Consider the following 230,686-nt stretch of genomic DNA (forward strand, 5'->3'; position numbering starts at 1 on the left):
GAAGGTTGGGTAACACTAACTGGAGGACCGAACCGACTACCGTTGAAAAGTTAGCGGATGACCTGTGGATCGGAGTGAAAGGCTAATCAAGCTCGGAGATAGCTGGTTCTCCTCGAAAGCTATTTAGGTAGCGCCTCATGTATCACTGTAGGGGGTAGAGCACTGTTTCGGCTAGGGGGTCATCCCGACTTACCAAACCGATGCAAACTCCGAATACCTACAAGTGCCGAGCATGGGAGACACACGGCGGGTGCTAACGTCCGTCGTGAAAAGGGAAACAACCCAGACCGTCAGCTAAGGTCCCAAAGTTATGGTTAAGTGGGAAACGATGTGGGAAGGCTTAGACAGCTAGGAGGTTGGCTTAGAAGCAGCCACCCTTTAAAGAAAGCGTAATAGCTCACTAGTCGAGTCGGCCTGCGCGGAAGATGTAACGGGGCTCAAACCATACACCGAAGCTACGGGTATCATCTTAGGATGATGCGGTAGAGGAGCGTTCTGTAAGCCTGTGAAGGTGAGTTGAGAAGCTTGCTGGAGGTATCAGAAGTGCGAATGCTGACATGAGTAACGACAATGGGTGTGAAAAACACCCACGCCGAAAGACCAAGGTTTCCTGCGCAACGTTAATCGACGCAGGGTTAGTCGGTCCCTAAGGCGAGGCTGAAAAGCGTAGTCGATGGAAAACAGGTTAATATTCCTGTACTTCTGGTTATTGCGATGGAGGGACGGAGAAGGCTAGGCCAGCTTGGCGTTGGTTGTCCAAGTTTAAGGTGGTAGGCTGGAATCTTAGGTAAATCCGGGATTCTAAGGCCGAGAGCTGATGACGAGTCATCTTTTAGATGACGAAGTGGTTGATGCCATGCTTCCAAGAAAAGCTTCTAAGCTTCAGGTAACCAGGAACCGTACCCCAAACCGACACAGGTGGTTGGGTAGAGAATACCAAGGCGCTTGAGAGAACTCGGGTGAAGGAACTAGGCAAAATGGCACCGTAACTTCGGGAGAAGGTGCGCCGGTGAGGGTGAAGGACTTGCTCCGTAAGCTCATGCCGGTCGAAGATACCAGGCCGCTGCGACTGTTTATTAAAAACACAGCACTCTGCAAACACGAAAGTGGACGTATAGGGTGTGACGCCTGCCCGGTGCCGGAAGGTTAATTGATGGGGTTAGCTAACGCGAAGCTCTTGATCGAAGCCCCGGTAAACGGCGGCCGTAACTATAACGGTCCTAAGGTAGCGAAATTCCTTGTCGGGTAAGTTCCGACCTGCACGAATGGCGTAACGATGGCGGCGCTGTCTCCACCCGAGACTCAGTGAAATTGAAATCGCTGTGAAGATGCAGTGTATCCGCGGCTAGACGGAAAGACCCCGTGAACCTTTACTATAGCTTTGCACTGGACTTTGAATTTGCTTGTGTAGGATAGGTGGGAGGCTTTGAAGCGTGGACGCCAGTTCGCGTGGAGCCAACCTTGAAATACCACCCTGGCAACTTTGAGGTTCTAACTCAGGTCCGTTATCCGGATCGAGGACAGTGTATGGTGGGTAGTTTGACTGGGGCGGTCTCCTCCTAAAGAGTAACGGAGGAGTACGAAGGTGCGCTCAGACCGGTCGGAAATCGGTCGTAGAGTATAAAGGCAAAAGCGCGCTTGACTGCGAGACAGACACGTCGAGCAGGTACGAAAGTAGGTCTTAGTGATCCGGTGGTTCTGTATGGAAGGGCCATCGCTCAACGGATAAAAGGTACTCCGGGGATAACAGGCTGATACCGCCCAAGAGTTCATATCGACGGCGGTGTTTGGCACCTCGATGTCGGCTCATCACATCCTGGGGCTGAAGCCGGTCCCAAGGGTATGGCTGTTCGCCATTTAAAGTGGTACGCGAGCTGGGTTTAGAACGTCGTGAGACAGTTCGGTCCCTATCTGCCGTGGACGTTTGAGATTTGAGAGGGGCTGCTCCTAGTACGAGAGGACCGGAGTGGACGAACCTCTGGTGTTCCGGTTGTCACGCCAGTGGCATTGCCGGGTAGCTATGTTCGGGAAAGATAACCGCTGAAAGCATCTAAGCGGGAAACTTGCCTCAAGATGAGATCTCACTGGAACCTTGAGTTCCCTGAAGGGCCGTCGAAGACTACGACGTTGATAGGTTGGGTGTGTAAGCGCTGTGAGGCGTTGAGCTAACCAATACTAATTGCCCGTGAGGCTTGACCATATAACACCCAAGCAATTTGACTACTCGAAAGAGCATCAGATTGCGGTGTGTGAAGACGAAACGAACCGAAAGTTCGATGTTCACAAAACACCGAAAGCTATCACATACCCAATTTGCTGAAGCGAGGCCAACTGGTCACGACTCAGTACCCGAATTTCTTGACGACCATAGAGCGTTGGAACCACCTGATCCCATCCCGAACTCAGCAGTGAAACGATGCATCGCCGATGGTAGTGTGGGGTTTCCCCATGTGAGAGTAGGTCATCGTCAAGATTAAATTCCGAAACCCCAATTGCGAAAGCAGTTGGGGTTTTGTTTTGCCCGCAGGAAAGTTCTTACAGCATTTGTGGATATAGTCCGGTAGTCACCAAGAATCAATTCACACAGTCAATAATGACAGGCAGGGGGAAACCATCTTGCAGCTTTTCATTACGTGCCGCTCCGTCTCTGTTCAATCCCTGCCAGACATGTCCCACGTCATCAATACCTGAGTGATCGCCGCATCAATCACTTCAATCGAGGTGTCATCCCGAGCGAGGATGGAAATCCCCTGCAGGAAACTGTCAAAAACCGTCGCTAGGGCGGCTGCGACAGTACTGGCCGGTAACTCACCAGCACTCATTCCTCGGTTGACGCACGCCAGGATCCCCGCACGAGTCCTTGCACGTGACTGGGTGAGGGCTTCGACCACTCGGGCGTTTTCGGGGCTGGGTGCGCTCATTACGCCAAGGGTAACCATGCAACCCTTGGGGTGGCCATCCTCGCACTGCATGCGTGCCGACTGGCGCAGCGCGGTTTCGATGGCTTGGCGTGGTGGCAGTGTTTCGTCCCACAGGCATTGGGTAACTTGAGCGAAGGTCACCAGGTAACGCTGCACGCATTCATCAAACAGGGCTTCCTTTGAGCCGAACGCCGCGTAAAAGCTCGGCGCGGAAATTCCGCCGCCCAATTGTGCTTTCAGCAGGGCGAGGGAGGTGGAGTCATAGCCGTGTTGCCAGAACAATTGCATGGCTTGCTCGACGGCGTCGTCGCGGTCGAAATTGCGGGGGCGGCCCGTTCTTGCCATTTCAGAATTCCTCGGTGAGATGATTTAAATACTAGACGATACATAAATCGTTGACAACGAGTGGTCGCTGCCATCAGTATTTTATATCGATCGGTATTTATATCTGTAACCACCACTCAAGGAATTTCCCGTGACCCCCTCAATCACCTTATCGGCGACGCCGAAGAGCCTGCCAATTGGGGCGTTGCTGGCGTTGGCCATGACTGGCTTTATCTGCATCGTCACCGAAACCCTACCTGCCGGTTTGCTGCCGTTGATCAGCGAAGGCCTGGCGATCTCTCCGTCGATGGCCGGCCAGATGGTCACGGCCTATGCGTTGGGCTCGGTGCTGGCGGTCATCCCGATGACCATCGCGACCCGTGGCTGGCGCCGGCGTAACGTGCTGTTGCTGACTATCGTCGGTTTCTTGCTGTTCAATACCATTACGGCGCTGTCCTCTCACTACGGCGTGACGCTGGTGGCGCGCTTCTTCGCTGGCGTATCAGCCGGGTTGACGTGGAGCTTGTTGGCCGGTTACGCGCGCCGAATGGTCGAGCCCGATCAGCAGGGCAAGGCGTTGGCGCTGGCCATGGTCGGCACACCAATTGCGCTGTCGCTGGGTGTGCCACTCGGTACATGGCTGGGTGGTCTGGTGGGTTGGCGCACCGCGTTTGGCATCATGTCGGGCCTGACGGTGATTCTGATCGTTTGGGTATTGGTGAAAGTACCTGACTACCCACCACAGCCCGCGCACCAACGCATGTCGCTGCGCAGTGTGCTGACCACGCCGGGTGTGCGGCCGGTGCTGGCGGTGGTGATCAGCTGGATGCTCGCGCACAACATCCTCTACACCTACATCGCACCGTTCGTGGCGTCGGCGGGGTTGGAAAGTCGGGTGGATCTGGTGTTGCTGGTCTTCGGGATCGCTGCGCTGGTGGGGATCTGGTTGACGGCGAAATTGGTTGAGCCGCTGTTGCGAAAAACTACACTCGTCAGCCTCGCGGCATTTGCGGCGGTTTGCGTGGTGCTGGGTTTTTCAGGGCGTGTGCCGGAAGTAATCTATATCGCAGTAGCGGTGTGGGGATTGAGCTTTGGCGGCGCCGCGACGTTGCTGCAAACCGCGCTGGCTGATGCTGCCGGCGATGGCGCAGACGTGGCGTTGTCACTGAATGTGGTGGCATGGAATAGCGCAATTGCCGGCAGCGGCGTTGTCGGTGGGGTACTGCTGGATACATGGGGCGTTGCGTCTTTTCCGTGGGCGATGACGCTGCTGGTGGCTGTCGGGTTTGCCATTGTCTGGCGGGCGCGAGGGCATGGCTTCAAGTCGGGGCCGCGTGGACATGGACGGCCGGTGGTTGCCGGGCACTGAGCCCCGAAGCGCTACCTTTCGAACGTCCCTTGCGCCCGGCGAAGAGGGACGTCGTCAATGGCAAAGCTTTCTATTCTCAGTCTGAAATGGCTGATCGTTGGCCCGCAGAGATTGGCGGCGTATTTACCTAGCTCGTCGTGGCCTCAGAGCAAACTCCACGAAACCCCGACATAAACTCCCATCCCTTCACCCGGCGTCGACCGCGCCGCATCCAGCCCCTTGTCGTCATACCCCGGCGTGACCGTCGCCGCATAGTGTTTGTTGGTCAAATTGCGCATGTCCACCCAGGTCTGCCAGTCACCCTTCGGCGCGTTGTACCCCAGCGTCGCGCCGAACAGCGCGTACGGATCGGCGTAGTAACTATTGGCGTAATCCACTGCAACTTTCGACACCAGTTGGGTGTTCAAAGCGGCGAAGAAACCCTGCGGCCAGTCGTAGCGCAATTCACCCTGGTAATAATGCATCGGCAACCCCGGCAGGCGGTTATCACCGAAGCGATCATCATCACGGTAGTGGAAATCGCTGAAGGTGTATGCCTGACGCAAACTTAACTGCTGCCCGTCGGCGGAAGACCAGAGTTTGCTGTTCAGGCTGGCTTCGACACCCTGGTGCACGGTGGGGCTGGCGTTGAGCTCATACGGCGTGACCGCGGTGGCATCTGGCAGCACCGAAAGCAACTCGTGGCGCACTTGCGCGTAGTACCAGGCCAGGCTCCATTCGCCCACGGCGCTGTCGCCACGACCGCCGAGTTCGAGGGTGGTCGCGGTCTGGTTTTGTAGTTCGATCGGGTCTTTTTGCGTACCAGTCGCCGCGCCACTGTTGGCAGGGAAGCGCACGTTGGAGCTGTAGATCAGCGACCACGGGTGCGGCGCTTCGACCGAGCGGCTGAGGTTGCCGAACACTTGCAGAACCGGGGTCACCTGGTAGCGCAGACCGAGACGGGGCGCGTAGTCCCAGTCGTTCATGCTGGTTTTGCCTCCGCTCTGCGGATAGGTGACGGCACTTTCGCGGCGGGTGTAGATGGCGGCGAGGCCGGTTGTCAGCCACAGGTCATCGGCGATTTCCAAGTCGTTACCGAAATGCAAAACGGTGTCAGAGCCCTGATAGGTGAAGTTGCGCATGCGCGTGCCCGGTGCGTAGGCGGCGGTGTTGCCGGTGGGGATGCGCACAAACTCACTGGCGCCATCGTTGGGCAGATGTTTGGTCACACGCAGGCCCACATTGCTGCGGCTTTCCATGCCCCACAAAGTGTCGCGGCGCTTGTAGTCGAAGGTGCCGCTGACGTCCGTGTAGGCAACCTTCAGACGATTCGGACCTTCGCGCAGATCCATCGGGTAGTCGTGGTAAACAAGGCCGGTCTGGATGCTGGAATCGTCGTCGATATAGAAGGTGGTCTTGTTGCCGATGAAGGTGCTGCCCGGCTGCTTGCGGCTGTCATCGCGCGACACGTACGCCGGGTTGGCTGCCCGTGGGTCGTGTTCGATGGAGTGCTTGGTCACGCGTCCGGCGAGGTCGTTGTCAGTTTCGCGGTAGCGGATATAGAAGCGGGTTTCCAGGTTCGGGTTGAAGCGATAACCGAAGTTGGCAATCAGGCCTTTGCTTTCGCTGGCGGTGTGATCCTGATAGCCGTCGGCGTTCGCATCGGTCAACGACACGTAGTAATCGAAGTCGCCGAGTACTTGCCCGGAACTGACCTGACGCTGCTGATAACCGTGGCTGCCGGCGGCATAGCGGACTTGCAGTTTCGGCGCGTCGTAGCCGGTATGGCTGACGTAATCGATGGCGCCACCGAGGGCCAGCGAGCCGCGATCGAAGCCGTTGGCGCCGCGCAGCACTTCAACATGGTCGACCCACAATGGTTCGAGCAATTCGTAAGGCGTGCCGCCGGGGCCGGTCAGCGGCAAGCCGTCGAGCATTGTGTAAAGCCCAGAAGCATGAGCGCCTGGCGCACGATTGATGCCCGAGCCGCGAATCGAAATCTTCACACCTTCGTTACCCGCCGACTGCGCATAAACCCCCGGCTGATAGGCCAGCACATCCTGATTGCTCGCCACACGGCCCTGCAGCGGCTGGCGCATGTCGACCACGTTGGTGGCGCCGGGCACTTCGGCCAGGCGCACCTTGGCGTCGTCGACAGCCGCGTCGGTGCCGCTGCGATCCTCGGCGGAAATCAGCACCTGCCCCAACTCCATACCTTGAGCCTGGGCCATGGTCGGGCAAGCGAGGGCCAGCCCCAACAGCGCGGTGGGCAGGGAATTGGGCGAAGGCATCGAGAAAACTCCAGACAAGACAGGCACGGGCAATGAACAGTGCGACGTTAGAAAGAACGAAGGAAACACATCGCGATTTTGCTTATTGTCCGGGAATGGAAAACAACGCGCCATAAACTAATCTCACGAGTCTGGTTCACAGCAAATTCCCAATCAGTGAGGGCTCGACCATGGCAAAGGACAAGAAGAAAGCCGCAAAGACGCCTGAAACCCCCAGGTTGAAAAACAAGGATTACCTGGAGCAGTTACGCACGCTGCACGTCGAGCTGGTCAAATTGCAGGAGTGGGTTATCGCCAAGGGCGTGAAGGTTTGTATCGTCTTCGAGGGCCGCGATGGTGCGGGGAAGGGCGGGACAATCAAGGCGATCACCGAACGGGTCAGCCCACGGATCTTTCGCGTCGTGGCGCTGCCGGCGCCAACAGAACGCGAGAAAAGTCAGATGTACGTCCAGCGCTACCTGCCACATTTGCCAGCTGCGGGCGAAGTGGTGATCTTCGATCGCAGTTGGTACAACCGCGCGGGCGTCGAACGGGTGATGGGTTTCTGCACCGAAGAGCAAGCCAACAAGTTCCTCAGATCAACGCCGCTGGTCGAGCGCGCAATCGTCGAGTCTGGGGTGATCCTGATCAAATACTGGCTGGAGGTCAGCCCGCAGGAGCAGACACGTCGGCTGGAAGCGCGAATCAACGATGGCCGCAAAACCTGGAAGCTGACGGGGATGGATCTTAAGTCCTACAGCCGTTGGTATGACTACTCACGCGCGCGTGACGAGATGTTCAAGCATACCGACACCAACCACGCCCCTTGGCTGGTGGCCGATTCCAACGACAAACGCCGGGCGCGACTGAACATCATCACTGATCTGTTGAGCCGCATTCCCTATGAGGACGTCGCACACGAGCCGGTCACGCTGCCCAAGCGGCAGAAACCGGGCAAGTACCGTGAACCGGATTATCAGTACAGACGTGTTGCAGACAAGTTCTGACGGCTCGCTCTCGGCCCAAAACCTGTCACCGATTTGTGCCGGTATCGGAAGGCTCATGGGTCAGCCTTCCGCCCGTCGACTGCGCTGAACCACCGCGCCACCGCTTCTTTCTATTAGGGAAGTCCCCCATGAGTTAAACCCTATGTTCGATCAGCGCAAGAAAGAATTACTGGCGGCATGGCGCAAACTGGCGACCCAGTCGCAATCGCAGATGGATCCGGAGCAGCAGTACGACGAACTGCTCAAGGCGGCGGATGAAATGGAGGAGGCGGGGCTGATTACCAGCGCCGAATGGCGGCAGTTGGTTCGGGATGCGGGCAGTGTGTTCACCAGCGACACGAGTCACACGCGTAGCTGATCGCGCTCAAACGGTTGACCCGCCTTACAAACCTTCAAGATTCAGGCCGCTCCTGACGCGGCCTTTTTTCGCCTTCGGTTGCTCTGCCTGGCCACTTCTCGACGTTTGCAGCAGACGCATAAACTCGGTTTTGTCGATCGGACGACTCATGAAGTAACCCTGTACTTCATTGCATTGATCAGCCCCCAGAATGTCCAGTTGCTCCGCGGTTTCGACGCCTTCAGCAGTGACGGTCAGGCCCATGGCCTTGCCTAGGCCGATGATCGCCTGCACCACCGCCCGATCATTGGCACCACTGCTGATCGAGGCGATGAAGCGCTTGTCGATCTTGATGCCATCGAACGGATACGCGCGCAGGTAACCGAGCGATGAGTATCCGGTGCCGAAGTCGTCCATGTTCAGGCGCACGCCCAGCTCTTTAAGAGCGTTCATGGTGGTCAGCGCGCCGTCGGTATCGTTGAGCATGACGTTTTCGGTGATCTCAAGCTCCAGTCGACTGGCCGGGAAGCGAGTGTCGACAAGCACTTCGCGGACATCCTCGACCACGTCGGTCATGGCGAATTGCGCAGGCGACAGATTGACCGATAGCAAGATGTCTTCCGGCCACGTCAGCGCCGTTTCGCAAGCCTCACGCAACACCCAGCGCCCGAGCGGGACGATGAGGTCTGTCTGCTCCGCTAACGAAATAAACAGGTCGGGCCCAAGCAAACCCTTGGTCGGATGCTGCCAGCGCACCAGTGCTTCGACTGAAACGATCTGCTTTCCATCAACTTTGTAACGCGGCTGGTAGTGCAGGATAAACTCGTTGTGCTTGAGCGCATGGCGCAGGTCGTCTTCCATTTGCCGGCGTGTCTGGATCTGGTCGCTCATGTGCGCTTCGAAATAACACCAGGTGTTCTTGCCCTCGGATTTGGCCTGGTACAGCGCAATGTCGGCGTAGCGGATCAGCTCGCTGGGGATGTAGCCGTGGCGTCGGCTAAGGGCGATGCCGATGCTGGCGCCGATGTGCAGCGGGTGATGTTCGAAGATCACCGGTTGATGCAGGTTGCCGATCAGGCGGGTGCAGAACTTGTCGATTTCGTTAGGCGTGTCCATGCCATTGAGCACCACGACAAATTCGTCGCCGCCAAGCCTGGCGACGATGTCATCGTCGCGGGTGCATTCACGCAAACGGGCTGCGACTTCTTGCAGCACCGCATCGCCGGCAGGATGGCCGAGCGAATCATTGATCGGTTTGAAGTTGTCCAGATCGATCATCAGCAGCGACAGCGCCGGCGCGTGCTCCCTGAGCATCAGCGCTTCATCCAGATAGCGCGCGAGTTTGTTGCGATTGGGCAGCCCGGTTAGGGCATCGTGCATGGACAAGTGCTGGATTTGCGCATGGGCGGCGACCTCGTCGGTGATATCGCTGGCAGTGCCGCGATAACCGATGACGACATGTTTGTCGAAGATAGGGCGAGCCGAAAGACGGCAATGACGTTGCTGGCCGCAATGGTCACGGTAGGTGCAACGCAGGTCGCTGGCGTGACCTTCCTCGTTGAGTTTCTTCAGCCACAGTTCCAGCGGCGTGGTGTCGCAAAACAGCAGTTGACCGATGTCCTTGCCCTGCCAAAGGGTTTGCGGGTAACCGGTCACTTCGCTGAATCGCGCCGACAGATAGGTCAGCGACAGATGTCGGTCGACCTCCCAGATCCAGTCTGAAGCGGCTTCCGCCACCGCACGAAAACGTTCCTCACTGGCTTCCAGGCCAAGGTTGGCGGCTTCCAGTGCAAGGTTGGAGGACTGCATCACCGCAAAACTTTCGTCGACATACCGCGACGAACGCAAAGCGTGGCGGAAGAAGTAGGCAGTCAGTAGCATCAATACCACCATCGTCGCACCGAGGGTGGGCAGCAGTGACCACAATAACTGCTGACCCGGCCGCTCCAGATCGGCTACCAGGCTATAACCGGTGCTGTCCAGCGGCACTCGCGGGCGCGCCGGGTCAAGGGCTTCATCCAGGGCAAGGGTCAGGTTTTTCAAGCCGTAACCGCTGCCGATCTTGCGCAGTTTGGTCGGGGTGAGTTTGTCGACGAATACCAGCACAGAGGTTTCCTGCGCAGTCTTCTGCGGCCGCTCATCGTTAGGCAAAATAACCGCTGCCGACACCAGCGCCGGCCAGCCTTCGAACAGTGAGTAGCGGCTGACGGGTTGGGTCAAGTCGCTTTGGCCTTGCACCTGATCCAGCAGTGAAGTCACGCTGACCTCCACGAACGCCGCGATATCTGTATCGAGCATTTGTCCGCGAACCACGGCGTATTTGGTGCGCTCGCGATCCAGCACGAACACGCCGTCATAGCCGTCAGCGGTGAACAGCGTTTTACCCACGTTTTGCTCGGTATAGGCCCATTGGGTGTCGACCTGATCGCTCAGACGCTCATAGGCCGTGGTCCAGTAGGCGTAACTGGTGATGTAGTTTTTCGAGGCAGTGATCCGATTTTCGAGGGCGCGAACCGAGTAGAACTCGGTTTTGCGGACTTCTTCCTTATCCAGTCTGTTGGCGATGCCAAGCAACGCAACGGCAGCAGCAATCACTCCAGTGACAAATAGTGCACCCACGGCAACCGCCAGACGCCGGGTGACGATGCTCTGGCGGGGGGGAAGCGGCGCTGCGTAAGTGGAAATGTCCAATCGCTCGTCCTTGATCCGCTGTCTTCTGAATCTAGAACAGTGTCGCGGGTGCAATGTTCAGATTCTTCTTCAGGATCATGCTGATCGGAATCTGTAGAAGCGTAGTGAACACCGGGAGACTTTGCTTTTGCCAGTTTGCAACAAGTGACGACTGACCCGCCCAAGCCGCGCCGCAGAAGGCTTTGCGCGCCGAAGACGGCGTCGCCCCGGTCAGCGGCGAATCCCGAAAGCACAAGACTTCCCGCTCAAAAACCGGATAATGGCCGCCATTCGTTTAGCCGTATTCTGGTAATCCCGCATGGAAATCAAGGTCAACTTTCTCGACAACCTTCGACTTGAAGCCAAGTTCGACGACTTCACGGTGATCGCCGATCAGCCCATCCGCTACAAGGGCGATGGCTCGGCACCGGGGCCGTTCGACTACTTCCTGGCGTCGTCGGCCTTGTGTGCGGCTTACTTTGTGAAGTTGTACTGCGACACGCGCAATATCCCTACGGAAAACATTCGCCTGTCGCAAAACAACATTGTCGACCCGGAAAACCGCTACAACCAGATCTTCAAGATCCAGGTCGAATTGCCGGCCGACATATCTGAAAAGGATCGCTTGGGCATCCTGCGCTCGATCGACCGCTGCACGGTGAAGAAGGTCGTGCAGACCGGCCCGGAATTCATCATCGAAGAAGTCGAAAACCTCGACGCCGATGCCCAGGCCTTGCTGATGCCGCACTCGGGTTCGGAGGCGGGCACCTACATTGCCGGCAAGGACCTGCCGCTGGAGCAGACCATCGCCAACATGTCGGCAATCCTTGCCGACCTGGGCATGAAAATCGAAATCGCTTCGTGGCGCAATATCGTGCCCAATGTGTGGTCGTTGCATATCCGTGACGCGCACTCGCCGATGTGCTTCACCAACGGCAAGGGCGCGACCAAGGAGGGTGCACTGGCGTCTGCGCTGGGTGAATTCATCGAGCGGCTGAATTGCAACTTCTTCTACAACGATCAGTTCTGGGGCGAAGACATCGCCAGTGCAGAGTTTGTGCACTACCCGGACGAGCGCTGGTTCCAGCCTGGCCCAAAAGACGAATTGCCGAGCGAGATCCTCGACGAATACTGTCTTGAGATTTACAACCGCGATGGCGAGTTGCGTGGCTCGAACCTCTATGACACCAACTCCGGCAACACTCAGCGTGGCATCTGCTCGCTGCCGTTTGTGCGCCAGTCCGATAATGAAGCGGTGTACTTCCCGTCCAACCTGATCGAAAACCTGTTCCTCAGCAACGGCATGAGCGCCGGCAACACGTTGGCCGAAGCGCAGGTGCAGTGTCTGTCGGAAATCTTCGAGCGCGCGGTCAAACGCGAAATCCTCGAAGGTGAAATGGCGCTGCCGGATGTTCCGCAGGAAGTGCTGGAGAAATACCCGAGTATTCTCGCCGGCATCAAGGGCCTCGAAGAGCAAGGCTTCCCGGTGTTGGTCAAGGATGCGTCGCTGGGCGGTGAATTCCCGGTGATGTGCGTGACCCTGATGAACCCGCGCACGGGCGGCGTGTTTGCCTCATTTGGCGCGCACCCAAGCCTGGAAGTCGCGCTGGAGCGCAGCCTGACCGAGCTGTTGCAGGGCCGCAGCTTTGAAGGCCTGAACGATCTGCCGCAGCCGACCTTTTCGGGGCAGGCAGTGACCGAGCCGAACAACTTTGTCGAGCACTTCATCGACTCCAGCGGTGTGGTGTCGTGGCGCTTCTTCAGTGCCAAGGCTGATTTCGAGTTTGTCGAGTGGGACTTCTCCGGTCACGGCGAAAACTCCAATGCCGAAGAAGCCGCAACGTTGTTCGGCATCCTCGAAGACATGGGCAAAGAAGTCTACATGGCGGTCTACGAGCACATCGGCGCCAAGGCCTGCCGGATTCTGGTGCCGGGCTACTCGGAAATCTATCCGGTCGAAGACCTGATCTGGGACAACACCAACAAGGCCCTGCAATTTCGCGCCGACATCCTCAACCTGCACAGCCTGAGCAAAGTCGGCCTGCGTAACCTCGCGCAGGGTCTGGAAAAAAGCGAGCTGGACGATTACACCGACATCACCACCCTGATCGGCATCGAGTTCGACGACAACACGCCGTGGGGCAAGCTGACCATCCTTGAGCTGCGCCTGCTGATTTACCTCGCGCTGCAAAAGTTTGATCAGGCGAAAGACCTCGTCGAAGCCTTCCTGCAATACAACGACAACACCGTCGAACGCGGCTTGTTCTACCAAGCGGTGAACGTGGTACTGGAAATGGAGCTGGACGAAGATCTGGAACTGGCCGACTACGAAGCCAACTTCCGCCGCATGTTTGGCAACGAGCGCATGGACGCGGCCATTGGTTCGGTGAGCGGCAGCGTGCGTTTCTATGGTTTGACGCCGACGAGCATGAAGCTGGAAGGCCTTGATCGGCATTTGCGCTTGATCGAGAGCTATAAGAAGCTGCATTCGGCGCGGGCGAATGTGAAGGGTTGATCTTGAAATGCGCACCTGTGGCGAGTGAGTAAGCTTCCTTGCCACAGGTTTGCATGTCCTACACTTGGCTCAGCCATTTCTCCATGATGACCGTGCGCTCGGCGCCGTGAAACTCATCGCGGATTTTCTCGAAGCCCAGCGAGGCATAAAAACCTTCGGCGGTAATAGAGGAGGGCACGCGCAGGCGCTGTAAACCTTCGTTGATGGCCATTGACTCAAGCGTCTCCATCAGTTTTTTGCCGATTCCGGCGCCTTGATGGGGTGGATCAACGAATACGCTTCGAACCACATCCCGATCAAGACTGGCCGTTGCAACGATGTGCCGTTCAATGGTCGCTACGTACACCCGACGCTGAGTCAGCAAGTGCAGGATGGCTGCAGGGGAGAAGCCTTGCTCAACCAGGTCGATGATCTCTTGGGAGTAGTCCTGAGCATTGGATTCGCGCAGGGCCGCGATAATCACTCGGCTGATGGCAGGCGCATCATCGCGGGTTGCGGTTCGAATCAGTAGATCCATTGAGGCTGTCCTTAGCGCTTATGCGCAACATCCGCCAACTGCCCGGTATCGACTCGCACAAATACCGAATCACCCACCGCTGTCAGCACGTCGCCCGCAAACACCTCGCAAATCACCCGGGTTTTACGCCCGACCTCACCCTCGACTTTCGCCCGCAAGGTCAGCGCTACGCCCATCGGTGTCGGTTTGATGAACTTGATGCCGAGGTTGCCAGTGACGCAATCGATGCGGGGCAGGGTGCCGGCTTCGCGGTTTTCTGCGCGGTAGTGACAGGCCATCGCCGTCCAGTTGGAATGGCAGTCGACGAGCATCGCGATCAGTCCGCCGTAGACCAGATCCGGCCAGCCGCAGTATTTGGCATCCGGCAGATGCTCGGCGATGACGTGCACTCCGTCTTCATGCCAATGGCTCTTGATGTGCAGGCCGTGGGGGTTGCTGCCGCCGCAGCCGTAGCAAACGCCTTCGGGCGCGGCGCTGTCTTGCAGTGAGGTATCGAGGCTGGACATGGGTGTGGTCATTCTGAAGTAGTGAGCCCGGTCAGGCGAATGCGTCTGAATTCTCGGTCATTCTTCAGGCGTGATCCATGTGTCGACCACCCGTCGATCCAGCTCTTCCCAATACGCCATACCCAAAACCCGCGTGGTGTTCAGCCCGCGCAAATAGCCGCGCAACTGATTGGCGGTGTCCCGAATCAGCTGCCGGTCAGCGTCATCCTTGTTCAGCAGGACACTTTCGTACTGGACCAGGTATTCAGCCACGCGATCGCGATATTCGGACAGAACGGCGTCGCGGATCAGGTCAAATGTTCTCAAGGAGGATTCCTCATTCATCTTGTTCTAGTTGTGATCGAGTGTGTAATCAGTCTGCACATTGCGCAACTATCGGTAGAAGTAATAGTGACCATCAATAAACGCAAGTTCTGCTTTGCCGGCGATGGGCGGAAAATCGCCCCATCGAACACGCAGCTCAAGGAATTTGCGCGATGAACATTCTGACTCGACTGGCTCTGGCGGCCCTGCTGATGGGGGCTGTCGCTACACCGACATACGCCGACAATGCCCGGTCGTGTCATTTACAAACCATCACCGGCAGCAGCGCCACGTTGCAGCATTCGCAGACTGTTGGCGTGCTGTACAGCGAAAACACCCTGGACAACCTGCAATACCTTGAGCGTTATCACGACATGGCCATCAACGGCGCGAAAGATGCGCTCGACTCGCGGATTCGCGACGCTTTCGTCGCCAGTTCCGATCCGGAGCTGGCCATCGACTGGTTGATGAGTTCGTTACAACAGCAGTTCTTGTCCGTGACCGTCTACGACAGCCTCGACGCGTTGGTGCAGGCCCATCCCGATGTGGTGGTGAAACTCGACACGTTCAATCGTCTGCTGACCCAACGCAACGATCTGGTCGAAGCGCGTTTTACCGCGCGGTTCTACGACGCCGACCTGCAATACATCGGCAAGGCTGAAGGCGCTGTAGAAAAGCAGATGCCGTCGGTCTGGGTACATAACCTGGCGGCACCGCAAATCGCCGCGCAGATCGACAAGCAACGTGACTTGCAACTCAACGCATTGAAGCAGTTCGACAGCTCGCTAAAGGCGTTGGTCTCGGCAAGCTGAACATCGCAACCCCAATGGCAACGCCGTGAAGCTGAACCGTTGCCGGTTGAACCGAAACTTTATTTTCAGGATTACACCGATGCGTCCTCTATCTGTTTCTGCCATGGCTGTCGCTTCCGTGCTGCTGGCCGGCTGCGCCTCTGCACCGAACGACCCGACCCTGACTTTGCAGACCCGCAAGACGCCTGCGCAATACGCCGATTGCGTCGTGCCCAAGTTGCAGGGCATTGCGCTGAACCCGACCGTCTCGCAGACCCAGCGCAGTTACCGGATCGTGGTGCCGAGCAAGGTTTCGGCGGACAACGTGCTGGAAGCCTACAAGGCCGGCAGCGGCGGCAAGGTGTTCCTTTACGAGCGCCACCTGCTGGCCTCGAACTTCCTGCCATCAAGTTTTGAACGGGCAGCCCAGGACTGCATCTGACTGCGCCCGTTAACCGTATCTGACAGAGCTCCTTTGGTTGGCCGCAACCAACCAATTTTTTGCCCCGCCCCTTGATTGGGTTGCGGGGTTTTTTTGCTTGGATTTTGAGGGGGCGAGTCGCGTCGATTTTTTCCGGCATGTTCGGGGGCCACGGGCTCAAACCCATTTGAATTGCGCCGGGAACCTCGCGACAAAACAGGTTCCCGATTCGCGGTCTGAGGTGACGCTCAAGCTGCCGTTATGTGCCGTCGCAATCTGCGAAGCGATGTAAAGGCCCAGGCCCAGTCCTTCGCAGCGCTGCCCGGCTTCGGAGCGGGAGAAGGGCTCGAACAGCAGCGGCATCAACTGCGGCGCAATCGGTGTGCCCTGGTTGGTCAGCGAGATCACAATCTCGTCGTTTTCGGCCCAGGCGTTGAGGATGATCGGTTCACTGGTTGAACCATGGGTGACCGCATTGCCCAGCAGATTGGAGAGCATCTGGCTGATGCGCAACGCATCGCAATAAACACCTGTCGGCACATCCAGCGTATGAATGAACGTTGCCTGCGGATGGGACACCTGAATCTCTTCAAGCGTCATCCGCAGCGTGCGCTGCAAGTCGTCTACCAGTTTTCGCTGCACTGGAATGCCGCCGCCGAGGCGTCCGCGGGCAAAGTCGAGGATGTTTTCTATCAGCACACCCATGCGTACAGAACTGGTGCGGATCGCCGCGATGAAATTGAGCGAACGCTTGTCCTGGGTTTTGGTTTCGAGCAAATCGGCACTCATGCGAATGGCGCTCAGCGGTGTGCGCAGATCATGCCCCAGGACCGCGATGAACTGCTCGCGCAGCCGGCCCATCTCATTGGCACTGTCCAGTTCGGCTTTGGCGGCGTGCAGACGCGTTTGCGTGTCGAGGCTCATGGCGATCAGTTGCGCGAACAGCGTCAGCGTCTTGGCGATGGCCGGTTCGTCGAGATTGGCCGGGACGGAGTCGATCGCACACAGCGTGCCAAAAAAGTCTCCATTGGCTTTGACGATAGGAATGGAGATGTAGCTCTCCAGCCCATAGGTTCTCGGCGTGTGATGCACTGAAAAGAGCGGATGCAGGCTGGCATGGCCGAAGATGACAGGCTGTTTATGCTGGCGGATCTCGTGGCAAATGGTCGATTCGAGGACCAGTTCACCGCCGGGTTTGAGGCCGAAATCGATCGAGTCGTCGACCGCGCACGCCACCCAGTTTTTTTCGGTAACCCGGGCCACCGCCGCGAAACGCATGCCGGTGATGTGCTTGACCATGCTCAGGATGACAGGCACCGCATCAATGCTGCGGATGGCTTCAATGTCTGATGTGAACTCAGGGTTAGTCATGGCGGCGCTTCGAAATAATGTCGTCGAAAGACTATCTCTTATTGCCAGTCATGGCTAATTGGCCCGTCCGAAAAAAGGGCGCCATGGCTTGTCCAGGCGCCCTTGCGTGTGCCGAGGTGAGGGTTACACGACTCAGAACTTGTATTTGGCCGTCAGCATGTAGCTGCGCGGAGTGCCGTAGTTGTCGTTGGAACCCCAGGTGACGTTACTGCCGATGGCGGAGTAGTAAACGCGGTCGAAGATGTTGTTCGCGTTGACCTGCAGGTCGAGGTGTTTGCTGACTTCGTAACCGGCCATCAGGTCGGCGGTCGCGTAGCTGCCCTGTTCGAGACGATAGCTGCTGCCATTGGCGAGTGCGATGTCGTTATACATACGGCTCTGCCAGTAAACGCTGCCACCGACGCGGAGTTTTTCCAGTGGGCCTTGCAGGCGATACATCGTCGAGACCTTGAACAAGTGCTCAGGCGTGTCGCTGTCGAATTTCTGATTGTTGTTGGCCGGGTTTTCGTCCTTGATGTAATGCGCGCGGGTGTAAGTGTAGCCAGCGCCGAGCTGCCAGTTTTCGGTCAGCGCGCCTTGCAGCTCCATGTCGATGCCTTGGCTGCGCACTTTGCCGGACGCGTTGTAGCAGGTCATCACCGGGCAACCCAACTGGTTGTCCGCTGTGGTCGAGCGGCCGGTCTGGTCCATCTGAAACACGGCCAGGCTGGCGTTGAGTGCACCGTTGAAATATTCACCCTTGATGCCGACCTCGTAGTTCTCGCCGACGATGGGCTCCAGCACTTTGCCGGAGAGGTCTTTGCTGGTTTGTGGGGTGAAGATGTCGGTGTAGCTGGCATAAACGGAATGGTGGTCATCAAGCTTGTAGATCAGACCGGCATAACGCGTCAGGTTGCGGGTGATTTTATAGTCGCCGTCGGTGGTGCGGTCATCGTAGTCATACCAGTCCAGACGGCTGCCGAGGATCAGCGTCAGCGGATCAGCGAGGCTCAAACGGGTGGTCAGGTAAACCGCATCCTGAGTGGTGACGCTGCGCGTCTTGCCATCACGCACGAAGTTGGGCTTGGGTGCACCGATCGGCCAGGCCGTGGTGTAGGGATCATATTCCTTGGTAGTCGCATCGTAGACGCGATTGCTGGCGCCGACGACCAGCTCGTGGGTGCGGCCGAAGGCCTCGAACGGGCCGCTGGCAAAGCCGTCGAAAGCGTGCTGCTTGTCGGTATGGTGCGATTGATAGGCCGTGGTTTCCAGCGGGCCGGCGTAACGCGACAGGTACGAACCAGAGAATTCGCCGTTCAGCGTTGAGGAGGAGCCGGCTACATGCAGTTTCCAGTCGTTGTCGAAGCGATGCTCGATGTCACCGAAAACGGTGTCGATCTGCAGTTTCTTGTTTTCCCAATCCGTGCCCGGGTAGGTGGAGCGGGGCAGGTCGAGGTGGTGGCCGTTGGTGCCGATCGGCAAGCCGCCCCAGAAATAGTTGGTCTGCTCATTTTGCCGAGAGAAGCCCAGCGTCGCCGTCGTGGCGTCGCTGAGGTCGGCTTCACCGATGGCGTAGAACAGACCGTGATCATTTTGCTCTTTGTCGCGGAAACTGTCGGCGCCCTGATAGGAACCCACTACGCGGCCACGCAATGTGCCGCTTTCGTTGAGCGCGCCGGAGGCGTCGATCTCGCCGCGGTAATCATCCCAACTGCCGGCTGCACCGGTGAGCGTCACTTGCGGGGTTGCCGTCGGGCGTTTGCGCACCATGTTGATCGCTGCCGAAGGGTTGCCGGCACCGGTCACCAGGCCGGTCGCACCACGCACGATTTCAACCCGGTCGAACATCGCCAGGTTCGGCTGCACTGCCATCGTGTACGGCTGGTAAGAGCTGGGCAGGCCGTCGTACATGATGTTGTCGATGTCGAAACCGCGGGCGCTGTAATTTTGCCGACCCGGGCCGCTGGATTGATTGAGGAACAACCCCGGCGTGCCCCGCACCACATCGTTGATGCTGGTCATGCCCTGATCATCCATGCGCTGGCGGGTGATGACGGTCACCGCCTGCGGCGTTTCGCGCATGGTCAGCGACAGTTTGGTCGCGGTCTGCATCGGGCCTGTGGTGTAGGACTCTGAACCTTCCGTTGTGCTGCTCATCTGCGTGGCGCCGATTTCGGTCGCACCCAGCTCCAGTGTGGCGGGCGCCGCGGTGTTTTCTGGCGTAGAAGGTGTCGCTTCAGCGGCCAGCGCTGGCGCGACGCCGGCCATGCAAATGGCCATTGCCAACAAGTTAGGCGAAAGGTTCGAACGGCGATAACGGGTATGAAACGACATCAATCTGCTTCCCCAAGGATACTAAAACGAATCTGATGCATATGCGTGTAGGAATTATTCGCATTAGTCTGTCAGATTGATCCCCTCGGAGAAAGCCGTACGAGTCAGTTAGTTAACAAATTTTTCACATCTGGCTTATGACTAAACAGTCACCGCCGGGGAGTGGATGAAGGTTGGGATTGAAAAAAACGGCCGATCAATTTGATTTGATCGGCCGTTTTTAAACCAGAGGAGGGCGTTGCGCGAGTATCAGCTCAAATCTGTGGCCTGATGCCGCTCGGGTACCTGGCTCGCCTCATCACCCCAAGTGCGGTTGACGCGCTGTCCACGGATGACGGCTGGTCGCTTGGCTATGTCTTCCGCCCAGCGCTGCACGTGGGTGTATTCATGGGCCGCGAGAAACTCCGCCGCCGAATAGACATTGTTGCGCACCAGTTGGCCGTACCACGGCCAGACTGCGATGTCGGCGATGGTGTAGCTGTCGCCAGCCAGGTACGGGCTTTCGGCCAGGCGCCGATCAAGCACATCCAGTTGCCGCTTGGCTTCCATAGTGAAGCGATTGATCGGGTACTCCAGTTTCTCCGGCGCATAGGCATAGAAATGTCCGAACCCGCCGCCCAAGTAAGGCGCCGAGCCCATCTGCCAGAACAGCCAGTTCAGGGTTTCGGTGCGTCCAGCCGGGTCTTCAGGCAGGAAGGCGCCGAACTTTTCCGCCAGATACAGCAGGATCGAGCCCGACTCGAACACGCGAATCGGTGGCTCGACACTGCGGTCGAGCAGCGCAGGAATTTTCGAGTTGGGATTGATCTCGACAAATCCGCTGGAGAACTGATCGCCCTCGCCAATGCGGATCAGCCACGCATCGTACTCGGCGGCGCTGTGGCCCAGCGCCAGCAACTCCTCGAGCAGGATGGTCACCTTGACTCCATTGGGCGTGGCCAGCGAGTAGAGCTGCAGCGGATGCGTGCCAACCGGCAGCGTTTTCTCGTGCGTCGGCCCGGCAATCGGACGATTGATGCTGGCAAACTGGCCGCCGGACGCTGCTTCGTTTTTCCAGACTTTGGGCGGAACGTAGACTGTGTTGCTCATGAAACAGACCTCATCGTGGCTGGCTGAGAATAGAGGGACACCGTAGAGAAAGATGCTGTTTCATTCAATGCTTGAGGATTGGCGCTGTGGCCAGTGATCCTGAATGTCATACCAGGATGCTTTGGACAATACCTCGACATGCTTCTGTTTATCACTGGTGAAAGGCGTATCCAGCGTCCCCAGCGCTATCGAAATCCAGTCGGCGAATTCGCCCTGGCGGCGTGACCAGAACAACGAAGAGCCGCAGTGAAAGCAGAATTGGCGCAGTACTGATTCCGAAGAACGGTAGGCCTTGATGTCGTCGGCGCCTTGCAGCAATTGCAGATCCGCACTCGGCACGCTGCCAGGTCTTTCGTCTTGGGGCCAGCTAGTGGCTTTTACTTTCAGGGGATAGAATCCCGGCCTTTCACCCACATGGATGCTGGCGTTGTCGACTGACACTGCCAGGCGATTGGATTTTAAGGATAAAGCCTGCAATGCGACGTCAGTTCCACCTCAAAAAAATTTCATTTGTCGCCGTTATCGCACTGACGCTCTCTGGCTGTGTCGGGGTTTCCGTTTCAACGCGTAAACCGGGATATCAATACGAACAAGCCGACAGTGGCGAGACCCACCGAGAATGGTGTGGTGTCACGCTTTGGGCAGTTATTGTGCCTATCCCCTTGAAGTTGCCCGTCTGCAAGATGCGTAGTGGAGAGACCTTCGTAACGCCCATGTACGCCTGCGGGCCCCTGATGATCTTGGGACCTATCGTCCATGGTTATCAGGGAAATGCCCTATGTGGTGTGTTTCCGAATTGATGATGAATGTTTGCTCGATCAATTAGGTGTTTCTTGACTCACCTGCAGAAACTCGCTGATCAGCGTAATAACCTGCTGTTGGATCACCTCACGCGTACGTCCACCCTCGCCATCGGTGCAGATGATGCCATCACCGGGCACGTCCTCTTCGAGCATGGCCATCGCCCCCGGTTTGCACAGCGACAGAAAGCTGAAATGACTGGCATCGCCAATTTCAACGTACTGGCTCGACGTTTTCGGCAGACGCTTGGCCAGGTCGGCGGACTCCAACTCAGCCGGCAGATCTTCAGACGGCACGCCTGCTGCGATCACCAAGACCGGTACTGGCAGCGCTGCGAGGCTGGCATCCGTGAAGCCGCGTGACAAGCCCAGGTCCAATGCCACCACGGCAGTGACGCGCTTGTCGCGTAAATCGGCGGCAAGTCGGGCTTTTGATGCCGGGTTGCTTGCGGGATTCATTGTTTGGTAAACGCCGCAACTGGCTAACTTCTGATGAGCGCTGCACTCGCGGGCAAATCGGTCCGGGTCGAAACGCGCGCCGGCGATTTCCATTGCTGTCCAGCCGCCAAGTGAATGACCGACAACGGCAATACGCCGCGTCGCGACAGCGCCAGATTTTCCCGGCTGAGCCGTCACCGCATCGATGGCCCGGCCAATGTCCGCCGGACGCTGCCATAACTGCGCCGCCGCTTGCGGGCTACGGTCATGGGTGGTGCTGCCGGGATGATTGACCGCCGCGACGATGTAACCCTGATGCGCCAGCGCGCTGGCCAGCCATGCCTGGTTAGTCCAATTGCCGCGATACCCGTGGGAAAGCACCACCAATGGGTGTTCGCCTTCAGCCGGTGGTGCGTTTTCGACAGACATAACACCGACAAAAGCCGGATTGTCGGCGATCAACTTGGGGGCAGTGGTGGTTGCACGGGCGGGGTACCAAACGACCATCTCCAGCGGACGCTCATTGTTCGCGTCCGGCAGTGTAGAGCGCTGGAAACCGATAGGTGTGTCATCAGCGAATGCTTGGGTGGTGAGGCAGAGCAGGAGCAGGGCGCAGAAAGCATTTTTCATTGTTTTTATCTTCCATGATGAGCCTCGACTGGCGATGTGGACTTTGCCTGAGTCCGCATGTTTCAGCGAGTATCTTTTAGCGCCCCGATGACACCTGTTCCATCGGCCAGCGCAGCTTCAAATGTTCGATTAAATAGTCCATGAAGGCTTTGACCTTCGGCGTCATCGCCGCGCGTTCCTGCACGCAGGCGTAAATCTCCATGGGTTCGACAACGGCATGTTCTGCGCCGTGACGGGTTTCGAACAGCGGCAGCAGTTGACCGCTGGCGATGTAAGGCGCCGCCACGAACTCCGCCAGACGCGTAATGCCGGCGCCGCTGATTGCCATCTGCGCCAGTGCGTCGATGTCGTCGCTGATTGCTGTGGCATTGATGTTTGCCTCGTAACGCTGGCCGTCGCGTAGAAAACTCCAGCGCAGAAATCGCCCATCAAGAGGATAACGAAACGCCAGACATGCATGGTTTTGCAGGTCGTGGGGGGATTGCGGCTCGCCTGCGCGTTCGAGATAGGCGGGAGCGGCGCACAGGATGAAGGGCAGCGAAACGATCTTGCGCGCGACAATGCTTTCTTCCAGTTGCGGCTTGATCCGCAGGCTCAGATCGATGCCGTCCTGGATATGGTTGATCTTGCCGTCGGTGGTCGACAGCTCAAGCAGCAGGCGCGGATGTTGTGCGGCGAAACCGGCGATCAGTGGTGCGAGCACATGCCGGCCGAATGCACAGGTAGAAGCGATGCTCAGTCGCCCCTGCAATTGGGTTTCTTCATTACTGATTGAGCTTTGCGCCGACTCCAGATCCGCCGCGATGCGTTTGACCTTTTCGTAGTACACCGCGCCGTTTTCAGTCAGCGCCATGCTCCGCGTCGTGCGTTGCAGCAAGCGCACGCCGAGATGCGCCTCCAGGCGATTGATCGTCTGGCTCACCGCCGCTGCACTGACGCCCAGGATTTTGGCAGCACCGACAATGGAGCCCGATTCGACCACTTTGATAAAACTGGCAATCGCCGCTAACAGATTCATCCATGGCCTGCCGGGAGAGGATTCGTAAGTAATGCTTTATAAAGTACCTGTGGTTGGCCGTCTAGTTGAGGGCAAAGGGCTTTGCTAAGGTGCCCGCTCCCTGTCAATGGATGCAAAAGCCATATGAATCAAAGAACAAGCTCCGACGCCCTGTATGTCAGCCGCCGCAAGCTGTCAGCACGTGCCACGCCCTACGTGTTTGCGTTGTACATGGCGACGATCATGGCGTTTCTGATGTCGCTGGTAATCACCGCCGCCAATTCCGGAATTGATAACGACTACCTGAGTAATGCGCTGCACGCATACAAACTGGCGATGCCGGTGGCATTCCTGTGCATCCTCTTCGTTCGGCCCATCGTGATCAAACTGGTGGCGATGACGGTGCATCCGCATCGTTGAAGTCTCGTTTTTCCTAAACCCACTCAGGGGGTTAGGGCCGCTTCGCGACCTAGCTGGAGCGAGCTCCCTCGCCACAGGGTGGGTGGCGCTGTCGTTCAGCTTCATGGGAAAAACAATCGAAACTTCGCCATCCACCCGACTGTCCAGACCCTTACAACTTCCGGCGGATGCGCTGCCGGAAAGCTTCATGCACCGGTGAAAGGCGAGGCACACGATGACGATGACAGTAGGAGATTTTCTGGTTGAGCGGCTCAGCCAATGGGGCGTCACGCGGATTTTTGGTTATCCGGGCGACGGCATCAATGGCGTGTTTGGCGCGCTCGATCGAGCCAAGGGAAAGATCGAATTCATACAGGCGCGCCACGAAGAAATGGCCGCTTTCATGGCCTCGGCGCATGCCAAATTCACCGGTGAGCTGGGAGTGTGCATCGCCACTTCAGGCCCCGGCGCGTCACACCTGATCACCGGCCTCTACGATGCTCGGATGGACCACATGCCAGTGCTGGCGATTGTTGGTCAGCAGGCGCGCACCGCGCTGGGCAGTCACTACCAGCAGGAACTGGATCTGGTGTCGATGTTCAAGGACGTCGCTGGCGCTTTTGTGCAGCAGGCATCGGCGCCATCGCAGGTCCGCCATTTGCTTGATCGCGCGGTGCGCACGGCGATTGGCGAGCGCCGCGTCACTGCGATCATCCTGCCCAATGACTTGCAGGATCTTGCCTACGAGGCACCGGCCCGTGCGCATGGCACGGCGCATTCCGGTGTCGGCTACAGCAAGCCGAAAATCATGCCTTACGAGGCAGACTTGCAGCGTGCGGCGGACGTGCTGAATGCCGGGGAAAAGGTCGCGATTCTGGTAGGCGCTGGTGCGCTGGAAGCGACTGACGAAGTTATCGCCGTGGCTGAAAAACTCGGCGCCGGTGTCGCCAAAGCACTGCTCGGCAAGGCCGTGCTGCCCGACGATTTGCCGTGGGTCACTGGCAGCATCGGCCTGCTCGGCACCGAGCCCAGCTACAAGTTGATGACCGAGTGCGACACCTTGCTGATGATCGGCTCGGGGTTCCCGTATTCAGAATTTCTGCCCAAGGAAGGCCAGGCGCGCGGCGTGCAGATCGATTTGCAGCCCGACATGCTCAGCCTGCGGTATCCGATGGAAGTCAATCTGCAGGGCGACGCGGCAGAAACACTGGCCGCGTTGCTGCCACTGCTCGAACAGAAAGCCTCAGGCAAATGGCGCAAGAAAGTCGAAGGGTGGCGCGGCACTTGGGAGAAAACCCTGGAAAAGCGCGCCATGGTCAAAGCCAAACCGATTAATCCGCAACGGGTGGTGTACGAGTTGTCGCCGCGCCTGCCAGATCAGGCGATCGTCACCAGCGACTCCGGTTCGTGCGCCAACTGGTTTGCTCGCGACTTGAAAATCCGCCGCGGCATGAAATGCTCGCTATCCGGCGGACTGGCTTCGATGGGCGCCGCGGTGCCCTATGCGATTGCCGCAAAATTCGCCTTTCCCGAACGCTCGGTGATCGCACTGGTAGGCGACGGCGCAATGCAGATGAACAACATGGCCGAACTGATCACCGTCGCCAAATACTGGCGGCAATGGGCGAGCCCGAAATGGATCTGCGCGGTGTTCAATAACGAGGACCTCAATCAGGTCACGTGGGAGCAGCGGGTGATGGAGGGTGATCCGAAGTTCGAAGCGTCGCAGAGTATCCCCGACGTGCCATACCACTTGTTCGCCATTTCCATCGGGCTGAAAGGCATTTTCGTCGACCGCGAAGAAGACGTGGCGGGCGCCTGGGAGCAGGCACTGGCCTCGGACGTGCCGGTGCTGATCGAGTTCAAGACTGACCCGAACGTGCCGCCATTGCCGCCGCACATCAAGCTTGAACAGGCGAAGAAATTTGCCACGACGTTGCTCAAGGGCGACCCGGATGAGGCGGGCATTATCGTGCAAACCGCCAAACAGGTATTGAGTTCAGTGCTTCCCGGCAAAAAGTAACCTGAAGGCCAGCCAGGCCCCTGTAGGAGCTGCCGCAGGCTGCGATCTTTTGATTTTGTTTTTTCAAGATCAACAGATCGCAGCCTGCGGCAGCTCCTACACGGGGCGACGCAATATCTGGAGAGGATCGATTTGATTTACATCGGCTGCGCAGGCTGGAGTCTGGGGCGCGAGCATTGGCCGGCGTTCCCGGTTGAAGGTACGCACCTGCAGCGCTATGCCGCGCAATTCAACAGCGTGGAAATCAACAGTTCGTTCTACCGTCCCCATCGCCGCCAGACCTACGAGCGCTGGGCCGATTCGGTGGCGGACGGCTTTCGCTTTTCAGTGAAGATCCCCAAACACATCACTCATGAACTGCGCCTGGCCGGCAGTGAAACGGCGCTCGATGCGTTTCTCGAACAATGCAGCGGCTTAGGCGATCGCTTCGGGTGTTTGCTGGTGCAGTTGCCACCGTCACTGGCTTTTGATGAAACCATTGCCGAAGCGTTTTTCAGTGCATTGCGCCAGCGCTTTGCCGGGGCGGTGGTGCTTGAACCGCGTCACGCATCATGGGTTGCTGCCGAACCGTTGTTGATCGCTCATCAGATTGCGCAAGCGGCGGTCGATCCCTCACGCATCCGCAGTGACTCGTCTCCGGGTGGCTGGACCGGCATTCAGTATTGGCGATTGCACGGTTCGCCGCGCATTTACCACAGCGCCTACGATTTGCCGTATCTGCAAAGACTTGCGCAGACGTTGCAGATCGCAAGTGCCGAAGGTGCCGCGGTCTGGTGCATCTTCGACAACACCGCCAGTGGCGCCGCCATCGGCAATGCGTTGACTTTGGCGAAGGAGCTTAACCAGTACGCGGCCCTGACGCCGTCGAAGCCCTCACCCTAACCCTCTCCCAGAGGGAGAGGGGACTGATTGAGTTGATATCGAGAGTTTCACCGACCTGAACGATCGCGTTGATTTCAAGACCTCAAGCCATGAGAGCTGAGTGGAGCCGAAGTTTTGAACGGCATGAAGATCGGCTCCCTTTCCCCCCTCTCCCTGAGGGAGAGGGTTGGGGTGAGGGGGAAAGTCCAACTGACACCGCAAAAATCTCAGTTCCCGTCCGCGACCTTGCGCTCAATCTCATCGACTTTGCGCTGCAGCTCTTCAGCATCCTGCTCTTTAACCCGAGTGGAGGAAGGCGTGATGACCTCGTCCACAGCCTTGGTGTCATCGTCCCTGTCCGCCAGATCTCGCTCGACCACATTTACCGGCTTTCCGGACGTATCAGTAGGCGGGGCGTTCGGGTTTTTGCTGTCGTTGCTGTTCATATCGCTGACCTCCATTGGTGTAAACATTGGAGGGTGTCGCAAAGCAGAGCGTTCGATATTTCTGCAAAATGATGAATCAAAGGTGCAGGAATGTTGCGACGTGGCCATGGCCGTGCTCGATTTGTCTGCCAAGATCGACAGCCACAACATGGAGCTTGCCTTGGGGACCCGGTGCTGACTGTTCCTTACATCCCCCAAATGAAATCTCTATTCCTGCTTGGTCCGTTTACTGTTTGTGAGAGTTCGTTAAATCACAAATGTAAAATGATCGAGTAAATAGGCGTCATTCCCGCCGCGAATTTCTATTGCTGTTATCCCGGTATAGGAACCCTCCATCCTTACCAACGTAGATGGAGTTTCTGATTGAGTGAATGGCTTAGACCCGAGGACAGTCCCACCGCTATAAAAATAAACAGAAGTGGTACTTTTTGTTTGGTTGTACCAAAAGCTCACTTTGGAAAACGATGTTTTGAAGTCGAGACGGATAGTTGTCTGTACTCCCGAAATCGTGTCCAGAAAAAGCACATTGTTTTCCATTTTTCCCGGTTGAGGTAAGGGTTTTGGGTAAGGAATGACTGCTCTGCTGAGTGCGATAATTCTTAAAGTGGATTGTTGAGTCATCACTCGCATAGTCATGAGAGGCGTTTCAATACGCCCCCCAATTCCAATGGACTGCTCAGGAAGCTTATCGAAGTTCTCCTCTAAAGCCGCAACCTCGAACGTTCGCGGCGTGGACGCCGGGCCATCGCCATACAAGGCAAGCGCGGTGAGGTTGTAGGCTTTCACGCTTAATGAACTGACGATCTGGCTCCAGTCGCCGCTGCCATTCGAGGACGGTTCATGCAGTGTGCTGTTGCCATCGCGCAAGCGGATTTTCTGGCTTGGACTGGCCTTGCCGCTAACGGTGACGGTACGGTCAAAAGTAGTGCCTCCGTTCGCGACTGTGCCTTTGGTGTCGGTGACATTGGCGATGGTGGGCGTGACAGTTTGGGCAACGGTAAGCGTGCGTAACGGCGACGCCGGGCCATCGCCATACAAGGCAAGCGCGGTGAGGTTGTAGGCTTTCACGCTTAATGAGCTGACGACCTGGCTCCAGTCGCCGCTGCCATTCGAGGACGGTTCATGCAGTGTGCTGTTGCCATCGCGCAAGCGGATTTTCTGGCTTGGACTGGCCTTGCCGCTAACGGTGACGGTACGGTCAAAAGTAGTGCCACCGTTCGCGACTGTGCCTTTGGTGTCGGTGACATTGGCGATGGTGGGCGTGACAGTTTGGGCAACGGTAAACGTGCGTAACGGCGACGCCGGGCCATCGCCATACAAGGCAAGCGCGGTGAGGTTGTAGGCTTTCACGCTCAATGAACTGACGACCTGGCTCCAGTCGCCGCTGCCATTCGATGACGGTTCATGCAGTGTGCTGGTGCCATCGCGCAAGCGGATTTTCTGGCTTGGACTGGCCTTGCCGCTAACCTTGACGCTTTTGTCGAATGTGACGCCGTTGTCGGGGATTTCGACTCCTTTGGCATCGACCACCGAATCGATCGTCGGCGAAACCCGGCCAGCTATCAGCAGATCGAGCGTTTCCGAATACTCATACCGACCAGTGGAGGCTCGCCGCAACACATAACTCACCTTCACTGTTGTTCCGATGTTGGAAGCCACGAACTGTTTATCCAACCTGAATCGCAAAGGCTGGCCTTCGATCACTGTCGTAATAGTCACCCTGTCACTGGTACTGCCTTGGGGATTATCCGCGCGCCAGTAGTAAGTGAGGATGTCATCCTTGGCGGTCTGCGCCTCGATCAATAAGTGAACCGGGTCTTTGGACGGATCCAGCATATCCGGCGGATCGGCCTCCTCGACCACTGGCACTGGCAGCGTGGCACGGATTTTCTCGACCTTGGCCAGCAATGGTTCGGACTCACTGACGCCGTAGAGCGCCACTTGGTCGTTGGACACCCGGTATGAGACATCGAGGGTGCCATTGTTGAGCACGCTGATGTGCTCATTGTCGACATGCAAGGTGACGATCCCTGCCTTGGCGTCGTTGTCGCTGACGATATGCTCAACTGGGTGCGCATACGGGGTACCGTTGGATCGCGTGCCTGTCCACCTCAGGTTGATGACGTCGCCGCTGCGTATGCCAAGGTAACTGATGCCCACGGTGGCGCGAGCTTCGTCTGGCGCCAGAATGTTGCCCGACAGCTCACGAATGGTCGGCTCTGGCAGCATCAAAACGTCACCCACTACCTGGGCGAAGGTGCGCTTGGATGAAAGCAGTGGCTCGCCATTCTGTCTCTTCAACACATATGAAGCATCCGCCCGACCCATGGCGATGGCTCTTATATGTGCATAGGGCACTTTCAATTCCAGAATGCTTGGAATACTGACAACAATTTTCGACGTTGAATGTATCAATGGCTTACCGGCCGCGGGCGTGCCGATGAAGGACAAGGTCACGGTGTCGCCTAGAGTGAAATCCTCGGGCTGCACATGGACCTGAACCGTGACATCCTCTTTCTTCAGATTCTTGATGGTAATGATGCCGTTGATCGATTCTTTGATCACGGGCGCCTCCAGGCGCCAGCCACCGGCATCAACGCGCACGCGGTTGGATTGCGAATGCCGGACCGCCCAGTTCCAGACCACATCGTGAATGTTATAGCGCACTACCAGCGCGTCACTGTCTCCCCCGGCCAGGATGGCTGCCTGGTCGGCGATGATCACGATGGGGTTTTTCCCATCGACCTCATCCTGCGTAACGGTATGGGGTGCAAGAATGTTATTGGCGCTCCCCCAATGCACCAGAATCGTGTCACCTAATGCCATTTCCGGGTAGAACGGTATGGTTACAGGTACACCTTTCTTCGCCCACTCGGCATCAATACCTTGCTGCACGACGTCTTTGGGCAACTGCGCCGGATGCAGTTCGGAATGGCCGTCCGGCAGATGCGGCGCCTTATCCCGCCCTCCGGGACGCGTGAGTTTGACCAATAATCGCAACGCCACAGAAGGGTCGTCCGGGGTGCTTTCGCCGAATCGGGTCAGCTGGTAATAGCACTCTTCAACCCAGCCCGGTTGGGCGATTGTCTTGGGTAGATAAAACAGCAGTTGTTTATTGACTTCGTCCGGTTGCACCTTCCCGGAGTACACGATTTGCGCGCCCCAGTGAACGTCATACTGATCGCCCAACTGCATCCCGATATACGGATTGATTGCACACAAAATGCCGGCGTCGTTGTCCTCGACTACATCGAGATTGATGCCGCCATCACCGTCCGCCAAGGGGCGCACCATGCCGGCTATCAGCAGGGGGCGCATTGCCAGCGATGAGTTGTCGTCGTCAAAACGCGGGAACAGAGAGGTATTGCTGGAGGGGATGCCGGAGTTACGGGCCTGTAGTGCGCGAACACCTTCAGCGTTCGAAGCTGTGTTTGTGTGACCGCCGGCAGGCTGAGGGTGGCTGCTGTTTTCGAGAAACTCATTGGCGGACATGATCAGGAACTCCGTTCAGAAAGGTGACGGAGTGATTGAACGTTGTATGGGAAAAATGCGCACCTGTCAGATCTGACAGGTGCGCAAGGTTTTTCGACGAACGGTAGGAGGCGAGAATCTGCGTCGGCTCCCGTGGGGGCAGAATCAGTCCTTGAGAATGTCGCGATCCTTGGTTTCCGGCAGGAAGAACGTACCGAGTATCGCCGTCATCACTGCAATCACGATCGGATACCACAGCCCGTAGTAGATATCACCGGTGGCCGCGACCATCGCGAAAGCCACGGTCGGCAGGAAGCCGCCGAACCAGCCATTGCCGATGTGATAGGGCAGCGACATCGAGGTGTAGCGGATGCGGGTCGGGAACAGCTCGACCAGCCACGCCGCAATCGGGCCGTACACCATGGTCACGTAGATCACCAGAATGGTCAGCAGCAGCAACACCATCGGGTAATTGGTTTTCGCCGGATCGGCTTTCTCCGGGTAGCCCGCTTCCTTCAGTGCGCCACTCAGGTTGGCGGTAAACGCATCGTTACGCGCCTTGAAGTCAGCGGCGGGCAGGGTGCTGCCCTCGAAACTCTCGATGACTTTGTCGCCGATGCGCACCTGCGCCACGGTGCCGGGCTCGGCCTCGACGTTCTCGTAAGGGATCGCCCGTTTCGCCAGCAGGGTCTTGGCCAGGTCGCAGGAACTGGTGAATTTGGCCTTGCCCACCGGGTCGAACTGGAACGAGCACTGATCGGAATTGGCGATCACCTTGACCGGGTTTTTCTCCTGGGCGATGAACACGTCGGGGTTACCGTACTGGGTCAACGCATGGAAGATTGGAAAGTAGGTCAGCGCCGCCAGAATGCAGCCGACCATGATGATCGGCTTGCGGCCGATACGGTCGGACAGGCTGCCGAAGATCACGAAGAACGGCGTGCCGATCAACAGTGATCCGGCGATCAACAGGTTGGCGGTTTGCGGGTCGATCTTCAGCGTCTGCAACAGGAAAAACAGCGCATAGAACTGTCCGGTGTACCAGACCACCGCCTGGCCGGCCGTACCGCCGAGCAGCGACATGATCACCACTTTGAGGTTGTCCCAGCGCGCGAAGGATTCGGTCAGCGGCGCCTTGGAGGCCTTGCCTTCAGCCTTCATCTTCTGGAACACCGGCGACTCGCTCAGTTGCAGGCGGATGTACACCGAAACGATCAGCAGCAGGATCGACAGCAGGAACGGAATCCTCCAGCCCCAGGCTTCGAACGCTTCGGTGCCCAGCGCGGTGCGGCAGGCGAGGATCACCAGCAGCGACATGAACAGGCCTAGGGTCGCGGTGGTTTGAATCCATGACGTGAAGAAACCGCGTCTGCCCGGTGGCGCGTGCTCGGCCACGTAAGTCGCCGCGCCGCCGTACTCACCGCCCAGCGCCAGGCCTTGCAGTAGCCGCAGAGTGATCAGAATCACAGGCGCGGCGACACCGATAGTCGCGTAGCCGGGCAGCAAACCGACGATGGCCGTGGACACACCCATGATCACAATGGTGATCAGGAAGGTGTGTTTGCGCCCGATCATGTCGCCGAGCCGGCCAAACACGATGGCGCCGAACGGCCGTACCGCGAACCCGGCGGCGAAGGCGAGCAGGGCAAAGATGAACGCAGTGGTCTCGTTGACGCCGGCAAAAAAGTGCTTGGCGATGATCGCGGCCAGTGAGCCGTAGAGGTAAAAGTCGTACCACTCGAACACCGTGCCCAGGGACGAAGCGAAGATGACCTTGCGCTCCTCCTTGGTGATGCCGCCGCTACGGGGTGGACTGCCTGAGGATGTCGTGTCGATTGTGGCCATGGGTGTACTCCGTCGTGCTTGTTTTTTTGTAGGCCGGAGTCCCCCAATACCGCTTTATTGCACCCTGGCCTTGTGGCGTATGCCGCAATTGCTGTCGCGTGAAACCTGCACAGTCTGACCGCCTCGCCGGTGTGCGAGGTTTCCTGAAGCATAATCAGCTTCTGGCAGATATCCACTCGCCAGCATTGGCACCTACGCCTTGACCCAGCGCTGGCGGCTCCATGCACTCAGCCAGTCCACCGCAAACACCAGCACCAGCATCGCCAGAATCACCGTACTCGCCTGCGCTTCCTGAAACAGGCTGAGGCTTACATACAACATCTGTCCCAAGCCGCCCGCGCCGACGAAACCCAGCACGCTGGCCATGCGAATGTTGTTTTCCCAGCGGTACAGGACGTAGGCGAGCAGTTGTGGGGCGAGGTTGGGCAGGGTGCCGTAGCAGAAGGCGAGGACAGGGTTGCCGCCCTGCAAGCGGATCGCTTCGGCCGGTTGCGGCGGGGTGTTTTCCAGTGCTTCGGCGAACAAGCGGCCAAGCACGCCGGTGGTGTGCAGGGCGAGGGCCAGCGTCCCGGCGTTCGGGCCCAGCCCGGCGGCGAGCACCATCAACGCGGCCCAGACCAGTTCCGGAATCGCCCGCAGACCGTTGAGCAGCAGGCGCGAAGCACTGCGCAGCGGCCAACCGAAACGCCCGGCAGCGGGCAGGGCGAGGACGATGCCCAGCAGCGCGGCGAGCAGGGTGCCGAGCGCCGACATGGCCAGGGTTTCCAGCGAGCCATGGAGGATCGCTTTCAAGTAATCGGCGCTCAGATCCGGGCTGAGAAAGCGCTGCACGTACGCGCCCATCTGTTTCAGGCTGGTGGCAGTGCCCAGTTCGCCGAGGTCGAGCCCCAAGTAAATGAACGAGGCGATGACGGCCGCGCCGATGCCGGCGATCAGCAACAGATTGATCAGACGGTTCATGTCAGCCTCCAGCGCAGCAAGCGGCTGAGTTGATCGGCCACCAGCACCAGCAGCAGAAAGGTCAGCAGAATGCTCGCCACTTCACCGCCGGCAAACATACGGATCGACAGGTCGATTTGCTGGCCCAGGCCACCGGCGCCGACAAAGCCCATCACCACCGAAGCGCGGATCGCACATTCCCATCGATACACCGTGTACGAGAGCAATTCCCCGGCGACATTCGGCAGGATTCCATAAGCAAAACTCGCCAGTCGACCGCTGCCCGACTGCAACAGCGCGTGCGCCGGACGCTGGTCGGTGGATTCGAAAATCTCTGCGTAGACCTTGCCGAGCATGCCGCTGTAAGTGATCGCAATCGCCAGCACGCCTGCCGCCGGGCCGAGGCCCACGGCGCGCACGAACAACAGCGCCCAGACGATTTCCGGCACGCTGCGCAGGAAGATCAACAAGCCGCGAATCGGCCAGCGCAGCAAGCGGCCAAAACGACTGGGCACGCCACCCCCTGAAGCGGCAGAAAGCGATAAAGCGCGGCTGGCGAGCAAACCAGCGGGCACCGCCAGCAACAACGCCAACGCCATGCCCGCCGTGGCGATCGCCAGGGTTTGCAACGTGGCTTTGAACAACAACTGCAAAAAGGCTTCATCGTGAGCGGGCGGCCAGAACTGTGCGACAAACCGGCCCATTTCATTCTGGCTATCGGGCAACAGCACGCTCAAATTCAACTCGCTGAGTTGTATTCCCGGCCACAGCACCGCAATCGCCAAGACCGTCAGCAGCAGACGCGGCCACGCCGCAGGATCGCGTGAATCGGCTTTCAGCATCGCGGAATCTGCACAGGCAAAGGCGCAACTGCCGAGGGCGGCGATTGCAGATGTTCATTGGCGTACAGCGCGTCGAGCATGTCGTGGCTGACTTGATCGGCAGGGCTGTCGAACAGAATCTGCCCGTCACGCAAGCCGATGATGCGCGGGAAGTGCGACAGCGCGAGGTCCACCGCATGCAGGCTCGCCACCAGCGTGACGTTATGTTCGCGGGCATGGCGCGACAGGACCGTCAGCGTGTGCCCGGCCATGACCGGATCCATCGCCGAAACCGGTTCATCGGCCAACAGAATCTCCGGCGCCTGATACAAAACCCGGGCGATGCCGACACGCTGCAGCTGGCCACCGGATAATTGCTGGCAATGAGCGAACAGCTTGTCGCCCAGGTCCAGTCGTGCCAACGCCGCGCGAGCACCGGGCACGTCGAGTGGATGCAGCAGGTTCAGCAAACTTTTGCCCAAACTCCATTGCCCGAGTTTGCCGGCCAGCACCGCCGTGACCACGCGCTGGCGCAGCGGCAGGGGCGGCGCCTGATGCACCAGGCCAATACGCGCGCGCAGGCGTTGTCGCTGGCGGGCAGACAAGTGCCAGGCGCGTTCGCCGAGCACTTCGACCTCGCCGCTGCTGGGCCGCAGTGCGGTGGCCAGCAGGTTGAGCAAACTCGATTTACCGGCCCCGGACGGGCCGATGATCGCGACTTGTTCGCCGACGCCAATCTGCAAGTCGACGCCGCGCAGGGCATCGACTCCATTGGCGTGGCGCAAGCTGACGTGGGTGAGGCGTAGCGTCATTTCAGCAGATCGGCAGCGCGGGCGGCTTCCTCGATGCCCTTGTAGTTCTCAGGCTTGGTGTCGATGAATTTGCTGGCGGCCTGCAGATCAAGGATCTTCTTCTGTTCCGGGTTGGCCGGGTCCAGATCAAGGAAAGCTTTTTTGATCTTCGCTGCCAGCGCCGGGTCGAGAGTGCCGCGCACGGTCCAGTTGTAATCGAAGTAGGGTGGGGTGGTGGCGAAGACTTTGACCTTGTTGGTGTCGACCTTGCCGGCGTCCACCAGTTTCTGCCAGACGCTGGCGTTCAACACACCGGCGTCGACCTTGCCGGCCTGCACCCAGGCAACGGTGGCGTCGTGGGCGCCGGAGTAGGCGACGCGGCTGAAATACGCCTCGGGCTTGATACCGTCATTTTTCAGCATGAAATAACGCGGCATCAGGCTGCCGGAAGTCGACGACACGGAACCGAAAGCGAAGGTCTTGCCCTTCAGATCGGCCAGGCTTTTGACGTTCGGGTCGGCGGTGATGAATTTGCTGGTGAACTGCGCATCCTGCTCGCGCTGCACCAGCGGAATCACCGGGGTGGTAGCGTCGGTCTTCAGGCGTGCCTGCACAAACGTGAACCCACCCAGCCAGGCCATGTCGAGACGGTCGGTGGCCAGTGCTTCAACCACTGCCGGGTAATCGGCTACCGGAACGAACTGCACCTTCATGCCCAGTTGCTGTTCCAGATACGCACCCAGCGGCTCGAACTTGCGCAGCAGTTCGGTCGGGGCTTCATCGGGAATGGCGCTGACCCGCAACACATCAGCGGCTTGCGCTGCCAGCGCGGAAAGGGACAGGGCCAGGCCGGCCGTCAGTGCCAGGGTTCGTTTGAGCATGGAATTCTCCGTTTCGTGAGCGTCAAAGTCGAAGCGCCGCCGTTGTGCAGTCGAGGCTGGGCGCAAAGTCAGGTTAGACGAAACGGCGAGGTTATACGCATTTGAGGGTTTAAAGGCCAGCACACGATATTTGCGTTAGGTTTCACCTGTAGGAGCTGCCGCAGGCTGCGATCTTTTGATCTTGTTTTTAAAAGTCAAAAGATCGCAGCCTTCGGCAGCTCCTACTCGGGTGATCACTGGGTGTCGGGGAGTTTGGCGATCACCTTGATCTCGAAGTCGAAACCATACAGCCAGGTCACGCCGACGGCGGTAACGGTCGGATGCGGCGCATCGCCCCAGAACTCCGTCAAAACGACATTCCAGATCGTCTCGAACTTCGATTGCGGATCAACCATGAAAAGGGTGACGTCGACCACATCCTCGAACGTGCAACCGGCCTCGTCGAGAATCGTATTCAGGTTAGTGAAAGCCTGACGCACCTGGTTCTGCAGATCCGGCTCCGGCGTACCGTCCTCAGTACTGCCGACCTGGCCCGAGACAAACAGAAAACCGTTGGAGCGGATCGCCGGCGAGTAGCGATGGCGCTCGTACAGGGTTCGGCGTGCAGGTGGGAAAACAACATCGCGCTGCGTCATGGGGTGTCTCCATCAGTGAGGTGATGGCCCGACTTTAGGGATTTGCAGGCGCGCGATAAACGCGCAAGCTTGGCGTTAACTGTTTGCAAATTCCAAACAATCGGAAGCCGGGTAATGGACCGTTTTGATGCAATGCAGGCATTTGCGCGGGTGGTCGAGGCGGGGAGCTTCACCAAAGCCGCTGAAACCCTGCACATGAGCAAGACCACCGTGACACAACTGGTCCAGCAGTTGGAGGCACGATTGCGCGTGAAACTGCTCAACCGCACCACGCGCAAGGTCAATGTCACGGCTGACGGTGCGGCGTATTACCAGCGCGTGATCAAGTTGCTGGCCGACATGGAGGATGCCGAAACCAGCCTGCCCGGTGCCTCGGTGTCGCCCAGTGGCCGCTTGCGCGTGGACGTGCCGAGCCCGTTCGCTCGCTTGATTCTGATCCCGGCATTGCCTGAGTTTCACGCGCGGTATCCGGATATCCAGATCGACATGGGCGTCAGCGATCGCATCGTCGACATCATCGATGAGAACGTCGACTGCGTGGTGCGCGGCGGCGAGTTGCTGGATCAGTCACTGATGGCGCGCAAGGTTGCAGACCTGCAACTGGGCGTGTTTGCCGCGCCCGGCTACCTCGCTCGCGCCGGCACGCCGATGCATCCGCAGGAACTGGAAGACTCCCATCATCGCGTGGTTGCGTTCCTCTGGGCGCGTACCGGCAAGCCGATGCCGTATGCACTGCATAACGATAAGCAAAGCCTGCATGTCAAAGGTCGCCATGTGTTGGCGGTCGACGACGGCAATGCTTACCTTGCGGCGGGTCTGGCTGGCATGGGCGTGCTGTGGCTGCCGAGGTACATGTCCGACGTCCCGGTGGCACGCGGTGAGCTAGTGCCGCTGTTCGAGGGCTGGCAACTTGAATCGATGCCTCTCTACATAGCGTATCCGCCGAACCGCCATATCAGCTTGAAGTTGCGAGTATTTATCGATTGGGTTGTGAAGTTAATGGCTTAGCAGGCGTGTGGTGCGCTTTTTGCTTGGAGGTGCGCTATGTCGTCAAATAACTAACACATCCGGCAACCCGAAAGCCTGCGGCGTTGACCAGAGTAGCGTTGAGCTCAAGGAGCTTTACTCATCATGAACATGTACATCGATATCGTCGGCGCCTGCAACCTGAGCTGTCCTTCTTGCCCGATGGGCAACTCGGAAAACCTCAACTTCAAAAAAGCCATGCAACTCGACATGTTTCGGCAGATCGTCGAGAAAGCCAAACGCGAAGGCGTTCGGGCGATTTTTCTCTACAACTGGACTGAGCCTTTGGTGCATCCGAAGATCGGCGAGTTCATCGAGATCATCAATGCCGCCGGCATGAACAGTGGCGTCAGCACTAACCTGAATCTGGCCAAAAACATGGAAAAAGCCTTGTTGGCCGAGCCAGGTTTCTTCCGTATTTCGCTGTCAGGTTTTTACCAGGAGACCTACGCGAAGGGGCATGTAGGCGGGGATATCGAAGTTGTAAAACAGAACATGATCACCCTGAGTGAGCTTGTACAGCGCCATGGTCTGAACACCCATGTCGAGGTTTATTACCATCGCTATCTGGACAACCTGGCAGAAGAAGCACTGATGCGCGAGTTCAGTGAGCGTCTGGGCTTCACCTTCAGCACGGGTTATTCCGTGATGATGCCGCTGGAGAAGGCGCTGGCCATTGTCGAACGCGATCCTTCCGTGACCGACACTGACCACGAGACCCTGAAAAGGCTGGCATTGCCGCCTTACGATGATCTGGTCAATGTCGTACAACACTTCCACAAGCAAGCGTGCACACTCAAAGATAACTGGCTGGTGATCGACTGCAACGGCAATACAGTGCTTTGCTGCACCATCTTCAATCAAAGTGAATATCAGGTCGGAAAGTATCTGGACATCAATGTCGACGAATTGATGAAGCGTAAAAACACGCAGAAAAACTGTGTCGACATGTGCAATCGGTGCGTGAAGAAGGGCATGCACATCTACGCGATGTACCCAGGGCAGGGCGCGCTTGAAAGTCATGCAATCAATCGCATGATCGATTTCCAGCAGCGCACGATTGCGGGTTTGCCGATTGATAGTGAGCAACTCGGTCGGGCCGGTGAAGTCAGTGCGCAAAACTTCGATGAAGCCCAATACCTTCAACTGAACGACGACGTCCGGCAGGCGGTTCGCACCGGCGCTTTCACCAGCGGCTATCAACACTACGTGCTCTTCGGTCGCCTGGAAGGGCGAGTGGGCGCCGGTCTTTTTTCTGCGGTGTAAACGCCGTCAGGATGCCCCCGCCAGCCGCAGGCGTGATTGACTCCGGCGCGGTTCAGGCCAACTATCGGCGCATAACAACATGACCGATGGACCAGACCTTGATCGAACGACGGCAATTCAGCGGGGGCATGAAGGGCAAAAACCTCCGCTATCTGAATGAGCAATCCGCTGACCAGACCCGCGTGACGCGCGCGGGTTTTCTACTGCTTGAACACTTTTCGCTACCGGCCTTCACCCAGGCGCTGGACACGATCATCACCAGCAATCTGTTGCGCGCAGAGCTGTTTTCTACGCGCACCTTTGGCTTGAGTGAAGCTGAGGTCGTCAGCGATCTGGGATTGGTAATTCGGCCAGATGCGCGGATTGATCTGGCGGCACTTCAGGACCTGGACTTGCTGGTGGTGTGCGGCGGCTATCGAACCGAACTGCGCGCCAGTGACGAGTTCATCAGCCTGTTGAAAGCGGCAGCAGAGCGCGGTGTCAGCCTCGCCGGTTTGTGGAATGGCGCGTGGTTTCTCGGCCGCGCCGGACTGCTCGATGGCTATCGTTGCGCGATCCACCCGGAACATCGCCCGGCGCTGACCGAAATCGCCAAGTCCACCCACGTCAGCAGCGAACCCTACGTCATCGACCGCGACCGACTCACGGCATCGAGCCCGTCCGGAGCGTTTCACATGGCCCTGGACTGGATCAAGTGCCTGCATGGCAAGGCCTTGGTCGAGGGCGTCGAGGACATCCTCGCGTTCGAGGAATCGCGCTATCGACGGATCAAACCGGATGAAAACATCTGCGTCAGCGCACCGCTGCGTGAAGTGGTAAAGCTGATGGATGCCAACCTCGAAGAACCGTTGGAACTGGAGCAACTTGCAGTCTATGCCGGCCGCTCCCGGCGCCAGTTGGAGCGCTTGTTCAAGGAACAGCTGGGCACCACTCCACAGCGCTATTACTTGGAACTGCGCATTACTGAAGCGCGGCGTTTGCTGCAACACACTGAGTTGTCGCAGGTGGAAGTGCTGGTGGCGTGTGGGTTTGTTTCGCCGAGTCATTTCAGCAAGTGCTATAGCTCATACTTCGGCTATCGCCCGTCAAAAGAAAAACGCCTCGTCAAATAACCCAAGCCGTTACCAGCCCGAGTTCACTTCGGTATTTCCAGGCCGATGTTGTTTACGGTGACTGAGCTGATGCGGCGCGGGTGGCTTGCCTGACATCCGGTAAGGAAATAGACCAAACTTGATGCCGCCCAAGGCAAGATAATCCCGGGCCCAGATCCCTCCCCATAATGGTTGGAAGAATTCATGCTGACCGCTTTTTTGCAGTACCCGGTTTCATTTGGCGACCCAGCAGCAAACTTCAATAAAATTCGCGATGCTGTTGACTCGGAACAATTTGATCTCTTGGTAATGCCCGAGCTTTGCACCATTGGTTATTTTCACGAGTCGCGTGAGGCATTGTTTCTTCATGCTGAATCGGCACTCGATGGGCCAACGGCGCAGTTTTTACTGCAGCTGTCCGCAGACAAGAATGCAACGCTGATTGCGGGCATCGCCGAGCGTGACGGCGATCAAATCTACAATACGGCGATTGTCGTATCGCGCGGGCGCTGGCTGGGAAAACAGCGCAAGTGCCACCTGTCTCGTATAGAAAAGCTGATCTTCACCCCAGGCGATTCATTAGCGTGTTTCGATGACGGAATCTGCCGTTTCGGCGTTCTTACCTGTTTCGACCTTTGGATGCCAGAGGCCGTTCGCCTGTTGGTGCGCCAAGGTGCGCAGTTACTGTGTTGTCCAGCCAATTATGGTGGGCCTTGGACAACCCAGCTTGCGCGCATTCGCGCAATGGAAAACGCCACTCCGCTGATCTGTGCCAATCGTACGGGTGTGGAAATGTATGCGGGCGCAGAGGCGACATTCCGAGGTGAAAGCCAAATTGTCGGGCCTATGGGAGAAGTCTGGACTTGCGCCACAGAAGAGACGTCGCTGGGTTTGTCGATAATCGACCCGGCTGCACACGTTCTCAAGGCGAATCCTATGTGCGATGACTTGATGGTAGAGGCAAGCCGCTATGCTTTATCAGGCCCACACTTAAAATGAACCGACGCAAGTAACGCTATTTGGCCCAACTCTTTGCCAAGGCACCTCAGGACCAGGACCAGGGCATGCAGGCTGTTTAAACACTATTTCGCGCACACGTTTAACTTACACGCACTGTTACGCCATAACGGCTACAACACCTTGCGCCGTTGCCTACGCGTACGCCAGAATCCGCCGGCTTACGCGCCTTGAGGCGGGCTGTATCGTTTCCCTGTCACTGCAAAACAGTGATCGGGTTTGGTAGCCCGCTTCATTTACAGTTATTGCGTCGCCATGCGCAGCCTCGTTTTTTAAGGCTGAGATTATATGGTGGCCATGCGTGGGGCTCCCTCGGGAGCGCCGGGTTTACTGTTTTGACCGGTCTACCAACCCACAAATGGCCGCCACCCTGCGTTTGGTAGCGAGAGTGATGGCTCCTTTTATCTTTTAAAACAGGTGTCATCTATGTTCAAAATTACGCCAAACCCACCAGAAACCGATCCAATCCCCTACGACGCCGCCCTCGAACCTCAAAACATCAAAGAGGCAACAGAACGCGCGATCAACTTCTACCTCAACCCCTCGGCATTGAAGACTTCAATCCCCACACGCAAGACCGGCCGAATCTATCTCATCGACCCCACCGTGGATGACGAAACGCTGCTGGTCGAGGCGACTGAAACCTTGTCTTCCGCCAGTGACATGGCGCGTGAGTTCGCCGAATTGATGGAGGGGCCACACCGCAAAAAGATGCTGGTGCTGCAGCAAGTGATCATGCTCAGCGAATTGGTGGTCGGTCGAGTCCTGGATAACCAGCGCTTGCCGCACTAGTTGTGATGCAGATGAGTGAGGGGGCTTGCTCCCTCATTGCAGACAAGCGTCTACGGTCGCGATCGTGACGCTTCTGGCTTTCTGGCTCTTATGGAGTTTCAGCTGATGTCCAAGACACCCGAACCACCCGTCACAGATCCGGCGTCGCCGTACGCATCACCCAACTCAAGAAAACTCCACGAAGCGGCAGAGCGTGCGCTTGACCATTACCTGCTGCCAGCAGCCGGGATCATGGCAACACCCTATACGCCCAGCACTATGTTCATGGTCAACCCGCAGTCCGACGCCGAGTCTTTGCTGACCAATGCCAGCGGCTCTTTAGCGTCTGCCACGGTCATGCTCGGTAATTTTGCTGGGCTGCTGGAAGGGTCGAACCGCCATACCTTGTTGGGTATCGCCCAAGTGGTCATGTTGGGAGAGTTGGCGGTCAACAAGGCGTTGGATATCGTTGTGCCAACGGAGTAATCACGCACGTTAGCCATTAAGCAGTCAGCCTTTGCGGCTGACTGCTTTTTTGCTGGGGCAGGGTGACGCTTTACAAGTGATCCGCATCAATCACAGCCTTGGCAAACGCCTGCGGATCTTCCTGCGGCAAGTTGTGGCCAATCCCGCCGTTGATCAAGCGGAACTCGTACTTGCCGGTAAAGCGCTTGGCGTAGTCCTCCGGCGCCGGGTGCGGTGCGCCGTTGGCGTCGCCTTCCAGGGTGATGGTCGGCACGCTGATTGATGGGGCGGTGGCCAGTTTCTGCTCCAATGCCGCGTATTTCGCCTCGCCCTGCACCAGGCCCAGACGCCAGCGGTAATTGAACACGGTGATGTCGACGTGATCGGGGTTCTCCAGCGCTTTGGCGGAGCGATCAAACGTAGCGTCATCGAATTTCCACTGCGGCGACGCGGTTTGCCAGATCAGCTTGGCGAAGTCGTGGGTGTTTTTCGCATAGCCGGCGCGGCCGCGGTCGGTGGCGAAGTAGAACTGATACCACCACTGCAATTCAGCCTTGGGCGGCAGCGGGTTCTGCCCGGCAGCCTGATTGCCGATCAGGTAGCCGCTGACCGCCACCAGCGCTTTCACGCGCTCCGGCCACAGCGCCGAGACGATGCCCGCCGAGCGTGCGCCCCAGTCATAACCGCCGAGCACCGCTTGCTTGATCTTCAGTGCATCCATGAAGTCGATGACGTCACTGGCCAGCGCCGCCGGTTGGCCGTTGCGCAGGGTGTCTTTGGAGAGGAATTGCGTATCGCCATAACCCCGCGCATACGGCATCAACACGCGATAACCCTTGGCCGCGAGCAACGGCGCGACTTCATCGTAACTGTGAATGTCGTAGGGCCAGCCGTGCAACAGAATCACCACCGGGCCGTTGGCCGGACCGGTTTCGGCGTAAGCAACGTCCAGCACACCCGCCTTCACATGTTTCAGCGGACCGAACGGCGAGGGCGAGGAGTAACTCGCCGCCGCAGGTTCTGCGGTTTGGGCTTGAGCCGTGCCGAAAGCGCCGAACAACGACAGCGCCAGAATCGAAAGTCCGAATGCGGTTTTGCGGGTGTGCAGTGCCATTTTCATGGTGACGTCTCCTGTGCGAACTGTTGGTTGACGATTGTGAGTGAATCCTTCAAACCGTGAGTGCATTTGAGCGCCGAGACGTATCTGGCCTGTGTCGAAGAGGGGCGAAGTTGAAATCCGCTGTATCGCGGCGGGGGTCGTACACAGTGTGATACACGCCGCCAAACGGGCCGATCATTGGGCGCAATCCAGCCAAAAAAATAAGTCGCTGTTTTAAAACAAAAAATATTTCATTTCGGGCTTCCCAAACGTAACGAATGTTGATAAATTGCGCCCCGTTCTTGCAGTGATCCTCACGGAGCCGCTGACAAGTGCTGTAGGGGCGTCGCCAAGCGGTAAGGCAGCAGGTTTTGATCCTGCCATGCGTTGGTTCAAATCCAGCCGCCCCTGCCATATATCAAAAAACGCCAACTTCGAAAGAAGTTGGCGTTTTTTTATGCCTGCGATTTGACCTCGATGGAGCGGGGCAGGCGTGCGCGGCGCCTAAGCACCGCGCACGCCGACCACTCAGTGCGGTGCGCGCGGGATGGTTTTCATCAGGTCTTCGGGGCTGATGTGGCCAACCACGCTGCCCAGTTGCGGCAGGTTGAGGATGTGACCTTTCATCTTGCCGATGATGTGCATCTCGCACGGCTTGCAATCGAACTTCAGCGTCAGCACTTCATCGCCGTGGATCAACTGCATCGGCGCAACCTTGGTGCGCACGCCGGTCACGCCTTTGGCCTGTTTCGGGCACAGGTTGAAGGAGAAACGCAGACAGTGCTTGGTGATCATCACCGGCACTTCGCCTGCTTCTTCGTGCGCTTCGTACGCGGCGTCGATCAGCTTCACGCCGTGACGATGGTAGAAGTCGCGCGCCTTCTGGTTGTAGACGTTGGCGAGGAACGTCAGGTGCGAATCCGGGTACACCGGTGGTGGCGTGGTTTCGGCTTTGCGGCCGCCGCGCGGGTGAGCGGCAACACGGGCGGCGGTCAGCGCTTCGATCACTTCACGGCGCAGGGTTTTGAGCTGCGAGTTAGGGATGAAGAATGCCTGTGGCGCATCGAGTTTGATGTCGGTGGCGTGGTACTGCGTGGTGCCGAGTTGGCCAAGCAAATCGCGCAACTGCTCCAGTGCCTGCTCCGGTTTGTTGGCAACGCCAAACGGACCGTTCAGGGTGACGCTGGCGCTGATGCCTTCTTCACTGGTGGCGGTGACTTCCAGCTGCTCTTCACGCAGACGGGCAACCCAGCTCAGGGCCACGCGACGCTCGGAAGAGGTTTTTTGCAGCGCCTGCTGCCAGTTGTGATCGAGGTTGCGATTCAGCGGGTGGTTCGGGCGCAGTTTGTACAGGCCTTCGGGCATTTCGTTCGGCTCGACGCGGTAGCGGTAACGCTTCTCGCCGTCTTCTTCGAACTCGCCTTTTGGTTCGGCGATGTTGGCGCGGAAACCGACCACTTCACGCTTGACCAGTACGTTCAAACCGTCACCGTTGGACAGCGGTTCGTGGGTCACGACCTGCATGTCACGCTTGCCGACTTTCTCGACCGTGCCCACCGGCAAACCGGTGAAGGTCGGCGAATCGAAGGCGCCGATGTCGATCTTGCGATCAGTCACGAAGTAATCGGTGCTGCCGCGGTGGAAGGTTTTTTCCGGGTCTGGCAGGAAGAAATGCGCGGTGCGGCCGCTGGAAGCGCGGGCCAGGTCCGGGCGATATTCGAGCACGTCGTCGAGGCGCTGACGGTAATAGGCGGTGATGTTCTTCACGTAGCCCATGTCTTTGTAGCGACCTTCGATCTTGAACGAGCGCACACCGGCTTCGACCAGGGCTCGGATGTTGGCGCTCTGGTTGTTGTCCTTCATCGACAGCAGGTGTTTTTCGTAGGCGATCACGCCACCCTTTTCGTCTTTGAGGGTGTACGGCAAGCGACAGGCCTGGGAGCAATCGCCACGGTTGGCGCTGCGCCCGGTCTGCGCGTGGGAAATGTTGCACTGGCCGGAGAACGCCACGCACAACGCGCCATGAATGAAGAACTCGACGGCGGCGTCGGTCTCATCGGCGATCGCGCGGATTTCCTGCAGATTGAGTTCGCGGGCCAGCACCAATTGCGAGAAGCCGGCCTGATCGAGGAACTTCGCCCGTTCCAGCGTACGAATGTCGGTCTGGGTCGAGGCGTGCAGCTCGATCGGCGGTATGTCCAGCTCCATCACGCCCAGATCCTGGACGATCAATGCATCGACACCGGCGTCGTACAACTGATGGATCAGCTTGCGCGCCGGCTCCAGTTCGTTGTCGTGCAGGATCGTGTTGATGGTGGTGAAAATTCGCGCGTGATATTTACGGGCAAATTCCACCAGCCCGGCGATCTCGCTTACTTCGTTGCAAGCGTTGTGGCGGGCGCCGAAGCTTGGGCCACCAATGTACACGGCGTCGGCGCCGTGCAGGATCGCCTCGCGGGCAATGGCCACGTCGCGGGCAGGGCTGAGCAATTCCAGATGATGCTTGGGCAAGGACATAGTTTTTTTTAGTCAGGCTGTCACGGTTGAGGCGCGCATTGTAGCCCCGAAACGCGCGCCGGGCACGCCCGTGCTGCCCGATGGCAAACGCCACGTGCCAAACCCTGTGGGAGGCAGCCAGCCTACCTGCTGGCGATAGCGGTAGATCAGCCTACAAAGATGTCGATTGTCAGTACGCCATCGCGGGCAAGCCCGCTCCCACAGGGTTTTGTGCCGGGCACATACCTCACGAACACCACCAAACCCTGTAGGAGCCAGCCTGCTGGCGATAGCGGTAGATCAGCCAACAGAGATGTCGACTATCATTACGCCATCGCGGGCAAGCCTGCTCCCACAGTGATTTATGCCAGACACAAACCTTGCGACCACCGACAAACCCTGTGGGAGCGGGCTTGCCCGCGATAGCGGTAAATCAGCCAACAAAGATGTCGACTGTCAGTACGCCATCGCGGGCAAGCCTGCTCCCACAATGATTTATGCCAGACACAAACCTTGCGACCACCGACAAACCCTGTGGGAGCGGGCTTGCCCGCGATAGCGGTAGATCAGCCAACAAAGATGTCGAATGTCAGTACGCCATCGCAGGCAAGCCTGCTCCCACAGTGATTTATGCCAGACACAAACCTTGCGACCACCGACAAACCCTGTGGGAGCGGGCTTGCCCGCGATAGCGGTAGATCAGCCAACAAAGATGTCGACGATCAGTACGCCATCGCCAGCAGGCTGGCTCCCACAGGTTTTTGTGTTTACTTCAGATCGGGGCTCAGGCCTTGGCAGCCATCGCGGTGACTTCCACGCGCATGCCTTCGACGGCCAGCGAGGCAACGCCAACCGCCGCGCGCACCGGCCACGGTTTGGCGAAGAAGCGCTGGTAAACCTCGTTGAACGCGGCACGATCAGCCATGTCGGTGAGGTAGATGGTCAGATGCATGACCCGGTCCATCGAACTGCCCGCACGTTCCAGTGCAACTTTCAGCGCTTGCAGCGTGCATTCGCTTTGCTCGGTGATGCCGCCCAGTTCGAGGCTGCCATCGGCGCGGGTCGGAATCTGCGTGGAAACCATGATCCCGCCGAAGGTCGCGACGTCGGAGGAAATGGAGTCGGCGTCCGGATCGGGCGTGAAGGTGATGTCTTGGTTGGCCATGTGGATCCCTTGTCTGAGCGAGTAAAGATCGCGGCAGTTTACAGATTCGTTGGCCAATCGGCACAGGTCAAACCGGCTGAGTTGCCTCTTCTGCCGCAATCGCCGACTGCACGCTAGGACGCTCGGCGATGCGCCTCAAATACCCGGCCAGCGGCGGCCAATCCTCGATATCAATGTTGAACACCGGCAGCCATTTCAGCACGCTGAAAAGGTAAGCATCTGCCACCCCAAATGTGCCCATCAGATAATCCTGCTCAACCAGTGTCTGGCTCATAAAATCCAGACGCGTGAACAGTTTGTCTTTGAAAATCGCCTAGGTCGATGGCGCAATCTCTCTGTTGAATAGCGGTGCGCTACCACCATGAATTTCAGTGCTGATGAAATTCAGGTGCTCCTGCAACCGCGCTCGCTCCCAACTGCCGGGTGGCGGTGCCAGTGCATTGCCGGGTACTTGGTCGACAAGAAACTGCACAATCGCCGGGCCCTCCGTCAGCACTTCACCATTATCCAGCTCCAGCGCGGCGACGTAACCTTTCGGATTGATCTCGCGAAAGTCGCGCCCGTCGGCCGTACGTTTGGTTTGATTATTCACACGAATCAGTTCGAACGGCAGGCCCAGTTCGCGCAGCACGATGTGCGGCGACAGCGAACAGGTCATCGGTGCGAAATACAGTTTCATGGCACTTCCTTGCTGAATGAAGGCCGCCAGAATCCACCTTGGCGGAAGCTTTCGCAAAGGTCATTTGAAATGCTAGCGTATGACAAAATCTCATGAGCACCGAATGTCATATGCCCGTCAGACTTCCATCTCTCAATGGCTTGCGAGCCTTCGAATCAGCCGCCCGGCACATGAGTTTTACCCAGGCTGCCGAAGAGTTGAACGTCACCCAAACCGCCATCAGCCATCAAATTCGCCGCCTCGAAGCAGAGCTTGGTGTGCCACTCTTCCTTCGGCTCAAGGATGGCTTGGCGCTAACCGAAGACGGGCAGGCGTACTTGCCCGGAATCCGTTCGGCCTTCCATGAGTTGCGCTATTCGACCGAGCAGTTACTCGCATCGCGTAATACCAGCGTGCTGACCATCAGCACCTTGGTGTCGGTAGCGTCCAAGTGGTTGCTGCCGCGTCTGCCGGCGTTTCAGCAGGCCTTTCCCGATATCGATGTGAGGGTCAGCGCCTCCACCGATCTGGTGGACTTTCGCAAGGGTGGCATTGATGCGGCGATTCGTTATGGCCGGGGTGACTGGAAGGGCTTGCGCGCGGATTGGCTAATGTCTGATGAGGTTTTCCCAGTGTGCAGCCCGGCATTGCTTGCCGGCGCGCAAGCCTTGAAAACACCGGCAGATCTGCTCAACCACACGATGCTGCAAGTCAGTGGCATGACCTCCGGCGACTGGAACACCTGGCTCAGCGCGGCGGGGCATCCGCCGCAACTGGCCAAGGCTCCGCGGTTGACTTTCGATCTGGCGATGATGGCGGTGCAGGCTGCGGTGGATGGGCAGGGTGTGTGCATCGGCCGTTCGACCTATGTCGAGGATGATTTGCGCGCGGGGCGACTGGTGGCGCCGTTTGATCTGCGCTTGCAGGATGATCTGGGTTTCTATCTGGTGACGCCTGTTGAAACAGCTGATTCGAAGAAGATCGTCGCTTTGCGAACATGGCTGCTGGCGCTACGGCAGAACACCCAAGCGTTTGTATAACCGTGTATCAATCCCGGCCCGGTACACACGCCAATAACAAACCAAGGATTCACGACACATCAGCGCTACAAGCCCTGTTCAAAGTGGCGTCACCACACACCACTGAGTTCGAGAGGGCAACATCATGCGCCGTCCATTGTTCCTGACTACTGCCGCCATACTTGCTTCGATGATTGGCATCGCACACGCCGCCGAGACGCAGCCCAAGAGCTGGCAGCAAGGCCTGAGCCGTACCGATCTGGTACGCCAGGACCTCGGCGCTGCCGACCGCGAAGTCATTCAGGCACGAGTCGATTTTGAACCCGGTGTGACCTCGCCACGCCATGCGCATCCGGGCGTGGAAGTCGCGTACGTGATCAGCGGCACGTTTGAATATCAACTTGAGGGCAGGGCGCCAGTGACGCTGAAGGCGGGTGATTCGCTGTTCATTCCGGAAGGTGTGGCGCATATCGCCAAGAACATCGGTACTGACAAGGGCTCGGAGTTGGCGACTTATATTGTGAAGAAGGGTGACCCGCTGTTGATTCTCAAGCCGTAGGGTTTAGTGCAGTGTCACAACCCGTCGACTCTCGCCAATCCGGATCCGGTCGAGCGCGCGGTTCAACGCATCAAGTGCGTCGAGAAGTGCTTTGGCTTCCGCTTCTCGACCATCACCCCACAAACGTTCGGCCATTTTGTTCAACGCCTGAATCGATCGCTCGATTTCCGCGGCGGTGGCGGCCTCTTTGCTGACCGGTTGTTTCTTGGGCATTCGGTGGTTTTCCTGCAAAACGGGTGGCTGCCGTTTTAGCACGATGCCCGCGTGCCGTGAAGTTCAAAGGCACATTGGCCAATGTGCTCTTAACTTTTTCCACCATGCTTTTAACAAAGGTTTACACCAGCTTTTTAATGCGATCGATATAGTTTGGCGTAACTAACGTAATGCAGAGAAAGTGGTAATGCAGTCGAGCAACAATCTAATAAACCCTGAGCTGATAAAGATTCGACGGCTGTTCGCCACGCCTCTGGCAAGTATCCAGTACCCCGACGCCGACAGGCTCAACACAGAGCTGAAAACCCTGATCACCCGACGCATGGCCGAAGATCGCAGCGGTGCAAAGCGTAGCAATGACGGCGGCTGGCAGTCTTCGAATGACTTTCCTGCGTGGGGAGGCGAGGCCTGCGACGCACTGGTCAAGTTCGCCACGGAGTTTGCCGTTCAACTTACGGCTGTTCACAGCGATCAATACGGCCTGACCGAGCCCGCATTCGAATGGAAACTTAATGCTTGGGCAAACGTGAACGAGGCTGGCCACAGTAATGCGCTGCATGGCCATCCGGGTGCGTTCTGGTCTGGGGTTTATTGGGTCGACGCCGGCGGCCGGGAAGGCGATCCAGCAGTGGGCGGTGATCTGGAATTCATCGACCCACGCGGGATGGTCGCATCGACCTACAATCCTGCTCTGCGCATGAGAGTTGAAGATTGCATCAGTGCGGGTTTTAGCACTACGTGTGTTGCCCAAAGTGGCACTTTCCTCATGTTCCCGTCGTGGTTGATGCACTCGGTGAAACGTTATGAAGGAACGAGGCCGCGGATTTCTATCGCATTCAACTTCGGTGCGTGAAGAAACTTCATTCTGCTTTCATCGGCGAACACATCGCGTCCGCTTTGATCATTGTTTTTCTAATGTTGGTTATCAAGCCATGCAAATCATGGACACGTGTTCACGCTCGCGACAACATCCAGTTCGTCGCCTAACCTGTTACAGCAAGTTCGCATCTGACAGGGAGGCCAAGACATGCCAATGGACTTTAGAAGTGATCTCGTCGCAGCAATTCTTTTGATCGTTCCATTGTTCCTTTTCGCAAGTATGGGGACCGACCCGCTTTATTCGGGCACCTGGTATCTCAGCGGCGTGCCTTTGGTCGCGCTGATTCCGGGACTGATTGCGCGCGCGCCAGCGTTGTTTTTGACGGGAACAACAGCCGCAGCAATCACGACTCTTTTGATCTACATCTCACTCATGTCCAGCATGGGTAGAGAGGCGGGTCTTGTCGGACTTGGGCACCTGTTTTCCGTCCTTGGCATGCTGGTAGGCACATGCCTGTCGATTTGGTTCTTGAAGTACCGCGTCAAAGCAACGTTGCCGTGGATTGTTGCGAGTGTTGCGTTTCTGGGAGCTGGCCTTGGTTTTTTATTAGCGCAGATGATCGTTTGCAATACGCTCATTTATTGCGGCGCACTTTCGTTTGGCATTTGGAGTTGACGTAAGGACGCGTCCGCTTCTAGCGCAGCTCGTTTTTACACACTCAGGGTCAGAAACGGACTTTCGACGGATGAGTGCCTGGAAGTGAGCGAAACCAAGAAACATATTGTTTCAATTCTTTGAATCTCCTACGTACTGGGGCTCTCCGGGCAACTGCGCAACTTCTTGCGCAGTTCAAGCACGTTATGATTGCGCGCCTCACAGAGCTGCTCGCCCAGAGCCCCCATGTCTCACAGACGAGCTTGGGTTTTAAGGAAGATCTACAGCACGTCAAGGAGCAACAAAAGATGTTCAGTCCTGCCAACCAAGCTCATTTCAGCCTGACCATCGATAATCTTGAGCACGATCTTCAGGTGCTTTCGTTTACCGGCACCGAAGGTATTAGCCAACCCTACGCATTCGATGTGGAACTGGTCAGCGAAAACCCCGACCTGGACTTGGAAACCCTGCTCCACAAACAGGCGTTCCTGGCGTTGGACATTAACGGCAGTGGCATCCACGGCCAGATCTACCGTGTCGCCCAAGGCGATGCCGGTAAGCGCCTGACCCGCTACAAAGTGTCGATGGTGCCGCAACTGCAATACCTGCATCACCGCACCAACCAGCGCATCTACCAGCAGATGTCAGCGCCGAAAATCATCGCGCTGATCCTCGAAGAACACGGCATCAAGGGTAACGCCTACAGCTTCCAGCTGAGCCAGCCGTGCCCGGATCGCGACTACTGCGTGCAGTACGACGAAACCGATCTGCACTTCGTCCAGCGCTTGTGCGAAGAGGAAGGCATTCACTACCACTTCCAGCACAGCGACAAAGGTCACCTGCTGGTGTTCGGCGACGACCAGACCGTGTTCCAGAAACTCGGCCAGCCCACTGCGTACTTACAAGGCAGCGGGATGGTCGCCGACGAACCGGTGATCAAAGGCTTCAAGCTGCGCCTGGAAACCCGCACCAGCCGCGTCACCCGACGCGACTACGATTTCGAAAAACCGCGCCTGCAAATGGAGGCCGCGTACAAACCTGACGGCGAGAGCACTGAACCGGACCTCGAAGACTACGACTACCCCGGCCGCTTCATCGAGCGTGCGCGCGGCAAGTTCCTCAGCCAGCGCGCCCTCGAACGCCACCGCGCCGACTACCGTCAGGCCGAAGGTCGCGGCGACCAGACCAAACTGGTCAGCGGCCACTTCATGGAAATGTCCGACCACCCGCGCAGCGAGTGGAACGACCTGTGGCTGCTCACCGAAATCGTCCACGAAGGCAAACAGCCGCAAGTCCTCGAAGAAGGCGTGACCAGCGACACCACCGACAACAAGGACGACTTTCACCAGGGCTACCGCAACACCTTCCTCGCCACCCCGTGGGACGTGTTCTACCGCCCGGCGCTCGAACACCCGAAACCCCGCGTCCTCGGCAGCCAGACCGCCCACGTCACCGGCCCCAAAGGCGAAGAAATCCACTGCGACCAATACGGCCGCATCAAAGTGCAATTCCACTGGGACCGCGAAGGCCAGGCCGACGACAAAACCAGCTGCTGGATGCGCGTCTCCAGCTCCTGGGCCGGTGACCGCTACGGCGCGATCAGCATCCCGCGCATCGGCATGGAAGTCCTCGTAACCTTCCTCGAAGGCGACCCCGACCAACCCCTCGTCACCGGCTGCCTGTACCACAAGGAAAACCCGGTGCCGTATGCACTGCCGGCGAACAAGACTCGCAGTGTGTTCAAAACGCTTAGCTCCCCAGGTGGCGGTGGGTATAACGAACTGCGCATTGAAGACAAGAAAGGTGCGGAGCAGATCTACATCCACGCCCAGCGCGATTGGGATGAAAACGTTGAGCACGACCAGAAGATTCGGGTCGGCAATGAACGCCACGACACGGTGGAGAAGAACAGCTACACCGAACTCAAGGCTGAAGAGCATCGCACCACCATCAGCGACCGCAAGGTTGAGATCAAAGCCAATGACCATTTGGTGATAGGCCAAAACCAGCACATCAAACTGGGCACCGCGCAGTTGATGACGGCAGGCAAAGAAATTCATCTCAAGGCCGGGCAGAAAATGGTTATCGAAGCAGGCACGGAGCTCACCGTGAAGGCCGGCGGTAGCTTCATCAAGCTGGATGCCGGTGGCATTACCGTAGTGGGTCCGGTCATCAAGCTGAACGCAGGAGGAGCGGCGGGTGTCGGGACCGGAAATGCCGCGCTCCTGCCGCTAGTGCCACTGCCAGCGGCCTCTGACAAGGCCGGCGAAGTCCCCGAGCGGGGCGAGTCGCAACCGGCGCCGGACGTCATTCACAAACTCAGCGCAACCATCAGTGCAGTGCCCGGTCATCCCGGTTACGAAGATGAGCCCTATACGCTATTCGCCGATGGCGCCGTGATTCAGGAAGGCCTTACGGGCGAAGACGGTAAGATCAAGTTCGATCACGTTCCGGGCACTCAGGCTTACGCGGTGGAGTTGGTTAATGGCCATCGTTTCGAGATTGAACCCAAAGAAGAAAGCAGCCAATCCGCTTCACAGAACCAACAACTGGCACGTCAAGGCTATCGCGACTATCACGCTCAGGCCGATCAGCTCGAACCGATGGGCTCGACGGATGACTACCGCGCCGTTACGTTGAACCCGGCCAGCAAGCCGAAGAGCCATTGAATGCAGGAAGCAATCGAATGACGACTGATTACAGCAAAGAAGTTATCCAACTGACGCCTACAGAACACAAGTCCACTTCCCTGACCATGGACTGGTTTGCGAGGAAAGCGCTCTACCCACCACGTGCCGGCATTAAGGTCACCCCATTGATCAATGGTGATAAGGCATTCGGCGCTGTATACGATGCCATTGAGGCCGCGACGAAGAGTGTCGAAATCATCAGTTGGGGGTTCGACCCGGCGATGCGTTTCAAGCCGGGCAGCGATCGCATCGGCGAGCTGCTGGATGTTCGAGGTCGCCACGGGGTCAAGACGCGTGTGCTGATCTGGAAAAACCCAGTGGCCAATTTTGTTGAAAACACCATCATTGGCGATGGCCTGACTGGCTCAGGCGGGACGGCCATGGGCTCTGGCATCACCAAGGGCAGTGCCGGTTCCAGCCGCACGCTCGAAGATCGCCAGAAACTGGAATATCGCCGCACGATTCATCAACATGAACTGACCAAACTTCGTGCCGGTGAAATCCCCGCCTATGGGACCAGTGGTTTTCGCTACGACCAACGCGAAACGGAGCTGCTGGCCATTCTGCTCGACATTGAAACCGAACTGAGCGGACAAGGTGGCTACAACAAACTAAAAGGATCCGGTGCGCCCAAATATTCCCCGCAGGATCAGGAATACACCCGGGAATGGTTCAGCCGCGTCCACGACGGCCGGATGCAGAACGTCGAGTTTCGCACCCGTGACTTTTCTACAGAGATTCCCCTTAATGCCGCCATACGCGGACCGCAGATGAGCGATGAAAAAGGACGTGTTGCGACCCTTTTTCGATTGATGAAAGGGGAAGCCCCCGATACCAATTTTGCGCATATGTTGCTGTTAACTCTGTTTGGCAGCCACCACCAGAAAATGGTGTTAGTGGACTACGAAGACACTGCGAATGCGGTTGGCTTCGTCATGGGGCACAACATGCATCGCAATTATTGGGATACCAGCGCGCACCTGTATGACGACAAAGCCGCGCGGCGTAGCCCAGGCTTCGGTCCCTGGCAGGACTTGTCGATGAAAGTGCAAGGTCCTGCTTTGCACGACCTGAACCACAACTTCAGCACTGCCTGGGATCGGGAAACCTTCTGGGTCAAAAAATGGTTTGCCGATGGCCTGCGCGATCAACGCCAAGCCATCAAGCCGGACAACTTCAAAGCCGCCGGTTCGACGATGGCGCAGATTTGCCGCACACAACCACAGGAAGGGGCCGAGACCTCGATTCTGGAGCTGTACCACAAGGCTCTGGGCAACGTGCGCAACTACGCCTATTTTGAAAACCAGTATTTCCGCTACCCGCCGTTTGCCAAACAGTTGCGTGAACTGGCGGCGGCTTATATCGCAAAGGGAAAAGACAAGGATCTGTACTTGTTCGTGGTCACCAACAACCCCAACGACAAGGGTTTTTCCAGCACCACTTATGCCACCTTGCAGGAACTGGGGCAGGAGCAGCTGATGCCCCAGGCTCAGCGCACTCTGGTGGAGGAAATGTTGCAAAAACGCAGCCGCCTAGCTTATCTGAACGAAAATCTGAGTCGCAATCCCGGCGTGCAGAGGAATCAGCTAAAAAAAATAGGGTGGCTGAAAAACGATATTACCGACCTGGAAAAAAAAGGGGTTACCCCTGAGTTAGAGCAGCGCCTGGGTGGTCTCAAACCAACAGATATTCCTGAACTCGGCAAACCGAAGAACGGAGAGGAAGAAGATCAAAAGCCCTACGCCCTGAAAGACATACCAGGCCTCAAGATCGCCATCGCGACACTGAGTGCTTGCACCCCAGAGCCCGGAAGCACGCTAGCCGAGGGCGAGCAGGCGTATTTCAGGGACATCTACGTGCACTCAAAATTGCTGGTGGTGGACGATGTCTTCAGTCTGCTCAGTTCTGCAAATATCAACACTCGTAGCCTGCATACCGATTCGGAGTTAGGTCTGGCTGCACCGGATGCTGAGTTGGCCAAGCGTTGGCGGGAGGAGTTGTGGAATTTGCATGTTGGTAAGTCATTTGACGACGACAAGGGGCGTTGTGATGCAACTAAAAATTTCATTAAGTGGAATAAAGTGATGGATACAAATTGGGAAAACAAAGGCAGGAATAAGCCATTAATTGCCCATCTAACGCGTTTTTGGGATGTGGAGACGCCTTATGCCAAAGCCATTGACTAAAGCCATTTCTTTTTGTGCCCTCATCCTTTCATTTTTGCTGAGCGGAGCTCCGGCCATGGCCTATCCAACGTTTACCTGTACCTACGAAAAAGACCACAACCCGCCGCTGGATGCGGAAGCCGAGCGCTGGTTTCAACAGGCCCGCGCGTTGGAGAAGGTACGAGGCGTCAAAGACTGGGTAACCATCGTCGGGCTCTACGAAAAAGCGATCGCCAAAGATCATTGGAAGGCGATGCATAACCTGGCGGGACTTTACCGCACGGGTTGGCCAGGGCAACCGGGTGTTGAACAAGATACCAGCAAGATGCTCGACCTCTATGAGCGCATGGTGAAGCTCAAAGTCCCGCTGGGTTATTACAACTGGGCCGTGGTTGCCGAAAATGGACGAGGAGTTTTGAAGTCCGACCGGATGGCCAGTTCTTATATGTTCCAGGCTGCGCAGTTAGGCAGTCCATTAGCTCAGGTTCAAATCGGCCAATACTTCGCTTTTTCTCTCCCTAGGGATAAGCAAGACGATGACATGGCTGAGCGTTATTACCGATGTGCCGGCGCTCAGGACAATCCCGACGCAATGGAGAAAACTGCAAGTTTTTATAATACTGCTAAAGAAAACAAACCTAGGTCTTTATTCTATTATCAGCGCGCCGCGTCGCTGGGTAATGTATCAGGACTAATGTCTCTCATTGGGGCATTTTCGGCTCAACCTGAACCTATAGATAATTTTGGATATCTGCCAGATGAAAAGCTCCATGAATTTTATTCAGGTCTATTGAAACAACTAGATGCTAACCCTGAATTGCGCTTCCCTAATCTGATGAAAGACCACCCGCTTCCAGCCCACCCCAAGCAGGGCTTTGACGCAGAACATCCGGATCGCCGGCCGGAAATATGAGTGATCTCCTTCAACAAGAAATGCATCGGCGCATACCGGGGCGAATGATTAAAGCAATGGCTTTTTGTGCTGTCTGCATGTGCGGCGTATTCAATGGCACTCCAGCCATGGCCTACCCAACCTTTACCTGCGCCTACGAAAAAGACCACAACCCACAACTGGATGCGGAAGCCGAACGCTGCTTTCAACAGGCTCGCGCTTTGGAGAAGGTAAGAGGCGTCAAAGACTGGGTAACCATCGTCGGGCTCTACGAAAAAGCCATCGCCAAAGATCATTGGAAAGCGATGCATAACCTGGCGGGGCTCTACCGCACGGGCTGGCCGGGACAACCTGGTGTTGAACAAGACACCAGCAAGATGCTCGACCTCTACGAGCGCATGGTGAAACTCAAAGTCCCGCTGGGTTATTACAACTGGGCCGTGGTTGCCGAAAATGGACGAGGAGTTTTGAAGTCCGAGCGGATGGCCAGTTCCTATATGTTCCAGGCGGCGCAGCTAGGCAGTCCTTTAGCACAAGTTCGAATCGGGAATTACCTTTCATTCGAATTGCCTCGAGACAAGCAGGATGACCGAATGGCTGAGCCATACTTTCGATGTGCTGGCGCTCAAGACTCGCCGGAAGCAATCATAGAAGCAGCCGCATTCTATAAAATCTCTAAAAAAAATAAACCTCTCGCACTGTTCTATTATCAACGTGCAGCATCACTGGGTAGTTCTACAGGGTTAAATAATCTAAAAGGAGCGTTTGAACCTGAACCTGAACCTATATATAACTTTGGATATCAGCCAGATCCTAAGCTTTTTGACCTATATGCCGACCTATGGAAACAGCTCCGGGCCGACCCTAATCTGCGCTTCCCTAATCTGATGAAAGACCACCCGCTTCCAGCCCACCCCAAGCAGGGCTTTGACGCAGAACATCCGGACCGTCGACCTGAAATATGAGTCATCTCCTTCAACAAGAAATGCGTGGGCGCATGCCTGTGCGAATGATTAAAGCAATGGCTTTTTGTGCTGTCTGCATGTGCGGCGTATTCAATGTCACTCCAGCTATGGCCTATCCAACGTTTACCTGTGCCTACGAAAAAGACCACAACCCGCCGCTGGATGGGGAAGCGGAGCGCTGGTTTCAAGAGGCCCGCGCGTTGGAGAAGGTACGAGGCGTCAAAGACTGGATAACCATCGTCGGGCTCTACGAAAAAGCGATCGCCAAAGATCATTGGAAGGCGATGCATAACCTGGCGGGACTTTACCGCACGGGTTGGCCAGGGCAACCGGGTGTTGAACAAGATACCAGCAAGATGCTCGACCTCTACGAGCGCATGGTGAAGCTCAAAGTCCCGCTGGGTTATTACAACTGGGCGGTGGTTGCCGAAAATGGACGAGGAGTGTTGAAGTCAGATCGCATGGCGAGTTCCTATATGTTCCAGGCGGCGCAGTTAGGCAGTCCTTTAGCACAAGTTCGAATCGGGAATTACTTTTCATTCGAATTGCCTCGGGACAAGCAGGATGACCGAATGGCAGAGCCATACTTTCGATGTGCTGGCGCTCAAGACTCGCCGGAAGCAATCATAGAAACAGCCGCATTCTATAAAATCTCTAAAAAAAATAAGCCTCTCGCATTATTCTATTATCAGCGTGCTGCATCGCTGGGCAGTTTGTCAGGGTTAATGACTCTCATCGGGGCATTTTCGGCTCAACCTGAACCTATAGATAATTTTGGATATCTGCCAGATGAAAAGCTCCATGAATTTTATTCAGGTCTATTGAAACAACTAGATGCTAACCCTGAATTGCGCTTCCCTAATCTGATGAAAGACCATCCGCTTCCAGCCCACCCCAAGCAGGGCTTTGACGCAGAGCATCCGGATCGCCGACCCGAAATATGAGTGATCTCCGTCAACAAAAAATGCGTGGGCGCATACCTGGGCGAATGATTAAAGCAATGGCTTTTTGTGCTGTCTGCATGTGCGGCGTATTCAATGGCACTCCAGCCATGGCCTATCCAACGTTTACCTGTGCCTACGAAAAAGACCACAACCCGCCGCTGGATGGCGAAGCGGAGCGCTGGTTTCAATTGGAGCAGGTGAGAGCTACGAAATCACGTTCGTACAGAAACTCGAAAACCCAGGTATTTACCTCATACACTTTCTCGCCCTTAACGGTATAGATCCGTCTGCGGAAGAATATTCAGTTACAGGTGGTTTGCCATACAAGTATTCCGTTGGCGTGGACCAATACGTGGTTGTTGAATAGACCGATGAGCTCCTTGGCGCGCGTCTGTTATGGCCGAAACCAGTTAGCCAGCTAACTACTTCAGCCCCTGTAACGCATCAACCACCACTCCAAACGCCGAAGAATGCTCACGTCGATGCCGCTAATAAGGGTAATACCCCGGAAACGGCTGACCCTGTTTTCAAGCCAGGATCAAGAGATCGCAGCCCTCGGCAGCTCCTGCAGTTGCCGTAATTTGAGGTGATGTTTGCTCGTTCATCAAATCCTTTGAACGATCCCGAGAACTGATCCGTCCTTAACTTTAAGGGGCTCAGGGCAATGGTGCTGCGAAGTCCCGTACGACGTTTTCAGCAGAAGGCGAGGGACGACATGAATACTTCAGACAGCAGGGCCGGCACCCAGTCCGGTGCGCCAGATGATGGCAAGCCGCAGGACTTTCAACATTTAAAGGACGATGTCACCGACGCAATCGGCGGCGCTAGGCAACAGGCTGACGCACAATTCGGCCAGTATCGCGACACCGCCGCTGACCAGATCGAGGCCTTGGCGCAGGGGGCGAAAAGCTTCGTCTCGGAGCTGGAAGACAAGGACACGCTGGGCATGTCCGATTACCTGACCGACATGGCCGAGTCCATGACCGGGCTGGCAGGTAACCTTCGCGGCAAAAGTGCCGAACAGTTGTTGCATGACGCTGCTGACCTGGCTCGCAGCAACCCCGGTTTGTTCATTGCCGGCAGTATCGCGCTGGGTTTTGGCCTGTCGCGGTTCCTCAAGGCGGGCAGTTCCGCCGCTGTCACGGTCAGTGCGAATCACGATCCGGCGGCGGGCACCTCGACACCGCCCGCCGCGGGCTATGGCGCGCACCGACCTTACGAATCCTCCCCGCCACCGACCACCAATTCCAACCCTGGATTGGCCACTGGCATCACCCCGACGTCGCCGAACGAGTACGACCATCCCACTGATTTTGCCGGGTCATCTACGCCTGTTTCGCCAAGCACGAAAGGAGAGTTGTGATGAACAGAGACGATTCCGAACTGCCGGGTGCAAGACCTGTCACCCAAGCTGATGACGCTTCGATGGTTGGCCTGCTGCGGCAATTGTCCCGCGAAGTGCCCGCGTTGTTCACCAAGGAACTGGCGCTGGCCAAGGCCGAGTTGCAAGCCAGTCTGACCACGCTGAAGGCCGGCATTGCCGGGGTGGCGGGCGGGGCGATCGTGCTACTGGCGGGCTTGATCATTCTGTTGATGTCCGCGGTCTACGCCCTCAGCACGATGATGGCGCCGTGGCTGGCGGCACTGATTGTCGGCGTCGTGGTGATGGTTATCGGCTTCATCATGCTGCAATCGGGCAAAAAACAATTCGAGCCGTCCCACTTCAAGCCTGACCGGACGCTGGACGCTTTGAATAAAGATCAGGAAGCGCTGCGGAGGAAAGTCTCATGAAAAGTGAACTGGACATCGAATCGGAAAAAAGCCCTGAGCAGATCGAGCGGGAAATCGACGCGCAGCGCGCCAGCATCGGCAACATCGTCGACAAGCTGGAAAGCAAATTCACGCCCGGCCAGATGTTCGATCAGGCGTGGAGCATGATGCAGAACAATGGCTCGACGTTTGTCAGCAATCTAGGCACCAGCGTGCGCAACAACCCCGTGCCCGCCGTGCTGACATCAGTCGGTTTACTGTGGCTGATGATGAGTCAGAACCGCCCGCCAGTGCCGCAACCGGTGTATCGCAGCGGTCCGGATCAGGACCGGGCGGGGGAATGGGCGGATGGCCTGGCTGACGGCATCGACAGCGCTCGAGATAGTCTGCATCACACTGCCGACTCGCTGAAGGACGGTTACCAGTCGCTGAAAAACAAGGCCAGCCACTTGGGCGATAACGTTGGCGCTGCTGGCGAGAACCTGAGTCATGCGATGCACGATGCCGGCGACCGCCTCAATCGCAGCACCCAGGTGTTGGGCCAGCAGTTCAATCAAATGCTCAGGGAACAGCCATTGGTCGTCGCGGCGGCGGGCATTGCATTGGGCGCATTGATTGGTGCGGCATTGCCGAGTACTTCGACCGAGCAGCGTTACATGGGACGAACCAGCGCGGGCCTGGTCGACAAAGTGAAGAAACAAGCTCAGGAGGGTTACGAGGCTGTGCGTGACACAGTGACCAAAACCACTGAGCAAGCGGATGTGGATGCGACATCCAACGCATCGCAAAAAACCGCATCCAGCACATCGGCGGATCTTTCTCAGGGGTTAGGCACTTCCTGAGGTCCATGAAAACGGGAGGCCTGCAACAGGCCTCCCGTTATTGGCCGTCACGGTTTACTCGCGTGCCCGTCGTCCATAGGCGGGACATCCATTGGTTTCACCTCGGGAACACTGAAACTGACGGTCGTACGGGTGAGAACGGTGTGGTTCGGGTCGGCGATTTCCAGAAGTACCTTGTGCGGACCAGGCGTCAGTCCCACGAGAATGATCGGGTCTTCACTGGTGTGCGCCCACGTGCCTTTCCAGTCATCTACCGTCACGTGAAGGTGGCCGAGACGGGGTGATACGTCACCCGCGACTTTGCCAAACACCGGCATGATCCTGGCGTGCTCTGTTCGATACTGGATGATTACCACGCCGCGCGCGAGCGGCCCGGCCAGCGGCGGATAGGCGATGATTTTTGCCTGCGATTCGGATTCCAGGGGGAGTATTGCCGGCGGTTGATCGACGCTGGCGGGTTCCTGAGCAATTGCCGCGATGCAATAAATGCCTGCCAAGGACAGCACAAACAGATTTCTGAGAGCGAGAAACATGGCGTTTTCTCCCGAGTGGTTTTGTACAAGGCTAGACCAGCGGATGCAGGCATTAAACTCGCGCCATGTACCAATCATCAGAAGACCGAAATGTGCTCGGAAACAGTTCTACCGATCAGTCTGGCTCTACGGACGTTGCGTCCAGACCTTCACATAGTCGACACGAAACGTGGAGGGCAGGTCGGCGTCATCGACCACGCCGAACCAGTCCCACATCGCCTCGCTGTCGAACACGATCTGCATCGGGAAGAACCAGTGGGTGTTCTTTGCCTCGCGCACCAGCACCCCGTCGACGTACCAGCGCAGGGTGTCCGCCCGCCAATCGAAACCATAGACATGAAAGGTGTTCGCCAATCGCCATGGCGCAATCCAGGTGCTGCCGTCGCTCAGGTGTTCATCGCTTTGGGGTGTGGCCCAGACGTGCGCGTTCATGTTGTACATGACATCGAATTTGCCATTGAGGGTCTTGCCGCCGATTTCGAAGATATCGATTTCGGTGGCGTTGTCCGGCAGCCCGGTCCAGGCCAGCCAGAACGCACTGGAGCCCGCCGAGTTCATCGGTTTGGCGCGGGTTTCGTAATAGCCGTAGAGCCCGCGTTCAATGGTGCGCACCATCGCCGAGCTGTAGTCCTTGTAGCCCAGGCGCATGTATTTTTCGGGCAGCGTCTGCTTGCGAAACGAGATGTTCAGATTGCCGTTGGCGACCTTGGCATTCTCGGGCAGAAACAACGCCGGTTTGCGTCCGAGCGAGTCGGTGCCGGTGGCGTTGTTGACGTGCCAACGCGTCGCGTCGATGGCGTTGCCGTTGAACTCGTCGGACAGCCGCGTATCCAGCACCCACTTTCCGGCATTCGCCTGATCGGATAACGGCAGGTTGGCGTTGGTGCGCGCTGGCGTTGGGCCGAGCGGGCCGGTGCGGGTCCAGGCGGTTGACGGTTGCGGCAGTGTCACCGCCCATTTTTGGTGGAGGTAATCCGACACCTGCTGACGTTCTGCCTGAGAGGCCAGCAGCCGATCGTAGACCAGCACTTCGGCAATGTCGCCGCGCAGAATTTCCGAAGTGCCGACCACGTTGCGCGCCACGGCGAACGGGCCGATGGGCACGTTGGTGGTCTCCAGAAACGCCACTGTCGGCGCATAGGCCCCGGTCTGCTGCACGCTGAGACCGAAGTTGGGCGCCACGTTGTCGTTGTCGGCCAGTTGCGGGCGCGAGCTGAACAAGCGCTGCCAGGCTTTGCCCCCGGCCTGATCCGGCAAGCGGCGCGAGACCACGAACACCGTTACCGAACCCTTCGCGGTGCGGATTGCCTGACCGGTGAAGGCCGAGGCACCGTTGAAACGCAGCACCGAGCGACCATTCAGGGCGTTCTCCACGCGCAAGGGCAGTGAGGCGGCGGCCGGGTCATCAAGGCTGACATCATTGGATTGCCCGGATTTGTCATGCCAACGCGAGACCCGATTTTGCGCATCCAGAGTCATATGCACCGCATCGGCGCCATCGAGCCACAGCACCAGCCCATCGGTGACGGGCAGCTCGGCGGACGCCTGCGCACTGGCGCTCAACATCAGCCAAAGCATTGCCCGTAAGGTTTGCCTGAACATGGCTAAGTCCTTCCCTGAATCAGACAACCGTTATTTGCCGGCGAATGCCAACATCGGTGCAGGTTGCGGGTGGTAGCCGTCCGGGTTGTTCGACTGCCAGCGCCAACTGTCCGTGAGCATTTGCCCCAGGCTGCGTTGTGCGCTCCAGCCCAACTCGCGGCTGGCCTTGCTCGCATCGGCCCAATACTGCGCGACATCGCCGGCGCGCCGGGGTGCAAAGCGGTAGGGAATGCTGACCCCGGTGGCATCCTCGAAACCGCGGATCAGTTGCAGCACGCTGTAACCGATGCCGGTGCCGAGGTTCCAGATGTGAATGCCATGGTCGCCATGAAGTCGTTCGAGGGCCTTGAGGTGACCTTCGGCCAGGTCGACCACGTGAATGTAGTCGCGCACACAAGTGCCGTCGACGGTCGGGTAATCGTTGCCATACACCATCAATTCACTCATGCGGCCGGTCGCGACCATCGTCAGGCACGGCAGCAGGTTATTCGGTATGCCGTTGGGCGCCTCGCCGATCATTCCGCTTTCGTGGGCACCGATGGGATTGAAGTAGCGCAGCACGGCGATGTTCCAGCGTGAATCGGAACACGTCAGGTCGGTCAGCAACTCTTCGGCCATCAACTTCGAGCGGCCGTAGGGGTTGGACGGTTTGCCGGTACCCAGGTCTTCGCCGATGGGCGTGCACGCCGGTTCGCCATAGACCGTCGCCGAGGAACTGAACACCAGATTGAACACGTGCGCACGTGCCATTGCCTGGCACAGCGTGAGCGTGCCGGTGACGTTGTTGGCGTAATAATCCATGGGCTTGCGCACGCTTTGCGCCACGGCTTTGAGCCCGGCGAAATGCATCACGGCGTCGATGGCGTAGTCACTGAAAATCTCGTCGAGCAGGCGTGAATCGAGGATGTCGCCTTCGATGAATTCGATCCGTGTGCCGCTCAGTGACTCCAGCCGACGGATCGATTCGACACTGCTGTTGCTCAGGTTATCCAGCACCAGCACGCGGTGGCCGGCCTCCACCAGTCTCAACGCAGTATGGGAACCGATGTAGCCGGCGCCCCCGGTGATCAGGGTAGTTTTGCGCATGACGATGTGCTCCAGAGAGGCAACGGTGCTCACCGGGTGGTGAACACCAACTTGAATTCATGCGGCCAGCGCGGGTGCAACACGCTGTAGGCCAAGGCGTAGGTCAGCCCGCCGGCGGCGATATTGGCGATCAGGTGCAGATAGCCCACCAGCCCCGAATGGTTTGATACCCACGACACGACAGCAGCCATCACCAGCGTGGCGATCACGCTGCGGTAGGCGGATTCGAAGAAGGTGCGCCAGCCATAACCGATCGCGGTGTTCAGGCCGATGACCTGCAACGGCGTGATCGCGACCATGCGGATCAACAGCGCAATCGCCGCCGCCATGCCGCCATACACAGGCCCGAGGACGTACACCAACGCCAGCGCGAGCAGGGTGGTGAGCACTTCAGCCTTGAGGGTCAGGTAGGTGCGATTGACGGCGACCAGCGCCGTCGTTGCATAGAGGGCCAGATTGCCCAGCGCGGCGGTGCAGGCCAGCACTTGCAGGAGCCCGACGGCGTCGGCCCATTTGGCGCCGAAGATCAGCAGGATGATGTCTTCGGCAGTCAGCGCGATACCGACAAACAACGGCGTCAGCAAAAAGCCGCTGATGGCCGTGGTGTCGCCGATCAGCCCGACCAGCCGTGACGGTTCGCCGCTGCGCCTGGCGAAGGCTGGCAGTGCATAGCTCATCAGGCCGTTGTAGATGGCGGATCGCGGCAGGTCGATGATGCGCATCGCCAGGTTGAACATGCCGACCGCGTGCGCGCCGGCGGTGATGCCCAGCACCACGTTGACCCCGCGTTGCAGGGTTTGCGAACTCATGACGTTGATCGCCACCGGCGTGCCCGTGCGCAGCAGATCAAGCAACAATGGCCCGTCGATGGCGAAGGGGATGCGCCGCCGATCGCCGCGCATCAACACCGCCATCGACACCAGATCCATGATCAGCGCCTGGGCAATCACCGCCCAAGGGCCGAAGCCCAGCAGCGCCACGACAATCCCGGTGCCGCCGCCGACGACTTTACCCAGCAGCGTGCGCGAGGCCAGCAATTTGAAATTGCCGCTGCGGCGCATCTGCGCGACGTAGACCCGCGCCATCATGGTGAACAGAATCTTCACCGAGGCGATGGCCGTCATCCATTGCAGGGCGGGCGATGGGGTGTACAGCATCACGCCCAGCGAGATGATCAGGATAGACGCCAGGCTGATCAATACGGAGAACCAGAACGCGGTGCTGATGTGCTTGTCTTCCAGGCGTTCGAGCCTGACCAGCGGGTCTTCAAGCACCGAGGAGTAGAGAATGCCGACCACCTCGACGATGGCGATGATGATCGTGCCGATGCCCAATTCGGTCGGCGTGAGCAAATGCGCATATACGACAAAGGTGATCATCGACAGGAAAATCAGGCCGAATTTCTCGGTAAAGATCCAGATCAAGGTAGTCAGGCGCTGGTTGGCCATGGCGGGGCCCCGGACTCAAGCCGTCCTGCGCAGCGTCTTCGCCAAGGCGTAGACGTAGCGCAGGGTCGGTTTGCCGCGGGAGAAAAACAGCGTCTGCCAAGAATGATCGAGCATGTTGCGGAACACATTGATCACATGTGCGTGGTCGCCGCGCCGGGACGAGGCGCAGAGAAAATCGGCGTGGTTGGCCAGGACGAAATCAATGCGCTGCTGCTTGCTCATGTGCGCGCCGTAGCGGGCGAGGTAGAGCTCGATAAATTGCACTTTGTACGGGTAATACTTGCGCGGCTGCGCGGTGATGTTGCCGTTGTTGACGCTGCGCCGCAGCAACACCTCGGGCACGGTGTGGATCTCCCACTGCTCGGCGATCCGCGTCCACAGCAAACGGTCTTCGGCATAGCGCAGCGTCTGATCGAAGCCTTCCAGCGCGATGATTGCGTCACGCAACACCAGCACGCCGGAGGTGCCGTTGATCACGTTCTCGCGCATGAAATCGGCAAAATGATTGCCGCCCTTGCGCCGGTCCTCCAACTGTTGCGTGCCGTCGCTGAATTCGCTCATCTGGTAGCAGTCGATCAGCCCGACCTGACGCCCTTCACGCGTGAGTTGCTCATACAACGCCAGTTGCTTGTGCAGTTTTTCCGGGTGCCATTGATCATCGGCATCAAGGAAAGCGATAAAGCGCTCGGTGGCGCTGAATACGCCGCGATTGCGCGCGGCTGCCGGGCCCTGATTAGTCTGTTGCAGCAGGATCAATTCAAACGGTGCGACGTAATCCGTGACGATTTGCGGGCCCTCGTCGCTTGAGCCGTCGTCGATGACTATTACCTTGTCCGGACGGCGGGTTTGCAGGCTAAGGGAGTCGAGCGCCGGACCGATGCTGGCGGCAGCGTTGTACATCGGGATGATCACGCACACCGATCCTGACGTGGGCACAGAGCTGTTCAACATGATGAGAACTCCTTGGCCCGCGCACGGGAGCGCGGGGCGGCGTAGGCATTGGCGCGCGGCAGTGGCGCAGGGCGTTTGACGTGGTGATGGCGGAACGACAGGGCGAGGGCGCAGAACACCAGAAACTCGGCCGAGCGATAGTTGGGGATCACGTAGGCGACGTAGTTGGTGACCGCGAACAGGCCAATGATCACCAGGGCGCAGGCGTGATAGCGCGCCGAATGCTCGGCCGTGATCGCCCGGTAATGCTTGGTCAACGTCTGCGCGAACAGCAGGATCAGCGCGATCAACTGAATCAGGCCGCCATTGAGCAAAGTCTCGACATAGCCGCTGTGGGCGTTGCCGATGTAGCCCCAACGTTTGATGAATCCGCTCGCGTCGGCACTGCTCCAGAACGCGCCGAAGCCGTAGCCCTTGAGGAAGCGATCATCGATCAGCGGCCCCAGCAGCTCCCAGATAAGGGTGCGGTCGGTGAGTGACGGATCACGGCCGACCAGTTCCAGCAGCAGCGTGTAATTGCCGTACAGAAACACGCAGATCAGCCCGTACACCACGGTCGCGACGAAAAATGCCGTCAGCGAACGGTTGATGCGCAAGCGGATCAAGGTGAGGAAATACCAATAACTCGCGGTGCCGGCGACGATCAGCGCGATGCCGGTGGCAGACTGCGCCAGACAAATGGCGATCAAACAGAACGCGGCGTAGACGATGGCCAGTGGATTGCGCTGACGGATCATCGGCAGCAGTAAAAGAATGGCGATGGCGTTGATCCGCGCGCCGGCATTCTTCTCGGAAAAAATACCCTTGAACGCACCGTCGCGTATGCCGCCGCTGATGAAGGCGATGTCGGGGCGGATCACCGCGAAAATCAGACCCATCAGTGCCGCCGCACCAATCACGCAGCCGAGCATGAAGGCGATTCTTTCAAGGCTGTAGTGCCAGGCGATGAAGCCTGCGAAAAACACCACGCTGATCATCGCGATGAAGCGCTTCAGGCTCAGGGTCGGGTCGTCGGACCAACCGATTGACGCTGCCACGCAAACCAGAAACGCCAGCAGAAAAGCGTTTTGCCGGTAGAAGCTTTTGCTCAGGAACACCTTGTTGCGGATAAAGAAGAACAGCGGCACCAACAGCGTGATCAAGCCGCAGACCTGGTTGGCGACGTTACCTTCCAGATCTTTCTGCGCGTCATCCAGACTCGCGGCGCTGCCCATGCCGAGGAAGAACGTGAGGATCTGCACGTAGAACATCACGCCAAACAGGATGAAGCCGTCACGCAGCGTCGAATAGCGGACTTGAAGTCTGTTCATGGCGCTGGACTCCCGAGCAACGCCGTCAGGTAGGTTTTCACCGCGCGACCACTGACGAAACGTGCGGCGGCATCGATGCGCCGTTGTCGGTTGAGGTCGCGGGGCAGGGCCAGCTCCAGGCTGATGGCCTGCGCCAGCGCCGCCGGATCATCGACATTGACCAGTGGTGCGACGCTGCCTTCGGCGAGAATCTCTTGTGGCCCATAAGGGCAGCGCGTCGACACCACCGGTGTACCCGTCGAGAGCGCTTCGACCAGCGCATTCGGACTGCCCTCGAAGCGTGACGACAGGACGAAACAATCCGCCGCGCCAATCTGCGCCAGCGCATCGCTGGCATAACCCGGCAGGTCAAAACGCTCGGCGACCCCCAGGGCATTGGCTTGCGCCAGCAGTTCGGCGCGCAGCGAGCCTTCGCCAAAAATGATCAGCCGGGTATTGCGATCGGGCAGTCGGGCGAAGGCATCGAGCAACGTATCGAAACCTTTTTGCCGGGCCAGGCGTCCCACCGCGACGATCACTTGCAAGGTGTTGTCCAGCAGCCAGGGATGGCTGGCGGGCGCCAATGGCCGCTCGCGAAAGTCGTTGTCGAGCACCGGGTTGTCAGCAGTGGTCACATCCCGCATGCGGGCCAGCGTGGTGTCGACCAGATCCTGAGCGACACCGCGCGAGACGCAGATCACCGGGTTGGGAATCAAGCGGTACAACAGTGGAGCCAACAGGTAAGCGAAGCGCACGTGCAGCGCCGGATTAACGTGTTTGTCGCGGGAGAAGGCGTTGCGCTCGCTGACATGCAACCGCGCCAACGTGCCCGACAGCGTGGCGGCGGCGATGGCTATCACGTTGACGTGGGTGAGGGCGGCCAGTTGCGCATCGAAGCGATTGCGCCGCAGGAATCGCGTCAGCGCCGGGACGGCGGCAACGCTGCGAGGGCTGTGCAGCGAGACTTGTTTGACCCGCGAATCGAGCCCCGCCAGATTCACGCCGCCGCCAGTGAGCATCAGCAGTGTCACGTCGTTGCCGGCCTCGACCAGCGCACCGGCCAGACGCGCCATCATTTTCTCGGCGCCGCCCGCACTGAGATCCTGAAGAATGATCAACAGTTTTTTCATTGATTCCACACCTGATAGTAAGCCTGCGCCGCGTGCTGGCTGGTGTAGGGAAGCACCGCGTCCGCGACCGCTTTGCCGAGGGCGGACTTGTCGCTGTTGAGGTTTTGCAGCATGGCCTGCGCCAGCGCCGGCACATCGTTGACCCGCACCAGTTGGCCGACGCGACCGTCGTCGAGCAACTCACGGGGGCCGGTGGGGCAATCGGTGGCCAGCACTGGCGTGCCGAGGGCAAGGGCTTCGACCAGCACGGTCGGCATGCCTTCATGCAACGAGCTGAGGATCAGCAGGCGTGCCTGGCGGATCAGCGGGTATGGATTGGCGAGGTGGCCGGTGAAATGGACCTGGCGCGCGATGCCCAGGCGTCGCGCCTGTTCTTCGAGTTCGCCGCGCAGCGGGCCGTCCCCGGCAATCACCAGATAAGGCACCGTGGCCTGACGCGCTGCCAGCGCATAAGCTTCCAGCATTATGTGGAAGCCTTTAAGTTCCACCAGCCGACCGACGCCCAACCAGTACCGCGCCGGCACATCGGCGGGCAACGGCGCTTGCGCAGCTTTGAGCAATTGCTCGGTGACCACCGCGTTCGGGCAATAGCGAATCCGCTGGCGGCCCCAGGGCATCAGGCCGGTCAGTGCCTGACGCAAACCCAGCGACACCGCCACCACTTTGCCGCTGCCGCACAGGTACAGCGCGTACAACAGGCGCAGGCTGCGCACGCCGGTGTGTTGTTCGGAACAATCGAGGTCGGTGTGCCGGGTGTAGATGACCTTGCACGGCGTCCCCAGCGTGGCGAGCCAGGTGCACAGGTTGGCCTGCTCCTTGGCGCCGATCAGGTGCGTGACCTTTTCGCGCAGAATCAACCGGCGCAGCAACACCACCGAACGCAGCAGGCCGGTAACACCGCTGCCGCCGCCGGCAATCGTCGGCACCTCGTCGCTGTCCGGTCGTTCGCCGTTCATGATGAAGAAACTGACGCGTCGCCCGTCCTTGAGAAATTGTCCGGCCAGCCGTTGCTGCACGCACTCGACGCCACCACCGGCCTTGAAATCTTTGAGTGTGAAGAGGATATGCATGGTCATTCCCGGCGCTCAGGGCGCAGTGATATCGATCGCAACTTTGTGCCGGACGATCATCTCGGCCAGCTGCAAGAAGTTGCGCGGGTAGTCGAGCAGGTAGCGTTTGATGGTGTGCGGCTCGCGGTACATGCGATAGAACGCGCGCAGGTGCAGGCGGTTGATGGCGGCGGGGTAGTAGCACTCGCTGGCGCTGGCTTCCTGACGAATGAAACCGCCGCAGGTGAAGGCCACTCCGGCAAAACCGGCGTTCAGCGCATCGATCACGAAGCGCTCCTGCAAACCGGCGCCGAGCCCGACCAACAACAGGTTCGCTGCGCTGGTGCGAATGTCCGCATGCAGGTTCGCCGCTTGCGCCTGATTGAAATAACCGTTGTGCGCGCCGGCAATAATCAGTCGCGGATAGCGCCCGCGCAGCTTGACGATGAACGCCTCAAGCTCGGTTTGCGTGGCGCCGACGATGTACACCGTCAACTGCTGCTGTTCGGCATCGCGCAACACCGGGTCGGCAATCGAGGTGAAATCAAAACTGACCCGCTGCACCGGTTGCCCGGTGACCCGCGACATGAATCCCGACATCAGCATGCCGTCGCAGAAGTAGGCGACGGAGGGCGGCGGCTGGCGGATGAAACTGCCAATCGAAGCGAAATTGATAAACGAAAATGCCCGGTTGCCCATCAGCAGATTCGGCGAGTAATGCCCCATCAAGGCGAGCCGGATCATGACGCATCACCCGGTTCAAGCGCCTGCTGGGTCTGGCGGCCGACCGAGATATAGGTGAAGCCGCGCGTGCTCATGCGTTGCGGATCGAACAGATTGCGCCCGTCGAAAATCAGCGGTTGCTTGAGTTGGCGTTTGAGCAGGTCGAAGTCGGGTGCGCGAAACAATGTCCACTCGGTGACGATGATCAGCGCGTCGGCATTTTTCAGCGCCGCTTCTTTGGTGCCGGCGAGGCTGAAGTCATCGCGGGCGCCGTATAAGCGCTGCGCTTCTTCCATGGCTTTGGGATCGTAAGCCTGGACGTTGGCGCCTGCCCGCCACAGCGCTTCCATCAGCACGCGGCTCGGCGCCTCGCGGATGTCATCTGTGTCGGGTTTGAAGCTCAAGCCCCACAACGCGAAAGTCTTGCCCTGCAACGCACCGTTGAAGTGATCGGAGATCTTGCGAAACAGCGTGGTTTTCTGTTCGTTGTTGCGCGAGTCGACTGCTTTGAGCAACCGCGCATCGATGTCGACACCCTCGGCGGTGTGGATCAGCGCCTTGACGTCTTTGGGGAAACACGAGCCGCCGTAGCCGATGCCTGGGTAGATGAACTGATAACCGATGCGCGGATCGGAGCCGATGCCGTGGCGGACCATCTCGATGTCGGCGCCAAGTTTTTCGGCGAGATTGGCCATCTCGTTCATGAAGCTGATCTTGGTCGCGAGCATGCAATTGGCGGCGTACTTGGTCAGCTCGGCGCTGCGCACATCCATCACGATGATCTTTTCGCGGTTGCGGTTGAACGGCTCGTACAACTCGCGCATTACCTCTTCGGCACGCGGGCTGTCGGTGCCGATGATGATCCGGTCGGGGCGCATGCAGTCGTCGACCGCGCAGCCTTCCTTGAGAAATTCCGGATTGGACACGACATCGAACGTCACGTCGGCGCGGTCGCTTTCTTGCAGTGCCTCGGTGATGCATTCGCGCACCCGGTCTGCGGTGCCGACCGGCACGGTGGACTTGTCGACGATGATCACGTGGCGTTGCAGGTTCAGGCCGATGGTGCGCGCCACGCTCAGCACGTGGCGCAAGTCCGCCGAACCGTCTTCGTCGGGCGGCGTGCCCACGGCGATCAACAGCACGTCGCCGTGGCGCACCGCTGCACCGAGGTCGGTCCCGAAGCGCAGGCGCCCGCCCTGATGGTTGTCTCGCACCAACGTCCTCAGCCCTGGCTCGTAGATCGGCAGCGTGCCGCTTTCGAGGGCTTGCACCTTGGCGGCGTCCACATCCACACACAGCACGTCGTGCCCGACCTGCGCCAACGCGGCGCCCTGAACCAGTCCCACATAGCCGATGCCGAATACGCTCACATTCATGGGTAAACCTCGGTAGGTCGTGTTGACGGCCCGGGAACCGGGCGCGCGCGGTTAGTAGATGTTTTTGGAGAACAGCGAGAGGGGGGTCTTGAGCAGAATCTTGATGTCGAGCCACAGCGACCATTGGTTGATGTAGTTCAGGTCCTGGGCGACCCGCAGCTGCATCTTTTCCAGGGTTTCGGTTTCGCCACGGTGCCCGGTGATCTGCGCCAGCCCGGTGATGCCAGGCTTGAGGCGATGGCGGGCCATGTAGGCGCGCACCTTGCCGGTGTAATAGATGTTGTGGGTGACGGCATGCGGCCGCGGACCGACCAGCGCCATGTGCCCGAACAACACGTTGAACAGTTGCGGCAGTTCGTCGATGGAACTGCGGCGCAGGAAACGTCCCAGTGGCGTCACGCGGTCGTCGTTGCGGCTGGCCTGGCGCACCTCGTGCTCGTCGTGGACGCGCATCGAGCGAAACTTCCAGACCTTGATCACTTCACCGTCGCAGCCGTGGCGGTTTTGCTTGAACAGTACGGGCCCGGGGGATGAGCATTTCACCGCAATCGCCACGCCCAGTAGCAACGGGCTGAGCACCACCAGCGCCATGGCGGCGAGGCTGCGCTCCAGCAAGTCCTTGCAGAACAGACTGCCGGGGTGCGAGGTGATGAGGCTTTCGTTGAGGTAGATCGCCGGCATTCGCTCGATTTCCGAAATCGAGTGGTTGAGCAAGACCATGCTGCCGAAATCGGGAATCCACACCACGTCGACGTTGATGTCGAGCAGGTCGATGTACAGCGCTTCGATGGTGGCGGCGTCGGCCATCGGCAAGACGATGTAGACCCGACGGGCTTCGAGGCGAGTGATGATTTCACGGATGTCGTCGACATGCCCCAGCAGCGGCAGAATGCTCGGTGCCGGGCGCACCAGCGGCGTGGCGGAAACAAAGCCGAGCAACAAAGTACGGTCGGGGTGAATAAGCTTTTTCGCCAATTCATGCGCTGTTGAACACGTACCGATGATCACTGAGCGACGGTCGTTGCGGCTCAGTCGCGTATACAGTCGTACGACGAAATGCAGCGGCAGGAAGCTGCACATCTGCACCACAAATCCGCCGATCGCCCAGACCAGCATCACTTGCCGTGAATACAGGGCGCTGGTCTGCGTGACAAACGCGATGGTGCTCAGCGCCGCCAGCAAAATCAGCCAGCCGGCCAGCAAACGGGTGAGCCCGGCCAGCAACCCATGGCGCTTGTGATAGACCTGCATGAGGCTGTACGTCGGCACCGATCCGAGAATCGTCAGGATCATCAGCACCCGGTATTCGCTGGGCAGGCTGCCGACCCGCCATTGCACCAGCACGATCAGCAACAGGTTGACCAAGGTCATCGCGCACAGCCACTGGCCCCAGAAAGTCAGGCCACGGCGGTGGGCCATTTGAGCGGTATTGAGCGGCGTCATCGACTCGATCTCACAAAAAAAGAACGAACGGGCCCCTGAGGCGAGGGCGCTAGCGCTCTCGCCACCAAGGCTGTGTTAAAAATTCAAGTGTTAGCGGGGGGCGAAGTCGTAGTCGTAGAAGGAGCGCGAATGGCTGTGGCCGTATTTTCGCGCCTTGCGCAAATCGACCTGGTTGAGCACCACGCCGAACACCGGCGCCTGGCTTTGCTGAAGTACCGCGAGGCCTTTTTGCACCTGCGCGACCGGTGTGCTTTCGGCTTTCACCACGTAGATGACGGCGTCCGAATGCTTGGCCAGCAACAGGGCGTCACTGACCATTTCCGCCGGTGGCGAATCGATGATGATGTGTTGATACCGGCCCTTTAGCGCCTCCAACATGCGCCCCAGGCGCGGCGAACTGAGCAGATCCTGCGCCGGCGGCCGGTGAGTGGATCCATATTGCGCACGGGCCGAAGGCAGGCGCGGGGCGTCGAACGGGTCAAGCGGGGAGAGCGTCAGGCTGCCGGCCGGCAACATGTCGAGATTGCCCACGGTACGGATGCAGTCTTCGAGTTTGGCGGTGCCTGCGATCACATTCGCCAAACCTGGGTTTTCCGGTGGGAAATCGAAGTTCAGCGACAGTGTCGGTTGACGCATGTCGGCGTCGATCAACAGCACCCGCTCAAGCGACGTCAGTGAGCAGGCGAGGTTGTTGGCGATGGTGCTTTTGCCTTCACCGGCCACCGACGACGTGACCAAAACCACCTGCGCCGGCGCCTCGGTGTTTTGCAGCATGAGCCAGGTGCGCAGGTTGCGGATGGTTTCGCAGAATCGCGGGTTGTCGTTGTCTTCGAACAAGCGCGCCAGTTGCCGACGGCTTTTCTTCATCACCAACGGCACCACGCTGAGCAGCGGCACGCCGAGGGTGCTTTCGATGGTTTCATCGCTCTTGAAGGTGTTGCTCAGGGTTTCCAGCAAAAAGGCCAGCGCAATGCCAATGACGGCGGCGACCAGCGCGACAATCGCGATGATCAGGGATTTGCGCGGTTTGCTCGCTTCGGTCGGCGCAATCGCGGCATCGACGATCCGCGCCTTGGCCGAATCCATGTCGGAGGTGGCGGCGGTTTCTTTCAGGCGGGTGACGAAGGTTTCGTAAAGCGCCCGGGTGCTGTCGACTTCACGCTGGTATTCGCGCAGCTGGAATTCCTTGCGCGAGATGTCCTGGATCTGCGCCTTGTTGGTGTTGAAGGATTGGCGCAACGCGCTTTCGCTGGCGACCGCGAGCTGATACTGGCGCTCAATGCCGGCGACCACTTGCTGCACTTGCAGACGCAGGCTGCTGGCGGCGGTGCGCAATTCGGTCTGGGCCGACACCAGCGACGGGTGTTTCGGCCCGTAGCGCCCGGACAGCTCCTCGACCTTGGCTTGCGCCTTGGCCAGATCCGCCTGGAATTGCTGGATCAAAGGGTTGCTCAGCACCGCCGGCACACTCGAGAGTCGGCTGATATCGCCGTTGCTCAACGACTGCGCCTGACGGAACTGACTCTCGGCCTCGGCACGATTGCGCCGCGCGTCGATCATCCGATTGCCGGTCATTTGCAACTCGTTGGCGCTGATGGTCGCGACGCCGTCGACATCCACCAGACCTTGTTCCTCGCGATAACCCTGCAGTTTGTTTTCAGCGGCGCGCAGGTTATTGCGCAGCTCTACCAGGCGGGTGTTCATCCAGCTGGTGTTGTTTTGCGAAGACTTGAGGCTGGTGTCCTGCTGGCTGTCGATAAAGCCCTGAGCCAGTGCATTGGCGGTGTCGGCCGCGAGCGCTGCGTCAGGCAGCTCGACTTCAATTTCGATCAACTGACTCTTGCCGACGAATTTGACGCTGGTGTGCAACATCAGGTTTTGCGTGACTTCGTTAAACACGTCCTCTTCGGTCGGCGCTGGCTTGGGCGCCGGCAGGTATTCCAGCCAGGGCAGCCATTCACCACGATTGAGCTCGGCCAGCCATTGGCGCGGCGCGAACCATGATTTGGGCTGCTGACGAGGGTCTGTGATCGGGTTGGTAGTCAGCCCAAGCTTCTTCACCGCACGTTCGGCAAGATCGCGCGATTGCAGTAACGCCTGTTGCGTCTGCAAATAATCAGTGGTGGTCGAACCACCGGTATCGGCGTTCTGCTGAAAACTCATCACCGGTGGTGTTTTGTCCTTGATCAGCAAGGTGGTGCTGCCGACGTATTGCGGCGTGACCATGGACAATGCGGCCGCTGCCAGCGCGCAACTGAGCAACACCAGCAAGGCGATGTTCCACTTGGCCGCCCAGACGGTTCGCCAGAGCTGAAGCAGGTCCAGGGTGTCCGACTCTTCGTTGTGCGACGCACGCAAGTGCGCCTGGAGGGGACGTTCGACGTAGGTGCTAGGGCTGTTGTCCATGATTAGAAAAAGCCTTGTGCAATGGAAATGGTGTCACCCGGACTGATGACCGTAGTGCGGCTGATGTCGTCGATTACGGGCGGGCCACCCACGCCGCGCAGGATGGTCACGCGCTTCATAGAAGCGCGTTCGGTCAAGCCACCGCCCAGGGCAATGGCTTTTTCAAGCGTGAGTCCGGGCTGAAACGGGTAGCTGCCAGGCTTCTGCACTTCGCCATTGATGTAGAACGGTCGGTATTCGATCTGGCTGAGGCTGACCTTGGGATCGACCAGATAGCCTTGCTTCAAGCCCTCGACGATTTTCTGCTCCACCTGATTGGGCGTCAGGCCCCGGGCGACGACTTCGCCCAGGAACGGATACGAGAACGTTCCGGCATCGTTGAGGCGGATCTTCTTGAAACTCAGCTCCGGTTCGCCGAACACGGTGATGCGCAAGACATCGCCAGCCGCGAGTTTGTAGTCGGTAAGGGTTTCGGCGGCGTGGACTGCGGGAGTCAGCCACACCAGCAACAACAGGAAAACGATGCGCACATTCATGGGCCTGGCCTCTTAGAGACTGACGTCGAAACTGATCTGGAAGACGTTGCGGGTGAAGCTCTCGTTGTCGGCGTCCGAGTCGTTATCGCGAAAGCGATAACCGAGTTCGATATCCAGCCAGCGGCGCATCTTGTAGATCACCGCCAGGTTGTAGTCCTGAAGGTTGTCGCTGCGCGACTGACCCTCGTAGTCGTAGCGGCCCATGCCGGCCTGCGCCACGGTGGTGATGCGTTCCGTCCAGCCGTGGCGCCAGCCGACCTGGGTGAACGTCGACTTCACGGCGTCAGCGCCGTCGTCACCTTCAGCCATGGCCTGGCGGGCAAGGAAGGTGAAGGTTGAATAGGTGCGCGGTTTCCATTGCAGATCCACTTGCCAGGTGGGATTGCTCAGGTCGCTGGCACCGCTTTCGTCGAAGTTCTTGCGCTCATAACCCACCTTGAGTTTGCCGGTGGTACGGGCGCTCATGTCCCACTCGGCTCCGCCCAGCAACGCATTGGAACGGCTGCTGCGGGTGCTGCCCGATTGCAGATAATCGAACCGGGTGTGGTCGTATTCGAGCAGGCCGCGGGTGTTGCTGCCGAGGCGGTGATACCAGATGCTGGAAAAGCCGCTGGTGTTGCGCTCTTTGTCGTCGTTGATGCCGCCGCCGTTGTCGTAGCGCAGTTGCGCATAACTGGCGCCGAGGTCAATTTGATTGGCGGCAGTTTTCGCGCCGAAGGTGTACACGCCGTTGACTCGGGTACTTTCGATCTTGTCGTTGATGCCATCGACAGCTGTTGAGGTCGTGCGCTCGTACTTGCGCGCTTCAGCTTCGAGTTTCAGCCGATGGCGGTCAGTGAACTCCATGATGCTGTCGGCGCGCACGCGCTGGGCGGTGTTCGAGGCATCGTCATCCTGGTGATAGATGTAGCGCGTGGGCTCCCAGATCAGCCGCGTCGCACTGTTGCGATCCTCGGCCTTGAGCTCGAAGTAGGGCGCCAGCCGAGTGACCATCGTCGATTGAACATTGTATTCAAGCTCACGAAAGTTATCGTCGTAGCTTTCCGACAAGCCGAACTTCGGGATGAAGTCGAAGCCGTAGACATTGATCGCTTGTGGCTCCAGGCACCAGGCCACTTCGGGGTACAGAAAGGCCAAGAGCAGGGCAGCGGGGCAGCGGGAATTCAGGGCCATGGTTCTTGGTCCGCAAAGTGGATATCGGCGTATGGCTGAGGGGGATTGCGGGCGTTACTGTCGTTGTCGCTCAAGCAGGCTCAGCGGTACGCGGACAGGCTGTTGCCGGTTAAGAAACTGCAACAGAATCATCACGCGTTCAGCACCCAGCGATGACAGGTAGACACCTTCAAGCGGCTCCAGCGAACCTTGAACGATGTGCAAGATTTCACCGGGTTCGAGCGCGTTGGGAGTGGGGGATTCAAGCGACGTTGCACTGCGCTCGCGCAGGTGTTCGATCACCTGATCGTGGACGATGGCGGGCACATGATTGAATTCGACGATGCGGCTGACGCCACGGGTGGAGCGGATCGGGCCCCAGTTGTCATCAGCGCTGAGCTGAATGAACAGGTAACCCGGGAACAACGATTCGATAACGTTGTGCCGTTTGCCCCGCACGATGCGACTACTCATCAGCTCAGGCCGAAAGGTGGCGTAACCCTGTTGAAGCAGATTGAATTGCGCCCGCTCATCCTGGCGAGGTTTGCACTGCAATAAATACCAGTTAGAACCGCTGCGGCGACTCGTTAGCATGCTGGAATACTCCATACATAGCGAAAGTGTAAGCATGCCGAACGCACACACTTCAGTGCGTATTCATGCTTGCTGGTAGCTAGTAGGCTGATCAAGGCCAAGATGGCGAAGCCAGATGCGTTACATGTTTTTATTGGCAGGGTAAGTGTTTCAGAAATGAATCACTCGGGTCGTGCTCTAGTTGTGGATCGGGCTGTCTTCGGTGCAAAACGCGGTAATTTTCGTTTGGGCAAAGCTACCGCACGGTTTGCACATGCAACCTTTTTGAAATGTTTTTTAGATAGTCGCCTGGCAACTAACGGTGGAAGACCTGCAAGGTTCCGGCGTAGGCAAGTCAGGCAGGGAATAGTTATCGGCCAGTCATGATCGGCTGTCAAATACTAACAGTCAAAAAAAGCGCCATTTATCCATCGGTATTTTTCGTTTTGTTCAAGTCTATGTTTTATATATGGTTTTAAATTTTCAGAATTGCGCAAAACTTTTTCGATTATGCGCGGTCGCGTTCGATTGCAGGGGCTTGTCAAGTCGGTTTAGTTACTAACAATGCTTTCCCCGTTAGTGGGTGAAATAACCCAATTGTAGCTTTTCTGTGGTTTGCATGAAGTTTTGAAGCCTCGCTATCAACTCTGCTATAACCTCACAACTTCCAGTAGTTGGCACTTGCGGTACCGTTGCATGGATTAGTGGCGTCAAAGAATCGCCATTGTTTGTTTTGATCGCTGAGTCGCTCACAAACCAAGTATTAAAGGGGAAGCATTGCCATGACTATTCTCGTGACCGGTGCTGCCGGGTTTATTGGCTACCACACTGTTAAGCGTTTGATTGAAGGGGGAATTGAAGTTGTCGGGATCGATAACCTCAATGCCTACTATGACGTCACGCTCAAACAGGCGCGACTCGCCGCATTGCAATCTTTGCCAGGCTTTGAATTTCACGAAATGGACATCGTCGACAAACCTGCGCTGATGACCTTATTCGAACAGCATCGTTTTGAATACGTCGTTCACTTGGCAGCGCAGGCCGGTGTCAGGTATTCGCTGGATCAACCGGACGTCTACGGGCAATCGAATCTGGTGGGTTTTCTGAACGTGCTTGAAGCCTGTCGGCAGTTTCCTCCAGAGCACCTGATCTACGCGTCGAGCAGTTCGGTGTACGGCGCCAATCATAAGATGCCGTTCCACGAAGACGACCCGGTCGAGCAGCCGGTTTCACTCTACGCGGCGACCAAACGCGCCAATGAATTGCTGGCTTACAGCTACTGCCATCTCTATGGCTTGCGCGCCACCGGGCTGCGTTTTTTCACGGTGTACGGGCCTTGGGGGCGGCCCGACATGGCGCTGTTCAAGTTTACCCAGGCGATGATCGAGGGGCGCCCCATTGATATCTACAACGAAGGGCAAATGGCTCGGGATTTCACCTACATCGACGACATTGTCGAGTCGATCCAGCGCTTGTTGAGCAAGCCCCCTGAGGGCACGCAAGGGCGCGGCGCCAATCGGTTGTTCAATATCGGCCGCGGCAGTCCGGTCGCGCTGCTGGCGTTTGTCGAGTGTCTGGAGCGGGCGCTGGGCATCGAGGCCCAGCGCAATTATCTGCCGCTGCAAGAAGGTGATGTGGTCAAGACCTGGGCCGATGTTTCGGCGCTTGGCGGGTGCATCGACTTCAGCCCCCAAGTGTCGGTTGATATCGGAGTGGCGGCTTTTGTGCAGTGGTATCGGACTTATTATCGGGTTTGAGCGAGGTAGAGCGAGCCAGTGATCACACCACAGCTTTGGCTTCAGCCTTGATAACCGATCTGCGATACGTCAGCAATACGATGCCGGTGACCACAATCACCCCGCCGAAAACCTGCCCGGTACTGAGCATTTGATCCAGGACAATCCAGCCCATCAACAAAGTCGCCAACGGCTCGATGTTCATGACCGGCGCATTGCGTGGCATGTCCAGCCGAGGCACCGAAATGAACAGCACGATAAAACCGGTGCCGTATAACACCACAAGCGTGGCGAGAGCCAGCCATCCGGTGGAGGTCGCGGGCAGGTTCAGTCCGCTTGGGAAGGCGCCGGTCAGTCCCGCCAGATTAATGCTGCTGAAGACGATAAAAATGGTCAACAGACTGCGCGCCGAGCCACGTACCTGAGACAACTTGTGGTCGGTGATCCATAGCGCGCAGGCGAACACGCTGGCGGCGCAGAACGCGAGCGCGACGCCCAGCCCCCATTCCGGGCCGACGCTGGCCGTCGACGAAAGACGTCCGGGCACGTCCAGTACAAATACCAGCCCCACCAGAATCAAACCCATCAGCGAAGCAGTGCGTGCGGTCGGTCTCGGGCCACCCATCGCCCAGGTGAGCAACGCCAGCAGGATGGGAAAAACGTTGGCCACCAGCAGCGCCAGCGCCACCGGGACCCGAGCAACGGCCGAGTACAGACACAGGCTTTGCGCGGTAATCAGCAGCCCCAACAGCAATTGCCAGCGCCAGGCACCCGCCGGCAGACGCAGACTTTGTCGTTGCCACAGCACCAGAATGGCGAGCACCAGTAAAGTCCCGCCTGAACGCAGCAAAATCGCCAGCAACACCCCCGCGCCATCATCAAAAGCGACCCGCGCCGCCACATGGTTGCCGGCGAACGCACAGCCCATGCACAGAAGAATGATCACGGCGAGATGGCGGGGAAAGGGCGTCGGTGCGGTTGGCGCAAGCGTAGGGCGGGGCATGGCAGATCTCGAACAGTGCTCGGCCATTCGGGAGGGCCAGCGGGTTTTTATTATGTTGTCGTACAACTGGGGCGTTTTGTACCGCAATTGGATAGGTCGGGCAAGGCGTGCGGCGTCGGAGCCACTTTTCTACTAGGGCTTATACCGGTGGAGTGGCGCAAATGCTGGTGGAAGATCACTGCAGCACATCACCCTGCATCCTCACAGGAATAGGCAAGCATTCAAGAGGAATGCACTAGGGCCCGAGCCGATTGTCCGGGAGAATGTGTCGATCTGTTACAGGGCCTTCTACAGAAAAACGTGGCTGGAGCGCTGTGCATGGAGCTCAGCGCGGCAGTGTTGGTTACCGCGTCTGCGCTTGCCTGGCTGGCGGGGCGCAGTGCGACTGTGATTCATGTTGCCGAGTCGAACATGACGGCCTGAAAAAATCAGGCAAACTCATGCGCAGATCATCGACCCAAGGAAATTTCGAATGACGAAGAACAGACATCGGCTCCTGACGGCAATATTTGCCGCAGTAATGGCATGTGGCCCCGGGGTAGATATGGTGCAGGCGCAAGAGGCAACTGCGGCCGTGGTACGCATTGCCGAACTGGTGATTGATCCGGCACAGCTTGAAGCATACAAGTTGGCTCTCAGGGAAGAGATGGAAGAGTCCGTCCGTATAGAACCCGGCGTGCTCGCCATCTACTCAGTTGCGGAGAAAGACAAGCCGAACAGTCTGCGTTTTTTCGAGATATACGCCAGCGAGGGTGCATATCGGGCACACATCGAATCCCCGCACTTCAAGAAATACGTAGCGTTGACACAATCAATGATCCTGTCGCGCAAGTTGATTGAAACCGAGCCCGTCCAGCTTAGCGCTAAAGCGCTACAACCTGACTGACGACGAACGTCCCCCCTAATCTGTGCGCGGCGGGGCCGCTCATCGCAAAGCATCGCTACTGGCCTCGTCATCGTTTCGCTAGCTGGCCTTGGGTATCCATTCAGATTTCAAATTGCCAAAGAACGCTCTATCGGGGGGGATCCCAGGAGTTTTCTCGTCGACTCATACTTTGTTTTATCCGCATCTCCGACAGCGTTTCACGGAACATTTTGCTGCTGTAAATTTCTATTTTTGTGTAGGGGTAGACATGTTGATTTACAGCCGAACGCGGTGGAGATCCAAACCCTGAAACTGCTCTCGGCGAAGCCCCCCCCGGGATTGATCTTGTTATCCAACCCTGGCGTGCCGAGGCGTCCCGAGACGCTCTGATCGATGGCGCTACCGACATCACCATTCAGGCCTTCCCGGAGCGCACGGGCACCCAGGTTGGTTCAGTCAAGTGCGGATCAATCCTGATGTAAGAACGCTTGCAGCGCTGCAAGCGTATCTACCGGACTTTCCTCAGCATTGAAGTGGCCGCCGGGCACCTCCACGCCAATCGCCTTGGGCGCGAAGGTCGTCTGCCAGACTTTCAGGGGGGACAGCGACATTGCACCGAGGAACACTTTTCCCCAGAGGATCAGGGTCGGGCACTGCACAGTTCGTCCGACCTGAAGATCGATGCGATCTGCCTCGGGATCCTGAAAGGCGCCGGCGCGATAATCCTCGCAGAAGGCGTGCACCCGTTGCGGGTCTTTCCAGTTGAGCTCGAAGTCATCCATTGCTTGCGCAGAAAAACAGTCGAGTGTGCCGTCGGCGGTGTGCACGCGCAGCATTTGGCGAAAGTAGGCTGAGTCCATCCGTCGCTCCGGGGCATTGGCGGGTAACGCCAGCGTCCGCCAATGCGGGGTTACGTGAGGGTTATCCTCCATCAGCTGCCAGATATGCGATACCGGCAGGTTATCCAGGATGGCCAGTCGAGTGATTACCTGCGGATGATCCAGCGCCATTCGATAACCGATCAACGCGCCCCGGTCATGCCCGGCGACTGCAAAGCGCGGATAGCCGAGTGCTGTCATTACTGCAATCACCTCTTCGCCCATGGTCCGTTTAGCGTAGTTGAGGTGCTGGGCATCACCGTCGGTGACGACTGAACGGCCGTAGCCCTTGAGGTCAAGGCAGACGACAAAATGATCCTCGGCCAGCGCCGGCGCAACTTTGTGCCAGGCAGCATGGGTTTGCGGAAAACCGTGAAGTAGCACTAAGGCCTCAGCGCCGACAGGGCCTTTGGTTCTGGCAAAAAAACGCCCGGCGGGTGTGTCAATCCATTGCGATTCAAATCCGGAAAAGTACTCATCAGTCATGCAGCAGTTTCCTTCTTCTTTAATGTGATTTCTAAAATTCAGCGCACCAATCAGGCTGCTCGTTTGCAGCGCTAATTGTTTCTGCGGCGAATGGGTTCACTGTGACCGGTCTTGCACAACCCGTTGAAGGCTGGAGCCCAGCGGTGCAGCAGCGGTGTAGAGGCGCACCAGCAGTCGTTCATTGAGCAAATCGTCACGATCATTGCCTTTGAGCGTCAGGTTCCCGCTCGTGCGCTTAACGTGTTTTTTTGAGAGGTTGGCGATGATCGGCCCGGGGTTATCTCCATTGGTGCGTTGCAGGGTCACGCCGAGAATCTCATCGCCGGCAAAACTTTGAGTGTCAGCGGTGTAGGCGAGTCGACCGGTCAGGCTGTCATAGCTGAACTGAACCTTGACCCAGGCCGCGTTGGTTGCGGGTGCAGTGGTTACAAACTTCAGGGGGGCTGTTTTTTTTCCTGCGATCAGATCGGGCGTGGTGAAGGGCGGTCGGCGAGGTTGGGTTGCCTGCTCCCATCCATACGCCAGGTTCAACAAGCTGATTTCGGCGTACTCCGCCCCTAGCAATTCCAGGCCCACCGGCAACTTATCCGGCGTCCAACCCGCTGGCAGGGCCATGGCCGGTAGACCGGTTGTTGCACTTAACTGGCAGTTGCTCACGCCGAACTGTGGCTCAGCGATCAGTGCGGGTTTGCGTTGAGTGGTTGGATAGGCCAAGGCATCCAGATGCTGCGTTTGCAACACGGCGCTGATGACACGTTTCAAGTTGACGCGTTTTTCCAGAACGCTGTTCAAGGCTTGCAGATCACTGACCTTGTTCAGATCGATACCATCGCGTGTGCGCAAACCGCTATCCAGCAGGTAATGATCCATGCCTCTATTCAGGATTTCACCCAGACTGTGCACGGGAGCATCAGGCTGGTTGCCCAGGTAAGCGGCGAGGTCGTATTTGAACTCGTAGGCAATGATGCTGCTGTCACGCAGCAATCCGTCCAGCTCCGGGATTTTGATGTCGACTAGTTCAGCACCTTGGGCTTGCAGGTTTTTCAGCGCCTGATCAATGACCACTGTGACTTCCGCATCCTCTGGTGCTGAACCAAACAAGGCCCGCACCACACCGATTCTGGCGCCCTTGAGTGCTGACGCATTCAACGCCTTCAAGTAAGACGCAGGGATATGTTGCTGGGCGCCAGCCGTGGATGGATCCTGGTCATCGCTGCCGACCGTGGCATCGAGCATGATGGCCAGATCCTTCACCGAGCGCGCGAGAGGCCCGGCGACATCCTGAGTCGCGGACAGAGGAATCACGCCGCTGCGACTGGCCAGTCCACGGGTAGTGCGCAAGCCGACCAGATTCTGGTAGGCCGCCGGGATCCGTATCGAACCACAGGTGTCAGTGCCCATCCCGGCTGCGGCAAAACTGGCGGCCACCGCCACGGCAGTCCCTCCGCTGGAACCGCCGGGGGCACGCGTCGGATCGTAGGCGTTGAGGGTATAGCCGCTCAATGAGGAAACGGTGGTTACACCAGCGGCAAGTTCGTGCAGCGTGGACTTGCCCAGGATGATTGCCCCGGCGTCTCGCAGGCGTTTGACTTGATAGGCATCGCTGGCAGGCCGGTGGTTGGCCAGGGCAAGTGTGCCACCGGAGGTCGGCATGTCACGGGTATCGTAGTTGTCTTTGACCACGATCGGTATTCCATGCAGCGCCCCGCGTGGGCCACGGGTGCGGCGCTCCTCATCCAGTTGTTCTGCCTCCTTGAGTGCGTTGGGATTGAGCGTGACGATCGCGTTAAGTGCCGGGCCTTGTTGATCGTAAGCCTGAATTCTCGCCAGGTATTGCTCGACCAGTTTCCGAGAGGTGAGAGTGCCGGCGGTCAGCGCCGATTGCAGGTCGCTGATGGAGGTTTCATACACCGACGGTTCAGGTGTGGCTTGAGCTGAAATGTTCATCAGCAGGCCGGCACACAATGTCGCCGACAGCAGACCGATAGCGCCCACTCGACGGCTAGAGAACGGAATCGGCAGAAATCGCAGGGTGACGGACGAGTTCATTGGCCGCGATCCTGAGCCGATGCGCGACTGCCGCGCCGGGTGATTACTTGTCCGGCGCGAGCCCCCAGATGCACGCCTTTGAGCCAGGTCACCTGACCGTTGACCATCACCATGTCGATTCCTTCCGCCGGGGCGGTGGGGTCTTCGTAGTCAGCGACGTCACGCACGGTCAGCGGGTTGAAAATCACAATGTCGGCATGATTGCCGACGGCCAAGGTGCCGCGATCATCGATATTGAAATTACGCGCGGTCAACCCGGTCATTTTCCACACTGCCGTTTCCAAGGGGAACAGGCCAAGATCGCGGCTGTAGTGGCCGAGAATCCGCGGGAACGTCCCCCAGAGCCGCGGGTGCGGTTTTTCACCGGTAGGTATGCCATCGGAACCAATCATGGTTTCGTCGAAGGCAAGAATGTTCTGCACATCGGCTTCGTCCATGCCGAAGTAGATCGCACTGGCCGGTTGCAGGCGCGCAGCAGCCTCGACTTTGTCGATCTCCCATTCAGCTGCAATCTCGTCAAGATCCCGGCCGGTCTGTTCCGGATGAGGTTCGCTGGACGCGATCAACACGCGACCTTGCAGGCGGTTGGGGTCGGTGTGGAGCATCGTCGAACTGGCGTTGTACGGATAACAATCAATGGCGACGCATTGGCACTTCATGGCCTCGCGAATGATTGGCAAGGTAATCGCCGATTTACCGAAATTCTGCTGTCGCTGCAGCTTGTGGTGAGAGATGACCACGGGCGAATCCAATTCGCGACCGATGTGGAAGCTCTCCTCAAGCGATGCCAGAGTGTTGTCCGCCTCGTCACGCATGTGGGTAACATACAGCGCGCCGGTGCCGGTCAGTGGGCGACAGACGTCGATGATTTCCTGCGTCGGTGCATGTGCGGCGGGCGGGTAATAAGTCCCGGTGGAAATGCCGATTGCCCCGGCGTCCAGTGCTTCGTCGAGAAGGGCATTCATGGCGCTGACTTCGTTGCTGTCGGCGGCACGCTCCAGCGAACTCATGGTCATCACACGCAAAGTCGAATGCCCGACCATAGCCGCCACATTGACTGCTGAGGGTGTGGCTCGAAGTGCGTCGAGATAGCCACGAAAGGTCGAATAACGCGGGCTGTCATGGTCGTCCAGGAGGTTCAGTGGCGAAGGTAACGCGCTGCCCTGAGTCAACGGCGCGATGCTGATCCCGCAGTTGCCGGTGACGACAGTGGTGACCCCTTGAGAAACTTTGAACGTCATGTCCGGCTGCGACAGAACAGCTTGGTCATCGTGGGTATGAGAATCGATGAACCCCGGTACAACCATCCTCTCTGATGCATCAATGCGCTGACCTGCCGCTCGCCCGGACAGATCGCCGATGGCACTGATGCGCCCATCCGTGATGCCGACATCGGCCCGATAGCGGGGCGCTTTACTACCGTCAATCACAGTGCCGCCTTCGATAATAAGGTCGAACGCTTGGTCGTTACGCATGAGCTTGTCCTGCAGTGGGTTGAGGAAGAGGAGTGGGGTTGCGCCATGTCAGGGCAATGACGAAGGCCACCAGTGCGGCGGCAACAAGAAACCAGAACGCGGCCAGGTAGGAACCGCCAAAGGTGACGATCAGGCTGCCCATGATGATTGGCGCGACGGAGCCGGCCATTTGTCCGCCGAAATTCATCAGTCCGGTGGCGCTGCCGATCAGGTGCGGGGCGAATCGTTTCAAGGGCACGGAAAATACCGTGGCGTAAATGAAGTTGAAGGACAGCAGGCATAGCGTCCAGTACACCACCAGCAGCGTGATTGAGGTGGTGGTGATCATCAGTGCGAGGAAAATCGCGCAGCTCAAGGCACCGCCCATCATGAACTGGCGCTCGCGATCCTGGCCGACCTTGTCCAGCAGCCAACCCACGGCGTTGGTGCCTAGAAAAGCGATCAAGTACGGAATCGCAGAAGCCACGCCAATGTGCAGCAGGTCAATCTGGTACTGCTTCATCAAGTACGAGGGCATCCAGGAAATCATGCCGATGTAGAGGATGCTGGTGCAGAACCAGATGGCGGTCAGTTTCAGCGCTGCAGGGGTTCGCACCAGTTCACGCAGTTGGCCGCCCTTGCGCTCGTTGATTTTTCCTTGCTGGTTGGCTATTCCGCCTTTCAGCGCCAGCCACAGCAAGATCGAGACCAGCAGGCCGACGCCCGCCAGCAAGTGAAAGGCACCACGCCAGCCCCAATAGACCACGGCCAGTGCTACCACACCCGAACCCACGGCATTGCCAAGGAACACCGTCGAGATCAGAAACGACTTGGCGCGCGCGCGTTCTTCCTTGGGAAAGACTTCTGCCACAGTGACCGAGCTGGCTGGCGAGAAACAGCCTTCGCCCATCCCGAACAGGAATCGGATCAGCAGCAGCGAGGTGAATGACCAGGCGACGCTGGTCAAACCCGTGAACACAGACCACGCGACCACACAAGCCACCACGACAATGCGCGAGCCGTAGCGATCGGACATCCATCCGCCCACCAGTTGCATCAGGGCGTAACTGACATAGAACGCGCTGAGCACCATGCCGGCTTGGCGGGCGTCCAGGGAGAACTCCTGACTGATCGGAATAATAGCCGTGCTCATGACAATTCGATCGGCGTATCCGACGGCCCATGCCAGAAACAGGGCGGACAGGCAAATCAGCTTTTGCGTTTTGCTGCGGGTTTCACTTGCAGAATTCATAACGGTTCGCCTTACCAGAGTGTTGTTTTTATAGGCAGTAAAGGTTGAAACGCTTGCGCTATAACTTGTTGTTATTGGTGGTTGGGTGCGATGGATTTCAAGCCAATTCAAATGCGCGATTACCGCTGATCATTGATGCCAGACGTTGGCCGCTGGCACATGCCAGAGTGAAACCCAGCGCACCGTGACCGACGTTGAGCCACAAATTTCGGTAAGCCGTCGCGCCGATGATGGGCACACCGCTGGGAGTTGCCGGACGCATGCCTGCCCATTCCTGTGCTTGGTCATAAGCGCCGGCCTTCGGGAAAAGCGCCTGCGCGGCGCGACTGATACTGTGGATACGCTGCGGTTCGATGGTTGCGTCGAAGCCGCCGATGTCGACCATCGCTGCGATGCGCAACCGTTGCCCCAATCGGGCGTAGACTACTTTTCGGTCGTAGTCTGTGATGCTTATCTCGGGCGCGTGCACCTGCGATGTGATCGGCACAGTCAAGCTTTAACCCTTGAGCGGATAGACCGGAAGATGCACGCCGGGCGGCGCCAATGCCGCGCTGCGAAAACCGGCACTGAGCACCAGTTGTTGCACCGGCATGACCTGTTCACCCAGTTCCACCGCTCGGACAACGCCCCCTTCATGTCGAATGCCGGTCACCGGTTGCCCAAGCATGAAGCGGCAGCGCCCCGATGCTCTCAGAAGGGTGGCGAGCGACTGACAGAATTGATGGCAGTCGCCGACTTCTTCATCCGGTGTAAACACGCCGCCCGCGAAGGGTGTATTGCTTAGCGTCGGTTCCAGCTTGACCAGCTCATCCGCGCTCAAAACCTGTTGGTTTGCAGGATCGATCAGGCGCGTGCGGCCATGGCTGAAACTGGCTTGGCTACGGAAAGTCACCAATTTGCCGTTGCGCCGCCAGGCGAAGTCATCGAGACCATCTTCTTCACGCCAGGTCTTCAAGATTCGTTGGCTATGCAGAGCCAACTCATAGAGTTTTGCTGCACCTTGCTGGTTGACCGAACGTCGGCAGGCGCCAAGAAACGCGAGCATCCAGCGCCACTGGCGCAGGTCCAGACACGGGCGCAATTTCAGCGGCGACTCGCGACGTAGCAACCAGCCCAGTGCTTGAACGGGCACTCCGGCATCCGCCAACGGTGCCACGTAGCGGTAGGACAACTGGCCACCGTTGGCGAAGCTGGCTTCACTCGCCAACTCGGACTGAGCGTCGATCAGGTCAACATTGATACCTTGGCGAACCAATGCATAGGCGGTTGTCAGACCGATCACGCCACCACCGATGATGCATACACGTTGAGCCATGCTTGTGCCGTTCCATTTGTCGAAGCGACTTTCACGGTAATGGGCATGACAGCGCGCCGATAATGAATAAAGATGCATCGGGTATAAACTTAGGTTATGGGCTAGCTCATGAGACTTAGACACATTGAAGTGTTCCAGGCAATTCGCCAGGCCGGTTCCATCAGCGGTGCTGCTGTGTTGCTCCACATCAGTCAGCCAGCAGTTACTAAGGCGTTGCAGCACGCCGAGTTGCAATTGGGTTTCGCGTTGTTTTTGCGGGTCAAGGGCAAGCTGCTGGTGACGCCGGAGGCGCTTGAGCTTGAACGTGAGGTCAATAAGGTGACCGCCAGCGTTGAGGGCGTGAGGCGCTTGGCGCAAAACCTGCGCAGTCAGCCCGGGCAAACCTTGCGCATCGGAGCTACGCCGGCCCTGGCGTTCTCGCTGTTGCCGCCATTGATCGGTGAGTGGTGCAAGCGCTATCCGCAGACGTGCTGCGAGATGGCGAGCCTGCATAGCCAGGAGTTGGTGCAGAACCTGTTCATGCGCGAGATCGATATTGCCTTGACCCTGCGTCATCCCGAGCATCCCGGTTTGAATGTGCAGCCCTTGGCAGAGAGTTCGCTGGTGGTATTGGCCCCCAGCGATTACTGGCCAGCCGAGCAACGGGAGTTGCCTCTGCCTGCTGAAGAACTGGCCGATGCCCCCCTGATTGGTTCGTCCCATGCCGATCCTCTGTTTGCGCAATTGGGGCAATACCTGAACACCATCACGCCCACCCCGCGCACGGCCATTCGCGTACAAACCTATTCACTGGCCAGTGCGCTGGTGGCGTCGGGCACGGGGCTGGCAGTGGTTGACCCGTTCACGGCCCTCAGCGCGCCGCCCGAACGTACGGTCATCCGCACTCTGACGCCGTCCTGGCCGGTGACGCTTTATGTGATGACCCGAGCCCACGAAACGCCCCCACGCCATTTGCAATGCCTGATTGCGATGTTGAGTGAGCAGGCGGGTCAGTTGTTGGCGGCGATCAAGTAAGTGGGGTGATATTGAGCAGTCCTTCCACTTGCGAGGCATGCGCGAGCAACGCCTCGTCATCGCTATTAATGGCTGACAGCATGAAGCCCGTGGGGGCTTGCCCGGCGCGGTGCATGGGCAGTGAAATCGAGCAGCCATCGAACAGATTGACCACCCCCGGATTGCGCAGCATCAAGCGATTGATAGCGGCGTAAGTCGAGTCTGTTTGTAGATCGCGGATCGCTGGCGCGATGATCGGGGTAGTGGGCAGGGCAAAACAATCGAAACCCTTCAGTGAATCACGCACGTCCTTAATGAACTTGAGCCGGTGTTGGTGTAAGTCCTGATAGGTGTGTTCAGTGAGATAACGCCCCAGGTTTATGCGAGCCAGCACCCGGGGGTCGTAATCCGCAGCGTTCAGTTCGGGTCGCTGCTGATGCCAGTGCCATGCCTCGTAGGCGCCGAAGCCGCCGTGGGCCAGCAGTGCTTCGACTTGATCAAACACGGGCATTTCTCGCCATTCGACCTGCACTCCGGCCGCTTGCAAGCGAGACAACGCAGAGTCGAAGTCGCGTTTGACGCTGGCATCCACGTCTCGGGTGGCCAGTGCCTGAGGAATCAGCAGGCGCAGCGGCCGATTTTCGCTTGGCACCCGAGAGCTCATGGTGCGGCCCGACATGAGCTGATAGAGCGTACGGCAGCACTCGACGCTATTGGCCAGCGGCCCGACGCTGTCCAGCGTCGTCGACAAGGGCAACACCCCTCGTTGGTCGATGTGTGACGCCGTCGGCTTGAACCCCACCACACCGCAAAGCGCCGCGGGGATACGGCATGATCCGCCCGTGTCGGTGCCAATTGCTGCCGCAGCCATGCCATCGCTGACTGCCACGGCCGCACCCGACGATGAACCGCCGGGTATCCGTCCTGCCGCGCGCTCGAAGGGATTGAGCGGTGTACCCAGATGCGGATTGAGACCCACACCCGAATAGGCGAACTCGGTCATCTGAGTACGCCCAAGCACGATGAAACCGGCAGATTTCAGGCGTGTAATAAACGGCGCATCAGTGCTCGCGGGCGGCGCTGTATTCAACACCACCGAACCTGCGCGCGTAGGTTGCCCGGCCAGATCCATATTGTCTTTCACACAAATGGGAATGCCGGCATACGGTGTTGTCATCTGACCTTGCAAGCGCAACGCATCGAAATGGTATGCCTGAGTGCGCGCCGCATGCGCATCAATCTGGCGGAAGGTGCGCAACCCCTCTCCAAGACTATCAGTGATGCGCGTCAGGCAGTCCTCAACCAACTGCAAACTGGTGGTTTTGCCCTCGGCAAGTTGCTGGGCGAGGTGGTGCAAGGTCTCGTTCACGGCTCAACTCTCCTGCGGGCCAAAGCGTTGTTCGCCACCGATGTTAAACGCGGCATCCAGTGCGCCGGCGATTTGTGCCAGCAATTCGGTGGTCTGCGGAATCAGGCGTCCCATGGTGATGAAGCCGTGGATCTGGCCGGGAAAGTGGTTGTGAGTGACGGGCACGCCCGCATCCTGCAACCGTCGACTGTAGGCGCGACCCTCGTCCTCGAGTGGATCACAGCCACAGGTCACCACAAACGCGGGGGGCAGGCCGCTGAGGTCTTTGGCCAACAGCGGGGAGGCACGCCAATCGAGGCGATCGGCATCGCTGCGCAGATATTGAACTTTGGTCCAATTGAGGGTCGCAGCGGTCAGCGGTGGCTCCAGGGCCAATGCCTGCAAAGAGCGATGCTCCCCCTGGAAGTCGGTAGCCGGGTAGATCAACGCCTGCAAGGCCAATGGCGGGTAAGCGGCATCACGGGCCATCAAGGCGAGCACTGCAGCGAGATTACCGCCGGCGCTATCGCCACCCACGGCAATTCGTTCGGCATCAATGCCCAGCGAAGTGGCGTGTGCCCGCACATAATCCAGTGCGGACAAGGCGTCTTCGGTTGCCGCCGGGAACTTGTGTTCGGGGGCCAAGCGATAATCCACCGCGATCACGATGCAGCGCGCGAGCAGCGCCAGTTGTCGGCAGACGCCATCATGGGTGTCCAGGTCGCCAACTACCCAACCACCGGAATGAAAGAACAGCAGGGCCGGCAAACGTTCGCCCTCGGCGCCTTCGATCCCGCGGTACAGGCGCAAAGGGATGTGGCCACCCAGGCCGGGCGCACTCAGCTCTTCGATGGCGGCGATACTTACAGGTGCAGCCGCCAGTGCCTGACGGCTGCGGCGAAAGGTTTCGCGTGCCTGCGCCGCACTCGGCTCAACGAGGGCGGCGGGGGCCTTACGCATCAAGTCGACGACGCGCGCAGCACCGGGATCCAGTCTGCGCCCCTCCCCGAGGCTCACGAGCGCACCTTGGCGATGGCTTCGATCTCGACCAGCGCGTTGGCTGCAGCGAGGCCGGCGATCACGGTTGAACGGGTCGGTTTGTGTGCGCCGAAGGCCTGGGCATAGGCTTCGTTGAAGGCTGCGAAATCTTCAACCCGAGTGATGAATACGGTGGTCTTGACGATGTCGTCGAGCCCCAGATCATGGGCTGCCAGAACCTGTTGCAGGCGAGCGATCACCGCCAATGTCTGAGCGGCGACATCGCCTTCGATCACGCCTTGAGCATTGAAGGCCAGTTGGCCAGAGGTGAACACCAGGTTGTCGGCGCGCAGAGTTGGAGCGAGATGAGGAGCGGTCATTGGAGTGTCCTTTGTTAAAAGTGAAGAGGATCAGGTTATGCAAAGTGCCAGGTGAAACCATTGCCTTGGCGGCTCACGCGACCGGCCGAGGTTCCAGCAAAGTGGGAGCTGAAGTACAAGGCGTCGTGATCAGCGAGGTAATTGAGTAACCACTGGCGAGATCGATTGGCAGCCTCCGGCAGATCGCAGAAGCATGACGCCCAGAGCGGATGGGAAACCTGTATCGGGTGATGCATGACGTCACCGCCGAACAGAGCGATCTCACCGCAGGATTCGTAGCTGATGGACATGTGGCCGACGCTATGGCCCTGGCTCGGATGAAAGTGGAAGTCGTCCAGGAATGACCCGCCTTCAGCGTCGATCATCACCGCCTGGCCGGACTCGACTACCGGCACCACACTGTCGACAAAGGCTTGATAGCCGATGCTCTGCCGTCCGGCCTCACTGAGAAAGTGTTCGTACTCGACCCGCGGAAAAACGTACTTGGCGTGGGGGAAAGTAGGCACCCATTGCCCGTCGACCAGGTGGGTGTTCCAGCCGATGTGGTCGATATGCAGGTGGGTCAGCAGGACATAGTCGACTTCTTCAGGCGTTACTCCGGCGGCAGCCAGACGCTCTAGCCAGGGTTCGTTGAGCTGATGAAAGATCGGCAGTTCAGGGCGCGGTTTGGCATTGCCTACGCCAGTGTCGACGAGAACCGTATACTGCGGCGTTTTGATTACCCAGGTATGCACGCTGATGATCAGCTTTGCACCGGCGAAGTCGAGGTTGTCCGGCACCAGCCAGTCGCGATGTGCGGCAATAGCGGCATCGTCCCACAGCGGGAGCAATGCAGTGGGGGCGAAGTCATCGAAGAGCTTTTCGGTGACGCGGGTGATGTGGCTTGAGCCAAGTGTGTAGCGACGGGTATTCATGTTAGAGTCTCGTTGATACTGGTCGGTATCATGGTGATACCGATCGGTATCAGCGTCAAGAGGAAACTATGAAAATAGACAGTCAGAAATTGCCGCCTCGCGAGCGGATTCTGCTCGCCGCCGATGAGCTCTTTTACCGAGACGGGATTCGTGGTGTCGGTGTCGAGGCCATTGCCGCCCATGCAGGCACCACCAAAATGGGAATCTACCGGCACTTTGCGAACAAGGACGCACTGGTCGCAGAATGGTTGCGCCTGGAGTCACTGGCCTATGCCGATGTGCTGGATCAGCTCAAGGTGCAGCACCCCGAAGACCCGAAAGCGCAATTGCTCGGTTGGGCTCAGTTCATCGCCAGCCGCTTGTCTGCCGACGCCGACCGCGGCTGCTGTTTCGCCAATTCGGTCGCCGAGTTGCCGGACAAGGAGCACCCGGCCAGAGCAATCATCGAAGCGCATTCACTCGACTTGAGTGAACGTCTGATTGCCCTGTGCACCGAGGCAGGTTTGCCAGACCCTGAGGGCACCGCCAGCGAAATCATCTTTGTGCTCGATGGCGCGCAACTCGCCGCACAAAGCCGGGGCAATGCGCAGAAGGTGGGAGAGCGCCTGTTGAATATCGTCAAGCGTTTGGTGGGGTAAAGGAGAGGCTCCGCGATACTCAGTAATGACTGCTACATTCTGCGCAGCGAGGCATCGTCAGTTGTAATCAATACGGAAGGTGAAATATTCACAGGGCCATTGCTGCAATGTTCGAGACTGGATTCGCACATTGGTATGCCACGGGTTAACTACACTAATCTGACGGTCAATCAGTAGTGCGAGAGGGGTATCCGGCAGCGATCGATGTAGGTTGGCAAAGCTGCCTACCGCCAGATCTCAAACGTTTCCTTCACTTTTTGGTCGAGCTAGCTATTTTGGCGGGGGAGGGGCGGGACAGGTGGGGTTGCGGAAATGGCCGAAAAGATGCGGAAACGATCCATAGAGACAGGAGCAAATTTCCTGAACGCCAGAAACGACAAAGCCCTGAATAATCAGGGCTTTGTCGGTACCAAATATGGCGGAGGCGATGGGATTCGAACTCATGGACCTGTTACAGTCGACGGTTTTCAAGACCGTTGCCTTAAACCACTCGGCCACACCTCCGTTGCGTTGCGGGCGCCATAATACCTGAATGAAACACACTGTCAAACTCTCTGCATGGCTTGTTACAGAGCGTCTGTTATGATCTTTGCGACTGAACGTTTCAAACCAACAGGAGTGTCGCCATGCGCGAACAGGATTACGCAGTTAATAACAGCGTGCAGGCTGAGCAGCTAGAGGTTAGCCGCGTCCTGCGCAACACTTATGGTCTACTCGCTCTCACCCTCGCATTCAGCGGCGTGATGGCGTTCGTGGCCCAGCAGATGCGTGTTGGCTACCCGAACATTTTCGTGGTGCTGATCGGCTTCTACGGGCTTTTCTTCCTTACCAACAAACTCCGTGATTCCGCGTGGGGCCTGGTGTCCGCCTTTGCGTTGACCGGTTTCATGGGTTTCCTGCTCGGCCCGATCCTCAATCGTTACCTGGGCATGCAGGGCGGCGCGGAAGTGGTTAGCTCCGCGTTTGCGATGACTGCACTGGTGTTCGGTGGTCTGTCGGCTTACGTGCTGATCACCCGCAAGGACATGAGCTTCCTGGGTGGTTTCATCACCGCCGGTTTCTTCGTCCTGCTGGGTGCAACGCTGGCGAGCTTCTTCTTCCAGGTCAGCGGTCTGCAACTGGCGATCAGCGCAGGTTTCGTGCTGTTTTCGTCGGTCTGCATCCTGTTCCAGACCAGCGCCATCATTCACGGCGGCGAGCGTAACTACATCATGGCGACCATCAGCCTGTATGTATCGATCTACAACCTGTTCATCAGCTTGTTGCAGATCTTCGGCATCATGAGCCGCGACGACTGATCGCAGTCCATGAAATAACAAAAAACCCGCCTAGGCGGGTTTTTTGTTGCCTGCAGAAAAGGTGATCAATTGATCACGATGCTGCCATCGGCCTGTTGTTTGTAGATCGTGTAAGGCAACAGCAGTGTGTCCAGCACCCCTGACAATGCGGCATCCACCAGCACACCGGGCGTTGCGTTGTTGTAATTGAACGCATCGACATCATCCGGCCGCTCTGCGTGCAGCAGGCAGAAATCATAGGTCACGCCGCTGTAGATCCGCGGAACGGCGCCGCAGTGGGACTTTATCTCTCTCAGATCGTTCGCCGCGACGTGGTCACTGCGCACCACTGTCTGCACGGTCCCACAACCAGCGAGCATCAGCGTCGCCAACATCATTGCCTGAATTTTCATACCGCCAATCCTTAGCCGCAAAAACCTCAATTTACGCCGAACGCAGGTAAAAAGCATTTATGCCATGGGTGGCAGTCGGCGTTTGACTGGCGTCTTCTTGACGATCGCCGTATTGGTTTCGGCCAGGGTGTTAAGGCGATCGAGCAGGGTGTCCAGCTGTTCCATGGAGCGTACGTGCAGGCGGGCGATGAAGCAGTCCTCGCCGGTAACCTTGTCGCACTCGGTGAATTCGGGAATCGACAGAATCTGCCGCTCCACCTCTTGCAACTGCCCCGGCAGCGGGCGCACGCGGACGATGGCCTGCAATTGATAGCCAAAACACTTGGGGTCGATTTCGACGGTGTAGCCCTTGAGCACGCCGCGTTCTTCCAGTCGGCGCAAGCGTTCGGCCACGCTGGGCGACGACAGGCCGCTGATCTGCGCCAAGGCCTTTAATGAACGTCGCGAATCCTCCATCAAGGCACTGATGAGGATCTGGTCGATGTCATCGGTCATGGTCAATCTCCGGCATTAGGCAATTGGTGAAAACCACCCTCGATAAAAAAGGCAGAAACCGAGTTTAGCCTGCTTTTTGCGCTGGAGTGGCCCTGCGTCCACTTGGCATACTTTTGCCACGTATTCGCCAAACGCTGAGGAGATTGAAGATGGACAACCCGATCCGTCGCGGCTCATTTGAAATGACCGCGGCCATGCTGATATCCGGGACGATCGGCTGGTTCGTACTGGTTTCCGGGCAACCGGTGCTGGATGTAGTGTTCTGGCGCTGTGTGTTTGGGGCCGGCACTTTGTTGCTGATCTGCGCGGTTTTCGGTTTTTTGCGCGCCGGCTTACTGACGCGCACTACATTCTTGCTGGCGGTACTCAGCGGTGTGGCGATTGTCGGCAACTGGGTGCTGCTGTTTGCCTCGTATTCCCGGGCCTCGATCGCGATTGGCACAGCTGTCTATAACGTGCAGCCGTTCATGCTGGTCGGATTGGCGGCGCTGTTCCTCGGCGAGAAAATTACCCTGCAAAAGCTGTTTTGGCTGGCGATTTCCTTTATAGGCATGCTGGCGATTGTCAGTGCCCATGGCCAGCAAGGCGAGGGCGGTGGTGAGTATCTGCTGGGCATTGCCCTGGCACTGGGCGCGGCGTTTCTCTATGCGATTGCCGCGTTGATCATCAAGCGCCTGACGGGCACGCCACCACACTTGATCGCGCTGATCCAGGTCTGCACGGGTGTGCTGTTGCTCGCGCCGTTCGCGCACTTTTCGGCGCTGCCGCAAGCGCCGAGTGCATGGGCCAGCCTGGTGACGCTGGGCATCGTTCACACTGGCCTGATGTACGTGCTGCTATATGGCGCGATTCAGAAGTTGCCGACAGCGTTGACGGGCGCACTGTCGTTCATCTACCCGATTGCAGCGATTTTCGTCGACTGGTTAGCCTTCGGTCATCGCCTGGAAGTCCTGCAATGGGTGGGCGTGGCGGCGATTCTGCTGGCCGCCGCGGGGATGCAGCAGGGCTGGGGTTTCAAGGCTCGGCGACTGGTTGCGCAGTAAAATTCAAATGTTCCAGTGCGGCGCGGTTTTCGCCAGGCGCTGGCGCATCTCGCCAATGTTCGCGGCGAGTTGCCGGGTCAGCAATCGATAGCCATCCAACGCACTATAAACCGGTGCATCAAGGCTAGCGTCCGGCAACTCCGCTGGCCGATCCAGGCGCTGCGCCGCGCCGGATTTCAGGGCGCGGGCCATGCCAATCAATTGCACGCGAATCTGCCGATGCTCGGCCTTCAACGCTGATTGCAGATGGGCCATGGCTTCGGGGTCGTTGGCATCGGGACGTGTATTACCGAGAATCTCCAGTGTGCTGATGCACATGCGCAGGTTGCGCTGGATGGCATCGAGTTCGGTCATGGAAATCTTCACTTCCTTGGACACCGACGGCATCAGCGAACGCAGTTGCACCATCACCGCACCCAGGCGGCCCATCAGTTTCAGATGTTCGTCGGCGCTGACCGGTTGGCCGCTGATGATGCGTCCGTAAACCGTGGCGCAATCGCGCAAGGCATCGGCCAGGTTGTAGCGCCACGAGTACACCGCGTACAGCGGCAAAGCGAAGGAGAACGCCAGCGCCAGGGCAATGCCGATCAGGATGTCGACCCCGCGCCACAGCCCATCCGTGATCGGGTTGTCGCCATGCCCGGCGACAATAAATACGGTGATCGCCGAGAGCAGGGCGGTGTAGCCACCCTTGCCGATGGCGTGATACGAGAAGAAGCCGCACACCACGGCCATGGCAAAGTAGGTCAGCCACGGCATGCCGAGCCACGCCTCCTGCGCCACGAGCAACAAACCGACGCCGGCACCGATCAAGGTGCCGGTGGCGCGTTCGGCGGCTTTTTTGCCGATGTTGCCGTGGTGCTGCAAACCGCCGATGACCACCAGCATGGTCACCGACGCCCACTCGCCGTGGGGCAGGTTGATGCCGGTGGTCAGCAGGATGGTTGCCAGCAACCCCAAAGCCACCCGCACCGCGTGGATCAGTCGGGCGTGGCGGTAGCGCCGGTACGGGTCCAGCAGCGGACGCAGGATTCGGCGCAACAGCGGTGGCAGTCGGTGGGTGCTGAACGTACTCAGTGCAAGGCCCTCGTCAGAAGATGTAGTCGGTGGTCAGGAAGCTCGAATCGCGTCCGCGAATGATCTCGCTGATCAGATCCTTGTTGCTGTCCTGGAACTTGGTGGCCACCAGCGTGCGGATTGAAAACACCCGCAGCGCATCGTGTACCGACAACGTGCCTTCGGCGGAGTTCTTGCGGCCGTTGAACGGATAAGTGTCCGGGCCGCGTTGGCACTGGGCGTTGAGGTTGATCCGGCCGACCTGATTGGCGAACGTGTCGACCAGCCGTCCGACGGCCACCGGGTTGGTACCGAAGATGCTCAACTGCTGGCCGAAGTCCGATTCCAGCACGTAGTCGATCACCGTATCGAGATGGCGGTACGGCACGATCGGCACTACCGGGCCAAACTGCTCTTCCTGATAGACGCGCATCTGCGGGTTCACCGGGTACAGCACCGCCGGGTAGAAAAACGACTCGCGCGACTCACCGCCATTCGGGTTGACCACTTCGGCGCCCTTGCTGCGCGCATCCGCGACCAATCCATGCAGATAATCGACCTTGCCCGACTCAGGCAGCGGCGTCAGTGACACTCCGCTGTCCCAGGGCATGCCCGGTTTCAGCGTGGCCAGTTTGGTGTTGAATTTTTCGATGAAGCTGTCGACCACATCCTCATGGACGAAGAGAATTTTCAGCGCGGTGCAGCGCTGGCCGTTGAACGACAGTGATCCGGTGACCGCCTCGCTGACGGCGTTGTCCAGATCGACTTCCGGCAGGACGATGCCGGGGTTCTTCGCATCCAGCCCCAATGCAGCACGCAAGCGGTGCGGTTTCGGGTGCAGTTTTTTCAGGTCACTGGCGGCCTTGTTGGTGCCGATGAAGGCGAAGATATCGATCTTGCCGCTGGCCATCAGTGCGCTGACCGTTTCCCGGCCGCTGCCGTAGATGACGTTGATCACGCCGGTCGGGAAGCTGTCGCGGAACGCTTCGAGCAATGGGCGAATCAGCAGCACGCCGAGCTTGGCCGGTTTGAACACCACGGTGTTGCCCATGATCAGCGCCGGAATCAGCGTGGTGAAGGTCTCGTTCAGCGGATAGTTGTAGGGGCCCATGCACAGCGCCACGCCGAGCGGCACGCGGCGAATTTGCCCGAGCGTGTCCTGCTCCAGTTCGAAACGGCTGGAGCGGCGGTCGAGTTCTTTCAGCGCATTGATGGTGTCGACGATGTAGTCGCAGGTGCGGTCGAACTCTTTTTCCGAGTCCTTGAGGTTCTTGCCGATTTCCCACATCAGCAGCTTGACCACGGCGTCACGCTGCTGGCGCATGCGCCCGAGGAACGCTTCAACGTGCTGAATGCGTTCGGCCACGCGCATGGTCGGCCACAAGCCCTGACCACGGTCGTAGGCGCGGACGGCGGCGTCCAGCGCGGTGAGGGCAGTGTCGGCGTCGAGCAGGGGTGTGCTGCCGAGAATCACTTGCTCATCGCCATTTTCGCCGTGCAAATAGACCGGGCTGCGAACCGTGGCGAGCGGGCCGTCCCAGCGGCGCAATTGGCCGTCGACCAGGTATTCGCGCTGCTCGACCTGACCGTCGAGGCGGTATTTTTCCGGGATGTCGCTGACAGAAGGGAACAGATTGCCAAGGATGTTTGCTGTGGTCATGTCGCTACCCCGTGTTGATGTCCGCGTGCAGATCAAAAAGTCTGTACAGGTTATACGCCTGAATGCGGCGAAATTTAAACCCGTAAATGTCACTCGAATGTCACGCAAAGGCGCAGAACAGAGGGGCTAGCAACACCGCGAACTATGTGGGAGCTGGCTTGCCAGCGATGTGGCCGGTACTTTCATTATCTTCATTGACTGACACACCGCTATCGCTGGCAAGCCAGCTCCCACAGGGTTTTATGGTGTGCCCAATCCTGAGGTGTGCCCAACTGGCCCCGGAAGTCCCCCTCGCTGTCCCGCAATGCCCTCAACCCTCTGGCATCGCTGTCTTAAGGTGTGATCACAACAATAAGTGATGCCACACAAGAGGATCGTTATGCGGGTAATCCGATTCACTTTACTGCTGGTGTTAGCCACGATGCTGCACGGATGCGGCGACGATGCCAAACCCCCGGCCACCTCCAGCGTCGCCAGCAGCGCTATCCCGTCTGACCCGGCACTGGCGCAGATCTACGCTAACAGTTGTCAACTCTGTCACGCCAACCCGGCCGCCAATGCGCCGCTCACCGGCGACCGCAAAGCCTGGGAACCGCGGATCCAGCAGGGCGCCGACACGCTGCTCGATCACGCCATCAACGGCTACAACGGCATGCCGCCGATGGGCCAGTGCGTCGAGTGCTCGCAAGAGCAGTTCCTGCAATTGATCGGCTTCATGGCCGACCAGCCTCTTCCACAATAAGGGTGCGCGCATGACGATGGATCTGACACGGCGTCAGTTGTTGCAACGGGCGAGCATTGTTGGCGCGTTCAGTGCGTTGGCGAGCAACCCGGCATTGGGCCAGTTGATGCGCGCGCCACGGCTGATCCCTTGGCGTAACTGGTCGGGCGCGCAAAGTTGCCTGCCGGCGGCGCGTCTGGCGCCAAAAAATCTCGATGAGCTGACGACAGTGATTCGTCAGGCTCAGGGCAAAATTCGCCCGGTCGGTTCAGCGCATTCGTTCAGCGCCTTGGTGCCCACCGACGGCACATTGTTGTCGTTAAGCTACTTCTCTGGGCTACTCGATCACGACCCGAAAACCCTGCAAGCCGAATTCGCCGCCGGCACACCGATGTCGCGCATGGGCATGCCGCTGAAGGACGTCGGCCAAGCGCTGCATAACATGGCCGATATCGACTATCAGACCCTCGCCGGCGCGATTGCCACCTCGACTCACGGCACCGGTAAAAACTTTCAGTCCTACTCGGCCCACGTCTGCGGCATGCAGTTGGTGACGGCCAGCGGCGAGGTGCTGGACTGTGACAGTCAGCGCCATCCGGAAGTGTTCAATGCCGCCCGCGTGTCTCTCGGTGCGCTGGGCGTGGCGACAAAAATTCGCCTGCAAAACCGCCCGGCCTATCGTCTGCGCGAACGCCAGTGGATCGCCAAAACCGAAGAGCTGCTGGAAGACCTCGACACCAACACCCGCGAAAACCAGCACTGGGAAATGCTCGTGGTCACCCATTCCGACTACGCCTTGTCCATCGCCCTCAATGAAACGGACGACCCGGCCACGCCGCCGATCAGCCCTGAAGAGGAGGGCGGCAACGAGTTCGTCACCCTGATAGAAAAGATCGACAAGTACGCCAGCGACTTCCCCGATCTGCGCCGCACCATGCTCAACAACCTGCGGCATCTGGCGAGTTTCGATGACCGGGTCGGCGACTCGTTCGACATCTACGCCAACGTGCGCACCGTGCGCTTCAACGAGATGGAATACTCGGTGCCTGCCGAACACGGCCCGGCCTGCCTGCGCGAAATCCTCAAGCTGATTCAGGACAAGGACTTGCGCACCTGGTTTCCGATCGAGTATCGCTACGTCAAAGCCGACGACATCCCACTGAGCATGTTCGAGGGCCGCGACAGCTGTTCGATCTCGGTGCACCAGCATTACCAGATGGACCATCACAATCTGTTCGCCGCCGTCGAACCGATCTTCTGGAAGTACAACGGCCGCCCGCACTGGGGCAAGTTGCACACGCTCAACGCGAAAAACCTGCAACCGTTGTACCCGCGCTGGCGTGAGTTTGCCGAGGTGCGCGAGGCGCTTGATCCGAGCGGGCGGTTTCTCAATGCGCATTTGTCGTCGATTCTGGGGGTGAGCTGATGGCGGTCAATCGACGTAACTTTGTGCTTGGCACGTTAGGTGTCGGGGCTTTATTGGTGGGTGTCGGCGCATGGCTAAAACCGGGCGATCGCGGCGGGCCTTACAGCGACTATTTCCTCGCGCTGAATCGCGAACTTAAAGAAAAAGGCCCGATGCGCCCGGTGCTACTGATCGATCTGGATCGTCTCGATCACAACATCGACGTGGTCATGCAGTCGGTCAAACGTGGCGGCAAGCAGTTGCGATTGGTGGAGAAATCGCTGCCATCGCCGGGGTTGCTCAGCTATATCGCGCAACGTACCGGAACGCAAAAACTGATGTCGTTTCATCAGCCGTTTCTCAATCACGATGCCGTGACGTTTCCGCAGTCGGATATCTTGCTCGGCAAGCCGTTGCCGGTGCGCTCGGCCGAGCTGTTCTATCAAACCCATAAAGGCCCGTTTGATCCTGCCATTCAGTTGCAATGGCTGCTCGACAGCCCTGAGCGTTTGCAGCAGTACCTGGCGCTGGCGCAGGGTTTGGGCACGCGGATGCGCATCAACATCGAGCTGGATGTGGGCCTGCATCGCGGCGGAGTCAGTGACGTGAACGTGCTGGGACAGATGCTCGCGCTGATCAGTGCCAACCCGCAGCATCTGGAGTTCGCCGGGTTCATGGGTTACGACCCGTTCGTGGGCATGGGGGTGCCGGGGATTCTGGGTTCGCCCGAGGAATTGTTTGCCAGGGTCATGGTGATTTATCAGCGCTGCGTTGATTTCACTCGCCAGCAATTTCCGGAGTTGTGGCATGACGGTTTGTGCCTGAACACCGCTGGCAGCCCGAGTTATCGCATCCATGAAAAGGAAAAGCTGAGCACGGAAGTCTCGGTCGGTACGGCAATGCTCAAGCCGACGCACTACGACTTGCCGTCACTGGTCGAGCACGTACCGGCCACCTACATCGCCACGCCCGTATTGAAAAGCACTGGCGCGGTGAACATTCCGGCGCTGGACGACAAGTCGAAACTGTTCTCGTGGTGGGACCAGAATCAGCGCCAGACCTTTTTCATCTACGGCGGCAACTGGATGGCCGAGTTCGAATCGCCGCGGGGGCTGCAAAGCAACACTGTTTACGGCCGCAGTTCGAATCAGGAAATGGTCAACGGCTCGAACGCGGTGGGCCTGAAGATTGAGGATCAAGTCTTCCTGCGCCCGACCCAGACCGAAGCCGTCCTCCTGCAATTCGGTGATTTGCTGGCGGTGCGTGGCGGCAAGATCGTCGACACCTGGCCGGTGTATACCTGAGTTCACTTTTAGTCCAGACACTACAAAACCCTGTGGGAGCTGGCTTGCCAGGCGATGAGGTCGGCACATTCAACATCATCGGTGACTGACACTCCGCCATCGCTGGCAAGCCAGCTCCCACAGGGTTCTCCATCGGGTTCAGAATATTTTCAAAGTGCTGGAAGCCATCAAACAACAAAGATCGACAGGGAGTCATCGATGTCATTCACCGAACCCGCAGGACGACAGGGCAGCGCCGAATTCCGCTGGGCGCAGGACCACAGCGAACCGTGGCTTGCGCAAGCCGCGAGCATCGATACCGACGTCGCGCAGTACTTTCTGGTCAGCGCCCGCTGCGGTTGCTTCATGCAGGCCGCGCGCAGCCTCAACGTGCGCTCGACCTTGCTGCGCAAACAATTGGCGCAGCTTGAGCAGCAACTCCAGCACACCTTGTTCAGTTTTCAGGGCAGTGCGCTGAGCCTCACCCGTGAAGGCCATGCCTGGCTGGCGGTGAATGCCGACTCGCAAAATGTCAGCGAAGTGCAAACCCTGATCGAACTCATCCACCACACCTTCAGCGAGCGCCAGGAATGGTTCCAGCCCTGAACCAAACCCCGTATCTCCGTGTAGGAGCTGCCGAAGGCTGCGATCTTTTGATCTTGCTTCTGAAAAACAAAATCAAAAGATCGCCCGATCGCGGCCCGAGCCTTCGGCAGCTCCTACAGTTTGTACGGGATGAGCCGGGCGGTTTAGAGTGGCCAGCCACACATCGATCCAGGAAGGATCCGCCATGCCTGACCACGACCCCACCATTCACCTCGAGCGCTTCAACGAATCCCACGTCGAGGGCGTCACCGCTCTGTACAACGATGCCGCCGTCGCCCGGCAGGTGTTGCAGATGCCGTTTCAGTCCGCCGAGGTTTGGCGCCAGCGGATACAAGCCGATAACGAGCGGGCGGTGAAACTGGTGGCGCTGCATCAGGGCGTAGTGATCGGTCACTTGGGCCTAGAGCATTTTTCGCGGATTCGCCGCAGCCACGCTGGCAGCTTCGGCATGGGTGTCGCGACGGCTTGGCAGGGCAAGGGAGTCGGTTCGAAATTGTTGGCGGCAGCGCTGGATGTGGCCGACAACTGGATGAATCTGCACCGCGTCGAGCTGTCGGTGTACGCCGACAACGAGGCGGCTATCGGTCTCTACCGCAAGTTCGGTTTCGAGACCGAAGGCCTGTTTCGTGATTACGCGGTACGCGACGGGCAATGGGTCGATACCTTGAGCATGGCCCGCCTGCGCAATCGTCCGAAAACCTGACTCAGTCGCCCAGCGCGAACGCCACCGCCGACTGCGCATGCAGCTCGGTGGTGTCGAGCAGGGGCAGGGCGCTGTGTTCGGGTTTGATCAACATGCCGATTTCCGTGCAGCCCAGAATGATCGCCTGAGCGCCGCGAGCGGTCAGGGATTCAATTACCTGCTGGTAGATCTTGCGCGACGCCTCGCTGATCACGCCAACGCAGAGTTCGTCGTAGATGATCCGGTGCACTTCTTTGCGCTGAGCGTCGTCCGGCACCAATACCGTCAAGCCTTGGGCGATCAAGCGCTGCTTGAGAAAATCCTGCTCCATGGTGAACGCCGTGCCCAACAGCCCGACCGTTCGCGCATCAATCTTCAAAGCCGCTTGCGCCGCTGGTTCGGCAATATGCAAAAACGGAATGCTGATTGCCGCCTGAATCTGGTCGGCCACCTTGTGCATGGTGTTGGTACACAGCACCACACATTCAGCGCCGCCGGCTTCGAGCCTGCGTGCGGCGTCCACCAGAATCGCTGCCGCATCGTCCCAGCGCCCGGCATGCTGGGCCTGTTCGACCGGGCCGAAGTCGACGCTGTACATCAGCATCTGCGCCGACCGCAGCGGGCCGAGCTGATCGCGGACTTGCTGATTGATGAGGCGATAGTATTCGGCGCTGGATTCCCAGCTCATGCCGCCGATCAGGCCGATAGTGCGCATTCGATGTCCCCAGGCAGGTGCCCAGACGAAAGGCCGGGCCGGAGCCGAGTGTCTATTTGTTCACCGACGTGCGCCAGCGCAAATTAACTGTACCGATCATCCAGCTGCAAAGTGTCACGGTGGTCGCTTTCGAGGTTAAACGTACGCCAGTGCTTCGATCTGTCACTATCAGGTATCGCAGGCTCCTCAGAGGAATGTACCCATGAACGACGTACAACAACTGGGCGAAATGCTTCGTCACTATGCCGAGAGTGAGGCGCACAAGAAGCAACTGTTCGAAACGCAGTCGCAGGCATGGACGACGCGGATTACCGAACTGTTCGGGCAGATCCAGCAATGGCTTGAACCGGTGCAGGCACCGAATTTGCTGGAGGTCAGCCGTGAGGCGTATGTCGCGTTCGGCCCCAGCACACCGGTCGATACTTCAACCTTCAAGACCGAGAAACTGACCATTGTGATTGCCGGCAAACCGGTGGAGTTTGTACCCGATGTGATGGGCAGCTCGGGACAGATTTCATTGGCGGTAATGGGTTTGACAGCGGCGCGCTACGGCAGTATTTCGCTGGTGGGCCTGCCGGGCGGGGAGTGGCAGTGGCGCAAGACCAACGGCTTGAAAGACCCCGACACGTTTGCATTTGATGCGGATTTTCTGGCGTTGCAGTTGCAGAGTCTTATTCCTCGAGACCGCACCTGAGCCCGCAAGAAAACACGCATTCCTCCTGTAGGAGCTGCCGCAGGCTGCGATCTTTTGATCTGTTTTTTAAACGCAAGATCAAAAGATCGCAGCCTGCGGCAGCTCCTACAGGAGGTTACATATCCAGATTGATCCAACCCGGCTTCGCCACCTCCGGCGCCACCGCTTTCACCGCCTTGCCCGTCGCCAGCTCAACCCTGCGCGCCACCTCCGGGTCATCGGCAAACGGCACCATGCTCGCCTCATCCAGACTGTCCGCGGTCTCACGGCGCAAGCAGTACTCCACCGCCAGCCACAGAAACACCACGCCCAACCCATTCAAGAAAAATTCAAACATGACCGGCTCCCTGCCTCAGGCGATCTGTGCTTCACGGTGGGCCAGTGCCACGTCCGCGACCCGCACGGTGCGCCAGACGTTGTAAGCCATCAGCAACATCCCGGTCAGGAAGAACACCCCGCCAGCAAAGCGCACGATAAACCCCGGATGGCTGGCCTGCAGCGCCTCGACAAACGAATAGGTCAGCGTGCCGTCTTCATTGATCGCCCGCCACATCAGGCCCTGGGTGATGCCGTTCACCCACATCGAAGCGATATAAAGCACCGTGCCGATGGTCGCCAGCCAGAAGTGCAGGTTGATCAGCGGCGTGCTGTACATCTGCTCGCGACCAAACACTTTCGGCACCATGTGATACGTCGCGCCAAAGGTGATCATCGCCACCCAGCCGAGTGCGCCGGCGTGTACGTGGCCGATGGTCCAGTCGGTGTAATGGGAGAGGGCGTTGACGGTTTTGATCGCCATCATCGGCCCTTCAAACGTCGACATCCCGTAGAACGCCAGCGACAGCACCAGAAAGCGCAGGATCGGGTCGGTACGCAACTTATGCCACGCACCGGACAAGGTCATCATCCCGTTGATCATCCCGCCCCAGCTCGGCGCCAGCAGGATCAGCGACATCGCCATGCCCAGCGACTGCGCCCAGTCCGGTAGCGCGGTGTAGTGCAAGTGGTGGGGGCCGGCCCAGATGTACAGGGTGATCAGCGCCCAGAAATGCACGATCGACAACCGGTACGAATACACCGGCCGATTGACCTGCTTCGGCACGAAGTAATACATCATCCCCAGGAAACCCGTGGTCAGGAAGAAACCCACCGCGTTGTGCCCGTACCACCACTGCACCATGGCATCGGTTGCGCCGGAATACACCGGATAGGATTTGAACCAGTCCACCGGAATCGACAGGTGATTGACCACGTGCAGCATGGCGATCACCAGAATGAACGCGCCGAAGAACCAGTTGCCCACATAGATGTGCTTGGTCTTGCGCTGCACGACGGTAGTGAAGAACACCACGGCGTAAGCCACCCAGACCACCGCCATCCACACCGCGCCGGAGAATTCGATCTCGGCGTATTCCTTGGTGGTGGTGTAGCCCAGCGGCAGGGTGATCAGCATGATCACGATCACCGATTGCCAACCCCAGAACGTGAATGCGGCGAGCTTGTCCGAATACAGCCGCACCTGACAGGTACGCTGCACGGCGTAGTAACTGGCGGCGAATTGCGCGCTGCCGGCGAAGCCGAAAATCACCAGGCTGGTGTGCAACGGTCGCAAGCGGCCGAAGGTGGTCCACGGCAGGTCCAGATTCATCTCGGGCCAAACCAGTTGCGAGGCGATCCATACCCCCATCGCCATGCCCACGACACCCCAGAAAACAGTCGCGATGACGAATTGGCGGACGACCTTGTAGTTATAAGCCTGTCCGATTGTTGCTGTGCTCATGGTCAGTTCATCCACGGTTGCAAAGTCTTGCCAGGCCACCCGGTCTGGCATGGGTTGCACTGTAGAAACCCCACCGGAAACAAAACAGGCTCAGGAATCTTTCATTTATGCGGATCAGATTGAAGTGCTGCCTGCGGCCATCTGCCGCGCCCTGATACGGTTTTTATGCGTTCAGGTGAATCTGTAACGCGCTGCGCCGTTCGGCCATAGTCTGGGAAAATCTGTAGGAATTGTGTGCGTCCTGATGAGGTGGCAGTGGCATGTATCAATACGATGATTACGACCGGGCGCTGGTGTTCGAGCGCGTTGCGCAGTTTCGCGATCAGGTCGAGCGCTTCATGGCCGGGGAATTGAGTGAGGAGGAGTTTCTGCCGCTGCGTCTGCAAAACGGTCTGTACCTGCAAAAGCACGCTTATATGCTGCGTGTGGCGATTCCCTACGGCACGCTCAGCGCCGCGCAAATGCGCACACTGGCGAGCATCGCGGCTGACTATGATCGTGGTTACGGACACTTCACCACGCGGCAAAACATGCAGTTCAACTGGATCGAGTTGGCCGAAGTGCCGGATATTCTCGAACGGCTGGCGCAGGTCAACATGCATGCGATCCAGACCTCCGGCAACTGCGTGCGCAACATCACCACCGAAGCCTTCGCCGGGGTCGCGGCAGATGAGTTGATCGACCCGCGACCACTGGCGGAAATTCTCCGGCAATGGTCGACGATCAACCCGGAATTTCTCTTCCTGCCGCGCAAGTTCAAGATCGCCATCTGCTCGGCGAAGCAGGATCGCGCGGCAATCATGATGCACGACATCGGCCTGTATCTTTACCCCGGCCGCGATGGGCAAATGCTCTTGCGAGTGATCGTTGGTGGCGGTCTGGGGCGCACGCCGATCCTCGGGTTACAGATCCGTGACGGCTTGCCGTGGCAGCACTTGCTGTCTTACGTCGAGGCGGTGCTGCGCGTGTACAACCGCCATGGCCGGCGCGACAACAAGTACAAGGCGCGGATCAAGATTCTGGTCAAGGCATTGGGCATCGAGGCCTTCGCCAAAGAAGTCGAAGAGGAGTGGCATCACCTCAAGGACGGCCCGGCGCAGTTGACCGAGGCCGAATATCAGCGGGTCGCCAGTGCCTTCGTGCCGCCGACTTATCACACGCTGCCCGACACCGATCTGGACTACGGCACGCGGCTGGCCGATAGCCCGGCGTTTGCCCGCTGGGTCGCGCGCAACGTGCAGCCGCACAAAGTGGCGGGTTACACCAGCGTGGTGCTGTCGACCAAACCCGGTCAGGCCGCGCCGCCGGGGGACGTGACGGAGTTGCAGATGCTGGCCGTCGCCGACTGGGCCGAGCGCTTCGGTTTCGGCGAGATTCGCATTGCCCATGAGCAGAACATCGTCCTGCCCGATGTGCCGAAAGCCGATCTGTATGCGCTGTGGCAACTGGCGTGCGAGCTGAATCTGGGGACGGCCAACATCGGCTTGTTGACCGACATCATTGCCTGCCCGGGCGGTGATTTCTGCGCACTGGCCAACGCCAAATCGATCCCGATCACCCAGGCGATTCAGGCGCGCTTCGACAATCTCGACTACCTGCACGATCTGGGTGATATCAGCCTGAACATCTCCGGCTGCATGAATGCCTGCGGCCATCACCACATCGGCAATATCGGCATCCTCGGCGTCGACAAGAACGGCAGCGAGTGGTACCAGATCACCCTCGGCGGCGCGCAGGGCAAAAACAGCGCGCTGGGCAAGGTCATCGGTCCGTCGTTCAGCGCAGCAGAGGTGCCGCAGGTGATCGAGCGGATCATCGGCACCTTTGTGCGTTATCGCGAGAGTGAAGAATTGTTTGTCGACACTTTGGCGCGGATCGGACTGGAGCCGTTCAAGGAACGGGTGTATCCGAAAGCGCTGGAGGTGTCGGCATGAACAATCTGCTGCGGTTGCAGGAGGGGGTCGCGCAAATAGTCACGGACGATCCGTGGACGCTGGTTCGCGAGCCTGCGTTGGCCAGTGCTTCGGGATTGCTGATTCTGCCTTTGACCCATTGGCTGGAACGGCCCTCGACCCACGCCGTGTGGCTCGGCCCGGATGACGACGCCGAAAGCCTCGTGCCCTGGCTGGCGTCATTGCCACTGATTGCGCTGGATTTCCCGAGTTTCCGTGACGGCCGCGCCTACAGCCAAGCCTATTTGCTGCGCAGCCGTTTTGGCTGGGCAGGGGAATTGCGCGCGATTGGCGATGTGTTGCGCGATCAGCTCAGCCATATGCGCCAGTGCGGGTTCGACAGTTTTGCTGTGCGCGAGGACAAATCGGCTGAGGATGCGCTGAAGGGGTTGGCGGGAATGAGCGTGCTGTATGGCCGATCAGTCATCGAGCCGCGGCCACTGTTTCGTAGACGCTGATGAATCAAAAGATCGCAGCCTTCGGCAGCTCCTACATGGGAATGCAGCTCCTGTAGGAGCTGCCGCAGGCTGCGATTTTTTGATCTTGACCATACCGGGGAAACCCCTAGAACCCTGACCAATTCGGGATTTTTCCTTGGGTCGATGCTGGCCTTTTGGTAGAGTCGCCGTCGCCAGCGGGTTTTCGGCTGGACGATGGAATCGAAGAAGGGAGTCTGATCAGTGAGTCCGGGCAAGAAAATCCTGGGCCTCACCGCGTTGCTTTTGATGCTGACGCTGTGGGCCAGTTACTTTTATGTATTCAATGAAAACCGCAACGGCCAACTCGGCGGTGTCGGCGAAAGCACCGCGTGGTGTGGCACGCCGCCGTCCACTGAAGCGGCGCTGCTGGGCAAGGATCAACTGACCTTGCGCGTCACCAACAACCTGCGTGGCGAGTTCATGCTCAGCGGTTCACTGGTGGTCTCCGAACGCACGTTCAACCGCTACGACCTGGGCCGCAACGAACTGCGCCTGCGTCTGGAACCGTTGCAGTGGTCCTACGGCGTGACGCCGATCTTCCTCGAGCAGGTCAAGTTGCAGCCCCTGAGCCGCAACCTCTCAGCGACTAACAAAAGCGCGTTTGCCGAACTTGAACCGCGTCCGATTGGCGTGCAGGGGCAGGTCACCGCTTTTCCGTTCGACACCTACCGTTACGGCTACAAACCGGTGCTGTATTACCTCAAGGGCAGCGAGCGCGTCGACCTGCGCTTCAAGAACATCACCACGCTGATGGAGATGTCCAACACCTTCACGCCGATCCAGAAGTACAACCGCGTCGACTACATCGCCGAGCAAAACTCGATGATCCGCGACGAGGATTACAAGGCCTACGGCCCGCACGAATGCGCGTTCAGCGTTGAGCGCAAGGGCTCGTTCAAAGCCGTGGTGCTGTTGTTTCTGCTGGTGCTGTGTCTGCCGCTGTTGCTGGTGTTCTATCGCGAAGAACCGGGGATCGACTTCCTCGCCACGCTGGTGGGGGTTGCGCTGGTGCGGGTGCTGCTGATCGGGCCGGTGGAGGACTTCCGGTTGTACAACATCGACTTGCTGTTTGGCGCGGCGATTTTGCTGGTGGGCACGGTGTCGTTGTACAAGGCGATGCGGGCTAATACCCGGCGGGAGATAGCGCTGAGGAGTGGGGAAACTTCTTCCTGGTAAATCTGCGCTGAACCTGTAGGAGCTGCCGCAGGCTGCGATCTTTTGATCTTGATCTCTAAAGTCAAAAGATCGCAGCCTGCGGCAGCTCCTACATTGGAGCCATTGCGGCCCAAAGGGGTTATTTCAGGGCCGGATCGCCCATGTTCATCTTCTTCCACCCTTGCAACAGCACCTGCGCCTTGGGTTCCTGCCCGCTGTCGAGGTAGTACTGAATCAGCGACAGCCGCGCGTTGCGATTCGTTGGCTGGACCTTGATCAACCCTTCCAATACTTCACACGCCTCATCGACCTTGCCACTTTCGTGCAGCGCCACGGCCAGCACGTAACCGTACTGCGCGTTCTGCGGCTCCAGTTGTGCGGCTTTTTTCAGCGGTGACATGGCTTCGGCGGTCTTGCCGGCGCGGATCAGCGATAGCCCGCGAGTGTGTTGCAATAGAGCAGCGTCCGGATGCGCCTTAAGGCTGTCATCGAGCAACGTCTGCGCTTCCTGACCGCGGCCATTGCCCTCCAGCCATTGCACCAGCGTCACCAGTGCCGGGAAGAAATCCGGATCGCGTTTGAGCGCGCTGCGCAGCAGGGCTTCAACTTCTGAACTGCGGCCACTGGCCTGATACAGCATCGCCAGATTCAAATTGGCTTCGGCACGTTCCAGCAGACTCTTCTGTACGGCTTCGTACTCGGCAATCGCCGCATCCCAATTCCCCTGCGCAGCGCCCAGACCATTGCGCGCAACGCTGAGCAGATCCCGCGCGGCAACGATGCGCACGGCTTTCACCGGATCACCCAACAACGGTGTCAGCAGCGGGGCACGTTCCGGTGGCGGCAGGAACGCGCTGATCGCCCGCACGGCACTTTCGCGAACCTGCGGCGCCGGATTTTTCAGATCCTGCGTTGCCAGCTTCAATGCCTGCTCACTCGGATACAGCGGCAGTTCCTCCAGCAACGTCGCGCGCTGGATCGCCGGCAGGTTGCTGCGCTGCAATTGTTCATACAGTGCGTTGGCGGCGCCGGGCTGGCCATTGCGGATCAGCCACAGGCTTTCGTCGTAACGCGGCGCCTGGGATGCGGTCGACGCGCTCCACAACTTGAACTGCGCGGTGATCTTGTCGCCAGCCTTACCCTGGTGGCAGGCGAGGCAGGCATCAGGGGTGCCGAGTTTTTGCGCACGCTCAGGGTTGGGAATACTGAAACTGTGGTCATGCCGAAAATCATTGCCCATATAAAACTTGCCGGGCATGTGGCAGTCCACGCATTGCGAGCCAGGCTGGCCCATGGTGTGGCGGGTGTGCTCGATGGAATCGTAGTTCTTCGCTTGCAGCCCCTTGCCGTCGACGCCTTCGATCGAGGTCTTGCCGGCGGTGTTGTGGCATTGCAGGCAGACCGCGTTGCCCGGTGCTTTCAGCTCATTGCTGTGCGGGTTGTGGCAGTTGCTACAACGCACACCCTTGTCGAACATCTTGCTTTGCAGGAACGAGCCGTGTTCGAACACTTCATCCTTGATCTTGCCGTCCAGCGCATACAGTTCGCGGGTGAGGGGGTTGGGCAGGTAGTCATCCATCAAGCGTTTACCGACCGTGAAGCCATCGCCCAGCGGCGCGCGTCGCGAATGACAGCGGGCGCAGGTTTCGATCTCGACAGTGGCGTTCTTGTCCTTGAGGTCGACGGCAAACCCTTGATGAATCAGGTCGCCTTTCTTCTGCGTCCATTCAAGGTGACTGGATGCCGGGCCATGGCAGGCCTGACAACCGACGCCGAGGCTGTTCCATTGACTGTTGAAGGTGTTGCTGGCCGCATCGAAATTACGCTTGAAACCGGTGGTGTGGCACTCGACGCACATGAAGTTGGCGTTCTGGCTCGGCTTGCTCCAGTGCAGCGGATTCTTGAAGTTCACGCCTTGGCCGGGGTAGAGGTGGAACCAGCGATTTTTCTCGGTATCCCACGCCACACCCAGCGCCTGCAATCGGCCCTCACCGGCTTCGATCAGGTATTGCTGCAGCGGCGCGATGCCGAAGGTGTAGGCCACCTTGAAGTCGGCATTCTTGCCGTCGATGCCCGGGGTGTTGACCCAGAATTCATCGCCCTTGCGCGAGAATCGCGTGGTCTCTTTTTCGGCCTTGAAAGTGATGTTGTTGAAATCGCCGAGCATGGTGTCGGCGTTCGCCGGTTGCATCGCCAATTGGTGATGCGACCCTTGCCAATCCTTGACTTGCTCGGTGTGGCAGCCTTGGCATTGTTGTTCGTCGACCATCGTCGCCGGTTTCAACGCGACAGGTTGCGGCTTGGCTGTAACAGGTGCGGGGGCACTGATCGGCGGCGCTTTGAGCGGCGCGTGTGCCGGGCTGAACAGAAACCAGCCGATGCCCGCCACGGTTGCCAGCAGCACAGCGATGGTGATCGGGAACAAGAGTTTTGAAATGGAAGATTGCGACGAATCAGGGTCAGGTTGCAGTGCTTTATTTTTATGCTTGGGCATTACGACTTCCGTAGTCCAGGTGCTTTTGCTGTCTGGCGTGCGTTCAAGCTGGGTGCAGCTTTGCTGTCTGTAGCGAGCCTGTCAAATGACGGTTGTGATCCGCCGCGCAGGCTTGCGTGAATTTTCTGATTTCCAAGCGCAATTGCTGAGGCTTTAGCTATACCTGTACTTCCCCTATATAAAAAGTTTTCGGCCGTCTGACAGGAGTTACAGCATGAAGCTAGCAGTAATGATGGGCACGCTGTGCATTGCTACCCTCGGCGTGGTGGGCTGCTCAAGCAAAACCGTCGCTCCCGGTGAATATTCGGGGTTTCTCAAGGATTACAGCCAACTCAAAGAGGCCAAGTCGCCGTCCGGTGCCGAGGTGATGCGCTGGATGGACCCGAAACTCGACATCAAGAAATTCACCAGCTTTTACGTCGAACCGAGCCAGCTCTATCCGAAACCGCAAGCGACAGCGAAAGTCCCGCAACAGACGCTCAACGGCATCACCAGCTACTACGATCAAGCGCTCAAGCGTGAACTCGGCAAGTCGTTGCCACTCGCCACCGGTCCTGGTCCAGGGGTGTTTGTGGTGCGTCCGGCGATCACTGCAGTCAGCAGCAAGACAGAAGGCCTGAAAGTTTATGAGGTGATTCCGATTGCACTGGTGGCGGCGGCGGTGAGCACTGCCACCGGGATCCGCGATCAGGAAACTACCCTGGCCACTGAAGCGGTGTTCATTGATGGCGGCAACAACAAGGTTGTTGCTCAGGTCGTGCGTAAAGGGACTGGCAAACCGCTGGAGAACGACTCGCAAGTAATGCAGGCCAATGACGTCAAAGCCGTGATCGATGGCTGGGCTTCGGATGTGCATCAGTCGTATCTCAAGCTGAAAGCTGAAGCCAAGTAATCGCGCACCCTGTAGGAGCTGCCGCAGGCTGCGATCTTTTGATCTTGTTTTTAAACAACCAGAGTCAAAAGATCGCAGCCTTCGGCAGCTCCTACAGTAGTTCGCGTTCACGGAGGACTGCTCAGGGCTTTTTCGCTTGCTCGCGAATGCGTTCTTCCTGCTCCCGCAATTCAGGCGTGAATTCTGCGCCGAAATCCTCGGCGGAGAATATCTGCCGAATCTCGATATCAGAGTCGCAGCCCGGCATCGGGTTGGGGCAGCGTTTGACCCACTCGATGGCTTCCTCTTTCGACTTCACGTCCCAGATCCAGTAGCCGGCTACCAGTTCCTTGGTTTCAATGAAGGGCCCGTCGGTCACTGTGCGTTTATCTCCCGAGAACCGCACGCGGGCGCCTTTGCTGCTCGGGTGCAGGCCGTCGGCTGCGACGAGGATGCCGGCCTTGGTGAGTTCTTCGTTGAAATTGCCCATGGCGGTCAGCAGCTCTTCGCTGGGCATGATGCCGGCCTCGGAGTCGGCGCTGGCTTTGACAAGGATCATGAATCGCATGGTGAGTACTCCGTGGAGTGTGGGGGGATTCACTGATAGTCGAACGGGGTTGGAGCGAATCGACAGATGCATTTATAAAGATGCCAGCCCGAAACTCACAACTGTATTGACCCGAGCCCATGTAGGAGCTGCCGAAGGCTGCGATCTTTTGACTTTGCTGTTTCAGATCAAAAGATCGCAGCGTTGCGCAGCTCCTACAGGGAGAACGCATTTCAAATGTAGGAGCTGCCGAAGGCTGCGATCTTTTGACTTTGCTGTTTAAAGATCACGAGATCGCAGCGTTGCGCAGCTCCTACAGGGGGTGTGAGTTGTATGCAGTTTGCGTTTCAGAACATGACAATTTCAGCGCGGGCATAGGTTGTCGAACAATTTCGTGGTTAACTTCGGCCCCTGCGTGATTTTCTAAAACAACGTTCAGAAGGACTCAAGTCATGGCTCAAGTCACCCTCAAAGGCAACCCGGTTCAAGTCAACGGCCAGTTGCCACAAGCCGGTTCCAAGGCGCCAGCCTTTTCTCTGGTTGCCGGCAATCTGTCCGACGTCACCCTGAAAGACTTCGCCGGCAAGCGCAAAGTGCTGAACATCTTCCCAAGCGTCGACACCCCGACCTGCGCCACCTCCGTGCGCAAGTTCAACGCTCAGGCCAACGACATCAGCAACACCGTGGTGCTGTGCATCTCGGCTGACCTGCCGTTCGCCCAAGCGCGTTTCTGCGGTGCCGAAGGTCTGGAAAACGTCCAGAACCTGTCGACCCTGCGCGGCACCGAGTTCATCGAGAACTACGGTGTGGCCATCGCTGACGGCCCGCTGAAAGGCCTGACCGCTCGTGCCGTGGTTGTACTGGATGAAAACGACAACGTCCTGCACAGCGAACTGGTCAAGGAAATCGCTGAAGAGCCTAATTACGAAGCGGCGTTGGCCGTTCTGAAATAAGCGTTCTGAAACAAACGCTTTACAATTGTTAACGGCCTGGCCCTGTCCAGGCCGTTTTCATTTGTGTATCAGTGTTTTGCCTCACACCTTGAAACGTAAGTTGAAGGTAAATTGCCGGTAAAGCTGCTTTGCTTAATCCCCATCAGTGCTTATCGTTCAGCCTCCCGTAAAAGAAGCCCACGCGCCCAATGGTTAATCACTCCATGCAATCGTCCCCCCGCAACTCCCGTCGCTGGCTGATCAGCCTGCTTGTCTTGTTGGTTATCGCTGTGCTGTGCTGGAAATTCTGGCCCGCCGGCTCAGCCGACAAGGAGGGCGGCGAGAAGGCTGCAGCCGGACATGCCGGGCGTTCCGGGATGATGCGCCCGGGCTTCGGTGGCGGCGCCGGGCCGATTCCTGTGCGCGTGGCGCCGGCGGTCACCGGTGACTTCCCGCTGTATTACAAGGCGCTGGGCACCGTCACCGCGCTCAACACCATCAATGTGCGCAGCCGGGTGGGCGGCGAGTTGGTGAAGATCAATTTTGAAGAGGGCCAGATGGTCAAGGCTGGCGACTTGCTGGCAGAGATCGATCCGCGCCCGTACCAGAACGCCTTGCTTCAGGCTGAAGGCACCTTGCTGCAGAATCAGGCGCAACTGAAAAACGCACAGGTGGATGTCGAGCGTTATCGCGGCCTGTTCAAGGAAGACAGCATCGCCAAACAGACGCTGGACACCGCCGAAGCGCTGGTCGGCCAGTACCTGGGCACGGTCAAGACCAACCAGGCGGCGGTCAACGACGCCAAGCTCAATCTCGAATTCACCAGGATCCGCGCACCAATTGCCGGTCGCGTCGGTCTGCGTCAAGTTGACGTCGGCAACCTCGTTGCGGCCAATGACACCACGTTCCTCGCGGTGATCACTCAGACTCAGCCGATCAGCGTCGCTTTCACCCTCCCGGAAAACAACCTCGAAACCGTGCTCGCCCGCTACCGCAGCGGCGCAAAGTTGCCGGCTGAAGCGTGGGATCGCGGTGATACCAAACTGCACGCCACCGGCGTGTTGCAAAGCCTCGACAACCAGATCGACGTGGCCACCGGCACCCTGAAGTTCAAGGCCCGTTACGAAAACCGCGATCAGTTGCTGTTCCCCAATCAGTTCGTCAACGTGCATCTGCTGGCCGACACCCTGAAAAACGTCGTGCTGGCACCGTCCGCCGCGATTCAGTTCGGCACCAACGGCACCTTCGTCTACGCACTGGATGGCGACAAGAAAGTCACGATTCGTCAGTTGAAGATCGGCGCCAGTGACGGTGAAAACACCGTGATCACTGAAGGCCTGGCCGCTGGCGACCGCGTAGTGCTGGAAGGCACCGACCGCCTCAAGGAAGGCAGTGAAGTGGAAGTGGTCAACGACAGCAATCAAGTGCCGACCACACCGACCGAACACCTGCAAGGCAAGTCCGCTGCCACCCCGACTGACGCCGCCGTGACCGACAAGGCCAAGAAGGGCGCATGAACATTTCGCGGCTGTTCATTCTTCGTCCGGTAGCCACCACCCTGAGCATGCTGGCCATTGTACTGGCCGGCCTGATCGCTTATCGCCTGCTGCCAGTGTCGGCGCTGCCGCAGGTCGATTACCCGACCATCCGCGTCATGACCCTGTATCCAGGCGCCAGCCCGGACGTGATGACCAGCGCGGTCACCGCTCCGCTTGAACGTCAATTCGGGCAGATGCCGGGCCTGACGCAAATGGCCTCGACCAGTTCCGGCGGCGCCTCGGTGTTGACCCTGCGTTTCAGCCTCGACATCAACATGGACGTCGCCGAACAACAGGTGCAGGCCGCGATCAACGCAGCGACCAACCTGCTGCCGACCGACTTGCCGGCGCCGCCGGTATACAACAAAGTCAACCCGGCGGACACCCCGGTGCTGACCCTGGCCATCACCTCGAAAACCATGCTGCTGCCCAAACTCAATGACTTGGTCGATACGCGCATGGCGCAAAAAATCGCTCAGATCAGCGGCGTCGGCATGGTCAGCATCGCTGGCGGCCAGCGTCAGGCTGTACGGATCAAGGTCAACCCGGAGGCGTTGGCCGCCAATGGCCTGAACCTGTCGGACGTGCGCACCTTGATCGGCGCCTCCAACGTCAACCAGCCGAAAGGTAACTTCGACGGTCCGACCCGGGTGTCGATGCTCGATGCCAATGACCAGCTGACGTCGCCCAAGGACTACGCCAACCTGATCCTCGCTTACAAGAACGGCGCGCCGTTGCGGCTCAAGGATGTTGCGGAAATTGTCGACGGCGCCGAGAACGAGCGTCTGGCCGCGTGGGCCAACCTGAATCAGGCAGTGCTGCTGAACATCCAGCGGCAACCGGGCGCCAACGTGATCGAGGTGGTCGACCGGATCAAGGCCTTGCTGCCAAGCATCACCGACAATTTGCCGGCCGGCCTCGAAGTCACTGTTCTGACCGACCGTACCCAGACCATTCGCGCTGCGGTGACGGACGTGCAGCACGAACTGCTGATCGCCGTTGCGCTGGTGGTAATGGTGACGTTCCTGTTCCTGCGCCGTTTCAGCGCGACGATCATTCCTTCGGTGGCCGTGCCGTTGTCGCTGATCGGTACGTTCGGCGTGATGTACCTCGCCGGATTCTCGGTGAATAACCTGACCCTGATGGCGCTGACTATTGCCACCGGTTTCGTGGTCGACGATGCCATCGTGATGCTGGAGAACATTTCGCGTTACATCGAAGAGGGCGACAGCCCGATGCAGGCCGCGCTCAAGGGCGCGAAGCAGATCGGCTTCACCCTGATTTCCCTGACCCTGTCGCTGATCGCGGTATTGATTCCGCTGCTGTTCATGGCCGACGTGGTCGGGCGCCTGTTCCGCGAATTCGCCATCACCCTGGCGGTGGCGATCCTGATTTCCCTCGTGGTCTCGCTGACCCTGACGCCAATGATGTGCGCGCGTCTGCTCAAGCGCGAACCCGAGGAACACGAGCAGGGCCGGTTCTACCGGGCCAGCGGCGCGTGTATTGACTGGATGATCGCCGAGTACGGCCGGATGCTGCGCTGGGTGCTCAAGCATCAGCCGCTGACATTGCTGGTCGCCATCGGCACTCTGGCATTGACCGTGTTCCTCTATATGGTCGTGCCGAAGGGCTTCTTCCCGGTGCAGGACACCGGGGTGATTCAGGGTATTTCCGAAGCGCCGCAGTCGATTTCCTTCGCCGCGATGGGCGAGCGTCAGCAGGCATTGGCCAAAGTCATTCTTGAAGACCCGGCGGTGCAGAGCCTGTCGTCCTACATTGGCGTTGATGGCGATAACGCCACGCTCAACAGCGGCCGGTTGTTGATCAATCTCAAGCCACACAGCGAGCGTGATCTCACCGCTACCGAAATCATCGCGCGCCTGCAACCGCAACTGGACAAACTCGTCGGCATTCGTCTGTACATGCAACCGGTGCAGGACCTGACCATCGAAGACCGTGTCAGCCGCACGCAGTACCAGTTCAGCATGTCCTCGCCGGATTCCGAACTGCTCAGCCAATGGAGCGGCCGACTGGTCGAAGCCCTGGCGCAACGTCCGGAGCTGACCGACGTCGCCAGTGACTTGCAGGACAAGGGCTTGCAGGTTTATCTGGTGATCGATCGCGATGCGGCGTCGCGCCTGGGTGTGTCGGTGGCGAACATCACCGATGCGCTGTACGACGCCTTCGGCCAGCGGCAGATCTCGACCATTTACACTCAGGCCAGCCAGTACCGCGTGGTGCTGCAAGCGCAGGCCGGGGAAAGGATCGGCCCGCAGGCGCTGGATCAGATTCACGTCAAGACCACTGACGGCGCGCAGGTGCGCCTGTCGAGTCTGGCCCATGTCGAGGAACGCCAGGCGCAACTGGCGATCACCCACATCGGCCAGTTCCCGGCGGTGATGATGTCGTTCAACCTGGCACCGGGCGTGGCGTTGGGGCATGCGGTGGACGTCATCGAACAAGTGCAGAAAGACATCGGCATGCCGGTCGGCGTGCAGACCCAGTTCCAGGGCGCGGCCGAAGCGTTCCAGGCTTCGCTGTCGAGCACCTTGCTGCTGATTCTCGCGGCTGTGGTGACCATGTACATCGTGCTTGGCGTGCTTTACGAGAGCTACATCCACCCGATCACCATTCTCTCGACCCTGCCGTCAGCGGCGGTCGGTGCGTTGCTGGCATTGCTGCTCAGTGGCAACGACCTGGGCATGATCGCGATCATCGGCATCATCCTGCTGATCGGCATCGTCAAGAAGAACGCGATCATGATGATCGACTTCGCCCTCGACGCTGAACGCAATCAGGGTATGGCACCGCAGGAGGCGATCTATCAAGCGGCGCTGCTGCGTTTCCGGCCGATCCTGATGACCACGCTGGCGGCGTTGTTCGGCGCTGTACCGTTGATGCTCGCCACCGGTTCCGGGGCTGAGTTGCGCCAGCCTTTGGGTCTGGTGATGGTGGGTGGCTTGCTGGTAAGTCAGGTGCTGACGCTGTTCACCACACCGGTGATCTACCTGTATTTCGACCGTCTGGGCCGACGCTTTGGCAAAACCAATGCCGACACCGAAGAGGTGGCGGTATGACTGAGCACAAAACCTGTAGGAGTGAGCCTGCTCGCGATAGCGTCGGCACATCCAATATCAATGTAAGCAGACATACCGCTATCGCGAGCAGGCTCACTCCTACAGGGGTGCGGCGTGAAGCAGGGGACTGCGGTCGATGAACCTCTCCGGTCCTTTCATCAAGCGCCCGGTTGCCACCATGCTCCTGAGCCTGGCGATCATGCTGCTGGGCGGTGTCAGCTTCGGCTTGCTGCCAGTGTCGCCCCTGCCGCAAATGGACTTCCCGGTGATCGTCGTGCAGGCGAGCCTGCCCGGCGCCAGTCCGGAAGTCATGGCGTCCACCGTGGCGACGCCGCTGGAGCGTTCGTTCGGTGCCATTGCCGGCGTCAACACCATGAGCAGCCGTTCGAGTCAGGGCTCGACCCGGGTCATTCTGCAATTCGATCTCGACCGCGACATCAACGGCGCGGCGCGGGAAGTGCAGGCCGCGATCAATGCTTCGCGCAATCTGTTGCCGAGCGGGATGCGCAGCATGCCGACCTATAAAAAGGTCAACCCGTCGCAGGCACCGATCATGGTGCTGTCGCTGACCTCGGATGTGCTGGAAAAAGGCCAGCTCTACGATCTGGCGTCGACCATCCTCTCGCAGAGCCTGTCGCAGGTGCAGGGTGTCGGTGAGGTGCAAATCGGCGGCAGTTCGCTCCCGGCCGTGCGCATCGAACTCGAACCGCAGGCACTCAACCAATATGGTGTGGCGCTCGACGATGTGCGTAAAACCATCGCCGATGCCAACGTGCGCCGCCCGAAAGGCTCGGTCGAGGACGGTCAGCGGCTGTGGCAGATCCAGGCCAACGATCAGTTAGAGAAAGCCAAGGATTACGAGTCGCTGATCATCCACTACGCCGATGGTGCCGCACTGCGCCTCAAAGACGTGGCCAAGGTCAGCGACGGAGTCGAAGACCGATACAACAGCGGTTTCTTCAACGATGACGCGGCGGTCCTGCTGGTGATCAACCGCCAGGCCGGTGCCAACATCATCGAGACGGTCAACGAAATCAAGGCACAGTTGCCGGCGCTGCAGGCGGTGTTGCCGGCCAGCGTCAAACTGAATCTGGCGATGGACCGCTCGCCAGTGATCAAGGCAACCCTGCACGAAGCCGAGATGACGCTGTTGATCGCCGTGGGGCTGGTGATCCTGGTGGTCTTCCTGTTTCTGGGCAACTTCCGCGCCTCGCTGATTCCGAGCCTGGCCGTGCCGGTGTCGCTGGTCGGCACGTTTGCGGTGATGTACCTCTATGGCTTCTCGCTGAACAACCTGTCGCTGATGGCGTTGATTCTCGCCACCGGGCTGGTGGTGGACGATGCCATCGTGGTGCTGGAAAACATTTCCCGGCACATCGACGAAGGCGTCAAACCGATGCAGGCGGCTTATCTGGGCGCCAAGGAAGTCGGCTTTACCCTGCTGTCGATGAACGTGTCGCTGGTCGCGGTGTTCCTGTCGATCCTGTTCATGGGCGGGATTGTCGAGAGCCTGTTTCGCGAGTTTTCCATCACTTTGGCCGCGGCCATTGTGGTGTCGCTGGTGGTGTCCCTGACGTTGACGCCGATGCTCTGCGCGCGCTGGCTCAAACCGCACACGCCGGGGCAGGAAAACCGCCTGCAACGCTGGAGCCGCCGCACCAACGATTGGATGGTCGCCAGGTACGCCACCAGCCTCGACTGGGTGCTGCGCCACCGTCGCCTGACATTGCTCAGCCTGTTTATTACCGTAGGCGTCAATGTCGCGCTGTACGTGGTGGTGCCGAAAACCTTCATGCCGCAGCAGGACACGGGTCAGTTGATTGGTTTCGTGCGCGGTGATGACGGTCTGTCGTTCAGCGTCATGCAGCCGAAAATGGAGATCTTCCGCCGCGCCGTGCTCAAGGACGAGGCGGTGGAGAGTGTTGCCGGGTTCATCGGTGGCAGCAACGGCACCAACAACGCCTTCATGCTGGTGCGCTTGAAGCCAATCAAGGATCGCCAGTTGTCGGCGCAGAAGGTCATCGAGCGCCTGCGCAAGGAAATGCCCAAAGTGCCCGGCGCACAACTGATGCTGATGGCAGATCAGGATCTGCAATTTGGCGGTGGCCGCGAACAGACCTCGTCGCAGTACAGCTACATCCTGCAAAGCGGCGATCTCGGTGAATTACGTGAGTGGTATCCGAAAGTGGTCGCCGCGCTGCGCGCCTTGCCGGAGCTGACGGCGATTGACGCCCGCGAAGGCAAGGGCGCACAACAGGTGACGTTGATCGTCGATCGTGATCAGGCCAAACGCCTTGGCATCGACATGGACATGGTCACCTCGGTGCTCAACAACGCTTACAGCCAACGGCAGATTTCGACGATCTACGACAGCCTCAACCAGTATCAAGTGGTGATGGAGGTCAATCAGAAATACGCCCAGGACCCGGTGACGCTCAAGCAAGTGCAGGTCATCACCGCTGACGGTGCGCGGGTGCCGCTGTCGACTTTTGCGCACTATGAAAACAGCCTCGAAGACGATCGCGTCAGCCACGAAGGCCAGTTCGCTTCTGAAGATATTTCCTTCGACATGGCCGAAGGCGTGACGGTGGAGCAGGGCAGTGCCGCCATCGAGCGGGCGATTGCCAAGGTCGGCTTGCCGGAAGATGTCATCGCGAAAATGGCCGGCACCGCCGATGCCTTTGCCGCGACCCAGAAGAGCCAGCCGTTCATGATTCTTGGCGCGCTGCTGGCGGTGTATCTGGTGCTGGGCGTGCTTTATGAAAGCTATATCCATCCGCTGACGATTCTGTCGACGTTGCCCTCGGCCGGGGTTGGCGCGTTGCTGTCGATCTATGCGCTGGGGGGGGAATTCAGTCTGATATCGTTACTCGGATTGTTCCTGTTGATCGGCGTAGTGAAGAAAAACGCGATCCTGATGATCGACCTCGCGCTGCAACTGGAACGGCATCAGGGCATGACTCCGCTAGAGTCGATCCGCAGCGCCTGTTTGCAACGGCTGCGACCTATCCTGATGACCACGCTGGCGGCGATCCTCGGGGCCTTGCCGTTGCTGCTCAGCCGCGCCGAAGGTGCCGAAATGCGCCAGCCATTGGGCCTGACCATCATCGGCGGGCTGATTTTCAGCCAGGTGCTGACGCTTTACACCACGCCTGTGGTTTACCTCTATCTCGACAAGCTGCGCCATCGCTTCAACAAATGGCGTGGCGTGCGTACTGATGCTGCTCTGGAAACTCCGCTATGACTGACCGTTCGCTTTTAAATCTGGCCACTGCTCGCGGCTCGCGCCTGTTGAGCCTGTCACTGTGTGTGGCAATGCTCAGTGCCTGCGCCGTCGGCCCGGACTACCAGCGCCCGCAGACAGCGGAAATCGCTCAATACAAGGAAGCCGAAGGCTGGCGCCAGGCCAATCCGAGCGATTCGCTGGCCCGTGGCGCCTGGTGGGAGTTGTACGGCGATCAGCAACTCAACGGGCTGGTCGAGAAACTCAACAGCGCCAACCAGACGGTCGCGCAATCAGAAGCCCAATACCGTCAAGCCCAGGCCTTGGTCCGTAGCGCGCGCGGAGCGTTTTACCCAAGTGTCGACCTCAGCCTTGGCAAGACCCGCTCCAGTCAGGGCACCGGCAGCAGCAGTTCGAGCCTGAGCAGTTCCTCCAGCGGTATTCGCGATACCTACAACGCGCAGTTGGGCGTCAGTTGGGAAGCCGACATCTGGGGCAAGCTGCGCCGCGGGCTGCAAGCCGATGAGGCCAGTGCCCAGGCGAGCTTCGCCGATCTGGCGGCGATGCGTTTGAGCCAGCAGTCGGAGTTGGTGCAGAACTACCTGCAACTGCGGGTGATCGATGAGCAGAAGCGTTTGCTCGAAGCGACGGTTGCGGCGTATGAGCGTTCGCTGAAGATGACCCAGAACCAATACCGCGCGGGCGTTTCCGGGCGTGATGCGGTCGCCCAGGCGCAGACGCAACTGAAAAGTACCCAGGCTGATCTGGTCGATCTGATCTGGCAGCGGGCGCAGTTCGAAAACGCCATTGCCGTGCTCACCGGGCAAGCGCCGGCAAACTTCAACATCGCCGAAACCCAGACCATTCCGAATCTGCCGCAGGTGCCGTTGAACCTGCCTTCGCAACTGCTTGAGCGCCGCCCGGACATCGCCTCGGCCGAGCGCTCGGTGATAGCCGCCAACGCCAACATCGGCGTAGCCAAAGCCGCGTATTACCCGGATCTGTCGCTGAGCCTGAGTGGCGGCTACAGCAGCAGTACGTCAAATGACCTGATCAGCCTGCCGAACCGTTTCTGGTCGGTGGGGCCGAAACTGAACCTGCCGCTGTTCGACGGCGGCATACGTTCGGCAGAGGTCGACCGTACTGAAGCGGCGTACGACCAGACGGTGGCCAAGTACCGGCAGACGGTGCTCGATGGTTTCCGCGAGGTGGAAAACTATCTGGTGCAACTCAAGGTGTATGAAGACGAAGCAGCGGTGCGCCAGGAAGCGCTGGATGCTGCCCGTGATTCGCTGCGCCTGACGGAAAACCAGTACAAGGCCGGGCTGATTGCCTATATCGACGTTGTGGTGGTGCAGGCCACGGCGCTGAGTAACGAGCGCAATGTGCTGAATATCCTGCAGAGTCGCTTGATTGCCAGCGTGCAATTGATTGCCGCGCTGGGCGGTGGTTGGGATGGTGAACTGCCCGCCGAATGACTGTGCAGGAGCTGCGGCACGCTGCGATCTTTTGATCCTGGTCTTTAGAAGCAAGATCAAAAGATCGTCCGATCGCGGCCCGAGCCTTCGGCAGCTCCTACAGTTAACGCAATGACTACAGATTAACGAATGACCTGTAGGAGCTGCGGCACGCTGCGATCTTTTGATCTTGTTTTTAGAATCAGGATCAAAAGATCGCAGCCTTCGGCAGCTCCTACAGTTAACGCAATGACTACAGGTTAACGAATGACCTGTAGGAGCTGCGGTACGCTGCGATCTTTTGATCTTGTTTTTAGAGTCAGGATCAAAAGATCGCAGCCTTCGGCAGCTCCTACAGTTAACGCAATGACTACAGATTAACGAATGACCTGTAGGAGCTGCGGCACGCTGCGATCTTTTGATCTTGTTTTTAGAATCAGGATCAAAAGATCGCAGCCTTCGGCCAGCTCCTACAAGGGTTTTTTGGGGGCTGTGATTACCGCGCCAGAGCCTTGTAGGACGATCAAACAAGCGTTTCATCGGGTTGATGGCAAAATGGTTACTTTGTCAGTGCGTTCTTCTGTGCAATCAGTACAATCGCCGCATTTTCCCGGCCGAGAATGGACGCAGTACGGTATGGGTCGCCACGAGAATCCGCATGCTCATCGGTAGTTATTCCTCCACTCTGGTTTTCATTTCGCTGTGTGTCGCGATTCTCGCCTCGTACACCGCGCTCGACCTCACCGGACGTATTGCCACGGCCAGAGGCCGTGCCGTGCATTTCTGGAATGCCGGTGGTGGTTTTGCCATGGGCATTGGCGTCTGGTCGATGCACTTCATCGGCATGCTCGCCTTCAAACTGCCGATCGAACTTGGTTACGATATCGCCCTCACGGCACTGTCGCTGCTGATCGCGGTGCTGTCCTGTGGTTTTGCCTTGTGGCTGGTGAGTCAGCCGAAACTGCCCATTCTGCAATTGGCGTTTGGTGCGCTGATCATGGGCGCCGGCATCAGTGCCATGCATTACACCGGCATGGCGGCTATGCGCATGACCCCGGGAATCGACTACGATCCGACGTTGTTCAGTGCGTCCTTGTTGATCGCGGTCGGCGCTTCTGCGGCGGCACTGTGGATCGCTTTTCGCCTGCGCCAGCATTCGCCCTATGTCCGTTTGATCCGTGCGGGCGCTGCGGTGATCATGGGCATCGCCATTGTCGGCATGCATTACACCGGCATGGCCGCCGCGCAATTTCCGGACGGCAGTTTCTGCGGCGCGACGATCAATGGCCTGAAAGGCAATGGCCTCGACAGCCTGGTACTGATTACCACGCTGGCCGTGCTGTCGATTGCCTTGCTCACCTCGATACTCGATGCGCGCCTTGAAGCACGTACTGCCGATCTGGCGCACTCGTTGACCGTGGCGAACCGCGAGCTCACGCAACTGGCGCTGCACGACACCCTGACCGGCCTGCCTAATCGCATGCTGCTCGACGACCGCATCAATCAGGCGATGAAAAAGGTCAATGAGCAGGGTGGCTGTTTTGCGCTGATGTTTATTGATCTGGACGGCTTCAAACCGGTCAATGACGCATTCGGCCATCACATGGGCGATCAGCTGTTGCGTGAAGTCGGCGTGCGTCTTCGCGAAGACTTGCGCAGCCTCGACACGCTGGCACGGATCGGCGGCGATGAGTTCGTCTTGCTGGTACGCCTGACTGAGCCTGACGATGCCTTGGGTTTGGCAGCACGCCAAGTCGGGCTGATCGCGCAACCATTTCACGTGGCTGAACATGATTTGCAGATTTCCGCCAGCGTCGGCATCGCCCTGTATCCGGGCAACGGCCAGAATGCGCAGGAATTGCTGATGAACGCCGACGCGGCGATGTATCACGCCAAGGGCGGCGGCAAAAACGGCTACAGCTTCTTCGACGTATCGATGAATACCAATGCGCGCAAACAGCTGCAATTGCTGCAGGATTTGCGCGCAGCGCTGGAGCATGGCCAGTTCAGCCTGTATTACCAGCCCAAATTCGACGCCGCCAACGGTCGACCGGTCGGCGCCGAAGCGCTGCTGCGCTGGCAGCACCCGATCCACGGCATGCTGATGCCAGACAAATTCATCGATCTGGCGGAGAAAACCGGGCTGATTATCCCGATCGGCGAATGGGTGCTCAACGAAGCCTGCCGACAGATGCGCGAGTGGTACGTGCTCGGCTATACCGACTGGCGCATCGCGGTGAACCTGTCGGCGTTGCAGTTCTGCCACGCGGGGTTGGTGCGCGGCGTTGCCAAGGCGCTCGCGACCCACCATTTGCCGGCCAACAGCCTGACCCTGGAAATCACCGAAACCACGGCGATGAGCGACGCTGACGCGAGCATGACGGTGTTGCAGGAGTTGTCGGACATGGGCGTCGATTTGTCCATTGATGACTTTGGCACCGGCTATTCGAGCCTGATGTACCTCAAACGCCTGCCGGCCAACGAGTTGAAGATCGACCGTGGATTTGTCCGCGATCTGGAGCATGACAGCGACGATGCAGCGATTGTGTCGGCGATTGTCGCGTTGGGCCAGGCGCTGGGTTTGCGCATTGTTGCTGAAGGTGTTGAAACAGGGTCGCAGCAGGATTTCCTGACGCAACTGGGTTGCGATTCGTTGCAAGGGTATCTGCTGGGGCATCCGCTGCCGGCGGAGCAGTTCATGCGCGACATTGCCCGCGGCGAGAGCCTGGCGACAGTTTGATAGAGCGCGTCATCGTTCATCGCGAGCAGGCTCACTCCTACATTTGGAACGCATTCCCCCTGTAGGAGTGAGCCTGCTCGCGATGGCGTACTGCCAGACACCACACACACCATGCAAAACCCAACAATGGCGGTTATTCTTCCCCCCGACGGTTACGTGTGCATTTGGGGGAAAGGCCAGCATGGATAAAGTCATTGTGATCACCGGTGGCGGGCGCGGGATTGGCGCCGCTACGGCATTGTTGGCTGCTGAACAGGGCTATCGGATCTGCATCAATTACCAGTCGGACGAACAGGCCGCGCACAGCGTGCTGGAGCAAGTCCGTGCGCTGGGCGCACACGCCATCGCGGTGCGCGCCGACGTCAGCATTGAAGACGAAGTGATCGCACTGTTTCAGCGGGTCGACACCGAGCTGGGCCGAGTGACTGCGCTGGTGAACAATGCCGGCACCGTCGGACAAAAGTCGCGTGTCGATGAGATGTCCGAATTCCGCATCCTCAAAATCATGAAAACCAACGTCCTGGCGCCGATCCTCTGTGCCAAGCACGCCATTCTGCGCATGTCGCCCAAACACGGCGGGCAGGGCGGCAGCATTGTCAATGTGTCGTCGGTGGCGTCGCGTCTCGGTTCACCCAATGAATACGTTGACTACGCGGCCTCCAAAGGCGCGCTCGATACCTTCACCATTGGTTTGTCCAAGGAAGTGGCGGGCGAGGGGATTCGGGTGAACGCGGTGCGTCCGGGTTACATCTACACCGATTTCCACGCGCTGAGCGGCGATCCGGATCGGGTCAGCAAACTGGAATCTGCAATCCCGATGGCCCGTGGCGGGCGCCCGGATGAAGTGGCGGAGGCGATTATCTGGTTGCTGTCGGACAAGGCATCGTATGCGACGGGGACGTTTGTTGATTTGGGTGGTGGGCGATAAACAGCAAGATCAAAAGATCGCAGCCTGCAGCAGCTCCTACAGAGGAATTTGTGTTCCCCTGTTGGAGCTGCCGCAGGCTGCGATCTTTTGTTTTGTCAGGTCTGGCCTCATCGCTGGCAAGCCAGCTCCCACAGTGATTTGTGTTGAACACACAATTTGTGAACGACATCGAAACCTGTGGGAGCTGGCTTGCCAGCGATAAGGCCGGTGCCATCAACACCAAACTGTCAGAACGACCGCACAATCCGCCCCAGCGTCTCCATCGCCTTCTCCGAATCCTCGGTCCACGGGCTGCCGTAATTCAAGCGAATACAGTTCCTGAAGCGCTGCGTCGGCGAGAAAATCGGCCCCGGCGCGATGCTGATGCCTTGCGCCAGCGCCATCTGAAACAACTTCAACGAATCCATCTGCGGTGGCAATTCCAGCCATAGAAAGTACCCGCCCGCCGGCTGACTGACCCGCGTCTGCGCCGGGAAGTACCGGGCAATCGCCGCGAGCATCGCGCTCTGCTGTTCTTCCAGCGCATAGCGCAATTTACGCAGATGCCGGTCGTAGCCGCCGTGTTGCAGGTAGTCGGCAATCGCCGCTTGCGCCGGCATCGAGGCGCACAGCGAGGTCATCAGTTTCAGCCGTTCGATCTTCTGCGCGTAGCGTCCGGCCGCGACCCAGCCGATGCGATAGCCGGGGGCCAGGCTCTTGGCGAACGATCCGCAATGCATCACCAGCCCTTCGGTGTCGAAGGCCTTGGCCGGTTTCGGCGCCTGTTGGCCGTAATAGAGTTCGGCGTAAACGTCATCTTCGATCAGCGGTACCTGATGAAGGCGCAGCAGTTCGACCAGTTCCTGTTTCTTGGCCTCGGGCATGGTCGCACCCATCGGGTTCTGGAAACTTGTCATGCACCAGCAGGCCTTGATCGGATGGCGTTCCAGCGTCTGCGCGAGCACGCCGAGGTCGATACCGTCGCGCGGGTGCACGGGGATTTCCACGGCTTTGAGTTTCAGTCGTTCCAGCACTTGCAGGCTGGCGTAGAACGCCGGGGCTTCGATGGCCACCAGATCGCCCGGTTCGGTGACCGCTTGCAGGCACAGGTTCAGCGCCTCGAGGGCGCCGTTGGTGATCAGCAGTTCTTCCATCGGCAGCATCAAGCCGCCGACCATGTAACGCAGGGCTATCTGTCGACGCAGCTGCGGGTTGCCCGGCGACATGTCGGTGACCACCATGCGCGGGTCCATCTCCCGCGCGGCACTGGCCAGTGACCGCGACAGCCGTTGCAACGGGAACAGTGTCGGGCTGGGGAATGCCGAGCCGAACGGCACGGTGCTTGGGTCCTTGATCGATTCCAGTACCGAGAACACCAGTTCGCTGACGTCGACTTCGGTGGAATCGTTGACGTGGCTGCTGATCACCGGCTCCGAGAACGGGCTCGGTGCATGGGTGTTGACGAAGTAACCGGAACGCGGACGGGCACGGATCAGGCCTCGACGTTCGAGGAGGTAATAAGCCTGGAACACCGTGGACGGGCTGACGCCGTAAGTCTGGCTGGCATAGCGCACCGATGGAACGCGCTGGCCGGGGCCCAGGACGCCGGAGCGAATCAGTTCTGCGATGTCTTCGGCGAATTTTTCGTAGCGTTTCATCGGCTGCCCGGTTGGTGATTGATTCGAGTGTAGGAAATTGTGGCGAGGGGATTTATCCCCGCTGGGCTGCGGAGCAGTCCTGAAACCATCCAACGCGGTGTTTCAGGAATAATCGGGTTGCAGGGTTTGGGGCTGCTTCGCAGCCCAGCGGGGATAAATCCCCTCGCCACAGGGATCGCAGCGCTACTGAAAGGGCTGCATCTTAAGGCTCAGCGATTCATCGGCGCCACAAACCTGCTCTTCGCCACGCTGTAAATCTCCGGTTCATCGCTGTCGGCAATCTTGAAGCTCAAGGTCTGCGAGCTGCTGCTCGGCCGCTCCGTGGTCATCGCCACCGACACCGGCACATCGACAATCTCACCCGGTGCCAGGCTCAGTTCGGTTTTGCCTTGCAACTGGAAGCCATCGCCGTCGACCAGGCTCAGGTGGTAATCCTGGCGCTGCTGGGTCTTGTTGATGACTTTGAGGCTGTAGATGTTTTCGATCTGGCCCTGACCGTTTTCGCGGAACAATCCGCGATCCTTGGTCACGTCCAGCGACACCATCGGCCGCTCGACCAAGGCCAATGCCAGCGCGCCGATCATCACCAGCAGCACCGCCACGTAACCGATCAGCCGTGGCCGCAGCAGATGTGTTTTGCCGCCCTGCAATTCGCGCTCGGAACTGTAGCGGATCAAGCCGCGCGGGTAGTTCATTTTGTCCATGATCGAATCACAGGCGTCGATGCACGCCGCGCAACCGATGCACTCCATCTGCAAACCGTCGCGAATGTCGATACCGGTCGGGCACACCTGCACGCACAACTGGCAATCGATGCAATCGCCCAGCCCTGCTTCCACCGGTTTCACATCACGTTTGCGCGGGCCACGGTTTTCGCCGCGGGCCACGTCGTAGGAAATTGCCAGGGTGTCCTTGTCGAACATCACGCTCTGGAACCGCGCATATGGGCACATGTGCATGCACACGGCTTCTCGCAGCCAGCCGGCATTGATGTAAGTCGCGGCGGTGAAAAACAGCACCCAGAACAGGCTGACCCCGCCGATTTGCAGGGTCAGGAGTTCTTCGGCCAGCGGCCGGATCGGCGTGAAGTAACCAACAAAAGTCAGGCCGGTGAGCACGCTGATCGCCAGCCACAGGGTGTGCTTGGCCGCTCGGCGCGCCAGTTTGTTCAGGCCCCAGGGCGCGGCTTGCAGTTTGATCCGTTGGTTGCGCTCGCCCTCGGTGATCTTCTCGCACCACATGAAGATCCACGTCCACGAACTCTGCGGGCAGGTGTAACCGCACCAGACCCGCCCGGCGAACACGGTGATGGCGAAGAGGCCGAACGCGGCGATGATCAGCAGGGCCGAGAGCAGAATGAAATCCTGTGGCCAGAAGGTCGCGCCGAAAATGTGAAATTTGCTTTCCGCCAGATCCCACAACACGGCCTGGCGACCACCCCAGTTCAACCACACCGTGCCAAAGAACAGCAAAAACAGAAACCCCGCGCCGCTCATGCGCAAGGTGCGGAACAGGCCGGTGAAACTGCGGGTGTGAATCTGGTTGTCGCTGGATTTGGCCGTCGCCTTCATTGGGCGTGCGGGCACACTTTTTATGGTGGGGGATGCTTCTACGGTTCGGACGGGGATTTGTTCGCTCATGGTCGTTCGCTCATCAGCCTCCATCAGGCCGATGAACTATGAGCGTCGATCTGTTTGCATAACAGACTCAGCTAACTCAATAAAAACCATATCAGATGGTTTTTTATGCAGAGCCTGCGACAACTTGAAGCAGCCCGCAGGCCAAGGCGCAAACGCCTGAACCAGACGTTCGCGCGGGGTGTTGACCAAGGTCAATCAAATCACCGAATCACTCGTATCGGCCTTCAAATGCTTACGCCCATCCTTGACGCCTGCAACGGTCAAGGCGTCGGCCTCTGCTTCGGTGATGTAGACGCGCCGCGCTTCGATTTCTACAAATGACATGGCTTTATCGCTATCTGTCTTGACCTCAAGGGTGTCGCAGATGCGAATTTCCTCACCATTTTCAACGGTGAAAAAACACACTTTTGACTCAGGATTGGTTTCATCGATTCGAACGGTCATGAGGCGGTCCTTTTTTCACGGGTATCTGAAAGGTTAGGGCACAGGACTCGCAGATCGTTCTGCGCAACTGATTAATGGTCGCCGCTGTCCATCGTTTATCAAGCCATAACAAGGACTGCACGATGAACGCGTGGTGGGAAGAGGTGCTGGAAACGCTGCAAGCGGAATTCGCCGACATCGGCGATGCGTCGCAACTGACGCGCATTACCGTGCGCCTGCTGGTCGCGGCGATCCTTGGCGGGATTCTCGGTTTCGAGCGTGAGCAAAAGGGCAAGGCTGCCGGCGTGCGAACGCACATGCTGGTGGCGCTGGGGGCGGCGATGTTCGTGCTGGTGCCGCAGACCTCGGGCGCAGAGTCCGACGCGATGAGCCGGGTGTTGCAGGGGGTGATTGCCGGGATCGGCTTTCTCTGCGCCGGCACCATTTTGAAAAATCAGGAGGGTGATGAGGGTCACGTCAAAGGCCTGACCACCGCTGCGGGCTTGTGGATGACAGCAGCCATCGGTGTGGCGGCCGGGTTGGGCAAAGAGGCAACCGCACTGCTCAGTACCCTGCTGACACTGGGGATTTTCAGTCTGATGCCGAGGATCGTGCGCATTTTCGACAAGGACGATCAGCCTTTTGACAAGGATGAGCAAAAGAATGATCGCCTGTAACGACAACTCTCAACTGTAGGAGCTGCCGAAGGCTGCGATCTGTTGATCTTGCTTCACAAAAAAAACAAAAGATCGCAGCGTGCCGCAGCTCCTACAGGTCATTCGTTAACCGTAGTAATTGCGTTCACTGTAGGAGCTGCCGAAGGCTGCGATCTTTTGATCTTAAAAACAGAATCAAAAGATCGCAGCCTTCGGCAGCTCCTACAGGGACGGTTGTGTTCAGGAGATTAGAGGATCACCGGCGGCATTGTCGTCGGGGGCTCTTCCTTGGGCGGTGGCGTGGTGCCTGGCGGTTCCTGCTCGGGGATCGGTTGCGGTTCGGTGTCGGGAATGGTCGGGTTGTCGATGTTCGGATCGGGCGTTTCCGCCGGGAACGGGTTGTTCATCAGGTAGACCTCCGTGTGGCACATGGCGTGAGAAGTGCTTAAGTGGATTGACCGCCTCGTGGCGAATTCGATCCACCGGGTTGAACAGACAAATCGCTGTGAACTTTTCCCGGCACCGGTCGCTCGGAACCTAAGTGAGTTCATTCCGGGGCAGGTGCTTTGTTGTGAAGACTGAACCGGCACAAGAGCGTCCTTGGGGCGTTAAGGAGAGATGCTCGATGACTGCTGAAAAACCCTCAGAGCTGAGCTACAACCCGCACATGCCGCTGTCGCAGGCATTGCTGCTGCCGCGCATTGTTATTGAAGACACCATGCCAACCCTCGATGGCGGGCAGTTTGCCGTGAAGTCGATTGCCGGGCGCGACGTGATCGTGACCAGCAAGGTGTTTGCCGACGGTCACGACAAGCTTGCGGTGCGCATCCGCTGGCGTCAGGAAGGTCAGGAAACCTGGCAAAGCGAAGTCATGTCCGAGCTGGGCAACAACGGCTGGCGTGGCACTTTCCGCCCGGAACACCAAGGGCGATTCCTGTATTGCGTCGAAGCATGGATCGACCATTTCGCCAGTTTCCAGTACGAACTGGAAAAGAAGCACAACGCCGCCGTCCCGGTTTCACTGGAGCTGCAAGAAGGTCGCAGCATGGTGCAACACGCCGCCGAGCGCAGCGAAGGTCAGCTCAGCGAACAACTGGCCGCACTGCACCATGAATTGTCCGGTCTGCTCGAAACCGAGCAGGTTGCGTTGTTTCTGCACTCGCGCAGTGCGCAACTGATGGCGCAGGCAGATCACCGCGCCTACCTGAGCGTCAGCGCGGAATTCCCGATGGATGTCGAGCGTGAACTGGCCGAGTTCGCCAGTTGGTATGAATTGTTTCCACGCTCGATCACCGACGATCCCAACCGCCACGGCACTTTCAATGACGTGCACTCGCGGTTGCCGATGATTCAGGACATGGGCTTCGACGTCCTGTATTTCACGCCGATCCACCCGATTGGCCGCGCCCACCGCAAGGGGCGCAACAATTCCCTGACCGCTGGGCCTGATGATCCGGGTAGCCCGTATGCCATCGGCAGCGAGGAGGGTGGCCACGAGGCGATTCACTCGCAACTCGGCACGCGCGAGGATTTCCGTCGGCTGTTGGCTGCGGCTGCCGATCATGGTCTGGAAATCGCCCTCGATTTCGCCATCCAGTGTTCCCAGGATCACCCGTGGCTCAAGCAGCATCCGGGCTGGTTCAACTGGCGGCCGGACGGCACGATCAAATATGCGGAAAACCCGCCGAAGAAATATCAGGACATCGTCAACGTCGACTTTTATGCCCCGGACGCGATCCCGAGCCTGTGGGTTGAGTTGCGGGACATCGTCATTGGCTGGGTCGAGGAGGGCGTGAAGATCTTTCGCGTCGACAATCCGCACACCAAGCCGCTGCCGTTCTGGCAATGGCTGATTGCCGATGTGCGGGCGCTGCACCCGGAAGTGATCTTCCTCGCCGAAGCCTTCACCACACCGGCGATGATGGCGCGCCTGGGCAAGGTCGGTTACACCCAGAGCTACACCTATTTCACCTGGCGCAACACCAAGGCCGAGTTGGCCGCGTACTTCACCGAGCTGAACGAGTCGCCGTGGCGCGAATGCTACCGACCGAACTTCTTCGTCAATACGCCTGACATCAACCCGGCGTTTTTGCATGAGTCCGGGCGCGCGGGTTTTCTCATCCGCGCAGCGCTGGCGACCATGGGTTCGGGTCTGTGGGGCATGTATTCGGGGTTTGAACTGTGCGAAGCGGCGCCAGTGCCGGGCAAGGAGGAATACCTCGATTCCGAGAAATACGAAATCCGCGTCCGCGACTTCAATGCGCCGGGCAACATCATTGCCGAAATTGCCCAGCTCAACCGCATCCGCCGCCAAAACCCGGCGCTGCACACGCATCTGGGCTTGCAGGTCTACAACGCGTGGAACGACAACATTCTGTATTTCGGCAAACGCAGCGCCGATGGCAGCAATTTCATTTTGGTAGCGGTGAGCCTTGATCCGCATAACGCGCAAGAAGCGAATTTCGAGTTGCCGTTGTGGGAAATGGGCCTGCCGGACGATGCGACTACGCACGGCGAAGATTTGATGAGCGGGCACCGCTGGGACTGGCACGGCAAATACCAGTTCATGCGCCTTGATCCGGCGTATCAGCCGTTCGGCATCTGGCGAATTACTGCTGCATAAAAGCATTGCACAACCCCCCTGTAGGAGCTGCCGAAGGCTGCGATCTGTTGATCTTGCTTCAAAAAAGATCGCAGCCTTCGGCAGCTCCTACAGGTACTCGCACGATCAATTCATGTGCAGAAACGAATTTTTCAGGAGTTTCACATGGCGAAGAAACCCAAGGCAGCCACCTTTATCAAAGACCCGCTCTGGTACAAGGACGCGGTGATCTATCAAGTACACGTCAAATCGTTTTTCGACTCTAACAACGACGGGATCGGCGACTTTCCCGGCCTGATCGCCAAACTCGATTACATTGCCGAACTCGGCGTCAACACCATCTGGCTGCTGCCGTTCTACCCCTCGCCACGTCGTGATGACGGCTACGACATCGCCGAATATCGCGGCGTGCACAGCGATTACGGGACCATGGCCGACGCCAAGCGCTTTATCGCTGAGGCGCATAAACGCGGTTTGCGAGTGATTACCGAGCTGGTCATCAACCACACCTCCGACCAGCATCCGTGGTTCCAGCGTGCACGCAAAGCCAAGCCCGGTTCGGCGGCGCGAGACTTTTATGTGTGGTCGGACGACGACCAGAAATACGACGGCACGCGGATCATTTTCCTCGACACCGAAAAGTCCAACTGGACCTGGGATCCGGTCGCAGGCCAGTACTTCTGGCATCGTTTCTATTCGCACCAGCCGGACTTGAATTTCGACAACCCGCAAGTGATGAAAGCTGTGCTGTCGGTGATGCGCTACTGGCTGGACATGGGCATTGATGGCCTGCGTCTGGACGCGATTCCGTACCTGATCGAACGCGATGGCACCAACAACGAAAACCTCCCGGAAACCCACGACGTCCTCAAGCAGATCCGCGCCGAAATCGACGCCAACTACCCGGACCGCATGCTGCTGGCCGAGGCCAACCAATGGCCGGAAGACACTCAACTGTATTTCGGTGACACCGACGCCGAAGGCCTGAATGGCGATGAATGCCACATGGCTTTCCACTTTCCGCTGATGCCGCGCATGTACATGGCGCTGGCTCAGGAGGATCGCTTTCCAATCACCGACATTCTGCGCCAGACCCCGGAAATTCCCGCCAACTGTCAGTGGGCAATTTTCCTGCGTAACCACGATGAACTGACGTTGGAAATGGTGACCGACAAGGAACGCGATTACCTGTGGAATTACTATGCCGCTGACCGTCGCGCGCGGATCAACCTCGGTATTCGCCGGCGTCTGGCACCATTGATGGAGCGCGACCGCCGTCGCGTCGAGTTGCTCAACAGCCTGCTGCTGTCGATGCCGGGCACGCCGACCTTGTATTACGGCGATGAAATCGGCATGGGCGACAACATTTACCTCGGTGACCGCGACGGTGTGCGTACGCCGATGCAGTGGTCCATCGACCGCAACGGCGGCTTCTCTCGCGCCGATCCGGCCAGCCTGGTGCTGCCACCGATCATGGACCCGCAATACGGTTATCTGTCGGTCAACGTCGAGACCCAGGCCGGCGATCCGCACTCGCTGCTGAACTGGACGCGGCGCATGCTCGCGGTACGTAAACAGTCCAAGGCGTTCGGGCGCGGCACACTGAAAATGCTTTCGCCGAGCAACCGACGGATTCTGGCCTACACCCGCGAATTCACCGATGCCGATGGCAAACACGAGATTATTCTTTGCGTGGCCAACGTGTCGCGCAGTGCTCAGGCAGCGGAGCTCGACCTGTCTGCCTACACCGGGATGGTGCCGGTGGAAATGCTCGGCGGTAATGCTTTTCCACCGATTGGCCAGTTGAATTTCCTCCTGACCCTGGCCCCGTACGGCTTCTACTGGTTCGCCCTGGCGACCGAAAATCAGATGCCGAGCTGGCACGTCGAACCGGTGCAAAGCCTGCCGGACTTCACCACGTTAGTGCTGAAAAAGCGTATGGAAGAACTGCTCGAAGCGCCGTCCCGCACGACGCTGGAACAGAGCATTCTGCCGAGCTGGCTGCAAAACCGTCGCTGGTTCGCCGGCAAGGATGCGGCCATCGAGGAGGTCAATCTGGCTTACGGCGTGCGCTTCGGCGATGCGCAGCAACCCGTGCTGCTCAGCGAAATCGAAGTCACCAGCGGTGGCCAGACCAGCCGTTATCAACTGCCGTTCGGCTTTATCGCCGAAGATTACGTCGGGCCACCGTTGCCGCAGCAATTGGCACTGGCTCGCGTGCGTCGGGTTCGTCAGGTCGGCCTGATTACTGACGCGTTCAGCCTCGAAGGGTTTGTTCGTGCGGTGCTGCAAGGCATGCAGAACAACACGGTGCTGGAATCTGCCGACGGCGAAATCCGTTTCGCACCGACTGCGCATCTGGAAAAGCTCAATCTGGGTGCCGACTCCGAAGTGCGTTATCTGTCGGCCGAGCAATCCAACAGTTCGGTTGTGATCGGCAACAGCCTGGTGCTCAAGCTGATTCGTAAAGTAGCGTCCGGCGTACACCCGGAACTGGAGATGAGCGCTTACCTGACCGCTGCCGGATTTGCCAATATCTCGCCGCTACTGGGTTCGGTGATCCGCCGCGATGCCAAGGGCGAAGACAATCTGCTGATGATCGCCCAAGGCTATCTGAGCAATCAGGGCGATGCGTGGGAATGGACGCAGAACAACCTCGAACGGGCGTTGCGCGATGAGTTGGCCGACTCCATGTCCGAGCAGGATCAGCACTACAACGCCTTGGGCGAGCTGAGGGATTTTGCCGGGATGCTCGGCCAGCGCCTCGGTGAGATGCACCAGATGCTGGCGGCGTCGACCGACAACGCCGATTTTGCACCTCAGGTGAGTTCGGCCAAGGACATGCAGGCGACCGGCAAGGATGTCGCTGCACAGGTCGAGCATGCGTTGAAACTGCTCAAGCAACATCAGGGCGAACTCAGCGCTGCCGATCAGAAACTGGTCGCACGGCTGCTCGACGAGAAGAAAACCATCCTTGCCCATGTGCAGGATCTGGCGAAAAAAGCCGTCGGTGGTTTGCGTATTCGTGTCCACGGTGACTTGCACCTGGGCCAGGTGCTGGTGATCAAGGGCGATGCCTATCTGATCGATTTCGAGGGCGAACCCGCGCGACCATTGAGCGAACGCCGTGGCAAACACAGTCCGTACAAGGATGTCAGCGGTGTGCTGCGATCTTTCGATTACGCCGCAGCGATGACCATCAACGTGCACAACGTTGATCACAGCGCTGAGTCCGAAGACGCCCGCCGTCGCGTGGCGCAACGCTATCTTGTTGAAGCGCGCTCAGCATTTGTCGAGGCATATCGCCAAGCGGCAGCTAGTCTTGATCATGCCTGGCAGGATCCTGAAGGTGCCGACGCCGCGCTCGCGCTGTTCGGTCTGGAGAAGGCGGCCTATGAAGTGGCCTATGAAGCCGAAAATCGCCCCACGTGGCTGCCCGTGCCGTTGCACGGTTTGTATGGGTTATTGACGGGGCTTAAACCCTTTTCCGATCTTGGTGGAGAGTAGTCATGAGTTTCTCGAACAAGGAACAGGGTCACGCTAAAGAAGCGTTACTGCCGTCGGCGAAAGATATCGACGCGCTGGTACGTGCGGAACACCCGGATCCGTTTTCCATTCTTGGCCCACACGGCGATGGCGCTGGCGGGCAGTTCATTCGAGCATACTTGCCGGGCGCGTTGAGCGTGGTGGTGCTGGATAAAGATTCTGATGAAGAGCTCGGTGTCCTGGAGCAAACCGAGACGCCGGGGCTTTTTGTTGGCCACTTCAACGGGGAGCGGCGCTATCGCTTGCGCACCCGTTGGGCCGGTGGTGAGCAGGTTGCCGAGGATCCTTACAGCTTCGGCCAGTTGCTCGGCGAAATGGATTTGTATCTGTTCGCCGAAGGCAATCACCGCGACCTCAGTGCGTGCCTTGGCGCGCAACTGAAAACGGTTGATGGCGTCGACGGTGTGCGCTTTGCCGTGTGGGCGCCGAATGCCCGGCGGGTCTCGGTTGTCGGTGATTTCAACGTCTGGGACGGGCGCCGGCATCCGATGCGTCTGCGTCATCCTTCCGGGGTCTGGGAGTTGTTCATCCCGCGCCTGCAAGCGGGGGAGTTGTACAAATACGAAATTCTTGGCGCCCACGGGATTCTGCCGCTCAAGGCCGACCCGATGGCGCTGGCCACCAGCCTGCCGCCGGACACCGCATCGAAAGTCGCCGCGCCATTGCAGGTCAATTGGCAGGATCAGGACTGGATGAACAGCCGCCGCGAGCGGCAGAAACATTCGGCACCGCTGTCGATCTACGAGCTGCATGCCGGATCGTGGCAATGCGAGCTGGATGATCTCGGTGAAGTGGCGCGCCAGTACAGCTGGCCGGAGCTGGCCGAGCGCTTGATTCCGTATGTCAAGGAACTGGGTTTCACCCACATCGAGCTGATGCCGATCATGGAGCATCCTTTCGGTGGCTCCTGGGGTTATCAATTGCTTTCGCAATTCGCCCCGAGTGCGCGTTACGGCACGCCGGAACAGTTCGGCGAGTTTATCGATGCCTGCCACCGCGCCGAAATCGGCGTGATCCTCGATTGGGTGCCGGCGCATTTCCCTACCGATACCCACGGTCTGGCGCAGTTCGACGGCACGGCGCTGTACGAATACGCCAATCCGCTGGAGGGTTTCCATCAGGATTGGGACACGCTGATTTACAACCTCGGCCGCACCGAAGTACACGGCTACATGCTCGCGTCGGCATTGCATTGGTTGAAGCATTTTCATATCGACGGTCTGCGCGTCGATGCGGTGGCCTCGATGCTGTATCGCGACTATTCGCGCAAGGCTGGCGAATGGGTGCCGAACCGCCATGGCGGGCGCGAGAATCTGGAAGCCATCGACTTCCTGCGTCACTTGAACGACGTGGTTGAGCTGGAAGCACCGGGTGCCTTGGTGATCGCCGAGGAATCCACGGCATGGCCGGGCGTGAGCCAGAGTACCCAGCAGGGTGGTCTGGGTTTTGCATACAAGTGGAACATGGGCTGGATGCACGATTCGCTGCATTACATTCAGCAGGACCCGGTGTACCGCGCCCATCATCACAACGAACTGAGTTTTGGTCTGGTTTACGCGTGGTCCGAGCGCTTCATCCTGCCGATTTCCCATGATGAAGTGGTACACGGCAAGCATTCGCTGATCGACAAGATGCCCGGCGATCGCTGGCAGAAGTTTGCCAACCTGCGCGCTTACCTGAGTTTCATGTGGACTCACCCGGGCAAGAAGCTGCTGTTCATGGGTTGCGAGTTTGGCCAGTGGCGCGAGTGGAATCATGATCAGCAGCTCGACTGGTATCTGCTGCAGTATTCCGAGCACCAAGGCGTGCAGAAACTGGTCGGCGACCTCAATCGCTTGTATCGCGAAGTACCGGCGCTGCACGATCAGGATGACGCGCCGCAGGGGTTCCAGTGGCTGATCGGTGACGATGCGATCAACAGCGTTTACGCCTGGTTGCGTTGGAGCAAGGACGGTGAGCCGGTGCTGGTGGTGGCTAACTTCACGCCGGTGCCGCGTCAGGCTTATCGGGTCGGCGTGCCGTTTGCCGGGCGCTGGACTGAACTGCTCAACAGCGACGCCGACACCTACGCCGGCTCCAACTATGGCAACGGCGGCGGGGCGTTTACCGAAGAAGTGCCGAGCCATGGCCAGGCGTTGTCGCTGGAGCTGAATCTGCCACCGCTGGCGGTGTTGATATTGCGACCTGGGGGCTAGACCAGGCACCGCATAACCTGTGGGAGCTGGCTTGCCCGCGATGAGGGCGGAACATTCAACATTACTGTTGCATGATCCACCGCCATCGCTGGCAAGCCAGCTCCCACAGGGATCTTCGGTGACCCGAAGATCACCACCGCATCCGCACACCCAAACTGCCAATCAGCCCGTTCAAATCATTGTCATCGACATCACTGCTGTAATCGGCGCTGACGTACAGGCTCACCACCGGTGTCACCCGCGCCACCAGACCCAATCCCAATTCCACCGTTGATGATTTGCGACTGCTGCTGATCTTGTCGACCTGATCCAGGGTCACTGTGCTGCCGGTATACACCGTGTGCCACAGGTTGGTCCGCACATAGGGTTCGACTGGCAGACCGTTCAAGTCATAACTGCCTTTCAACCGTGCGCCGACGCGGCCGCTCCATGAGTTCAGGTCGCTTGAAGACGCGTTGCCCGAACCCGCGTAAGGGGTGTCGAGGGTGATGCGCTGATTGATCAATTGTGCCTGCGGTTCGACCACCCAGTTTTCGCTCAAGCCAATCGGGTAGCCGCCCTCGACCGAGAAGGTTATCGCGCTGCCTTCGGTAACTTGCCGTGCACCTTGTTGATTGCGACTGAAACCACTGACGCGGCCGCCGCTGGCCGACAGGTCGACGTGCCAGCCCTGGGCGCCCGTCAGGCTGTAATAGGCGCCGAGACTCTGGCCTTGCAGATTCAGGGTCGCGATGGACGGGTCGGCGAGGGCACGACTGGTGAGCGGGCCGTTGCCGTTGGCCTGAATCTGCTGCGCGCCGCCAATCAAGCCGATGGTCTGGGTGGCGCCGTTGCTGCTTTGCAGGGTCAGGACAGCAGGGCCTTTTGAATGGCCACCGCCGGGTATTGCGAAACCTGACGACAGCACGTCGGTTTGCGCTTGTCGGGAACTGGCGCCGTAAAACCGCTCCCAGGCGCCGGGCGCGAGGTCTTCGGTGATCAGGCGGGAGTCTTGCAAGTCAGGGCGTTGACTGAAGCGTTGCGGGCCGGGCGTGATCACCGTCGCAGGCAAGGTCATCACCGGGACGTTCTCTCGATACCAAGGGGAAGTTTCATCCGCCGCAGAACTGGCCTGCGCCTCCATGGATGAGCACAGCAAGATAGAACTCGACACTGTGCAAAAAGTGATTTTGATCTCGTGTGGGGTGATGGAAGTTTTCATGGAGGTCTACCTTGCAGGCGCATGCGGCATCTCGATGTGGCGCCTCTCCTACCCCGAACGAGGGGCGACCGAATGGAGCGAGGCAAACCGTGGGCGCTCGATTTCGCGAGAGTCCGGAGGCTCGCCCCGGTTAGGATTCCGGGGGTAGTAAGGTAGAGATAAGAAGAGTCAGGGGCGCGCGTCAAGAAATTGAACGATGAGCGGTAGTGGCAAATTGTCCGGCGCAAGCGTTTGTTTTTCTGCACATAACTAAGTGGTTGTTTGCATAGAAAAACGCAACGAAAGCGCCGGTCCAGAGCTTTTTATTGCCGACGGAAGGTCTACCAGCTGATGCGGATCCCGATATTACCCGACACGCCGCGCAGGTCATTGCTGTCAATATTGCGGCTGTAATCGGTGCTGGCGTAGACACTCACTGCGCGGTCGAGGGTCAGCACCACACCGAGGCCGACATCCGCCGTTGAGGATTTCTGCTCTGTGCTGATCACATCACTGTCGTCGAAAGTCACCGAATCGGTGCCGGAAAACGTATGCCACAGGTTGGCACGCAGATACGGTTCCAGCGGCATGCCGCTGACCTGATAGCGACCCTTGAGTCGCGTGCCGAGGCGACTGGTCCAGGCGTCGTCGGAGTCGAACGACACCCGTGAAATGCCATCGTCCTGGCTGTCGAGGGAGATCTTCTGGTGAATGACTTGCACCTGCGGCTCGACTACCCAGGTGTCGTTGAGCGCAAAGGGATAACCCGCTTCTGCCGAGAGCGTCAGCGCATGCCCGCGATTGTCCAGCTCTACACCACGGTCGGAATGACTGTCGCCATCGAAACGGGTGCCCATCACGACCGTGTCGATGTACCAGCCGTACGGATCGGTCAGCGTCCAGTACAAGCCATAACTGTCGCCTTCGAGTTTGATCTTGCCGGCGCTGTTGTCCTGAAAGCCTTCGTTGAAGCCGTCGATATCACCTTGCAAACGACTATGGCCAACGAAGAAACCGAGACGCTGAGTCTGGCCACCCGAGGTCAGCGAACTGTACAGATCGTTGCCAACCTGAAAACCATTGAGTGAGCCGTCCAGGCGCGGAGTGACGGTGCCGGCCCAGGTCTGATCGATGTTTTTGCCATAGACCCGACCCCAACCTGCACCGAACGCGCCGGTCTCGCTGAGCAAGCGCTGATCGCCCTGGCGATCATGGAAGGTGCCCAGTGCGTTGAGCGTCAACTGCGCCGCAGCGGGTGGCAGTACCGACCAGGTCGGGACTTCCGGACGATAGAGGGGAATTGGCGCGGCACCTGCCACAGCCGCCGGCAGGACAGGCAATACAGCCAGTGCCGGCGGCGTCGGGCTAGGCGTAGGTTCTCCAGGTTCGCCGGGTACGACAGGCGGGTTGGCAATGGGAGTGATAGCTGCCGCGACGGGGGTGGGCACGACCGGAACCAGAATCGGTGGCAACGCTGGATCGGGATTCGGCACGCTGATCACTTGGGGCGCAACCACGGCTGAGCGCAAGTACCAACTGTTCTCCGTACCGGCAGTCACGCCGCCCTTGAACAAGTAGTAATCGTAGGCGCCGGCAGACACCGGGCCGCTGAGGGTAAACGCGTTATCGGTACTGACCGTGCTGCCCTGCGCCTGCACCAGCTGGATGCCGTTGACCTGGGTCAGTGCGCCGAGTCCGCCGACGTTGCTGACGCTGATCACCGTTGCACCGCCGAGGCTGCCGTCGTTGACCACCAGTTTGTCACTCGGCGAATCATCGCCAGCCACCACACTTTGCAGCAGCAACTGGCCGCTGCCGCCAACCCCGCTGCCGCCAACATAGTTACCCTGCACGGTGAGCGTGTCGTCGGTGCGGCTGTTGTTGCGGGTCAGGTCAATGATGCCAGCGTTATTGAAAGTCACCGCTTGCCCGGCCACTGCCGGTGAGACAGCCCCTTGCGTGGCGAGTACAACGCTGCTCGCATCGACATTCAGTACGCCACTACCGGTTCCGGCATCGCCCAGCACCAGGCTGCTTGAGCCCAGATCCAGCTGCGAACCGTTGCTCAGATTGACTGTTTCCCAGTTGATAAACCGCGCGGGCAGGGCAGTGGGCGTATTGTCGAAAGTCAGCACATCGGTGCCGACGCCGCCATTGATGCTGGGGGTCAGCGCAAGAATGTTGTCGTCAAGGTTGCGCAATGTGGCGCTGTCATTGCCGACGTCCATGAGGATTGCCGAGCGGATAATGCCATCGCCATCCCACAGCAAGGTGTCATTGCCGGTACTGGCGCGGATCTCGCCGCCGATTTCGCCACCGGTCACGGTGATGCTGTCGTTGCCGCCGCTGACACTGACGTTGCCGCCAACGCGCCCGCCGGAGACGATGATGGTGTCGGTGCCAAAACCGGTCACCAGGTTGCCGATAATCTGCCCGCCGGACAGATCGAAAATATTGTTGTCGAGCTTCATGTCGACCCGGCCGATGCTGCCGTCGGTCATGCGCGCGACATCGCCGTCCTCAAAAGCTCCGACGATGGTGCCGCCGGTCATCAGGAAGGTGTCGCGACTGTCGCCCTGTGCCAGGGAGCCTATCGAACCGCCAGACATGACGAAATCATCAATGCCATTGCCTTGGCTGACGGCGCCAGTGATGACGCCGGAGTTTATGTCGACACGGTCGGTACCATTGCCAAAGGTCACGCTGCCGTTGATCCGGCCTGTGCCATTGGTAGGGAGAGTTAGGCTGTTGTTGCCCGCAAGATCGGTCAGTGAGCCGCTGGTGCCGCTGTCACAGGTAAAGGCGTCGTTACCGGCGCCGGGCGTCAATACGCAGGCAGACCAGGCTGGCGGGCTTATGACCAGCAGCAGTGAAGCGGGCAGGAGCAATGTGTGTGGCAAAGCCTTCAAAGTATTTATAGATCGCATGTTGGCAGTTTCCATGGAGGAACCAGTGGGGTATTCATCCTTGAACGGGTGCCTGATCTAAAAACCTCTGAACTGCTGATGAACTACGTGAGATCTGAACCCTAACGTTATGAAGTGCTTGTCCTTAGCCTATACAGGTCTAGAAGGTTTTCCCGGCACTGCACCGCATGTCTGACGAACGGTCATATGCGATGCGTTGCTAAAGATGCACTTCAACCGCCAGCGGCAAATGATCCGACAGGTGTGTCCAAGGCTTGTTGCCAAGGATTTGCGGGTTATGACTGCTGGCGTTGCGCAGGTAGATCCGGTCCAGACGCAACAAGGGAAACCGTGCCGGATAAGTCTTGGCCGGGCGACCGTGATGGCGTTCGAAGGCTTCGTGCAGATAATCACGACGGGCGAGGGCGGCGTTGCCCTGCAACTGCCAATCGTTGAAGTCGCCAGCAATAATCACCGGTGCATCGTCCGGAAGGGATTCGAGCAACTGACAGAGCAGTTGCAGCTGCAATTGGCGATGGCTTTCGAGCAGACTCAAGTGCACGCAGATCGCGTGTACTTCTGCATGCCCCGGCACATCCAGCACACAGTGCAGGAGGCCACGGCGCTCGGGGCCGGTGATCGAGACATCGAGGTTGCGGTATTCGCGGATCGGGTATTTCGACAGCAACGCGTTGCCGTGATGGCCGTCGGGATACACCGCATTACGCCCGTAGGCGAAATCGCTCCACATGCTGTCGGCGAGAAATTCGTATTGCGAGGTTTGCGGCCATTCGTTGTAGCGGTTCGAATGCCGCTCGTGTTCACCCACCACTTCCTGCAAAAACACCAGATCGGCCGAAGTGCTGCGCACTGCTTCACGCAATTCCGGCAGGATGAAACGCCGGTTGAACGCGGTAAAACCCTTGTGGGTATTGACCGTCAGCACCCGCAAACGATGGATGGCGGGTGCGTCGACGAGGTGAGGCTGGGGATCGCTGGACACGGTTACTCCTCTGAATCCTGAGTGCCTGTTCATGCGACTGGTGGGTGGGGGCGGCAGTTCCTTCCAGATAGGCCACCAGGCCCAAAAACTTGAAGCCTGCGATCGTTTGATCTTCACAAAACAAGATCAAGAGATCGCGGCCTCGTTTTACTCGACAGATCCTGCGTAATATCTATTTCGGAGTGTGGCGCAGGAGTAGGAGGTTGAAGTGAAGACGTTGTTTCTGTCAGCGTTCGCCGCTAGTTAAAAAATATGGTTCTTGCTTTATTCGCTCCAACCCACACGTGTGATCTGAATTTCCGCACCCGGTGTATCACAGTAGACCCTGAGATAGGTAACAGGTTTTGCTGATGTAAAAGACTTCGTATCTTCTTTCCAGATTTGATCGCCAACAAACTCGCCTGTCTCGTTGTGTAAAGTAATTGTTGTCGGAGCTCCAGGCATGCCCGCAATTTCGAACTGGGTAGATGAAACGCTTAACTTTATGCTTACTTCAGAGTTCGGGCCCATGTTCAAAAGTTTATCGTCATATTCCTCTACAAGTCCCATATCACCACGTACCACGTGAAGGGTCAGGCCGTTTGTAGTTGTGTACCCGGTTTCAGGTATGCCCGCGGGCGTTTTTTCAGCTTCAAAGTCTTCGTAATATGTTTGTGAAATATTCTGTGAATTGGTCATGGATGAAGCTCCTGTGTTTTGGGGATATGCAGGCGCTATCAGAACGTGAAACGATTAAATGCGCACCTGTCAGATCTGACAGGTGGCGACGAGTGGTCGTTTGTGCGAAGTGAACCGAGCCCTGTAAGAGTTGCCGAAGGCTGCGATCTTTTGATTTTTTTCTCCCTGTAGACCCGCACTTTTATCGGCCTTCCCGTTTTTCCACAGCGATCGTGCAGCAGTATCGCCGCCGGACAGGGGGGCGGTGCGGGCGTCGAGTGACGGAATTCTGGATTGGGTGGCGAAGAGGGGGTGGTCGCAGGGCGGTTTATGTGTGTCGTAGCGGACGTAATCCGCTACGACAGCTCGCTCATTTAAATTTTCAGAATGGGTATTCAAATCCTTATAGCCAAGAGAAATCCCATAAGTTGTCGTCTTGAAAATTGCAGATGTATACGCGCTGGCCGTCCTTGCTAAAGGCTACTGCGGAAGGCTTGCGGCCAGCAGGGATGGGGCGAGCATTCAGTGTGTTGGTATCGAATATCGTGGCTTCGTTATTATTGTCAGGCCCGACACCACACAAATGTTTTCCATCCGGAGTGATTGCTAGCTTTGCTATTTTTAACTTGGTTGGTATGCGGCGTGTAATCTTATTTGTGCGGGTGCTGATTTCGATTAATTCGTTTGTATATGCCCTTGCAACATATAAGAATTCCCAGTCAGGGCTTGCGACCATGTCTGAAGGATTGTGTCCTGTGTCAATGACGTCAATAAGTCGCGTAGTGCTGGTGTCAATTACGCCAACTCCGCCTTGCGCAGAGCCTATACTGTTGAGGTTTTGAACGTAAAGTCGACTGCCGTCGTGGTTTATAAGTATTTTTCGCGTGTTCATTCCCAAGTTGATTGTTCGAATAGTCTGGCCGCCACTAACATCAATCACTTCCAGTTTTCCGGTGATTGAAGATTGTCCGTCAAAGATAACGCAATAGAATCGCGTGTTGTCGGGGCTTAAAACCAATGATAAAGGATGATACTTGCGAGTGTAGGTCCGTTTGAGTGTCAAGTCAGTTGCATCGTACTCGATGATGTTGCCCGCACAAACGTAGATTCGCCTGCCGTCTGGAGAGAGTACTGCACTAGCGACATAGCCCGGGGCCACAGATTTCGTTATTGTCTGTTTCGCGAGATTGATCAGGTTCAGCGATCTATTACCAGTATTATATGGCTCTCCATAACAGCCTACATGGACGAATGCTCCATCGGGACTGACCGTCATGTACTGTGGATCTTGAATGTGTGTGATTTTCAATTTGTCTGCCACGGTGAACGTCCGAACTGCCGACTCTGCGCCCGAGCCGTACAAGGCTTTGGCTTTGAAACTGTGCGCGCCAACGCTAAGTTCGTTAACGGCCAGTTCCCAGAGGCCGGTTGTCGTGTGAGCGACGGGTCGGCCTTTGGGCGTTATGCCGTCAAACACCTCGATCTGCTGTCCCTTGGCTGCAGTGCCGGAGAGGATCACGGCGGTTTCCTCAGTTGTTCCGTTCGGCGGGATTTCCGCGCCGCTCGGGGAACCTTTGATTGAGTTGATTTCAGGTTTCAAATCCTCCACAGCCTTGACGGTATAAGTGCGAACCGGAAAAATCACCGCCGTACTTTCATCGCTGCTGCCGTCAAAGCTCACCTTGAACTCGATCCGTAATCTGGCCCCATCGGCCAATTCCTTGAGCTTGCCCACCGGGGTATTCGGGAACATCCCGCTTGGCACACCGGTAACCGGAATCTCGGTGCCTTCGTATTCTGTATGGATCGGCGTAGAGTCGCCTTCGACAAAATAGCGCAGCCATATGCGTTGTCTGAGCGCAATGAACGGCCAACCGGCAATGCGCGTCTTTGCTCCGGCCGGCAGTGTCGTCACATCTAGCTCGCTACCGGTGTTGTCATTAATGACCGGCGTCGACAATGGCAGATCGCTCTCGGTGATCTTCTGCACCGTCAGATACAGCGAGTCCGAAATTTTCGGCATGCCATTGCGGGTCACGATGTAGTTCACCGTCACCGTCAGCCCCAGGTTAAAAGCCACCACCGAATTGATCAGCTCGATCTCTTTAGACCCCACCGTGCCCACCTCCACCGCAGCGGTGGTGTGACTGCCGTTACCAGCCGTGCCGGTCCAGGTCTCGCTGATCATGTCGGTGGCCAGCATGCCGGGGTACTGCGGGATGATCGCCGTCAGCGTGTCCTTGGCCGCAATGGGGTTCAGGCTGTCTCCAATAGCTTCCTTGATGTCGGGCGCCTCCAGCTCCAGCGCCACGCCGACATGAAACTCCAGCGCATTGGAATAACTCGTCCCTCCCGCCGCCCGTTTGATGGAGTAAGACGCCGACACCATCCCGTCTTCATTGCCCTTGATCCATTTCGCGTCGATGTTGAACGAAATCGGCCGGCCGGCGGTGAATGAGCTCAAAGTGACCGAGTCGCTGTGCCCCCCGGTTTTTGTGCCGAACCAGTGGTAGGTCACTACGTCGCCTATGGCCGTGTCCGTGTATTCCACGGTGAGGGTGGTGCCGTTGGTGTCGGGGGGCAGGACGCCGTCGACGACGCCGTCCACTTTTGGTTCTGGCAACTCCAGGCGCGGCTCGCCGATTTGCAGGATCTCGGCGTGGATCGATTCGCGGATGGCGTGGGTCTGGTTGACCCGGTTCATCGTGCCGAGCACCGAGTCGTCGATGAGCACCCGGTAGTACAACTCTAGCTGGCCGCCGGTGATCGGGGCAGGTGCTCCGAGCCACGGATGTTCATAAACAGCGGCTGTTTGGCCGTGACGTCGCCTTGGGTGATTGAGCGCAGCAACAGATCGGGCAGGTAGGGGGTCAGGTCCGGGCGGGTGCCGAGCCAGAACAGCTGGATCGCCTGACCTTCGGCGAAGGAGTCGTCGAACGGAATTTTGATGCGCACCGTTGCCAACTCCGGATCGAGCGCACCCGACACCGCATCCAGCGCAACTGGCGCCGCGAGCCGCTGCAACTCGCCGATGACGCTGATGAACCGGGTCTTGGATCGCAGGTCGGGGGAGCCATCGGCCTTTTTCACCCGGTAGGACATCGCGAGCAGGGATTGGGCCATTAGCCGCAGTAAAGCGTTTGGCACCGGCATCAGGTGAACGCTTGGCAAGTTGAACAACGGCTCGCCCGTTATCTCGATATCGATCGGGGCGCCCTCCACCGGAGTGCACCTGAGTCGCAATATGATGATGTCGCCCTCTTTGAATGTGTCGAGGTCAAAGGCCGCGATCTGCGCATTGCTGTGGGCACCCTTCAGGTTCTTGACATCCAACACGTTGTTCACGGCTTTTTCGTGCAGCGGTGCCACCAATCGGGTTACGTCGGTGGTGACCACCACGCGTTGCGCAAAGCTCCAGTCCGAGGAGCGGTTGTCCACCAGGTCGTAGACCTCGAAGGCCACCGCCAGACCCGTCTGATCGGAGTCTTCGGCCTTAAGGATGATGTCCTTGTCGATGTGAACGATGATCTCGTCTTTGCCCTCGGCCTGTTCATGGGTCAGCCGATCACTGAGCACAAAGACGCCACCCCAGGACACCTGGATCTGATCACCGGTCGCCGCGTTCGGATAAGGCGGCAAGCCGTCATCGTTGCCGATGGTGATCGGCACGCCGGCGGCGACGTTGTCCTTGTCAATGCCGCCTTGGATGATGTCCTTCGGGATGCTCATGATCAGCTCCGAATGGCCCGGCCCTTCGGTTTCGTCATGGCCGCCGGGGCGGGTGAGTTTGATCAGAACGTCCATTACCTCCGAAGGCTCGGCGCCTTGGTTGAGGCGGGTGACGGTGTAGGAAATGGTGTGCGTCCCTTCGGTGAGGCGTGCCGAAGGCACGAACATCTGCAGTTCTTTATCGACCTCGTCCTTGTCGATGGTGACTTGCCGGACCTGATCGCCGCCCATAATGATCGTCAGTTTGTCGCCAACCCCCATCAAGCTCCACGGCCCGGCCCGGCACAACAAGCCCTGGCGGGGAAAGTTATCAAGCGCAGCGGCCCGGTTGATCCCCCATACCATTGGCCTCAGGGACACCGGGCCGGTGCGGCCGGGGATGTCGAGTTCCTTGTGGACCAGGGTGCTGTTGTCGGGCTTTTGAGGGGTGGACATGGGCGGGAACTCCGGTCGGGTAGGTGACGGAGTAATTGAACGCGGGTTGGATAAATCGCGCACCTGTCAGATCTGACAGGTGCCGACGAATGGTCATCCGTGCGAAAGTCAAAGATCAAAAGATCGCAGCCTTCGGCAGCTCCTACAGGGGGAGGTCAGACGAAAACAATCTCATACGGCAAACGCATCCGTTCAAGGATCACCGGCGGCAGCATTGGCGCAATACCCAGTGCCGGTTCGCCCTTGAGCTGGCTGGCGTACGCGTGAGTAGCGTGGCTCTTGCGCGCAACGGTCCAGGTGTCGAGGCGCAGTTTGCGGGCGCGCTCCCAGGGTATCAGTGACCGGTCTCGCTCTGGCCAGTGCCATGCCCACACAGGCACGTCGTGGAAAGTCACGCCGGCCAGTTCAGCGGCTTCGGCACTGGCGCGACCGACGGCTTCGTGGTCGTCGTTGCCGTCGCCGCGCCAAGTGCTGAACACCACGTCGCCGGGTCGCAGGTAGCGGCCGATGAATTCGGTCAACTGGCTGTGTTGATCGCTCAGGGCGTTGTCGGTGAAGCCGCCGCGCACCCATTTCAGGCTGTGCATCGGCAAGCCGAGGCGGCGTAGGGCTTCGACGCTTTCCTGCGGGCGGAATACGCTCAGGCGTTTTTCCGACCATTGTCGCGAACCGGGGTGGCTGGCGCTGCCATCGGTGATGGAGAGCAGTTGCAGCGGATGGCCCAGGCTTGAAAGTAATTGCAGCAGGCCGCCGCAGGTGACCACTTCGTCGCCGGGATGCGGCGCGATGATCACCGCGCGCGCGCCAGTGGGCACCAGGCTGCGGGTATTGATGACGGGGATGTTGTCGAGTTGCGCTGCGCTGTTCCAGATTTGCGCCGACGAAGGGCCTTCACTTAGCGATAACGGTTTCATGGGTATGACGTCCTTGTTTGTCTCGCCCTCGATCACGCTCGCCGTCATGAAATCCGACGGGGCCGACCCGTGAAGGCTGGTTGATTGCCTTGCAGCGCTCCGAACCCTGGATTGCCGCGCACAGGAGTATTGCCCATGAACTCACATTCGTCGCGTCACAGATCAATCTGATCCGGTTTTTTTGCTTCCAACTGTGCCAAATGACGCAAGTAGTCACCAAAACCGCCGCGGGCCCGACTGTCCAGGCGAGCGCTGGTGTGAACCTGCGGGCGATGGCTCCAGGCGATGTTGGCGCCCACCAGTTCCAGCTCGCGGACCAGTTGCACATCTTCGTCACAGGCCAGCGGTTTAAAGCCTCCGGCCCACCGATAGGCGTCTGCGCTGATGCCCAGATTGGCGCCATGGATATGCCGATGACCCTCGCAGGCCCGATAGTTTCGGTGGTAGTGGATCTGCGCCGCTTCATCGAACGACTCATGCCAGCGCTCGACGGTGACCGTGCCGCACACCGCGTCCGCGCCAAGCCCGAGCTGAGCCACCAGCCAGTCATCGGCGACGCGGCTGTCAGCATCCGAGCAGGAGATCCAGCGCGCGCCGCGCTCCAGTAACAGCTGGGCACCGGCGGCACGGGCCTGGCCAACGTTGCGTGCCTCGATGTGCAAACTCAACACCGGATAATTGTTGACGATTTGCGCAGAGCGATCAGTGCAGCTGTCGAGCACCACCAGCACTTCGACCCGCTCACCGGCCAGCAAGCCGTGCCGGCTGGCGCGCATGGCGGCACTCAGGCATTCGTCGAGCAGGTCTTCTTCGTTGTGCGCCGGGATCAGAATGCCAATCATCGCAGACCCTCCAACGCCGCCACTGAGCGCGGTTCGCGGCTCCACACCTCGAGAATAAAGTCCGCCTCCTGGTGCAGTGCCACACGCGGCAGCCGCAATTGTTCGTGAATCAGATCGTGAACCTGCCGTGCGTTCAGCGGGCAGCCCTCAATGGGCGGGCGCCAGTGACAGGCCAATAATTGGCCGTCGGCCGTCAGGGAATCGTTGATTCGACGGATCACTTCTGTCAGATCCTTGCTGTCGAGGTAGTAGCCGATTTCGCTAAATACAATCAGGTCGAATTTTTCCTCAGGCCAGTCGCCGGGCAAGCGACTTTGGCGGACTTCGGCGTGATCAAACTGACCCAATCGGGTTCGCGCCAGTTTTACTGCCGCGCTCGCCGTGTCGCAGCACAACAGTCGGTCACAACGGCCGGCGAGTTCGGCGCTCAATTCGCCGTTGGCGCAGCCCGGTTCGAAAATCGCCCGATAGTGCGGGCGGGGCAACGCCGCGAGGGTAATTGCGCGTTTGCGCTGTTCGTACCAGCGCTGGCGGAACGCCCACGGGTCGTCGTTGCCGGCGAACAGGCCTTCGAAATAACGATCCTCGACGCTCATAGAAACACCACTTCGAAAGGTTGCAGCAGACGCTCGAGAATATGCGGCGCCAGCACCGGAGCGAGTCCGGCTGCGGGATCACCTTCAAGTTGACTGGCAAAAGCGTGCACCGCGTGGCGTTTGCGTGCGACTTGTTCGGGGGTCAGTAGAATCTTGCGGGCCCGATGCCACGGGACAACCGCGTCTTCGGGGGATGCCCAATGCCACGTCCACACCGGCAGTTCGTGGCAGGTTGCGCCGGCTCTTCGCGCAGCTGTAGCGCTGGCGCGGCCTACGGCTTCGTGATCGCAATGACCATCCTCGCGCCAAGTGGTGAAGACCACGTCGTTGGGGCGCAGATGGCGTTCGATAAATTCACTTAACGCAGATTCCTGAGCGGCCACTTGGGTGTCGGCGAAACCACCGCGCAGCCACTTTAGTTGATGCATCGGCAGGCCGAGGCGGCGCAAGGCTTCGGCGGACTCCTGCGGACGGATCACGCTCAGTCGTTCGACCGGCCAGCGCTCCGAGCCGGGGTGACTGGCACAGCCGTCGGTGACCGAGATCAGTTGCAACGGCCGCTCGGCGGCGGCGAGCAATTGCAGCATGCCGCCACAGCCCAGCACTTCATCGTCCGGGTGCGGGGCAATGATCACCGCCCGGGCGCCCGCAGGCACAAGCTCGAGAATATTGATGGTGTCCAGTTCCGCCAGATGCCGCGAGTTCTGCCATTGCTGCAGAGACGTGCCATGGCCGACGATCGGGTTGTCTTTCTTCGCGGCGTTCATAGCGTCCAGGCCTCTGCGGATTCGTATTGCGAAGTTTGCTGCCATTCGTTGTAGCGGTTCGAATGCCGCTCGTGTTCACCCACCACTTCCTGCAAAAACACCAGATCGGCCGAAGTGCTGCGCACCACTTTATGCAATTCCGGCAGGATGAAGCACCGGCTGAACGCAGTGAAACCCTTGTGGGTATTGACCGTCAGCCCCCGCATGCGGTGGATGGCGGGGAAGTCGACGAGGTGAGGCTGGGGATCGCTGAACACGGTTACTCCTCTGAATCCTGAGTGCCTGTTCATGCGACTGGTGGGTGGGTGTGGCAGTTCCGTCGGAATGCGCGCACCCACCCGATGGTGGAGCAACCCCATTTGTGGCGAGGGGATTTATCCCCGATGGCTGCGCAGCAGCCCCAAAACCTGCGCGTGAGATATTCCTGATGTATCGAAGTTTCAGGTTTGGGGGGCTGCTGCGCAGCCCATCGGGGATAAATCCCCTCGCCACAGGGGCGGCGTCTTATCGAGGACTGGCGTTTTCGGGCAACTCCAGATTATCCAGCACGCGATTCACCGCCAACTCGCCGAGCATGATCAATTGCGCAATCCCCAACAGCGTCCTGCGTTGCGACGCTGGCAAGAGGCGGGCGAAGTCATTGGCGATGGTTTTGGCTGAGGCGAGTGTTTCGCAGGCATCGACCAGCAGTTCCTCGTTTTTGAAGTCTGCGGTAACGGCGTACATCCTGCGGGTTTGGCGTGGCGGTGGGGTGGAGCCGGGTGGGCAGAGATAGTGATCGAGGGCGCGATCGGCGGCTTCGTTGAGTTTTTTGGAATCGAGGGATTCGTAGGGGGAGGTGGGGTCGGTTTCGGGCGGGTTGGGTGTTGGTTTAATCATTGATAAAGCTCCTAGAGTCAACGGAGCCGCCACATTTCGCTGCGATACGAAATAGGTGGCAGCTATACGCGGGTCGCAGACCGGGACTCTAGAACCGGCAGACCCTAAGGTCTCCCACGTACAGCCGCCATAGCAACGACGGGTGTTGTGCGTCCAGAGATCATCGGGCTGCGAGACCCGATCGCTGATGAATCAGCGACCAACCCACAATAGAACCCGCCTCCAAAGCGCACAAGCCGGCGGATTCTGGCGTAGCTGTAGGCAAATGCGCAAGGATTCGTAGCCTGGATCCCGTGTCTTGAGGTGTCTTTTAAACATCATCGTTTAAAAGCTAAAGATCGCAGCCTTCGGCAGCTCATTGAGAGCTCGGCATGGGAGTACACAGTGTTTTGTACAAGGCGATCCGCAAGAACGAATAGGCTAAGGCCCAGGTTCGCACCAGGGTTGAGCACACATTTGGGTTAATCAAACGTAAGTTTGGCTATAAAAAAGTGAGCTTTTGGGGCTTGGCCAAGAACACCGCGCAGATGTTGACGTTGTTCGCCCTGTCAAACCTGTGAATGGCCGGCCGATATTTGTTGGCGAACGCAGGAGAGGTGCACGTGTAATGCAGGAAGTGGCCGCTGCAAAGGACTTTGCAGCGGCCGAAAGGGTAGAAAAGCGAAAATCATTGAACAAATTTCGACATGCGTCGTTTTTGAAAAGTGTTGACTACTCGATAGCCGGAACACATCCGGCTATTTCAGAGCATCTAAGGATATTTCCATGTGAGTGCCCAGTTGTTAGACCGGGTACCTGTTATAGAATCGATTACGTACCATGAATGGGGGCCTGAGTTCATGGGGCCCCCATGGAATGGTCCATAACTCCCTGATCCATTGGCATCAAATGTTATTGATCTTGATGGTGTTTGGTTTGTGTTATACACGTTCACTGTTCGGCCGGGGGCGCCTGTCATTACTACGCGAATGAGAGTTTTTGACCATGTACCACCACTAGGTATGAAAGTCTCTCCTGGGGTGTCGTCGTGACTTCCGTATATACCGACGATCTTTGGAGGAGTTGCATCGATTACGGTAACAATGCGTGCTGGCATGGATTGGAGATTGTTGGCTGATACATAGAATGCGTGGCTGGCGAACCTCAAGCCGGTGACGGTCGTCGTCCAGATGCCGGAGCTATTAATCGACACCTCACCAATCAAATTGCTGGCACCATTCCACAACTTCCCCTCTTGATTTGGGGTGGCGGTCCCTGTGAGTGTCAAGCGGGTGTCGTAGGTGCTGCCGTTGTCTGGGATATTGACGTCGTTGCTGCCGGCAACCTTGGTGATGACGGGTCTTTGCACTGCAATCACAGTAATGATGCGTGGATCGGAGACGAGGCCGGAGCCGTAGGTTGCCTTGGCGGTGAAGGTGTGGGTGACGGCCGCCAGGCCGGTGACGGCCTTGGTCCAGATGCCAGAGGTATTGACCGACACCTTACCGAGCGAAGTGGCGCCATCAAGGATATCCACCTCGAGATTTGGGGTGGCGCTCCCCGTCAGCGTCACGCGGGTGTCGACGGTGCTCCCATTGTGTGGAATATCGGTACCGTTGCTGCCGGTAACCTTGCTGATGACGGGCTTTTGCTCCGCAATCACGGTAATGGTGCGTGGATCGGAGGTGAGGCCACTACCATAAAGCGCTTTGGCGGTAAAACTGTGCGCAGCCACGCTTAATCCGGTAATGGTCAACTTCCAGATACCTGTCGTCCGATCGGCGATGGGTTGACCTTTGGACGTTGTACCGTCTAACACGTCGACTTTCTGGCCTTTGGCGGCGCTGCCGGTCAAGGTCACGGCTGTTTCCACAGTGGTCCCGCCTGACACGATTTCGACTCCGCTAGGCGAGCCTTTGACCGATGAAATTTGCGGTTTGATGTCCTGGACGGCGTTGACGGTGTAAGTGCGAACCGGAAAAACCACTGCCGTACTTTCATCGCTGTTGCCCTCAAATCCGACCTTGAACTCGATCCGCAATGACGAGCCGTCCTTGAGCTTTCTCAATTCCGCCACTGGAGCTCGCGGCAGCACCCCTCCCGGTACGCCGTCCGCCGGAATTGTGGTCGCCACATAGGTCTCATGAGTAAAAGTCGAACCATCTTCTTCAGTGCCAAAATACCGCAGCCACAGCGTCTGGCCCTCGGCAATAAACGGCCAGCCCGGCACCCGGGTCCGGGCTTGCTCGTTCAGCGCGTTCACATCGAGCTCGTCACCCACGGCACCATCGATTGCCGGGGTCGGCAGGCCACTGTCCTCGTCCTTGATTGGCAGTACGGCAAGCATTAACGGATCCGACTCTTTGGACATGCCGTCACGGGTTACGGCGTATCTCACTTTCACCTCTTTGCCGAGGTTAAAGGCAAGCACCGTAACCAGCAGCGCAATGTCCTGCGGGCCAACCGTTGTAACGGTCATTGGCGCAGTGGTGTGCGAGCCACTGGCGGGGGTTCCGGGGGCGCCGGTAAAGGTGACGATGATCTTGTCACCTTCAAGCATGCCGGGGTAATCGATCACGGCGGTGAGCTCGTCCTGCGCCGCCAACGGGTCAAGACTGTCACCATCCGGTGCCTGCTTGATGGAGGGCGCTTCCAGCTCCAGCGCCACGCCGACATGAAACTCCAGCGCATTGGAATAACTCGTCCCTCCCGCCGCCCGTTTGATGGAGTAAGACGCCGACACCATGCCGCCTTCATTGCCCTTGATCAGTTCGGCCTTGATCGGGAACGGAATCGGCTGGCCGGCGGTGAACGAGCTCAGCGTGACAGAGTCGCTGGCCTCTCCGGTTTTGGAGCCGAACCATTTATAGGTCACTACGTCGCCTTTGGCCGTGTCCCGGTATTCCACGGTGAGGGTGGTGCCGTTGGTGTCGGCGGGCAGTGCGCCGTCGACGACGCCGTCCACTTTCGGCTCTGGCAACTCCAGGCGCGGCTCGCCGATTTGCAGGATCTCGGCGTGGATCGATTCGCGGATGGCGTGGGTCTGGTTGACCCGGTTCATCGTGCCGAGCACCGAGTCGTCGATGAGCACCCGGTAGTACAACTCCAGCTGGCCGCCGGTGATCGGGGGCAGGTGGTCCGAGCCACGGATGTTCATAAACAGCGACTGTTTGGCCGTGACGTCGCCTTGGGTGATTGAGCGCAGCAACAGATCGGGCAGGTAGGGGGTCAAGTCCGGACGGGTGCCGAGCCAGTACAGCTGGATCGCCTGACCTTCAGCGAAGGAGTCGTCGAACGGAATTTTGATGCGCACCGTTGCCAACTCCGGATCGAGCGCACCCGACACCGCATCCAGCGCAACTGGCGCCGCGAGCCGCTGCAACTCGCCGATGACGCTGATGAACCGGGTCTTGGATCGCAGGTCGGGGGAGCCATCGGCCTTTTTCACCCGGTAGGACATCGCGAGCAGGGACTGGGCCATTAGCCGTAGTAAAGCGTTTGGCACCGGCATCAGGTGAACGCTTGGCAAGTTGAACAACGGCTCGCCCGTTATCTCGATATCGATCGGGGCGCCCTCCACCGGAGTGCACCTGAGTCGCAATATGATGATGTCGCCCTCTTTGAATGTATCGAGGTCAAAGGCCAAGATCTGCGCGGTGCCGTTTCTGTTTTCCAGCTTGTCGACGTCCAGCACGTTGTTCACGGTTTCCTCGAGCAACGGCGCCACCAATCGGGTGGCGTCGGTGGTGACCACCACGCGTTGCGCAAAGCTCCAGTCCGAGGAGCGGTTGTCCACGAGGTCGTAGACCTCGAAGGCCACCGCCAGACCCGTCTGATCGGAGTCTTCGGCATCAAGAATGGTTTTCTCGCTGATGTGAACGATGATCTTGTCTTTGCCCTCGGCCTGCTCATGGGTCAGCCGTTCGCTGAGCACAAAGACGCCACCCCAGGACACCTGGATCTGATCACCGGTCGCCGCGTTCGGATAAGGCGGCAAGCCGTCATCGTTGCCGATGGTGATCGGCACGCCGGCGGCGACGTTGTCCTTGTCAATGCCGCCTTGGATGATGTCCTTCGGGATGCTCATGATCAGCTCCGAATGGCCCGGCCCTTCGGTTTCGTCATGGCCGCCGGGGCGGGTGAGTTTGACCAGAACGTCCATCACCTCCGAAGGCTCGGCGCCCTGGTTGAGGCGGGTGACGGTGTAGGAAATGGTGTGCGTCCCTTCGGTGAGGCGTGCCGAAGGCACGAACATCTGCAGCTCTTTATCGACCTCGTCCTTGTCGATGGTGACTTGCCGGACCTGATCGCCGCCCATAATGATCGTCAGTTTGTCGCCAACCCCCATCAAGCTCCACGGCCCGGCCCGGCACAACAAGCCCTGGCGGGGAAAGTTATCAAGCGCAGCGGCCCGGTTGATCCCCCATACCATCGGCCTCAGGGACACCGGGCCGGTGCGGCCGGGGATGTCGAGTTCCTTGTGAACCAGGGTGCTGTTGTCGGGCATTTGAGGGGTGGACATGGGCGGGAACTCCGGTCGGGTAGGTGACGGAGTGATTGAACGCGGGTTGGATGAATCGCGCACCTGTCAGATCTGACAGGTGCCGACGAATGGTCATCCGTGCGAAAGTCAAAGATCAAAAGATCGCAGCCTTCGGCAGCTCCTACAGGGGTAGGTCAGACGAAAACAATCTCATAGGGCAAACGCATCCGTTCAAGGATCACCGGCGGCAGCATTGGCGCAATACCCAGTGCCGGTTCGCCCTTGAGCTGGCTGGCGTACTCTATTGACCGCCAAGCGGGATGCCGATGCTGTACGGCGATCTTTCCGTAAAGCCATTCAACAACACGGTGCGCCGCCCGTAGTGACCATTATAAAAGTGGAGCCAGCAATGCAGCGTTAGCCGAAATAAACAAACAAAAAAGCAAAGAAGACATGGTCGTCATTCGCCAAAATAAATACTTGAATAATCTGATAGAACAGGGGTGTCGAAATATCAAGCGACGAATACGACCCGTGCAGGGGTTTAAATCATTCCATCGAGCATAAACGATTGGCTGGTATTGAACTGACTACACATGCTAAGCAAAGGGAAGTTGCAACATTCAGCCGGGGACAGTTTGTCCCCGGCAAATCATTTTATCTTGGTTGCGTGAACAGAATCTGCAAGTTCTTCTCAATCACCTCGTTAATGTGACGGAGTCCCTATGATTTATAAGCGAGTACTTCGCGCAAAACGACGTGAGCAGAGCCCACCCACCACTTCTCAGCAGCATAATATATTATGTATTCATAATGATCATGCATTAATCCGGTTTGATAACTGTGAATACCTCCATACTTGATCGACATGATTTTCAATCTATTATCAGAATTTGTAGAGGGAATGGATGTGCCTCCCTGACTGATGATCCATTGTCTCGCCTGACCCGAAGTGGATAGGGTTGGGTTATGAAGCAGACGGGTGACGTTCGATGTAATAACAGTGAAGCGTTTCTCCTGACCAGCTGCGTCGGACACCGTAATTGTCGCCGAGCCATTCCCTTCGCTTCGCACAATCCCATTGTTGTCGACGGATGCGATGCTTTCATCAGATGATTGGTACTTGTATGGGAGAGTACCGCCGGATGCTGAACGGGCTTCAGCAGTTCCGGCAGGGTCGACTCCTTTGGATATCCATTGAAGCCCTGTGCCTTGGATTGAAATATTGTTTCCGTTAAGGTTTAGCGGAGTAGTCACCACAATAAGTTCGGGGCCTACCTTGATCGTGTAGATACGTACCGGAAAACCCACTGCCTTGCCTTCATCGGCACTGCCATCAAAGCTCACCTTGAACTCCGCCCGCAGCTTGGCCCCATTGGCCAATACTTTGAGTTTGTCCACCGGCGTATTGGGATTCAGCCCGTCGGGCACACTGGTAGAGGGGATCTCATCACCAGCGTATTCCGTATGGATCGGCGTGGCATTGCCTTGGACAAAATAGCGTAGCCACAGCCGTTGCTTGGGCGCGATAAACGGCCAGCCGGCAATGAGCGTTTTCGCAGCGGGCGGCAGTGTCGTTACATCCAGCTCGCTACCGGTATTTCCATTAATCACCGGCATCGACAATTGCAGATCACTCTCGGTAATTTTCTGCACCGTCAGGCTCAGCGGATCGGATGGCGTGGTGGTGTTGCCGCGGGTCACGTTGTAAGTCACGATCACCACTTGGCCCAGGTTAAAGGCCACCACCGAATTGATTAGCTCGATCTTTTTAGACCCCACCACATCCACCGCCACCGCAGCGGTGGTGTGACTGCCGTTACCAGGCGTGCCGGTCCAGGTCACGCTGATCATGTCGGTGGCCAGCATGCCGGGGTACTGCGGGATGATCGCCGTCAGCGTGTCCTTGGCCGCGATGGGGTTCAGGCTGTCTCCAATAGCTTCCTTGATGTCGGGCGCTGTGAGCTCCAGCGCCACGCCGACATGAAACTCCAGCGCATTGGAATAACTGGTGCCACCTGCCTTGCGAATGATGGAGTAAGACGCCGACACCATCCCGCCTTCATTGCCCTTGATCCATTTCGCGTCGATGTTGAACGAAATCGGTCGGCCGGCGGTGAATGAGCTCAGCGTGACCGAGTCGCTGTGCCCCCCGGTTTTTGTGCCGAACCATTGGTAGGTCGCTACGTCGCCTATGGCCGTGTCCGTGTATTCCACGGTGAGGGTGGTGCCGTTGGTGTCGGGGGGCAGGACGCCGTCGACGACGCCGTCCACTTTTGGTTCTGGCAACTCCAGGCGCGGCTCGCCGATTTGCAGGATCTCGGCGTGGACCGATTCGCGGATGGCGTGGGTCTGGTTGACCCGGTTCATCGTGCCGAGCACCGAGTCGTCGATGAGCACCCGGTAGTACAACTCCAGCTGGCCGCCGGTGATCGGGGTCAGGTGCGCCGGGCCAGGGATGTTCATAAACAGCGACTGTTTGGCCGTGACGTCGCCTTGGGTGATTGAGCGCAGCAGCAGATCGGGCAGGTAGGGGGTCAGGTCCGGGCGGGTGCCGAGCCAGAACAGCTGGATCGCCTGACCTTCAGCGAAGGAGTCGTCGAACGGAATTTCGATGCGCACCGTTGCCAACTCCGGATCGAGCGCACCCGATTTCGCGTCCAGCGCAATTGGCGCCGCGAGCCGCTGCAACTCGCCGATGACGCTGATGAACCGGGTCTTGGATCGCAGGTCGGGGGAGCCATCGGCCTTTTTCACCCGGTAGGACATCGCGAGCAGGGACTGGGCCATTAGCCGCAGTAAAGCGTTTGGCACCGTCATTACGTGAACGCTTGGCAAGTTGAACAACGGCTCGCCCGTTATCTCGATATCGATCGGGGCGCCCTCCACCGGAGTGCACCTGAGTCGCAATATGATGATGTCGCCCTCTTTGAATTTGTCGAGGTCAAAGGCCACGATCTGCGCATTGCTGTGGGTACCCTTCAGGTCCTTGACATCCAACACGTTGTTCACGGCTTTTTCGTGCAGCGGCGCCACCAATCGGGTTGCGTCGGTGGTGACCACCACGCGTTGCGCAAAGCTCCAGTCCGTGGAGCGGTTGTCCACCAGGTCGTAGACCTCGAAGGCCACCGCCAGACCCGTCTGATCGGAGTCTTCGGCCTCAAGAATGGTTTTCTCGCTGATGTGAACGATGATCTTGTCTTTGCCCTCGGCCTGCTCATGGGTCAGCCGATCACTGAGCACAAAGACGCCACCCCAGGACACCTGGATCTGATCACCGGTTGCCGCGTTCGGATAAGGTGGCAAGCCGTCATCGTTGCCGATGGTGATCGGCACGCCGGCGGCGACGTTGTCCTTGTCAATGCCGCCTTGGATGATGTCCTTCGGGATGCTCATGATCAGCTCCGAATGGCCCGGCCCTTCGGTTTCGTCATGGCCGCCGGGGCGGGTGAGTTTGACCAGAACGTCCATCACCTCCGAAGGCTCGGCGCCTTGGTTGAGGCGGGTGACGGTGTAGGAAATGGTGTGCGTCCCTTCGGTGAGGCGTGCCGAAGGCACGAACATCTGCAGTTCTTTATCGACCTCGTCCTTGTCGATGGTGACTTGCCGGACCTGATCGCCGCCCATAATAATCGTCAGTTTGTCGCCAACCCCCATCAAGCTCCACGGCCCGGCCCGGCACAACAAGCCCTGGCGGGGAAAGTTATCAAGCGCAGCGGCCCGGTTGATCCCCCATACCATTGGTCTCAGGGACACCGGGCCGGTGCGGCCGGGGATGTCGAGTTCCTTGTGGACCAGGGTGCTGTTGTCGGGCATTTGAGGGGTGGACATGGTCGGGAACTCCGGTCGGGTAGGTGACGGAGTGATTGAACGCGGGTTGGATGAATCGCGCACCTGTCAGATCTGACAGGTGCCGACGAATGGTCATCCGTGCGAAAGTCAAAGATCAAAAGATCAAAAAATCGCAGCCTTCGGCAGCTCCTACAGGGGGAGGTCAGACGAAAACAATTTCATAGCGTCCAGGCCTCTGCTGATTGCGCGGCAACGATTTGGCCGAGGGCGGCGAGGTCGCGTTCGGCGTGGCTTTGCCGCAGGAAGACCGGCAGGTCGGCGATCAATCGGGCGAAATGCCGATCCTTGCAAAACGGCCCGGCACCCAGTGCACGGCCAACCTCGCGCATCACCTGCTCAGCCGACTGTTCGACCACAGCGCGAGCGCGGCGGGCGAGGAGTTCGGCGTCGTCTTCAGGGTGCGCGTCGATGTGCAAGGCGCTGAACCGCAGGACGTCGGCGGCGGCTTGCAACGTCGTGTCGACCGCGCCGAGGTGGGCGAGGGCGTGTGGCTCTTGCCGTTGCGCACATTGTTGGCGCAACGCCTCGGCAATCTGCCGTGCCGCGCCATACCAGCAGGCGGCGATGCCGATTCCGCCTTGCCAGAACCCCGGACGTTGCAGGTAATCGCCGGGAATGCCGATGGCCTGGGCTTCGGCGCCGTCGAACAACACTTCGACGCTGCCGGTGGCGCCCATCCCGACAGCATCCCAGCCTTGATCGGTGATTGTCACGCCCGGTTGATCGAGCGCGACGGCAACCAGTTGCTGTTGATCGTCGGCGTCCCACGCGGTGAGCAGCGCATGGCTAAGCACTGCGGCGCCGGAACACCAGGCCTTGCGTCCATGCAAGGTCACCAGGTGCCCGTCGGGCCGCACTTGCACTCGTGCTTGCGGCGGTTCTGCCGCCCACATGCCCCACGTGCTGCCCGGCGTTGGCGAACCGCCCAGTTGCTCGATGATGGCCAGCGCATCGGTGTGGCCTTCATAGAGTTTGCACAGCCCCAAATCGTGGCCGCCGACATCCGCCAAATGCTGCCACCGCTGCAGCGTGTGACCGCTGCCCGGTAGCGGCAAGCGGTCTAGCCCGGCTTCGACCATCGCCCGCAGGCAACCACCAAGCGCTACGGTGTCGCTGTAGCCCGGGGGGCGGCGGGCGAGATAGGTTTGCAAGTCCATATCAATCTTCTTCATCACGTTGCAGTTCAAACAGCAGCAGCGAGCGCCCGGTGACCGAGTACTCGTGGCCGAAGTCGAATCGTTCCTGACCACGGATCGACGGCTGATTGGTGTCGATCATGCACGTCCAGAAACTGCCTTCAGGCACTTCCGGCAAGGTGAAATTGACGACGTCGTGATGGGCGTTGACCACCAGCAACAGGGTCGCATCGGCGCCCTTGCGGCGAATGCCGGTTTCCTGCGCGCGGCCATCGAGCAGCATGCCCAGACAACGGTTATTGGCGTCGTGCCAATGCTCGGTGGTCATCTCGGTGGCATCGGGTGCCAGCCAGGTCACGTCCTTGACGCCGATGTCTTCGTTGTATTCGCCGACCAGGAAACGGCCACGACGCAGAATCGGGTAAGCGAGGCGCAACTTGATCAGGCGTTTGACGAATTTCAGCAGGGCTTTGCCGTCCTCGCTCAGGTCCCAATTGACCCAGCCGATTTCGCTGTCCTGGCAATACGCGTTGTTGTTGCCGTCCTGAGTCCGCGCGAACTCGTCGCCGGCGACGATCATCGGTGTGCCTTGGGACAGCAGCAGAGTGGCGAAGAAGTTGCGCATCTGCCGATGACGCAGGGCATTGATCTCGGGATCGTCGGTCGGGCCTTCGACGCCATGGTTCCACGACAGGTTGTTGTTGCTGCCGTCCTGATTGTTCTCGTCGTTGGCCTCGTTGTGCTTGTCGTTGTACGACACCAGATCGTTGAGGGTGAAGCCGTCGTGGGCGGTGATGAAGTTCACCGACGAATATGGCCGCCGTCCACGCTGGTTGAACATCTCGCCGGATGCGGTCATGCGGGCGGCGAAGTCGGCCACCTGGCCGTCGTCACCTTTCCAGAACGCACGCACGGTATCGCGGAACTTGTCGTTCCACTCGACCCAGCCCGGCGGGAAGTTACCGACCTGGTAACCACCGGGGCCGCAGTCCCACGGTTCGGCAATCATTTTCACCTGACGCAGCACCGGGTCCTGACGGCAGGCCACAAGGAAGCTGTGACGCTCGTCGAAACCGTCGTGATAACGCCCGAGAATGGTCGCGAGGTCGAAGCGGAAACCGTCGACATGCATTTCACTGGCCCAGTAACGCAGCGAGTCGGTGACCATTTGCAGCACGCATGGGTGACTCAGATCCAGGGTGTTGCCGGTGCCGGAATCGTTGATGTAATAGCGTTTGTCATCCGGCATCAGTCGGTAGTACGACGCGTTGTCGATACCGCGCATCGACAGCGTCGGACCTTGCTCGTTGCCCTCGGCGGTGTGGTTGTAGACCACGTCGAGGATGACTTCGAGGTTGGCTTCGTGCAGATGCGCGACCATCTCCTTGAACTCGGCGATCTTGCCGCTGGCCAGATAACGCGGGTCCGGGGCGAAGAACGCAATGCTGTTGTAACCCCAGTAATTGGTCATGCCCTTGTGCAGCAGATGCTGGTCATTGACGAAAGCGTGGATCGGCAGCAGTTCCACCGACGAAACCCCGACGCTGCGGATGTGCTTGAGCACATCGTCATTCATCAGCCCGGCGAAGGTGCCGCGCACGTTTTCCGGCACAGATGGATGCCGCATGCTGATGCCGCGCACATGGGTCTCATAGATGATGGTTTTGTCCCACGGCACGCTGACGCGCTGGTCGTTGCCCCAGGTGTGGGCAGGGTCGATGACCTTGCACTTGGGCACGAACGGGGCGCTGTCGCGTTCGTCGAAACTGAGGTCAGCGTCGGGGTGGCCGATGGTGTAGCCGAACAGTGCTTCCGACCATTTCAGTTCGCCGACCAGTTGTTTGGCGTAAGGGTCGATCAGCAATTTGTTGTGGTTGAAGCGGTGGCCGTTGGCCGGATCGTACGCGCCATAAACGCGGTAGCCGTAGATCAGCCCCGGGTGCGCGTCGGGCAGGTAGCCGTGGTAGATCTCGTCGGTGTATTCAGGGAGTTCGATGCGTTCGAGTTCGACTTCGCCAGCGTCATCGAAGATGCACAGTTCGACCTTGGTGGCGTTGGCGGAGAACAGGGCAAAGTTCACCCCCAGGCCATCCCAGGTCGCGCCGAGCGGGAAGGGCAGGCCTTCACGGATTCTCGATGGCTCGGCGTGTGTGGCGGGCTCGGCTTTATTTGGACGGGTCATGATTGCTCCTGCAAAACGGTGAATTCTGGGGGTGACACAAAACCTTGTTGAGATACTTTGGGGGCCGCCAGTTGTGAAGAGTTCCTTGTGATTCGAACTCCCTGCAGCCGAAACCCTGTGGTGAGGGGATTTATCCCCGATCGGCTGCGAAGCAGTCGCTAAACCATTCAACGCGGTTTATCTGATGTTCAGCGTTTGCTGCCTTTAGGGCCGGTTCGCGACCCGTCGGGGATAAATCCCCTCACCACAAAAGCCCATGTTCACAAGGGTTTTGTGTGCTTTTTTCAGGGCGAGCGCGCCCTCGGTGGCGAGCGAACTCGCCACACGGTCGATCAGTTCAATACTCGGGAGAGCTTCAGTTCGCCGGGGGCTTGCGTGCTGCTCGCGGTTTTTTCTCGGCGGCTTTTTCGCCCGGCGGGATCACCGATGCTGCGCCCGCCGGTTTGGCTTTGGCCGGGGCTTTTGGTTTGGCGGCTGGTGCTTTCGCTTCAGTAGTCTTGCCGGCAGCTTTGCTGCCCGCAGCCTTCGGCGACTTCTTCGGCGCCAGTGCTTCGGCCTCGGCCAGTTTGCGCGCCATCTCCCAATGGCGTTCTTCCTGGCCTTGCGGTTGACCTTCAGATTCCCAGATCTGATAGGCGAATTCGCGAATGCGTTTATCGTCGGTACTCATCGCAATACTCCTGAACTGAACTCACGCTTAGGTTAAGTGTTGGATATAGAGATTGACCGGGACATCCCCCAGCGCGTCGCTGACTTTCAACTCCCTGTTTTTTGTGACTGCGCGGGTTGCGAAAAGTCCCTTCAAGTTTGTTTCGGAGGCGGCGAACGGTAAAACCACTCGCGTATCGCCCCAGCGCAGCGCATCGACCTGCGGTACAGCACTGTTTTCCAGCAAGCTGGCGCTGCGAATCGGCACGATCACGATGGCGCGCTGCCCCTTATGTTCACGGGCAAACGCGAGCACGTTGTGCGCCTGACTGCCCAGCACCTCCAGGGCCTGATACGAGCCGCGGCGGAACAATTCGGCATGCTCGACGCGCAGGTTCAGCACCTGAGCAATCAAGGCCTGCTTGATGCGCCCGTCACGCCAATCGTGCAGCAACTCCCCGACCGGCAACTGTGCGTCCAGTGCCTGCTCGCGAGCGGCGTAATCCACCGGCCGGCGGTTGTCCGGATCGACCAGGCTGAAGTCCCAAAACTCGTTGCCCTGATACAAATCCGGCACACCCGGCACAGTCATGCGCAGCAAAGTCTGCGCCAAGCCATTGAGCGCGCCAGCAGCAGCGATGCTGTTGACGGTCTTGTGCAGGGCAGCGCGCAGCAGTTCGCCTTCTTCGCCGGTGAGCAGTTTTTCGGTGAACGACTGCGCGGCGTTTTCATAGGCTTCGTTGGGAGCGCTCCAGCTGCTTTGCAGCTTGGCCTCGCGCAGCGCTTTCTGCTGCCACTGCCAGATGCGTTTGGCGTAGTCGGCAAATCCGGCCTGATCGCCATCGTGCAGATCCAGCGGCCAACTGCCGAGCAGGGCTTGATAGAGAATCAGCTCATCGCCGGTCGACGGCATTTGATCGTCACTGCGCACCGGGCGGGCGAGGGCGCGCCACAGTTCGATCTGTTCGGCGTACCAGTGGCTGCGCTCGCTGAGAACAGCGAGGCGCGCGCGGGTGTCTTCGCCGCGTTTGTGATCGTGGGTGGCGGTGGCTAGCAGGTTGTCGGGAAACTGCTGCAGACGCTGCTGATTGATCTCGTGGAAATCGCTGACCGGTGCGCTGAACTGTTCGGTGTTGTAGCCGACGTCATTACGCGACAACAGCACGGCCGAACGATACAGCGCCGTGTCTTCCACGGCTTTGGCGGCTGCCGGTGAAGTCAGTTGCTGGAAGCGTACGCAAGCGTGTTTGAGGATCTTGCGTGAACGCCCACGCGGCTTCTGCCGCCACGGCGTGCCACCGAGCCAGGCTGCGACGCAGTCGAGCACCGGCCAGTCGCCTTCACCGAGGGCCTGCCGCGCACCTTCCATGGCTTGCTGGAAAAACACCTCATCCTGCGCCGAGCGGCCCAGCGCACCTATATAAGTGCGATACACCGGGAAGTGCACGATCAACGCCTGCAAGACCCGGCGGATCGAGCCGAGGGTCAGGTCGCGGGTCATCAAGTCATCGCGGGCCACTTGCAGTAACGCCTGCGCGACACTTTCGCAATCGCTGGCCAGCGAGCCGTTGAGGATCTGCTGACGCGCCAGTTGCGCCTCTTCGATGAACGCGGCGGGGCGTTCGGTGCGGCGTTGCCACAAGTCGCCGAGCACATGTTCACCGTCGGGATCGTGTTGCAGCAGCGACAGTTGATTCATGAACTCGTAACCGGTGGTGCCATCCACCGACCAGTCGCGTCGCGGGGTTTCGCCGGCACCGAGGATCTTCTCGATGTAGATCGGCAAATGACGCCCCGGCGCGAGCAGATCGACACGGCGGCGCAGTTTGCGGCAATAACCGCGAGGATCGGCGAGGCCGTCGATATGGTCGATGCGCAGGCCATCCACCAAGCCTTCGGCGATCAACTGGAAGATTTTGCCGTGAGTCGCTTCGAAGACTGCCGGACGTTCGACGCGCAAACCGCCCAGTTCGTTGATGTCGAAAAAGCGCCGCCAGTTGATGTCATCCGCCGCCGTGCGCCAACTGGCCAGGCGATAACTCTGGCGTTCCAACAACTGATGCAGGTTCTGGAAGCCCTCTTCGGTGGTGGAGTCGTAATGCGCGAGATTGCTGTGGATGGCTTCGAGAATTTGCGGCTCGCTCGCCAGTTGCTGCAGCTCTTCTTTCAGAGGAATGGCCAGCGAATGGGCATCGGTCTGATAGCTCAACGCACTAAAACGATCGGCCAAGGATTTCAGCGCATCTTCGGATTTGAGCAGCTCGCCGTAATCGTTTGGGCAGATCGGGAAGTGGTGATCATAGTGCTCGACATAAAAGCCGCCGGTTTGCGCATTGAACTGCAGCTTGAGCGTGCCTTCCTGCAACGCGGCGCCATAATCGCTGCCCAGAAATGGCAGCAGCAACTGGCCTTCCATCAACGGGTCCGGCGAGTGCCACTGAATGTCGAAAAACTCACCGTAAGGGCTCAGACGCCCCCACTCCAGCAAGTCCAGCCACCACGGATTGTCGTTGCCGCCGACGGCCATATGGTTGGACACGATGTCGAGGATCAGCCCCATGCCGTGTTCACGCAGGGTACTGACCAAATGCCTGAGCGCAGGCTCGCCACCCAGCTCCGGATTGACTTGCGTCGGGTCGACTACGTCATAGCCGTGCATCGAACCGGCCCGCGCCTTGAGCAGAGGCGATGCGTAGATGTGACTGATGCCGAGGCGGGCGAAATACGGCACCAGCGGTACCGCTTGTTCCAGGGTAAAACCTTTGTGAAATTGCAGTCGCAGGGTGGCGCGCAGCGGTTGGATAAGCGATTGATTCATTGGTCACGCTCGGCAGCCTGAAGGCGTGCGCACGCCAGGAGTTCCAGACGCCGCGCGGCGTCTACACCATCAAGCAGTGCTTCGCTGTTGCCGGGCAGTCGCCGCGACCAGTTCGGGTGCGTGTCGGTCGTGCCCGGCAGGTTTGCTTGCTCGTCGATGCCCAACGCATCTTCCAGCGGCAGCAACACCAACGGTGCGCGGGTATGGCCGAGGTAACGCACGGCGGCGTCGACGATTTGATCGGCTTCGTGGGACTCTTCGCGAAAATTCTGCGGGTCCTGACTCAAGGCACTGCGCAAGCCTTCGCGCTCACGCTGGCGGTAGCGGCGCCATTCGATTTCGCCGTTGCCGTCGACAAAACCGAGTCTGGAGTTCCAGTCGATATCGCGGCCATGCCACCAGCCGTTGAGCGTCGGCAGGTCGTGAGTGCTGGTGGTCGCCAGTGCGTTGTCCGGCCAGTCGAGAATCGGTTTGAAATGGGTGTTGTTCTGTTCGAACAACAGTACGCGCATGCCGAGTATGGAGCGGGCGATGAGTTTTTCCTGCAGGCCGTCGGGCACGGTGCCGAGGTCTTCACCGAGGACGATCGCTTGATGGCGATGGGACTCAAGGGTGAGCAAACGCAGCAAATCATCCACTGGGTAATACAGGTACGCACCGTCGGCCGGCGCCGATCCATTGGGAATCACCCACAACCGCTGGAGGCCCATGACATGGTCGATGCGCAGGCCGCCGGCATGGGCGAAGTTGGCACGGAGCATTTCGATGAATGCACGAAAGCCATTGCGAATCAGGCCTTCGGGAGAAAACGCAGAAATCCCCCAGCCCTGACCGGAACGATTGAGGATGTCCGGTGGTGCGCCAACGGTCAGCGAGGCGAGCAGTTCATCCTGAAAACTCCAGGCCTGACTGCCACCGCCATCGGCACCGACTGCCAGGTCGGCGATCAGGCCAATGCCCATGCCCGCACTGCGTGCAGCGGTTTGCGCGCGTTCGAGGCAGCGGTGGATCAGCCATTGGCAAAAGGCGAAGTAGCCGATGCGCTCGGCGTACTCCTCGGCGAATGCACCGAGGGCGGCGCCACGCGGATCGCGCCAGTGCTCGGGCCATTCGCGCCAGTCGAGGCTTTCGCCCCGTGCGGCGCGCATTTCCTGAATGGCTTCAAAGCGGCAGTGGTTTTCCAGCGCTGCGCCACCTGCGTGGCGAAAACTGGCGAAGTCCGGGTGCAACGGATGGTCCCCAGCGATAAAGCCTTGATACAAGGCTTGCAGGAGTTTTTGTTTGGCGTCGGCGGCGGTCGGCCAATCGACCAGTTTCAGGTCTTCCAGTTGCGCGAACTGTTGCGCCAAACCTGCGCTGTCGATGGCATCACGCAAGGCGCGTTCGCCGAGAATCGCGCCGGGTGCGGCATACAGGGAATTGAGAAACAAACGACTGGACGGCGAATAAGGGCTATAGCGCCCGGTGTCGGCGCTGAACATCGCGTGCAGCGGGCTGATCGCCAGCGCATCGGCGCCGCGCTCGCCGGCGACCCGGGCCAGTTCTTCCAGCGCCTGAGTATCGCCGAAACCGCCATCACCCGGCCGGCGCAAGCCATACAACTGCACGCTCAGGCCCCAGGCGCGGGGGATCGGATTGTCGACCGCATCGCCGACGCTGAAGCAGCGTTCCGGGGCCACGGCCAGGGTGAAAAATTGATCGTCGATGTGCACTTGCTGATAGCCGACCGGAATGACACCCGGCAGCATGGCCTCGGAATCGAGTTTCAGGTTCATGCGCGAACCGTCTTCGAGGTGGATCTCGCACGGCGTTTCGGGTTTGAAATAGCGCGCCAGATCAACGCTGACGCCCACGTCACTGGTCAGCAGTGGCGGCAGATGGCGGTCTTGCTGGACTTTTTGCAATTCAAGCAGGCTGGCGTCGATTTCCAGCGCCGTGCTGGCGGGGTGGCCGAGGCCGATCAGAACATTGCGCAGCACCGCCGGGGCGACTTTTTGTGGCCGCCCGTTGGCGTCAATCCAGTCGACGGCAAGGCCGGCTCGGCTGGCAAGAATTTCCAGTTGCGCATCGCTCATAGGCGCTCTCCATTCAGAGGTTGCAAGGGGTTTGCGGCCGTGAGGCTGACGAGCGCGCAATACGGGGGCAGCAGGCCTTCATCCGACGGTTCGACGGCGGGCGGCTTTTGAAACAACCACACCGCGCCGGTCCGTGGAGGGTTGACCACTGGTGTATCGCTGAGGTTCAGGTCGATTCGCAGCTCACTGCCATCGCCCAGGCGCCAGCGTGCACTGACTGCCGCATAACCCAGCATTTGCGCGCCGAGGGCTTGAGTGCCGCTGAGGTGCGGGATGATGTGTTGATGGCGCAACTGCAACAGCTGACGATAGAGCTCGTGCATTTCCTGTTGCTCGGGCGTGCCTTGACCCTCCAGCCTTGGCTGCGAGGCGCGGAAGGTTTCTGCGGCATTAGGGTCGGGAATCTGCTCGCGTTTATGCGGATCGGCGAAGGCGCTGAACGCGGCGAATTCATTGCGCCGACCTTCGCGCACCAACTCCGCCAGTTCGCCATGATGGCTGGTGAAAAACAGGAACGGCTGCTCGGCGGCGAACTCGTCGCCCATGAACATCAGCGGAATCATCGGCGACAACAGCAGCAACACGGTAGCGGCCTGCAAGGCTCGGGGATCGGCCAGTTGATGCAGGCGTTCGCCAAAGGCGCGGTTGCCGATCTGGTCATGGTTCTGCAAGAACAGCACGAAAGCGGTGGACGGCAGATGTTCACTCGGTTCGCCCCGAGGTTCGCCATGGCGGGTGATGTGGCCCTGAAACACGAAGCCCTGGCTCAGGCAGCGCACCAGTTGCTCGGTCGGTTGCAGCGCGTAATCGGCGTAATACGCATCGGTTTCGCCGGTCAGCAGCACGTGCAGAGCGTTGTGTCCGTCATCGTTCCACTGCGCGTCGTACTCCTCTTCGAGCAGGCTCGACTGGTTGAGCTCGTTTTCCACGGTCAGCCAGACATGCCGTGGCGCGTCGATCTGCTGGCGGACGCGTCGCGCCAATTCGCGCAAAAAATGCGGATCTTCAATGGCGTGCACCGCGTCCAGGCGTAAACCGTCGAAGCGGTATTCGAGCAGCCACATCAAAGCGTTTTCAATGAAAAAATCGCGGATTTCCAGGCGACGAAAATCGATCCCGGCGCCCCATGGTGTGTGCTTGTCCTCGCGGAAAAAGCCTTTGGCGTAGCGGTGCAGATAATTGCCATCGGGGCCGAAGTGGTTGTAGACCACGTCGAGAATCACCGCCAGACCATGGCTGTGGGCGGTATCGATCAGGTGCTTGAGTTGTTCGGGCGTGCCATAGGACGCTTGCGGTGCGTAGTGCAAGACGCCGTCGTAGCCCCAATTGCGGTCGCCGGGAAACTGCGCAATCGGCATCAGTTCGATGGCGGTGATACCCAGTTCGGCAAGTCGCGCCAGGTGCGTTTCAACCGCAGCAAAGCCGCCGAGTGCACCGACGTGCAGTTCGTAAATCACTGCCTCGTTCCAGGGGCGACCTTGCCAGGTAGTGTTTTGCCACTGATAGGCGAGAGGGTCGACCACCACGCTGTGGCGGTTTATGTCGCCATCCTGGGCTCGGGAGGCCGGGTCGGGCACCTCCAGCTCTCCATCGATGTTGTAGCGGTAGCGAGTGCCCGCGGGACAGCGGGTCTTGATCACGAACCAGCCGTCTGCCTGAGGCAACATCGGCAGCGACTCTCCATTGTCCAGTTCAACGCTGACGTAAAACGCGTCAGGTGCCCACAGCGCAAATTGTGTGTGTTCGGCGTCCAGCTTGATCGCGCCGTGGGGCCAGTTCTCTTGGGTCCGTAACGGCATCGTTAAAAAACTCCCTGCTTATTTGTGGTGAGCTTTACCCAGCGCCTTGGCGACCAGTTTTTCGTAAAGTTCAGCGTACGGTTCGACCGCTTTGCACCAGTTGAACGGCGCAGCCATGGCGCGGCAACGCATGGCGTTGAGCAGTTCGGGGAAAGCGAAAACCTTGAACGCGCGGTTCAACGCTTCGCGATAGCTTTCAGGCGTGGATTCGTCGAAAAGAAACCCGGTCATACCGTTCTCGATAGTGTCGGCCAGACCCCCGGTATTGCGTGCCACGGGCAGTGAACCGAAGCGCTGCGCGTACATCTGGCTGAGGCCACAAGGCTCATAACGCGAAGGCATCAAGAGGAAATCGCTGCCGGCAAACATGCGGCGCGCGTCGGTTTCGTTGAAGCCGATGCGCACACCGATCTGGCCTGGGAAGCGCAACGCGAGTTCACGCATGGCCTGTTCTTCTTCCGGTTCGCCACGTCCGATGATCGCGATCTGCCCACCGTTCTGCACGATGTACTCAGAGACCGATTCGGTCAGGTCCAGGCCTTTCTGATAAACAAGGCGCGATACCACGGCGAACAGCGGGCCGGTGGAGTCTTTCAGGCCAAACAATTGGCGAACGTGCGCGGCATTGACCGCTTTGCCTTCCCAGTCGCCGATGGCGAACGGCGCGAACAGATGCGGGTCGGTTGCAGCGTCCCAGCTTTCATCGATGCCGTTGGGGATGCCACTGAGCAAGCCTTGCTGGGTCTTGGCGGCGAGAAAACCGTCTAGACCGCAGCCGAAATCCGGTGTGGTGATTTCCTGCGCGTAGGTGGCGCTGACCGTGGTGATGTGGCTCGAATAGGCCATGCCGGCCTTGAGGAACGACATCTTGCCGTAGAACTCCATGCCTTCCTGTTGCAGGGCATGGTTGGGAATGCCGAGCTCCGGGCAGGAGCCGAGGCTGGTCACGCCTTGATAAGCCAGGTTGTGGATGGTGAACAGGGTTGGCGTACGCTGACCGCGCCAGTGCATGTAAGCAGGCGCCAGGCCAGCCGGCCAGTCGTGGGCGTGCACCAGGTCCGGGCACCAGTGAATTTGTGCGAGGTTGGCGGCGATATCGGCAGCGGCCAGGCCCAGACGTGCGAAACGAATGTGGTTGTCCGGCCAGTCGCGGCCGTTGTTGGCGCCGTAGGGCGAGCCTTCACGCTCGTAGAGTTCAGGGCAGATCAACACGTAGATCACCAGCCCGTCGGGCATGTCCATGCGCCCGATCTTGCACGGCGGCAGCGCTGCATGGCCGCCGAGTTCGCCGATGATGTGGATCGGGTTCTCGCTGTGCATCACCTGCGGGTAACCGGGGATTAACACCCGTACATCGTGCAGATGCGCCATGGCGCGGGGCAGGGCGGCGGACACGTCACCCAGACCGCCGGTTTTCACCAGATCGGCGATTTCCGAGGTCACGAACAAAACTTTTTTCTTGTTGGGGTTCTGACTGGCTACCGGTGTCAGCGTTTTGCTGCTCGGGACGTTGATCGACCGGCTGCCGGGAATGCTGACGGTGCTCGCTTCGCCTATCGACTGCTGAGCACGTTCTCCCTGAATGTCCAATGCCGCACTGATCATATGAATCTCCCGTGTTGTTGATCTGATTCTTGTCTCAAACAAACGATGTCCATGGCCAAATCCTGTGGCCGGGCGCAAACGCACCGCGCAGGGGGGAGCAAACGCTACCCAACACGCGCAAAGCAGAATGGGTGGAGAGGCCATTGCAAGGATTGCACCACTCGCTTAAGCCCTACCTTTGAGATGACCCGCCGGGATCGGCAAAAGTTTCGACTAATTTTCGAGTTTGCGACCGGGCGGTTTTACCCCGCGAAAATGAGTCTAGGCCAGATCCTAGAGCGGGCCAGAGCAAATGGGTAAATTGTTCGACAATCGGTTGCACGGTGTTGCGAGTGGCGGTGTGTAGGGGGAAACGCACCGACGAAGGGCAGGTTTTTTTGCTTGGAGGGATCAAAACGGTGACCGGACGGTCACGTTTTCGTGCTAGCCAGGAAGGTGGATGCACTGTTGTGGTGCGGGCGGTTTGTTGATAAGCCGATTACCGTGCCCCTATGTAGGAGCTGCCGAAGGCTGCGATCTTTTGATCCTTGTTTCCAGGTTAAAAATCAAAAGATCGCAGCCTGCGGCAGCTCCTACAGGGGATCTCAGTTGAGCAGACGTATTGAGTCGCCTGCCGACCAAGCCTGAATATCCTCGATCATTTGTGAAAAGAACTGCTGATAATTCTGCCGGCTCACATACCCCACATGCGGGGTTGCCAGCACATTGTCGAGTGTGCGAAACGGGTGCAGTGCTGGCAGCGGTTCCTGATCGAACACATCCAGTGCCGCACCGCCGAGCTGTTGTTTCTGCAAGGCCTTGATCAGCGCTGCTTCATCGACAATCGGGCCGCGGGCGGTGTTCACCAACAGTGCGGTCGGCTTCATCCAGGCCAATGCCTGCGCATCGACCAGCCCACGACTGCGATCGCTGAGCACCAGGTGCACGGACAGCACGTCCGCCTGTTCAAACAGTTGCTGCTTGCTGACATAGGTCACGCCGGCTTGTTGCGCGCGCTCAGCCGTAAGGTTTTCGCTCCAGGCAATAACGCGCATGCCAAATACCTGCCCGAACTGCGCCACCCGTTGGCCGATGCTGCCCAAGCCGAGGATGCCCAGCGTCTTGCCATGCAAATCGCCGCCAAGGCCTTGTTGCCACGCACCTGCGCGCAATGCATTGGCTTCATTGAGCAGGTTGCGCGTGGCGGCCATGATCAGCGCCCAGGTCAGTTCCGGCGCGGCATGTTTATAGCTGTCGGTGCCGCAGATCTTGACGCCCAGCGCCGCTGCGGCTTGCATGTCCAGCGCCGCGTTGCGCATACCGCCGGTGACCAACAACTTGAGATTGGGCAAACGCTTGAGCAGATCTTCGTCGAAACGCGTGCGTTCGCGCATCACGCAGATCACCTGATACTTGCCCAGTCGTTGGGCCAGCGTGGCATTGTCCGCCGGGTAATCATGCTCGAACGTCACCTCACCGAGGCTGTCGAGGACCGACCAGTCGATCACATCGCGCGCCACGTCCTGCCAGTCATCGATCACCGCAATCTGCACCGCCATCAGCCTTACCTCATCAATCAACGGGATTGGTTTTGTTCAGCCAGCCGAGCAGGGCCTGATGAAACTTCGCCGGCTCTTCCATCTGCGGCGCGTGGCCCATGCCGGGGAATTCAACCAGAGTCGACTGCGGGATCAGTTTGGCGACCTGTTTACCCAGCACCTCATAGTGACCGATCTTCGCTTTCACCTCAGGTGGCGCGAGATCCTTGCCGATGGCCGTGGTGTCGGAGGTGCCGATCAGCAACAGTGTCGGCATCTTCAAGTCCTTGAACTCGTAGTACACCGGCTGGGTGAAAATCATGTCGTAGATCAGCGCCGAGTTCCACGCTACCTGGGTCTTGCCCGGGCCTTTGCTCAGGCCCGCGAGCATGTCGACCCAACGGTCGAACTCAGGTTTCCAGCGGCCATCGTAGTAAGTGGTGCGCTCGTAGTCGCGAATGCCTTGAGCGGTAACTTTCAATTCGCGTTGATACCACTGATCCACCGTGCGGTACGGCACGCCGAGGGCTTTCCAGTCTTCCAGGCCAATCGGGTTGACCATTGCCAACTGGTCGACCTGATCCGGGAACAGCAGCGCATAACGCGTGGCAAGCATGCCGCCGGTGGAATGGCCGAGCAGGGTGGCTTTCTGGATACCCAGCGCTTTGAGCAACTGCTGGGTGTTGGTCGCTAGTTGCTGGAAGCTGTACTGATAATTGTCCGGCTTGCTGGAGGTACAGAAGCCGATCTGATCCGGCGCGATCACCCGGTAGCCAGCCTCGCTCAAGGCCTTGATCGAACTGTCCCAGGTAGCGGCGCAGAAATTCTTGCCATGCATCAACACCACGGTGCGGCCGTTGGCCTTGCCGTCGGCGGCGACATCCATATACCCCATCTGCAAGGATTTGCCCTGGGACTGGAAATCGAAGTGTTTAAGCGTGTAGGGGTAATCGAAACCTTGCAGCTCTGGCCCATACGCCGGGCCTTCGGCGGGCGCTGTTGCGGTTTGCGTGGCGCCATGGGCAAACAGCGGCAGGGCGGCAGTCAGGAACAGGCCGGGCAGCCAGCGAGATAACGTGACAGTCATAAGGGCAAACTCCATTGAAATCGGCCGATGCTCGAACGGCAAGATTACGGGGACGTTAAACACAGGCAATGTGCAGGCCTGATGGTTCAACCGATCCAGCCCAGCGTCAGCATGGCCAGCACGCCATACCGCGCGCCTTTGGCGAGGCTGACGATCAACAGGAACCGCCCGAGCGGCTCGCGCATCACCCCGGCAACCAACGTCAGCGGATCGCCAATAATCGGCAACCAACTGAACAGCAGTGTCCAATGGCCGTATCGTTCGTAGTGCTTGCGCGCCTTGTCCATGTGCCTGGCGCTGACCGGAAACCAGCGCCGATCCTGAAATCGCTCAAGCCTGCAACCCAGCCACCAGTTGACCAGCGAGCCAAGCACATTGCCCACGGTCGCCACCGCCAACAATCCCCACAGCCAGTAACGGTCGCTGACGATCAACCCGACCAGCAAGGCTTCAGATTGCAGCGGCAGCAACGTCGCGGCGCCGAATGCGGCAAAGAAGAGGCCTGTGTAAGCAGCGCCCATCAATGGGCCGGGTAGTCCGCCACTACGACGTCAGCTCCGTCCTTCTTCAGACCGATCACTTGATAAGCGTCGCTCATACCGTCCATTTCCATGCCCGGCGAGCCCATCGGCATGCCCGGGGCAGCAACACCTAGCAGATCTTCACGCTTGCTCAGGGCGAGCACTTGCTCCGCCGGCACATGGCCTTCGACAAATTTGCCGTTGATGATTGCGGTGTGGCAGGAAGCAAGCCGTGGCGGTACGCCGTGTTGTTGCTTGAAGCTGCTCATGTCGGATTCGACGTGGTCTTCGACTTTAAAGCCGTTGGCTTCGAGGTGGCTGATCCATTTCTTGCAGCAGCCGCAATTGGCGTCGCGATGGACTTCGATGGGGATCAGGTCGGCAGCTTGGGCCAGGGAGGAGATGAACAGGGCGCTCAGGGCGACCAGGCGCAGATGGGTTCGCATGATGGACTCTCGACTCGGGTGGCGGTCAAAAAGAACTTATTTTGACCGGTTTTTCCTGCCAGGCATCAACTCAGTGTTTCAAGTTGCTACAAGACAGGCTGGCAGAATAATCGTAGATCAACCCTGACAGCCCGATGAGCGAGAGATGACAAATCCGTAAGGTTGCACGCGATCCCGTGTAGGAGCTGCCGCAGGCTGCGATCTTTTGATCTTTTAAAAGCAACATCAAAAGATCGCAGCCTGCGGCAGCTCCTACATGAGATTGAGGTGGATCAACGCACCTTGAACCGCCCCATGATCGCGCTCACCCGGCTGTTGGCTTCCAGCAACTGGCGGGTGTTGAGTTCGCTGGCGTTGCCGCTTTGTACCAGTTCATCGACCATGTGGCGGATCTGCACCATGCTGCGATTGATCTCTTCGGTCACCGCGCTTTGCTGCTCGGCGGCGGTGGCGATTTGCGTGCTGAGGCTGTTGATATGGCTGACGGAACCGGCCATTTCATCCAGCCCCGCGTTGACCCGTGCCGTGGCGTCGGCTGCCGACTGGCAACTGGCCTGGGTGTTTTCCATGGCGCTGACCGACGAACTCACCCCTTGGGTCAGACGCTTCAACATCTCGTTGATTTCCGAAGTGCTGGCCTGAGTGCGGGCGGCGAGGGCGCGCACTTCATCGGCTACCACGGCGAAGCCGCGACCCTGCTCACCGGCGCGGGCCGCTTCGATGGCGGCGTTGAGCGCCAACAGGTTGGTCTGGCCGGCAATCGCGCCAATCACCCCGAGAATCTCGGTGATGCGTTGGGCGTCCTGTTGCATGTTTTCGACTTTATGGGTGGCGCTGGCCACTTCATCGATCAGCGCGACCACGCTGTTGGTCGCCTCGCCTACCACCACCCGAGAACGGTCGGCGTTTTCGTTGGCGCGCTGGGTGAAGGCAGCGGTTTCAGCAGCGTTCTGCGCCACGCTGTCGGCGGTCGAGCTCATCTCGGTGATGGCGGTGACGGTCTGATCGGTTTCAGACGCGTGACGCAGCAGGATCTGGCTGGTATGCGCCGACGTGCGTTGCAGGTTGTCGAGGCTCGACGCCATGGCGCCGGTGGCTTGGGTGACTTCGCCGATCATGTTTTGCAGATAGGCAATAAAGGTGTTGACCGAATGACCGATGGCGCCGAGTTCATCTTCGGCGCGGATGGTGATGCGTCGAGTCAGGTCGGCATCGCCGCTGGACAGCAGGTCGATGTTGGCTTTCAGCGCTTTCATGCGCGAAACCAGCTGGCGGATCGCGTAGACCTGCAACAGCACCAACAGAATCACCAGCGGAATCTGCAACAGGCTCAGGGTGCTGAGCACGTCGTCACGCTGGGCGGTCAGCATTTTGGTCGGCAGGGCCGTGGCGAGGAACCACGGTGTGCCCTCGATCGGGCGCATGAAGAAAGTACTGGCTTCACCGTTGTTGTCGAATTCGACGCGTTGCGCCTGATCGCGACTTTGCAGACCCGCGTTGACCTGGCTGGCGAAGGTCGAGCCGGCAGCCAGTTCGCTGATGTTCTTCAGCACGATCGGGCCGCTGATGCGCGAACTGTTGCTGATGATTTTGCCATCGGCCTCGACGATGAGCATTTCGGCGTTGAGGTCTTTTTCCTTGCGGGCCACCAGATCGTTGAAGAAACCCAGGGTGACGTCGATGGTCGACACGCCCCAGGCGTTGCCGTTTTTCTGGATAGCCATGGCGCAGTTGGTGCGCGGCTCGGCGCTGGCGTCGTCCTTGTAGGCCGCCGCCCAGGCACACTGACCGCGCGGCGTCTGCATGCCGCCCTTGTACCAGGTCTGGTCGTAGTAATTTGGCGCCGCGTCACTGTTCCAGAACGTGTTTACCGCCAGTTTGCCCGAAGCATCGCGGTGCCAGAAGGTGCTGAACTTGTTGCGCCCGGCTTCACGCTGGCCGGGTAGCGGCCAGATACCACCGCCAAACACTTTCAATTCGCCGTATTGATCCACCAGGCCCGGCAATACCGTGTCGATGGCAGCGCTGTCGAGCAGCGGGATGGTCTGGGTGATGCTGCGTTGTTGCGCCTGAACCTTGTTCAACTCGCCCTGAATCTGCTCCGCGACTTCAGCAATGCGGTTGAGCACCACCTGTTCTTCGGTTTGACGCAGTTTGGGTGCGACCAATTGGCTGATACCGACCACGGTCAGCACTGACAACAGCAGCATGAACAGAACCAGAAACAGCGTGTAGCGAGCCTGAATAGTGCGGAATGCGGGCATGGAGACCGGTCCTTGAGCTGCGATTCTTATTAGGGGCGGGAGGCGTAAACATCGCGGGTATCACTAGGTATCGTCGATGCAGTCAGAAGCTTTAGGTACCGGAGTGCTGAAAAGCTGAAGGCCGATGACCGGTCGGTATTGAATTTGATACACAGGAATCAATCAGCCAGGCCATCGGCGTGGATTTTATGCAGGTCGCGATGTAATGAGAGTCTTGAAAGCCAGCATCCACGGAGGTCTGCTGATTTGTATCGAGAATGTACGAGAATTGTAAGTGAGTGCACAAAAAGGGTTGGTGCCATTAGTTGGCCGGTGGATACTCCCCGGCATTCGAGTGGTTCAACAAGGATATTTCATGTTCATTTCACAGGGAGTTTTCTCATGACGATTGGCATTGTCGGCGGCTGGGAAAGCAAGGCTGGCGTCATGGTGCGCAACACGGGCGGCAAAAAGCAGGTGTCCCAAAGCGTCAAGGTGCAGCAAATGCTCACCAAGGTCGGTAACGATCCTAACGCTTTGAACACTGCCGAGATGGACAAGCAAGGCCTGCGCAAAAACATCAAGGGCTTTGATCCCGCGAACGTCTCGGTAAAACAGATGGGTAACCTGGCGGCGATGCTGCGTAGCCGAGGGCTGATCTCGGAAATCACGTCCTTCACCCTGATGAATGCCGGCGACAAGTTCGACCGTTTCGGCGTGACCAAAGACATTGATGCCAAATTCAATGCGCTGGAGTATTTCGCGACTCAGCTTGATGCGATCCAGAACAATGGTCTCAATGGCAACGCGTACGGCAAAAATCTGATCCCCGAATTCAAGAAAGCCATTTACGTCCTGCAAAACCTGAAAACCTATGGGGAAGGCAACGCGCCGCTTCCCAATAAAGACGGCATCAAAGCCAAGGCTTGAGCCGCCAGACAATGACCCGCTCAAGGTGAACGGGTCATTAGCAAGATCTCGGTACGCTCAAGTCACAGCGCTATTTTGCTCAGGCGAGGTACAACTTGCTGTTGCGCCTGATCGTGTAAGTGCTGCATCCGCGAGCAGTGCAGCTCAAGTTTGCCCAGCCGGTAACCCCGGTGAAACAATGCCAGCCATCCTCCCTCCTTACCCTCGACGGGTGCCAGCCCGGTGAAGACAAATCCGATTGCGGTCAGCCTGTTCAGATCGCAGGTAAATTGCTGCGACAATCCGAGCCGGATCGACACCATCCATTGCTGCGGCAATCCCCTTAGCTGCTCGAGCAGATCGGGTCGTAGGTTCTTGAGCCGGATGTCGTAACGATTGGTGTGTCGTTCCAGCTGAATCGCTGGGCCATTCCAGCAAAACCTTTGCTCGTGCGTGCCGAATACATCGGATAAATGTTCCATGAAACTGCGGTAACCAGACGGCCAGGTCTGCCTCGGCAGCGGGCGTTTATACCCGTCGATGATGCGGCATCCCATAACAATGGATTCCGGCGTTGAGCTACCAAACGGCGAGGGCACGTAGTCCGGCAACAGCCCGGTGTTATGAAAACCGAGGTTGGCGGCCATGCGTTGCGTGTACGGATGGTGAGTGACCTGTTTGATGGATACGCTGTGGCAGCCCAGTGCTTGCGCGTGGCTCAGCAGTTGCTGGCTCAGACGCGTGGCAATGTTTTGTCCCCGGGCATCGGGATGGACGGCGCTCAATGCCAGTTCGGCGGTGCGGGCGCCTGTGTCGCGAAACAGGGTGGCGTGCCCGCGTATCTGCCCGTCCAGCTCGGCGACCAGCGAGTGCCAGCGCTGGTCGGCGTGGTTCTGGTTGATCATCTGCGGCAGATAAACATGCGGTTGCACGTAAAGATCGCCGTACACCTCGCGGAACAACTGGCTGACCGCCGTGGCATCGCTGGCGCGATAGTTACGCAGAATCAGCGGTTCCATCCGGACCCTCCTGATCCTTGTGTTCATAGCGACGCAGATCCAGCACGCGCAGGCATTTGCCCGAGCGGGGATGTCGTGGCAGATCCTCATGCGTGCAGCACTGGACGTGCAGTTCCAGCAGATGATCCGTCCGTAATTGCGTGATCAACGGATAAAGCTCAAGCATTGCGTTTTCCAGTTGCTGATTGACGTCGGCGCGGTCGGGAGACTGTGCAGCCGGCACCCATTTGAGCGTCAGTACATCCTTGAACGTGGCCTGTTCAATCACCATTTGCCAGTCGTCACTGGCGGGATTGCGGCGTATCAGCTCGGCGATCTCTTGAGGGACCAGCGACAAAATTCCCACCCGGACTCGTTGGCTACTGGCGCTTCGGCCCTTTAGCGCGAACTTGCGCTGCGCAGTGCCGTGCGGTTCTCGCCAACAGGCGCGGTCGCCTACCGGGTAACGTATCAGCGGCATCAAGCGCCGGTGAAGATTGGTCAGGACGAGCAAACCCACTTCATCGCAAGACTCGATCACCTCTCCCGAGTATTCGTCGACGATTTCCAGGAAGGCGTGATTTTCATGCATTCGATGTTCACCCTCGGCGCAATCGCGTTGACTGCTGCCGATAAAACCGGCGTCGACGCTGGCGTAGCCGATTGAGGCGATGCGCGCGTTGGGAAACGCCAGGTTGAGAAGCTGGCGCTGTGAATCAAACAGACTTTCGCCGCCATAGAGCAGCGTGTCGACAACCGGCAACGTTTGCTCGCGCCGTTCAAGCCATGCGGCAAAGGTCAACAGATGTGCCGGCAAGCCTGCAAGTACGTTGATCCGATGCTGCTGGATGGATTGCGCCAATACCTGCGAATCGATGTCGCCGGTGAACGGAAACTCGGTGATGTCCACACGGACATGTGCCAATGAATCGTGGATGAACAGGAAGCTGGCATACAGGTCGCCAGCAAAAAACAGATTGGCCACCCGGTCGCCCGGTTTGAATTGGGCGCTGAGGGCGTTGCCGAAATCGCCGACCAGGCGCCGCCATTCTTCCCGGGTGTAGACAGAAAGTTTGCCGGCGCTGGTGGAACCGCCGGTTCTGAATACCAGTGCCCCCTGCGCCGAGTTGGTCAATACCGGCCACAGATCGAGAGTTTCGCTGTTACGCCAGAATTCGTCGGGATCAATTACCGGTAGCTCGGTGAGCAACGCTACTTGTCTAGGGACTTCGGCGAAATGTTGGCGGTAATAGTGCGAGTGTTGACGAGCGAAGTTGATCAATTCGCCTACTGAGTCAGTGATGTTCACAAGGTTGACCTTTTTTATAGTTTCTGGCTTAGCTCACGGGAAGTATCAGTTGCGCGAATCGATCAATAACGGCGTCTTGCCGCTGTGCTTGTTCCGGGTGAAGTCTTTGATGGCACAGACTTCAACTTCGAGATTCAGCAATCGGCTTTGAATAATCGTTGCCAGGGTCGCGTAATTCGCCAGTCGGGCCTGCACGTCGACAGTTTCAAGTTCGCTGCGCAAACGCATGCGCTCGACACCGTCGCAGGTGTGATCCAGTAGCAGTTGAAATGGCACTTGCAGATGCACCGCCAGTTCGCTCAAAGAAATGAAGTCGGAGCCAATGCGGATCAATTTGCCGTGACGCTGCAGCAATTCGAAGCGTGGAGAAGCCAGTCCGCAAGCGCAGGCGCCAGGCACCCAGCGGCCGGTGTCGCCGACGTCATAGCGCTGAACGTTTTGCCCCTCCCGCGCGATTGAGGTGAACAACAAGCGGCCGACTTGATTGCCGACCACAGGCTCATCGGCATCCAACGCGACAATTTCCAGATGCTGGGTGTCGTTCATCAGATGAAAAATGCCATCCCCCGTAGCCTGACAGGCATGGCCTAGAGGGCCGGCGTCGACACTCCCGTAAATCGCCGAGCGGATGCTGGTCACACCGCAACTGAGCAGAAGCGCACGACTCGGTTCACTGAGATGTTCGCCAGCGAGAAACACCTTGGTGATGCCGCCGTAGGCTTGCAGCCGCTCCCGCTCATTGAGGAACAGTCGGTGCAGAGTGCTTGGCATGCCCATCAGCACTGTCACGCGCTGGCTGATGATCAAATCGGCGATTTCGCGGTAATCGTCATCGGCCGGCGCGCCCATTGGCAGGTGGGTGATGTCGAGCAGTTCAAGCACTTTGGCGAAGCTGAGGAAGCCGCCATACAACCCGCCGCAGAAGAACAGGTTCATCACCCGATCCCGCGCCGGATCCAGCCCGGCCGCGAACAAGCCGTCCGCCGTCGCGCGCATCTGTCGATGGAAATCACCATAGCTATAGCCGGACAGCGCTGGCGTCCCGCTGCTGCCACCGGAGCGGAAATACAACTGCGCCGTCGCGTTGAACGGCTGGCCGTTGAGGCTCTCCTTGTCCATGATTGGCTGCCCGCAAAGCATTGCGGGTACAGGCGCGCGGTCAAGGGTGGCGTGGCTTGGCAACCGGTCGGCGGCGACGCTGACGGACACGCGTCGACTGAGCCGTTGCAACGCGTAAACGCCATCATGGGGCTCACCGTCATAGCCGTCGTGAATGCCGGCCACTGGCGCGATGCGCGTCACACCGGCACTGATCAGCCTCCGCGCCAACTCGCCGATCTGTGCTTCGCCGCACAGCAGCGCGCAACTTTGCAGGACATTGCGCCATGGCAGCAGGGTTTCAGTGATCAGCTGCCGTGGTACCGGATGCAGTAGCACGCTGCGAAATAGTGGGGAGGGTGCTAGCTGACGCTCGTGCGCCCAGATCACCCGCCAACCCGGCGCGCTCCAGACATGGCCGGTTTGTTCAGCGAAACTCTGCGCCAAGCGTGCCATGTGCGTGTGCGTGGTGATTTGCGCGGCTTCCTGTGGCGTTGGCAGCAGCGCCGGCCATCGCCCGGCGCGGCGCTCGAAGGCTGCCGCCAGGCGTTCACCTATCTGGCGCAACACCACCGGGTTGTCACTGTCCACCAGCAGCCATTGCGGGCTGGAGCAGGCTTGCTGATCCAGCCGACAGACTTCATCGGCGACGGCATTGAGGTTTTGCGCTGTGGCGGCATCGGGGGTCAGATAGACGAAGCTGATGCGATGTCCCCAATCGATCCAGCGGCAACCGGCCGGTAGCTGTTTGCGAATGGCTTGTAAGGCGGGTTCGCCTCCCCACGCCGCAACGCCATTGGCGTGTTTACACAGTTGCCCGATCTGCCCGGTGCTCACTGGCAATACCGCCACGTAACCAGCGAGTTGGCCACTCGAATCGCATTGCAACAACGCGTGCAGTAACCGTGCGGTCAGGCCCTGGTCGCTGCTGCTGGGCCGTAACCAGTTGACGTTGCCAGCCAACAGACTTTCCAGTACCGCGCAGAACGCCAGCAACGGCGCATTGCCCGGCGTGATGTGCACCACCAGCCCGAGTGGGCTCCAGCATTCGAAGCGCGATTGTCGATAGTCGATGCGGCGCAAAGAACCTGGTTGTGCGCCCAGTTCGCGTTGCAGTTTGATCTGCAACGCCTCGGCCGTGCAGAACTCGATCAGGGCCTGTCGCTGTTCGAGATCAAGCGCGAGTTCTTGATTGTCGCCGCTCAATTGCTCAGCAAAGCAGGTCGCGGCGCTGATCACAGTGCTGCTTTCCAGCGGCGTGCTCAGATGATCCGCAAGATCTGCCTGAAGGCATTCGAGGGTAGCGTCAAGGTCGTTGGCGTCGCGTAATTGTCCGTCGATCAAGTACATATCAGTAGCCCCCCAGTAGTTCGGCCGCTGCCATCGCGCAACTTCTGCCAGCGGTTGTGCCCGCGCGGCCATGCAGTTCAAACCAGTCGCTGCTCAGCCCGCAGTCGCAACTTCCGCCGGGGTGCAACGTCGCCAGGTCGCTCATCACCACCGCATGCGCGGGACTGGACGAGATGTAGGGCGAGACGAATCCCAGCAGGCCTTGCTGGCCGTAAGGCTGAACTGAAAAATCCGCGGGATGGCGCACGTACACCTTCGAATAGACCGGGACATGAAAACGCTGATGGGCGCATTCGATGTAAGGCACGGCATGCTCGACGGCGCCGTAGCCATCTCGACAACGCGAGGTTTCAATGCCCAGTTGGCGGTGGATGCAGGCATATAACTGTTGCCTGGGAATCTCATGTGCGGCCTGGGTTTTCCAGCCACCGCCGAAAAATGCCAGTGAACCGGCCGGCAGTTTCAGATTTGTCATGCCGAGGGCCTGCATCTGTTGCAAGGTCTGCCAGAGAAACGCCGGGAAGCCGAGGATGCGCACCGGCAGACCTTCTTCGGCAAACGCCTGCAAGGCCTGGATGACGCCAAACACATCAAACTGATGACTGTCACCGGTGCTGCGCAAGGCATACACCACGCGGTTGGCGGGAGCGAAACGGCACAGGAACTGATCGGTGAAGGAGGTGCCGAGCGTGATCTGCCCTTGCGGCTCGTAACTGAGCAGCAAATAGTTGCAGGGCGTGTCCGGGGTGTCCCAGCCGTAATAGCGGAAGATCTGCGCGACCATGAATTGCGCCGCGCCAAGGCTGCGCTCGTCGTAGCGCATGCGGCTGCGCTGACCGCTGGTGCCAGAAGACGTCAGTTCCAGGGCATCGGCGCCGGTGCTGCTGAGCAGCAGCCGTTGCTTGAAAAAATTGGCGAAGATCGGTGGCAAGCGCGACCAGTCATCAAGCGTGTCCAGTTCATGCGCACCGAGCCCGTGGGCGTTCAACCAATGTTCGTAGCCCGCTGTGTGCCGGCAATGAAAACGACTGATCTCGGCCATGGCCCGTTCGAACAGGCCCGCTGGCACGGAATCCGGGCAATAAGGATGGGGCAACGCGCATAACGCATCGCTCGCGGGTAAATGGATCATCGAAATTCCCTTATTCAGATGCGGCGAACGCGGTTTTGGCGTCTTGCAGAAACCAGAGCAGCAGGGGCAGGCACATCAAGCCTGCGAGCGCGGCCCAAAGGGCGAAGAGTTCAAGGCGGGTTCCGCCGCCAATGGCGGCAATGAGCGAGCCGCCGATACCCATCACGGCAATCGAAATCATGCCGACCATGGCCGAGACCAGACCTTTGCTGTCATCCGAGCAAAACAGCGCCAATCGATACAGCGCCGCATTGCTGATGCCCAATCCAACGGCGTAAAGCGCCAGGCTGGCGACTGTCGCTGCCAGTCCCAGACCTTGCATCGCGCAGCCGATCAGCGCCAGCAGGCCCAGGCAAAACGGCCAGAGCCCTAGCTGAATCAAGCGGGGTAACGAATGCGTCACTAGTAGACGGTCGAGAATCAGATTGCCGACGATGACGGCAGAGAAAACTGGAATTTGCCACAGGCCGTACGTCAGCGGCGTCAGACCCAGGCCCTGGATCAGCAGCAACGGCGCCAGACCGATCCAGGCAATCAGCGGCAGGCTCATCAGTCCCAGGGCCAGGCTTGCGCCGAGGAACCGCGGATTGCCGAGCAGGGCGAGGTAGCGCTGGCGGATCTGACGCAGGGAAAACGTCACGCGGGCTTGCTGCTGCCCATCGCGGCGGACAACGCCCACGGTCTCCGGCATACAGGCGTAAAGCCCCAGCCAGACCAGCATCGCAGCAATGCCGAGTGCCAAAAACAGCTCGCGCCATGTCAGCCATTCCAGCAGTACGCTGCCGAGCATGGGGCCCAACAACGGCGATAGCAGCGCAATGTTGCCGAGCAGGGCCATCAGGCGTACGGCATCCGCCTCGCAGAACACCTCCTGCAGCGCCGGATAACTGACGGCCACGACAAATCCCAGCCCCATGCCCTGTATCAGGCGCAGCACATTGAACGCTTCAATGCTGCGGGTGGCGAAAGCGGCGGCACACGCAACAGCAAATGCGGCGCAGCCGATCAACAACAGGCGCCGCCTTCCCCAGCGATCAGACAGTGGCCCCATCAGCCATTGCAGGCAGACACCGCCCAACAGATACAGATTGAACGCATTGGGAACATGGCGAACATCGGCTTGAAATTCTTCAGTGACGTTCAACATCGCTGGCATGATCAAGTCACTGGCCATATAGGTCAGGAGTTCAAAAGCGCTGAGCGCCAGGCAGAATCCCACCACTTGGCGTGGCCCGATTCTTATCAATGTTCTCTGCATAAACATCCTTGTCAGTTAAGGAGGAAGGTTGCAGAGCCTAGGTCCAGACATTGGCGTGACCTACTGGTTAGCTGAAACATTAGATTTCGAATCTTTGCAGGATATGAAACGGACCCAAAACGCTCGTAAAACAAGATGTTACCGGGCAGTCATCCATGGCCAAAAAAAATGCCCGCGAAGGGGGCGGGCATTGTTTGTCAGTTAATTCAGCGTGTATTTTTCATGCCCGGCATCTGACACTGACGGGCAGGCGGGGTGAAATATCCTGTCAACGATGTTGATAGTAGCCAGGGCCTCCACGGTCGTAACGATGATGGTCGCCGTGCCAGCCGCCGTGGGGAAAGATGATGCAACCACTCAGGGTCAGCAGGGCGAGAACAGGAATCAGCCAGGTGATTCGACGCAGCATTTGAATAATCCTCATGTTAAAGCCGTCATGAAGCCAAAAGCCTTCATCGGCTGTAACATGAGACCCCGTTTGCAGCGGCGCATCCCCGTAAGACGGTAAGTGCATGGCATGCAAGTGGACACAAACCGGATACATTCCAAAGTTTCAGGAAGCCGCAATGACCCAGAAGCAACGCTTGATTTATTCGATTCTGATCGCCGTCTCCGTACTGGCGATCATGCTCGGCCTGTCCTGGCTGCAAAACACCGGGAGAATCGATGAAAAGACCTTCCAGTACATCGCCATCGGTGTGGCGGTGATCGTCGTGGTGATCAACGGCGTAATGCGCCGCAAGGTCAAACCCTGACGGCGATCGCTGGACGTTTCAATCGATGTCGAGCACTGCAGCAGCCTGCGGATGCAGGCTGTAGCTCTTGTCTGCGTTGACGGTGATCACGCCTTCGGCGCTCAGGCGCTTGAGGACTTCGCGCACACTCAGGAAGGACAGCGGAATATCCAGATCCAGCAATTGGCTATGGACGCCGCGAACGCCCAGGCGACGGTCGTTCTGTGCCGCGACCAGCAGGGCGTCGATGACCTTAAGGCGAATCAGGCTGGTGCGCAGACCAAAACTTTTCAGCAGCAGACGGATGCGTTCGTTGCCGTGACGCTCGACGCGTTGTTCGAAATCGTTCGCGTGCGGGCTCATGGATGCTCCTTGTAACGCCTGGCTACCGTCCGTTGGTAGTTGCGAGTTGTACATGTGATTACTCCTTTTCAGAGCCCGATCGGGAAAGGTTTTCTTTGCGCTCTCTAAAACAAGACGTTTCAGCTCGCCAAATCATGAAAGAAAAAATGTAGAAAATTTGTCGGGATTTCGTCTTCTGCGTGTAATCACTGCGCAAAACCGCTGCGCACCGCGCTAAATTTTTTTCGTCGACGTTCGTTTTCAGGACAGGCTCATTGCGTGTGGACGCGTGGGTGTTTCCACAGCGGATCCGTCGCCCGTCACATGCTTCGCACGGTATGCAGATCCGCTCTTCGGCATTTCGATCAGGAGCGAGCGTGATTATTTCCAGGCAGTTAACCGGACTGGCCCTTGCCGGTATTTTTTGCGGGCTTAGCCTGTCGGCCCATGCATTCAGCCCCTCCGTTGATACCAGCGCCGAGATCCGTCGTACCGGTTTTGGTGTGCCGCATATCCGCGCCCAAGACGAGCGTGGCCTCGGTTTCGGCATCGGTTACGCATATGCGCAGGACAACCTTTGCCTGCTGGCCAACGAGATCGTCACGGTCAATGGCCAGCGCTCGCGTTATTTCGGCCCGGATCAGTTCACCGTCGAGGAGCGTGAAAACCGCGTCAGCGATGTCTTTTTCAACTGGCTCAATACGCCGGAAGCGGTCAGCACGTTCTGGCAGGCGCAAACGGCCCAGGTACGTGACCTGGTCCAGGGTTATGCCGCGGGCTACAACCACTATCTCGCCGAACGCCATCAGCAGGGCCTGCCGCAACAATGCCAGGGCGAGTGGGTTCGCGATATTGCTCCAGAAGACCTGGTCAAGCTGACCCGTCGGCTGTTGGTCGAGGGCGGGGTTGGTCAGTTCGCCGAAGCCCTGGCCGGTGCCACGCCGCCACAGGCCACAGCGCGGATCGCCAGCGATACGCATGCCTACCAAATGGCAGATGCCCGTCAGCAGCGCTTCGCGCTCGATCGTGGCAGCAATGCCGTGGCGGTGGGTGGCGAGCGTTCGTTCAATGGTCGCGGCATGCTGCTGGCCAACCCGCACTTTCCCTGGGTTGGCGGTATGCGCTTCTATCAAATGCACCTGACCATTCCCGGCAAACTTGACGTCATGGGCGCCGCGTTGCCGGGCCTGCCGATGATCAACATCGGTTTCAACCAGCATCTGGCCTGGACCCACACGGTCGATTCCTCCAAACACTTCACCCTGTATCGCCTGCAACTCGATCCGAAAGACCCGACGCGCTATCTGCTTGATGGCCAATCATTGCCGATGAGCAAGCAGACAGTGACCGTGCAGGTCAAACAGGCCGATGGGCAAGTGCTGCCGGTGGCACGCGACATCTATAGCTCGAAGTTCGGCCCGATTGTGCAGTGGCCGGGCAAGCTCGATTGGGACACTCAGTTCGCCTACAGCCTGCGTGATGCCAACCTCGACAACGATCGCGTGCTCAAACAGTGGTATGCGATGAATCAGGCTTCCACGCTTAAAGAATTGCAGGATTCGGTGCACAAGATTCAGGGTATTCCCTGGGTCAATACGCTCGCCGCAGATGACAAGGGGCAGACGCTGTACATGAACCTGTCGGTGGTGCCGAACGTCAGTCGCGAAAAACTCGCGAAGTGCAGTGACCCGCGAATCGGCACCCAGATGATCGTGCTCGACGGTTCCAACAGCGCCTGCGCCTGGGACATCGACCCGCAAGCTGCGCAGAAGGGTATCTACGCTTCCAGCCAATTGCCGCAACTGCTGCGCAAGGACTTCGTCCAGCACTCCAACGATTCCGCATGGCTGGCCAACCCGGCGCAACCGCTCACCGGTTTCTCGCCGCTGATCAGTCAGGACGGCCAACCGCTGGGGTTGCGTTCGCGCTTTGCCCTTGATCGTCTGGCGAGACTGAATAAAAAAGGCCCGTTGGCAGTGAAGGATCTGCAGCAAATGGTGATGGACGATCAAGTGTATCTGGCGACCCAGGTCGTGCCGGATCTGCTGAAGTTCTGCGCCGCTGACCTTGGCGCTGATGCGCAAGCCCTCAAACCTGTGTGTGCCAGCCTGAAAGCGTGGGACGGGCGCGCCAATCTGGATTCGGGCCTGGGCCTGGTGCATTTCCAGAACATCATGCAAGCCCTGCAGCAGTCAGCGGACATCTGGCGCGTCGCCTTTGATCCGCAGGACGCGCAGCACACTCCGCGTGGTCTGGCTGTCGAGCAGTCAGCGGTGGCCAAGGCTCTTCGCGAAGCGATGCTGGCGTCGGTCGATACGGTTGCCAAAATGGGCCTGAAACCGCAAACCCGTTGGGGCGATATTCAGGTGGTCAGCAGCGGCGGGCAGCAGACGCCGATTCATGGCGGGCCGGGTACGCTGGGGATCTACAACGCGATCCAGAGCGTGCCGCGCGAAGATGGCAAGCTTGAGGTGGTCAGTGGCACCAGCTATCTGCAAGTCGTGACGTTCGATGAAAAGGGCCCGCACGCGCAGGGGCTGTTGGCCTTCTCGCTGTCCAGTGATCCGGCATCGAAGTATTCACGCGATCAGACCGAGGCGTTCTCGAAGAAACAGTGGAGTGTGCTGCCGTTTACCGAACAGCAGATTCTGGCTGACCCGCAGTATCAGGTGCAGACCATTCACGGGGTGCCGGAAAAAACGGGGAACGTCGCCGCACAGTAAACACGGCGTTACTTGAAAAACAAATGAAGGCCGCATCCCGCAAGGGGCGCGGCCTTCAGCTTTTTGGCGGCTGCTGCGGCATCGGGTTGATCACCGGGTTGCCTTCCTTGTTGCGCGTCAGGTAGACGGGCAAGACCTTGGGCAGGGAGTTGGCAAGGTTGTTCAGCTCTTTGATGTTGTAGATACCGCCCACCCGAATTGTTCCGGTGCTGTTGTCAGCGAGCATCAACGGTTTTTCCAGGTAGCGGTTGATCAGCGGCAGCGCTTCATTGAGCGGCAGATTGTCCAGCACCAGTTTGCCGCTGCGCCAGGCAAGCGAAGCATCGTTTGGGTAGGACTGGCTGATCTGCGGCATGTAGTCGCCCGGTTTGTAACGCGCTTGCATGGATGGCTCGAGACGCAAGCCATCGCCCGGCAATTGACGATTGCTGCTGACCAGCACCGAACCTGCGATCAGGTTCACCCGCACTTGATCCTCGTACATCCAGACATTGAACCGCGTGCCGGTCACCCGAATCCTGCCTTCGCCTGCACGCACGACAAACGGGTGCGACGTGTCGTGACTGACGGTAAAGAACGCCTCGCCTTTTTTCAGCGTGACGCGGCGTTCGTCCTTGTAGTTGCTGAAGGTCAGGTCAGTGTTGAGGTTCAATTCGAGTTGGCTGCCGTCACTCAGCGTTACCTGACGCACATTGTCAGTGGCGGCAAAATGCTCGTAACTGTTGGGCAGCCAGCCGAGATTCCAACCGGTGTAAGCCGTCAGTGGCAACGCCACTGCGCAGACCCCGGCCGCTATCGCGTATCGGCGCCATGGGCGGGCAGGCTGAGCAACCGGCACGACCAATGCTGTATCCGGGCGCGGGAGGTGGCCGGCAACGTCCCAGATCTCCAGCATGGCTTCGTACTCGAATGCATGCAGAGGATAAGCATCGTGCCATTGCTGGAAGGCGCGACGCTCTTCGTCCGTGCAGTCGGCGGCGTGCAAACGCATGCACCAGTGCGCGGCGGCATCGGTGATCGCATCGTATTCGGCTTCCGAGAGAGTGTCTTGGGTCATTGACTCATCCTGATTTCGCACATTCTAACCTTGACGGGAAGTTGCCGAGAACATCAGTCATGGCATTTACCCATCAAAGTGGAACTTATTTTTCGCTCAGGCGCCCAAAAAACAGGAAGCCCATGACCACTATCCACAAATGGAGTGAAAAAATGATCAAGAAGACTTTTGCCGCCCTGATTGCCACCGCCAGTTTGCTTGGCGCCGGCGCTGCGTTGGCGGACAAGCCTGGCGCAGGCTGGATCACCATCGAAAAAGCGATCGATACCGCAAAAACCAAGGCCGGTTATGTCGAGATCTACAAGATCGAAGCTGACAACGACGGCTATTGGGAAGGTGAGGGTCGCAAGGCCGATGGCGTCGTGTACGAGTTCCGCATCGACGGCGCATCGGGCAATGTATTGCGAGATCAAAAGGACTGAACGTCGTCAGTTGAATAAAGGGAAGCGCAGGTTGAATCCTGCGCTTTCTTGTACATGTTTCAGGTGACTGGCTCGGTGTCCAGATGCCGGCCGATTTCGCAGATCAGGCGTGAAATCGAATGGGCATTACTCAAAATCACATCAACGCGAATATCCGCTGAGGCAGGATTTAAGAACGCATCACGTGCGTCTTCAATGGTCTGGCAGCCCGTCAACTTCAGAAGTTTCTTGCTGACCCTTTCTGCACCCATATCTCGAATTTTATCCCAGGTGATATAAGCGCCTGCCTTTCGGTTCCAGCGCGAAAAAAGCTCATCTCGAGGTGTTTTTAACGAAAGTGCCCGGCTTTGAAATTTTTCCTGCTGATGCTTCATCGACAAGCCTTTCAATGTATCGATTTTGATCAGATCAACAAACGGCCGTCGAGATTCCAGAGAGGCAAAATCTTCGGCTTTTGAGAATTGATGGGCGAATTCGTGAATCAGAGTCGATGCCTGAGCGTGGCCGTCGATATCGAATGGCTTCAACGTAGATGAATCATACTCATCCAGACCCGGGTTGAAAAAATGTTCGGTGAGGTGGAGCTTTTTCTTACTGTCGTTTCCAAGTACGAACGCAATAGTCGTTGAGCGGCTGTTCACGTTTGAGCCGATAACGAAACGTTCGGTATTCATCAAGTCCTCGGTAGGATCCACCAAGGCATTGCAAATAGGCACGATCGTTTTTTTGATTCTGTTCAATAACTGTGTATCGATTTGCTGGACACCAAAAAAAGACTTGAGAAAGCTGTCCACGCGTTCGACAGGGATATTGCTTTTGACTAATGCCAGGTTATGCAGGCATTGGAATGCATAGTTTCTTGCCATATCGATTGCATGTTGAATCGTCCGGGCTTTTTGAGGGAAATTGAGACTGATAGCCTCCATGCCTTCAGCCTCGATGTTCATCATCACCTGACGATTCACCTCTACGGAAATGTGGTTGTGCAGTTTCGAAATGGCCTTACCGTAATGAACAGCATGGCGGTCAGGATTCAGGAATAGTTGTGAGCCACTCTCTGTTAATGAGGGGCCGGGGTTTTCATCGTTTACCATTTGCCAGACCGCGCCGGGTTGTTCGATGCGGTAAACCTTGCCGGCAATGGCGGTGTACGTGCGCTTGTCGATCGTGTCCTCGTAAGTGCCGTTGCTGGTGTCGTGCTTGAGAGCCTCGAGTACCACATCTGATGCTTCAAAAGACTGCAGCTCGGTACGCAGCGGCGAGGTCGGCCTGATCTGCGACCATGTGGGCGCAACCGGCACTGGCAACAGTGGCGGCTGGGCAGGCACGGGGATATTGCTTTCAGTCTCGGTCGGCACTTCAACCGGTGTTTCGGGCTCCACCTTGTCAGTTGCTCCAACGGTCATGTCTTCAGTTTTCGCGGTGGCTTCCAGTGACAGGCTGCCGAGCAAGAGCATTTGCGCCGCGCCGGCGATGAACGCCCGCAGGGCTTTTTTCCAATGATGATCCTGCAAGGCTTCAGCCGATTCCTTGAAGTCTTGGTAGGCCTGCCAGAGAAAAATCGGACAGGACAGTTTGCCAGGCAGCAGATGCGCGGCCAGGCCGACGCCATACCTGAACAGGATTTTGGCGGTCTCCCAGTCCGCTTGCGCGTTGCTTTGCAATTGGCAGTTGAGAAACTGCGGCAGCAGTTTGAGGTTGTCAGCGAAAAACCGGTGCAACAGATTGCCGGTAATGGCCGCGCCAGCCAGGGTCAATTCACTGGTCTCGTTCACGCTCGACTGCAACACGCCGCGAAAGACCGCTTGTTGCGCCTCCGGCAGGCGACGAATCAGCAGGTCCTGAAAATTGCCCGGCGTGTTGATGGCCGCGATCACGCTCGCTTCGTCCGCAAACTCGCGGAACACCTGTTCTGCATAGGGCGCATAAAGCACCAATGGGCCCTTGTGCCCAATGCCCGGGCTGATCAAATACAGCCCCAGGGTTTCCACGGCGACTGCGCCCGGCGTCTTGATCAACGATAGGGGATAAACCATCGCGTGGGCGCCTGCAACTGTCTCGCGTGCAAGACCATCCGGCATGTCCAGCACCTGGCAGAGGTAATCGAACGCGTCGCTGGACAATTGCTGTTGCAGTTTCAGGCGGTGCGCATGTTGCAGCAGTTGCCAGGGCAACTGGCGGTAGAACCGTTGTTTGCGCTCTTGGGCCAGAGGGTTAGTGTCCGATAGCGCCTCGACCACGGTCGTGGCGTAAGTCGTGGGTATCTCCAGCGACAGCAGCAGTTGCTGGACCGCGCTTGGATCCAGCTTGGCCGGCAGCGGCGTGGCTGTCTTCGAGGCGACCTTGTAGCCGGTGCCCTGGGTAAATTTCAGGGCAAACTCGGTGAGTGTGCACGCGGGGCCGCCCAAAGCCAGATCGGGTGTGATCTCGATATCAGCCGGCTTGAGTTTGCTGTCGGGGAAGCGCGCGTCCAGCAGAGACGTCAATCGTTTGGTCACATGATCCGGGAGCGAGGGCAGATCGCTGAGATAGTCTTTATCGTCGGCCACGCTCTGGCACCACTGCTCAAGCAGTTCGAGGTGCAACTGCTGCTCTGCCACCGGAGCCATGCCCAGCCAGGCGGGGAGAGTCTGCTGCAGGGCGATGGCTTTTGCCAGATGACTGGTTCGCAACAGGTTGGTTGCGATCATCTGCCTGGTGACGCTGGACAACGCCGGCACGAGTGCGGTCTTGCCCTTGAGACGCTCGCGTAGCACGGCGCAGCGAGCAAGGAAGTGATCGATGCCGGACTGGACGCAATGATCCAGCACATTGCCCTCGATCAACTGCAACGCACCCAACGTGAAGTTCTGCTGGAGCAGTTGATCGCCTGGCAGCAGGTTTTCCAGGAGTGACAGGCGATCCACCTGGTCCTTTAGACGTCGCTCCAGCGCGCGCCGCGCAACGTTGATGCTGGAAAAGACCTCAAGGCCAAGGGCGGGCGTCCACAGAATCGCTGTTCCCGCGTGCGCGTCGTCGAGGCCGCCACGCTCAGTCAGCAATACACAATGGGCCAACGTCCGTGCGTCTTTCGTCACTGAGTGCTCCAAGGCAATTGACCAGGCGTCAGGCCGAAAACCATTGAGTGAGCGGCGAGCGTCGCGATTGGGCTGAGCGGCATTGAAAACAGTGTCGACAATCGCCTGTTCAGCGGCTTTGAGCGAGCCACTGAGTACCCGTAGCTTTGCCTCACTGGTCACTCCGAAAAAGAGTGCGTGGGTCAGTCGCGGCTTCAGATTTTCAAGATGACTGCGTTGCTCGATCACATTGTCGAGCGGTTGACTTTCAAACAAACCGGCAAGCTCCGTGCGGATGCTTTCGCACGATTTCTCCACCACTTTCGCTTTTTGCTCAAGCACCGCTGAAGGTTGTTGAACGCCGGCCAGCACGGGCCGCGTCACCCAGCGTTCACCCGCGTCCATTTCGAGTAACTTCTCGTGGATCATCGTGCGGATATCCAGAGCCTTGTCGAACAGCGAGTGGATGCCTACGGCGCCATCGCTGAGGCGAAACGCCTGTAACGCATAGGCGATGTTCTGACGTTGTTTGGTGATGATTGCCTCGAACAGGACCTTGAAAATCTCACCACTGATGCGTTCGCCGGTCACGTGAGGCCGGTGGAAACCGATAAAGCGTTTGCGCTCTTCCAGGTTCAACAAGCCAAACAACTCATCCTGGTGGCCGGCTGCGCGAAACTTGCTGATCAAGGTCTCTTTCAGATCGCGGTAATCCTTGAGCACCTGCAGCCCCATGGTTGGCGTGTAGAGGCAGGCGTCGGCATGACTGATCATCAAGGAACCGGCCAGTTCGACATAGTTGGGTTCGTCTTCCCACAGGCGCACGGTTTCGATGGTCGGCAGCGGTGCCGTGCCCTGCTGGATCACGTGATGCAGGATGGCGAACTGCATCGGATCAAGGATGTTGCTTTCGCGTTTGATCATCAGCTCGGCGCGTACCTGCTCGCGCAACACTTCAGCAAAAAATGTCCGGCGCGCGGATTCTGTCGAGGCGGGCGCATTCCAGTAGTTTTCCATTTCGCTAAACAGCAGTACTTGAAGTTTGTCTGACGCCTGGTTCACTGCGTTTTCCCAGGCAGTCTGATCGCCTTCGACGGTCGCATGACCGGGGTGGGAAAATTCGCGCATTTGGCCGCTTGGCCAGGCTCGCTGGCGGTAGATCAACAGCACGGCGTCAGTCAGGCTCATCGAATCGTGCAAGTGCCGGCCAGACACCGGCGGTGGCGCACCGTCGATAACCTCGGCATCGGTATAGAAGGTGACCCGGGTCTGCGCCTGTTTAAGGTAGGGAAACCGGGAGGCCAACAGGCCATCAAGGATTTTTTCCAGCAGGGACGTGAGTGAGGGCAGTTGTTTCAGTTCCTTCAGCACAGCCTCGGCGTCGATTTGTCGGCAGGCGAGGATGGCAGCCTTCTGACTATCGAAAATATCGCCTTCAATCGCTTCGTAGCTCAGAGTGTGGCTGCTTTGCCCGACGATTTTGCGGCGTTGGGATAACGCCAGAAAAGCCAGTATCGAATCGTCTTCCTTGATCGACTTGAAGCGCATTTCGAGTGCATCGATGAGGTTGGGCAGGCTGTCATATTTTTTCAGGCCATCGTACGGCGTATAGAGAATCGCGCCTTTGTCGTCAGGGGTTTCACTGAGAATAAAACTGCCTGCCAACGCGACGGGCGAAGGTTCACCTATATCGAGGCTAATACTTTGCGCGAGCATCGGCGGGGTCTGCTTGCTGCGTAGCGCCTGTGTGGCCAGTTCGACGTTGGCGAGCCAGCGGAAGTCGTTGTCGTTGAGGTTATGGGTCTTGCCCAGTGCTATCCACTGGCCAGATGAATTCAGGATTTCGGGGAAAAGGAGCGGGGGGACAGGCACGGTCATCATCGAGTCTCGGTATGGCGCGTTCGGCGCGAAATGTGAGGCTCAAGGCTAAAAGGCGTGCCCGCGACACGGGTGGTAGATAGTTATCGCACCGCCAGCCTAGGCAGTGCCGCTGCACTGGCGGTCGGAGGGTTGACAGCAGGCGGGTCTGGCGTGGTTAATCGGTGGGCAAGTTGTCCGTACGCTGGTGTTCCCTCCAATAATTATTCTGGAGCTTCAGATGTCTGCGCCACACGATTGTGCAACGCCTGCTTCTGCGTCGTCGATTTCACTCGAAACGCTGACCCGATTGCTCGAAACGATTTTTCTGCGCCATGGCACCTCCACTGAAGTGGCTCAGGTGCTGGCCGCCAACTGCGCCAATGCCGAGCGTGATGGCGCCCACAGCCATGGCGTGTTCCGAATTCCCGGTTATGTCTCGACCCTGAAAAGTGGCTGGGTCGACGGCCACGCAGTGCCACAGGTCGAAGACGTCGCCGCGGGTTTCGTGCGTGTTGATGCCGGCAATGGTTTCGCCCAGGCGGCACTGGCAGCGGCTCGACCGTTGCTGGTGGAGAAGGCGCGTCATGCCGGGATCGCCGTGTTGGCCATTCGCAACTCGCATCACTTTGCTGCGCTGTGGCCGGATGTCGAACCTTTCGCCGAGGAAGGACTGGTTGCGCTGAGTGTGGTCAACAGCATGACCTGCGTGGTGCCGCACGGCGCCGATCGACCGTTGTTCGGCACTAACCCGATTGCTTTCGCCGCGCCACGCGCCGGCGCCGCGCCGATTGTTTTCGACTTGGCCACCAGCGCCATCGCCCATGGCGACGTGCAGATCGCTGCGCGCAAGGGCGAGAAGGTGCCGGCAGGCACGGGAGTCGACAGTCTCGGTCAGCCAACCCAGGACCCCAAGGCGATTCTCGAAGGTGGGGCGTTGTTGCCGTTTGGCGGCCATAAGGGGTCGGCGTTGTCGATGATGGTGGAATTGCTGGCGGCGGCGTTGACCGGGGGGAATTTCTCTTTCGAGTTCGACTGGTCAAATCATCCCGGCGCGAAAACACCGTGGACCGGGCAGTTATTGATAGTCATTGATCCGAGCAAAGCGGCAGGGCAGAGCTTCGCCGAGCGCAGTGAGGAACTGGTGCGGCAGATGCACGGGACAGGGCTCAAGCGATTGCCGGGGGATCGTCGGCATTTGCAACGGGCCAGATCACTGGCGGAGGGGATCGTGCTGGATGAACAGACTTTGGGGCAGCTAAGGGATCTGGCAGGTCATTGAAATATTGCTTGGGGATCTGGCAAGTAATTGAAATGTTGCTTGGGGATCTGGCAAGTAATTGAAATGGGGTGAGGATCAATGTGGTGAGGGGATTTATCCCCGATGGCCTGCGCAGCGGGCCCCTGCTTTTGATTCAAAAGCGGGGGCCGCTTCGCGACCCATCGGGGATAAATCCCCTCGCCACAAAAATCCCCTCCCCACAATGGGTTTCTGATCAAGTTAAAGCTTTGATTCTAAAAAGGTTTTTTTGCTTAGCGACGACCCAGCAGCAATCCCACTACCAAACCAAAACCAGCTGAAATCGCCACGGTCTGCCAAGGATGGCCGCCGATATAGCTCTCGGTGGCATCGACAGCGGGTTTGGTGCGCTCGCGTACGCTGGAAACCGAATCCAGCGCCTGTTGCAGCTTCAGCGCGACTTGTCCGCGCAGGGTCTCCGCTTCTTCGCCAACCAGTGAGGCGCTGCTCTTGAGCAGTTTGTCGGACTCTTCGATCAGTGCCTGAAGGTCGCTGAAAGCTTGATCCTTGATTTGATCCTGAGCGGCTTGCACGGCGGATTTGCGGGCCATTGGGTGACTCCTTGCAGTTGAATGGACAGTGATCAATGGAGTGTGACGCTGAGTAAAAAGTTGCACTGAATTTAGTCCGGAATCAAAAACCTGCGCGGGAGATTTCCGTCGAGCGTGTAAGATGTCAGCATTTTACGCCGCAGGATAATTCCCCATGAGTTTCAATCTGGCCGACAAACCCCTCGCAGAGCGCGCCGCGCTGGAAGACGAGAAATCCCGTCTGTTCGACCTCTGGCAAACTAATCTGGGCAAAGCCAAGGGCGAGGCTGCACGGTTGTTCGGCGAGCGCGCCAAGCGCAAGGGCAAATGGGCCGAGTGGGTCCGTGCGGAACTCGACGGCATGTCACCGCCGGAGTTCGCCAACATGGTGCGCAGTGAGGTCAATCGCTTGATGGCGGCGAAGTAAGGCCACGTCAGTCGCGGTTGAAACACGCAACAATTGCTTCGCGCACCGTCACCACCACAGGGTCGATCTGGGTGCTGGTGCGCCAGCCGAGTTCGATCGGATAACGCGGCAGGGCCAACGGGCAGGGCAACAGCGCCAAGCCGCTGAGTGCGGCGATGCTCACGGCGGCATGCGCCGGAATCGTCGCCACCGCCTGACTGCCCTTGAGCAGAAAGGGCAGCGCGGCAAAATGCGTGGTCGATGCGCATACCCGGCGACTCAAACCTAGCGCCGCCAGCCCTTCATCGGTAATGCCGATAAACCCACCTGACGACACCAACAGGTGCTCGCGGGCGACAAATTCCTGCAGGTCGATCTGTTGCTGGCCGGGCGCAAGGCTCGCCGGGTCCACCAGGCATGCGTAACCCCCTTCACCCAACACCTGACGGCTGAGCAAGCGTTCGGCAAAACCGCCGGCAGTGATCGCCAGATCGATGCTGCGTTCCATCAGGTCGCGGGCGACAATCTGGCTGTGAGTCTGCCGGAAGATCAGCCGCAGCTTCGGCGCGCTACGGGCGATTTCTTCGATCAGGCGGCGACCGTAAGCGATTTCGAAATCGTCCGACAGGCCCACCGTAACCGACCGCCCTTCGTAGTGATTGGCTGCTGGATCAACCATCGCCAGGCTTTGCCGACACTTGTCAAGCGCCTCGCTGACCACCGGTTTCAACTGATTGGCCTTGAGCGTCGGCGCCAGTCCGCGCCCGGTGCGCACGAACAATTGATCGCCATAAACCTCACGCAGGCGCCGCAACGCCGCGCTGACTGCCGATTGCGTCACGCCCAGACGCAACGCTGCGCGGCTGGCGCTGGATTCTTCATGCAGGGCTTCGAAGACTTTCAACAGGTTGAGGTCGACCGTGGCGATATTCATTTGGCTCATATCATTCAGCAGCGATTGGGGCTTTATTCATGATCCCGTGGCGCCGGAGAATCAGCAACACTTGAATCCGATGGAGTGACCGCGATGCCAAAATCAATTGTTGCTGCGCTGCAAATCGGCGCATTACCCGGTGGTAAAGGCGAAACCCTGGCGCAGATCCTCAGTTGGGAAGCCGCCATCATTGAATCCGGCGCGGCACTGGTAGTGATGCCGGAAGCGTTGCTTGGCGGTTATCCGAAAGGTGAAGGCTTCGGCACGCAACTGGGTTATCGCTTGCCCGAAGGTCGTGAAGCGTATGCACGCTATTTTGCCAATGCCATTGATGTGCCGGGTGCGGAAACCGAGGCGTTGGCGGCGTTGTCGGCGCGCACGGGGGCCAACCTTGTGATCGGCGTAATCGAGCGCGCGGGCAGCACGTTGTATTGCACGGCTCTGTACTTCGATCCGCAGTCAGGACTTGTCGCCAAACATCGCAAGCTGATGCCCACCGGTACGGAACGGCTGATCTGGGGCAAGGGCGACGGCTCGACGCTGCCGGTGCTCGACAGCCAGGTCGGCAAACTTGGCGCAGTGGTCTGCTGGGAAAACATGATGCCGTTGCTGCGCACGGCGATGTACGCCAAGGGCATCGAGGTCTGGTGCGCGCCGACCGTGGATGAGCGCGAGATGTGGCAGGTGAGCATGCGCCACATTGCTCATGAGGGTCGCTGTTTCGTGGTCAGCGCGTGTCAGGTGCAGGCGTCGCCAAATGAGCTGGGAGTCGAAATTGCGAACTGGCCGGCGGATCGTCCGTTGATTGCCGGTGGCAGCGTGATTGTCGGGCCGATGGGTGATGTGCTGGCGGGGCCATTGCGCGGCGAGGCGGGGTTGCTGGCTGCTGAAATCGATACCGATGAACTGATTCGGGCGCGCTATGACTACGACGTGGTCGGCCATTATGCGCGGCCCGATGTGTTCGAGTTGAGCGTGGATGAACGCGCCAAACCGGGTGTGCGGTTCAATACTTAATCCTTGTGGCAAAGCCTGCCCTGTGTCGTATCTGGATTCCAACAGGCAACACCCGGGGATTCTGGATTGCGCCGGCCTGGCAAGGTCAGTGAGTTGATCCGCGAGGCTCACGTATTTTTACCAGGTCGCGGCGCTGGCCTTGGGCAGGCTGAGCTTGCCGCTGTCGACAAAACGCATCGTGCCGAACAGCCCGCCGGCGAGTTTGCCGCGCAGCACGTAGGGCAGGTTGTCGAGGGTTTGTGTCTGGCTCAGGCCGAGGGTCTGGCGCAACACCGAGAACGCCGAAACGCTGACCGGGACGCTGACCACGGTTTCGGAAAACCGCGCGATCGTCCCGCTCTGGTCGCTGACGCCCGAGGCCAGCGCATGGCCGTTGACCTCCAGATCGAGGGCGATGCCGTTGTAATCGATAGCGGTTTCGTTGGGGTTCTGTACGCGCAGTTTGATCGCGAAACGCACTTCAAGATCCTGGCTGGTCAGCGGCTCGATTCCGACCACGTTGATGTTGACCGGATCACGATTGGGAAACAGCGCGCAGGCACTGAGCGACAGCAGAAGGAGTGACAGGATGAAAGCGTGCAAGCGGCGCATAAACAGTCTCTCAACAAAAAAAGGGCTGAACCGAATACCGGCTCAGCCCTTTTTCACAGGCGCAGCTTTTAGCGGTTCAACTGTGCGACAGCCGCAGGCGAAGCAGGTTCACCCTTGGCCGGGACATCCGGGTTTTCCATGACTTGCAGGATAGAGGCTTCCGGATCGAAGTCGTCTTCCTCAAGTTCGATGAATTCTTCCGGCAGGAAGATGTTCAGCACGATAGCGCACAACGCGCCCACGGTAATCGGCGATTCGAAGATATTGCGCAGCGCTTGCGGCAGTTCGCGCAGCACTTCCGGCACGGCGGCGATGCCAAGGCCCATGCCCAGCGAAATGGCCACGATCAGCATGTTGCGTCGGTGCAGGCCAGCCTCGGCAAGGATCTTGATCCCGGCCACGGCCACGGTGCCGAACATCACCAGTTCGGCGCCGCCGAGCACCGGTTTGGGCATCAGTTGCAACACCGCGCCGATCATCGGGAACAGCCCCAACAGCACCAGCAGGCCGGCAATGAAAAACGCGACGTAACGGCTGGCCACACCGGTGAGCTGAATCACGCCGTTGTTCTGCGCGAAGGTCACCATTGGCATGCTGTTGAACACCGCTGCCATCGCCGAGTTGAGACCATCGGCGAGCAAACCGGACTTGATCCGGCGGATGTACAACGGGCCTTTGACCGGTTGCCGGGAAATCATCGAGTTGGCAGTCAGGTCACCGGCAGCTTCCAGTGGCGAGACGAGGAAAATCACCGCGATTGGCACAAACGCTACCCAGTCGAAATTGAAGCCGTACTTGAACGGCACCGGCACGCTGACCACCGGCACGTCGGGCAAATTGGCAAAGTCCACGGTGCCCATCAGCCAGGCGACCACGTAGCCGAGGGTCAGGCCGATGACGATCGCGCCCAGACGCAGGAACGGCACGTCGACCCGGTTCAGCACCACGATGGTGCCGAGCACCAGCGCCGCCAGAAACAAATGGCTGGCGCCGCCCAGATCCGCCGCGCCGAAACCGCCGGCGATGTCGGTCATTGCCACTTTGATCAGCGACAGGCCCATCAGCGTGATGATCGTGCCGGTGACCACTGGGGTAATCAGCATGCGCAGTTTGCCGATGAACTGGCTCAGCGCCACTTCAATGAACGCAGCGAAAAAGCACACGCCGAAGATCGTCGAAAGGATTTCATCCGTGCCGCCGCCGCGAGCCTTGACCATAAACCCGGCACTGAGAATCACGCTGATAAAGGAAAAACTTGTTCCTTGCAGGCACAACAAACCAGAGCCCACCGGGCCGAAGCGCTTGGCCTGAACGAACGTGCCCAGGCCCGAGACGAACAGCGCCATGCTGATCAGGTAGGGGATTTCGCTTTGCAGACCGAGGGCGCCGCCCATGATCAGGGTCGGGGTGATGATGCCGACGAAACTCGCCAACACGTGTTGCAACGCTGCAAACACAGTGGCGGTCAGGTGCGGGCGGTCGTTGAGGCCGTAGATCAGATCGTTGTTGCGCAGGGCTTTTTCAGAGGCGGTCATGGTGATTTGCGCGCCGTGAGGCGGGGCCGGGTCAGAAAATGGAGGCGCAGGATGCCGGAAGAGAGCGGCGAGGGCAACGCAATAAAACTGCCTGAAAGGTCAGGTTTTATTGGGTGTGGAAGGTTTGAACACAACCCCGATCCTGTAGGAGCTGCCGAAGGCTGCGATCTTTTGACTTTGGTTGTTCAGATCACAAGCCAGATCAACAGATTGCAGCCTTCGGCAGCTCCTACCGGGAGTTGGGTGACTTAAAGGTGTGGGCAAGCCATGGCATACTGCCGCGCATGAATTTCGACTCTCCGCTAAGCGCCTGGCAGCATGCCATCGAGCACAAGGGTTTCATCCAGGATGAAGCTCAGGAACACGCTGTATGGGCGCTGCAAAAATGCCACGAAGCCTTGCACGCCGGCGCCCGGTCTGTCAGCGGCGTGTACTTGTGGGGCCCGGTCGGGCGCGGCAAGACGTGGCTGATGGACCAGTTCTATCAAAGCTTGCGAGTGCCGGCGCGGCGGCAACACTTCCATCATTTCATGGGCTGGGTGCACCAGCGTTCGTTCCAGTTGACCGGCATCGCCGATCCGCTGCGTGCGCTGGCCAAGGAACTGGCGGGCGAAGTGCGGGTGCTGTGCTTCGACGAATTGTTCGTCAACGACATTGGCGATGCGATCATTCTCGGGCGCCTGTTCCAGGTGATGTTCGACGAAGGCGTGGTGGTGGTCTGTACATCCAACCTACCGCCGGATGATTTGTACGCCGATGGCTTCAATCGCGACCGCTTTGTCCCGGCGATCGCCGCGATCAAGGCGCATATGCAGGTAGTCCCAGTGAATGGCGCCGAGGATCATCGCTTGCATCCGGGCGCGATCCACCAGCGCTACTTTGTCGCCACTGCCGAAAGCACCAGTGCGCTGGGCGAGGTCTTTGACGCGTTGACGGCCGGGCAATCGGCCAGCGCTGCACCGGTAGCGGTCGGCCATCGAGTGCTCAACGTGGTGCAGGCCAGTCAGGCGGTGCTCTGGTGTCGCTACGCCGACCTGTGCGAGCAACCGTTCGCCGCCATGGATTTCATCGCGCTGTGCGACAACTACCGGGCTATTCTGTTGAGCGACGTGCCGAACCTCAGCGCACAGAAGCGCGAAGGACGCATCGCTCGCGGCACCGAAGACGGCTCCGCGCAAGTGGTGGCGGGGGATCGTGAGTTGCCGCAGTTATCGGTGCACGACGATGGCGTACGGCGCTTTATCGCCTTGGTCGACGAGTGCTACGACCGCAAGGTGCCGCTGTACATCGAGGCACACGTGGCGATGGAGGCGCTCTACACCGAGGGCTATCTGCAATTCCCGTTCCGCCGCACCCTCAGTCGCTTGCAGGAAATGCAGTTGCAGCGCTTTGCCGAGGCTTGAAAGAAGAGGGCGCCCACATGAACCAGCCGCTGTCCCATCATCTATTGACCATGGCGTATCAAAACGCCTGGGCGAACCACCGACTGGCCAAAGCCTGGGCGCAACTCGGCGACAGCGACCTGGCGGCCGCTCGGGTGAGCTTTTTTCCGAGCATCCGCCTGACCCTCAACCACATCCTCACTTGTGACTGGTTCTACGTGGATGCGCTGGAACGCGAACTGCGCGGGGACGAACCGCATCCGGACTGCTACGTGTTTTTCAACGCCGACGAACCCTTTACCGACCCACTTCCATTGCGCGAAGAACAGGCCCGTGTCGATCGCCGGCTGATCGCTTATTGCGAACAACTGCGCGATGCCGATCTGGGCCGGCTCGTCACCATCGCCCGCGAGACGCCGCAGCACGACAGTCGCTTGCGCATGCTTTCGCACCTGTTTGAGCATCAGATTCATCATCGTGGGCAGGTGCATTCAATGCTTAGCGACACGAGCGTGAAACCGCCGCAACTGGATGAGTTTTTCTGTGTGGGTGAGGCTGGATTGCGCGCCGGGGATTTTGCTGAACTGGGCTGGACCGAGGAACTGATCTGGGGTCGTTGACCTACAAAAGATCGCAGCCTTCGGCAGCTCCTACACCGATCTCCTGTAGGAGCTGCCGAAGGCTGCGATCTTTTGATCTTTTGCTTTTCTTGCAGGTTGTCTGCCGGCCCGCGCTCGCGCTAAGGTCAACACAGCCTATCAGCAAGCACTTTGCGCGCCGGGGCTTTTGTGTTCGGGGATGGAAATGGATTCCGCAGAAATTCTTGTGCTTCAGGCCAGTTACACCAATCCACTGCATGCCGAGGCCATCGGCGTAGTACTCAATCACTATGCAGAAGACCCCATGGGCGGCGAGCAGCCGATCGACCCTGAGTTGCTGCGCCGACTGCCCGAAGAGCTGGCGCGCCGGCCGCACGCCTTCAGTGTACTGGCATTCGTCGGCGGCGAGCCGGCAGGGCTGGTGAACTGCTTTGAGGGGTTTTCCACCTTCGCCTGCAAGCCCTTGGTCAACGTCCACGACGTGGCGGTGATGAGCAAGTTTCGCGGTTTGGGGTTGAGCCAGAAAATGCTCCGCAAGGTCGAGGAAATCTCCCGCCAGCGCGGCTGCTGCAAGATCACCCTCGAAGTACTGGAAGGCAACGCCGTGGCACAAAACGCCTACAGCAAATTCGGATTCGCGCCAGGCATGTTCAACCCGGATCACGGGCGCATGCTGTTCTGGATCAAAGACCTTCAGGCATAAAAAAGGCGCCCGAAAAGGGCGCCTAACTGTCATCTCCCAGGCCGGAGCACAGCCGTGGGAGGTCCATCGGTTGCTCGGTAAAAACTCAGTTGCGGTAGGACTCGGTCACTTGCGCCGTCTGATCGGCGGGAACCCGAATCTCTTTCGCGCTGGCGTCGCTCGTCTGTTCGCTTTGCGCGTGATGGACCGGGAAGTTGTCGTAGTAATGGCGCATGCGTTCGGCGCCTCCTTCAGCGAATATGCTGGCGGAACCAAGGGCGAGTAGCCCGGCAAGCATTGCGGTAGTGATTTTCATGGTGCCTCCTACTGAACAAGTCGGAGCCGTTCGTCCATGAAGCAGATCTCGGACGCAAGTCTGTGCCGAGCGAATTAACGCGGGGTTAACAGCAAAATGTGGCGAGGGGATTTATCCCCGATGGGCTGCGAAGCGGCCCCGGCTTTTGATTCTAAGAGCTGGGGCCGCTTCGCAGCCCATCGGGGATAAATCCCCTCGCCACAGATAAATCCCCTCCACAGTTGAATCCCAACCACAGATACAGTCTTCACCCATGACATTTCCCTTCAACACAAACTCAAAAGAAGTAATCAGGCGTCGTGTCAGAGCTTCCAGTCCAGGCTCAACGTGACCGTGCGCGGATCGCCCCAGTACACGCCGTTGTAGAAGCCAACGTTCTCGTAGTACTTCTTGTCGAAAAGGTTGTCGACGTTAAGCGAGGCCGAGAGGTTTTTGTCGATGGCATAGCGCGACATCAACTTGACCACGGTGTAGGCGCCCTGGTGGATTTTGGTGTTTTCGGTGATGAATCCACCCTCGGCATCGCGGCCGACCGGGCGATTTGAATCGCCGAAAATACGGCTTTGCCAGTTCACTGCACCGCCGACGGTCAACGCCTGCCATTCGCCCGGCAAACGGTACGCCGTGGAAACCCGCAGCATGTTCAGCGGCTGGTCTTCATTGGTGCGTTGTTGCTCACCGTTGGCCGAATGGGTGTAGGTGTAGCCGGCGGTCATGTTCCAGCCGTTGCTGATTTCGCCCGAAACCTCGGCTTCGAAACCGCTGACCTTGTTGCCTTTACCACCGGACTTGTAAAACTGTTCGCGCGTGACGGGATCTGGCGGCACCGAATTGTCGACCTCGGCAACGTTGTCCTGCTTGCTCCAGAACAGCGCCGTGGCGACGTTGAGTCGCTCTTCCAGCAAACTGCCCTTCAAACCGAGTTCGTAGTTGCTGCCAACCACCGGGTCAAGATATTTGCGGCTGCTGTCGCGGTTGCTCTGCGGTTTGAAAATATCGGTGTAGCTGACGTAAGCGGTGTACTCCGGCGTCAGGTCGTAGAGCAGGCCGGCGTAGGGTGTCCAGACGTCATTTTGTTGCTGACGGGTTGTTTCAACGCGGGTCAATTGCAGGTTTTTGTCATAGTAGTGATCGGAATTTTCACCTTCCCAACTGCCGTAACGGCTGCCAATCACGGCGTGCAACTGGTCGGTCAGGCTCAGGCGCGTAGCGATATAGCCAGCCTTCTGCCGCGTGCTGCCCCTTGAGCCGGTCAGTCCGGTGACGGTGTCGGGAAACTTGCCGATGCTACCCATGTACTTCCAGTCGCGGATCGTACCGTAGTCGTCCGGTACGGGACCGTCGACGGTCTTGGGGGAGTAGGAGCGGTGCTCGGCTTCGCCATAGCCAAACATCATCTCGTGCTCGCGGCCGAACAACGAATAGGGGCCCGAGAGATTGAAGTCATAGACGTCCATTTTCTGCGTGCCGACCATGTGCGATGTGTAAGCGATCATGCCGCTGCGGTCCGCCTCGGGAAAGCCTGCGCCGCCGTAGTAGACCTTGCCGTCGATATCGCTTTGGCGATGGGTGTAGGCCGCTTTCAGGTGCCAGCCACCTGCCAGTGCCTGATCAAGGGTGGCGAAGGCGGTTTTATCCTTGAGCGGCCACGAGCTCCAGGAAGTCGCCATATTGGTCGAGCGGCCGAGCCCGGCCTTGCCGCCGTCGGCGTTCCAGTAAGGCACGGTGCCCCACGCCGAACCTTGCACCTGTTTGTCCTGATAGTCATAACCCACGGCGAGCACTGTGGAGTCGGTCAGGTCGGCCTCAAGAATCCCGTAACCGACCTCCCGTTGCAGTGCGTACTTGTCGCGAAACGACTGGCTGTCGCGATAGGCCAGAACGGTACGCCCGCGCAAACGGCCATCGAAGGCCAGCGGGCCACCAACATCTACGTAACTGTAGTAATCGTCGTAGCTGCCACCGCTGACCCCGGCCAGCGCCTGAAGTTGGGCGGTCGGGCGTTTGCGCACCATGTTGATGGTCGCCGACGGATCGCCCGCGCCGGTTGTCAGGCCTGTGGCACCGCGCACCACTTCAATGCGGTCATAAATGATGGTGTCGGCGTCGGACTTCATCCGGTCGAACGTGTTGAGCATCCCGTCGATCTGGAAATTGTTGATCGAATAACCCCGGGACGAATAGCTGACCCGATCCGAGTCCAGGTGCTGGACCACCACGCCAGTGGTCTGGCTCATGACTTCGGACAATGTACCGAGCTTGAAATCATCCATCTGTTGGCGGGTGACCACGGACACCGACTGTGGCGTTTCCTTGATCGACAGGTTCATCCGCGTGGCGGTGCTCATGGCGCCGGTGGTGTAAGCGTGGGTGTTTTCGGTGCTGCTGCCCAAGCCTTGGGCGGAGATGTTGGTTGTTTCCAATTGCATAGCCGGGGCTGCGGGCTCCGGTGGTTTTTCGAGTTCGGATTCAGCCAGCAGATCGGTGCTCAGGGCGGCTCCGCAGAGGCCGAGGGTGAGGGTCATGGAACGGGTGATGGGCGCGAACATCGCAGCCGACTCCTTGTCTTCGAGGGGAAAAAATCCGTTTGTTCAAAGACGAGGCGGGGCACTGCGATTTAGTATCAAACGCGAAATACTTTCATTTGTAAATGTTGCAGGCATGAAAAAGGGGCCGGTTTTGGCCCTTTTTTCTATGTCACTTTTGTACGACTTTCGGCTCTGCGCCCGCGACGGGTTTGGGCTTCATCAAGCTGAAATCGATCAGCGCCCGTTGTGCCGTTTGATACGGATCGCCGATCAGCAATGGACGAGCTTTGAAGCTGTCGCTGACCACGCTTTTGCTGCGGTCCAGTTCATCGAAGCTCAAACCGGCCAGGTCTGCCCAGGTGTGGATCAGATGCGAGCTGCTGTACGGTCGCTGCAAGTCACCGGCCAGGTTCCAGTCATGGTTTTCGCGCCATTTCGGCGAGGCCCAGGCCATGAACGGAATGGTGTACATCGGTGCGGTCGGTTTGCTTTCGTTACGGCCCAGGGTGTTGTGGCCCACCGAGTCGAACACGTCTTCGCCGTGGTCCGAGAGATACAGCAGGAAGCCATTCGGATCGGATTTGGCGTAATCCTTGATCAGGCTCGACACGACAAAGTCGTTGTACAGCACGGCGTTGTCATAGCTGTTGTAGGTCGGTACCTGATCGTCACGCACACCCGGTGGTACACCGTTGCGGTCCTTGAACTTGTCGAAGGTCGGCGGATAACGGTACTGGTAGCTCATGTGGGTGCCGAGCAAATGTACGACGATCAGCTTGCGCGGTGCTGCATCGGCCAGCGCCTTGTTGAACGGCTCGATCACGTCGCCGTCGTACTGGGCGGCGTTCTGGTTGCGGTTGTTGTTCAGGTACACCTGCTCGTCGGCCTGTTCGGAGAAGGTCGTGAGCATAGTGTTGCGCTTGGTCATGGTCTGCTGGTTGGTGATCCAGAAGGTCTTGTAACCCGCCTGTTTCATCATGCTGACCAACGATGGCGTGGACAGGTACAGGTCCGGGTTTTCTTCGTCAGCGAACGTCAGAACCTGCTGCAGCGCCTCGATGGTGTACGGGCGAGGGGTGACGACGTTGTCGAACACCGCCAGTTGGTCCTTGAGTTTGTCCAGTTCCGGCGTGGTGTTGCGCGGGTAGCCGTACAGGCTCATGCGCTGACGGTTGGTCGACTCGCCGATTACCAGCACAAGCGTTGACGGCTGATCGGCGCCGGCAGCCTTGAGGTTATGCAACGGCGGGATCTTGCTGGCGCTGTGCAGCATGCCCTGCATGTCTTCCAGGGTGTCGAGATAACGGTGGTAAGCCACAACCATTTGCCAAGGCACCGCCGGCTCGATACGGGTTTCGAATTTCTCGAAGCCTTGAGCGAAAGTGCCCATGCGCAGCGTTTGCTTGACCAGCGGATAACCGACAACAGCGATCACGATAGCCGCGGCGGCGACCATTGCACGGCCACGGGGCATGTACACCGGGCGCAGGCGAGTCCACAGAAAGTAAGCGAATGCGGTATGCGCGAGGAACGCCGCCACCATCCACCAGGCAAAGTACTGGGTCATGTACTCGCCGGCTTCAGACACGTTCGACTCGAACATGATGAAGATGACGCTCTGGGAGAACTCCTGCTGATAAATGAAGAAGTAACCCAGGCTGGCCATCGAACAGGCCCACAGCACCACGCCGATCAGGGCGGCAAGCAGTTTTGTGCGTTTGGGGAACAACAGCATGGGTGCCAGCCAGATCGCGCTCATCACGAACGCTTGGCGAAACCCCGTGAAACCGGAGGTGCCGGTTATCTGAATCAGCAGTTGGGTAATGCCGGAGAAGTACCAGAAGAACACAAACAGCCAGAGGAAACCGGCCCAATCGAAACCTGCCGCAGTCGTTTTGCTGCGTTTGAACAATGCCATTCGGCGCTCCAGCTCACTCGTTACAACTACCGCCGGAACATCCATGAAACCGACGAACGGACGCCGCACGCGCAGGTACGGCCAGAATGCGGCGCAGTATCACGAAGGGAATGTGAAAGTTTTGTTAATCGGCGCGCTTGTCTATGCAAAAGCGGCCAGAGGTGCATCGTGTCGGGAACAGCGTCGGCTGCTCCCGAAAACAGCGGGGAATATCAGGCGTGCGGGTGACGCTGGACAACCGGCAGCGGTTTGGGCTGAACGCCCTGGGTCAGCGCGCGCAGTTGCGCCAACTCCTGCTTCAATTGGTCGCGCTCGTCTTTCAACTGACGCAATTCATCACGACGAATCGTGACGTACAGGGTTTGTGGCGGCATTGCTGTGTGTACTGTGCCCATTGCTCACCTCGCAAATGGTGTGTCTCAACTGTAAGTAGCCCCCTTTTTTGGGGTGCTGACTTACTATCGGCAGCAATTTTGTTTTCTTTTGCCTCTGAATGGAACTTTTTTATTTTTCACGGTCGGTGTGTCTTCGACAGGTTTGAGGGCGTTATCAGTCTAGATCGGGCACAATGCCCGGAAACTTCATCCCGGTGCTCTGGACTAACCTCCATTAGTCGCGTTGGGCTATACCTTTTGACACACATTATTTGTAGTAAGGAGCATCAGCACATGCAACTCGGGATTATTGGACTGGGCCGTATGGGCGGCAATATTGCGCGGCGTCTGATGCTCAACGGTCACACCACCGTTGTTTTCGACCGCAATACCGCTTTCATCGATAACCTGGTCGCCGAGGGCTCCACGGGCGTTGCCGATTTGCCGGCTCTGGTTGCAGGCCTGGCCAAACCACGTGCCGTGTGGGTCATGCTGCCGGCCGGCGCGCCGACCGAAGACACCATCGAAACGCTGAGCAACCTGCTGGAAGCTGGCGACACCATTATCGACGGTGGCAACACCAACTATAAGGATGACATCCGCCGCGCCAAAACCCTGGCCGAGAAGGGCCTGCACTACATCGACGTCGGCACCTCTGGTGGCGTTTGGGGCCTGGAGCGCGGTTACTGCATGATGATCGGCGGCGATGCCGAGACCGTAAAACGTCTCGACCCGCTATTTGCCGCATTGGCGCCGGGCATGGGTGATATTCCGCGCACCAAGGACCGCAAGTCCGATGACCCGCGTGCCGAGCACGGCTACATCCACGCCGGTCCCGCCGGTGCCGGGCATTTTGTGAAGATGATTCACAACGGCATCGAGTACGGGATGATGGCGGCCTTCGCCGAAGGTTTTGACATTCTCAAGACCAAATCCAGCGAGCGTCTGCCGGAAGATCAGCGTTTTGATCTCAACGTGGCTGACATTGCCGAGGTCTGGCGTCGGGGCAGCGTGGTGTCGTCCTGGTTGCTCGATCTGACCGCCGACGCCTTGGCCAGCGACCCGAAACTCGACGGTTTTTCCGGCTCGGTGGCCGACAGCGGCGAAGGTCAATGGACCATCGAAGCCGCCATGGAACAAGCGGTGCCGGTACCGGTGCTGTCGAACTCGCTGTTCTCGCGCTACCGCTCCCGTGGTCAGGGCACTTTTGGCGACAAGATTCTTTCGGCCCAGCGCTTCGGCTTCGGCGGCCACGTAGAGACTGCGAAAAAATGACCCATACGATCCGCAGAAAATCCAAGGCAGAACCCGCACCACCGACCACGCTGTTCCTGTTCGGTGCCCACGGTGACCTGGTCAAGCGCTTGCTCATGCCCGCGCTGTACAACCTGAGTCGCGACGGCTTGCTTGATGAGGGTCTGCGGATCGTCGGCGTTGACCACAACGCCATTACCGATGAAGCCTTCGCGCAAAAACTCGAAGACTTCATCCGCACCGAAGTGGCGGCGAAGGTCGGCAAGGGCGATCAGATGCTTGATCCGGCCTTGTGGGCCAAGCTCGCCAAAGGCATCAGCTACGTCCAGGGCGACTTTCTGGACGACAGCACTTATTCCGCGCTGGCGGCGAAAATCGCCGACAGCGGCACCGGTAATGCGGTGTTCTATCTGGCCACCGCGCCGCGTTTCTTCAGCGAAGTGGTGCGCCGTCTCGGCAGCGCCGGTTTGCTTGAGGAAACCCCCGAAGCATTCAGAAGAGTGGTGATCGAGAAGCCGTTTGGCTCCGATCTGCACACTGCCGAAGCACTGAACGCCTGTTTGCTCAAGGTCATGTCCGAGAAGCAGATCTATCGGATCGACCATTACCTGGGCAAGGAAACCGTGCAGAACATTCTGGTCAGCCGGTTCTCCAACAGCCTGTTCGAGGCATTCTGGAACAATCACTACATCGACCACGTTCAGATTACCGCCGCGGAAACCGTTGGCGTTGAAACCCGTGGCAGTTTTTACGAACACACCGGCGCGCTGCGCGACATGGTGCCCAATCACCTGTTCCAGTTGCTGGCGATGGTCGCCATGGAACCTCCGGCGGCGTTCGGCGCCGATGCGGTGCGCGGCGAGAAGGCCAAGGTGGTCGGCGCCATTCGGCCATGGACCGTGGAAGAAGCGCGGGCCAACTCGGTTCGCGGGCAGTACAGCGCCGGCGAGGTGGGCGGTAAGCCACTGGCCGGGTACCGCGAAGAGGCCAACGTCGCACCCGACAGCAGCACCGAAACCTACGTCGCGCTCAAGGTGATGATCGACAACTGGCGCTGGGTTGGCGTGCCGTTCTACCTGCGCACCGGCAAACGCATGAGCGTGCGCGACACTGAAATCGTCATCTGCTTCAAACCGGCGCCTTATGCGCAGTTTCGCGACACCGAAGTCGACGAGTTGCAGCCGACCTACCTGCGCATCCAGATCCAGCCCAACGAAGGCATGTGGTTCGATCTGCTGGCCAAACGCCCCGGCCCGGCGTTGAACATGGCCAACATCGAACTGGGTTTCGCTTACAAGGATTTCTTCGAGATGCAGCCGTCGACCGGCTACGAAACACTCATCTACGACTGCCTGACTGGCGATCAGACACTGTTCCAGCGCGCCGACAACATCGAGAACGGCTGGCGCGCCGTGCAGCCGTTCCTTGACGCTTGGCAGCAGGATGCGAGCGTACAGACCTATGCCGCCGGTGAAGACGGCCCGCAGGCTGCCGAAGATCTGCTGACTCGCGATGGTCGCGTCTGGCATGGTCTGGGATGAGCGAGCCTATCCGTTTTTTGTTGAGCGATATGGACGGCACGCTGTTGCTGCCCGATCACAGTCTGAGCCAGCGCACCATCGACGCCGTTCGATCGTTGCGTGAAGCGGGCGTGCTGTTCAGCCTGGCCACTGGCCGCCCGCCAAAAGCCATGCTGCAACAGATCGAAGCCTTGGGCGTCGACCTGCCGACGGCGGCGTTCAATGGCGGCACCATCGTCAATCCGGACGGCAGTCTGCTGGTGGCGCATTACCTGCCGGCGACGACCGCACTGATTGCACTGGCGACCTTCGCGGACCAGCCTGATGTTGAAGTCTGGGTGTTCAGCGGCGGTGACTGGCTGCTCAAAGACCCGAACGGGCCGATGGTGCCGCGCGAGCAGCATGGCCTCGGTTATCCGCCGGTGGTGGTGGAGAGTTTTGAACCGTATCTGGAGCGCATCGACAAGATCGTCGCGACCAGTAACAACACTGAATTTCTGATCGAGCTCGAAGCGCGCCTGTTGCCCAAGGTCAACGGCATGGCGCAAGTCTCGCGTTCACAACCGGTGTACCTCGACGTCACGGCGCTGGAGGCGAACAAGGGCACCGCGCTGGCAACGATTGCTGCGCATCTCGGTATTGCGCTGGAACAAACGGCGGCAATTGGTGATGGCGGCAACGACCCGGCGATGTTCCATTGCGCGGGGCTGTCGATTGCCATGGGGCAGGCGGAAGAAGCGGTGCGGCGTCAGGCCGATGTGGTTACCGGCGCAAACACTGAAGACGGTGTGGCCCAGGCGATCGAGAAATACATCCTCCCTCGCTGAGCCCTGAATCACCGAAACCCTGAATCACGGAACCCCTGTAGGAGCTGCCGAAGGCTGTGATCTTTTGATCTTTTTTTTAACAATCAAGATCAAAAGATCGCAGCCTTCGGCAGCTCCTACAGGGAGTTGTGGTCACAGCCAGTAACTCACCGCATACCAGCCCAACAACCCCATCACCACGGTGTAAGGCACTGCCATCCACACCATCCGCCCATAAGACAACCGCACCAGCGGCGCAATTGCCGACGTCAGCAAAAACAGAAACGCTGCCTGACCATTCGGCGTCGCCACGCTCGGCAGGTTAGTGCCGGTGTTGATCGCAATCGCCAGCGTCTCGAAATGCTCACGGCTCATGTGGCCGGCGAGAAATGCCTGCTTCACTTCGGTGATGTAGATGGTCGCGACAAACACGTTGTCGCTGATGGCCGATAGCAGGCCGTTGGCGATAAACAGCATACCCGGTTGTTGATCCGCCGGCAGCGCCAGTACCCACGTGATCAGCGGCACAAACAGCTGTTGATCGTGAATCACCGCTACCACGGCAAAAAACACCACCAGCAATGCGGTAAACGGCATGGCGTCCTTGAACGCACTGCCCAGACGATGCTCATCGGTGATTCCGGTAAATGCGGTAATCAACACAATCACCATCAAACCGATCAGGCCGACCTCTGCCACGTGGAAGGCCAGGCAGCCAATCAGGATCAGCGCGGCGGTGCCTTGCACCAGCAGCGCCGCGCGCTGGCGTGCGGTACGTTCAGCGTTGTCTTCGGCGGCGTAGTTGGCCAGTACGGCGCGCACGTTGTCCGGCAGCAGGGTGCCGTAACCGAACCAGCGCAGTTTTTCCAGCAACACGCAGGTCACCAGGCCCGCCGCCAGTACCGGCAAGGACACCGGTGCGACTTTCAGGAAGAACTCCGCAAAATGCCAGCCCATTTCATGGCCGATCAGCAGGTTCTGCGGCTCGCCCACCAGCGTGCAGACGCCGCCAAGCGCTGTGCCGACCGCGCCATGCATCAACAGACTGCGCAGGAACGAGCGAAATTGTTCCAGGTCGGCATGGTGCAAAGTCGGCAGGTTTTGGTCGTCGCTGAATTCGCTGTCCTGGCGCGGATCGTTGCCCGAGGCCACCCGGTGATAGACCGAGTAAAAACCTACCGCTGCGCTGATGATCACTGCGGTCACCGTCAGGGCATCGAGAAACGCCGAGAGAAACGCCGACAGAAAGCAGAACATCAGCGACAGTATCGCTTTGGAGCGCACGCCCAACAGCAGTCGCGAAAACAGATATAGCAGCAGGTCTTTCATGAAGTAGATGCCGGCGACCATAAACATCAACAGCAGGATCACCGGGAAGTTGTGCACCAGCTCATCGTAGAGCGCCTGCGGCGTGGTCATCTTCAGCAGCAGGGCTTCGATCAACAGCAAACCACCGGGCATCAGCGGATAGCACTTGAGGGCCATGGCCAAGGTGAAAATGAACTCGATCACCAACAGCCAGCCCGCCGCGACGGGGCCGACGGTGAACAGCACCAGCGCATTGAGGATCAGGAAACCGACGATGGTCGCCTTGTACCAACGTGGCGAGTGCCCGAGAAAGTTGTGCGCGAACGCCTGGGCGATTGAACCGGACATCGGTTGCTCCTTGTATTCTGAAGCGCGCAAGTTGCCGGATGTTTCAGCCGAGTTCAAGTTCTAACTGCTGGATACGGTGTCCTGTAGGAGCTGCCGCAGGCTGCGATCTCTTGATCTTTTTTTAAAATCAAAAGATCGCAGCCTTCGGCAGCTCCTACAGGGGCGTAATTGTGCCAGGGAAAATTTATTGATTTGTGTAGCGCGCAACCATCGCCCGGTAGTTGCCATCCAGCGAATAGCCGCCGACCAAGATTGAACCGTCTGTTTGCACGGCCAGTGAGTTGGCCGTGTCGAGGCTGCGGCCCAGGCGTGTGCGCAGCCAGCCGCGGCCATCGCCGAAGCTTGGGTCGAGGCTGCCATCGGCGTGATAACGAGCGACGATGAAGTCTGCCTCGACACCGCCAATGGTTGCTCCCACCGCGATCATCCGACCGTCTGCCATGCGTTGTGCGGCGCTCCATTGGCAGCCGCTGGGTCCGATTTCGAGCAGTTGCGACTGGCCATTGCCGATGTGCGAGTCCGGGCGACCATTAGAGTGCAGGCTGAGCGTGAGGCAGCGGATCGGGTCGCGACTGCTGCCGAAACAGTGCAGCGATTCGGTGGATTCAAGGATCTGACTGACCAGTGCACTTTTACCTTGGGCGGTGAACGCCATGAAACCATCCACTGCAAATCGTTCATCAAGACAACCATCGGGCAGGTACCGCGCCAACAGACCTTGCTGCGGAAAGTCGATCGATCCGCCAACCACGATCCGCCCGTCAGCCTGTAACAACAGACTGCTGAGCCAGGTATTGAGCAGCAAATGGCGGATCATCACGAAGCCGCGACCGTTGAAAGCCTCATCCAGACAACCATCGGGTTTGAGGCGAATCAGCATCCCGGCGTGATCGGCAAGTTCGAAATGATGATTGGCGATCAGCAGAATATGCCCGTCGTCCTGAACCGCGAAATCGCAGGCTTCGGCACCCGGTACACCGGGCGGGAGCCAGCTATCGCGGGTGCCCATGGACAGGTCGCCCGGCAGGCGCACGACCTGCCGGCCGTTGTCGCCGAACGTCTGATCCGGATTGCCTTGCGCATCGAACAAGGCTAAGGCGGGCAAAGTGCGATGGCTGTTTTCATAGTGCAAACCGGCCAGCAGGATGCGTCCATCGGCCAGTGCCTGGACTTTGCCGGCCATCGCTTCGAAACCATGAGTAAACGTGTCAATCACGCTGCCCTGATTGCCGAAGGACAAATCAGCAGAACCATCCGCGAGCAACCGCGCCAGACCGAAACGGCTGCCCTCGGCAACTCCGACTTTCGCCGCCACCAGAATCCGACCTTGCGCATCGAGCGCAACATCCCCGGTCAGGCTGGACAAACTGCCGGCGAAATACACCTGAGCAACGCCGCGGAAGGCGAAGGTCTGGTCAAGTTGACCGGCATTATTCATTAAGGCTGGGAGCGCAAAGGCGTTCAGGGTGGACATGCACGCATCTCCTTGCGAGTTGACCAAGACCGCAAACCGGCTGGTAACTGCATGAGCGGAACATTCAAAACCTGAACTGAGGGAAGTACAACTGTAAGAACTAACAGGTGGAGGGTCGCACTGTGCCAGAACAGTGTCTTTTTGAACCGAATGCAAGCGTGCCAAGCAAATACGCTGGAGGGTGTTGCCGAAAGTTGTACAAAAGTATCGAGGATTAACCAGAAACAGCAACTAACAAGAGTAGGGCGGATGACGAGGAAGTCATCCGCGTCACCCGGTTATCAGTGCGGCATCGACCAGGATTGCAGCGTGTAACCTTCGTCGCTCAGTTCAGCACGAGCTTGCTGCAGCAGTTGCTCAAGTTGTGCCGGATCGGAGTAGGCGCTGCTTGGAATCTGTTTGCGACCGATGTGGGAGTTGGTGCGGTCGATAACGGTCAGGCTCAGTTCGCCATTGCCGTCTTGTGGCGCCCAGGCCACGCACTGGAAAGGCTTGAAGGCGTGGTTGGCAATCAAAAGTGCTTCGTTGATACGGAGCGGGGCGGTCATGGGGTCTTCTCTCTGTAGTGCCCAATCAAGTGATGTGCCGTCGGTTGGGCTTACCGTTCGGCTGGTTACTTGTACTGATGCACGCAACCCCGGAGCAGGTCACACTCTTGGCAAAGAAATTTCGACTTTCTTTCATATACCCGGTTTTAAACCGGTTTTGAAAGCTTGGCGAAAGCTTATTAACTGGGATTCATCTAGACATAAGTCGATAGCTAACTAACAACTGCAGTTCTTATAACGAGTTTGCTTGTACACCTATAAGCAATCGATACAAGGCGCTGTCAAAATCTTGCTAATGTTACAGCCAGGTCTGCCAAATGACTGTTTTTTCAACCTTTTCCTAAAATTTGGCGCCAAGGAACAGTCATGAGCGAAGCGCCTGCGTTACGACGTTTATTGGTGGTCGATCCGTGCGACGACTGCCATCGCCTGTTACCCGGTTTGCGCGCGGTAGGGTGGGATGTCGACAGTTGTACCCTGGAAAACGCTGCCGACCGCAGCTGTGATGTCGGGCTCTTGCGTTTGCAGCCCTTTCATCTGGAGCGACCTGAAGCCGTCAAGGAGCTGATCAGCCGCAGCGGCACCGAATGGATCGCTGTGCTCAATCAGGAAGTTCTGCGTTTGCAGAACGTTGGCGACTTCGTTTGCGAATGGTTTTTCGATTTTCATACCTTGCCGTTCGACGTGTCGCGGGTGCAAGTCACGCTCGGCCGGGCCTTCGGCATGGCGCGGCTGCGCGGGCAGGGCACGATTCACGTGGATCAGCCCGAGCATGAACTGCTCGGCGACAGCAAACCGATCCGCGAACTGCGCAAGTTGCTCAGCAAACTGGCGCCCACCGAATCGCCGGTGTTGATCCGTGGCGAAAGCGGTACCGGCAAGGAGCTTGTCGCGCGCACGCTGCATCGCCAATCCCAACGCCACAGCAAGCCATTTGTGGCGATCAATTGCGGGGCGATTCCCGAACATCTGATTCAGTCCGAACTGTTTGGCCACGAAAAAGGTGCGTTTACCGGCGCTCATCAACGCAAGGTCGGGCGTATTGAGGCGGCCAACGGTGGCACGTTGTTTCTGGATGAAATCGGTGATCTGCCGCTGGAATTACAAGCCAATCTGCTGCGTTTTCTGCAGGAGAAACACATCGAGCGGGTCGGTGGCAGTCAGCCTATTGCGGTGGATGTGCGCGTTCTGGCGGCGACCCACGTCGACCTCGAGGCGGCAATTGAGAAGAAGCGCTTTCGTGAAGACCTGTATTACCGGCTCAACGTGCTGCAAGTCGTCACCGCGCCGTTGCGCGAACGGCATGGGGATCTGTCGATGCTGGCCAATCACTTCTCACATTTCTACAGCCACGAAACGGGCCGCCGGCCGCGCAGCTTCAGCGAAGATGCGTTGATTGCCATGGGCAAGCATGACTGGCCCGGCAATGTCCGTGAACTCGCCAACCGCGTTCGTCGCGGCCTGGTGTTGGCCGAAGGTCGGCAGATCGAAGCGCGGGATCTGGGGCTGATCAGCCAGCATTCGATCGCCACGCCCATGGGCACCCTGGAAGATTACAAGACCCGCGCCGAACGCCAGGCCCTGTGCGATGTGCTGAACCGGCACAGCGACAACCTCAGTATTGCCGCCAAAGTGCTTGGGGTTTCGCGGCCGACGTTTTATCGGCTGCTGCACAAGCATCAGATTCGTTAGTTAGATAGCTCAAAAGCAAAAGATCGCAGCCTGCGGCAGCTCCTACATTAGATCTATGTAGGAGCTGCCGCAGGCTGCGATCTTTGCTGTTGCTTTAGAAGTAGTACGGGAATTTCAGACTGAAGGAAAAGTCCGGGGCATCCTCGGTTATACCGATAGACAGGTTGGGTACGATGGTCAGGTTGTCGGTGGCCGCAATTGTCATGCCGACGTTGAAGTAACCGGCGTTGGCGTCACTGGACACCACCGACTCCCAATCCCCGCCATCCTGCTTCAGTTTGCTTTTGCGCTGCACCAGGTCGGATACCGAGAACGACATACTCATCTTCTCGTTCAGTGCAAAGGCAATACCGGCGCCGATCTGGAAGCTGTCGCCGATCTTCACCTTGCCCGGGTTTTTCTGGTTGACGGTGGAGCTGATATCGTCGAACGACTCCTCGAGGTTGTGCGTATAGGACAGGCTACCGAACAGCACGGCCGGGTCAAACGTCTTGACCAGCGAGATGCCCGGTGTGATCGACCAGACGCCGTTGCCGGTCGGCAGGGTGTCAGGCACGAACAGGTTGGAGTTGGCGTCGGTCTGACGCAGTTTGATGCCGAACGGATCCTTGCCGGTTGGCGCCTTGACCCGCAAGGTGACGACTGCATCCGGCGTGTTGACCGACTCGTCGAGGAACTTGTACGCAATACCGAAGTTGACGTCGCCGAGGGTTGGATCCTTGGTGACGGTTTCCTCGGTAGTAACGCCTGCCGCACCCTCGTTGCCGCCGCCCGACTGATACGTCGACTCGCGATACACCACCGGCACGTTCAGGTCGAACTGCCAGCGATTGTCGAAGTTGTAGCGGCCCGTGAGGTCAAGGGTCCAGGTGTCGGCCTTGATCCGGTCGAGGTTGATGTTGCCGAGAAAGATCGAGTCCAGTGCCAGGAAGCCGTTGAGAATCAACTGGCGGGTGTCATAGCGTGAATAAGTAACGCCGGTTTCAACGCTGAACTTACCGCCGCCGAAGAAGCCGCTGGCCTCGTCATAAAGGTTGGAGACGCTTTGCGCCGGTTGTGAATCGTCAGCCAGAGATTGCCCGTAAGAGGCGCCGCTGCCCCCGGCGGCTCCTCCTGATGCTGCGGCAGCACCGGTGCCGGTGGCGACGCGATTGCCTTTCATGTCCGACGGCGATTTCGCCAGCCGTTTTGGCGGTGGGGCAGAGGGTTGTTCCTCAACCTGGCGGACCCGTTGCTCGAGTACCGCCAGGGCTTTTTGTTGTACTTCGTAGCGTTGCTTGAGCTCCAGAAGTTCCTGTTTCAGGGCCTCTACATCCGCGTTGGGAGCCGCTTGCAACATTGCGGCAGGGAGAAGAGTGCTCAAACACACTGCGGCACGCAGTGATACTGATCGATACATGAATAAGCCGTCCCTTTATGCCCAATGATCGAGACTCAGCGTAGTTCAATATCCGATATTGCGTAGGGCCCCGAGTTGAGTCAGGTTGCAGTCCAGTGCGCCGGCGCTTCTGCCGTTATTGTTCAATACGACGTTGAGTTGAGTCAGGTTATTGACCACGTTGGCGCTGCCCAGCAATCGAGTGTTCTGCAGTAAACCGCCCTGGGCGACTTGTTGCAGTGCAGTTCCCTGATTGCCGCTGGCTTGAATAGCCATTTGAACGCCGCCGCCAGTGGCCGACACCGCGACACTGCCCGCAGCGTTGCTGCCACTGATGGTTTGTCCGGCGACCAGCGCCTGGCCTTGAGAAGGGGTCAGCGCTGGCGCCTGACTGGCTTCGCTGACGTTGATAGCAACATTGTTGTTGGCGGTATTGCTGTCGCCGGCGGCGCGTACGCTTTGCGTCACGCCCTGGCTGCTGTTGAGCCCCGCGCCACCGATGACACTGCCAGTACCCAGCGTCGGGGTGCTGCCATTGCCGTGTTCCTTGATGGTCGAGACGTAGAACTCCGGTTTTACCGTCGCGGCCTGGATCTGCATCGAGGTCGCTGCTCCGATCAAGTCACCGCTGGCGTTGCGCCAGGTACTGCTCATGACAATGCCGAAGCTGATGATTCGCCCCGGCATGACATAACGACCACGCAGCTCGGCGAGCTCATGGTCCTTGATTTCGATAGGTGTGAATCCTGCATTGGCATAGCCTGAAGCACTCGCCGCCAGGCAGGCGGCGGCCAGCCAGTATGAGGTTTTCATCTGCTGCTCCCGGGACATCCAGTCCCTTTTTATATAGTCGGCGATTAAAAGAAGTCGCTCTGTATGAACCCGAAATCCATCAATTCAGCATCTTTGACAGGATTGAAGCCATCCAGCTGGTTCTTGGCCGTCAACGGTACCGGTGGACTGCGCAAGGCGTTGGCCTTGTCGTACCCGGGACCGACGATGGCGAAGACAATGCCGTTCCAACCTTTGACAAAGTCATCGTGTTTGTAGCGCTTATGACCCAGGACAGGGTCTCCGATGTAAACCCACTCCTTGTCTGCACGCTGCAACACGACGAAATGCTTGTAGCCGCGAATATCTATCAGTACCACCACCGGAATCGTCACCGCTTCGAGCTTCTCGGGCGGTATCCGGTAGCCTCTGGCACGCATGCCGATGCTTTCAACGTAGCGCTTCATGTCGAGCATGGAGAAGCCTTGAGTACGAACAAGGTCCTGGTCTGCAGTGACCAGCATGCCTTTGATGATGTGCTCCTCATCGACGTCGAGCCAATAAGCCTGGCGTAACACCGTGGCCAGTGCGGCAGCGCCGCAGCTGAAATCGGTTTTCTGTTCGACAATGTCGGCAAACTTGCGCTCACGAATGCTTTGCACGTCCTTGTAGACGAGTGTGCCGCCCGGCAAGGCAGCCACAGGCATCTGTGCCGCCTGAGTCAGACCGCACACGCACAGCAAAGCGAGAAGGGCAGACTTACGCATGATCGATACGCCTTTGCGGACTGAGGAAAAGCCCCGTTTCCGGGGCTTTCGTTCGATCGCGATTACAGGCAGGCTCTGCAACCTGCGGCGATGGACAGCGAGTTGCTTTGTTGGTTGCCCACACCAGACGAGACGTTGGCCCCACCGTTGCCGGAGAAGTTGTTCATCGAGTTGGTCATGTTGGCATTGTTGACCACTGGCGCTTTCCAGCCGTCTTTGGTCATCACTTGCTGAGTGGTTACGCCAGCGAGGCCAAAGGTACCCACGGCTTCGAACTTGGCTTTCTGATCATCGTTGCCGCCGTGGCCGCCGCCACGATTGCCCCAACCGCCGTGATCATTATCGTCTTCGATGGTTGCAGTGCCTTTTGCCTTGAACGTCCCGGCAGCGGCATAAGTGCCGGTGAGGGTGTCGGTTTTGTAGGCCTGCACGCCTTTGTTTTCTACAACCAGGCCAGTGGAAGACTGGTTGGCAGATGCAGCAGCCTGAGCTACGCGGCCACCGGATACGGCGATCGCCAGGTTGTTTTTCTGCTGGTTGAAGTTACCGGCAGTGACGTTGATGCCGATGTTGCCGGAACCATTGTTGCCTGCGTTGTTGAGCGTGGCGTTGTTGAAGGTGGACGAGTTTTTCACATAGTTGTTGTTGTTGGTTTGAGTGGCGCTTGAGGCAGCAACAGCGTTACCGAAGATGAAGCTTTCGTCAGCGGTGGCCAATGCAGCAGCGTTGTCCTGCTGGTTGCCGTCGCCGGCTGCCACGTTGGCGCCCATGTTGCCGTTGGAGTTGTTGAGCGAGTCACTGGCGTTAGCGTTATTCAGCGTGCCCTGGTTTTTGACAACGTTGCCGTCGCTGTCTTGCTCATCGAGCACAGCGGCGCCGGCGCCTGCAGTGATTTGCAGCAGTTGTTCAAGGCTTGGGCCCCTAGGCTGGTTATTACCATGACCGTTGCCGTGTCCATTACCATGATCGTCATCACGACCGCCTGCCTGTGCTGCGATAGCCATCACTGCTGCAAGTGCGAAAACCAGTGGTTTGAGAGCCATTGTAGGTTTCATGGTGTTTCTCCGTCGTGCTTATTAGTTGGTTAAGTGTTGGTACTTTCTAATTGCACTGCTTTTTATTTGGGTCAGTCTGCGACCCGGATGCTCAGGGTGTTGGCCATTCGGTTCCCCACCCCGGCACTCTGGTTCACCTGGATTACCCCGCGGCTGCCGGTGAAGGCCTGATCACTTGTCGTGACCTGGCGACTGCCGGGTGAGGTACCAGTTGCTCCTGAGCTCGGTAACAACGCCACGTTCTGTTGCGAAAGGGCGCTATCGTCAACGCTCTGCGGGGCAGCACTGATGCTGATTCGCGTCACGTTGGCCATCTGGTTGTTGGCCCCAGCGCCCTGGTTCACGCCCAGAACTCCGTTGCCATTACTGAAAGAGTTGCCGCCGATGTTGGCGCTGGCGTTCATCGAGCGATCGGCAGGTGTGTCGATCTTCTGGATGACGCGAGTGGAGGCGTGGGATTCGGTGCCGATGGCAATTGCCTTGGTGTTGGCTTGCTGCATCTGGTCACCGGCGGCCTGGTTGACGTTGAAATTGCCGCGGTATTGCATGCCTGAATCCTGAATGTTTGCGCTGTTGACTGAACTTGGGTCAGCCATGGCGCTGGTGCAACCGAGCAAGGCGAGGAGAAGAAGAGTGCGATTCATCTCATTGGCCTCCGGCCATGCGGGTCAGGGGGGCCAGGCCGGTGCTCATGGCGCGGTTGACGGTATTGGAGATCGAGCCGCCAGCGCCGCCGCCGGTGCCAGTGCGCATGCCCGGCAAGCCGTTGGTGTTGGTCAGCGTGTTCATGCCCGGAAGGTTCGAAGCAGGCGTGTTCATGTTGCCGCGTATCGAAGAACCACTGGCGATCCCGGCGAAGTCACCGTCACTGAGTTCAGTGCTGCTCAGGGTCTGGTTGATTCGAGCGGAGGGGTTGGCGTTGACGGTCGTCGGGTAGGGGTCTTTGCCGCCATTGCGGCCGATTGGGATAGGCTGAACATCGCGATCAAGGACGATCACGCCATTGCCTTCGGCCTGAACGTTGAAACCGATAAATGCGCTGGCTGCTGATCCGATCAGCAGAAGGCAGGTCATGCTTTTTTTGATATTCCCCACGGCTGCAATTCCTTCTTCAGTGGGCTGCCCTTGTCAGCGTTGTGAAGGAGATAGCGAAAGCTGTGCCGCTTTTGAATTGTTGTTGTTTTCCAGCGGGTTACCGCAAGCACGCGCAGAGTCGATGCACAGGGTGTTTCATCGTTGAAACACAAGCAGTCTCGCCAGCCCGTCTATTGGCTGAACAAAGCTCTGGAACAAGGGTTTGCCGGGATGTGTATCAGTGGCGTAACAAGTGCCATGACAAAGCGATGAATGCCGCTGAAACGGCCACTCTGCACTCAGGCGAGTGTTTCAGGAATGGACACTTTGCCCCCAAAACAGGGTGAAACAGTGGGGCAAGTGACCCATCAGGCGGTTTACTCGGCCAACAGCTTTGCGACTGCCGCAAAGGCTTGCACCTGGCGCTCGGCCCAGTCGCCGTGGATGATCTGGCACGGTTGCCGATGCTGCGCCAGCCAATCGCGCGTGGCCTGGTAGAACGCCAGGCGCTGATCAAGGTCCGGTTGGCAGCGCTGACCGTCATCGGTCCAGTCAATTCGTTCCGGGGACAAAAGAAGGTGCAGGTCGTAATGGCGCGCCAGCAACTCGCCTTCCAGCCAGTCCGGGCACGCGCCAAACAGGGTCTGGCTCCAGAGAATATTGCTCAACAGGTGGGTGTCGAGAATCAGCAGCGACGGTTGCTGCGCCCGCGCCTGATCTTCCCATTGCAGTTGCCCGCGGGCGATCTCGGGGATGTCGGTCAGGCAGGTGTCACGCGGGTTCTGCTCGATAAACCAGCGCACGTACTCGTCCACCCGCAGACCGCCAAACTGTTGCTGAAGGCCCGCCGCCAGCCAGCTCTTGCCAGTGGATTCCGGACCGGTCAGAACCACGACCTTCATGTGCGCAATGCCGGGTCGGCGCGCCATTCGCGCCAGCCTTGAATGGCAATCACGGTGAACAGTGCGTACAGGCCCGCGGTGAGGTAAAGCCCCTTATAAAGGAACAGCCCGACAAAAATCACATCGAGCACGAACCACAGCGCCCAGCATTGCAGGCGTTTCTGCGCCATCCACAACTGCGCGACCAGGCTGAACCCGGTGAGCGCCGCGTCCAGCCACGGTTGCGCAGCGTCAGTCCAATGCGCCATCGCAGCCCCCAGCAACACGCTGCCAATTGCGCCGACACTCAGGCCAAGCGCAATCGAGCGAGCATCCAGGCGGGTGACTTGTCGCCCGTCGTGCATCGTCCCGGCGCGCG

At 58.7% G+C, this 230,686-nt stretch carries 181 protein-coding genes, 2 tRNA genes, 2 rRNA genes and 7 pseudogenes (2 of these 192 cut by a window edge); 73 read left to right on the top strand and 119 right to left on the bottom strand.

Annotated features, from left to right (window positions below; genetic code table 11):
- Together ACA061_RS12175 and rrf are read left to right on the top strand one after the other, a co-directional pair.
- Positions 1-2,200, top strand: a 23S ribosomal RNA gene (locus ACA061_RS12175) (it extends 694 nt beyond the left edge of the window).
- A 157-nt stretch (positions 2,201-2,357) separates the two neighbouring features.
- A 5S ribosomal RNA gene (gene rrf / locus ACA061_RS12180) occupies positions 2,358-2,473 on the top strand.
- Between the two features lie 178 nt (positions 2,474-2,651).
- Here rrf and ACA061_RS12185 read toward each other — a convergent pair.
- Positions 2,652-3,266 carry a TetR/AcrR family transcriptional regulator gene (locus ACA061_RS12185; protein WP_210554604.1) on the bottom strand — a complete coding sequence of 205 codons (615 nt, stop codon included), beginning with the start codon at positions 3,264-3,266 and terminating at the stop codon, positions 2,652-2,654.
- A gap of 130 nt (positions 3,267-3,396) precedes the next feature.
- Between ACA061_RS12185 and ACA061_RS12190 the strand changes: the two genes are divergently transcribed.
- Positions 3,397-4,614, top strand: a complete 1,218-nt coding sequence (locus ACA061_RS12190) for an MFS transporter (protein WP_210554605.1) — start codon at positions 3,397-3,399, stop codon at positions 4,612-4,614.
- Positions 4,615-4,757: 143 nt separating this feature from the next.
- Here ACA061_RS12190 and ACA061_RS12195 read toward each other — a convergent pair whose 3' ends face one another.
- The gene (locus ACA061_RS12195) at positions 4,758-6,884 is read right to left on the bottom strand and encodes a TonB-dependent receptor family protein (RefSeq protein WP_497301693.1); all 2,127 of its coding nucleotides are present in this window, start codon (positions 6,882-6,884) and stop codon (positions 4,758-4,760) included.
- A gap of 170 nt (positions 6,885-7,054) precedes the next feature.
- On the opposite strand from ACA061_RS12195, the gene ppk2 reads away from it, so the two are divergent.
- On the top strand, positions 7,055-7,870 hold the full coding sequence (gene ppk2 / locus ACA061_RS12200; RefSeq protein ID WP_210554607.1) for a polyphosphate kinase 2: 816 nt from the start codon (positions 7,055-7,057) through the stop codon (positions 7,868-7,870).
- 142 nt (positions 7,871-8,012) lie between these two features.
- Positions 8,013-8,228, top strand: coding sequence for a hypothetical protein (locus ACA061_RS12205; RefSeq protein ID WP_150615838.1), 216 nt, complete (start codon positions 8,013-8,015; stop codon positions 8,226-8,228).
- A 24-nt stretch (positions 8,229-8,252) separates the two neighbouring features.
- Here the strand turns inward: ACA061_RS12205 and ACA061_RS12210 are convergent, their stop codons facing one another.
- On the bottom strand, positions 8,253-10,898 hold the full coding sequence (locus ACA061_RS12210; RefSeq protein ID WP_497301695.1) for a bifunctional diguanylate cyclase/phosphodiesterase: 2,646 nt from the start codon (positions 10,896-10,898) through the stop codon (positions 8,253-8,255).
- A 298-nt stretch (positions 10,899-11,196) separates the two neighbouring features.
- On the opposite strand from ACA061_RS12210, the gene ACA061_RS12215 reads away from it, so the two are divergent.
- Positions 11,197-13,392, top strand: coding sequence for an OsmC domain/YcaO domain-containing protein (locus tag ACA061_RS12215; protein WP_497301696.1), 2,196 nt, complete (start codon positions 11,197-11,199; stop codon positions 13,390-13,392).
- Positions 13,393-13,450: 58 nt separating this feature from the next.
- On the opposite strand, the gene ACA061_RS12220 is transcribed toward ACA061_RS12215, so the two are convergent.
- Genes ACA061_RS12220 through ACA061_RS12230 form a run of 3 tightly spaced genes read right to left on the bottom strand, consistent with a single transcriptional unit; the run spans position 13,451 to position 14,721 of the window.
- On the bottom strand, positions 13,451-13,909 hold the full coding sequence (locus ACA061_RS12220) for a GNAT family N-acetyltransferase (protein WP_497301697.1): 459 nt from the start codon (positions 13,907-13,909) through the stop codon (positions 13,451-13,453).
- An 11-nt stretch (positions 13,910-13,920) separates the two neighbouring features.
- Positions 13,921-14,415, bottom strand: a complete 495-nt coding sequence (locus ACA061_RS12225; protein ID WP_150615835.1) for a PaaI family thioesterase — start codon at positions 14,413-14,415, stop codon at positions 13,921-13,923.
- 57 nt (positions 14,416-14,472) lie between these two features.
- Positions 14,473-14,721, bottom strand: a complete 249-nt coding sequence (locus ACA061_RS12230; protein WP_150603264.1) for a hypothetical protein — start codon at positions 14,719-14,721, stop codon at positions 14,473-14,475.
- A 170-nt stretch (positions 14,722-14,891) separates the two neighbouring features.
- Here ACA061_RS12230 and ACA061_RS12235 point away from each other — a divergent pair, with 170 nt between their 5' ends.
- A complete protein-coding gene (locus tag ACA061_RS12235; RefSeq protein WP_497301700.1) occupies positions 14,892-15,530 on the top strand; it encodes an ATPase in 639 nt (212 codons plus the stop codon).
- 79 nt (positions 15,531-15,609) lie between these two features.
- Positions 15,610-15,951 carry a YajG family lipoprotein gene (locus ACA061_RS12240; protein WP_150615833.1) on the top strand — a complete coding sequence of 114 codons (342 nt, stop codon included), beginning with the start codon at positions 15,610-15,612 and terminating at the stop codon, positions 15,949-15,951.
- Positions 15,952-16,107: 156 nt separating this feature from the next.
- Here the strand turns inward: ACA061_RS12240 and ACA061_RS12245 are convergent, their stop codons facing one another.
- The 6 genes from ACA061_RS12245 to ACA061_RS12270 all read right to left on the bottom strand — a co-directional run bounded on the left by ACA061_RS12245 (position 16,108) and on the right by ACA061_RS12270 (position 23,589).
- Positions 16,108-17,301, bottom strand: a complete 1,194-nt coding sequence (locus tag ACA061_RS12245) for a GAF domain-containing sensor histidine kinase (RefSeq protein ID WP_150615832.1) — start codon at positions 17,299-17,301, stop codon at positions 16,108-16,110.
- 132 nt (positions 17,302-17,433) lie between these two features.
- Entirely contained in the window at positions 17,434-19,614 is a 2,181-nt protein-coding gene (locus ACA061_RS12250; protein WP_497301701.1) for a TonB-dependent siderophore receptor, read from the bottom strand.
- A gap of 249 nt (positions 19,615-19,863) precedes the next feature.
- Positions 19,864-20,703 (bottom strand): glutathione-dependent disulfide-bond oxidoreductase, encoded by an 840-nt coding sequence (gene yghU / locus ACA061_RS12255; RefSeq protein ID WP_497301702.1) that lies wholly within the window; start codon positions 20,701-20,703, stop codon positions 19,864-19,866.
- Positions 20,704-20,763: 60 nt separating this feature from the next.
- On the bottom strand, positions 20,764-21,180 hold the full coding sequence (locus ACA061_RS12260; protein ID WP_210702041.1) for a GFA family protein: 417 nt from the start codon (positions 21,178-21,180) through the stop codon (positions 20,764-20,766).
- 341 nt (positions 21,181-21,521) lie between these two features.
- Positions 21,522-22,571: an alpha/beta hydrolase family protein gene (locus ACA061_RS12265; protein WP_497301703.1), complete on the bottom strand. Its 1,050-nt coding sequence runs from the start codon at positions 22,569-22,571 to the stop codon at positions 21,522-21,524.
- A 76-nt stretch (positions 22,572-22,647) separates the two neighbouring features.
- Complete coding sequence (locus ACA061_RS12270; RefSeq protein ID WP_497301704.1) at positions 22,648-23,589, bottom strand: LysR family transcriptional regulator; 942 nt, start codon at positions 23,587-23,589, stop codon at positions 22,648-22,650.
- Between the two features lie 123 nt (positions 23,590-23,712).
- On the opposite strand from ACA061_RS12270, the gene ACA061_RS12275 reads away from it, so the two are divergent.
- The 3 genes from ACA061_RS12275 (at position 23,713) to ACA061_RS12285 (ending at position 26,872) form a co-directional block, all read left to right on the top strand.
- Positions 23,713-23,988, top strand: coding sequence for a DUF2798 domain-containing protein (locus ACA061_RS12275; RefSeq protein WP_210554615.1), 276 nt, complete (start codon positions 23,713-23,715; stop codon positions 23,986-23,988).
- A gap of 214 nt (positions 23,989-24,202) precedes the next feature.
- The gene (locus ACA061_RS12280; protein WP_497301706.1) at positions 24,203-25,990 is read left to right on the top strand and encodes a thiamine pyrophosphate-requiring protein; all 1,788 of its coding nucleotides are present in this window, start codon (positions 24,203-24,205) and stop codon (positions 25,988-25,990) included.
- A gap of 132 nt (positions 25,991-26,122) precedes the next feature.
- On the top strand, positions 26,123-26,872 hold the full coding sequence (locus ACA061_RS12285; RefSeq protein ID WP_497301707.1) for a DUF72 domain-containing protein: 750 nt from the start codon (positions 26,123-26,125) through the stop codon (positions 26,870-26,872).
- Between the two features lie 206 nt (positions 26,873-27,078).
- On the opposite strand, the gene ACA061_RS12290 is transcribed toward ACA061_RS12285, so the two are convergent.
- The 8 genes from ACA061_RS12290 to ACA061_RS12325 all read right to left on the bottom strand — a co-directional run bounded on the left by ACA061_RS12290 (position 27,079) and on the right by ACA061_RS12325 (position 36,680).
- A complete protein-coding gene (locus ACA061_RS12290) occupies positions 27,079-27,297 on the bottom strand; it encodes a hypothetical protein (RefSeq protein WP_210554618.1) in 219 nt (72 codons plus the stop codon).
- Positions 27,298-27,543: 246 nt separating this feature from the next.
- Positions 27,544-30,789 (bottom strand): hypothetical protein, encoded by a 3,246-nt coding sequence (locus tag ACA061_RS12295; protein ID WP_497301709.1) that lies wholly within the window; start codon positions 30,787-30,789, stop codon positions 27,544-27,546.
- A 144-nt stretch (positions 30,790-30,933) separates the two neighbouring features.
- Positions 30,934-32,613, bottom strand: a complete 1,680-nt coding sequence (locus ACA061_RS12300) for an MFS transporter (protein WP_497301711.1) — start codon at positions 32,611-32,613, stop codon at positions 30,934-30,936.
- A gap of 192 nt (positions 32,614-32,805) precedes the next feature.
- Entirely contained in the window at positions 32,806-33,573 is a 768-nt protein-coding gene (phnE, locus tag ACA061_RS12305; RefSeq protein ID WP_210702049.1) for a phosphonate ABC transporter, permease protein PhnE, read from the bottom strand.
- On the bottom strand, positions 33,570-34,394 hold the full coding sequence (locus ACA061_RS12310) for a PhnE/PtxC family ABC transporter permease (protein WP_497301712.1): 825 nt from the start codon (positions 34,392-34,394) through the stop codon (positions 33,570-33,572). The genes phnE and ACA061_RS12310 overlap by 4 nt, the downstream gene beginning before the upstream one ends.
- Entirely contained in the window at positions 34,388-35,185 is a 798-nt protein-coding gene (locus tag ACA061_RS12315) for a phosphonate ABC transporter ATP-binding protein (protein WP_497301713.1), read from the bottom strand. Before ACA061_RS12315 ends, ACA061_RS12310 begins: the two co-directional genes overlap by 7 nt.
- On the bottom strand, positions 35,182-36,045 hold the full coding sequence (locus ACA061_RS12320; RefSeq protein ID WP_497301714.1) for a putative selenate ABC transporter substrate-binding protein: 864 nt from the start codon (positions 36,043-36,045) through the stop codon (positions 35,182-35,184). Before ACA061_RS12320 ends, ACA061_RS12315 begins: the two co-directional genes overlap by 4 nt.
- Before the next feature lie 233 nt (positions 36,046-36,278).
- Positions 36,279-36,680, bottom strand: coding sequence for a RidA family protein (locus ACA061_RS12325; protein WP_497301716.1), 402 nt, complete (start codon positions 36,678-36,680; stop codon positions 36,279-36,281).
- 114 nt (positions 36,681-36,794) lie between these two features.
- On the opposite strand from ACA061_RS12325, the gene ACA061_RS12330 reads away from it, so the two are divergent.
- From ACA061_RS12330 to ACA061_RS12355, 6 genes are all read left to right on the top strand, one after another.
- Positions 36,795-37,688: a LysR family transcriptional regulator gene (locus tag ACA061_RS12330; protein ID WP_150615816.1), complete on the top strand. Its 894-nt coding sequence runs from the start codon at positions 36,795-36,797 to the stop codon at positions 37,686-37,688.
- A 123-nt stretch (positions 37,689-37,811) separates the two neighbouring features.
- Positions 37,812-38,972, top strand: a complete 1,161-nt coding sequence (locus tag ACA061_RS12335; protein WP_210554625.1) for a radical SAM/SPASM domain-containing protein — start codon at positions 37,812-37,814, stop codon at positions 38,970-38,972.
- A gap of 86 nt (positions 38,973-39,058) precedes the next feature.
- Complete coding sequence (locus tag ACA061_RS12340) at positions 39,059-40,084, top strand: GlxA family transcriptional regulator (protein WP_497301717.1); 1,026 nt, start codon at positions 39,059-39,061, stop codon at positions 40,082-40,084.
- Positions 40,085-40,267: 183 nt separating this feature from the next.
- On the top strand, positions 40,268-41,062 hold the full coding sequence (locus ACA061_RS12345; RefSeq protein ID WP_497301718.1) for a nitrilase-related carbon-nitrogen hydrolase: 795 nt from the start codon (positions 40,268-40,270) through the stop codon (positions 41,060-41,062).
- Between the two features lie 444 nt (positions 41,063-41,506).
- Positions 41,507-41,872: a DUF6124 family protein gene (locus ACA061_RS12350; RefSeq protein ID WP_210702057.1), complete on the top strand. Its 366-nt coding sequence runs from the start codon at positions 41,507-41,509 to the stop codon at positions 41,870-41,872.
- Between the two features lie 105 nt (positions 41,873-41,977).
- The gene (locus ACA061_RS12355) at positions 41,978-42,337 is read left to right on the top strand and encodes a DUF6124 family protein (RefSeq protein WP_200617066.1); all 360 of its coding nucleotides are present in this window, start codon (positions 41,978-41,980) and stop codon (positions 42,335-42,337) included.
- A 70-nt stretch (positions 42,338-42,407) separates the two neighbouring features.
- Here the strand turns inward: ACA061_RS12355 and ACA061_RS12360 are convergent, their stop codons facing one another.
- Positions 42,408-43,436, bottom strand: a complete 1,029-nt coding sequence (locus ACA061_RS12360; RefSeq protein WP_497301719.1) for an alpha/beta fold hydrolase — start codon at positions 43,434-43,436, stop codon at positions 42,408-42,410.
- Positions 43,437-43,754: 318 nt separating this feature from the next.
- On the opposite strand from ACA061_RS12360, the gene ACA061_RS12365 reads away from it, so the two are divergent.
- A tRNA-Gln gene (locus tag ACA061_RS12365) sits at positions 43,755-43,829 on the top strand.
- A 114-nt stretch (positions 43,830-43,943) separates the two neighbouring features.
- On the opposite strand, the gene ACA061_RS12370 is transcribed toward ACA061_RS12365, so the two are convergent.
- The 3 genes and pseudogenes from ACA061_RS12370 to gstA all read right to left on the bottom strand — a co-directional run bounded on the left by ACA061_RS12370 (position 43,944) and on the right by gstA (position 47,755).
- Positions 43,944-45,932 carry a peptidase U32 family protein gene (locus ACA061_RS12370; RefSeq protein WP_497301720.1) on the bottom strand — a complete coding sequence of 663 codons (1,989 nt, stop codon included), beginning with the start codon at positions 45,930-45,932 and terminating at the stop codon, positions 43,944-43,946.
- A 763-nt stretch (positions 45,933-46,695) separates the two neighbouring features.
- On the bottom strand, positions 46,696-47,076 hold the full coding sequence (locus ACA061_RS12375) for a RidA family protein (protein WP_150591651.1): 381 nt from the start codon (positions 47,074-47,076) through the stop codon (positions 46,696-46,698).
- A gap of 67 nt (positions 47,077-47,143) precedes the next feature.
- Positions 47,144-47,755: pseudogene (gene gstA, locus ACA061_RS12380) on the bottom strand (glutathione transferase GstA).
- 110 nt (positions 47,756-47,865) lie between these two features.
- Here gstA and ACA061_RS12385 point away from each other — a divergent pair.
- Together ACA061_RS12385 and ACA061_RS12390 are read left to right on the top strand one after the other, a co-directional pair.
- On the top strand, positions 47,866-48,774 hold the full coding sequence (locus tag ACA061_RS12385; protein WP_497301722.1) for a transcriptional regulator GcvA: 909 nt from the start codon (positions 47,866-47,868) through the stop codon (positions 48,772-48,774).
- Between the two features lie 124 nt (positions 48,775-48,898).
- On the top strand, positions 48,899-49,312 hold the full coding sequence (locus ACA061_RS12390; protein ID WP_150597678.1) for a cupin domain-containing protein: 414 nt from the start codon (positions 48,899-48,901) through the stop codon (positions 49,310-49,312).
- Between the two features lie 3 nt (positions 49,313-49,315).
- Here ACA061_RS12390 and ACA061_RS12395 read toward each other — a convergent pair whose 3' ends face one another.
- Entirely contained in the window at positions 49,316-49,525 is a 210-nt protein-coding gene (locus tag ACA061_RS12395; protein WP_150603233.1) for a hypothetical protein, read from the bottom strand.
- 187 nt (positions 49,526-49,712) lie between these two features.
- Here ACA061_RS12395 and ACA061_RS12400 point away from each other — a divergent pair, with 187 nt between their 5' ends.
- The 10 genes from ACA061_RS12400 to ACA061_RS12445 all read left to right on the top strand — a co-directional run bounded on the left by ACA061_RS12400 (position 49,713) and on the right by ACA061_RS12445 (position 61,267).
- Positions 49,713-50,378 carry a TIGR02466 family protein gene (locus ACA061_RS12400; protein WP_150615807.1) on the top strand — a complete coding sequence of 222 codons (666 nt, stop codon included), beginning with the start codon at positions 49,713-49,715 and terminating at the stop codon, positions 50,376-50,378.
- Positions 50,379-50,552: 174 nt separating this feature from the next.
- Positions 50,553-51,020, top strand: coding sequence for a hypothetical protein (locus tag ACA061_RS12405; RefSeq protein ID WP_150615806.1), 468 nt, complete (start codon positions 50,553-50,555; stop codon positions 51,018-51,020).
- A 287-nt stretch (positions 51,021-51,307) separates the two neighbouring features.
- Positions 51,308-53,668, top strand: coding sequence for a type VI secretion system Vgr family protein (locus ACA061_RS12410; RefSeq protein WP_497301726.1), 2,361 nt, complete (start codon positions 51,308-51,310; stop codon positions 53,666-53,668).
- A 17-nt stretch (positions 53,669-53,685) separates the two neighbouring features.
- Complete coding sequence (locus ACA061_RS12415) at positions 53,686-55,875, top strand: phospholipase D-like domain-containing protein (RefSeq protein WP_497301727.1); 2,190 nt, start codon at positions 53,686-53,688, stop codon at positions 55,873-55,875.
- Positions 55,856-56,767 (top strand): tetratricopeptide repeat protein, encoded by a 912-nt coding sequence (locus ACA061_RS12420; RefSeq protein WP_497301728.1) that lies wholly within the window; start codon positions 55,856-55,858, stop codon positions 56,765-56,767. Before ACA061_RS12415 ends, ACA061_RS12420 begins: the two co-directional genes overlap by 20 nt.
- Positions 56,764-57,711, top strand: coding sequence for a tetratricopeptide repeat protein (locus ACA061_RS12425; protein WP_497301729.1), 948 nt, complete (start codon positions 56,764-56,766; stop codon positions 57,709-57,711). Before ACA061_RS12420 ends, ACA061_RS12425 begins: the two co-directional genes overlap by 4 nt.
- Positions 57,708-58,655 (top strand): tetratricopeptide repeat protein, encoded by a 948-nt coding sequence (locus tag ACA061_RS12430; protein ID WP_497301730.1) that lies wholly within the window; start codon positions 57,708-57,710, stop codon positions 58,653-58,655. The genes ACA061_RS12425 and ACA061_RS12430 overlap by 4 nt, the downstream gene beginning before the upstream one ends.
- 715 nt (positions 58,656-59,370) lie before the next feature.
- On the top strand, positions 59,371-60,018 hold the full coding sequence (locus ACA061_RS12435; protein ID WP_497301732.1) for a hypothetical protein: 648 nt from the start codon (positions 59,371-59,373) through the stop codon (positions 60,016-60,018).
- Positions 60,018-60,446, top strand: a complete 429-nt coding sequence (locus tag ACA061_RS12440) for a phage holin family protein (protein WP_150615801.1) — start codon at positions 60,018-60,020, stop codon at positions 60,444-60,446. The genes ACA061_RS12435 and ACA061_RS12440 overlap by 1 nt, the downstream gene beginning before the upstream one ends.
- Positions 60,443-61,267, top strand: coding sequence for a DUF3618 domain-containing protein (locus tag ACA061_RS12445; protein ID WP_210554638.1), 825 nt, complete (start codon positions 60,443-60,445; stop codon positions 61,265-61,267). Before ACA061_RS12440 ends, ACA061_RS12445 begins: the two co-directional genes overlap by 4 nt.
- Before the next feature lie 47 nt (positions 61,268-61,314).
- On the opposite strand, the gene ACA061_RS12450 is transcribed toward ACA061_RS12445, so the two are convergent.
- From ACA061_RS12450 to rfaH, 15 genes are all read right to left on the bottom strand, one after another.
- Positions 61,315-61,800, bottom strand: coding sequence for a DUF6130 family protein (locus ACA061_RS12450; protein WP_497301733.1), 486 nt, complete (start codon positions 61,798-61,800; stop codon positions 61,315-61,317).
- Between the two features lie 126 nt (positions 61,801-61,926).
- The gene (locus ACA061_RS12455) at positions 61,927-63,402 is read right to left on the bottom strand and encodes a family 16 glycosylhydrolase (protein ID WP_497301734.1); all 1,476 of its coding nucleotides are present in this window, start codon (positions 63,400-63,402) and stop codon (positions 61,927-61,929) included.
- A gap of 30 nt (positions 63,403-63,432) precedes the next feature.
- The gene (gene galE, locus ACA061_RS12460) at positions 63,433-64,488 is read right to left on the bottom strand and encodes a UDP-glucose 4-epimerase GalE (protein ID WP_497301735.1); all 1,056 of its coding nucleotides are present in this window, start codon (positions 64,486-64,488) and stop codon (positions 63,433-63,435) included.
- 29 nt (positions 64,489-64,517) lie between these two features.
- Positions 64,518-65,936, bottom strand: a complete 1,419-nt coding sequence (locus ACA061_RS12465; protein WP_497301736.1) for an oligosaccharide flippase family protein — start codon at positions 65,934-65,936, stop codon at positions 64,518-64,520.
- 15 nt (positions 65,937-65,951) lie between these two features.
- A complete protein-coding gene (locus ACA061_RS12470) occupies positions 65,952-66,887 on the bottom strand; it encodes a glycosyltransferase family 2 protein (protein WP_497301737.1) in 936 nt (311 codons plus the stop codon).
- Positions 66,881-68,197, bottom strand: a complete 1,317-nt coding sequence (locus ACA061_RS12475) for an O-antigen ligase family protein (protein WP_497301739.1) — start codon at positions 68,195-68,197, stop codon at positions 66,881-66,883. Before ACA061_RS12475 ends, ACA061_RS12470 begins: the two co-directional genes overlap by 7 nt.
- The gene (locus ACA061_RS12480; RefSeq protein ID WP_210554643.1) at positions 68,194-69,306 is read right to left on the bottom strand and encodes a glycosyltransferase; all 1,113 of its coding nucleotides are present in this window, start codon (positions 69,304-69,306) and stop codon (positions 68,194-68,196) included. The genes ACA061_RS12475 and ACA061_RS12480 overlap by 4 nt, the downstream gene beginning before the upstream one ends.
- Positions 69,303-70,376, bottom strand: coding sequence for a glycosyltransferase (locus tag ACA061_RS12485; protein WP_497301742.1), 1,074 nt, complete (start codon positions 70,374-70,376; stop codon positions 69,303-69,305). The genes ACA061_RS12480 and ACA061_RS12485 overlap by 4 nt, the downstream gene beginning before the upstream one ends.
- Before the next feature lie 15 nt (positions 70,377-70,391).
- Positions 70,392-71,099, bottom strand: a complete 708-nt coding sequence (locus ACA061_RS12490) for a WecB/TagA/CpsF family glycosyltransferase (protein ID WP_150597689.1) — start codon at positions 71,097-71,099, stop codon at positions 70,392-70,394.
- Positions 71,096-72,454 carry a UDP-glucose dehydrogenase family protein gene (locus tag ACA061_RS12495; protein ID WP_497301744.1) on the bottom strand — a complete coding sequence of 453 codons (1,359 nt, stop codon included), beginning with the start codon at positions 72,452-72,454 and terminating at the stop codon, positions 71,096-71,098. Before ACA061_RS12495 ends, ACA061_RS12490 begins: the two co-directional genes overlap by 4 nt.
- 51 nt (positions 72,455-72,505) lie before the next feature.
- A complete protein-coding gene (locus ACA061_RS12500; protein ID WP_210554647.1) occupies positions 72,506-73,897 on the bottom strand; it encodes an undecaprenyl-phosphate glucose phosphotransferase in 1,392 nt (463 codons plus the stop codon).
- 90 nt (positions 73,898-73,987) lie between these two features.
- The gene (locus ACA061_RS12505) at positions 73,988-76,303 is read right to left on the bottom strand and encodes a GumC family protein (RefSeq protein WP_497301746.1); all 2,316 of its coding nucleotides are present in this window, start codon (positions 76,301-76,303) and stop codon (positions 73,988-73,990) included.
- Between the two features lie 2 nt (positions 76,304-76,305).
- Entirely contained in the window at positions 76,306-76,839 is a 534-nt protein-coding gene (locus tag ACA061_RS12510) for a polysaccharide biosynthesis/export family protein (protein WP_150603213.1), read from the bottom strand.
- Between the two features lie 12 nt (positions 76,840-76,851).
- Positions 76,852-78,012, bottom strand: a complete 1,161-nt coding sequence (locus ACA061_RS12515; protein WP_497301748.1) for an outer membrane beta-barrel protein — start codon at positions 78,010-78,012, stop codon at positions 76,852-76,854.
- A 54-nt stretch (positions 78,013-78,066) separates the two neighbouring features.
- Complete coding sequence (gene rfaH, locus ACA061_RS12520) at positions 78,067-78,585, bottom strand: transcription/translation regulatory transformer protein RfaH (protein ID WP_150591668.1); 519 nt, start codon at positions 78,583-78,585, stop codon at positions 78,067-78,069.
- A 761-nt stretch (positions 78,586-79,346) separates the two neighbouring features.
- Between rfaH and ACA061_RS12525 the strand changes: the two genes are divergently transcribed.
- Positions 79,347-80,321 carry an NAD-dependent epimerase/dehydratase family protein gene (locus ACA061_RS12525; protein ID WP_497301749.1) on the top strand — a complete coding sequence of 325 codons (975 nt, stop codon included), beginning with the start codon at positions 79,347-79,349 and terminating at the stop codon, positions 80,319-80,321.
- 22 nt (positions 80,322-80,343) lie between these two features.
- Here the strand turns inward: ACA061_RS12525 and ACA061_RS12530 are convergent, their stop codons facing one another.
- A complete protein-coding gene (locus ACA061_RS12530; protein ID WP_497301750.1) occupies positions 80,344-81,303 on the bottom strand; it encodes an EamA family transporter in 960 nt (319 codons plus the stop codon).
- 472 nt (positions 81,304-81,775) lie between these two features.
- Here ACA061_RS12530 and ACA061_RS12535 point away from each other — a divergent pair, with 472 nt between their 5' ends.
- Positions 81,776-82,189, top strand: a complete 414-nt coding sequence (locus ACA061_RS12535; protein WP_497301751.1) for a putative quinol monooxygenase — start codon at positions 81,776-81,778, stop codon at positions 82,187-82,189.
- 446 nt (positions 82,190-82,635) lie between these two features.
- On the opposite strand, the gene ACA061_RS12540 is transcribed toward ACA061_RS12535, so the two are convergent.
- The 5 genes and pseudogenes from ACA061_RS12540 to ACA061_RS12560 all read right to left on the bottom strand — a co-directional run bounded on the left by ACA061_RS12540 (position 82,636) and on the right by ACA061_RS12560 (position 89,602).
- Complete coding sequence (locus tag ACA061_RS12540) at positions 82,636-83,532, bottom strand: alpha/beta fold hydrolase (protein WP_497301752.1); 897 nt, start codon at positions 83,530-83,532, stop codon at positions 82,636-82,638.
- 96 nt (positions 83,533-83,628) lie between these two features.
- Entirely contained in the window at positions 83,629-85,581 is a 1,953-nt protein-coding gene (locus ACA061_RS12545) for an amidase (protein WP_497301753.1), read from the bottom strand.
- The gene (locus ACA061_RS12550; RefSeq protein ID WP_497301755.1) at positions 85,578-87,056 is read right to left on the bottom strand and encodes an N-acyl-D-amino-acid deacylase family protein; all 1,479 of its coding nucleotides are present in this window, start codon (positions 87,054-87,056) and stop codon (positions 85,578-85,580) included. Before ACA061_RS12550 ends, ACA061_RS12545 begins: the two co-directional genes overlap by 4 nt.
- Positions 87,049-88,287: an MFS transporter gene (locus tag ACA061_RS12555; RefSeq protein ID WP_497301756.1), complete on the bottom strand. Its 1,239-nt coding sequence runs from the start codon at positions 88,285-88,287 to the stop codon at positions 87,049-87,051. Before ACA061_RS12555 ends, ACA061_RS12550 begins: the two co-directional genes overlap by 8 nt.
- A 97-nt stretch (positions 88,288-88,384) precedes the next feature.
- Positions 88,385-89,602, bottom strand: a pseudogene (locus ACA061_RS12560) (D-amino acid dehydrogenase).
- A gap of 108 nt (positions 89,603-89,710) precedes the next feature.
- Between ACA061_RS12560 and ACA061_RS12565 the strand changes: the two are divergent.
- Entirely contained in the window at positions 89,711-90,616 is a 906-nt protein-coding gene (locus ACA061_RS12565) for a LysR family transcriptional regulator (protein WP_497301757.1), read from the top strand.
- Here the strand turns inward: ACA061_RS12565 and ACA061_RS12570 are convergent.
- From ACA061_RS12570 to ACA061_RS12585, 4 genes are read right to left on the bottom strand one after another with little or no spacing between them, the layout of a single operon-like run.
- Entirely contained in the window at positions 90,609-91,964 is a 1,356-nt protein-coding gene (locus ACA061_RS12570; protein ID WP_497301758.1) for an amidase, read from the bottom strand. The two genes, ACA061_RS12565 and ACA061_RS12570, sit on opposite strands and share 8 nt — an antisense overlap.
- A gap of 3 nt (positions 91,965-91,967) precedes the next feature.
- Positions 91,968-92,960: a LipP1 family hormone-sensitive lipase gene (gene lipP1 / locus ACA061_RS12575; RefSeq protein WP_497301759.1), complete on the bottom strand. Its 993-nt coding sequence runs from the start codon at positions 92,958-92,960 to the stop codon at positions 91,968-91,970.
- The gene (locus ACA061_RS12580; protein ID WP_497301761.1) at positions 92,957-93,301 is read right to left on the bottom strand and encodes a RidA family protein; all 345 of its coding nucleotides are present in this window, start codon (positions 93,299-93,301) and stop codon (positions 92,957-92,959) included. Before ACA061_RS12580 ends, lipP1 begins: the two co-directional genes overlap by 4 nt.
- Before the next feature lie 35 nt (positions 93,302-93,336).
- Entirely contained in the window at positions 93,337-94,215 is an 879-nt protein-coding gene (locus ACA061_RS12585) for an MBL fold metallo-hydrolase (protein ID WP_497301762.1), read from the bottom strand.
- A gap of 68 nt (positions 94,216-94,283) precedes the next feature.
- On the opposite strand from ACA061_RS12585, the gene ACA061_RS12590 reads away from it, so the two are divergent.
- The gene (locus ACA061_RS12590) at positions 94,284-94,853 is read left to right on the top strand and encodes a TetR/AcrR family transcriptional regulator (RefSeq protein WP_497301763.1); all 570 of its coding nucleotides are present in this window, start codon (positions 94,284-94,286) and stop codon (positions 94,851-94,853) included.
- A 416-nt stretch (positions 94,854-95,269) separates the two neighbouring features.
- Here the strand turns inward: ACA061_RS12590 and ACA061_RS12595 are convergent.
- Positions 95,270-95,357: transfer RNA gene (locus tag ACA061_RS12595), tRNA-Ser, on the bottom strand.
- Positions 95,358-95,479: 122 nt separating this feature from the next.
- On the opposite strand from ACA061_RS12595, the gene ACA061_RS12600 reads away from it, so the two are divergent.
- A complete protein-coding gene (locus ACA061_RS12600) occupies positions 95,480-96,151 on the top strand; it encodes a Bax inhibitor-1/YccA family protein (protein WP_007915443.1) in 672 nt (223 codons plus the stop codon).
- A gap of 65 nt (positions 96,152-96,216) precedes the next feature.
- On the opposite strand, the gene ACA061_RS12605 is transcribed toward ACA061_RS12600, so the two are convergent.
- Both ACA061_RS12605 and ACA061_RS12610 read right to left on the bottom strand, forming a co-directional pair.
- Positions 96,217-96,543: a YceK/YidQ family lipoprotein gene (locus tag ACA061_RS12605; protein ID WP_210700148.1), complete on the bottom strand. Its 327-nt coding sequence runs from the start codon at positions 96,541-96,543 to the stop codon at positions 96,217-96,219.
- Between the two features lie 57 nt (positions 96,544-96,600).
- Positions 96,601-97,038, bottom strand: coding sequence for an Lrp/AsnC family transcriptional regulator (locus ACA061_RS12610; RefSeq protein ID WP_007915449.1), 438 nt, complete (start codon positions 97,036-97,038; stop codon positions 96,601-96,603).
- A 149-nt stretch (positions 97,039-97,187) separates the two neighbouring features.
- Between ACA061_RS12610 and ACA061_RS12615 the strand changes: the two genes are divergently transcribed.
- Positions 97,188-98,081: a DMT family transporter gene (locus ACA061_RS12615; protein WP_497301765.1), complete on the top strand. Its 894-nt coding sequence runs from the start codon at positions 97,188-97,190 to the stop codon at positions 98,079-98,081.
- A gap of 3 nt (positions 98,082-98,084) precedes the next feature.
- On the opposite strand, the gene ACA061_RS12620 is transcribed toward ACA061_RS12615, so the two are convergent.
- Positions 98,085-99,125, bottom strand: coding sequence for an FUSC family protein (locus tag ACA061_RS12620; protein WP_191626443.1), 1,041 nt, complete (start codon positions 99,123-99,125; stop codon positions 98,085-98,087).
- A 46-nt stretch (positions 99,126-99,171) separates the two neighbouring features.
- Positions 99,172-100,797: an NADP-dependent glyceraldehyde-3-phosphate dehydrogenase gene (locus ACA061_RS12625; protein WP_210700146.1), complete on the bottom strand. Its 1,626-nt coding sequence runs from the start codon at positions 100,795-100,797 to the stop codon at positions 99,172-99,174.
- Between the two features lie 379 nt (positions 100,798-101,176).
- Between ACA061_RS12625 and ACA061_RS12630 the strand changes: the two genes are divergently transcribed.
- The 5 genes and pseudogenes from ACA061_RS12630 to ACA061_RS12650 all read left to right on the top strand — a co-directional run bounded on the left by ACA061_RS12630 (position 101,177) and on the right by ACA061_RS12650 (position 105,515).
- Positions 101,177-101,539: a c-type cytochrome gene (locus ACA061_RS12630; RefSeq protein ID WP_150615778.1), complete on the top strand. Its 363-nt coding sequence runs from the start codon at positions 101,177-101,179 to the stop codon at positions 101,537-101,539.
- Positions 101,540-101,615: 76 nt separating this feature from the next.
- A complete protein-coding gene (locus tag ACA061_RS12635; protein WP_210700181.1) occupies positions 101,616-102,944 on the top strand; it encodes a D-arabinono-1,4-lactone oxidase in 1,329 nt (442 codons plus the stop codon).
- Positions 102,944-104,227, top strand: a complete 1,284-nt coding sequence (locus tag ACA061_RS12640; RefSeq protein WP_497301766.1) for a DSD1 family PLP-dependent enzyme — start codon at positions 102,944-102,946, stop codon at positions 104,225-104,227. The genes ACA061_RS12635 and ACA061_RS12640 overlap by 1 nt, the downstream gene beginning before the upstream one ends.
- 198 nt (positions 104,228-104,425) lie before the next feature.
- Positions 104,426-104,701: pseudogene (locus ACA061_RS12645) on the top strand (LysR family transcriptional regulator); the annotation flags it as partial.
- Between the two features lie 295 nt (positions 104,702-104,996).
- Positions 104,997-105,515 (top strand): GNAT family N-acetyltransferase, encoded by a 519-nt coding sequence (locus ACA061_RS12650; protein ID WP_210700144.1) that lies wholly within the window; start codon positions 104,997-104,999, stop codon positions 105,513-105,515.
- Between the two features lies 1 nt (position 105,516).
- Here ACA061_RS12650 and ACA061_RS12655 read toward each other — a convergent pair whose 3' ends face one another.
- Entirely contained in the window at positions 105,517-106,209 is a 693-nt protein-coding gene (locus ACA061_RS12655) for an aspartate/glutamate racemase family protein (protein WP_210700143.1), read from the bottom strand.
- A gap of 202 nt (positions 106,210-106,411) precedes the next feature.
- Between ACA061_RS12655 and ACA061_RS12660 the strand changes: the two genes are divergently transcribed.
- Positions 106,412-106,903, top strand: coding sequence for a hypothetical protein (locus tag ACA061_RS12660; protein WP_150615773.1), 492 nt, complete (start codon positions 106,412-106,414; stop codon positions 106,901-106,903).
- Between the two features lie 115 nt (positions 106,904-107,018).
- On the opposite strand, the gene ACA061_RS12665 is transcribed toward ACA061_RS12660, so the two are convergent.
- Together ACA061_RS12665 and ccoN are read right to left on the bottom strand one after the other, a co-directional pair.
- Positions 107,019-107,240, bottom strand: coding sequence for a cbb3-type cytochrome c oxidase subunit 3 (locus ACA061_RS12665; protein WP_210700142.1), 222 nt, complete (start codon positions 107,238-107,240; stop codon positions 107,019-107,021).
- Between the two features lie 15 nt (positions 107,241-107,255).
- Positions 107,256-108,683, bottom strand: a complete 1,428-nt coding sequence (ccoN, locus tag ACA061_RS12670) for a cytochrome-c oxidase, cbb3-type subunit I (protein WP_150615771.1) — start codon at positions 108,681-108,683, stop codon at positions 107,256-107,258.
- A gap of 260 nt (positions 108,684-108,943) precedes the next feature.
- Here ccoN and nirA point away from each other — a divergent pair, with 260 nt between their 5' ends.
- The 3 genes from nirA to ACA061_RS12685 all read left to right on the top strand — a co-directional run bounded on the left by nirA (position 108,944) and on the right by ACA061_RS12685 (position 112,290).
- Positions 108,944-110,617 carry a nitrite reductase NirA gene (nirA, locus tag ACA061_RS12675; RefSeq protein WP_497301767.1) on the top strand — a complete coding sequence of 558 codons (1,674 nt, stop codon included), beginning with the start codon at positions 108,944-108,946 and terminating at the stop codon, positions 110,615-110,617.
- Positions 110,614-111,093 carry a DUF934 domain-containing protein gene (locus ACA061_RS12680; protein ID WP_150615769.1) on the top strand — a complete coding sequence of 160 codons (480 nt, stop codon included), beginning with the start codon at positions 110,614-110,616 and terminating at the stop codon, positions 111,091-111,093. The genes nirA and ACA061_RS12680 overlap by 4 nt, the downstream gene beginning before the upstream one ends.
- A gap of 222 nt (positions 111,094-111,315) precedes the next feature.
- Complete coding sequence (locus ACA061_RS12685) at positions 111,316-112,290, top strand: hypothetical protein (protein WP_497301769.1); 975 nt, start codon at positions 111,316-111,318, stop codon at positions 112,288-112,290.
- Between the two features lie 118 nt (positions 112,291-112,408).
- Here the strand turns inward: ACA061_RS12685 and ACA061_RS12690 are convergent, their stop codons facing one another.
- Positions 112,409-114,763 (bottom strand): tetratricopeptide repeat protein, encoded by a 2,355-nt coding sequence (locus tag ACA061_RS12690; protein ID WP_497301770.1) that lies wholly within the window; start codon positions 114,761-114,763, stop codon positions 112,409-112,411.
- A gap of 214 nt (positions 114,764-114,977) precedes the next feature.
- On the opposite strand from ACA061_RS12690, the gene ACA061_RS12695 reads away from it, so the two are divergent.
- On the top strand, positions 114,978-115,655 hold the full coding sequence (locus tag ACA061_RS12695; protein WP_497301771.1) for a DUF3313 domain-containing protein: 678 nt from the start codon (positions 114,978-114,980) through the stop codon (positions 115,653-115,655).
- A gap of 121 nt (positions 115,656-115,776) precedes the next feature.
- On the opposite strand, the gene ACA061_RS12700 is transcribed toward ACA061_RS12695, so the two are convergent.
- The gene (locus ACA061_RS12700) at positions 115,777-116,202 is read right to left on the bottom strand and encodes a YciI family protein (RefSeq protein WP_210554668.1); all 426 of its coding nucleotides are present in this window, start codon (positions 116,200-116,202) and stop codon (positions 115,777-115,779) included.
- 431 nt (positions 116,203-116,633) lie between these two features.
- Here ACA061_RS12700 and tpx point away from each other — a divergent pair, with 431 nt between their 5' ends.
- The 7 genes from tpx to ACA061_RS12735 all read left to right on the top strand — a co-directional run bounded on the left by tpx (position 116,634) and on the right by ACA061_RS12735 (position 130,076).
- Complete coding sequence (gene tpx, locus ACA061_RS12705; RefSeq protein ID WP_150603175.1) at positions 116,634-117,134, top strand: thiol peroxidase; 501 nt, start codon at positions 116,634-116,636, stop codon at positions 117,132-117,134.
- A 188-nt stretch (positions 117,135-117,322) separates the two neighbouring features.
- Positions 117,323-118,630, top strand: coding sequence for an MdtA/MuxA family multidrug efflux RND transporter periplasmic adaptor subunit (locus ACA061_RS12710; protein ID WP_497301773.1), 1,308 nt, complete (start codon positions 117,323-117,325; stop codon positions 118,628-118,630).
- The gene (locus ACA061_RS12715) at positions 118,627-121,728 is read left to right on the top strand and encodes an MdtB/MuxB family multidrug efflux RND transporter permease subunit (RefSeq protein ID WP_150615761.1); all 3,102 of its coding nucleotides are present in this window, start codon (positions 118,627-118,629) and stop codon (positions 121,726-121,728) included. The genes ACA061_RS12710 and ACA061_RS12715 overlap by 4 nt, the downstream gene beginning before the upstream one ends.
- 136 nt (positions 121,729-121,864) lie before the next feature.
- A complete protein-coding gene (locus ACA061_RS12720) occupies positions 121,865-124,972 on the top strand; it encodes an efflux RND transporter permease subunit (RefSeq protein WP_497301774.1) in 3,108 nt (1,035 codons plus the stop codon).
- Positions 124,969-126,429, top strand: coding sequence for an efflux transporter outer membrane subunit (locus ACA061_RS12725; protein WP_210700133.1), 1,461 nt, complete (start codon positions 124,969-124,971; stop codon positions 126,427-126,429). The genes ACA061_RS12720 and ACA061_RS12725 overlap by 4 nt, the downstream gene beginning before the upstream one ends.
- Before the next feature lie 637 nt (positions 126,430-127,066).
- Complete coding sequence (locus ACA061_RS12730; RefSeq protein ID WP_497301776.1) at positions 127,067-129,148, top strand: putative bifunctional diguanylate cyclase/phosphodiesterase; 2,082 nt, start codon at positions 127,067-127,069, stop codon at positions 129,146-129,148.
- A gap of 181 nt (positions 129,149-129,329) precedes the next feature.
- A complete protein-coding gene (locus ACA061_RS12735) occupies positions 129,330-130,076 on the top strand; it encodes an SDR family oxidoreductase (RefSeq protein WP_150603169.1) in 747 nt (248 codons plus the stop codon).
- Positions 130,077-130,303: 227 nt separating this feature from the next.
- On the opposite strand, the gene mapR is transcribed toward ACA061_RS12735, so the two are convergent.
- The 3 genes from mapR to ACA061_RS12750 form a co-directional block, all read right to left on the bottom strand.
- Entirely contained in the window at positions 130,304-131,713 is a 1,410-nt protein-coding gene (gene mapR / locus ACA061_RS12740; RefSeq protein ID WP_210554674.1) for a GntR family transcriptional regulator MpaR, read from the bottom strand.
- Positions 131,714-131,922: 209 nt separating this feature from the next.
- A complete protein-coding gene (gene ccoG / locus ACA061_RS12745; RefSeq protein WP_497301778.1) occupies positions 131,923-133,353 on the bottom strand; it encodes a cytochrome c oxidase accessory protein CcoG in 1,431 nt (476 codons plus the stop codon).
- 195 nt (positions 133,354-133,548) lie between these two features.
- Positions 133,549-133,797 carry a DUF3203 family protein gene (locus tag ACA061_RS12750; RefSeq protein ID WP_150615756.1) on the bottom strand — a complete coding sequence of 83 codons (249 nt, stop codon included), beginning with the start codon at positions 133,795-133,797 and terminating at the stop codon, positions 133,549-133,551.
- Positions 133,798-133,919: 122 nt separating this feature from the next.
- On the opposite strand from ACA061_RS12750, the gene ACA061_RS12755 reads away from it, so the two are divergent.
- Entirely contained in the window at positions 133,920-134,453 is a 534-nt protein-coding gene (locus tag ACA061_RS12755; protein ID WP_150603166.1) for an MgtC/SapB family protein, read from the top strand.
- Between the two features lie 227 nt (positions 134,454-134,680).
- Here the strand turns inward: ACA061_RS12755 and ACA061_RS12760 are convergent, their stop codons facing one another.
- Positions 134,681-134,839 carry a hypothetical protein gene (locus ACA061_RS12760; protein WP_191626437.1) on the bottom strand — a complete coding sequence of 53 codons (159 nt, stop codon included), beginning with the start codon at positions 134,837-134,839 and terminating at the stop codon, positions 134,681-134,683.
- A 218-nt stretch (positions 134,840-135,057) separates the two neighbouring features.
- Between ACA061_RS12760 and ACA061_RS12765 the strand changes: the two genes are divergently transcribed.
- The 3 genes from ACA061_RS12765 (at position 135,058) to glgB (ending at position 142,775) form a co-directional block, all read left to right on the top strand.
- Entirely contained in the window at positions 135,058-137,055 is a 1,998-nt protein-coding gene (locus ACA061_RS12765; RefSeq protein WP_497301779.1) for an alpha-1,4-glucan--maltose-1-phosphate maltosyltransferase, read from the top strand.
- A gap of 144 nt (positions 137,056-137,199) precedes the next feature.
- A complete protein-coding gene (treS, locus tag ACA061_RS12770; protein WP_497301780.1) occupies positions 137,200-140,541 on the top strand; it encodes a maltose alpha-D-glucosyltransferase in 3,342 nt (1,113 codons plus the stop codon).
- 2 nt (positions 140,542-140,543) lie between these two features.
- Positions 140,544-142,775, top strand: a complete 2,232-nt coding sequence (gene glgB, locus ACA061_RS12775; RefSeq protein ID WP_210554678.1) for a 1,4-alpha-glucan branching protein GlgB — start codon at positions 140,544-140,546, stop codon at positions 142,773-142,775.
- Between the two features lie 130 nt (positions 142,776-142,905).
- On the opposite strand, the gene ACA061_RS12780 is transcribed toward glgB, so the two are convergent.
- The 12 genes and pseudogenes from ACA061_RS12780 to ACA061_RS12835 form a co-directional block, all read right to left on the bottom strand.
- Positions 142,906-143,976, bottom strand: coding sequence for an autotransporter domain-containing protein (locus ACA061_RS12780; protein ID WP_497301781.1), 1,071 nt, complete (start codon positions 143,974-143,976; stop codon positions 142,906-142,908).
- A gap of 320 nt (positions 143,977-144,296) precedes the next feature.
- Positions 144,297-146,882: an autotransporter family protein gene (locus ACA061_RS12785; protein ID WP_497301782.1), complete on the bottom strand. Its 2,586-nt coding sequence runs from the start codon at positions 146,880-146,882 to the stop codon at positions 144,297-144,299.
- A 199-nt stretch (positions 146,883-147,081) separates the two neighbouring features.
- Positions 147,082-147,864, bottom strand: coding sequence for an endonuclease/exonuclease/phosphatase family protein (locus tag ACA061_RS12790; RefSeq protein WP_210554681.1), 783 nt, complete (start codon positions 147,862-147,864; stop codon positions 147,082-147,084).
- Between the two features lie 264 nt (positions 147,865-148,128).
- Positions 148,129-148,542, bottom strand: coding sequence for a hypothetical protein (locus ACA061_RS12795; RefSeq protein ID WP_497301784.1), 414 nt, complete (start codon positions 148,540-148,542; stop codon positions 148,129-148,131).
- A gap of 382 nt (positions 148,543-148,924) precedes the next feature.
- Positions 148,925-151,255: a YncE family protein gene (locus ACA061_RS12800; protein WP_497301785.1), complete on the bottom strand. Its 2,331-nt coding sequence runs from the start codon at positions 151,253-151,255 to the stop codon at positions 148,925-148,927.
- Positions 151,256-151,269: 14 nt separating this feature from the next.
- Entirely contained in the window at positions 151,270-152,685 is a 1,416-nt protein-coding gene (locus ACA061_RS12805; protein WP_497301786.1) for a hypothetical protein, read from the bottom strand.
- A gap of 155 nt (positions 152,686-152,840) precedes the next feature.
- Positions 152,841-153,599, bottom strand: a complete 759-nt coding sequence (locus tag ACA061_RS12810; protein ID WP_150615747.1) for a PIG-L deacetylase family protein — start codon at positions 153,597-153,599, stop codon at positions 152,841-152,843.
- A gap of 155 nt (positions 153,600-153,754) precedes the next feature.
- Positions 153,755-154,441: a glycosyltransferase family 2 protein gene (locus tag ACA061_RS12815; protein ID WP_210700125.1), complete on the bottom strand. Its 687-nt coding sequence runs from the start codon at positions 154,439-154,441 to the stop codon at positions 153,755-153,757.
- Positions 154,438-155,037: an SAM-dependent methyltransferase gene (locus tag ACA061_RS12820; protein WP_497301788.1), complete on the bottom strand. Its 600-nt coding sequence runs from the start codon at positions 155,035-155,037 to the stop codon at positions 154,438-154,440. The genes ACA061_RS12815 and ACA061_RS12820 overlap by 4 nt, the downstream gene beginning before the upstream one ends.
- Entirely contained in the window at positions 155,034-155,804 is a 771-nt protein-coding gene (locus tag ACA061_RS12825) for a PIG-L deacetylase family protein (protein ID WP_210700123.1), read from the bottom strand. The genes ACA061_RS12820 and ACA061_RS12825 overlap by 4 nt, the downstream gene beginning before the upstream one ends.
- A gap of 20 nt (positions 155,805-155,824) precedes the next feature.
- A pseudogene (locus tag ACA061_RS12830) lies at positions 155,825-156,010 on the bottom strand (endonuclease/exonuclease/phosphatase family protein); the annotation flags it as partial.
- Between the two features lie 298 nt (positions 156,011-156,308).
- Positions 156,309-156,683, bottom strand: a complete 375-nt coding sequence (locus tag ACA061_RS12835) for a DUF6124 family protein (RefSeq protein ID WP_210700122.1) — start codon at positions 156,681-156,683, stop codon at positions 156,309-156,311.
- Between the two features lie 383 nt (positions 156,684-157,066).
- Here ACA061_RS12835 and ACA061_RS12840 point away from each other — a divergent pair.
- Positions 157,067-157,243 (top strand): annotated as a pseudogene (locus ACA061_RS12840) (transposase); the annotation flags it as partial.
- Between the two features lie 191 nt (positions 157,244-157,434).
- Here the strand turns inward: ACA061_RS12840 and ACA061_RS12845 are convergent.
- Positions 157,435-161,184, bottom strand: coding sequence for a hypothetical protein (locus ACA061_RS12845; RefSeq protein WP_497301789.1), 3,750 nt, complete (start codon positions 161,182-161,184; stop codon positions 157,435-157,437).
- A gap of 155 nt (positions 161,185-161,339) precedes the next feature.
- A pseudogene (locus ACA061_RS12850) lies at positions 161,340-161,444 on the bottom strand (PIG-L family deacetylase); the annotation flags it as partial.
- A 2-nt stretch (positions 161,445-161,446) separates the two neighbouring features.
- On the opposite strand from ACA061_RS12850, the pseudogene ACA061_RS12855 reads away from it, so the two are divergent.
- Positions 161,447-161,819: pseudogene (locus ACA061_RS12855) on the top strand (DDE-type integrase/transposase/recombinase); the annotation flags it as partial.
- Positions 161,820-161,868: 49 nt separating this feature from the next.
- Here ACA061_RS12855 and ACA061_RS12860 read toward each other — a convergent pair.
- The 13 genes from ACA061_RS12860 to ACA061_RS12920 all read right to left on the bottom strand — a co-directional run bounded on the left by ACA061_RS12860 (position 161,869) and on the right by ACA061_RS12920 (position 183,095).
- Positions 161,869-164,976: an Ig-like domain-containing protein gene (locus tag ACA061_RS12860; RefSeq protein WP_497301790.1), complete on the bottom strand. Its 3,108-nt coding sequence runs from the start codon at positions 164,974-164,976 to the stop codon at positions 161,869-161,871.
- 179 nt (positions 164,977-165,155) lie between these two features.
- On the bottom strand, positions 165,156-166,154 hold the full coding sequence (locus ACA061_RS12865; RefSeq protein ID WP_497301791.1) for an acyl-CoA dehydrogenase family protein: 999 nt from the start codon (positions 166,152-166,154) through the stop codon (positions 165,156-165,158).
- Between the two features lies 1 nt (position 166,155).
- Positions 166,156-168,315 (bottom strand): glycogen debranching protein GlgX, encoded by a 2,160-nt coding sequence (gene glgX / locus ACA061_RS12870; RefSeq protein ID WP_150615740.1) that lies wholly within the window; start codon positions 168,313-168,315, stop codon positions 166,156-166,158.
- Positions 168,316-168,670: 355 nt separating this feature from the next.
- Positions 168,671-168,985 (bottom strand): DUF2934 domain-containing protein, encoded by a 315-nt coding sequence (locus tag ACA061_RS12875; RefSeq protein ID WP_497301793.1) that lies wholly within the window; start codon positions 168,983-168,985, stop codon positions 168,671-168,673.
- Between the two features lie 27 nt (positions 168,986-169,012).
- Positions 169,013-171,781, bottom strand: a complete 2,769-nt coding sequence (locus tag ACA061_RS12880; protein ID WP_497301794.1) for a malto-oligosyltrehalose synthase — start codon at positions 171,779-171,781, stop codon at positions 169,013-169,015.
- Entirely contained in the window at positions 171,778-173,856 is a 2,079-nt protein-coding gene (gene malQ / locus ACA061_RS12885) for a 4-alpha-glucanotransferase (protein ID WP_150603150.1), read from the bottom strand. The genes ACA061_RS12880 and malQ overlap by 4 nt, the downstream gene beginning before the upstream one ends.
- On the bottom strand, positions 173,853-175,655 hold the full coding sequence (treZ, locus tag ACA061_RS12890; protein WP_497301796.1) for a malto-oligosyltrehalose trehalohydrolase: 1,803 nt from the start codon (positions 175,653-175,655) through the stop codon (positions 173,853-173,855). The genes malQ and treZ overlap by 4 nt, the downstream gene beginning before the upstream one ends.
- Positions 175,656-175,673: 18 nt before the next feature.
- Entirely contained in the window at positions 175,674-177,260 is a 1,587-nt protein-coding gene (gene glgA / locus ACA061_RS12895; protein ID WP_497301798.1) for a glycogen synthase GlgA, read from the bottom strand.
- Positions 177,261-177,844: 584 nt separating this feature from the next.
- On the bottom strand, positions 177,845-178,798 hold the full coding sequence (locus ACA061_RS12900; RefSeq protein ID WP_497301800.1) for a D-2-hydroxyacid dehydrogenase family protein: 954 nt from the start codon (positions 178,796-178,798) through the stop codon (positions 177,845-177,847).
- 13 nt (positions 178,799-178,811) lie between these two features.
- The gene (locus ACA061_RS12905) at positions 178,812-179,864 is read right to left on the bottom strand and encodes an alpha/beta fold hydrolase (protein WP_150615735.1); all 1,053 of its coding nucleotides are present in this window, start codon (positions 179,862-179,864) and stop codon (positions 178,812-178,814) included.
- 86 nt (positions 179,865-179,950) lie between these two features.
- Entirely contained in the window at positions 179,951-180,385 is a 435-nt protein-coding gene (locus ACA061_RS12910) for a YqaA family protein (RefSeq protein ID WP_210554696.1), read from the bottom strand.
- A complete protein-coding gene (locus ACA061_RS12915) occupies positions 180,385-180,831 on the bottom strand; it encodes a DUF411 domain-containing protein (protein ID WP_497301802.1) in 447 nt (148 codons plus the stop codon). The genes ACA061_RS12910 and ACA061_RS12915 overlap by 1 nt, the downstream gene beginning before the upstream one ends.
- 272 nt (positions 180,832-181,103) lie before the next feature.
- Positions 181,104-183,095, bottom strand: coding sequence for a methyl-accepting chemotaxis protein (locus ACA061_RS12920; RefSeq protein WP_497301803.1), 1,992 nt, complete (start codon positions 183,093-183,095; stop codon positions 181,104-181,106).
- Between the two features lie 381 nt (positions 183,096-183,476).
- On the opposite strand from ACA061_RS12920, the gene ACA061_RS12925 reads away from it, so the two are divergent.
- Positions 183,477-184,004 (top strand): hypothetical protein, encoded by a 528-nt coding sequence (locus ACA061_RS12925; RefSeq protein WP_210624304.1) that lies wholly within the window; start codon positions 183,477-183,479, stop codon positions 184,002-184,004.
- A gap of 62 nt (positions 184,005-184,066) precedes the next feature.
- Here the strand turns inward: ACA061_RS12925 and ACA061_RS12930 are convergent, their stop codons facing one another.
- From ACA061_RS12930 to ACA061_RS12955, 6 genes are all read right to left on the bottom strand, one after another.
- On the bottom strand, positions 184,067-185,002 hold the full coding sequence (locus ACA061_RS12930; RefSeq protein ID WP_497301805.1) for a GNAT family N-acetyltransferase: 936 nt from the start codon (positions 185,000-185,002) through the stop codon (positions 184,067-184,069).
- Positions 184,980-186,290 (bottom strand): phenylacetate--CoA ligase family protein, encoded by a 1,311-nt coding sequence (locus ACA061_RS12935; protein ID WP_497301806.1) that lies wholly within the window; start codon positions 186,288-186,290, stop codon positions 184,980-184,982. Before ACA061_RS12935 ends, ACA061_RS12930 begins: the two co-directional genes overlap by 23 nt.
- 45 nt (positions 186,291-186,335) lie before the next feature.
- The gene (locus tag ACA061_RS12940; RefSeq protein ID WP_497301808.1) at positions 186,336-188,738 is read right to left on the bottom strand and encodes an aldehyde dehydrogenase family protein; all 2,403 of its coding nucleotides are present in this window, start codon (positions 188,736-188,738) and stop codon (positions 186,336-186,338) included.
- 1 nt (position 188,739) lies between these two features.
- Positions 188,740-189,870, bottom strand: a complete 1,131-nt coding sequence (locus tag ACA061_RS12945) for a LuxE/PaaK family acyltransferase (protein ID WP_210700109.1) — start codon at positions 189,868-189,870, stop codon at positions 188,740-188,742.
- A 10-nt stretch (positions 189,871-189,880) separates the two neighbouring features.
- Positions 189,881-191,128 carry an MFS transporter gene (locus ACA061_RS12950; RefSeq protein WP_497301810.1) on the bottom strand — a complete coding sequence of 416 codons (1,248 nt, stop codon included), beginning with the start codon at positions 191,126-191,128 and terminating at the stop codon, positions 189,881-189,883.
- Between the two features lie 268 nt (positions 191,129-191,396).
- A complete protein-coding gene (locus ACA061_RS12955) occupies positions 191,397-191,537 on the bottom strand; it encodes a hypothetical protein (protein ID WP_191627647.1) in 141 nt (46 codons plus the stop codon).
- Positions 191,538-191,694: 157 nt separating this feature from the next.
- Between ACA061_RS12955 and ACA061_RS12960 the strand changes: the two genes are divergently transcribed.
- Positions 191,695-191,883, top strand: a complete 189-nt coding sequence (locus tag ACA061_RS12960; RefSeq protein ID WP_210554704.1) for a hypothetical protein — start codon at positions 191,695-191,697, stop codon at positions 191,881-191,883.
- 18 nt (positions 191,884-191,901) lie between these two features.
- Here ACA061_RS12960 and ACA061_RS12965 read toward each other — a convergent pair whose 3' ends face one another.
- Positions 191,902-192,279: a fe2+ zn2+ uptake regulation protein gene (locus tag ACA061_RS12965; RefSeq protein WP_210700107.1), complete on the bottom strand. Its 378-nt coding sequence runs from the start codon at positions 192,277-192,279 to the stop codon at positions 191,902-191,904.
- A 302-nt stretch (positions 192,280-192,581) separates the two neighbouring features.
- On the opposite strand from ACA061_RS12965, the gene pvdQ reads away from it, so the two are divergent.
- Positions 192,582-194,927: a bifunctional acylase PvdQ gene (pvdQ, locus tag ACA061_RS12970; protein WP_497301812.1), complete on the top strand. Its 2,346-nt coding sequence runs from the start codon at positions 192,582-192,584 to the stop codon at positions 194,925-194,927.
- Positions 194,928-194,982: 55 nt separating this feature from the next.
- On the opposite strand, the gene ACA061_RS12975 is transcribed toward pvdQ, so the two are convergent.
- Positions 194,983-195,984, bottom strand: coding sequence for a FecR family protein (locus ACA061_RS12975; RefSeq protein ID WP_497301814.1), 1,002 nt, complete (start codon positions 195,982-195,984; stop codon positions 194,983-194,985).
- Positions 195,985-196,136: 152 nt separating this feature from the next.
- On the opposite strand from ACA061_RS12975, the gene ACA061_RS12980 reads away from it, so the two are divergent.
- Entirely contained in the window at positions 196,137-196,406 is a 270-nt protein-coding gene (locus ACA061_RS12980; protein ID WP_150603134.1) for a PepSY domain-containing protein, read from the top strand.
- A gap of 59 nt (positions 196,407-196,465) precedes the next feature.
- On the opposite strand, the gene ACA061_RS12985 is transcribed toward ACA061_RS12980, so the two are convergent.
- Positions 196,466-201,340, bottom strand: a complete 4,875-nt coding sequence (locus ACA061_RS12985) for a dermonecrotic toxin domain-containing protein (protein ID WP_497301815.1) — start codon at positions 201,338-201,340, stop codon at positions 196,466-196,468.
- A gap of 220 nt (positions 201,341-201,560) precedes the next feature.
- Here ACA061_RS12985 and ACA061_RS12990 point away from each other — a divergent pair, with 220 nt between their 5' ends.
- Entirely contained in the window at positions 201,561-202,601 is a 1,041-nt protein-coding gene (locus ACA061_RS12990) for an Ldh family oxidoreductase (protein ID WP_497301817.1), read from the top strand.
- 251 nt (positions 202,602-202,852) lie between these two features.
- On the opposite strand, the gene ACA061_RS12995 is transcribed toward ACA061_RS12990, so the two are convergent.
- Entirely contained in the window at positions 202,853-203,170 is a 318-nt protein-coding gene (locus ACA061_RS12995) for an ElaB/YgaM/YqjD family protein (protein WP_150603131.1), read from the bottom strand.
- A 154-nt stretch (positions 203,171-203,324) separates the two neighbouring features.
- On the opposite strand from ACA061_RS12995, the gene ACA061_RS13000 reads away from it, so the two are divergent.
- The gene (locus ACA061_RS13000) at positions 203,325-203,576 is read left to right on the top strand and encodes a hypothetical protein (protein ID WP_497301819.1); all 252 of its coding nucleotides are present in this window, start codon (positions 203,325-203,327) and stop codon (positions 203,574-203,576) included.
- Positions 203,577-203,583: 7 nt separating this feature from the next.
- Here ACA061_RS13000 and ACA061_RS13005 read toward each other — a convergent pair whose 3' ends face one another.
- Complete coding sequence (locus ACA061_RS13005) at positions 203,584-204,498, bottom strand: LysR family transcriptional regulator (protein ID WP_497301821.1); 915 nt, start codon at positions 204,496-204,498, stop codon at positions 203,584-203,586.
- 84 nt (positions 204,499-204,582) lie between these two features.
- On the opposite strand from ACA061_RS13005, the gene ACA061_RS13010 reads away from it, so the two are divergent.
- Positions 204,583-205,506, top strand: a complete 924-nt coding sequence (locus ACA061_RS13010; protein ID WP_497301822.1) for a carbon-nitrogen hydrolase family protein — start codon at positions 204,583-204,585, stop codon at positions 205,504-205,506.
- A gap of 117 nt (positions 205,507-205,623) precedes the next feature.
- Here ACA061_RS13010 and ACA061_RS13015 read toward each other — a convergent pair whose 3' ends face one another.
- On the bottom strand, positions 205,624-206,097 hold the full coding sequence (locus tag ACA061_RS13015; RefSeq protein ID WP_150603128.1) for an LEA/WHy family protein: 474 nt from the start codon (positions 206,095-206,097) through the stop codon (positions 205,624-205,626).
- A gap of 68 nt (positions 206,098-206,165) precedes the next feature.
- Positions 206,166-207,632 carry a nucleobase:cation symporter-2 family protein gene (locus ACA061_RS13020; protein WP_150603127.1) on the bottom strand — a complete coding sequence of 489 codons (1,467 nt, stop codon included), beginning with the start codon at positions 207,630-207,632 and terminating at the stop codon, positions 206,166-206,168.
- A gap of 284 nt (positions 207,633-207,916) precedes the next feature.
- Here ACA061_RS13020 and zapE point away from each other — a divergent pair, with 284 nt between their 5' ends.
- The 3 genes from zapE to ACA061_RS13035 all read left to right on the top strand — a co-directional run bounded on the left by zapE (position 207,917) and on the right by ACA061_RS13035 (position 210,316).
- Positions 207,917-209,035 carry a cell division protein ZapE gene (zapE, locus tag ACA061_RS13025; protein ID WP_497301823.1) on the top strand — a complete coding sequence of 373 codons (1,119 nt, stop codon included), beginning with the start codon at positions 207,917-207,919 and terminating at the stop codon, positions 209,033-209,035.
- Between the two features lie 17 nt (positions 209,036-209,052).
- Positions 209,053-209,634, top strand: coding sequence for a DinB family protein (locus tag ACA061_RS13030; RefSeq protein WP_497301825.1), 582 nt, complete (start codon positions 209,053-209,055; stop codon positions 209,632-209,634).
- Between the two features lie 184 nt (positions 209,635-209,818).
- The gene (locus ACA061_RS13035; protein WP_150603124.1) at positions 209,819-210,316 is read left to right on the top strand and encodes a GNAT family N-acetyltransferase; all 498 of its coding nucleotides are present in this window, start codon (positions 209,819-209,821) and stop codon (positions 210,314-210,316) included.
- Between the two features lie 85 nt (positions 210,317-210,401).
- Here the strand turns inward: ACA061_RS13035 and ACA061_RS13040 are convergent, their stop codons facing one another.
- The 4 genes from ACA061_RS13040 to ACA061_RS13055 all read right to left on the bottom strand — a co-directional run bounded on the left by ACA061_RS13040 (position 210,402) and on the right by ACA061_RS13055 (position 215,452).
- Positions 210,402-210,611: a hypothetical protein gene (locus tag ACA061_RS13040; protein WP_497301826.1), complete on the bottom strand. Its 210-nt coding sequence runs from the start codon at positions 210,609-210,611 to the stop codon at positions 210,402-210,404.
- Positions 210,612-210,913: 302 nt separating this feature from the next.
- On the bottom strand, positions 210,914-213,160 hold the full coding sequence (locus ACA061_RS13045) for a TonB-dependent siderophore receptor (RefSeq protein WP_497301827.1): 2,247 nt from the start codon (positions 213,158-213,160) through the stop codon (positions 210,914-210,916).
- Positions 213,161-213,308: 148 nt separating this feature from the next.
- Positions 213,309-215,057 (bottom strand): phosphoethanolamine transferase CptA, encoded by a 1,749-nt coding sequence (locus tag ACA061_RS13050; protein ID WP_210554714.1) that lies wholly within the window; start codon positions 215,055-215,057, stop codon positions 213,309-213,311.
- Between the two features lie 212 nt (positions 215,058-215,269).
- On the bottom strand, positions 215,270-215,452 hold the full coding sequence (locus ACA061_RS13055; protein WP_283436578.1) for a DUF6026 family protein: 183 nt from the start codon (positions 215,450-215,452) through the stop codon (positions 215,270-215,272).
- A gap of 273 nt (positions 215,453-215,725) precedes the next feature.
- Between ACA061_RS13055 and gnd the strand changes: the two genes are divergently transcribed.
- The 3 genes from gnd to ACA061_RS13070 are packed head-to-tail and all read left to right on the top strand — an operon-like array spanning position 215,726 to position 219,032.
- Positions 215,726-216,706: a phosphogluconate dehydrogenase (NAD(+)-dependent, decarboxylating) gene (gnd, locus tag ACA061_RS13060; RefSeq protein ID WP_150603120.1), complete on the top strand. Its 981-nt coding sequence runs from the start codon at positions 215,726-215,728 to the stop codon at positions 216,704-216,706.
- Positions 216,703-218,226 carry a glucose-6-phosphate dehydrogenase gene (gene zwf, locus ACA061_RS13065; protein WP_150603119.1) on the top strand — a complete coding sequence of 508 codons (1,524 nt, stop codon included), beginning with the start codon at positions 216,703-216,705 and terminating at the stop codon, positions 218,224-218,226. Before gnd ends, zwf begins: the two co-directional genes overlap by 4 nt.
- On the top strand, positions 218,223-219,032 hold the full coding sequence (locus ACA061_RS13070; protein WP_497301829.1) for an HAD family hydrolase: 810 nt from the start codon (positions 218,223-218,225) through the stop codon (positions 219,030-219,032). The genes zwf and ACA061_RS13070 overlap by 4 nt, the downstream gene beginning before the upstream one ends.
- Before the next feature lie 132 nt (positions 219,033-219,164).
- Here the strand turns inward: ACA061_RS13070 and nhaB are convergent, their stop codons facing one another.
- The 3 genes from nhaB to ACA061_RS13085 all read right to left on the bottom strand — a co-directional run bounded on the left by nhaB (position 219,165) and on the right by ACA061_RS13085 (position 222,689).
- Positions 219,165-220,667, bottom strand: a complete 1,503-nt coding sequence (gene nhaB / locus ACA061_RS13075; RefSeq protein ID WP_497301830.1) for a sodium/proton antiporter NhaB — start codon at positions 220,665-220,667, stop codon at positions 219,165-219,167.
- A gap of 184 nt (positions 220,668-220,851) precedes the next feature.
- Positions 220,852-222,141, bottom strand: a complete 1,290-nt coding sequence (locus ACA061_RS13080; RefSeq protein ID WP_150615711.1) for an NHL repeat-containing protein — start codon at positions 222,139-222,141, stop codon at positions 220,852-220,854.
- A gap of 281 nt (positions 222,142-222,422) precedes the next feature.
- Complete coding sequence (locus tag ACA061_RS13085) at positions 222,423-222,689, bottom strand: hypothetical protein (RefSeq protein ID WP_095188991.1); 267 nt, start codon at positions 222,687-222,689, stop codon at positions 222,423-222,425.
- 366 nt (positions 222,690-223,055) lie between these two features.
- Between ACA061_RS13085 and ACA061_RS13090 the strand changes: the two genes are divergently transcribed.
- Positions 223,056-224,381, top strand: coding sequence for a sigma-54 dependent transcriptional regulator (locus ACA061_RS13090; RefSeq protein ID WP_497301832.1), 1,326 nt, complete (start codon positions 223,056-223,058; stop codon positions 224,379-224,381).
- Between the two features lie 94 nt (positions 224,382-224,475).
- Here the strand turns inward: ACA061_RS13090 and fapF are convergent, their stop codons facing one another.
- From fapF to pnuC, 8 genes are all read right to left on the bottom strand, one after another.
- On the bottom strand, positions 224,476-225,780 hold the full coding sequence (gene fapF, locus ACA061_RS13095) for a fibril amyloid transporter FapF (RefSeq protein ID WP_150615710.1): 1,305 nt from the start codon (positions 225,778-225,780) through the stop codon (positions 224,476-224,478).
- Positions 225,781-225,825: 45 nt separating this feature from the next.
- Positions 225,826-226,572 (bottom strand): fibril amyloid subunit FapE, encoded by a 747-nt coding sequence (gene fapE, locus ACA061_RS13100; protein ID WP_497301834.1) that lies wholly within the window; start codon positions 226,570-226,572, stop codon positions 225,826-225,828.
- A 44-nt stretch (positions 226,573-226,616) separates the two neighbouring features.
- Positions 226,617-227,297 (bottom strand): fibril amyloid maturation endopeptidase FapD, encoded by a 681-nt coding sequence (gene fapD / locus ACA061_RS13105; RefSeq protein ID WP_497301835.1) that lies wholly within the window; start codon positions 227,295-227,297, stop codon positions 226,617-226,619.
- A gap of 62 nt (positions 227,298-227,359) precedes the next feature.
- Complete coding sequence (gene fapC, locus ACA061_RS13110) at positions 227,360-228,352, bottom strand: amyloid-like fimbrin subunit FapC (RefSeq protein ID WP_150615707.1); 993 nt, start codon at positions 228,350-228,352, stop codon at positions 227,360-227,362.
- A gap of 71 nt (positions 228,353-228,423) precedes the next feature.
- Positions 228,424-228,996, bottom strand: a complete 573-nt coding sequence (gene fapB, locus ACA061_RS13115) for a fibril amyloid subunit FapB (protein ID WP_497301837.1) — start codon at positions 228,994-228,996, stop codon at positions 228,424-228,426.
- A 1-nt stretch (position 228,997) separates the two neighbouring features.
- Positions 228,998-229,447: a functional amyloid chaperone FapA gene (gene fapA / locus ACA061_RS13120; protein WP_497301839.1), complete on the bottom strand. Its 450-nt coding sequence runs from the start codon at positions 229,445-229,447 to the stop codon at positions 228,998-229,000.
- 356 nt (positions 229,448-229,803) lie between these two features.
- Complete coding sequence (locus tag ACA061_RS13125; protein ID WP_497301933.1) at positions 229,804-230,328, bottom strand: AAA family ATPase; 525 nt, start codon at positions 230,326-230,328, stop codon at positions 229,804-229,806.
- On the bottom strand, positions 230,325-230,686 hold the 3' portion of the coding sequence (pnuC, locus tag ACA061_RS13130) for a nicotinamide riboside transporter PnuC (RefSeq protein WP_210554719.1). It continues 202 nt past the right edge of the window; the window shows 362 of its 564 coding nt (coding positions 203-564); the start codon falls outside the window, past its right edge; the stop codon is at positions 230,325-230,327. Before pnuC ends, ACA061_RS13125 begins: the two co-directional genes overlap by 4 nt.

Source organism: Pseudomonas sp. LBUM1668 (assembly GCF_059695715.1).

What these genes read in the sequence shown, in the direction of transcription:
- ACA061_RS12440 (WP_150615801.1), top strand. Translation starts at nt 60,018, where the DNA reads ATGAACAGAGACGATTCCGAACTGCCGGGTGCAAGACCTGTCACCCAA.
- ACA061_RS12280 (WP_497301706.1), top strand. Translation starts at nt 24,203, where the DNA reads ATGACGATGACAGTAGGAGATTTTCTGGTTGAGCGGCTCAGCCAATGG.
- ACA061_RS12225 (WP_150615835.1), bottom strand. Translation starts at nt 14,415, where the DNA reads ATGTCCAGCCTCGATACCTCACTGCAAGACAGCGCCGCGCCCGAAGGC.
- ACA061_RS12350 (WP_210702057.1), top strand. Translation starts at nt 41,507, where the DNA reads ATGTTCAAAATTACGCCAAACCCACCAGAAACCGATCCAATCCCCTAC.
- ACA061_RS13000 (WP_497301819.1), top strand. Translation starts at nt 203,325, where the DNA reads ATGAGTTTCAATCTGGCCGACAAACCCCTCGCAGAGCGCGCCGCGCTG.
- gnd (WP_150603120.1), top strand. Translation starts at nt 215,726, where the DNA reads ATGCAACTCGGGATTATTGGACTGGGCCGTATGGGCGGCAATATTGCG.
- ACA061_RS13015 (WP_150603128.1), bottom strand. Translation starts at nt 206,097, where the DNA reads ATGCGCCGCTTGCACGCTTTCATCCTGTCACTCCTTCTGCTGTCGCTC.
- ACA061_RS12325 (WP_497301716.1), bottom strand. Translation starts at nt 36,680, where the DNA reads ATGACGCAGCGCGATGTTGTTTTCCCACCTGCACGCCGAACCCTGTAC.
- ACA061_RS12545 (WP_497301753.1), bottom strand. Translation starts at nt 85,581, where the DNA reads ATGAACTCGTCCGTCACCCTGCGATTTCTGCCGATTCCGTTCTCTAGC.
- ACA061_RS12220 (WP_497301697.1), bottom strand. Translation starts at nt 13,909, where the DNA reads ATGGATCTACTGATTCGAACCGCAACCCGCGATGATGCGCCTGCCATC.
- ACA061_RS12405 (WP_150615806.1), top strand. Translation starts at nt 50,553, where the DNA reads ATGCCAATGGACTTTAGAAGTGATCTCGTCGCAGCAATTCTTTTGATC.
- ACA061_RS12765 (WP_497301779.1), top strand. Translation starts at nt 135,058, where the DNA reads ATGACTGCTGAAAAACCCTCAGAGCTGAGCTACAACCCGCACATGCCG.
- ACA061_RS12485 (WP_497301742.1), bottom strand. Translation starts at nt 70,376, where the DNA reads ATGCATATCCTCTTCACACTCAAAGATTTCAAGGCCGGTGGTGGCGTC.
- ACA061_RS12450 (WP_497301733.1), bottom strand. Translation starts at nt 61,800, where the DNA reads ATGTTTCTCGCTCTCAGAAATCTGTTTGTGCTGTCCTTGGCAGGCATT.
- ACA061_RS12495 (WP_497301744.1), bottom strand. Translation starts at nt 72,454, where the DNA reads ATGAATGTGAGCGTATTCGGCATCGGCTATGTGGGACTGGTTCAGGGC.
- ACA061_RS12810 (WP_150615747.1), bottom strand. Translation starts at nt 153,599, where the DNA reads ATGAAACCGTTATCGCTAAGTGAAGGCCCTTCGTCGGCGCAAATCTGG.
- ACA061_RS12315 (WP_497301713.1), bottom strand. Translation starts at nt 35,185, where the DNA reads ATGACGCTACGCCTCACCCACGTCAGCTTGCGCCACGCCAATGGAGTC.
- ACA061_RS12665 (WP_210700142.1), bottom strand. Translation starts at nt 107,240, where the DNA reads ATGTTTGAATTTTTCTTGAATGGGTTGGGCGTGGTGTTTCTGTGGCTG.
- fapF (WP_150615710.1), bottom strand. Translation starts at nt 225,780, where the DNA reads ATGTATCGATCAGTATCACTGCGTGCCGCAGTGTGTTTGAGCACTCTT.
- ACA061_RS12990 (WP_497301817.1), top strand. Translation starts at nt 201,561, where the DNA reads ATGTCTGCGCCACACGATTGTGCAACGCCTGCTTCTGCGTCGTCGATT.
- ACA061_RS12490 (WP_150597689.1), bottom strand. Translation starts at nt 71,099, where the DNA reads ATGATCCGGCTCGCCTTGATGGGGCATTACTCGCCGAATCTGCTGATG.
- ACA061_RS12860 (WP_497301790.1), bottom strand. Translation starts at nt 164,976, where the DNA reads ATGTCCACCCCTCAAATGCCCGACAACAGCACCCTGGTCCACAAGGAA.
- ACA061_RS12755 (WP_150603166.1), top strand. Translation starts at nt 133,920, where the DNA reads ATGAACGCGTGGTGGGAAGAGGTGCTGGAAACGCTGCAAGCGGAATTC.
- ACA061_RS12690 (WP_497301770.1), bottom strand. Translation starts at nt 114,763, where the DNA reads ATGCCCAAGCATAAAAATAAAGCACTGCAACCTGACCCTGATTCGTCG.
- ACA061_RS12400 (WP_150615807.1), top strand. Translation starts at nt 49,713, where the DNA reads ATGCAGTCGAGCAACAATCTAATAAACCCTGAGCTGATAAAGATTCGA.
- ACA061_RS12730 (WP_497301776.1), top strand. Translation starts at nt 127,067, where the DNA reads ATGCTCATCGGTAGTTATTCCTCCACTCTGGTTTTCATTTCGCTGTGT.
- ACA061_RS12480 (WP_210554643.1), bottom strand. Translation starts at nt 69,306, where the DNA reads ATGAAAAAACTGTTGATCATTCTTCAGGATCTCAGTGCGGGCGGCGCC.
- ACA061_RS12915 (WP_497301802.1), bottom strand. Translation starts at nt 180,831, where the DNA reads ATGCGAACCCATCTGCGCCTGGTCGCCCTGAGCGCCCTGTTCATCTCC.
- mapR (WP_210554674.1), bottom strand. Translation starts at nt 131,713, where the DNA reads ATGAAACGCTACGAAAAATTCGCCGAAGACATCGCAGAACTGATTCGC.
- ACA061_RS12905 (WP_150615735.1), bottom strand. Translation starts at nt 179,864, where the DNA reads ATGACTGTCACGTTATCTCGCTGGCTGCCCGGCCTGTTCCTGACTGCC.
- ACA061_RS12185 (WP_210554604.1), bottom strand. Translation starts at nt 3,266, where the DNA reads ATGGCAAGAACGGGCCGCCCCCGCAATTTCGACCGCGACGACGCCGTC.
- ACA061_RS12370 (WP_497301720.1), bottom strand. Translation starts at nt 45,932, where the DNA reads ATGTCCTTGCCCAAGCATCATCTGGAATTGCTCAGCCCTGCCCGCGAC.
- ACA061_RS12205 (WP_150615838.1), top strand. Translation starts at nt 8,013, where the DNA reads ATGTTCGATCAGCGCAAGAAAGAATTACTGGCGGCATGGCGCAAACTG.
- ACA061_RS12630 (WP_150615778.1), top strand. Translation starts at nt 101,177, where the DNA reads ATGCGGGTAATCCGATTCACTTTACTGCTGGTGTTAGCCACGATGCTG.
- ACA061_RS12510 (WP_150603213.1), bottom strand. Translation starts at nt 76,839, where the DNA reads ATGAATGTGCGCATCGTTTTCCTGTTGTTGCTGGTGTGGCTGACTCCC.
- ACA061_RS12965 (WP_210700107.1), bottom strand. Translation starts at nt 192,279, where the DNA reads ATGTACAACTCGCAACTACCAACGGACGGTAGCCAGGCGTTACAAGGA.
- ACA061_RS12880 (WP_497301794.1), bottom strand. Translation starts at nt 171,781, where the DNA reads ATGAATCAATCGCTTATCCAACCGCTGCGCGCCACCCTGCGACTGCAA.
- ACA061_RS13005 (WP_497301821.1), bottom strand. Translation starts at nt 204,498, where the DNA reads ATGAGCCAAATGAATATCGCCACGGTCGACCTCAACCTGTTGAAAGTC.
- ACA061_RS12925 (WP_210624304.1), top strand. Translation starts at nt 183,477, where the DNA reads ATGACGATTGGCATTGTCGGCGGCTGGGAAAGCAAGGCTGGCGTCATG.
- ccoG (WP_497301778.1), bottom strand. Translation starts at nt 133,353, where the DNA reads ATGAGCGAACAAATCCCCGTCCGAACCGTAGAAGCATCCCCCACCATA.
- ACA061_RS12945 (WP_210700109.1), bottom strand. Translation starts at nt 189,870, where the DNA reads ATGATCCATTTACCCGCGAGCGATGCGTTATGCGCGTTGCCCCATCCT.
- ACA061_RS12565 (WP_497301757.1), top strand. Translation starts at nt 89,711, where the DNA reads ATGAGACTTAGACACATTGAAGTGTTCCAGGCAATTCGCCAGGCCGGT.
- nhaB (WP_497301830.1), bottom strand. Translation starts at nt 220,667, where the DNA reads ATGTCCGGTTCAATCGCCCAGGCGTTCGCGCACAACTTTCTCGGGCAC.
- ACA061_RS12340 (WP_497301717.1), top strand. Translation starts at nt 39,059, where the DNA reads ATGGACCAGACCTTGATCGAACGACGGCAATTCAGCGGGGGCATGAAG.
- ACA061_RS12590 (WP_497301763.1), top strand. Translation starts at nt 94,284, where the DNA reads ATGAAAATAGACAGTCAGAAATTGCCGCCTCGCGAGCGGATTCTGCTC.
- ACA061_RS12820 (WP_497301788.1), bottom strand. Translation starts at nt 155,037, where the DNA reads ATGAGCGTCGAGGATCGTTATTTCGAAGGCCTGTTCGCCGGCAACGAC.
- ACA061_RS12320 (WP_497301714.1), bottom strand. Translation starts at nt 36,045, where the DNA reads ATGCTCAAACGAACCCTGGCACTGACGGCCGGCCTGGCCCTGTCCCTT.
- ACA061_RS12355 (WP_200617066.1), top strand. Translation starts at nt 41,978, where the DNA reads ATGTCCAAGACACCCGAACCACCCGTCACAGATCCGGCGTCGCCGTAC.
- ACA061_RS12270 (WP_497301704.1), bottom strand. Translation starts at nt 23,589, where the DNA reads ATGAATCTGTTAGCGGCGATTGCCAGTTTTATCAAAGTGGTCGAATCG.
- ACA061_RS12655 (WP_210700143.1), bottom strand. Translation starts at nt 106,209, where the DNA reads ATGCGCACTATCGGCCTGATCGGCGGCATGAGCTGGGAATCCAGCGCC.
- treZ (WP_497301796.1), bottom strand. Translation starts at nt 175,655, where the DNA reads ATGCCGTTACGGACCCAAGAGAACTGGCCCCACGGCGCGATCAAGCTG.
- fapB (WP_497301837.1), bottom strand. Translation starts at nt 228,996, where the DNA reads ATGAATCGCACTCTTCTTCTCCTCGCCTTGCTCGGTTGCACCAGCGCC.
- ACA061_RS12845 (WP_497301789.1), bottom strand. Translation starts at nt 161,184, where the DNA reads ATGTCCACCCCTCAAATGCCCGACAACAGCACCCTGGTTCACAAGGAA.
- ACA061_RS12470 (WP_497301737.1), bottom strand. Translation starts at nt 66,887, where the DNA reads ATGTTGAACAGCTCTGTGCCCACGTCAGGATCGGTGTGCGTGATCATC.
- ACA061_RS12680 (WP_150615769.1), top strand. Translation starts at nt 110,614, where the DNA reads ATGAACAATCTGCTGCGGTTGCAGGAGGGGGTCGCGCAAATAGTCACG.
- ACA061_RS12410 (WP_497301726.1), top strand. Translation starts at nt 51,308, where the DNA reads ATGTTCAGTCCTGCCAACCAAGCTCATTTCAGCCTGACCATCGATAAT.
- ACA061_RS12435 (WP_497301732.1), top strand. Translation starts at nt 59,371, where the DNA reads ATGAATACTTCAGACAGCAGGGCCGGCACCCAGTCCGGTGCGCCAGAT.
- ACA061_RS12530 (WP_497301750.1), bottom strand. Translation starts at nt 81,303, where the DNA reads ATGCCCCGCCCTACGCTTGCGCCAACCGCACCGACGCCCTTTCCCCGC.
- ACA061_RS12700 (WP_210554668.1), bottom strand. Translation starts at nt 116,202, where the DNA reads ATGCGATTCATGATCCTTGTCAAAGCCAGCGCCGACTCCGAGGCCGGC.
- ACA061_RS12865 (WP_497301791.1), bottom strand. Translation starts at nt 166,154, where the DNA reads ATGGACTTGCAAACCTATCTCGCCCGCCGCCCCCCGGGCTACAGCGAC.
- ACA061_RS12215 (WP_497301696.1), top strand. Translation starts at nt 11,197, where the DNA reads ATGGAAATCAAGGTCAACTTTCTCGACAACCTTCGACTTGAAGCCAAG.
- phnE (WP_210702049.1), bottom strand. Translation starts at nt 33,573, where the DNA reads ATGAACCGTCTGATCAATCTGTTGCTGATCGCCGGCATCGGCGCGGCC.
- ACA061_RS12825 (WP_210700123.1), bottom strand. Translation starts at nt 155,804, where the DNA reads ATGAACGCCGCGAAGAAAGACAACCCGATCGTCGGCCATGGCACGTCT.
- ACA061_RS12660 (WP_150615773.1), top strand. Translation starts at nt 106,412, where the DNA reads ATGAACGACGTACAACAACTGGGCGAAATGCTTCGTCACTATGCCGAG.
- ACA061_RS12725 (WP_210700133.1), top strand. Translation starts at nt 124,969, where the DNA reads ATGACTGACCGTTCGCTTTTAAATCTGGCCACTGCTCGCGGCTCGCGC.
- ACA061_RS12760 (WP_191626437.1), bottom strand. Translation starts at nt 134,839, where the DNA reads ATGAACAACCCGTTCCCGGCGGAAACGCCCGATCCGAACATCGACAAC.
- ACA061_RS12640 (WP_497301766.1), top strand. Translation starts at nt 102,944, where the DNA reads ATGGCGGTCAATCGACGTAACTTTGTGCTTGGCACGTTAGGTGTCGGG.
- ACA061_RS12550 (WP_497301755.1), bottom strand. Translation starts at nt 87,056, where the DNA reads ATGCGTAACGACCAAGCGTTCGACCTTATTATCGAAGGCGGCACTGTG.
- ACA061_RS12625 (WP_210700146.1), bottom strand. Translation starts at nt 100,797, where the DNA reads ATGACCACAGCAAACATCCTTGGCAATCTGTTCCCTTCTGTCAGCGAC.
- ACA061_RS12275 (WP_210554615.1), top strand. Translation starts at nt 23,713, where the DNA reads ATGAATCAAAGAACAAGCTCCGACGCCCTGTATGTCAGCCGCCGCAAG.
- ACA061_RS12420 (WP_497301728.1), top strand. Translation starts at nt 55,856, where the DNA reads ATGCCAAAGCCATTGACTAAAGCCATTTCTTTTTGTGCCCTCATCCTT.
- glgB (WP_210554678.1), top strand. Translation starts at nt 140,544, where the DNA reads ATGAGTTTCTCGAACAAGGAACAGGGTCACGCTAAAGAAGCGTTACTG.
- ACA061_RS13125 (WP_497301933.1), bottom strand. Translation starts at nt 230,328, where the DNA reads ATGAAGGTCGTGGTTCTGACCGGTCCGGAATCCACTGGCAAGAGCTGG.
- zwf (WP_150603119.1), top strand. Translation starts at nt 216,703, where the DNA reads ATGACCCATACGATCCGCAGAAAATCCAAGGCAGAACCCGCACCACCG.
- ACA061_RS12335 (WP_210554625.1), top strand. Translation starts at nt 37,812, where the DNA reads ATGAACATGTACATCGATATCGTCGGCGCCTGCAACCTGAGCTGTCCT.
- ACA061_RS12500 (WP_210554647.1), bottom strand. Translation starts at nt 73,897, where the DNA reads ATGACGCCGCTCAATACCGCTCAAATGGCCCACCGCCGTGGCCTGACT.
- ACA061_RS12735 (WP_150603169.1), top strand. Translation starts at nt 129,330, where the DNA reads ATGGATAAAGTCATTGTGATCACCGGTGGCGGGCGCGGGATTGGCGCC.
- ACA061_RS13050 (WP_210554714.1), bottom strand. Translation starts at nt 215,057, where the DNA reads ATGGCATTGTTCAAACGCAGCAAAACGACTGCGGCAGGTTTCGATTGG.
- ACA061_RS12555 (WP_497301756.1), bottom strand. Translation starts at nt 88,287, where the DNA reads ATGAATTCTGCAAGTGAAACCCGCAGCAAAACGCAAAAGCTGATTTGC.
- ACA061_RS12540 (WP_497301752.1), bottom strand. Translation starts at nt 83,532, where the DNA reads ATGACTGATGAGTACTTTTCCGGATTTGAATCGCAATGGATTGACACA.
- ACA061_RS13030 (WP_497301825.1), top strand. Translation starts at nt 209,053, where the DNA reads ATGAACCAGCCGCTGTCCCATCATCTATTGACCATGGCGTATCAAAAC.
- ppk2 (WP_210554607.1), top strand. Translation starts at nt 7,055, where the DNA reads ATGGCAAAGGACAAGAAGAAAGCCGCAAAGACGCCTGAAACCCCCAGG.
- ACA061_RS12785 (WP_497301782.1), bottom strand. Translation starts at nt 146,882, where the DNA reads ATGCGATCTATAAATACTTTGAAGGCTTTGCCACACACATTGCTCCTG.
- fapE (WP_497301834.1), bottom strand. Translation starts at nt 226,572, where the DNA reads ATGAAAACCTCATACTGGCTGGCCGCCGCCTGCCTGGCGGCGAGTGCT.
- ACA061_RS12780 (WP_497301781.1), bottom strand. Translation starts at nt 143,976, where the DNA reads ATGAAAACTTCCATCACCCCACACGAGATCAAAATCACTTTTTGCACA.
- ACA061_RS12815 (WP_210700125.1), bottom strand. Translation starts at nt 154,441, where the DNA reads ATGATTGGCATTCTGATCCCGGCGCACAACGAAGAAGACCTGCTCGAC.
- ACA061_RS13090 (WP_497301832.1), top strand. Translation starts at nt 223,056, where the DNA reads ATGAGCGAAGCGCCTGCGTTACGACGTTTATTGGTGGTCGATCCGTGC.
- ACA061_RS12430 (WP_497301730.1), top strand. Translation starts at nt 57,708, where the DNA reads ATGAGTCATCTCCTTCAACAAGAAATGCGTGGGCGCATGCCTGTGCGA.
- ACA061_RS12975 (WP_497301814.1), bottom strand. Translation starts at nt 195,984, where the DNA reads ATGACCCAAGACACTCTCTCGGAAGCCGAATACGATGCGATCACCGAT.
- ACA061_RS12265 (WP_497301703.1), bottom strand. Translation starts at nt 22,571, where the DNA reads ATGAAAAATGCTTTCTGCGCCCTGCTCCTGCTCTGCCTCACCACCCAA.
- ACA061_RS12835 (WP_210700122.1), bottom strand. Translation starts at nt 156,683, where the DNA reads ATGATTAAACCAACACCCAACCCGCCCGAAACCGACCCCACCTCCCCC.
- ACA061_RS12455 (WP_497301734.1), bottom strand. Translation starts at nt 63,402, where the DNA reads ATGTTCAGGCAAACCTTACGGGCAATGCTTTGGCTGATGTTGAGCGCC.
- ACA061_RS12195 (WP_497301693.1), bottom strand. Translation starts at nt 6,884, where the DNA reads ATGCCTTCGCCCAATTCCCTGCCCACCGCGCTGTTGGGGCTGGCCCTC.
- ACA061_RS12465 (WP_497301736.1), bottom strand. Translation starts at nt 65,936, where the DNA reads ATGGCCAACCAGCGCCTGACTACCTTGATCTGGATCTTTACCGAGAAA.
- ACA061_RS12920 (WP_497301803.1), bottom strand. Translation starts at nt 183,095, where the DNA reads ATGCCCGCATTCCGCACTATTCAGGCTCGCTACACGCTGTTTCTGGTT.
- ACA061_RS13020 (WP_150603127.1), bottom strand. Translation starts at nt 207,632, where the DNA reads ATGACCGCCTCTGAAAAAGCCCTGCGCAACAACGATCTGATCTACGGC.
- ACA061_RS12955 (WP_191627647.1), bottom strand. Translation starts at nt 191,537, where the DNA reads ATGCTGCGTCGAATCACCTGGCTGATTCCTGTTCTCGCCCTGCTGACC.
- ACA061_RS12615 (WP_497301765.1), top strand. Translation starts at nt 97,188, where the DNA reads ATGGACAACCCGATCCGTCGCGGCTCATTTGAAATGACCGCGGCCATG.
- ACA061_RS12475 (WP_497301739.1), bottom strand. Translation starts at nt 68,197, where the DNA reads ATGAACAGACTTCAAGTCCGCTATTCGACGCTGCGTGACGGCTTCATC.
- ACA061_RS12750 (WP_150615756.1), bottom strand. Translation starts at nt 133,797, where the DNA reads ATGACCGTTCGAATCGATGAAACCAATCCTGAGTCAAAAGTGTGTTTT.
- ACA061_RS12245 (WP_150615832.1), bottom strand. Translation starts at nt 17,301, where the DNA reads ATGACTAACCCTGAGTTCACATCAGACATTGAAGCCATCCGCAGCATT.
- ACA061_RS12425 (WP_497301729.1), top strand. Translation starts at nt 56,764, where the DNA reads ATGAGTGATCTCCTTCAACAAGAAATGCATCGGCGCATACCGGGGCGA.
- ACA061_RS13080 (WP_150615711.1), bottom strand. Translation starts at nt 222,141, where the DNA reads ATGTCCACCCTGAACGCCTTTGCGCTCCCAGCCTTAATGAATAATGCC.
- fapC (WP_150615707.1), bottom strand. Translation starts at nt 228,352, where the DNA reads ATGAAACCTACAATGGCTCTCAAACCACTGGTTTTCGCACTTGCAGCA.
- ACA061_RS12585 (WP_497301762.1), bottom strand. Translation starts at nt 94,215, where the DNA reads ATGAATACCCGTCGCTACACACTTGGCTCAAGCCACATCACCCGCGTC.
- ACA061_RS13040 (WP_497301826.1), bottom strand. Translation starts at nt 210,611, where the DNA reads ATGAAAATCACTACCGCAATGCTTGCCGGGCTACTCGCCCTTGGTTCC.
- nirA (WP_497301767.1), top strand. Translation starts at nt 108,944, where the DNA reads ATGTATCAATACGATGATTACGACCGGGCGCTGGTGTTCGAGCGCGTT.
- galE (WP_497301735.1), bottom strand. Translation starts at nt 64,488, where the DNA reads ATGCGCAAAACTACCCTGATCACCGGGGGCGCCGGCTACATCGGTTCC.
- ACA061_RS12910 (WP_210554696.1), bottom strand. Translation starts at nt 180,385, where the DNA reads ATGGGCGCTGCTTACACAGGCCTCTTCTTTGCCGCATTCGGCGCCGCG.
- ACA061_RS13045 (WP_497301827.1), bottom strand. Translation starts at nt 213,160, where the DNA reads ATGTTCGCGCCCATCACCCGTTCCATGACCCTCACCCTCGGCCTCTGC.
- ACA061_RS12295 (WP_497301709.1), bottom strand. Translation starts at nt 30,789, where the DNA reads ATGTCCGCCAATGAGTTTCTCGAAAACAGCAGCCACCCTCAGCCTGCC.
- ACA061_RS12710 (WP_497301773.1), top strand. Translation starts at nt 117,323, where the DNA reads ATGGTTAATCACTCCATGCAATCGTCCCCCCGCAACTCCCGTCGCTGG.
- ACA061_RS12375 (WP_150591651.1), bottom strand. Translation starts at nt 47,076, where the DNA reads ATGGCCAACCAAGACATCACCTTCACGCCCGATCCGGACGCCGACTCC.
- ACA061_RS12415 (WP_497301727.1), top strand. Translation starts at nt 53,686, where the DNA reads ATGACGACTGATTACAGCAAAGAAGTTATCCAACTGACGCCTACAGAA.
- ACA061_RS12240 (WP_150615833.1), top strand. Translation starts at nt 15,610, where the DNA reads ATGCGTCCTCTATCTGTTTCTGCCATGGCTGTCGCTTCCGTGCTGCTG.
- ACA061_RS12360 (WP_497301719.1), bottom strand. Translation starts at nt 43,436, where the DNA reads ATGAAAATGGCACTGCACACCCGCAAAACCGCATTCGGACTTTCGATT.
- ACA061_RS12330 (WP_150615816.1), top strand. Translation starts at nt 36,795, where the DNA reads ATGGACCGTTTTGATGCAATGCAGGCATTTGCGCGGGTGGTCGAGGCG.
- ACA061_RS12235 (WP_497301700.1), top strand. Translation starts at nt 14,892, where the DNA reads ATGAACATTCTGACTCGACTGGCTCTGGCGGCCCTGCTGATGGGGGCT.
- ACA061_RS12940 (WP_497301808.1), bottom strand. Translation starts at nt 188,738, where the DNA reads ATGTACTTGATCGACGGACAATTACGCGACGCCAACGACCTTGACGCT.
- ACA061_RS12900 (WP_497301800.1), bottom strand. Translation starts at nt 178,798, where the DNA reads ATGGCGGTGCAGATTGCGGTGATCGATGACTGGCAGGACGTGGCGCGC.
- ACA061_RS13055 (WP_283436578.1), bottom strand. Translation starts at nt 215,452, where the DNA reads ATGGGCACAGTACACACAGCAATGCCGCCACAAACCCTGTACGTCACG.
- ACA061_RS12300 (WP_497301711.1), bottom strand. Translation starts at nt 32,613, where the DNA reads ATGGCCACAATCGACACGACATCCTCAGGCAGTCCACCCCGTAGCGGC.
- ACA061_RS12995 (WP_150603131.1), bottom strand. Translation starts at nt 203,170, where the DNA reads ATGGCCCGCAAATCCGCCGTGCAAGCCGCTCAGGATCAAATCAAGGAT.
- ACA061_RS12695 (WP_497301771.1), top strand. Translation starts at nt 114,978, where the DNA reads ATGAAGCTAGCAGTAATGATGGGCACGCTGTGCATTGCTACCCTCGGC.
- ACA061_RS12650 (WP_210700144.1), top strand. Translation starts at nt 104,997, where the DNA reads ATGCCTGACCACGACCCCACCATTCACCTCGAGCGCTTCAACGAATCC.
- ACA061_RS12395 (WP_150603233.1), bottom strand. Translation starts at nt 49,525, where the DNA reads ATGCCCAAGAAACAACCGGTCAGCAAAGAGGCCGCCACCGCCGCGGAA.
- ACA061_RS12535 (WP_497301751.1), top strand. Translation starts at nt 81,776, where the DNA reads ATGACGAAGAACAGACATCGGCTCCTGACGGCAATATTTGCCGCAGTA.
- ACA061_RS13010 (WP_497301822.1), top strand. Translation starts at nt 204,583, where the DNA reads ATGCCAAAATCAATTGTTGCTGCGCTGCAAATCGGCGCATTACCCGGT.
- glgX (WP_150615740.1), bottom strand. Translation starts at nt 168,315, where the DNA reads ATGACCCGTCCAAATAAAGCCGAGCCCGCCACACACGCCGAGCCATCG.
- ACA061_RS12930 (WP_497301805.1), bottom strand. Translation starts at nt 185,002, where the DNA reads ATGGAACCGCTGATTCTGCGTAACTATCGCGCCAGCGATGCCACGGCG.
- ACA061_RS12600 (WP_007915443.1), top strand. Translation starts at nt 95,480, where the DNA reads ATGCGCGAACAGGATTACGCAGTTAATAACAGCGTGCAGGCTGAGCAG.
- ccoN (WP_150615771.1), bottom strand. Translation starts at nt 108,683, where the DNA reads ATGAGCACAGCAACAATCGGACAGGCTTATAACTACAAGGTCGTCCGC.
- ACA061_RS12580 (WP_497301761.1), bottom strand. Translation starts at nt 93,301, where the DNA reads ATGACCGCTCCTCATCTCGCTCCAACTCTGCGCGCCGACAACCTGGTG.
- ACA061_RS12525 (WP_497301749.1), top strand. Translation starts at nt 79,347, where the DNA reads ATGACTATTCTCGTGACCGGTGCTGCCGGGTTTATTGGCTACCACACT.
- ACA061_RS12250 (WP_497301701.1), bottom strand. Translation starts at nt 19,614, where the DNA reads ATGTCGTTTCATACCCGTTATCGCCGTTCGAACCTTTCGCCTAACTTG.
- yghU (WP_497301702.1), bottom strand. Translation starts at nt 20,703, where the DNA reads ATGAGCAACACAGTCTACGTTCCGCCCAAAGTCTGGAAAAACGAAGCA.
- ACA061_RS12715 (WP_150615761.1), top strand. Translation starts at nt 118,627, where the DNA reads ATGAACATTTCGCGGCTGTTCATTCTTCGTCCGGTAGCCACCACCCTG.
- fapD (WP_497301835.1), bottom strand. Translation starts at nt 227,297, where the DNA reads ATGCGTAAGTCTGCCCTTCTCGCTTTGCTGTGCGTGTGCGGTCTGACT.
- ACA061_RS12795 (WP_497301784.1), bottom strand. Translation starts at nt 148,542, where the DNA reads ATGACCAATTCACAGAATATTTCACAAACATATTACGAAGACTTTGAA.
- treS (WP_497301780.1), top strand. Translation starts at nt 137,200, where the DNA reads ATGGCGAAGAAACCCAAGGCAGCCACCTTTATCAAAGACCCGCTCTGG.
- zapE (WP_497301823.1), top strand. Translation starts at nt 207,917, where the DNA reads ATGAATTTCGACTCTCCGCTAAGCGCCTGGCAGCATGCCATCGAGCAC.
- tpx (WP_150603175.1), top strand. Translation starts at nt 116,634, where the DNA reads ATGGCTCAAGTCACCCTCAAAGGCAACCCGGTTCAAGTCAACGGCCAG.
- ACA061_RS12875 (WP_497301793.1), bottom strand. Translation starts at nt 168,985, where the DNA reads ATGAGTACCGACGATAAACGCATTCGCGAATTCGCCTATCAGATCTGG.
- ACA061_RS12515 (WP_497301748.1), bottom strand. Translation starts at nt 78,012, where the DNA reads ATGGCCCTGAATTCCCGCTGCCCCGCTGCCCTGCTCTTGGCCTTTCTG.
- ACA061_RS12390 (WP_150597678.1), top strand. Translation starts at nt 48,899, where the DNA reads ATGCGCCGTCCATTGTTCCTGACTACTGCCGCCATACTTGCTTCGATG.
- ACA061_RS12610 (WP_007915449.1), bottom strand. Translation starts at nt 97,038, where the DNA reads ATGACCGATGACATCGACCAGATCCTCATCAGTGCCTTGATGGAGGAT.
- ACA061_RS12950 (WP_497301810.1), bottom strand. Translation starts at nt 191,128, where the DNA reads ATGCAGAGAACATTGATAAGAATCGGGCCACGCCAAGTGGTGGGATTC.
- ACA061_RS12720 (WP_497301774.1), top strand. Translation starts at nt 121,865, where the DNA reads ATGAACCTCTCCGGTCCTTTCATCAAGCGCCCGGTTGCCACCATGCTC.
- ACA061_RS12605 (WP_210700148.1), bottom strand. Translation starts at nt 96,543, where the DNA reads ATGAAAATTCAGGCAATGATGTTGGCGACGCTGATGCTCGCTGGTTGT.
- ACA061_RS12385 (WP_497301722.1), top strand. Translation starts at nt 47,866, where the DNA reads ATGCCCGTCAGACTTCCATCTCTCAATGGCTTGCGAGCCTTCGAATCA.
- ACA061_RS12985 (WP_497301815.1), bottom strand. Translation starts at nt 201,340, where the DNA reads ATGACCGTGCCTGTCCCCCCGCTCCTTTTCCCCGAAATCCTGAATTCA.
- ACA061_RS12505 (WP_497301746.1), bottom strand. Translation starts at nt 76,303, where the DNA reads ATGGACAACAGCCCTAGCACCTACGTCGAACGTCCCCTCCAGGCGCAC.
- ACA061_RS12980 (WP_150603134.1), top strand. Translation starts at nt 196,137, where the DNA reads ATGATCAAGAAGACTTTTGCCGCCCTGATTGCCACCGCCAGTTTGCTT.
- ACA061_RS12445 (WP_210554638.1), top strand. Translation starts at nt 60,443, where the DNA reads ATGAAAAGTGAACTGGACATCGAATCGGAAAAAAGCCCTGAGCAGATC.
- ACA061_RS12345 (WP_497301718.1), top strand. Translation starts at nt 40,268, where the DNA reads ATGCTGACCGCTTTTTTGCAGTACCCGGTTTCATTTGGCGACCCAGCA.
- malQ (WP_150603150.1), bottom strand. Translation starts at nt 173,856, where the DNA reads ATGAGCGATGCGCAACTGGAAATTCTTGCCAGCCGAGCCGGCCTTGCC.
- rfaH (WP_150591668.1), bottom strand. Translation starts at nt 78,585, where the DNA reads ATGCTAACGAGTCGCCGCAGCGGTTCTAACTGGTATTTATTGCAGTGC.
- glgA (WP_497301798.1), bottom strand. Translation starts at nt 177,260, where the DNA reads ATGATCAGTGCGGCATTGGACATTCAGGGAGAACGTGCTCAGCAGTCG.
- ACA061_RS13085 (WP_095188991.1), bottom strand. Translation starts at nt 222,689, where the DNA reads ATGACCGCCCCGCTCCGTATCAACGAAGCACTTTTGATTGCCAACCAC.
- ACA061_RS12310 (WP_497301712.1), bottom strand. Translation starts at nt 34,394, where the DNA reads ATGCTGAAAGCCGATTCACGCGATCCTGCGGCGTGGCCGCGTCTGCTG.
- ACA061_RS13035 (WP_150603124.1), top strand. Translation starts at nt 209,819, where the DNA reads ATGGATTCCGCAGAAATTCTTGTGCTTCAGGCCAGTTACACCAATCCA.
- ACA061_RS12805 (WP_497301786.1), bottom strand. Translation starts at nt 152,685, where the DNA reads ATGTCCACCCCTCAAAAGCCCGACAACAGCACCCTGGTCCACAAGGAA.
- ACA061_RS12290 (WP_210554618.1), bottom strand. Translation starts at nt 27,297, where the DNA reads ATGAACAGCAACGACAGCAAAAACCCGAACGCCCCGCCTACTGATACG.
- ACA061_RS12960 (WP_210554704.1), top strand. Translation starts at nt 191,695, where the DNA reads ATGACCCAGAAGCAACGCTTGATTTATTCGATTCTGATCGCCGTCTCC.
- ACA061_RS13070 (WP_497301829.1), top strand. Translation starts at nt 218,223, where the DNA reads ATGAGCGAGCCTATCCGTTTTTTGTTGAGCGATATGGACGGCACGCTG.